Origin of the sequence: Streptomyces sp. TLI_185, from assembly GCF_003814765.1 — a bacterium.
Classification (GTDB): Bacteria; Actinomycetota; Actinomycetes; order Streptomycetales; family Streptomycetaceae; genus Streptomyces.
This window is the reverse complement of record NZ_RKRB01000001.1, coordinates 9,642,247-9,869,170: the sequence shown is the minus strand read 5'-3', so window position 1 is coordinate 9,869,170 and position 226,924 is coordinate 9,642,247. Positions and strand designations below refer to the sequence as shown.

209 protein-coding genes, 7 pseudogenes and 1 riboswitch (2 of these 217 running past the window's edge) are annotated in these 226,924 nt (G+C 71.1%); of the genes and pseudogenes, 110 read left to right on the top strand and 106 right to left on the bottom strand.

The annotated features are described in order from the left end of the window. On the top strand, nt 1-104 hold the end of the coding sequence (locus EDD92_RS45335; RefSeq protein WP_123969662.1) for a type III PLP-dependent enzyme. 1,144 nt of this gene lie to the left of the window's left edge; only the last 104 of its 1,248 coding nucleotides appear in the window; its start codon lies off the left edge, out of view; it ends in the stop codon at nt 102-104. 97 nt (nt 105-201) lie between these two features. Here EDD92_RS45335 and EDD92_RS45330 read toward each other — a convergent pair whose 3' ends face one another. Further along, nucleotides 202-495 (bottom strand): hypothetical protein, encoded by a 294-nt coding sequence (locus EDD92_RS45330; RefSeq protein WP_123969661.1) that lies wholly within the window; start codon nt 493-495, stop codon nt 202-204. 172 nt (nt 496-667) lie between these two features. Between EDD92_RS45330 and EDD92_RS45325 the strand changes: the two genes are divergently transcribed. Then, nucleotides 668-1,033, top strand: coding sequence for a nuclear transport factor 2 family protein (locus tag EDD92_RS45325; protein ID WP_123969660.1), 366 nt, complete (start codon nt 668-670; stop codon nt 1,031-1,033). 244 nt (nt 1,034-1,277) lie between these two features. Beyond that, a riboswitch (ZMP/ZTP riboswitch) is annotated at nt 1,278-1,361 on the top strand. Nucleotides 1,362-1,383: 22 nt separating this feature from the next. Next, a complete protein-coding gene (locus EDD92_RS45320) occupies nt 1,384-2,232 on the top strand; it encodes a bifunctional 5,10-methylenetetrahydrofolate dehydrogenase/5,10-methenyltetrahydrofolate cyclohydrolase (RefSeq protein ID WP_123969659.1) in 849 nt (282 codons plus the stop codon). Here EDD92_RS45320 and EDD92_RS45315 read toward each other — a convergent pair whose 3' ends face one another. Both EDD92_RS45315 and EDD92_RS45310 read right to left on the bottom strand, forming a co-directional pair. Next, on the bottom strand, nt 2,233-3,207 hold the full coding sequence (locus EDD92_RS45315; RefSeq protein ID WP_123969658.1) for a CU044_5270 family protein: 975 nt from the start codon (nt 3,205-3,207) through the stop codon (nt 2,233-2,235). After that, nucleotides 3,200-3,760, bottom strand: a complete 561-nt coding sequence (locus EDD92_RS45310) for an RNA polymerase sigma factor (protein WP_123969657.1) — start codon at nt 3,758-3,760, stop codon at nt 3,200-3,202. The genes EDD92_RS45315 and EDD92_RS45310 overlap by 8 nt, the downstream gene beginning before the upstream one ends. A 105-nt stretch (nt 3,761-3,865) precedes the next feature. Between EDD92_RS45310 and ctaD the strand changes: the two genes are divergently transcribed. Continuing rightward, entirely contained in the window at nt 3,866-5,473 is a 1,608-nt protein-coding gene (gene ctaD, locus EDD92_RS45305) for a cytochrome c oxidase subunit I (RefSeq protein WP_123969656.1), read from the top strand. Further along, the gene (locus EDD92_RS45300) at nt 5,470-5,805 is read left to right on the top strand and encodes a hypothetical protein (RefSeq protein WP_123969655.1); all 336 of its coding nucleotides are present in this window, start codon (nt 5,470-5,472) and stop codon (nt 5,803-5,805) included. The genes ctaD and EDD92_RS45300 overlap by 4 nt, the downstream gene beginning before the upstream one ends. Before the next feature lie 7 nt (nt 5,806-5,812). Here EDD92_RS45300 and EDD92_RS45295 read toward each other — a convergent pair whose 3' ends face one another. Then, complete coding sequence (locus EDD92_RS45295; RefSeq protein WP_123969654.1) at nt 5,813-7,780, bottom strand: RICIN domain-containing protein; 1,968 nt, start codon at nt 7,778-7,780, stop codon at nt 5,813-5,815. A 184-nt stretch (nt 7,781-7,964) separates the two neighbouring features. On the opposite strand from EDD92_RS45295, the gene EDD92_RS45290 reads away from it, so the two are divergent. From EDD92_RS45290 to hypE, 9 genes are all read left to right on the top strand, one after another. Beyond that, a complete protein-coding gene (locus tag EDD92_RS45290) occupies nt 7,965-9,194 on the top strand; it encodes a glycosyltransferase (protein WP_123970837.1) in 1,230 nt (409 codons plus the stop codon). Nucleotides 9,195-9,356: 162 nt separating this feature from the next. Continuing rightward, nucleotides 9,357-9,488, top strand: coding sequence for a hypothetical protein (locus tag EDD92_RS51755; RefSeq protein ID WP_260327196.1), 132 nt, complete (start codon nt 9,357-9,359; stop codon nt 9,486-9,488). A 65-nt stretch (nt 9,489-9,553) separates the two neighbouring features. Continuing rightward, entirely contained in the window at nt 9,554-11,272 is a 1,719-nt protein-coding gene (locus EDD92_RS45285; protein ID WP_123969653.1) for a hydrogenase maturation protein, read from the top strand. Then, complete coding sequence (locus EDD92_RS45280; protein WP_123969652.1) at nt 11,269-11,865, top strand: hydrogenase maturation protease; 597 nt, start codon at nt 11,269-11,271, stop codon at nt 11,863-11,865. Before EDD92_RS45285 ends, EDD92_RS45280 begins: the two co-directional genes overlap by 4 nt. 45 nt (nt 11,866-11,910) lie before the next feature. Next, entirely contained in the window at nt 11,911-12,666 is a 756-nt protein-coding gene (hypB, locus tag EDD92_RS45275) for a hydrogenase nickel incorporation protein HypB (protein ID WP_123969651.1), read from the top strand. Beyond that, a complete protein-coding gene (gene hypF / locus EDD92_RS45270; RefSeq protein WP_123969650.1) occupies nt 12,663-15,002 on the top strand; it encodes a carbamoyltransferase HypF in 2,340 nt (779 codons plus the stop codon). Before hypB ends, hypF begins: the two co-directional genes overlap by 4 nt. A gap of 3 nt (nt 15,003-15,005) precedes the next feature. Next, nucleotides 15,006-15,323 (top strand): HypC/HybG/HupF family hydrogenase formation chaperone, encoded by a 318-nt coding sequence (locus tag EDD92_RS45265; RefSeq protein WP_030937812.1) that lies wholly within the window; start codon nt 15,006-15,008, stop codon nt 15,321-15,323. Further along, complete coding sequence (hypD, locus tag EDD92_RS45260) at nt 15,320-16,462, top strand: hydrogenase formation protein HypD (protein ID WP_123969649.1); 1,143 nt, start codon at nt 15,320-15,322, stop codon at nt 16,460-16,462. Before EDD92_RS45265 ends, hypD begins: the two co-directional genes overlap by 4 nt. After that, nucleotides 16,455-17,522 carry a hydrogenase expression/formation protein HypE gene (hypE, locus tag EDD92_RS45255; RefSeq protein ID WP_123969648.1) on the top strand — a complete coding sequence of 356 codons (1,068 nt, stop codon included), beginning with the start codon at nt 16,455-16,457 and terminating at the stop codon, nt 17,520-17,522. Before hypD ends, hypE begins: the two co-directional genes overlap by 8 nt. Nucleotides 17,523-17,577: 55 nt before the next feature. Here the strand turns inward: hypE and hypA are convergent, their stop codons facing one another. The 9 genes from hypA to EDD92_RS45210 form a co-directional block, all read right to left on the bottom strand. Next, a complete protein-coding gene (hypA, locus tag EDD92_RS45250) occupies nt 17,578-17,916 on the bottom strand; it encodes a hydrogenase maturation nickel metallochaperone HypA (RefSeq protein ID WP_123969647.1) in 339 nt (112 codons plus the stop codon). Nucleotides 17,917-17,923: 7 nt separating this feature from the next. Then, nucleotides 17,924-18,109 carry a hypothetical protein gene (locus tag EDD92_RS45245; RefSeq protein ID WP_123969646.1) on the bottom strand — a complete coding sequence of 62 codons (186 nt, stop codon included), beginning with the start codon at nt 18,107-18,109 and terminating at the stop codon, nt 17,924-17,926. 19 nt (nt 18,110-18,128) lie between these two features. Next, a complete protein-coding gene (locus EDD92_RS45240) occupies nt 18,129-18,335 on the bottom strand; it encodes a hypothetical protein (RefSeq protein ID WP_123969645.1) in 207 nt (68 codons plus the stop codon). A gap of 41 nt (nt 18,336-18,376) precedes the next feature. Then, the gene (locus tag EDD92_RS45235; protein WP_123969644.1) at nt 18,377-18,973 is read right to left on the bottom strand and encodes a DUF5947 family protein; all 597 of its coding nucleotides are present in this window, start codon (nt 18,971-18,973) and stop codon (nt 18,377-18,379) included. Next, a complete protein-coding gene (locus EDD92_RS45230) occupies nt 18,970-19,512 on the bottom strand; it encodes a NifU family protein (protein ID WP_123969643.1) in 543 nt (180 codons plus the stop codon). Before EDD92_RS45230 ends, EDD92_RS45235 begins: the two co-directional genes overlap by 4 nt. Continuing rightward, a complete protein-coding gene (locus EDD92_RS45225) occupies nt 19,505-21,298 on the bottom strand; it encodes a nickel-dependent hydrogenase large subunit (protein ID WP_123969642.1) in 1,794 nt (597 codons plus the stop codon). The genes EDD92_RS45230 and EDD92_RS45225 overlap by 8 nt, the downstream gene beginning before the upstream one ends. A 66-nt stretch (nt 21,299-21,364) precedes the next feature. Continuing rightward, a complete protein-coding gene (locus tag EDD92_RS45220) occupies nt 21,365-22,453 on the bottom strand; it encodes a hydrogenase expression protein HypE (protein WP_030937797.1) in 1,089 nt (362 codons plus the stop codon). Between the two features lies 1 nt (nt 22,454). Further along, nucleotides 22,455-23,942: a hypothetical protein gene (locus EDD92_RS45215; protein ID WP_123969641.1), complete on the bottom strand. Its 1,488-nt coding sequence runs from the start codon at nt 23,940-23,942 to the stop codon at nt 22,455-22,457. A 207-nt stretch (nt 23,943-24,149) separates the two neighbouring features. Next, nucleotides 24,150-24,812 (bottom strand): TetR/AcrR family transcriptional regulator, encoded by a 663-nt coding sequence (locus EDD92_RS45210; RefSeq protein WP_123969640.1) that lies wholly within the window; start codon nt 24,810-24,812, stop codon nt 24,150-24,152. A gap of 213 nt (nt 24,813-25,025) precedes the next feature. Here EDD92_RS45210 and EDD92_RS45205 point away from each other — a divergent pair, with 213 nt between their 5' ends. Beyond that, the gene (locus EDD92_RS45205; protein ID WP_123969639.1) at nt 25,026-26,285 is read left to right on the top strand and encodes a YncE family protein; all 1,260 of its coding nucleotides are present in this window, start codon (nt 25,026-25,028) and stop codon (nt 26,283-26,285) included. Between the two features lie 223 nt (nt 26,286-26,508). Here EDD92_RS45205 and EDD92_RS45200 read toward each other — a convergent pair whose 3' ends face one another. Both EDD92_RS45200 and EDD92_RS45195 read right to left on the bottom strand, forming a co-directional pair. Next, complete coding sequence (locus EDD92_RS45200) at nt 26,509-28,365, bottom strand: cellulase family glycosylhydrolase (RefSeq protein ID WP_123969638.1); 1,857 nt, start codon at nt 28,363-28,365, stop codon at nt 26,509-26,511. A gap of 93 nt (nt 28,366-28,458) precedes the next feature. Next, a complete protein-coding gene (locus EDD92_RS45195; protein ID WP_123969637.1) occupies nt 28,459-30,624 on the bottom strand; it encodes a translation factor GTPase family protein in 2,166 nt (721 codons plus the stop codon). A 227-nt stretch (nt 30,625-30,851) separates the two neighbouring features. Between EDD92_RS45195 and EDD92_RS45190 the strand changes: the two genes are divergently transcribed. The 7 genes from EDD92_RS45190 to EDD92_RS45160 are packed head-to-tail and all read left to right on the top strand — an operon-like array spanning nt 30,852 to nt 38,373. After that, nucleotides 30,852-31,322 carry a (2Fe-2S)-binding protein gene (locus tag EDD92_RS45190; protein ID WP_123969636.1) on the top strand — a complete coding sequence of 157 codons (471 nt, stop codon included), beginning with the start codon at nt 30,852-30,854 and terminating at the stop codon, nt 31,320-31,322. Continuing rightward, nucleotides 31,319-33,691, top strand: coding sequence for a xanthine dehydrogenase family protein molybdopterin-binding subunit (locus tag EDD92_RS45185; protein WP_123969635.1), 2,373 nt, complete (start codon nt 31,319-31,321; stop codon nt 33,689-33,691). Before EDD92_RS45190 ends, EDD92_RS45185 begins: the two co-directional genes overlap by 4 nt. Continuing rightward, nucleotides 33,688-34,542: a xanthine dehydrogenase family protein subunit M gene (locus EDD92_RS45180; protein WP_123969634.1), complete on the top strand. Its 855-nt coding sequence runs from the start codon at nt 33,688-33,690 to the stop codon at nt 34,540-34,542. The genes EDD92_RS45185 and EDD92_RS45180 overlap by 4 nt, the downstream gene beginning before the upstream one ends. Before the next feature lie 6 nt (nt 34,543-34,548). Next, entirely contained in the window at nt 34,549-35,475 is a 927-nt protein-coding gene (locus tag EDD92_RS45175) for an AAA family ATPase (RefSeq protein ID WP_399185553.1), read from the top strand. Nucleotides 35,476-35,480: 5 nt separating this feature from the next. Then, nucleotides 35,481-36,656, top strand: coding sequence for a VWA domain-containing protein (locus tag EDD92_RS45170; protein WP_260327195.1), 1,176 nt, complete (start codon nt 35,481-35,483; stop codon nt 36,654-36,656). Then, nucleotides 36,649-37,749, top strand: a complete 1,101-nt coding sequence (locus tag EDD92_RS45165) for an XdhC/CoxI family protein (RefSeq protein WP_123969632.1) — start codon at nt 36,649-36,651, stop codon at nt 37,747-37,749. The genes EDD92_RS45170 and EDD92_RS45165 overlap by 8 nt, the downstream gene beginning before the upstream one ends. A gap of 18 nt (nt 37,750-37,767) precedes the next feature. After that, a complete protein-coding gene (locus EDD92_RS45160; RefSeq protein WP_123969631.1) occupies nt 37,768-38,373 on the top strand; it encodes an SRPBCC family protein in 606 nt (201 codons plus the stop codon). A gap of 6 nt (nt 38,374-38,379) precedes the next feature. Here EDD92_RS45160 and EDD92_RS45155 read toward each other — a convergent pair whose 3' ends face one another. From EDD92_RS45155 to EDD92_RS45140, 4 genes are all read right to left on the bottom strand, one after another. Further along, the gene (locus tag EDD92_RS45155) at nt 38,380-39,303 is read right to left on the bottom strand and encodes an aminoglycoside phosphotransferase family protein (RefSeq protein ID WP_185124333.1); all 924 of its coding nucleotides are present in this window, start codon (nt 39,301-39,303) and stop codon (nt 38,380-38,382) included. Between the two features lie 231 nt (nt 39,304-39,534). After that, complete coding sequence (locus tag EDD92_RS45150; protein ID WP_260327194.1) at nt 39,535-40,962, bottom strand: MFS transporter; 1,428 nt, start codon at nt 40,960-40,962, stop codon at nt 39,535-39,537. A 102-nt stretch (nt 40,963-41,064) separates the two neighbouring features. Next, a complete protein-coding gene (locus tag EDD92_RS45145) occupies nt 41,065-41,565 on the bottom strand; it encodes a metallophosphoesterase (protein WP_123969629.1) in 501 nt (166 codons plus the stop codon). Between the two features lie 55 nt (nt 41,566-41,620). After that, the gene (locus EDD92_RS45140; RefSeq protein WP_123969628.1) at nt 41,621-42,433 is read right to left on the bottom strand and encodes an SAM-dependent methyltransferase; all 813 of its coding nucleotides are present in this window, start codon (nt 42,431-42,433) and stop codon (nt 41,621-41,623) included. A 157-nt stretch (nt 42,434-42,590) separates the two neighbouring features. Here EDD92_RS45140 and EDD92_RS45135 point away from each other — a divergent pair, with 157 nt between their 5' ends. The 5 genes and pseudogenes from EDD92_RS45135 to EDD92_RS45115 all read left to right on the top strand — a co-directional run bounded on the left by EDD92_RS45135 (nt 42,591) and on the right by EDD92_RS45115 (nt 47,791). After that, nucleotides 42,591-43,052: a MarR family winged helix-turn-helix transcriptional regulator gene (locus EDD92_RS45135; RefSeq protein WP_123969627.1), complete on the top strand. Its 462-nt coding sequence runs from the start codon at nt 42,591-42,593 to the stop codon at nt 43,050-43,052. Beyond that, nucleotides 43,052-44,464 (top strand): MFS transporter, encoded by a 1,413-nt coding sequence (locus EDD92_RS45130; RefSeq protein WP_260327381.1) that lies wholly within the window; start codon nt 43,052-43,054, stop codon nt 44,462-44,464. The genes EDD92_RS45135 and EDD92_RS45130 overlap by 1 nt, the downstream gene beginning before the upstream one ends. After that, entirely contained in the window at nt 44,461-45,045 is a 585-nt protein-coding gene (locus tag EDD92_RS45125; RefSeq protein WP_123969625.1) for a hydrolase, read from the top strand. Before EDD92_RS45130 ends, EDD92_RS45125 begins: the two co-directional genes overlap by 4 nt. A 121-nt stretch (nt 45,046-45,166) precedes the next feature. Then, on the top strand, nt 45,167-47,125 hold the full coding sequence (locus EDD92_RS45120) for a glycosyltransferase family 2 protein (protein ID WP_123969624.1): 1,959 nt from the start codon (nt 45,167-45,169) through the stop codon (nt 47,123-47,125). A 19-nt stretch (nt 47,126-47,144) separates the two neighbouring features. Then, nucleotides 47,145-47,791: pseudogene (locus EDD92_RS45115) on the top strand (dTDP-4-dehydrorhamnose 3,5-epimerase family protein). Here the strand turns inward: EDD92_RS45115 and EDD92_RS45110 are convergent. The 6 genes and pseudogenes from EDD92_RS45110 to EDD92_RS45085 form a co-directional block, all read right to left on the bottom strand. Continuing rightward, nucleotides 47,727-48,530, bottom strand: a complete 804-nt coding sequence (locus EDD92_RS45110; RefSeq protein WP_123969623.1) for a class I SAM-dependent methyltransferase — start codon at nt 48,528-48,530, stop codon at nt 47,727-47,729. The pseudogene EDD92_RS45115 and the gene EDD92_RS45110 overlap by 65 nt on opposite strands. After that, a pseudogene (rfbD, locus tag EDD92_RS45105) lies at nt 48,527-49,327 on the bottom strand (dTDP-4-dehydrorhamnose reductase); the annotation flags it as partial. The pseudogene rfbD and the gene EDD92_RS45110, both read right to left, overlap by 4 nt. Before the next feature lie 68 nt (nt 49,328-49,395). Continuing rightward, nucleotides 49,396-50,272, bottom strand: a pseudogene (gene rfbB / locus EDD92_RS45100) (dTDP-glucose 4,6-dehydratase); the annotation flags it as partial. Nucleotides 50,273-50,280: 8 nt separating this feature from the next. Further along, nucleotides 50,281-51,348 carry a glucose-1-phosphate thymidylyltransferase gene (locus EDD92_RS45095; RefSeq protein ID WP_123969621.1) on the bottom strand — a complete coding sequence of 356 codons (1,068 nt, stop codon included), beginning with the start codon at nt 51,346-51,348 and terminating at the stop codon, nt 50,281-50,283. A 71-nt stretch (nt 51,349-51,419) separates the two neighbouring features. After that, nucleotides 51,420-51,599: a hypothetical protein gene (locus tag EDD92_RS45090; protein ID WP_123969620.1), complete on the bottom strand. Its 180-nt coding sequence runs from the start codon at nt 51,597-51,599 to the stop codon at nt 51,420-51,422. A gap of 121 nt (nt 51,600-51,720) precedes the next feature. After that, nucleotides 51,721-52,689 carry an alpha/beta hydrolase gene (locus EDD92_RS45085; RefSeq protein WP_123969619.1) on the bottom strand — a complete coding sequence of 323 codons (969 nt, stop codon included), beginning with the start codon at nt 52,687-52,689 and terminating at the stop codon, nt 51,721-51,723. Nucleotides 52,690-52,862: 173 nt separating this feature from the next. Between EDD92_RS45085 and EDD92_RS45080 the strand changes: the two genes are divergently transcribed. Further along, nucleotides 52,863-53,315: a MarR family winged helix-turn-helix transcriptional regulator gene (locus EDD92_RS45080; protein ID WP_260327193.1), complete on the top strand. Its 453-nt coding sequence runs from the start codon at nt 52,863-52,865 to the stop codon at nt 53,313-53,315. Here EDD92_RS45080 and EDD92_RS45075 read toward each other — a convergent pair. Further along, complete coding sequence (locus tag EDD92_RS45075) at nt 53,305-55,752, bottom strand: SpoIIE family protein phosphatase (protein ID WP_260327192.1); 2,448 nt, start codon at nt 55,750-55,752, stop codon at nt 53,305-53,307. The two genes, EDD92_RS45080 and EDD92_RS45075, sit on opposite strands and share 11 nt — an antisense overlap. A 196-nt stretch (nt 55,753-55,948) precedes the next feature. Here EDD92_RS45075 and lanKC point away from each other — a divergent pair, with 196 nt between their 5' ends. From lanKC to EDD92_RS50255, 4 genes are all read left to right on the top strand, one after another. Then, entirely contained in the window at nt 55,949-58,516 is a 2,568-nt protein-coding gene (gene lanKC / locus EDD92_RS45070; RefSeq protein ID WP_123969616.1) for a class III lanthionine synthetase LanKC, read from the top strand. Between the two features lie 73 nt (nt 58,517-58,589). Beyond that, nucleotides 58,590-58,706 carry a SapB/AmfS family lanthipeptide gene (locus tag EDD92_RS45065; protein ID WP_030937754.1) on the top strand — a complete coding sequence of 39 codons (117 nt, stop codon included), beginning with the start codon at nt 58,590-58,592 and terminating at the stop codon, nt 58,704-58,706. A gap of 99 nt (nt 58,707-58,805) precedes the next feature. Next, nucleotides 58,806-60,509, top strand: a complete 1,704-nt coding sequence (locus EDD92_RS45060; RefSeq protein ID WP_123969615.1) for an ABC transporter ATP-binding protein — start codon at nt 58,806-58,808, stop codon at nt 60,507-60,509. A 235-nt stretch (nt 60,510-60,744) separates the two neighbouring features. Then, a complete protein-coding gene (locus EDD92_RS50255; protein ID WP_311736805.1) occupies nt 60,745-62,922 on the top strand; it encodes an ATP-binding cassette domain-containing protein in 2,178 nt (725 codons plus the stop codon). On the opposite strand, the pseudogene EDD92_RS45045 reads toward EDD92_RS50255, so the two are convergent. Further along, nucleotides 62,845-63,423, bottom strand: a pseudogene (locus EDD92_RS45045) (LuxR C-terminal-related transcriptional regulator); the annotation flags it as partial. The gene EDD92_RS50255 and the pseudogene EDD92_RS45045 sit on opposite strands and share 78 nt — an antisense overlap. A 271-nt stretch (nt 63,424-63,694) precedes the next feature. Between EDD92_RS45045 and EDD92_RS45040 the strand changes: the two are divergent. Further along, the gene (locus EDD92_RS45040; protein WP_123969613.1) at nt 63,695-65,839 is read left to right on the top strand and encodes a PP2C family protein-serine/threonine phosphatase; all 2,145 of its coding nucleotides are present in this window, start codon (nt 63,695-63,697) and stop codon (nt 65,837-65,839) included. Nucleotides 65,840-65,996: 157 nt separating this feature from the next. On the opposite strand, the gene EDD92_RS45035 is transcribed toward EDD92_RS45040, so the two are convergent. Continuing rightward, nucleotides 65,997-67,385 carry a S1 family peptidase gene (locus EDD92_RS45035; protein ID WP_185124332.1) on the bottom strand — a complete coding sequence of 463 codons (1,389 nt, stop codon included), beginning with the start codon at nt 67,383-67,385 and terminating at the stop codon, nt 65,997-65,999. A 189-nt stretch (nt 67,386-67,574) separates the two neighbouring features. On the opposite strand from EDD92_RS45035, the gene EDD92_RS45030 reads away from it, so the two are divergent. From EDD92_RS45030 to EDD92_RS45010, 5 genes are all read left to right on the top strand, one after another. Continuing rightward, nucleotides 67,575-67,988 (top strand): PaaI family thioesterase, encoded by a 414-nt coding sequence (locus EDD92_RS45030; RefSeq protein WP_123969612.1) that lies wholly within the window; start codon nt 67,575-67,577, stop codon nt 67,986-67,988. Between the two features lie 485 nt (nt 67,989-68,473). Then, on the top strand, nt 68,474-68,689 hold the full coding sequence (locus EDD92_RS45025) for a type A2 lantipeptide (RefSeq protein ID WP_123969611.1): 216 nt from the start codon (nt 68,474-68,476) through the stop codon (nt 68,687-68,689). A gap of 142 nt (nt 68,690-68,831) precedes the next feature. Continuing rightward, nucleotides 68,832-69,638, top strand: a complete 807-nt coding sequence (locus EDD92_RS45020) for an HlyD family efflux transporter periplasmic adaptor subunit (RefSeq protein WP_123969610.1) — start codon at nt 68,832-68,834, stop codon at nt 69,636-69,638. Then, nucleotides 69,635-71,857: an NHLP family bacteriocin export ABC transporter peptidase/permease/ATPase subunit gene (locus tag EDD92_RS45015; RefSeq protein ID WP_123969609.1), complete on the top strand. Its 2,223-nt coding sequence runs from the start codon at nt 69,635-69,637 to the stop codon at nt 71,855-71,857. Before EDD92_RS45020 ends, EDD92_RS45015 begins: the two co-directional genes overlap by 4 nt. A 1-nt stretch (nt 71,858) precedes the next feature. Continuing rightward, complete coding sequence (locus tag EDD92_RS45010) at nt 71,859-74,678, top strand: NHLP bacteriocin export ABC transporter permease/ATPase subunit (protein ID WP_123969608.1); 2,820 nt, start codon at nt 71,859-71,861, stop codon at nt 74,676-74,678. 4 nt (nt 74,679-74,682) lie between these two features. Here the strand turns inward: EDD92_RS45010 and EDD92_RS45005 are convergent, their stop codons facing one another. Together EDD92_RS45005 and EDD92_RS45000 are read right to left on the bottom strand one after the other, a co-directional pair. Then, entirely contained in the window at nt 74,683-75,210 is a 528-nt protein-coding gene (locus tag EDD92_RS45005; protein ID WP_123969607.1) for an SRPBCC family protein, read from the bottom strand. A 6-nt stretch (nt 75,211-75,216) separates the two neighbouring features. Beyond that, nucleotides 75,217-75,561, bottom strand: coding sequence for a helix-turn-helix transcriptional regulator (locus tag EDD92_RS45000; RefSeq protein WP_123969606.1), 345 nt, complete (start codon nt 75,559-75,561; stop codon nt 75,217-75,219). A gap of 160 nt (nt 75,562-75,721) precedes the next feature. On the opposite strand from EDD92_RS45000, the gene EDD92_RS44995 reads away from it, so the two are divergent. The 4 genes from EDD92_RS44995 to EDD92_RS44980 all read left to right on the top strand — a co-directional run bounded on the left by EDD92_RS44995 (nt 75,722) and on the right by EDD92_RS44980 (nt 79,405). Continuing rightward, on the top strand, nt 75,722-77,224 hold the full coding sequence (locus EDD92_RS44995; protein ID WP_123969605.1) for an MFS transporter: 1,503 nt from the start codon (nt 75,722-75,724) through the stop codon (nt 77,222-77,224). A gap of 98 nt (nt 77,225-77,322) precedes the next feature. Then, nucleotides 77,323-77,817 carry an isoprenylcysteine carboxylmethyltransferase family protein gene (locus EDD92_RS44990; protein WP_123969604.1) on the top strand — a complete coding sequence of 165 codons (495 nt, stop codon included), beginning with the start codon at nt 77,323-77,325 and terminating at the stop codon, nt 77,815-77,817. Between the two features lie 39 nt (nt 77,818-77,856). Further along, nucleotides 77,857-78,864 (top strand): Ppx/GppA family phosphatase, encoded by a 1,008-nt coding sequence (locus EDD92_RS44985; RefSeq protein ID WP_123969603.1) that lies wholly within the window; start codon nt 77,857-77,859, stop codon nt 78,862-78,864. Nucleotides 78,865-79,027: 163 nt separating this feature from the next. Next, a complete protein-coding gene (locus EDD92_RS44980; protein ID WP_123969602.1) occupies nt 79,028-79,405 on the top strand; it encodes an STAS domain-containing protein in 378 nt (125 codons plus the stop codon). A 139-nt stretch (nt 79,406-79,544) separates the two neighbouring features. On the opposite strand, the gene EDD92_RS44975 is transcribed toward EDD92_RS44980, so the two are convergent. Further along, nucleotides 79,545-79,979, bottom strand: a complete 435-nt coding sequence (locus EDD92_RS44975; RefSeq protein WP_123969601.1) for a protease inhibitor — start codon at nt 79,977-79,979, stop codon at nt 79,545-79,547. Between the two features lie 324 nt (nt 79,980-80,303). Here EDD92_RS44975 and EDD92_RS44970 point away from each other — a divergent pair, with 324 nt between their 5' ends. The 4 genes from EDD92_RS44970 to EDD92_RS44955 all read left to right on the top strand — a co-directional run bounded on the left by EDD92_RS44970 (nt 80,304) and on the right by EDD92_RS44955 (nt 84,931). Further along, nucleotides 80,304-80,879 carry a hypothetical protein gene (locus tag EDD92_RS44970; RefSeq protein WP_123969600.1) on the top strand — a complete coding sequence of 192 codons (576 nt, stop codon included), beginning with the start codon at nt 80,304-80,306 and terminating at the stop codon, nt 80,877-80,879. Between the two features lie 194 nt (nt 80,880-81,073). Then, the gene (locus EDD92_RS44965) at nt 81,074-82,660 is read left to right on the top strand and encodes a cytosine permease (protein WP_123969599.1); all 1,587 of its coding nucleotides are present in this window, start codon (nt 81,074-81,076) and stop codon (nt 82,658-82,660) included. Between the two features lie 127 nt (nt 82,661-82,787). After that, a complete protein-coding gene (locus tag EDD92_RS44960; RefSeq protein WP_123970833.1) occupies nt 82,788-83,957 on the top strand; it encodes a lactate 2-monooxygenase in 1,170 nt (389 codons plus the stop codon). Continuing rightward, on the top strand, nt 83,954-84,931 hold the full coding sequence (locus EDD92_RS44955; RefSeq protein WP_123969598.1) for a 2-hydroxyacid dehydrogenase: 978 nt from the start codon (nt 83,954-83,956) through the stop codon (nt 84,929-84,931). Before EDD92_RS44960 ends, EDD92_RS44955 begins: the two co-directional genes overlap by 4 nt. Before the next feature lie 132 nt (nt 84,932-85,063). Here the strand turns inward: EDD92_RS44955 and EDD92_RS44950 are convergent, their stop codons facing one another. The 3 genes from EDD92_RS44950 to EDD92_RS44940 form a co-directional block, all read right to left on the bottom strand. Beyond that, on the bottom strand, nt 85,064-86,668 hold the full coding sequence (locus EDD92_RS44950) for an RICIN domain-containing protein (protein ID WP_123969597.1): 1,605 nt from the start codon (nt 86,666-86,668) through the stop codon (nt 85,064-85,066). 446 nt (nt 86,669-87,114) lie between these two features. Beyond that, nucleotides 87,115-87,492, bottom strand: coding sequence for a toxin Doc (locus EDD92_RS44945; RefSeq protein ID WP_123969596.1), 378 nt, complete (start codon nt 87,490-87,492; stop codon nt 87,115-87,117). Nucleotides 87,493-87,495: 3 nt separating this feature from the next. Next, complete coding sequence (locus tag EDD92_RS44940) at nt 87,496-87,741, bottom strand: hypothetical protein (protein WP_030937710.1); 246 nt, start codon at nt 87,739-87,741, stop codon at nt 87,496-87,498. Nucleotides 87,742-87,887: 146 nt separating this feature from the next. Here EDD92_RS44940 and EDD92_RS44935 point away from each other — a divergent pair, with 146 nt between their 5' ends. Together EDD92_RS44935 and EDD92_RS44930 are read left to right on the top strand one after the other, a co-directional pair. After that, nucleotides 87,888-88,379 (top strand): methylated-DNA--[protein]-cysteine S-methyltransferase, encoded by a 492-nt coding sequence (locus tag EDD92_RS44935; protein WP_123969595.1) that lies wholly within the window; start codon nt 87,888-87,890, stop codon nt 88,377-88,379. A 14-nt stretch (nt 88,380-88,393) separates the two neighbouring features. Further along, nucleotides 88,394-89,113: a 2OG-Fe(II) oxygenase gene (locus tag EDD92_RS44930; protein WP_123969594.1), complete on the top strand. Its 720-nt coding sequence runs from the start codon at nt 88,394-88,396 to the stop codon at nt 89,111-89,113. Nucleotides 89,114-89,242: 129 nt separating this feature from the next. Here EDD92_RS44930 and EDD92_RS44925 read toward each other — a convergent pair whose 3' ends face one another. Together EDD92_RS44925 and EDD92_RS44920 are read right to left on the bottom strand one after the other, a co-directional pair. Next, on the bottom strand, nt 89,243-89,854 hold the full coding sequence (locus EDD92_RS44925) for a hemerythrin domain-containing protein (protein ID WP_123969593.1): 612 nt from the start codon (nt 89,852-89,854) through the stop codon (nt 89,243-89,245). Next, nucleotides 89,851-91,464: a DHA2 family efflux MFS transporter permease subunit gene (locus tag EDD92_RS44920; RefSeq protein WP_123969592.1), complete on the bottom strand. Its 1,614-nt coding sequence runs from the start codon at nt 91,462-91,464 to the stop codon at nt 89,851-89,853. The genes EDD92_RS44925 and EDD92_RS44920 overlap by 4 nt, the downstream gene beginning before the upstream one ends. Before the next feature lie 179 nt (nt 91,465-91,643). Between EDD92_RS44920 and sigJ (EDD92_RS44915) the strand changes: the two genes are divergently transcribed. Continuing rightward, a complete protein-coding gene (gene sigJ / locus EDD92_RS44915; protein WP_123969591.1) occupies nt 91,644-92,567 on the top strand; it encodes an RNA polymerase sigma factor SigJ in 924 nt (307 codons plus the stop codon). After that, a complete protein-coding gene (locus EDD92_RS44910; protein WP_123969590.1) occupies nt 92,564-94,063 on the top strand; it encodes a cytochrome bc complex cytochrome b subunit in 1,500 nt (499 codons plus the stop codon). Before sigJ (EDD92_RS44915) ends, EDD92_RS44910 begins: the two co-directional genes overlap by 4 nt. Nucleotides 94,064-94,069: 6 nt before the next feature. Here the strand turns inward: EDD92_RS44910 and EDD92_RS44905 are convergent, their stop codons facing one another. Both EDD92_RS44905 and EDD92_RS44900 read right to left on the bottom strand, forming a co-directional pair. Continuing rightward, nucleotides 94,070-96,313, bottom strand: coding sequence for a glycoside hydrolase family 9 protein (locus EDD92_RS44905; RefSeq protein ID WP_123969589.1), 2,244 nt, complete (start codon nt 96,311-96,313; stop codon nt 94,070-94,072). Between the two features lie 156 nt (nt 96,314-96,469). Beyond that, entirely contained in the window at nt 96,470-99,565 is a 3,096-nt protein-coding gene (locus tag EDD92_RS44900; RefSeq protein ID WP_123969588.1) for a glycoside hydrolase family 2 TIM barrel-domain containing protein, read from the bottom strand. Between the two features lie 257 nt (nt 99,566-99,822). Here EDD92_RS44900 and EDD92_RS44895 point away from each other — a divergent pair, with 257 nt between their 5' ends. Beyond that, the gene (locus EDD92_RS44895) at nt 99,823-102,195 is read left to right on the top strand and encodes a SpoIIE family protein phosphatase (protein WP_123969587.1); all 2,373 of its coding nucleotides are present in this window, start codon (nt 99,823-99,825) and stop codon (nt 102,193-102,195) included. A 146-nt stretch (nt 102,196-102,341) separates the two neighbouring features. Here the strand turns inward: EDD92_RS44895 and EDD92_RS44890 are convergent, their stop codons facing one another. Further along, entirely contained in the window at nt 102,342-102,911 is a 570-nt protein-coding gene (locus EDD92_RS44890) for an RNA polymerase sigma factor (protein ID WP_123969586.1), read from the bottom strand. Nucleotides 102,912-102,930: 19 nt separating this feature from the next. Here EDD92_RS44890 and EDD92_RS44885 point away from each other — a divergent pair, with 19 nt between their 5' ends. From EDD92_RS44885 to EDD92_RS44875, 3 genes are all read left to right on the top strand, one after another. Further along, nucleotides 102,931-104,292 (top strand): serine/threonine-protein kinase, encoded by a 1,362-nt coding sequence (locus tag EDD92_RS44885; protein WP_123969585.1) that lies wholly within the window; start codon nt 102,931-102,933, stop codon nt 104,290-104,292. Nucleotides 104,293-104,513: 221 nt separating this feature from the next. Then, nucleotides 104,514-105,194, top strand: coding sequence for a DUF4232 domain-containing protein (locus EDD92_RS44880; protein ID WP_123969584.1), 681 nt, complete (start codon nt 104,514-104,516; stop codon nt 105,192-105,194). Nucleotides 105,195-105,277: 83 nt separating this feature from the next. Continuing rightward, entirely contained in the window at nt 105,278-106,531 is a 1,254-nt protein-coding gene (locus tag EDD92_RS44875; RefSeq protein WP_185124495.1) for an SLC13 family permease, read from the top strand. 10 nt (nt 106,532-106,541) lie between these two features. Here the strand turns inward: EDD92_RS44875 and EDD92_RS44870 are convergent, their stop codons facing one another. Together EDD92_RS44870 and EDD92_RS44865 are read right to left on the bottom strand one after the other, a co-directional pair. Beyond that, on the bottom strand, nt 106,542-108,398 hold the full coding sequence (locus tag EDD92_RS44870; RefSeq protein WP_260327191.1) for an RICIN domain-containing protein: 1,857 nt from the start codon (nt 108,396-108,398) through the stop codon (nt 106,542-106,544). A 372-nt stretch (nt 108,399-108,770) separates the two neighbouring features. After that, nucleotides 108,771-109,688 carry a helix-turn-helix domain-containing protein gene (locus EDD92_RS44865; RefSeq protein ID WP_123969581.1) on the bottom strand — a complete coding sequence of 306 codons (918 nt, stop codon included), beginning with the start codon at nt 109,686-109,688 and terminating at the stop codon, nt 108,771-108,773. A 64-nt stretch (nt 109,689-109,752) separates the two neighbouring features. Between EDD92_RS44865 and EDD92_RS44860 the strand changes: the two genes are divergently transcribed. Further along, nucleotides 109,753-110,571, top strand: coding sequence for a phytanoyl-CoA dioxygenase family protein (locus EDD92_RS44860; protein WP_123969580.1), 819 nt, complete (start codon nt 109,753-109,755; stop codon nt 110,569-110,571). A gap of 93 nt (nt 110,572-110,664) precedes the next feature. On the opposite strand, the gene EDD92_RS44855 is transcribed toward EDD92_RS44860, so the two are convergent. Next, nucleotides 110,665-111,636, bottom strand: coding sequence for an aldo/keto reductase (locus EDD92_RS44855; RefSeq protein WP_123969579.1), 972 nt, complete (start codon nt 111,634-111,636; stop codon nt 110,665-110,667). A gap of 211 nt (nt 111,637-111,847) precedes the next feature. On the opposite strand from EDD92_RS44855, the gene EDD92_RS44850 reads away from it, so the two are divergent. After that, nucleotides 111,848-112,711: a hypothetical protein gene (locus EDD92_RS44850; RefSeq protein ID WP_260327190.1), complete on the top strand. Its 864-nt coding sequence runs from the start codon at nt 111,848-111,850 to the stop codon at nt 112,709-112,711. A gap of 4 nt (nt 112,712-112,715) precedes the next feature. Here the strand turns inward: EDD92_RS44850 and EDD92_RS44845 are convergent, their stop codons facing one another. Beyond that, complete coding sequence (locus EDD92_RS44845) at nt 112,716-113,249, bottom strand: flavoprotein (protein ID WP_123969578.1); 534 nt, start codon at nt 113,247-113,249, stop codon at nt 112,716-112,718. Between the two features lie 26 nt (nt 113,250-113,275). Next, nucleotides 113,276-113,737, bottom strand: a complete 462-nt coding sequence (locus EDD92_RS44840; protein ID WP_123969577.1) for a nuclear transport factor 2 family protein — start codon at nt 113,735-113,737, stop codon at nt 113,276-113,278. A 128-nt stretch (nt 113,738-113,865) separates the two neighbouring features. Here EDD92_RS44840 and EDD92_RS44835 point away from each other — a divergent pair, with 128 nt between their 5' ends. Genes EDD92_RS44835 through EDD92_RS44830 form a run of 3 tightly spaced genes read left to right on the top strand, consistent with a single transcriptional unit; the run spans nt 113,866 to nt 114,728 of the window. Further along, nucleotides 113,866-114,414, top strand: coding sequence for a TetR/AcrR family transcriptional regulator (locus tag EDD92_RS44835; protein ID WP_123969576.1), 549 nt, complete (start codon nt 113,866-113,868; stop codon nt 114,412-114,414). A 13-nt stretch (nt 114,415-114,427) separates the two neighbouring features. Next, nucleotides 114,428-114,571 carry a hypothetical protein gene (locus EDD92_RS50250; RefSeq protein ID WP_185124331.1) on the top strand — a complete coding sequence of 48 codons (144 nt, stop codon included), beginning with the start codon at nt 114,428-114,430 and terminating at the stop codon, nt 114,569-114,571. Then, nucleotides 114,540-114,728: a hypothetical protein gene (locus EDD92_RS44830; protein WP_123969575.1), complete on the top strand. Its 189-nt coding sequence runs from the start codon at nt 114,540-114,542 to the stop codon at nt 114,726-114,728. The genes EDD92_RS50250 and EDD92_RS44830 overlap by 32 nt, the downstream gene beginning before the upstream one ends. A gap of 11 nt (nt 114,729-114,739) precedes the next feature. On the opposite strand, the gene EDD92_RS44825 is transcribed toward EDD92_RS44830, so the two are convergent. Then, nucleotides 114,740-114,946, bottom strand: coding sequence for a ferredoxin (locus tag EDD92_RS44825; protein ID WP_123969574.1), 207 nt, complete (start codon nt 114,944-114,946; stop codon nt 114,740-114,742). A gap of 13 nt (nt 114,947-114,959) precedes the next feature. Then, a complete protein-coding gene (locus EDD92_RS44820) occupies nt 114,960-116,159 on the bottom strand; it encodes a cytochrome P450 (RefSeq protein ID WP_123969573.1) in 1,200 nt (399 codons plus the stop codon). Here EDD92_RS44820 and EDD92_RS44815 point away from each other — a divergent pair. Then, nucleotides 116,158-116,364, top strand: a complete 207-nt coding sequence (locus EDD92_RS44815; RefSeq protein ID WP_123969572.1) for a hypothetical protein — start codon at nt 116,158-116,160, stop codon at nt 116,362-116,364. The two genes, EDD92_RS44820 and EDD92_RS44815, sit on opposite strands and share 2 nt — an antisense overlap. Nucleotides 116,365-116,489: 125 nt before the next feature. Further along, entirely contained in the window at nt 116,490-116,942 is a 453-nt protein-coding gene (locus EDD92_RS44810; RefSeq protein WP_123969571.1) for a nitroreductase family deazaflavin-dependent oxidoreductase, read from the top strand. A gap of 126 nt (nt 116,943-117,068) precedes the next feature. Here the strand turns inward: EDD92_RS44810 and EDD92_RS44805 are convergent, their stop codons facing one another. Then, nucleotides 117,069-118,049 carry a cation diffusion facilitator family transporter gene (locus tag EDD92_RS44805; protein ID WP_260327189.1) on the bottom strand — a complete coding sequence of 327 codons (981 nt, stop codon included), beginning with the start codon at nt 118,047-118,049 and terminating at the stop codon, nt 117,069-117,071. A gap of 112 nt (nt 118,050-118,161) precedes the next feature. On the opposite strand from EDD92_RS44805, the gene EDD92_RS44800 reads away from it, so the two are divergent. Together EDD92_RS44800 and EDD92_RS44795 are read left to right on the top strand one after the other, a co-directional pair. Next, complete coding sequence (locus tag EDD92_RS44800) at nt 118,162-119,175, top strand: glutathione S-transferase family protein (RefSeq protein WP_123969569.1); 1,014 nt, start codon at nt 118,162-118,164, stop codon at nt 119,173-119,175. Nucleotides 119,176-119,193: 18 nt separating this feature from the next. Continuing rightward, entirely contained in the window at nt 119,194-119,499 is a 306-nt protein-coding gene (locus EDD92_RS44795) for a DUF4235 domain-containing protein (RefSeq protein WP_123969568.1), read from the top strand. Nucleotides 119,500-119,645: 146 nt separating this feature from the next. Here EDD92_RS44795 and EDD92_RS44790 read toward each other — a convergent pair whose 3' ends face one another. Beyond that, entirely contained in the window at nt 119,646-120,038 is a 393-nt protein-coding gene (locus EDD92_RS44790; RefSeq protein ID WP_123969567.1) for a VOC family protein, read from the bottom strand. Between the two features lie 78 nt (nt 120,039-120,116). Next, nucleotides 120,117-120,860 (bottom strand): TetR/AcrR family transcriptional regulator, encoded by a 744-nt coding sequence (locus EDD92_RS44785; RefSeq protein WP_123969566.1) that lies wholly within the window; start codon nt 120,858-120,860, stop codon nt 120,117-120,119. A 125-nt stretch (nt 120,861-120,985) separates the two neighbouring features. Here EDD92_RS44785 and EDD92_RS44780 point away from each other — a divergent pair, with 125 nt between their 5' ends. The 3 genes from EDD92_RS44780 (at nt 120,986) to EDD92_RS44770 (ending at nt 126,550) form a co-directional block, all read left to right on the top strand. Next, nucleotides 120,986-122,488, top strand: coding sequence for an APC family permease (locus EDD92_RS44780; protein WP_123969565.1), 1,503 nt, complete (start codon nt 120,986-120,988; stop codon nt 122,486-122,488). A gap of 172 nt (nt 122,489-122,660) precedes the next feature. Next, on the top strand, nt 122,661-124,295 hold the full coding sequence (locus tag EDD92_RS44775) for an amidohydrolase (protein ID WP_123969564.1): 1,635 nt from the start codon (nt 122,661-122,663) through the stop codon (nt 124,293-124,295). Nucleotides 124,296-124,819: 524 nt separating this feature from the next. Next, the gene (locus tag EDD92_RS44770) at nt 124,820-126,550 is read left to right on the top strand and encodes a hypothetical protein (RefSeq protein WP_260327188.1); all 1,731 of its coding nucleotides are present in this window, start codon (nt 124,820-124,822) and stop codon (nt 126,548-126,550) included. A gap of 43 nt (nt 126,551-126,593) precedes the next feature. On the opposite strand, the gene EDD92_RS44765 is transcribed toward EDD92_RS44770, so the two are convergent. The 5 genes from EDD92_RS44765 to EDD92_RS44745 are packed head-to-tail and all read right to left on the bottom strand — an operon-like array spanning nt 126,594 to nt 130,938. After that, nucleotides 126,594-127,844, bottom strand: coding sequence for a cytochrome P450 (locus EDD92_RS44765; protein ID WP_123969563.1), 1,251 nt, complete (start codon nt 127,842-127,844; stop codon nt 126,594-126,596). Further along, a complete protein-coding gene (locus EDD92_RS44760; protein ID WP_123969562.1) occupies nt 127,841-128,446 on the bottom strand; it encodes an ATP/GTP-binding protein in 606 nt (201 codons plus the stop codon). The genes EDD92_RS44765 and EDD92_RS44760 overlap by 4 nt, the downstream gene beginning before the upstream one ends. Further along, nucleotides 128,427-128,798, bottom strand: coding sequence for a DUF742 domain-containing protein (locus EDD92_RS44755; protein ID WP_030937628.1), 372 nt, complete (start codon nt 128,796-128,798; stop codon nt 128,427-128,429). The genes EDD92_RS44760 and EDD92_RS44755 overlap by 20 nt, the downstream gene beginning before the upstream one ends. Beyond that, nucleotides 128,795-129,205 carry a roadblock/LC7 domain-containing protein gene (locus EDD92_RS44750; RefSeq protein ID WP_099933429.1) on the bottom strand — a complete coding sequence of 137 codons (411 nt, stop codon included), beginning with the start codon at nt 129,203-129,205 and terminating at the stop codon, nt 128,795-128,797. Before EDD92_RS44750 ends, EDD92_RS44755 begins: the two co-directional genes overlap by 4 nt. A 5-nt stretch (nt 129,206-129,210) precedes the next feature. Continuing rightward, nucleotides 129,211-130,938 (bottom strand): ATP-binding protein, encoded by a 1,728-nt coding sequence (locus tag EDD92_RS44745; RefSeq protein WP_123969561.1) that lies wholly within the window; start codon nt 130,936-130,938, stop codon nt 129,211-129,213. 317 nt (nt 130,939-131,255) lie between these two features. Here EDD92_RS44745 and EDD92_RS44740 point away from each other — a divergent pair, with 317 nt between their 5' ends. Further along, nucleotides 131,256-132,482, top strand: coding sequence for a CdaR family transcriptional regulator (locus EDD92_RS44740; protein ID WP_260327187.1), 1,227 nt, complete (start codon nt 131,256-131,258; stop codon nt 132,480-132,482). Here the strand turns inward: EDD92_RS44740 and EDD92_RS44735 are convergent. Next, entirely contained in the window at nt 132,460-132,936 is a 477-nt protein-coding gene (locus EDD92_RS44735) for a GNAT family N-acetyltransferase (protein WP_123969560.1), read from the bottom strand. The genes EDD92_RS44740 and EDD92_RS44735 overlap by 23 nt on opposite strands. Nucleotides 132,937-133,042: 106 nt before the next feature. Here EDD92_RS44735 and EDD92_RS44730 point away from each other — a divergent pair, with 106 nt between their 5' ends. Both EDD92_RS44730 and EDD92_RS44725 read left to right on the top strand, forming a co-directional pair. Continuing rightward, complete coding sequence (locus tag EDD92_RS44730; RefSeq protein WP_123969559.1) at nt 133,043-133,405, top strand: DUF1304 domain-containing protein; 363 nt, start codon at nt 133,043-133,045, stop codon at nt 133,403-133,405. Next, nucleotides 133,402-133,965, top strand: coding sequence for a TetR/AcrR family transcriptional regulator (locus EDD92_RS44725; protein ID WP_123969558.1), 564 nt, complete (start codon nt 133,402-133,404; stop codon nt 133,963-133,965). Before EDD92_RS44730 ends, EDD92_RS44725 begins: the two co-directional genes overlap by 4 nt. A gap of 7 nt (nt 133,966-133,972) precedes the next feature. Here the strand turns inward: EDD92_RS44725 and EDD92_RS44720 are convergent, their stop codons facing one another. Continuing rightward, nucleotides 133,973-134,827 carry a hypothetical protein gene (locus EDD92_RS44720; RefSeq protein WP_123969557.1) on the bottom strand — a complete coding sequence of 285 codons (855 nt, stop codon included), beginning with the start codon at nt 134,825-134,827 and terminating at the stop codon, nt 133,973-133,975. Nucleotides 134,828-135,146: 319 nt separating this feature from the next. After that, a complete protein-coding gene (locus EDD92_RS44715; protein ID WP_123969556.1) occupies nt 135,147-136,106 on the bottom strand; it encodes a GlxA family transcriptional regulator in 960 nt (319 codons plus the stop codon). Between the two features lie 71 nt (nt 136,107-136,177). Here EDD92_RS44715 and EDD92_RS44710 point away from each other — a divergent pair, with 71 nt between their 5' ends. Then, nucleotides 136,178-137,128 (top strand): NADP-dependent oxidoreductase, encoded by a 951-nt coding sequence (locus tag EDD92_RS44710; RefSeq protein ID WP_123969555.1) that lies wholly within the window; start codon nt 136,178-136,180, stop codon nt 137,126-137,128. Nucleotide 137,129: 1 nt separating this feature from the next. Here the strand turns inward: EDD92_RS44710 and EDD92_RS44705 are convergent, their stop codons facing one another. Both EDD92_RS44705 and EDD92_RS44700 read right to left on the bottom strand, forming a co-directional pair. Continuing rightward, nucleotides 137,130-138,236, bottom strand: coding sequence for an NAD(P)-dependent alcohol dehydrogenase (locus EDD92_RS44705; RefSeq protein WP_123969554.1), 1,107 nt, complete (start codon nt 138,234-138,236; stop codon nt 137,130-137,132). A 50-nt stretch (nt 138,237-138,286) separates the two neighbouring features. Next, nucleotides 138,287-139,741 (bottom strand): aldehyde dehydrogenase, encoded by a 1,455-nt coding sequence (locus EDD92_RS44700; protein WP_123969553.1) that lies wholly within the window; start codon nt 139,739-139,741, stop codon nt 138,287-138,289. A 103-nt stretch (nt 139,742-139,844) separates the two neighbouring features. Between EDD92_RS44700 and EDD92_RS44695 the strand changes: the two genes are divergently transcribed. Beyond that, nucleotides 139,845-140,282 (top strand): MarR family winged helix-turn-helix transcriptional regulator, encoded by a 438-nt coding sequence (locus tag EDD92_RS44695; RefSeq protein ID WP_123969552.1) that lies wholly within the window; start codon nt 139,845-139,847, stop codon nt 140,280-140,282. 229 nt (nt 140,283-140,511) lie between these two features. Further along, nucleotides 140,512-140,892, top strand: coding sequence for an anti-sigma factor antagonist (locus EDD92_RS44690; RefSeq protein ID WP_123969551.1), 381 nt, complete (start codon nt 140,512-140,514; stop codon nt 140,890-140,892). A 6-nt stretch (nt 140,893-140,898) separates the two neighbouring features. Here the strand turns inward: EDD92_RS44690 and tuf are convergent, their stop codons facing one another. Both tuf and EDD92_RS44680 read right to left on the bottom strand, forming a co-directional pair. Beyond that, nucleotides 140,899-142,092: an elongation factor Tu gene (tuf, locus tag EDD92_RS44685; protein ID WP_123969550.1), complete on the bottom strand. Its 1,194-nt coding sequence runs from the start codon at nt 142,090-142,092 to the stop codon at nt 140,899-140,901. A 54-nt stretch (nt 142,093-142,146) separates the two neighbouring features. Beyond that, nucleotides 142,147-143,100 (bottom strand): ribose-phosphate pyrophosphokinase, encoded by a 954-nt coding sequence (locus EDD92_RS44680; RefSeq protein ID WP_123969549.1) that lies wholly within the window; start codon nt 143,098-143,100, stop codon nt 142,147-142,149. 204 nt (nt 143,101-143,304) lie between these two features. Between EDD92_RS44680 and otr(A) the strand changes: the two genes are divergently transcribed. After that, on the top strand, nt 143,305-145,170 hold the full coding sequence (gene otr(A) / locus EDD92_RS44675) for a tetracycline resistance ribosomal protection protein Otr(A) (protein WP_123969548.1): 1,866 nt from the start codon (nt 143,305-143,307) through the stop codon (nt 145,168-145,170). A 151-nt stretch (nt 145,171-145,321) separates the two neighbouring features. Here the strand turns inward: otr(A) and EDD92_RS44670 are convergent, their stop codons facing one another. After that, nucleotides 145,322-146,512, bottom strand: a complete 1,191-nt coding sequence (locus EDD92_RS44670) for a cytochrome P450 (RefSeq protein WP_123969547.1) — start codon at nt 146,510-146,512, stop codon at nt 145,322-145,324. Nucleotides 146,513-146,655: 143 nt separating this feature from the next. Between EDD92_RS44670 and EDD92_RS44665 the strand changes: the two genes are divergently transcribed. Next, nucleotides 146,656-147,318: a DUF4230 domain-containing protein gene (locus EDD92_RS44665; RefSeq protein ID WP_123969546.1), complete on the top strand. Its 663-nt coding sequence runs from the start codon at nt 146,656-146,658 to the stop codon at nt 147,316-147,318. Here the strand turns inward: EDD92_RS44665 and EDD92_RS44660 are convergent, their stop codons facing one another. From EDD92_RS44660 to EDD92_RS44635, 6 genes are read right to left on the bottom strand one after another with little or no spacing between them, the layout of a single operon-like run. Further along, on the bottom strand, nt 147,319-149,085 hold the full coding sequence (locus EDD92_RS44660) for a complex I subunit 5 family protein (RefSeq protein ID WP_123969545.1): 1,767 nt from the start codon (nt 149,083-149,085) through the stop codon (nt 147,319-147,321). Next, nucleotides 149,085-149,432, bottom strand: a complete 348-nt coding sequence (locus EDD92_RS44655; protein WP_030937593.1) for a sodium:proton antiporter — start codon at nt 149,430-149,432, stop codon at nt 149,085-149,087. The genes EDD92_RS44660 and EDD92_RS44655 overlap by 1 nt, the downstream gene beginning before the upstream one ends. Before the next feature lie 8 nt (nt 149,433-149,440). Beyond that, nucleotides 149,441-150,181, bottom strand: a complete 741-nt coding sequence (locus EDD92_RS44650) for an MnhB domain-containing protein (protein WP_123969544.1) — start codon at nt 150,179-150,181, stop codon at nt 149,441-149,443. Next, nucleotides 150,178-150,438 carry a hydrogenase subunit MbhD domain-containing protein gene (locus EDD92_RS44645; protein WP_123969543.1) on the bottom strand — a complete coding sequence of 87 codons (261 nt, stop codon included), beginning with the start codon at nt 150,436-150,438 and terminating at the stop codon, nt 150,178-150,180. The genes EDD92_RS44650 and EDD92_RS44645 overlap by 4 nt, the downstream gene beginning before the upstream one ends. After that, entirely contained in the window at nt 150,431-150,883 is a 453-nt protein-coding gene (locus EDD92_RS44640) for a monovalent cation/H+ antiporter complex subunit F (RefSeq protein WP_123969542.1), read from the bottom strand. The genes EDD92_RS44645 and EDD92_RS44640 overlap by 8 nt, the downstream gene beginning before the upstream one ends. Next, the gene (locus tag EDD92_RS44635) at nt 150,880-151,062 is read right to left on the bottom strand and encodes a hypothetical protein (protein ID WP_123969541.1); all 183 of its coding nucleotides are present in this window, start codon (nt 151,060-151,062) and stop codon (nt 150,880-150,882) included. The genes EDD92_RS44640 and EDD92_RS44635 overlap by 4 nt, the downstream gene beginning before the upstream one ends. 258 nt (nt 151,063-151,320) lie before the next feature. Between EDD92_RS44635 and EDD92_RS44630 the strand changes: the two genes are divergently transcribed. Together EDD92_RS44630 and EDD92_RS44625 are read left to right on the top strand one after the other, a co-directional pair. Then, complete coding sequence (locus EDD92_RS44630) at nt 151,321-151,989, top strand: VanZ family protein (RefSeq protein ID WP_123969540.1); 669 nt, start codon at nt 151,321-151,323, stop codon at nt 151,987-151,989. Between the two features lie 138 nt (nt 151,990-152,127). Then, nucleotides 152,128-153,357 carry an RICIN domain-containing protein gene (locus EDD92_RS44625; protein WP_123969539.1) on the top strand — a complete coding sequence of 410 codons (1,230 nt, stop codon included), beginning with the start codon at nt 152,128-152,130 and terminating at the stop codon, nt 153,355-153,357. 9 nt (nt 153,358-153,366) lie between these two features. Here the strand turns inward: EDD92_RS44625 and EDD92_RS44620 are convergent, their stop codons facing one another. Then, nucleotides 153,367-153,603 (bottom strand): hypothetical protein, encoded by a 237-nt coding sequence (locus tag EDD92_RS44620; RefSeq protein WP_030937576.1) that lies wholly within the window; start codon nt 153,601-153,603, stop codon nt 153,367-153,369. A 235-nt stretch (nt 153,604-153,838) separates the two neighbouring features. Between EDD92_RS44620 and EDD92_RS52240 the strand changes: the two genes are divergently transcribed. Next, complete coding sequence (locus EDD92_RS52240; RefSeq protein ID WP_311736826.1) at nt 153,839-154,021, top strand: hypothetical protein; 183 nt, start codon at nt 153,839-153,841, stop codon at nt 154,019-154,021. 56 nt (nt 154,022-154,077) lie between these two features. Here the strand turns inward: EDD92_RS52240 and EDD92_RS52235 are convergent. Both EDD92_RS52235 and EDD92_RS44610 read right to left on the bottom strand, forming a co-directional pair. Further along, nucleotides 154,078-154,248 (bottom strand): annotated as a pseudogene (locus EDD92_RS52235) (DNA topoisomerase IB); the annotation flags it as partial. Nucleotides 154,249-154,437: 189 nt separating this feature from the next. Next, a complete protein-coding gene (locus EDD92_RS44610; RefSeq protein ID WP_123969538.1) occupies nt 154,438-155,241 on the bottom strand; it encodes an SDR family oxidoreductase in 804 nt (267 codons plus the stop codon). A 111-nt stretch (nt 155,242-155,352) separates the two neighbouring features. Between EDD92_RS44610 and EDD92_RS44605 the strand changes: the two genes are divergently transcribed. The 3 genes from EDD92_RS44605 (at nt 155,353) to EDD92_RS44595 (ending at nt 158,361) form a co-directional block, all read left to right on the top strand. Beyond that, complete coding sequence (locus tag EDD92_RS44605) at nt 155,353-156,393, top strand: PHP domain-containing protein (RefSeq protein WP_123969537.1); 1,041 nt, start codon at nt 155,353-155,355, stop codon at nt 156,391-156,393. Nucleotides 156,394-156,430: 37 nt separating this feature from the next. Next, a complete protein-coding gene (locus EDD92_RS44600) occupies nt 156,431-157,087 on the top strand; it encodes an HAD family hydrolase (RefSeq protein ID WP_123969536.1) in 657 nt (218 codons plus the stop codon). A gap of 311 nt (nt 157,088-157,398) precedes the next feature. Next, nucleotides 157,399-158,361, top strand: coding sequence for an SDR family NAD(P)-dependent oxidoreductase (locus EDD92_RS44595; protein WP_123969535.1), 963 nt, complete (start codon nt 157,399-157,401; stop codon nt 158,359-158,361). On the opposite strand, the gene EDD92_RS44590 is transcribed toward EDD92_RS44595, so the two are convergent. After that, nucleotides 158,358-159,014 carry a M15 family metallopeptidase gene (locus EDD92_RS44590; protein ID WP_123969534.1) on the bottom strand — a complete coding sequence of 219 codons (657 nt, stop codon included), beginning with the start codon at nt 159,012-159,014 and terminating at the stop codon, nt 158,358-158,360. The two genes, EDD92_RS44595 and EDD92_RS44590, sit on opposite strands and share 4 nt — an antisense overlap. Nucleotides 159,015-159,057: 43 nt before the next feature. Continuing rightward, nucleotides 159,058-159,894, bottom strand: coding sequence for an alpha/beta fold hydrolase (locus EDD92_RS44585; RefSeq protein WP_123969533.1), 837 nt, complete (start codon nt 159,892-159,894; stop codon nt 159,058-159,060). Nucleotides 159,895-160,059: 165 nt separating this feature from the next. On the opposite strand from EDD92_RS44585, the gene EDD92_RS44580 reads away from it, so the two are divergent. Next, nucleotides 160,060-161,088 (top strand): SDR family oxidoreductase, encoded by a 1,029-nt coding sequence (locus tag EDD92_RS44580; protein WP_123969532.1) that lies wholly within the window; start codon nt 160,060-160,062, stop codon nt 161,086-161,088. A gap of 27 nt (nt 161,089-161,115) precedes the next feature. Here EDD92_RS44580 and nrfD read toward each other — a convergent pair whose 3' ends face one another. The 8 genes and pseudogenes from nrfD to EDD92_RS44540 all read right to left on the bottom strand — a co-directional run bounded on the left by nrfD (nt 161,116) and on the right by EDD92_RS44540 (nt 170,923). Continuing rightward, nucleotides 161,116-162,066 carry an NrfD/PsrC family molybdoenzyme membrane anchor subunit gene (gene nrfD / locus EDD92_RS44575; protein ID WP_123969531.1) on the bottom strand — a complete coding sequence of 317 codons (951 nt, stop codon included), beginning with the start codon at nt 162,064-162,066 and terminating at the stop codon, nt 161,116-161,118. Beyond that, on the bottom strand, nt 162,063-162,905 hold the full coding sequence (locus EDD92_RS44570) for a 4Fe-4S dicluster domain-containing protein (protein ID WP_123969530.1): 843 nt from the start codon (nt 162,903-162,905) through the stop codon (nt 162,063-162,065). Before EDD92_RS44570 ends, nrfD begins: the two co-directional genes overlap by 4 nt. Next, entirely contained in the window at nt 162,902-166,147 is a 3,246-nt protein-coding gene (fdh, locus tag EDD92_RS44565) for a formate dehydrogenase (protein ID WP_123969529.1), read from the bottom strand. Before fdh ends, EDD92_RS44570 begins: the two co-directional genes overlap by 4 nt. 17 nt (nt 166,148-166,164) lie before the next feature. Continuing rightward, nucleotides 166,165-166,398 (bottom strand): hypothetical protein, encoded by a 234-nt coding sequence (locus tag EDD92_RS44560; RefSeq protein WP_123969528.1) that lies wholly within the window; start codon nt 166,396-166,398, stop codon nt 166,165-166,167. Between the two features lie 173 nt (nt 166,399-166,571). Next, on the bottom strand, nt 166,572-167,855 hold the full coding sequence (locus EDD92_RS44555) for an ROK family protein (RefSeq protein ID WP_123969527.1): 1,284 nt from the start codon (nt 167,853-167,855) through the stop codon (nt 166,572-166,574). Nucleotides 167,856-167,946: 91 nt separating this feature from the next. After that, complete coding sequence (locus tag EDD92_RS44550) at nt 167,947-168,912, bottom strand: phosphotransferase family protein (protein ID WP_123969526.1); 966 nt, start codon at nt 168,910-168,912, stop codon at nt 167,947-167,949. A 23-nt stretch (nt 168,913-168,935) separates the two neighbouring features. Next, nucleotides 168,936-169,703: pseudogene (locus tag EDD92_RS44545) on the bottom strand (reductase); the annotation flags it as partial. A 167-nt stretch (nt 169,704-169,870) separates the two neighbouring features. Next, a complete protein-coding gene (locus EDD92_RS44540) occupies nt 169,871-170,923 on the bottom strand; it encodes a LacI family DNA-binding transcriptional regulator (RefSeq protein WP_311736804.1) in 1,053 nt (350 codons plus the stop codon). A 210-nt stretch (nt 170,924-171,133) separates the two neighbouring features. Between EDD92_RS44540 and EDD92_RS44535 the strand changes: the two genes are divergently transcribed. The 5 genes from EDD92_RS44535 (at nt 171,134) to EDD92_RS44515 (ending at nt 176,656) form a co-directional block, all read left to right on the top strand. Further along, nucleotides 171,134-172,423, top strand: a complete 1,290-nt coding sequence (locus EDD92_RS44535; protein WP_260327186.1) for an ABC transporter substrate-binding protein — start codon at nt 171,134-171,136, stop codon at nt 172,421-172,423. Nucleotides 172,424-172,434: 11 nt separating this feature from the next. Next, nucleotides 172,435-173,433, top strand: coding sequence for a carbohydrate ABC transporter permease (locus tag EDD92_RS44530; RefSeq protein ID WP_123969524.1), 999 nt, complete (start codon nt 172,435-172,437; stop codon nt 173,431-173,433). Next, nucleotides 173,430-174,272, top strand: coding sequence for a carbohydrate ABC transporter permease (locus EDD92_RS44525; RefSeq protein WP_123969523.1), 843 nt, complete (start codon nt 173,430-173,432; stop codon nt 174,270-174,272). Before EDD92_RS44530 ends, EDD92_RS44525 begins: the two co-directional genes overlap by 4 nt. A 37-nt stretch (nt 174,273-174,309) precedes the next feature. Further along, nucleotides 174,310-175,953, top strand: coding sequence for a glycoside hydrolase family 13 protein (locus EDD92_RS44520; RefSeq protein WP_123969522.1), 1,644 nt, complete (start codon nt 174,310-174,312; stop codon nt 175,951-175,953). A 109-nt stretch (nt 175,954-176,062) separates the two neighbouring features. Continuing rightward, nucleotides 176,063-176,656 carry a PAS domain-containing protein gene (locus EDD92_RS44515; RefSeq protein WP_399185550.1) on the top strand — a complete coding sequence of 198 codons (594 nt, stop codon included), beginning with the start codon at nt 176,063-176,065 and terminating at the stop codon, nt 176,654-176,656. On the opposite strand, the gene EDD92_RS44510 is transcribed toward EDD92_RS44515, so the two are convergent. Together EDD92_RS44510 and EDD92_RS44505 are read right to left on the bottom strand one after the other, a co-directional pair. Next, nucleotides 176,608-177,510 (bottom strand): DUF3626 domain-containing protein, encoded by a 903-nt coding sequence (locus EDD92_RS44510; RefSeq protein WP_123969521.1) that lies wholly within the window; start codon nt 177,508-177,510, stop codon nt 176,608-176,610. The genes EDD92_RS44515 and EDD92_RS44510 overlap by 49 nt on opposite strands. Nucleotides 177,511-177,579: 69 nt before the next feature. Next, the gene (locus EDD92_RS44505; protein WP_123969520.1) at nt 177,580-178,578 is read right to left on the bottom strand and encodes a zinc-binding alcohol dehydrogenase family protein; all 999 of its coding nucleotides are present in this window, start codon (nt 178,576-178,578) and stop codon (nt 177,580-177,582) included. Between the two features lie 138 nt (nt 178,579-178,716). Between EDD92_RS44505 and EDD92_RS44500 the strand changes: the two genes are divergently transcribed. Together EDD92_RS44500 and EDD92_RS44495 are read left to right on the top strand one after the other, a co-directional pair. Continuing rightward, nucleotides 178,717-179,307, top strand: coding sequence for an ABATE domain-containing protein (locus tag EDD92_RS44500; protein WP_260327185.1), 591 nt, complete (start codon nt 178,717-178,719; stop codon nt 179,305-179,307). A 214-nt stretch (nt 179,308-179,521) separates the two neighbouring features. Further along, nucleotides 179,522-180,757, top strand: coding sequence for a hypothetical protein (locus EDD92_RS44495; protein WP_123969518.1), 1,236 nt, complete (start codon nt 179,522-179,524; stop codon nt 180,755-180,757). Here EDD92_RS44495 and EDD92_RS44490 read toward each other — a convergent pair. Continuing rightward, nucleotides 180,688-181,281 (bottom strand): TIGR03086 family metal-binding protein, encoded by a 594-nt coding sequence (locus EDD92_RS44490; RefSeq protein WP_123969517.1) that lies wholly within the window; start codon nt 181,279-181,281, stop codon nt 180,688-180,690. The two genes, EDD92_RS44495 and EDD92_RS44490, sit on opposite strands and share 70 nt — an antisense overlap. A 112-nt stretch (nt 181,282-181,393) precedes the next feature. Between EDD92_RS44490 and EDD92_RS44485 the strand changes: the two genes are divergently transcribed. From EDD92_RS44485 to EDD92_RS44475, 3 genes are all read left to right on the top strand, one after another. After that, nucleotides 181,394-182,665 (top strand): FUSC family protein, encoded by a 1,272-nt coding sequence (locus EDD92_RS44485; RefSeq protein WP_123969516.1) that lies wholly within the window; start codon nt 181,394-181,396, stop codon nt 182,663-182,665. Nucleotides 182,666-182,720: 55 nt separating this feature from the next. Further along, nucleotides 182,721-183,770: a hypothetical protein gene (locus tag EDD92_RS44480; RefSeq protein WP_123969515.1), complete on the top strand. Its 1,050-nt coding sequence runs from the start codon at nt 182,721-182,723 to the stop codon at nt 183,768-183,770. Between the two features lie 113 nt (nt 183,771-183,883). Continuing rightward, complete coding sequence (locus EDD92_RS44475) at nt 183,884-185,125, top strand: lactonase family protein (RefSeq protein ID WP_123969514.1); 1,242 nt, start codon at nt 183,884-183,886, stop codon at nt 185,123-185,125. On the opposite strand, the gene EDD92_RS44470 is transcribed toward EDD92_RS44475, so the two are convergent. Continuing rightward, on the bottom strand, nt 185,093-185,818 hold the full coding sequence (locus EDD92_RS44470) for a DUF2470 domain-containing protein (protein ID WP_123969513.1): 726 nt from the start codon (nt 185,816-185,818) through the stop codon (nt 185,093-185,095). The two genes, EDD92_RS44475 and EDD92_RS44470, sit on opposite strands and share 33 nt — an antisense overlap. A gap of 84 nt (nt 185,819-185,902) precedes the next feature. Then, complete coding sequence (locus EDD92_RS44465) at nt 185,903-186,511, bottom strand: TetR/AcrR family transcriptional regulator (RefSeq protein WP_123969512.1); 609 nt, start codon at nt 186,509-186,511, stop codon at nt 185,903-185,905. A 130-nt stretch (nt 186,512-186,641) separates the two neighbouring features. Between EDD92_RS44465 and EDD92_RS44460 the strand changes: the two genes are divergently transcribed. Beyond that, entirely contained in the window at nt 186,642-188,186 is a 1,545-nt protein-coding gene (locus EDD92_RS44460) for a cytochrome P450 (RefSeq protein ID WP_123969511.1), read from the top strand. Here the strand turns inward: EDD92_RS44460 and EDD92_RS44455 are convergent. After that, entirely contained in the window at nt 188,148-188,984 is an 837-nt protein-coding gene (locus EDD92_RS44455; RefSeq protein WP_123969510.1) for a pentapeptide repeat-containing protein, read from the bottom strand. The genes EDD92_RS44460 and EDD92_RS44455 overlap by 39 nt on opposite strands. A 60-nt stretch (nt 188,985-189,044) precedes the next feature. On the opposite strand from EDD92_RS44455, the gene EDD92_RS44450 reads away from it, so the two are divergent. Beyond that, entirely contained in the window at nt 189,045-189,473 is a 429-nt protein-coding gene (locus EDD92_RS44450) for a pyridoxamine 5'-phosphate oxidase family protein (RefSeq protein WP_099933376.1), read from the top strand. 38 nt (nt 189,474-189,511) lie between these two features. Here the strand turns inward: EDD92_RS44450 and EDD92_RS44445 are convergent, their stop codons facing one another. Continuing rightward, entirely contained in the window at nt 189,512-190,312 is an 801-nt protein-coding gene (locus EDD92_RS44445) for a phosphotransferase enzyme family protein (protein WP_123969509.1), read from the bottom strand. A gap of 49 nt (nt 190,313-190,361) precedes the next feature. Here EDD92_RS44445 and EDD92_RS44440 point away from each other — a divergent pair, with 49 nt between their 5' ends. After that, nucleotides 190,362-191,039, top strand: a complete 678-nt coding sequence (locus EDD92_RS44440; RefSeq protein WP_260327184.1) for a Clp protease N-terminal domain-containing protein — start codon at nt 190,362-190,364, stop codon at nt 191,037-191,039. Here EDD92_RS44440 and EDD92_RS44435 read toward each other — a convergent pair. Beyond that, complete coding sequence (locus EDD92_RS44435) at nt 191,034-191,606, bottom strand: GIY-YIG nuclease family protein (protein WP_260327183.1); 573 nt, start codon at nt 191,604-191,606, stop codon at nt 191,034-191,036. The genes EDD92_RS44440 and EDD92_RS44435 overlap by 6 nt on opposite strands. 231 nt (nt 191,607-191,837) lie before the next feature. Here EDD92_RS44435 and EDD92_RS44430 point away from each other — a divergent pair, with 231 nt between their 5' ends. Continuing rightward, nucleotides 191,838-192,038, top strand: a complete 201-nt coding sequence (locus EDD92_RS44430; protein ID WP_123969508.1) for a DUF5999 family protein — start codon at nt 191,838-191,840, stop codon at nt 192,036-192,038. A 3-nt stretch (nt 192,039-192,041) separates the two neighbouring features. Here the strand turns inward: EDD92_RS44430 and sigJ (EDD92_RS44425) are convergent, their stop codons facing one another. The 10 genes from sigJ (EDD92_RS44425) to EDD92_RS44380 form a co-directional block, all read right to left on the bottom strand. Further along, the gene (gene sigJ / locus EDD92_RS44425) at nt 192,042-192,932 is read right to left on the bottom strand and encodes an RNA polymerase sigma factor SigJ (RefSeq protein WP_123969507.1); all 891 of its coding nucleotides are present in this window, start codon (nt 192,930-192,932) and stop codon (nt 192,042-192,044) included. Between the two features lie 27 nt (nt 192,933-192,959). Next, on the bottom strand, nt 192,960-193,703 hold the full coding sequence (locus EDD92_RS44420; RefSeq protein WP_123969506.1) for a PIG-L deacetylase family protein: 744 nt from the start codon (nt 193,701-193,703) through the stop codon (nt 192,960-192,962). A 44-nt stretch (nt 193,704-193,747) separates the two neighbouring features. After that, a complete protein-coding gene (locus EDD92_RS44415) occupies nt 193,748-195,049 on the bottom strand; it encodes an alpha/beta fold hydrolase (protein ID WP_123969505.1) in 1,302 nt (433 codons plus the stop codon). A gap of 100 nt (nt 195,050-195,149) precedes the next feature. Further along, nucleotides 195,150-196,175, bottom strand: coding sequence for a LacI family DNA-binding transcriptional regulator (locus EDD92_RS44410; RefSeq protein ID WP_030937505.1), 1,026 nt, complete (start codon nt 196,173-196,175; stop codon nt 195,150-195,152). A gap of 79 nt (nt 196,176-196,254) precedes the next feature. After that, nucleotides 196,255-197,679: a BNR repeat-containing protein gene (locus EDD92_RS44405; RefSeq protein WP_123969504.1), complete on the bottom strand. Its 1,425-nt coding sequence runs from the start codon at nt 197,677-197,679 to the stop codon at nt 196,255-196,257. A 55-nt stretch (nt 197,680-197,734) separates the two neighbouring features. Continuing rightward, on the bottom strand, nt 197,735-198,055 hold the full coding sequence (locus tag EDD92_RS44400; protein ID WP_123969503.1) for an L-rhamnose mutarotase: 321 nt from the start codon (nt 198,053-198,055) through the stop codon (nt 197,735-197,737). A gap of 31 nt (nt 198,056-198,086) precedes the next feature. Further along, a complete protein-coding gene (gene rhaS / locus EDD92_RS44395; protein WP_123969502.1) occupies nt 198,087-199,166 on the bottom strand; it encodes a rhamnose ABC transporter substrate-binding protein in 1,080 nt (359 codons plus the stop codon). 123 nt (nt 199,167-199,289) lie between these two features. Continuing rightward, on the bottom strand, nt 199,290-200,264 hold the full coding sequence (locus tag EDD92_RS44390; protein ID WP_123969501.1) for an ABC transporter permease: 975 nt from the start codon (nt 200,262-200,264) through the stop codon (nt 199,290-199,292). Continuing rightward, nucleotides 200,257-201,297 (bottom strand): ABC transporter permease, encoded by a 1,041-nt coding sequence (locus EDD92_RS44385; RefSeq protein ID WP_123969500.1) that lies wholly within the window; start codon nt 201,295-201,297, stop codon nt 200,257-200,259. The genes EDD92_RS44390 and EDD92_RS44385 overlap by 8 nt, the downstream gene beginning before the upstream one ends. Beyond that, nucleotides 201,294-202,811: a sugar ABC transporter ATP-binding protein gene (locus tag EDD92_RS44380; RefSeq protein ID WP_123969499.1), complete on the bottom strand. Its 1,518-nt coding sequence runs from the start codon at nt 202,809-202,811 to the stop codon at nt 201,294-201,296. Before EDD92_RS44380 ends, EDD92_RS44385 begins: the two co-directional genes overlap by 4 nt. Before the next feature lie 271 nt (nt 202,812-203,082). On the opposite strand from EDD92_RS44380, the gene rhaI (EDD92_RS44375) reads away from it, so the two are divergent. Then, nucleotides 203,083-204,243, top strand: a complete 1,161-nt coding sequence (gene rhaI, locus EDD92_RS44375) for an L-rhamnose isomerase (RefSeq protein ID WP_123969498.1) — start codon at nt 203,083-203,085, stop codon at nt 204,241-204,243. Nucleotides 204,244-204,292: 49 nt separating this feature from the next. Here rhaI (EDD92_RS44375) and EDD92_RS44370 read toward each other — a convergent pair whose 3' ends face one another. Together EDD92_RS44370 and EDD92_RS44365 are read right to left on the bottom strand one after the other, a co-directional pair. Next, complete coding sequence (locus EDD92_RS44370; protein ID WP_123969497.1) at nt 204,293-204,583, bottom strand: hypothetical protein; 291 nt, start codon at nt 204,581-204,583, stop codon at nt 204,293-204,295. Then, nucleotides 204,580-205,443, bottom strand: a complete 864-nt coding sequence (locus tag EDD92_RS44365; protein ID WP_123969496.1) for a LysR family transcriptional regulator — start codon at nt 205,441-205,443, stop codon at nt 204,580-204,582. The genes EDD92_RS44370 and EDD92_RS44365 overlap by 4 nt, the downstream gene beginning before the upstream one ends. 180 nt (nt 205,444-205,623) lie before the next feature. On the opposite strand from EDD92_RS44365, the gene EDD92_RS44360 reads away from it, so the two are divergent. Then, nucleotides 205,624-206,499, top strand: coding sequence for an NAD(P)H-binding protein (locus EDD92_RS44360; RefSeq protein ID WP_123969495.1), 876 nt, complete (start codon nt 205,624-205,626; stop codon nt 206,497-206,499). 14 nt (nt 206,500-206,513) lie between these two features. Here the strand turns inward: EDD92_RS44360 and EDD92_RS44355 are convergent, their stop codons facing one another. Both EDD92_RS44355 and EDD92_RS44350 read right to left on the bottom strand, forming a co-directional pair. Continuing rightward, entirely contained in the window at nt 206,514-209,147 is a 2,634-nt protein-coding gene (locus tag EDD92_RS44355) for a glycoside hydrolase family 78 protein (protein WP_123969494.1), read from the bottom strand. Continuing rightward, nucleotides 209,147-210,445 carry an MFS transporter gene (locus tag EDD92_RS44350; protein WP_123969493.1) on the bottom strand — a complete coding sequence of 433 codons (1,299 nt, stop codon included), beginning with the start codon at nt 210,443-210,445 and terminating at the stop codon, nt 209,147-209,149. Before EDD92_RS44350 ends, EDD92_RS44355 begins: the two co-directional genes overlap by 1 nt. Nucleotides 210,446-210,706: 261 nt before the next feature. On the opposite strand from EDD92_RS44350, the gene rhaI (EDD92_RS44345) reads away from it, so the two are divergent. The 6 genes from rhaI (EDD92_RS44345) (at nt 210,707) to EDD92_RS44320 (ending at nt 218,564) form a co-directional block, all read left to right on the top strand. Then, the gene (gene rhaI / locus EDD92_RS44345; RefSeq protein ID WP_123969492.1) at nt 210,707-211,867 is read left to right on the top strand and encodes an L-rhamnose isomerase; all 1,161 of its coding nucleotides are present in this window, start codon (nt 210,707-210,709) and stop codon (nt 211,865-211,867) included. Between the two features lie 212 nt (nt 211,868-212,079). After that, nucleotides 212,080-214,119, top strand: a complete 2,040-nt coding sequence (locus tag EDD92_RS44340) for a bifunctional aldolase/short-chain dehydrogenase (protein WP_123969491.1) — start codon at nt 212,080-212,082, stop codon at nt 214,117-214,119. Further along, nucleotides 214,116-215,564 carry a rhamnulokinase family protein gene (locus EDD92_RS44335; RefSeq protein ID WP_123969490.1) on the top strand — a complete coding sequence of 483 codons (1,449 nt, stop codon included), beginning with the start codon at nt 214,116-214,118 and terminating at the stop codon, nt 215,562-215,564. Before EDD92_RS44340 ends, EDD92_RS44335 begins: the two co-directional genes overlap by 4 nt. Nucleotides 215,565-215,635: 71 nt before the next feature. Continuing rightward, a complete protein-coding gene (locus EDD92_RS44330) occupies nt 215,636-216,391 on the top strand; it encodes a (Fe-S)-binding protein (RefSeq protein ID WP_123969489.1) in 756 nt (251 codons plus the stop codon). Then, nucleotides 216,388-217,866: a LutB/LldF family L-lactate oxidation iron-sulfur protein gene (locus tag EDD92_RS44325; RefSeq protein WP_123969488.1), complete on the top strand. Its 1,479-nt coding sequence runs from the start codon at nt 216,388-216,390 to the stop codon at nt 217,864-217,866. Before EDD92_RS44330 ends, EDD92_RS44325 begins: the two co-directional genes overlap by 4 nt. Beyond that, on the top strand, nt 217,863-218,564 hold the full coding sequence (locus EDD92_RS44320) for a lactate utilization protein C (RefSeq protein ID WP_123969487.1): 702 nt from the start codon (nt 217,863-217,865) through the stop codon (nt 218,562-218,564). The genes EDD92_RS44325 and EDD92_RS44320 overlap by 4 nt, the downstream gene beginning before the upstream one ends. A gap of 344 nt (nt 218,565-218,908) precedes the next feature. Here the strand turns inward: EDD92_RS44320 and EDD92_RS44315 are convergent, their stop codons facing one another. Next, nucleotides 218,909-219,961: a sigma-70 family RNA polymerase sigma factor gene (locus EDD92_RS44315; RefSeq protein ID WP_221268208.1), complete on the bottom strand. Its 1,053-nt coding sequence runs from the start codon at nt 219,959-219,961 to the stop codon at nt 218,909-218,911. Between the two features lie 186 nt (nt 219,962-220,147). Between EDD92_RS44315 and EDD92_RS44310 the strand changes: the two genes are divergently transcribed. Together EDD92_RS44310 and EDD92_RS44305 are read left to right on the top strand one after the other, a co-directional pair. Beyond that, nucleotides 220,148-220,447, top strand: a complete 300-nt coding sequence (locus tag EDD92_RS44310; RefSeq protein ID WP_123969485.1) for a hypothetical protein — start codon at nt 220,148-220,150, stop codon at nt 220,445-220,447. Beyond that, a complete protein-coding gene (locus EDD92_RS44305; RefSeq protein ID WP_123969484.1) occupies nt 220,444-221,937 on the top strand; it encodes an MFS transporter in 1,494 nt (497 codons plus the stop codon). The genes EDD92_RS44310 and EDD92_RS44305 overlap by 4 nt, the downstream gene beginning before the upstream one ends. A 225-nt stretch (nt 221,938-222,162) precedes the next feature. On the opposite strand, the gene EDD92_RS44300 is transcribed toward EDD92_RS44305, so the two are convergent. Further along, entirely contained in the window at nt 222,163-222,759 is a 597-nt protein-coding gene (locus EDD92_RS44300; protein ID WP_123969483.1) for a hypothetical protein, read from the bottom strand. A gap of 172 nt (nt 222,760-222,931) precedes the next feature. Here EDD92_RS44300 and EDD92_RS44295 point away from each other — a divergent pair, with 172 nt between their 5' ends. After that, entirely contained in the window at nt 222,932-223,771 is an 840-nt protein-coding gene (locus EDD92_RS44295; protein ID WP_123969482.1) for an N-acetylmuramoyl-L-alanine amidase, read from the top strand. Between the two features lie 104 nt (nt 223,772-223,875). Next, nucleotides 223,876-224,541: a hypothetical protein gene (locus EDD92_RS44290; RefSeq protein ID WP_123969481.1), complete on the top strand. Its 666-nt coding sequence runs from the start codon at nt 223,876-223,878 to the stop codon at nt 224,539-224,541. A 64-nt stretch (nt 224,542-224,605) separates the two neighbouring features. Here the strand turns inward: EDD92_RS44290 and EDD92_RS44285 are convergent. Next, nucleotides 224,606-224,830 (bottom strand): annotated as a pseudogene (locus tag EDD92_RS44285) (ABC transporter substrate-binding protein); the annotation flags it as partial. 69 nt (nt 224,831-224,899) lie between these two features. Between EDD92_RS44285 and EDD92_RS44280 the strand changes: the two are divergent. The 3 genes from EDD92_RS44280 to EDD92_RS44270 all read left to right on the top strand — a co-directional run. After that, nucleotides 224,900-225,055, top strand: a complete 156-nt coding sequence (locus EDD92_RS44280) for a hypothetical protein (protein WP_399185148.1) — start codon at nt 224,900-224,902, stop codon at nt 225,053-225,055. A gap of 137 nt (nt 225,056-225,192) precedes the next feature. Further along, a complete protein-coding gene (locus EDD92_RS44275) occupies nt 225,193-226,050 on the top strand; it encodes a MoxR family ATPase (protein ID WP_123970826.1) in 858 nt (285 codons plus the stop codon). A gap of 59 nt (nt 226,051-226,109) precedes the next feature. Beyond that, on the top strand, nt 226,110-226,924 hold the 5' portion of the coding sequence (locus tag EDD92_RS44270) for a VWA domain-containing protein (RefSeq protein ID WP_260327380.1). 478 nt of this gene lie beyond the right edge of the window; the window shows 815 of its 1,293 coding nt (coding positions 1-815); its start codon is at nt 226,110-226,112; the stop codon falls past the right edge of the window.

The window sequence follows — 226,924 nt, the reverse complement described above, 5'->3', positions numbered from 1 at the left end:
TCTCGCTGGCGGGCGCCTATGCGTGGAACATCTCCCACCACGACTTCCTGATGCACCCCCGGCCGGGTTTCCACTTCCTCAACCCTTCAACCGCAGGGCTGTGATCAGGTCCCCGGCACAGTCACCGGCACAGCGAAAGGGCCGCCCCGAGAGGGGCGGCCCTTTCGCTGTGGGGGGAGGTTTCGATGCGGCGTCGGCGTGTTACAGGGCCCCAGGCAGCCCGCCGGCGGCTCCCATGCGGGCGACCCGGTCCAGCTGCTCGAGGTTGTTGAGGCGGTTCAGGTGCTGCAGCTGCTCGGAGGGGCGCGGCACCTGGGCCCTGCGCTCCGCGGGGATTCCGCTCTGGGCGAGCGAGTCGAGCGTGGAGATCGGGTTGAGCTCGCTCGCGTCCTTGTTCTGGATGGTCGCGTCGGACGCACAGGCAAGCGGCGCGGCAAGGGCGGTGATTCCTGCGGCGAGACCAACGGCAGCGACGATACGTCGTGTTGAGATCATGCTTCCCACAACGGCACCGGGCCTGCGGCGGTCACGGCCGCGCCACGCCACTCACCCATCAGGGGCAGTGCTCCGGCTGCGCTTGCCGAGCCTGCCGCGGCGGAGGAGTCTCGGAGGAGAGGTCCTTCGCGGCCCGCAGCTCCTCGGGTCGCGGCCCTCGAAGGAGGTCATCATGGGCACCACGGCAACTCCCGGCTTCAACGCCGACACCCTGCGCAAGGGGGTCGAAGGACACACTGCGGCGGATCTTCTGTCGCTCTATGCGGACGACGCGCAGATACGCATCGTGGACCGCAACACCCAGCCCAGCCAGCCCAAGGTTCTGCGCGGTCGCCAGGAGATCGGCGCAATGTTCGAGGACATCTACAGCCGTGACATGACGCACAAAATGGACCAGTGCATCGTTCAGGGCGACCATGCCGCCTACAGCCAGTCCTGCCAGTACTCGGACGGGACCCGGGTCCTGGCCGAGTCGATGATCACGCTGCGCGACGGAAAGATCACCGATGAGGTCCTGATCCAGGCATGGGACGAGTAGGAGGCAGAACCGCGAGGGTCCAGGTCACCACCCGGTTGACCTGGACCTTCTCGGCCCGTGCGGCACTGGGACGGGTGCGTCCGGCCCGGCCTCGGACGGGCACGGCACAACAGCTGGCGCTGGTGGCTCTGCTGCGGTCGGTGCTGAGATCGAGACGGTCACGCCCGCTTCGTACTGCGCGAAGACGGCGTGTCCTGCACCGGTGAGAGCGGCTCCTGACCGCCGTGGCGGCTCGGTTACTCTGAGGGCGGGCCGTGACTGGCGCTGAGGTGGAGCACCACCGGGGAGCGGCCACGCGGAGTCGATGCCGTGCGCCTGGGCGATCCGTCAAACCAGCCCAGGAGTGGATCATGTCGCAGGCCCGGCTCATGGATGGCACCTCTCTTGCCCGGCGCATCGTCGACGACACCGCCAAGCGGGCGGCCGACCTCACCCACCGGACCGGAACGGCGCCCTGTCTGGCCACGGTTCTGGTCGGCGAGGACCCCGCCTCCGTCACCTACGTCCGGATGAAGCGGAACCGCTGCCGCAAGGCCGGTATCGAGTCGCGCCAGGTGGAACTTCCCGCCGCCACGACCACCGAGGAACTCGTCGACACCCTGCGCTCGCTGTCGAGCGACCCGGGCGTGCACGGCATTCTGCTGCAGCACCCGATGGGCGAGCACATCGACGAGCGGGCCGCGTTCGAGGCGATCGCGCCCGAGAAGGACGTCGACGGCGTCACCTTCGCGTCCTTCGCGACGATGAGCTTCGGCCTGCCCGGCTTCGTGTCGTGCACGCCGGGCGGGATCATGCGGCTGCTCGACGAGTACGACGTCGAGCCGTCCGGGAAGCGGGCCGTGGTCGTGGGCCGCAGCGCCATCCTCGGCAAGCCGGCCGGCATGCTGCTGCTCGCCCGCGACGCGACGGTGACGTACTGCCACTCCCGTACCCGGGACCTGTCCTCGGTCGTACGGGAGGCGGACATCGTGGTCGCCGCCGTGGGGCGGCCGCGGTTGATCCGGGGCGAGGACCTCAAGCCCGGCGCGGTCGTGATCGACGCCGGCTACAACCCCGGCAACGTCGGTGACGTCGACTTCGACTCCGCCGTGGAGCGGGCCGGTCTGATCACTCCGGTGCCGGGCGGTGTCGGTCCCATGACGATCGCCACGCTGCTGGAGCAGACCGTCGAGGCCGCCGCCCGGCAGCTCGGGGTGTGATCAGCGCATCCAGGCGCTGTACGACTCGACGTCGCCGGCTTTGACGCCGTATTCGTGCTCGGGCTTGGTGAAGACGGTCTCCAGGCCGAGGACGGCACCGGTGGACGGCTGCATGATCAGCATTCGGCGGTAGCCGGCGCCCTCGTACTCGTACGCCTGGCCGCGCCGCCCGAGCCGGTCCGTGACCTGGCCGACCGGCCGCAGTCCCTCGGTGCCCGCGAGGAGCCCGGCCAGCGTCGCGGACTCGCGGGCGCCGAGGGTCCAGTGGTCGAGCAACACCGCGACTGCGTCGAGGAGTTCGGGGGTAGTCAGCCGGGTGTGGGTGTACGCGGCCTCCTGGAGGTAGGCCCGCAGCCGCGCCGGGTCGTTCGGCGGCGGCGACTCGGGCGGCGCGTCGCTCCAGCTGGGCGGATAGGTCTGCCTGCTGATGACGTGGCCGTCCTCGACCAGGTGCGGATCGCCGCCGTCGTCGCGGAGCACCGGCCGGCCGGGGTGTTGCGGGTCGGTCGCCACGACGAGCTCGGTATGACTGCCGTCGGCCTTCCAGCGCACGACGCGCTCCTCCGGGAGCGTCACGGGGGGCTTGGCGTCGCTCATGCCCATGCTCCAGGACTGCACATGCGTACCCTTGCGCAGCTGCGGCGCACTCTCCGCCGTGGCCTGGCGCTGCGCGCGGTCGGCCAGTTCCTGAAGAGGTACGGGGGTGGAGTCGGCCTGGACGACCAGCGGGCGGGGCGCCGCGACCGCGGGGGTGGTGCTCGGGCCGCCGAGCAGCAGCGTCAGCGCGGTCGCGGCGACGACGGCGGTGGCCGCGAGGCTCCAGACAACCCGGGTGCGGCGGCGGCCCTTGGGGCGTTCGTGCAGCAGCCGGTTGAGCCGGCGTTCGGCGTCGTGGTCGAGGGGGCCGTCGCCGTAGTGGGGGCCGTCGACGGGCACCGGGTTGGCGCGACGCAGGAGTTCGAGTTCGTCAGCCATGGCCGTGTTCCTTCGAGGGGGTCGCGTCGGCGGAGGTCGCGGTGGGGCGCGAAGGCCCCATGCGGTCTATCTCGGCTCTCAGCCGGCGCCGGGCGCGGTGCAGCCGCATCGATGCGGCCCTTGTGCCGCAGCCGAGGGCGACGGCGACCTCGTCCACGCCCAGTTCCTCCCATGCCGTCAGGCGCAGCACCTCCTGGTCGGCCTCGGACAGGCGGCCCAGGGCGTCGTGCACCCAGGCGCCCGGGGTGTCCGCGTCGGGGCTCGCCACGATCTGCCGGCCGTGCGCGGTCTCGTCGTTGCCCAGCCGGTCGACCAGCCGGCGGCGCCGCCCGTAGCCGCGTACCGCGTTCGCCAGGCAGTTGCGTGCCACGCCGTACAGCCAGGGCAGCGGGGACCCGGGCAGGTCGGCCCGGCGTCGCCAGGCGACCGTGAACACCTCCGCCACCACTTCCTCCACCTCGCTGGTCCGCCCGTCCAGTCGCCGCGCGACATAGCGGCTGACCGCCCAGTAGTGCTCGCGATAGGCAGCGGCGAAGATCTCGTCGTTGCTCATGTCCCGTTCGTGTCCGGCACCATCCGGATCGTCACACCCGTTTCCGTGATTCTCCTCGCGTCACTTGAGTGTGACCGGCGTGCCCGGACCGGACACAGGCGGGGCATGAGGCACCTCAAGTGGCTGACGACCACTGATCACAAGACGATCGGAACGCTGTATCTGGTCACGTCGTTCGCGTTCTTCCTGGTCGGCGGTGTGATGGCGCTGCTCATGCGCGCCGAGCTGGCCCGTCCGGGCCTGCAGATCATGTCGAACGAGCAGTTCAACCAGGCGTTCACGATGCACGGCACGATCATGCTGCTGATGTTCGCGACGCCGCTGTTCTCGGGCTTCGCCAACTGGATCATGCCGCTGCAGATCGGCGCCCCGGATGTGGCCTTCCCCCGGCTGAACATGCTGGCGTACTGGCTCTATCTCTTCGGCTCGACCATCGCCGTCGGCGGCTTCCTCACCCCGCAGGGCGCGGCCGACTTCGGCTGGTTCGCCTACTCCCCGCTGTCGGACGCCGTCCGCAGCCCGGGCATCGGCGCCGACCTGTGGATCATGGGTCTGGCCTTCTCCGGCTTCGGCACGATCCTCGGTGCGGTCAACTTCATCACCACCATCATCTGCATGCGCGCGCCCGGCATGACCATGTTCCGCATGCCGATCTTCACGTGGAACGTGCTGCTGACCGGTGTTCTCGTGCTCCTGGCCTTCCCGGTGTTGGCCGCGGCCCTGTTCGCCCTGGAGGCGGACCGCAAATTCGGTGCGCACGTCTTCGACGCGGCCAATGGCGGCGCCCTGCTGTGGCAACACCTCTTCTGGTTCTTCGGCCATCCGGAGGTGTACATCATCGCGCTGCCGTTCTTCGGCATCATCAGCGAAGTGATCCCGGTGTTCTCCCGCAAGCCGATGTTCGGCTACATGGGCCTGATCGGCGCGACCATCGCCATCGCGGGTCTGTCGGTGACCGTGTGGGCCCACCACATGTACGTCACCGGCGGTGTACTGCTCCCGTTCTTCTCCTTCATGACGTTCCTCATCGCCGTCCCGACCGGCGTGAAGTTCTTCAACTGGATCGGAACGATGTGGAAGGGGTCCCTGTCCTTCGAGACCCCGATGCTCTGGGCGACGGGCTTCCTGGTCACGTTCGTCTTCGGCGGCCTGACCGGCGTGATGCTCGCCTCGCCGCCGCTGGACTTCCCGACCTCCGACACCTACTTCGTCGTCGCCCATTTCCATTACGTCATCTTCGGCACCGTCGTGTTCGCGATGTTCTCCGGATTCCATTTCTGGTGGCCCAAGTTCACCGGCAAGATGCTCGACGAGCGCCTCGGGAAGATCACCTTCTGGACGCTGTTCATCGGCTTCCACGGCACCTTCCTGGTCCAGCACTGGCTGGGTGTGAACGGAATGCAGCGGCGGATTCCCGACTATCTGGCGGTGGAGGGCCTGACGACGCTCAACACGGTGTCGACGATCTTCTCTTTCCTCCTCGGAATGTCGTTCCTGCCGTTCTTCTACAACGTCTGGAAGACCGCGCAGTACGGCGAGAAGGTCGAGGTCGACGACCCGTGGGGCTACGGCCGCTCCCTGGAGTGGGCGACCTCCTGCCCGCCCCCGCGGCACAACTTCACCGCACTCCCCCGGATCCGCAGCGAATCTCCGGCATTCGACCTGCACCACCTTCAGGATGCGGCACCGCAGAGGGAGTTGACGGCGCCATGAGCAGTGAGGACGCGCAGGTGCTCCTCAACGAGATCGAGGGGCACCTGCTGATCGCCGCGGCCCGCGATGAGGGCCGTACGGCCGCCGCGCGTTTCAGTGCCCCCTTCGACTGGCTGACGCAGTCTCAGCGGGAGGAGGTGGAGCGCCGTTTCGAGGCGGAGTACCTCGCGGTCGCCCGCGCCTCGTGGCGGCGCACGGCGGAGCGCGCCCACGAGGTGCGGGAGGAATACGAGGACGCCTACCGCGACCTGCGGCGCCGCCTGCTGGCCGGCTGGCTGCTGGCGTGCGCCGCGGTCGTGGCAGTCGGCGTCCTGTTGCTGCCGCTCGCCTAGGCCGGGGTTACGACAGCGTCCATTTCTGGTTGTCGCCCGTTCCGCAGGACCACAGCACCATGGAAGTGCCGTTGGCCGTGCCGTTGTTGTAGGCGTCGAGGCAGAGGCCGGCGTTGACGTTGGTGATGGTGCCGTCGCTGTTGACGTTCCACTTCTGGTTGTTCTGGCCGTTGCAGTCCCAGATGACGACCTTGGTTCCGTTGGTCGTGCCCTGGTTGTAGGCGTCGAGGCACTTGTTGCCGTACACCACGAGTTCCTTGCGGGAGGTGTACGTCCAGGCCTGGTTCTGGCCGCCGTTGCAGTCCCACAGCTCGGCCTGGGTGCCGTTGGTGATCGTGTTGTTGTAGATGTCCAGGCAGCGTCCGGACTGCTTGCCGACGACCTGGGAGCCGCCTGCACCCGGCAGAGGTCTGACGGTGATCGAGTCGAGGGCCGGGGCGCCCGAGAAGGTGAGCGAATTGGCGGAGCCCTTGGACAGACCGACCTGGACCGAGATCGTGCCCGGGCTGGAGCCCGTCGGCGGGAAGGAGACCGTGGTGGCGCCCTGGCCGTTGACCTTGAGGGTGCCGGTGCGGGCGCTGGAGGTGTTGTTGGTGTACGAGACGTCGACGACCTTGATACCGGTGTTCCCGGCGACCACGCCCGAGAAGCCGGAGGTACCGGTGTACGTGCTGCCGGCCGCCTCCGTCCCGCCGGTGACCGACAGCATGACCGAGCCGCCCGCCGGAACACTGGTGGTGTAACTGGTGCCGTACGAACCGACATTGGCCCGCGCCCACAGGTCACGCACGGTCGCGGACGCGTTCGTCAGACCGAGGTCGGACCAGCGGACGGTGATGTTCTGGGCGGAGGAGGTGCGGTTGAGGAGGACGACGGCACGGTTGCCGGTGCCGGCGAGGACCTTGCCGTACACCTGCAGCCCGGTCGTGTCCTCGGCGACCTTCACGCCCTGGAGACCGCGCGAGTCCTGGTCGACGCCGATGACCTCGGGGTTCTTGAGGATGCCGGCGGTCTCCGACGTCATCGTGGCGAGGTTGTTGCCGGCCAGGAGCGGCGCGCCGGAGATGGCCCACAGGTTCATGTGGGTGCGGTTCTGGGCGGCGGTGAAGCCGTCCATGCCGACCATCAGCATGTCCGGGTCGTTGTAGTAGCCGGTGTGCTGGGCCGTCGGGTGCAGGGTCTGGTCGAAGTTGGACAGCAGGTTCGTCATCGACGGGGAGTTGCCGTAGTAGATGATGTCCGTGCTGGTGCGCCACATGGGGGCCTGGCCCGGCGCCCAGTTCCAGGGATTCTGCTTGCCCCAGTTGCAGATCGAGAGGGTGAGCGGGCGGCCGGTGGTGGCCGTCGCCTTCGCGACCGAGTCGCTGATGGACTGGTACGCCGTCGCGGCGTCGAGTCCCTCGACGTCTCCGCCGCACCAGTCGACCTTGACGAAGTCGAAGCCCCACTTGGAGAACTGGAGCATGTCCTGGTCGTAGTGGCCCTCGCTGCCGGTGTTCGGGGCGGCGGGGCGGCCGGTCGGGTAGTAGTAGCCGCAGCCGTTCTTGCCGGCGTCGGTGTAGATGCCGGCCTTGAGGCCCTTGCTGTGGATGTAGTCGGCGATGGCGCTCATCCCGCCGGGCCACTCACTGGTGTCGACGGTGATGTTGCCGTCGCTGTCGCGGCTGCCCTGCCACCAGCCCTCGTCGATGTTGATGTACTTGTAGCCGGCCGCCGGCAGCCCCGCCGCGACGAACGCGTCGACCTGCTGCTTGATGACGTTGTAGTCGATCTTGGCGGCGAAGCTGTTCCAGGAGGCCCAGCCCATGGGGGCGGTGGGCACGGCTATCTGACGGGTCGTCGCCGCCTGGGCGGGGCCGGGTGCCGCGAACAGGAGTGCGGCGGCCGCGGTGACGGCGAGGGCGAGGAGGCGTACGGCGGCGGCTCTGCAGCGGCCTGCGAGACCTCTGCGGGTCGAGCGCGGAGGGGGGTACATGCGGCTCCGTTCATTCGACATATCGAACGAGGATCGGTGATCCGAACGCGTTGCGCGCCGAAAGTAGAGCCCAGTGAGCGTCAAGTCAACGGAAGCGACAGTCGCGAAGTGGCCTTTCTCGACGGGGCGTTCTCGCTGAAATGCGTACGGCGGCGCCATACTGGCCGTCGTGCGCGTAGCGATCATGACAGCGGGATCCCGGGGCGACGTCGCCCCGTACACCGGACTCGGACACGGGCTCTCCCGTGCCGGGCACGAGGTCACTCTGGTGACACATGCCCGTTTCGAGCCGCTCGTGGCCGGGTCGAAGATCCGTTTCCATCCGCTGCCCGTGGACCCGCGGGCGGAACTGGAGTCCTCGCGGGGGCGGGGGCTGCATCGCAGCGCGACCGGTGTGGGCAAGCTGGTACGGGTGGTCGCGATGGCGCGGGCGCTGGTCGGGCGGATGACGGACGACCTGGTGGCAGCCGCCCGGTCGAGCGACATGCTGCTGCTGTCCGGTTCGGTGGGGCCGCTGGGGCACACCATCGCGGAGGGCCTGTCCCTGCCCTACCTGGACGTGCCCCTCCAACCCCTCGCTCCCACACGGGAGTTCGGGCCGCCGATGCTGGGTGTCCGCTCGCTGGGAGCAGTGGGCAACCGGATCGCCGGGCACGCGGTGAGCCTGGCCGTGGAGCAGGTCTTCGCCGGGGCGCTGCCTGCGGTACGGGAGCGACTGGGGCTGCCCCGTGTCAGTGCCGCCACGGCATGGCGGGCGCGGGAGCGGCAGGGGCGGCCGGTGCTGCACGGATTCAGCCCGCTGGTGGTGCCGCGCCCGGACGACTGGCGGCCGGGCCTGTCGGTGACCGGATACTGGTGGCCGTACGACGCAGAGCCCCAACTCCCTTCTCCTGTTCGGGACTTCCTCGACGCGGGGCCGGCACCCGTCTACGTGGGCCTGGGCAGCGCGACCGTGCCCGATCCCGAGCGGCTCAGCGCCTGCATCGTGCGCGCCCTGCGCCGGGCCGGCCTCCGCGGAGTGATCCAGCGCGGCTGGGCCGGCCTCGGGGCCTGCGGCGACGACATGCTGACCGTCGACGACATCCCGCACTCCGCGCTCTTCCCCCGCATGGCCGCCGTGGTCCACCACGCGGGCGCGGGCACCACGGCGGCGGGTCTGCGCGCAGGGGTACCGGCCGTACCGGTACCGATCCAGTTCGACGAGGGCTTCTGGTCCGCCCGCCTGGTCTCCCTGGGCGTCGCCCCACGCACCCTGCCGCTGCGTCACCTCACCCCCGACACGCTGGCCACGGCACTGATGCGTGCCACCAGAGACCCGGCGTTCGCGCGGCGCGCGGAGACGCTGGGGGCACGCATCCGCGGGGAGGACGGGGTGGCGCCGGTGCTGGCGGCGGTGGATCGGTGGGGTGGTTAGGACCGGTCTCGGCGGTCCGGGGCCGGCACGGGCCGAGAGGGTTGGCCCGGGGGTTGCACCACCCGAGTGCAACCCCGCCGTCGGGACGGCCACGAGCGCCGTCCGCGCGGGTGGCGGGGTGAGCCCCGTTCATGACTCCTTGCGCTGCTGAAGAACGCCGGGATGCGCGCCGAGCACGCGGTCCAGCGCAGGCTCGACGCGATCGCCGCTGCGCTGCTCGAAATGCACTGGGGCGACCGAAGCGAGGAGTTCGAGGACCTGAGGAATGCGATCCGGATGGAGCAAGAGACCTGACGCCGGACCACGAAACGCCGCCGTGGTCCTTCTCGCCCTCCCGCATACCGACGATCATCCGCGTCATGGACATCTTGCTCGTCGCCAGCGCGTTCAACAGCCTGTGCCAGCGTGTGTACGCGGAACTGTCCGACGAAGGGCACCAGGTGGACGTCGTGCTCGCCTCCCACGGCTCCGAAGCGATCCGGACCGCCGTTCACGAAGCCCGCCCTGAACTGATCATCGCCCCGATGCTGAAGACGGCGCTGCCGGAGGACATCTGGCAGGAGCACACCTGCCTCATCGTGCACCCGGGGCCGCCCGGCGACCGCGGCCCGTCCTCCCTGGACTGGGCGATCGCCGAGGGCGCCTCGCACTGGGGGGTGACGGTGCTGCAGGCCGAGTCGGCCATGGACGCGGGCGCCGTGTGGGCGGCCGAGCCCTTCCCGGTGCCGCCCGTCGGCAAGAGCGACCTGTACCGGGGCGAGGCCTCCGACGCCGCCTCGACCGCCGTCCGGCTGGCGGTACGGCGGTACGCCGACGGATCGTTCAAGCCGCAGCCGCAGAGCGATCCCGCGATCCGGGTGGTGTGGCGCGACTTCTTCCGCCGGGAGCAGCGAAGGATCGACTGGGAGAACGACACGACTCAGACGGTCCTGCGCAAGCTCCGCGGGGCCGATTCCCAGCCGGGAGTCCTGGACGAACTCTGCGGCCAGGAGGTGTTCCTGCACGGCGGGCATTTCGAGGACCGGCTGCACGGACACCCCGGGCAACTGCTCGCGACGCGTGCCGGGGCGGTCTGCCGGGCCACCCGGGACGGGTCGGTGTGGATTCCGGAGCTGCGACCCCGCAAGGCCTCCGGCGACCCCGCGCCGTTCCGCCGTCCGGCGGCCTCCGTGCTCGCCTCCCTCCCGGCCCCGTCGCTGCCGGAGACCGCGGCACCGCTCGAATTGGCCCCCGGCAGGACCACTTGGAGCGACATCCGCTACCGGCAGCACGGCGACATCGGATTCCTGAGCTTCTCCTTCCCCGGCGGGGCGATGAGCACCGGGCACTGCCGCCGGCTGCTGGCCGCCTACCGGTACGCGCTCACCCGCCCCACCTCGCTGCTGGTGCTCGGCGGAGCCCGCGACTTCTTCTCCAACGGCATCCATCTCAACGTCATCGAGGCGGCCGCCGACCCCGCGGGCGAGTCCTGGTCCAACCTCAACGCCATGGACGACCTGGTCGAGGCGGTGCTGCGCACCACGGACCGGATGGTGGTGGCGGCGCTCGGCGGCAACGCCGCGGCCGGCGGTGTCATGCTCGCCCTGGCCGCCGACGAGGTGTGGTGCCGCACCGGCGCCGTCCTCAACCCGCACTACCGGCGGATGGGCCTTTACGGGTCGGAGTTCTGGACGTACACGCTGCCGCGCCGTGTCGGAACCGACACGGCCCTGCAACTGACCACCGAGGCATTGCCGGTGAGCGCCGCGCGCGCCGCACGGATCGGGCTGGTGGACCGTCTGGTGGAGGCCCCGGCACAGGGGTTCACCGCCGAGACCGAACGGTTGGCGGCCGAACTCGCCAGCGACCCGGACCTCCCGCAGCGGATCGCCGCGAAGGCCGCGGCACGCCAGGCGGACGAGGCACGGCAGCCGCTCGCGGAGTACCGCCGGGACGAACTCGCCCGTATGCGTGCCATCTTCTTCGATCCGCAGGCCCCGTACCACGCCCTGCGTTCCGCCTTCGTCCGCAAGCTGCCGAACGGCGAGACACGGCCCCTGGCCCCGGCCGGCGACCAGGTCGCCGGGGGTGACCGGTGACGCGGTCCGGTACCCGCCTGCTGGTGGCGGGCGTCGGCAACATCTTCCTTGCGGACGACGCCTTCGGCCCCGAGGTGATCCGAGCCCTGGACCGGCGGCCGCTGCCTCCCGAGGCCCGGGTACGGGACTTCGGCATCCGCGGCATGGATCTCGCGTACGAACTGCTGGACGGCTACGACACGGCCGTCCTGGTCGACGCGGCCGCGCGGGGGCACCGGCCGGGCACCCTGTCGCTGATCGAGCCGGAACTGCCCGACGACACCGTGGATGCCGCTCCGCCCGAGGCCCATGGCATGGATCCGGCCAAGGTGCTGGCCCTGGCCGCCCACCTGGGCGACGAGCCGCTGCCGCGCGTCCTCGTTCTCGCCTGCGAGCCCGAGGTGCGGCCACGCGGCGACGAGGACATCGTCCCGGGCATCAGCGCACCGGTTCGCGAGGCGGTCGACAGGGCCGTCACAGCCCTGCACACGCTGGTCCCGGCACTGCTCGCCGACCCCGCGGCCACGCCTTCGTTGAGCCGCCCGGACGAATCCACGGACCCGTCCGCGGCCGAGGTCCCGCTCCCGGTGGCCGGCGGCGTCGAGGATCGGTGACGCACCGACACCCACTCCGTCGAACGACCGCGAGGAGCAGCGCCCATGTGCGAGTCCATGGACGACGTCACCCAGGCCGTCCTCGCGAAGAACGACGGCCTGGCCGCGAGCCTGCGCGAGGAACTGGGCCGGCGTGGGGTCGGCGTCGTCAACCTGCTGTCCAGCCCGGGCAGCGGCAAGACGGAACTGCTCGGGAAGGTGCTGGCCCTGGCGGTGGAGCGGCGCATCCCGGTGGCCGCGCTCACCGCCGACCTGGCGACCGAGAACGACGCCCACCGGCTCGCCCGCTCGGGGGCGCCGGTGAAACAGCTGCTGACGGACGGGCTGTGCCATCTGGAGGCCCGGCAGCTCCGCCGCCATGTGGAGAGCTGGCTGCCCGCGGACACCGCGGTGCTGTTCGTGGAGAACGTCGGCAACCTCGTCTGCCCGGCGGCCTACGACCTCGGCGAGAGCCTGCGGATCGTCCTGATGGCGGTCACGGAGGGCGAGGACAAGCCGCTGAAGTACCCGACGGCCTTCGGCTCCGCCCATCTGGTCGTGCTCACCAAGACCGATCTGGCCGAGCCCGCCGGTTTCGACGAGGCCGCCTTCGCCGCCCATGTGCAGCGGGTCAACCCCGGGGTGGAGGTCGTACGGTCCTGCGCCCGCAGTGGCGACGGCGTCGCCACCGTGCTGGAGCGGGTGCTCGCCGCGCGGGACGGGGCCCCTGTACACCGGCCCCCTCTCGCGCCGCACCCGCACGGCCACGAGCACGAGCACGCGCAGCAGACCACGGGCCCTGCTGCCAGCCGCGTCTCGTGACCGCTCCGGCAGCGCAGGCCGTGCGCCGCCGTGTCGTCGTGCGCGGCACCGTGCAGGGCGTGGGCTTCCGCCCCTTCGTGCACCGCCTGGCCACCGATCTCGCGCTGGCCGGGTTCGTGAGCAACACGGCCGGCGGCGTACTCATCGAGGTGGAGGGCCCGCCGGACGGTGTCGCCCGTTTCTGCGGCCTGCTGGCCACGGAGCCTCCACCCCTGGCCGCCGTCACCGCCGTCGGCGTCGAGGACCTGCCCGCCACGGGCGCGGACGACGCCTTCACCATCCGCGCCACCGAACGGTCCGCGGGCCGCACGCTGCTCCCGCCCGACACGGCGACCTGCCCCGACTGTCTGCGGGAACTCGCCGATCCGGCCGACCGCCGCCACCGGCACCCGTTCGTCACGTGCACCCACTGCGGCCCCCGCTTCACCATCGCCACGGGGATGCCCTACGACCGGGCGGTCACCACGATGACCGGCTTCCCGATGTGTCCCGCATGCGCCCGGGAGTACGGCGACCCCGCCGACCGCCGCTTTCACGCCCAGCCCGTCGCCTGCCCGGACTGCGGTCCCCGGCTGCGCCTGGTGCCTGCGGCCGACAGCGGGATCCGTCCTGCGCGGGACGGCGACGCCCTGGTGGAGGCCCGGGCCCTACTGGCGGCCGGACGCATCCTCGCCGTCAAGGGCCTCGGCGGCTATCACCTGGCGTGCGACGCCACCGACGCACGAGCCGTCGACACACTGCGCACCCGGAAGGAGCGCGGTGGCAAGCCGTTCGCGGTGATGTGCGCGGACCTCGACACCGTGGAGAAGATCGCCCTGCTCTCCGCGGCCGAGCGCACGGCACTCACCAGCGCCCGCCGCCCCATCGTCCTGCTGCGCCCGCGGACACCGGCCCAGCACCTGCGCCTCGCTCCCGGTGTGTGCCCGGGCAGCCCGCAGCTCGGCGTGATGCTGCCGTACACGCCCGTGCACGTCCTGCTGTTGGGGCTGCCCGGTGATCCGCCGGGCCCACGTGTACTGGTCATGACCAGCGGCAACCGGTCGGGGGAACCGATCGTCACGGACGACGAGGAGGCGCTGACCCGGCTGGACGGGCTGGCCGACGCCTGGCTTGCCCACGACCGGGCGATCGCCTCACCGTGCGACGACTCCCTGCTGCGGGTGCGCGGCGACGGCAGCGAGCAGGTGCTGCGGCGGTCCCGGGGGTATGTGCCCCGCCCACTGCGGCTGCCGGTCGCCGTGCGGCCCGCGCTCGCGGTGGGCGGCGACCTCAAGAACGCGCTGTGCGTCGGCGAGGGCGACCAGGCCTGGCTCGGCCCGCACATCGGCGACATGGGGGACCTGACCACGCTGGCGGCCGCCGAGCGCGCGGAGGGGCACATCCGGCGGCTGAGCGGCGTCAACCCCGAACTCGTCGCAGCGGACCGGCACCCCGGCTACCACTCGGCCCGCTGGGCCCGCCGACGCGCGGCCGAACTATCCCGGCGCACACCGGTGTTCGTCCAGCACCACCACGCGCACCTCGCCTCCGCGATGGCCGAGCACGGCCTCGACGGCACCACACCCGTGATCGGCGTCGCCTTCGACGGCACCGGCTACGGCGACGACGGCACCGTCTGGGGCGGCGAGATCCTCCTCGCCGACTACGCGCGTCACCGGCGCTTCGCCCACCTCTCCCCCGCCCCGCTGCCCGGCGGAGATGCCGGGGTCGCCAACCCGTGCCGTCTGGCCCTGGCCCGGCTGTGGGCCGCGGGTCTGCGGTGGGACGCGGATCTGCCCTGCGTCGCCGCCTGCTCGGCTACGGAACTGACCCTCCTGGAACAGCAGTTGGCGCGCGGGGTGGCCTGCGTGGCGACCTCCAGCATGGGCCGGCTCTTCGACGCGGTGTCCTCCCTGGTGGGTGTGTGCCACCGCGCGGGATACGAGGCCCAGGCGGCTCTGGAGCTGGAGGCAGCGGCTGCTTCGGCCCGGGACGCCGACACCTCGGCGTACGCCTTCGGTATCGGCTCCGGCATGTGCGACCCGGCACCGGTGCTCGGCGCACTGGTGGCCGACCTGCGGCGCGGCACCCCTGCCCCCGTGCTCGCCGCGCGCTTCCACCGCGGCGTCGCCAGGGCCGTCCTGGAGATCTGCCGGCTCGCGCGCCGGGACACCGGCCTGGCCACGGTCGCCCTCAGCGGCGGGGTCTTCGCCAACGCGCTGCTGGAGGAGGAGTGCACGCGGCTGCTGGCCGAGGACGGCTTCATGGTGCTGCGGCACGGTGAAGTCCCCCCGAACGACGGCGGACTGGCCCTTGGACAACTCGTGGTCGCGGCGCACGAACGACAAAAGGAGTGACCCATGTGTTTGGCAGTGCCCGGCAAGGTCGTGGCCATCGACGACAGTGCCGACCCGCTCACCGGGCTGATCGACTTCGGCGGTGTGCAGAAACAGGCGTGTCTGGAGTACGTGTCGGACGTGCGGGTGGGTGAGTACGTCATCGTCCACGTCGGGTTCGCGCTCCAGCGCCTGGACGAGGAATCGGCTCTGGCCTCCCTGCAGCTCTTCGAGGAACTGGGGCTGCTGGAGGAGGAGTTCGGCGACGCCTGGGAGCAGGCGTCGCGGGATGCGGGAGTCGCCGCCGTGACCGAGGAACCCCGAGAGAGCGAGGCCCGGTGAAGTACATCGACGAGTTCAACGATCCCGATCTGGCCCGGCGGCTGCTGGACGAGATCCGCGCCACCGCCACCCGGCCGTGGGCCCTGATGGAGGTGTGCGGGGGGCAGACCCACTCCATCATCCGGCACGGCATCGACCAACTGCTGCCGGAGCAGGTGGAGTTGATCCACGGGCCAGGCTGCCCCGTGTGCGTGACCCCGCTGGAGGTCATCGACAAGGCGCTGGAGATCGCCGCGCGTCCCGGGGTGATCTTCTGCTCCTTCGGCGACATGCTCCGGGTTCCGGGCACGGACCGGGACCTGTTCCGGGTCAAGGGCGAGGGCGGCGACGTACGCGTGGTGTACTCACCGCTGGACGCCCTGGAGCTGGCCCGCCGCAACCCGGACCGCGAGGTGGTCTTCTTCGCCATCGGCTTCGAGACCACGGCCCCCGCCAACGCGATGGCGGTGCACCAGGCGCGCCGCCTGGGGCTGGCCAACTTCAGCCTCCTGGTGTCGCATGTGCGGGTTCCCCCGGCGATCGAGGCCATCATGACGGCCCCCGCATGCCGGGTGCAGGGCTTCCTGGCCGCCGGGCATGTGTGCAGCGTGATGGGCACCGCCGAGTATCCCGAACTGGCCGAGCGGTTCCGGGTGCCGCTCGTGGTGACCGGTTTCGAGCCGCTGGACATCCTCGAGGGCATCCGCCGGGCGGTGCGCCAACTGGAGCGCGGTGAGCACCGGGTGGAGAACGCGTACGCGCGTGCCGTACGCGAGGACGGCAACCCGGCCGCCGTACGCATGATCGAGGAGGTCTTCGAGGTCACCGACCGGAACTGGCGCGGCATCGGGCCCATCCCCCGCAGCGGCTGGCGGCTGACCGAGGCGTTTCGCGCGTACGACGCCGAGCACCGCTTCGACGTCACCGGGATCCGCACCGAGGAGCCCGCCGAGTGCCGTGCCGGCGAGGTGCTCCAGGGACTGATCAAGCCGACCGAGTGCGCTGCGTTCGGCACCACCTGCACCCCGCGCACCCCGCTCGGCGCCACCATGGTCTCCAGCGAGGGCGCCTGCGCGGCCTACTACCTCTACCGCCGGATGAACGCCGCGACGCCGCAGGCCGACCGTGCCGCGCGCGAGGAGATGAACCCCGTTGCCTGAGCTCTCCGAAACCGTCGACCCCGCGGGCTGGACCTGTCCCGCGCCTCTTCGCGACCAGCCGGTGGTGGTGATGGGGCACGGAGGGGGCGGCGCCCTGTCCGCGGAGTTGATGGAGCAGGTCTTCGTCCCCGCCTACGGCAATGCCACCCTCGCCGGGCTCGCCGACTCCGCCGTCCTCGAACTGGGCGGCGCGCGGCTGGCGTTCTCCACCGACTCCTATGTGGTCAGGCCGCTGTTCTTTCCCGGCGGCTGCCTGGGGGACCTCGCGGTCAACGGCACCGTCAACGACCTCGCGATGAGCGGCGCCAGGCCCGCCTACCTGTCCGCCGCCTTCGTACTGGAAGAGGGCGTGGAACTGACCGTGGTGGAACGGATCGCGCGCGCCATGGGCGCGGCGGCCGAGACGGCGGGGGTCGTCGTCGCCACGGGTGACACCAAGGTGGTGGAGTCCGGGCACGGCGACGGTGTGTACGTCACCACCGCCGGTGTGGGGCTCGTTCCCGACGGGGTGGACATCCGTCCCCAGCGTGCGCGGCCCGGTGACGCCGTCATCGTCAGCGGTCCGATCGGTCTCCACGGAGTGGCGATCATGAGCGTCCGGGAGGGCCTGGAGTTCGGCGTCGAGCTCGCCAGCGACACAGCGCCGCTCGCGGACCTGGTGGAGGCCATGCTGGCGGTCACGCCCGACATCCATGTCCTGCGCGACCCCACCCGCGGCGGCCTGGCCGCGTCCCTCAACGAGATCGCCCGCGCCTCCGGAACCGGTGTCCGCCTCCAGGAGCGGGCCATCCCGGTGCCGGACGCCGTCGCCAACGCCTGCGGCTTCCTGGGCCTCGACCCGCTCTACGTCGCCAACGAGGGCCGGCTCGTCGCCTTCGTGCCGCCGGCGGCGGCAGACGAGGTCCTCGCGGCGATGCGCACCCACCCGCAGGGCGCCGGGGCCACGCTGATCGGTGAGTGTGTGGCCGAGCACCCCGGCATGGTCGTGGTCTCCACCGGCCTCGGCGGCACCCGGGTGGTGGACCTGCCGCTCGGCGAGCAGCTGCCGCGGATCTGCTGACCCGGACGTACGAGGCCCCGCCGGACCATCGAGCTCCGGCGGGGCCTCGTGCATGTCACTCGATCCCGGTGATCTCCAGTTCCCGGCCGCTGCGCAGATCGGTGGAGGGCCGGTCGCAGTGCGGGCACCAGAAGAACGGGGGCATGCCCACCGGGAACTCCTCGGCGCACGCGCCGCAGTAGGCCTGCGCGGGGACCGGCTCCACCACGAGCCGGGCCGCGGCGAGGGCGGTGCCGTCGCGGGCCACCTCGAACGCGAAACTCAGTGCGTCGGGTACGACCCCGGCCAGCTCGCCGACCCGGACGGTCACCGCCGAGACGGCGTCCGTGCCGTCCGCCCGGGCGAGCTCGTCGGCCCGCTCGATGATCGCGGTCGCGATCGACAACTCGTGCACGGTCGGCTCACGGGTAGCGGCGGCCTGCGCGCCAGCCGCCGACCAACCGGTAGATCCGAAATTCGCGCCTCAGGCTGGGCCACTCCCGGACGAGGAGCGCCAGGGCGACGGCACCGGCCAGAGCGGCCTCCGCCATCAGCAGCTGCCGTCCCGTGGTCGCGCCCTGCGCGCCGTCTGCTCTTTGGACCTTCATTCCGGCTCCCTGTCGTTCCTCATCCCGGCGGGATGTTCGGCATGACGTCGAGGAGGGCGTCGTGCCGCTTCCAATGGATCCCGGTGGAGCGGCGCGCGTCGGCGGTGCCGTCCTCGTGGTGTCCGGTCTGGTGGCCGTAGGGTCCTGTGTTGCCCTGATGCATGCCGCGCACGTGCCCGGTGGAGTCGGGCTTGGCCTGGCGTCGGCCGACTCTGATGCTGCCCATGGGGTGTTCTCCTTCCTCGTCTCCGCGCCGCGGAGTCGTGGTCATGGCCGCTCGGTGAGGTCGTCGAAGAACCGCTCGACGGCGGGCCAGACCCGGCCGCCGCCGGACAGGCCGCGCCATTCCCGGCGTACGAGGGCGATCATGCGGTAGCAGTCGTCGACCGGCACGATCCAGTGGTGGTCGAGGCCGTGGACGGTGTTCACGAGCAGTGCCTCCACGTCGGGTTCCACGGACGCGAGCTGCGGACAGGCCTCGGTCAGCCGCTGCCAGGCCGTCGCGTCGATCTCCCACCGCATGGCCCCGGCCGGGCTCGGGCCCTCTGCGGTGACCGTGCCGTCGGCCCGGGGCACGAAGAAGACCAGACCGACGGGCACTCCCAGAACCTCAGTGTCCACCCGGGAAAGACGGATCCGCCTGCGGGGAACGAGCCGGTAGTGCCCGTCGCCCGCGCCGCCGTCGGCGAACAGCACCGAGCAGGGGCCGCAGGCGCAGCGCACCTCCTCGGCCGCGGTGTCGTACAGGTGGCGGTGGTCGTCGGGCACCGGCGCTGCGCACAGGTCGCACCGCTCCGTCTCGGTCGGTGGCGTGGGTTCGGCGGAGGAGCGGATGAGGCGGGCGAGCGCTCCGTCCGTGGTCACGGTGTGCCTCGGTGGGTGAGGGTGGTCAGCGGTACGAAGGCCGGAGCCGTGGTCTGTACCGGCTCCACCTCCGTCAGCTCCGGGGCCACGGCGAGCACCGCCTCCCGGACCGCGGCGGTGACGTCGTCCGTGGCCCCGCCGCATCCGGAGCCGCAACCGCCGCCCGCCGTCAGCCGCACGCGTCCCACCTCGCCGTCCGCGCCGGCCCACTCCACGTCGCGGCCGCGCTCCTGTACGGCGGGCCGCAGCCGCTCGACGGCGCGGGCCGCCCGGCGCTCGACGGGTTCCGGGTGGATCTCGTGCAGCACCAGGAGGTGCCCCAACAGCTCGTCGTCGGCGAGGCGTTCGGCCAGCCGCGCGTCCGCGTGGTCCATGACCCGGGCCAGCGCCTCGCCGTAGACCTCGGTCAGCAGCCGTACCGTCTCGACCACGGAGCGGGTGGCGGGTCCGGGTGCGGACTCGAGCTCTTCCAGCAGCTGGTCGAGGCGGGCCAGCCGGGCCTCGACGGCCGGGTCCGCGAGCCGCTCGGCCTCAGCCATGGTTCGCGCCGTACGTCGGCGAGTGCAGGGTGGTCAGCGTCTTGCCCTTGCCGACGTACATGTGCACACCGCACGGCAGACAGGGGTCGAAGCTGCGGACCGTGCGCATGATGTCGACGCCCTTGAAGTCGTCCGGACCGTTCTCCTCGAAGATCGGCTGCCCCTGGACCGCGTCCTCGTAGGGGCCGGGGGTGCCGAACTTGTCGCGGGGGCTGGCGTTCCACGGAGTGGGCGGATACGGGTGGTAGTTGGCGATCTTCCTGTCCTTGATCACCAGGTGGTGGGAGAGGACCCCGCGCACCGCCTCGTGGAAGCCGCAGCCGATGGCCTCGTCGGGCACCTCGAAGTTCTCGAACACCTTGGTGTCGCCGTCGCGGACCAGTCCCATCGCCTCTTCCAGGAACTGCAGGGCCATGGCGGCCGCGTAGGCGACGAAGTAGGGCCGGGCGCGGTCCCGTTCGATGGTGTTGCTCCACTTCGGGATGCGCCACTCCAGGGTCGTCTCCGGCAGCGACTCGCCCTTGGGCAGCGAGATGCGCACGCTGTGGCCGGTGGACTTGATGTACGGGGTGTCGACCAGTCCGCTCAGCGCGGTCGACCAGAGGCGGGCGAGCGGGCCGCCGCCGGTGTCCAGGGCGAGGTGGTCGCCGCTGCGCGCGTCGTACCAGCGCGGGCTCATCACCCAGCTGTACTTGGCGTCGAAGTCGCGCTTCTGCGGCACCGGCACGGTGGTCTGGTTCCACGGGTGGCGCATGTCGACCGGGTTGCCGAGCGGGTCGTGGGTGACGAAGGGCTGCTCGCCCACCCAGTCCTCGTAGTAGGAGCTGCCGAGCATGATCCGCAGGCCGAGGTTGATGTCGACGAGGTTGTTGGTGACCAGTTCGCCGTCGACGACGATGCCCGGGGTGACGTACATCGCCCTGCCCCAGGTGTTCATGTTCTCGTAGCGGTAGTCGACGACGTCGGGGTCCTGGAAGGCGCCCCAGCAGCCCAGCAGGATGCGGCGCCGGCCGACCTCCTCGTAGCCGGGCAGCGCCTCGTAGAAGAAGTCGAAGACGTCGTCGTTCATGGCGACGGCCTTCTTGACGAAGTCGATGACCCGCATGAGCCGGCTGAGGTAGTCGGTGAAGACCGTCGGCTGCGGCAGCGTGCCCACGCCGCCGGGGTACAGCGTGGACGGGTGGACGTGCCGTCCCTCCATCAGGCAGAACATCTCGCGGGTGACCCGGCTGACCTTCAGGGCCTCCTTGTAGACCTCGCCCTCGAAGGGGTTGAAGGCCTTCATGATGTCGGCGATCGTCCGGTAGCCGTGGATGTCCCCGCGGGGGGCGTCGGTGCGCTCGGCGCGGGCCAGCACACCGGGGTTGGTGGCCTTGACCATGGCTTCGCAGAAGTCCACGAACACCAGGTTGTCCTGGAAGATCGTGTGGTCGAACATGTACTCGGCCGCTTCGCCGAGGTTGACGATGTGCTCGGCGAGCCGCGGCGGCTTGACCCCGTAGGCCATCTGCTGGGCGTAGTCGGAGCAGGTGGTGTGGTTGTCGCCGCAGATGCCGCAGATGCGGGAGGTGATGAAGCCCGCGTCGCGCGGGTCCTTGCCCTTCATGAAGACCGAGTAGCCACGGAACAGCGACGACGTGCTGTGGCACTCCACGACCTCCCGGTTGGCGAAGTCGATCTTCGTGTAGATCCCCAGGTTTCCGATGATCCGGGTGATCGGGTCCCAGGACATGTCCACGAGCTGCGGCGGCTTGCGTCCCGTGGGCCGGGCCTCGGTTGTGGTCATTGCTGTTACTGCCCCTTGCTGTCGCTGTTCCGTAGGTCGGTCCGTGGTGGGGTGTGTCAGGCGGGGTCAGGGACGCCAGTGCGGGTCGTAACCGCTGGTCAGCTTCCGTTTGTTGTGGCGCCATCTGGGTTCGTGGTTGACCAGCTCGTTCGTGAAGCCGCGCAGACGGCGGATGACGGCCCCGTACGGCTTGACGATCATCGAGGACAGCGTTCCGCCGGGCGGCTCGTCCATGAACGGCATGAACGCGTCGGGGAAGCCGGGCATCGTGCAGCCGATGCAGATGCCGCCGACGTTCGGGCAGCCGCCGATGCCCGCCATCCAGCCGCGCTTGGGCACGTTGCAGTTGACGACCGGGCCCCAACAGCCCGTCTTCACCAGGCACTTGGGCGAGTTGTAGTCCTTGCCGAAGTTGCCCTGCTCGTAGTACGAGCCGCGGTCGCAGCCCTCGTGGACCGTCTTGCCGAACAGCCACTGCGGACGCAGCATGTGGTCCAGTGGGGGCGGCGGAGCGGATCCGGCCGCGTGGTAGAGGACCCAGATCAGGGTCTCCATGAAGTTCTCGGGCTGGATCGGGCAGCCGGGGACGTTCACCACGGGCAGGCCGCCCTGGGTCCTGAAGTCCCAGCCCAGGTAGTCCGCGAGGCCCATGCAGCCGGTCGGGTTGCCGGCCATGGCGTGAATGCCGCCGAAGGTGGCGCAGGTGCCCGCGGCCACCACCGCCCAGGCTTTGGGGGCCAGTTGGTCGATCCACCAGTTGAGGGTCTGAGGTTCGCCGGTCTCCGGGTCGTTGCCGAAGGACGTCCAGTAGCCCTCGCCCTCGATGATGTTCTGGTTGGGGATCGAGCCCTCGATGACGAGGATGAACGGGGCCAGCTCGCCACGTACGGCCGCCCGGTAGGGAGCGAGGAAGTCCTCGCCGCCCAGGCTCGGGGAGAGCACCTTGTTGACCAGGTTCACCTTCGGCAGGCCCGGGATCAGGCCGAGGACCAGGTCCTCGATGGAGGGCTGGTCGGCGGCCGTCAGGGAGACGGTGTCGCCGTCGCAGCTCATGCCCTCGGAGATCCAGAGGATGTGGATCTCGTCGAAGCCCTGCCGTTCCTCGCCGCGGCCGGGTTCGGCGCTGACCTCGGTGGTGCTGCTGTGCGTTGTCATGTCAACGGCCTCCGCTGGCGGGGGTGTCGGAGTCGGTGGGCTGGAGTGGTTCGAGTTCGTCGGGCCGGAAGTAGTGGAAACGGCCGTACCAGCTGTGCAGTTCGGCCGCGGGATCGTCGTCGAGCGTGACGGCGAGGTGCACGCTGCCGTCCACGTCGTGGAAGACGGCGGCCACCTCTGCGGTCCGTCCGGCCAGGAACATGTCCTGGGCGTCGGCACCCCGGCCCCGTGGCCGAAGCCGTACCCGGCTGCCGCCGCCGACGGGCACGCCGTCGACGAGCACCGTGTCGGTGGAGGGGGCGAGTCCGTCGTCGGCGCCCTCCTGCCACCAGGCGGGGCGTTCGGTGAACGGGGGCGACGGGTTTGCCGGGGCAAGGGAGCGGACTGCGCCGTGCAGCCGTGCGAAGACCTCCGGTGGCATGGTGTCGACCCGGTCGAGGATCGCGGCGGCCCGTGGGTCGGTGGCGCGCGCCTCGCGCTTCTCCTCGTCCGTCAGCAGCATCGTGCGCAGCGTGAGGATCTCGTCGATCTCCGCGGCGTCGTGGAGATCCCCCGGGCTCTCCGGGGCCACCTGTGGATGGTCGGGAAGGATGATCGGCGAGGAGAGGAGGACGTGTCCCGTGGCGTCGGCGCGGGAAGTGGAGGGTTCGCCACCGAGGACGGGGAAGGTGAATTCGTTCCGGCACGTACCTGCATGCGCACGCAGGTCCTCGGGCGGATCGATCAGCGAGACGAACTCGACGCCGTCACCGCCGATGAGGGTGTGGGCGGCGATGAGCGCGCCACCCAGCGCTTTTTCGCGCGTGGCCCGCGGATCCTGCACAGGTCCCGTGTGGGTGGTGCGTACCCGTAGACGGAAGAGGTTCTGCCCCAACCGCTCGGCGCCGACGGTGAGGTCGGCCCGCACCTCCTCGCGGCGTCGCACCACCCGCCCGGCGCCCGAGGGCAGTGCTTCGATGCCCGTCCCGGCCGCCGCCCCCGCCGCAACAGAGCGTTCCCCTTGGAGGAGGTCGTCCAGCGGGACCGCAATGTCCACTTCGCACGGCACGGCCTCGTCGAAGGTCAGATGCACCGTGCCGTCGTCGGTGCGCAGCGACTCGACCTCTCGGAGGCGGCCATGGCCGGTCTCCTCCACCTGCTTGCGCTGCAGCTGGAGGTATCGAAGCCTCACCCGCAAGGTCGCGCCGGGCTGTCGGATCAGCAGGCACTCGGTCTGCTGGTACCAGGAGTCGGCGGAACCGGACACACCGGGGACGACCGGGCCGTCCCGCTCCACCCAGGCCCGTGGGAAGAGCACTCCGAACTGCCAGCGGACGCGGTTCTTGGCGGACGAGCGGCGGTAGGGATACAGGAGGTAGCCCTCGTACAGGACGGCGTCGGCGACGGCGCTCAACTGCTCGAAGCCGTTCCGGGCCCGTTCGGGGGGCAGGTCCGGGGCGTCTCTCGTGGCGGCGGGCGCCATGCCGCCCTCGACCGAACCCTCCGACATCGCGCCTCCTCGTCACCGTGTGCACGCCCATGCCTTCCACCACGGTCACATCGCCCACGCACCCTCGCCTCCTCCGGCGCAGCATCACTGAGCCGTTCGAGGGGTCACTCGGAGTGGTCAGGCAATCCGCGGGGCAGGACATGGGAGTGTCGCCAACCGATCAGCGGCAGAGGTCGTCAGAGGCCCGGCCCGGCCCGGGGGCGTCCCTCAATCGGTCGGTGCCGTCCAGCCCGGCGGACGCAGAATCGCCAGCAGCTGCTGGACCAGTTCGTCGACCACTTCGTCGAGCGTCGCGTTCACCCAGCCGGCGCTCCAGTCGTGCAGCAGCCCGTTGACGCTGCCGATGAAGGCCGTCGCGGCGATGCGGTAGTCGCGGGGCGCGGCCTCTCCTTGGGCGGCGGCCGTGTCCGCCTCGGCGCAGATGAGGTCCACCCAGCGGGAGCGGCGGGCCAGGCGCTGTTCCTCCAGGCGTGCGCTGACGCCGATGATCTCGACGAAGGTGATCCTGATCCGGCGTGGATCGCCGGTGACGTTCCCGGCGTAGGCCCGGAAGATCGCGGTGACGCGCTCGGCGAGCGGGAGACCCCGGGCCTCGGCGAACGCAGTCAGGACGGCCTCCTCGGCCCAGTCGTTGACCTGGAGGTGCAGCGCGGCCAGCACGTCCTCGAGGGTGCGGAACTCCTCGTAGAACTGGCGGGTGGACAGGCCCGCGGCCTCGCTGAGGGCCGCGACCGTGGTGGCGCGGTAGCCGGGGTCGCCGCCGAAGAGTTCGAGCGCGGCGTCGAGGAATCTCCTGCGCCGCTCGGCCTGCCGTTCCGCGGCGGTCTTGCCGCCGTACCGTCCGGTCGGCGCCTTGAGCCTTCCCGCCACTGAACCTCCCTGGTCGCCCGCTCCGCCAATTTTGTCGTGTACGCAGTCTTGTGGAGAAGGGCACCTCTTCCTTACTTTCCAGTAAGTAGGAATCTGAACGAGCTTGTTTTCAGATTCGACCGAGGCATTCCGCTTGGCATGCCCCCGTCACCCCCGCCCTGCACGCGCCAGCTTCCGGCACCCGATGCCCCGCACCCAGAGGAGAGAGCACTCATGCCTGCCTTCAGAACCAGGCACCTTTGCTCCGTAGCCGCCGCCCTCGCCCTGACCGTCAGCGTTCCCGCGACCGCCGTCTCCGCCGCCACCGACTCCTCCACCGCAGCCGCCCTGCGCGAGGTGATGTTCGTCGGCAACAACTGGGACGGCACGGCCGACGTCATCAAGTCCACGGGCGACTTCGCGAAGGTCGGCCGTATCAATGTCATCCCGGACAAGGACCAGCGGATGGCGGAGATCAACGCCAACCCGATCAAGTGGGCCTACTTCATGGCGATCCGCAACAGCGTCGGCGAGGGCCACGACCAGTTCGCCGACGACATGTACTCCACACCGGACGGCAGGTCGGTGGTGGTCTCCCGCCCGAGCTTCGCCGACGTGGTCTCCATCGACCTGGCCACCGGAGCCGTCAACTGGCGATTCCCCGTGGCGGGTTACCGCGCCGACCACATGGCCGTCTCCCCCGACGGCACCCGGGTGGCCGTCTCCGCCTCCACCGCGAACACGGTGCACGTGCTCGACATCAACACGGGCAAACAGCTCGGCTCGTTCGCCACGGGCGACAAGCCGCACGAGAACATCTTCACCAAGGACGGCAGGTACATCTGGAACATGGCCATCGGGGACGTCAACACCTCCCTGGACGACCCGGCCTGGGACTGGACGAAGGGCGACCGGCACATCACGGTCGTGGACGCGACGACGTACAAGCAGGTCAAGACCATCGACATGCGGGACCGGCTGAACGCCATCGGGCTGAAGGACTTCTCGGACGCGGTGCGCCCGGCCGTCTTCTCGCCCGACGAGTCCAAGCTCTACTTCCAGGTGTCCTTCTTCAACGGCTTCCTCGAGTACGACGTCGCCGCCGACAAGATCACCCGGGTGAAGACGCTCCCGAAGAACCCGGCGACCAGCGAGGACCGCACGACCTGGGTCAACGACTCGCGCCACCACGGCATTTCGATGAACCCGGACGGCACCAAGCTCTGCGTCGCGGGCACGATGGACGACTACGCGACGGTCGTCGACCGCGCCACCCTCCAGGAGGGTCCGCTGGTCACCGCGTCCAAGCCCTACTGGGCCACGGTCAGCGGCGACGGCAAGGACTGCATCATCTCCGAGAGCGGCGCCGACCAGGTCACTGCGATCGACTTCGCGACCGGCCAGAAGGTCACGTCCGTGCCGGTCGGGGACCACCCGCAGCGGGTGCGGCTCGGCCATGTGCAGGCCGGCTGGACGGGTCCGTCCACCGGCTGAGCCCTTCGTCGACGGCGCCGGACGACAAGGTCCGGCGCCGTTGACGTGTGGTCCTGTGCCGGTGGCGGCCCGAGATGCGGACGCATCTGCGGCGAACGGTCATGCCGTCGGCCGGTTGCGTGTACGCGTACGGCCGAATGCGGGAGGCGGGCGCAGGACCGTCGCCGAGCCTCGGGCGGGCGCGGCGGAGAAGATCCCCGCCGGGCCCGCCCGGGCCCCCCGCTCAGAAGTGCGCCGCCGCCCAGGCCGCCAGCTCGGCCCTCGCCGCGCTGAGCAGGCTCACCGACGGTGACGTCGCCCCGTTGGTCACCAGCGCGTAGTGCAGGACGCCGGAGTCCGAGTCGGTGAGCAGGAGGCGGCGGCTGCCCGTTCCGCCAGGTTCGGGAGCGGCCGCGACCGGTGTCGAGGTCGCGTACGCAGGCGGGCCGTAGACCGTGCCGAGGTCGGAGACGACCGTGGTCGTCGCGGTCGGGAACGAGGCAGGCAGGTGCAGTTCGGTGGGTGCCGTGCCGCTGCCCGACTTCCACACGAGCAGCCCGTACTGGCCGGAACCGACCAGCTGGGACAGGTTCGGCAGTGAACTCGGCACCGGGTTCCAGGTCAGGGTCGTGGAACCGTCGCGTGAGCGGTCCTCGTAGGTGAAGGCGACCGCCGTTCCGGCCGTCGCACTGGGGTAGACACGGTCGAGGAGACGGGCGTCCTGACGGAGTGTCACCGCACCTGATTCGTCGAGCTTTGCGGAGGAGAGGTCCTCGTCGTTCCAGGCGTCACCCGACGTCCGGACCTTGGCGGGGTTGTCGTTCATCAGCTCGTGGTGGCGGCCGTTGTAGATGTCCCACTGCCACTGGTTGCCGGAGAGGACCGGGCCGGAGGAGGCCGGGTTGGACCACCAGCTGGAGCCCGGCAGGCGGGAGTCGAGGGCCTGGTACATCGCCTTGTCGACGGTGGGAGCCTTGCCCGACACCGATCCGGACAGCGGATGGCCGAACTCGCTGACCACGGCGGCCGTCCCGGCGGCGGACGCCCGGTCGCGGATGGTCCCGAAGTCCGTCGCGTACTGCCCGTCGGACGCGTTGCCCCACATCAGGATCCCGGAGATGGCCTTCTGGTCGTAGAAGTGGGTGTTGAAGACGTAGCGGGGGCCGAGCGTGCCTGCGTCGAGCAGCCCGCCCTCCTGCTTCTGGGAGTCGATGTTGGCGTTCCAGAAGAGGTTCGGTTCGACCAGGGCCGGCTTGGCCTGCCAGCCGGCCGCGTCCATCCGGGCCCGGAACTTCTGATAGAAGGGCCACAGCAGGCTCTGCTCCCAGCTGCGGCTGGTCTGGCCCGAGTCGTAGCCGCCCGCGTAGGGCTCGTTGTAGGGGTCGAAGCCGACGACGCTCGCGAACTCGGCGTCGCTCAGGTGCTGTTCGACGTAGGCCATGGTCTTCTGTGCGGTGTCCAGGAAGGAGTCCTGGAGGCCGTGATTGTTGTGCCAGAAGTCGTACTGCGCCTTCGTCACGGCCTGGTTCTGGGTGATGTTCTGGCCCCAGAAGAGGCAGATCCCGCACGACTCCTGAGGGTAACCGCCCAGCGCCACGGCCCACTTGGGTGCGCCGTCGCCCGTGTACCAGCTGCCCGAGTTGAAGAGGTAGCGGGAGTAGAGGTCCTGGTGGAAGTCCGGGTAGACGCGGATGCCGGCGTCGAGGAAGGCCTCCATCTGCGCGGTGGCGGCGGCCAGGTAGGCGGTGTCGACCGTGCCGCGGGTGGGTTCGGCGTGCGCCCAGGACAGCAGGAAGCGGACCGAGTTGCCGCCGCCGAGGGCGCGCAACGCGGTCGCCGATTTCCTGGCGTCGGCGACCGAGGCGAAGGGCAGGCCGCTGTTCTCCTCCAGCTTGGTCTCGCCGGAGACGTTGTAGCCGCGCAGCACGACCTCGCGGCCATTGCCGTCGACGAATCTGCCGTTCTGCACGGTCAGGGGCGATGCGTCGAACCAGAGGGAGTCGGGAGGGGTCGCGGCGGTGGCGGACGGCGTGCCCGCCACCGTCAGAGATCCGAAGAGGACAACCAGCACAAGGAGCAGACGTGTCCGGATATTCGGCATGTCCACTACAGTCCGGTGATTTCCGGACACCGTCAATACTTCTGACTCTTGAGTAAGTTTCAGGATTTTGAGGAGCGTTCCTTCTCAGCCACCTCAACTCCCCACTCGACGCGTCACGTTCAACAGGTACTCCTTGCGGTTGAGGGGGTTGTGGTCAGTGCGCGGACGTTCGGGAACCGTTCCGTAAGTGATCGGTGCGTAGTGGTCGAAGGCGCTCTCCCACTCGCCCTCGCCCCGCGTGAGTCCGGGCAGCCGCTGTTCGAGTTCGTGCACCCGGCCGGCCGGGACCGCCCCCTCCAGGACGCAGGCGGCGCCGCGCGTCTCGGTCGTCTGCGGCACGGCACGCAGGGCGGCCAGCACCGGCAGCAGGGCGCCGAGGGTGTCGGCCGGAGCTTCGAGGCGGAAGCGGTGCATCGGCTCGTGCACCCGGGTGCCCGCCCTGCGCAGCGCCTCGACCAGGACCAGCGGGGTCAGGCCGCGGAAGTCGTAGCCGGTGCTGGACATGCTCTTGTCGAAGCCCTGGTGGGCGTGGCTCTGCCGGGGCGAGTAGCCGGAGTGGGTCATGGTGACCGTGCAGTCGGTGACCTGCCAGCCGTGCAGGCCCTGCCCGAGGGTTTCGCGGACGGTGTCCTCGACGGCCTTGAAGAAGGCGTACGGCATGGCGCCGAGCTCCACCTCCAGCCGGAACTGCACGCCCGAGCCGGGCGGCGCGGGGTCGACGCGCAGACCGACGGTGGCCAGGAACGGGTTCTGGTCCTTCTTGTTGAACTCGACTGCCGCTCCCGGGCCGGACGGCCGCTCGATGCAGATGACCGTGGTCTCCCGGAAGGTGACGTCGAGCCCGAACTCCTCGGCGAGCGTGGCCTGAACGACCTCCTTCTGCACCTCGCCGTAGAGGGACACGGAGGTCTCCTGGCGCACCTCGTCGTGGCGCAGGTCGATCAGCGGGTCCTGTTCGGCGAGCTGGGTGAGCGCGAGATGGAGCTTCCGGGTGTCCACGCCCGAGCCCGGGACGACCACCGCCTCCAGCGTGGGCGGGGCGAAGAAGTGCTCGTAGGCCGTGCGCGGCTCACCGAGGGCGTCACCGATCCTGATGTCGGTCAGACCCCACAGCCTGGCGATCCGTCCGGCGGGGACGGCGTCCGCCCGGACGTCGGTGCCGTGGTCGAAGACGCTGATCGCGGTGATCCTTCCCTCCGTGCGGGTCTCACCGAAGGGAATCCGGTCGCGGGTACGCAGGGTGCCGGAGAACATGCGCGCGTACGCCACCTTCTCCCCCGCCGGGCCGCGCTCGACCTTGAAGACGGTGCCGGAGACCGGTCCCTCGGGGTCGCCGTCGGCCGGAGGCAGCAGCTCTTTGATGCCGGTGATCAGGGCGTTCACGCCTGCGCCGGTGATGGCTGAGCCGAAGTGGACGGGGTGGACGAGGGCCTGGCGGGTTTGGGTGGTGAGGGCCGCGTGGAGGGCGGCATGTGACATACCACTGTCAGTGGCATATGACATGGCACCGTGAGTGGCATGTGACATTTCACCGTAAGTGCTATGTGACATTCCACCGTGAGTGCTGTGTGACATTCCACCGCGAACCGTCTGTGCCGTAGCACCGCGAGCCGTCTGTGCCGTAGCACCGTTGGTCGCATGTGACATAGCACTGCTGCCGCCAAGCGACGCGTCCCTGCCCTCCACATAGGCGGCGAGCAGCTCGTCGTCATGGTCCGCGAGAACGTCGAGCGCCGTCGCAGCGAGCCCCGGCACGAAGTGGGCATCGGGCGTGCCGAGCCCGCCGACCGTCCCCATCGGCACGATCGCCGGCGTGAGCCGCTCGGAGATCTCCCGCAGTACGCCGTCGTATCGGGCCCCGCGCCGGTCGATCTTGTTGACGAACAGGAGGGTCGGGATGCGCAGCCGCTGCAGCGTCCGCATCAGGACGCGGGTCTGCGCCTGGACGCCCTCGACGGCCGAGACGACGAGGACGGCGCCGTCGAGCACTCCGAGCACCCGCTCCACCTCGGCGATGAAGTCCGGGTGGCCGGGGGTGTCGATGAGGTTGACCGTCACGTCGTCGATCGCGAACGAGACGACGGCGGACTTGATGGTGATGCCGCGCTGCCGCTCCAGCGCGAGGGTGTCGGTGCGGGTGTTCCCGTCGTCGACACGGCCGGGCTCGTCGATCACGCCGACCGAGTGCAGCAGCCGCTCGGTCAGGCTGGTCTTACCTGCGTCGACGTGCGCGAGGATGCCAAGGTTGAGCAAGTGCACGAAGCGTCATGTCCTTCGAAGAGGGGGTCATTCCTTCCTGGGCGGACATGAACGGTGCGCGCATTGCTTCTCCTGGGCGGTGCGATGACAAGACACGTGAAGTGCAGCAGCACCGGCGCCACGACGGCAACGGATTAACGCTCAACCAATGGCGCCTCTGCCCTCGCCCCCTCCCGCAACCGGTCATAGAGTGACGTACATCACGTCCCATGATCCTGGGAGGGCACATGACCCACGTCTCGGTGAAGGTGGACGGCACGACGTACGAGGACGACGTGGAACCCCGTCTCCTCCTGGTCCACTACCTGCGCGACCGCCTCGGTCTGACCGGCACCCCCATCGGCTGCGACACCTCGAACTGCGGGGCCTGCACGGTCGAGCTGGACGGCGTCAGCGTCAAGAGCTGCTCCGTGCTCGCCGTCCAGGCGGACGGAGGTGAGGTGGCGACGGTCGAGGGGCTGGCCCAGGACGGGGAGCTTTCCGCCCTCCAGCGCGCCTTCCACGAGAAGCACGCCCTGCAGTGCGGCTACTGCACCCCGGGGATGCTGATGGCCGCCCGCGATCTGCTGCGCGAGCACCCGCACCCCACCTCGGACGAGATCCGGCACGCCCTCGAAGGCAACCTGTGCCGCTGCACCGGCTACCAGAACATCGTGCGGGCCGTCCAGGCCGCCTCCGAACAGGAGGTCCCGGCATGACCGACCAGGCCGTTCAAGGCGAGGTCGGGCGCGCCCGGCCCCGCAAGGAGGACGCCCGCCTGATCACCGGGCAGACCAACTGGACCGACAACATCAGCGTCAACGGACTGCTCCATATGGCGATCCTGCGCAGCCCGATGGCGCACGCCCGCATCGAGCGCATCGACGTCTCACCGGCTCTGGAACGCCCCGGTGTCATCGCCGCGTTCAGCGGCAGCGACCTCGCGGACGGACTGGGCTCCCTCCCCTGCGCCTGGCCGGTGACCGAGGACATCGTGCTGCCCGACCACCCGCCGATCGCCGTCGACGAGGTGCGGTACGCGGGCGACCCGGTGGCGGTGGTGGTGGCCCGCGACCGCTACGCGGCCGCCGACGCCCTGGAGGCCGTCGAGGTCGACTACGAGCCGCTGCCCCCCGTGCTGGACCTGGAGGCCGCGCTCGCCGACGACTCCCCGCTGGTCCACTCTGACAAGGGCACCAACCGCTGCTACGTCTGGCCAATGAAGACCGGCGAGGACTTCGACTCCGTACGGCAGCGCGCCGACGTGACGGTCAAGCGCCGGTACCACCAGCAGCGGCTGATCCCGAACGCGATGGAACCGCGCGCGGTCGTGGTCACCCCACTGGCTGCGTCCGGCGAGTACACGCTGTACTCGGCCACGCAGATCCCGCACATCCTGCGGGTCATGATGGCGGTGGTCACCGGCATCCCCGAGCACAAGATCCGGGTGGTCGCCCCCGACGTGGGCGGCGGCTTCGGCTCCAAGCTCCAGGTGTACGGCGAGGAGGCCCTCGCACTCGCGGTCGCCCGGCGGATCGGCCGGCCGGTGAAGTGGACCGAGTCCCGCTCCGAGGGCTATCTGGCCACCCACCACGGCCGTGGCATGATCCAGGACGTCGAGATCGCCGCGAACCGGGACGGCAAGCTGCTCGGCCTCAAGGTCGACCTGCTGACCGACATGGGCGCGTACCTGATGCTCGTCACGCCGGGCATCCCGATTCTGGGTGCCTTCATGTACCCGGCGATCTACAAGATGGACTCCTACGACTTCACCTGCACCGGCGTCTTCACCACCCGGACGCCCACCGACGCCTACCGCGGCGCCGGACGTCCGGAGGCGACGTTCGCCATCGAGCGGATCATGGACGAGCTGGCGGCCGAACTCGGCCTGGATCCGGTGGAGTTGCGGCGCCGCAACTGGATCGGACACGAGGAGTTCCCGTACACGTCGATCGCGGGTCTGACCTACGACAGCGGCAACTACGAGGCCGCGACGGCGAAGGCGCTCGAGCTGTTCGACTATGACAAGCTCCGCGCCGAGCAGGCGGACCGCATCGAGCACGGGGACACCGTAAGGCTCGGCATCGGCGTGTCGACGTACACCGAGATGTGCGGGCTGGCGCCCAGCCGGGTGCTGCGGGATCTGCGGTATGCGGCCGGCGGCTGGGAGGCGGCGACGATCAGGATGCTGCCGACCGGCAAGGTCGAGGTGGTCACCGGCACCAGTCCGCACGGACAGGGCCATGTGACCTGCTGGAGCCAGATCGCCGCGGATGTGCTGGGCGTGCCGTTCGAGGACGTCGAAGTGGTGCACGGCGACACCAAGGCCGCCCCGCAGGGCATGGACACCTACGGGTCGCGGTCGCTCGTCGTGGGCGGGACAGCCGTCCACCACGCCGCGCAGAAGGTGGTCGACAAGGCCCGGAAAGTGGCTGCCCACCTGCTCGAAGCCAGCGAGAACGACCTGGAGTTCACGGGCGGCGTGTTCTCCGTGAAGGGCTCCCCGGACGCCCGCAAGACGATCCAGGAGGTCGCCTTCGAGACGTTCTCCTCGCACGACCTGCCCGACGGCATGGAGCCCACCATCAACGCCGAGCATCTGATCGACCCGGACAACTTCTCCTACCCGCACGGCACCCACCTGTGCGCGGTCGAGGTCGACACCGAGACGGGGCAGACGCGCATCCGCTCCTACGTCTCGGTCGACGACGTCGGCAAGGTCGTCAACCCGATGATCGTCGAGGGGCAGGTGCACGGCGGTATCGCGCAGGGCATCGCGCAGGCGCTGTACGAGGAGGCCGTGTACGACGACGAGGGCAACCTGGTCTCCGGCACCATGGCCGACTACCTCGTGCCGTCCGCGCCGGACCTGCCCGACTTCGTGACCGAGCGGACGGAGACGCCGGCCACCTCGAACCCCTTGGGTGTCAAGGGTGTCGGCGAGGCGGGCACGATCGCGTCCACGCCCGCCGTCGTCAACGCGATCGTGGACGCGCTGCGGCCCCTGGGGGTCCAGGACGTCCGCATGCCCTGTACACCCGAGCGGGTCTGGCGTGCAGTTCAGTCCGGGAAGGAGGCCTCGGCATGATTCCTCCGGCATTCGACTACACCCGGCCGGCAAGCGTCGAGGAGGCGGTACGCGCGCTCGCCGACGCCGGGGAGGAGGCGAAGGTGCTGGCCGGCGGGCAGAGCCTGCTGCCGCTGCTGAGGCTGCGGCTGGCCTTCCCGGAGCTGGTCGTGGACGTCGGCCGCATCCCCGAGCTGCGCGGGGTGCGCGAGGACGGCGACACACTCGTCATCGGCGCCATGACCACGCACCACGACGTCATCCACGATCCGCTGGTCCGCCGGCACGCGGGCCTGCTGGCCTCCGCCACGGCGACCGTCGCGGATCCCGCCGTACGCCATCGAGGCACCCTGGGCGGTTCCCTCGCGCACGCCGACCCGGCCGGCGATCTGCCCGCGGTGGTCCTGGCCCTGAACGGCGAACTCGTGGCGCAGGGGCCGCGAGGGCGGCGCACACTGCCCGCGAGTGACTTCTTCGTCGACTATCTGCAGTCGGCGCTCGAACCCGACGAGCTCCTGGTGGAGGTGCGGGTGCCGAAGGCGGACGGCTGGGGCTTCCACTACGAGAAGTTCCACCAGGTGGCGCAGTCCTGGGCGACGGTCGGCGTGGCCGCACTGGTGCGGCGCGACGACGGGCACATCGCCGAGGCGCGGATCGGCCTGACCAACATGGGCTCGACGCCGCTGCGCGCCTCGGCGACCGAGGACGCCCTGTCCGGTGCCGGTGACGCGGAGGCCGTGGCGCAGGCCGCCGGGTCCGCAGCCGAGGGGACCCGGCCCTCGCAGGACATCGCGGCCTCGCCCGAGTACCGCGAGCACCTGGCGCGGGTGCTCACCAGGCGTGCGGTGCTGGCCGCCGCCGGAATGGGGTGAGGACCGATCACGCACCAGCAGGACCCGATCGCGGACAGGCTCGACCCGGCCGGGGACATCGACGGCCCGGAGCAGGTGCGGGCCCGCCTGGAGGAGACGGGGTACCTCGTCGACGACGGGCTGGCGACCGCCTGCTTCCTGGCCCTGCGGCTGCACCGGCCGATCTTCTGCGAGGGCGACGCGGGCGTCGGCAAGACGGCGCTCGCGTCCGCGCTGGCCGAGGCGCTGGACGCACCGCTGATCCGGTTGCAGTGCCACGAGGGGATCGATGCCTCGCAGGCGCTGTACGACTGGGACTTCCCGCGTCAGCTGCTGCACCTGCGAGCCGCGGAGGCGGCCGGCGTCAGGGACGCCGACCGCCTCGAGGGCGAGCTGTACGACCGTCGCTTCCTGGTCGCCCGGCCGCTGCTCAAGGCGCTGGAGACGCAGCCGTCGGTGCTGCTGGTGGACGAGATCGACCGTGCCGACGACGAGTTCGAGGCGTTCCTGCTGGAGCTGCTGTCGGAGTTCTCGGTCACGATCCCGGAGCTGGGGACGCTACGGGCCGAGGTGCCGCCCGTGGTGGTGCTGACCTCGAACCGCACTCGCGAGGTGCACGACGCGCTGAAGCGGCGGTGCCTGTACCACTGGTTCGACCACCCGGGCTTCGCCCGCGAACTGGCCATCGTACGGCGGCGGTTGCCGGCCGTCTCCGCTCGGCTGGCGGAGCAGGTGACCGCGCTGGTGCAGGCGCTGCGGTCGCAGGACCTGCTGAAACCGCCGGGTGTCGCAGAGACGATCGACTGGGCCCAGGCACTGGACGCCCTGGGCGCAAACGAGGTGGACGCGGAGCTGGCCGTGGCGACTTTGGGCTCCGTACTCAAGTACCGGGAGGACACGGATCGAGCCCGCGGGCTCGATCTGGCGGCGGTCCTCGCGGCCCGGGGGGTGTGAGCAGCGTGGACGTTGCTGTGTCCCAGAACGGTGCTCCGCCCGGACCGCCCGGTGCCGATGCCGCCCTCCTCGGCTTCGCCCGTGCCCTGCGCGCGGCCGGGGTCGATGCGAGTGCCGAGCGGGTGCACGCCTTTCTGCGGGCGGTGGACGAGCTGCGGCCCGGGATGCGGGCGGACGTGTACTGGGCGGGACGGCTGACGCTGTGCGGCGGGCGGGACGACCTGGAGCGCTACGAGCGCGTGTTCGCCGCCTACTTCGGCAGTGCTGTGCCCGCCGGGCGGACGGTGACCGTGCCGCCCCCTCCCCGGCTGCGGCTGGTCTCACGGGAGGGGGCGGCGCCCCGTACGGCCGCTCGCAACGAGGAGCAGCCGGCGCCGCCCGCAGCGGCGCTCGCCAGTTCCTCGGAGGTCCTGCGCCACCGCGACGTCGCCGGGCTGGACTCCGCCGAGCGTGAGCAACTGCGCCGGTTGCTGGCCGCGTTCGCGCTGCGCGGCGAGGTGCGGCGCACGGCGCGGCGGCGGTCGGCGCGGCGCGGGGCGGTCGATCCGCACCGGACGGTGCGGGAGCTGCTGCGGCGCGGCGGGGAACCGGCCCGGCTGCGGCGGCACACCCGGGCGGACCGGCCGCGGCGGGTGGTCCTGCTCGTGGACGTCAGCGGTTCGATGACTCCGTACGCGGATGCGCTGCTGCGGTTCGCACATGCGGCCGCCCGTGGGAGCCGTACGGAGGTGTTCACCATCGGCACCCGGCTGACCCGGGTCACCCGCGAACTGTCGCACCGCGACCCGGACCTGGCGATGGCCGCGCTCGCGTCCGCCGTACCCGACTGGCGCGGCGGCACCCGGCTCGGGGAGCTGCTGCGCGAGTTCCTGGACCGCTGGGGCCAGCGGGGCATGGCGCGCGGGGCGGTCGTGGTGGTGCTGTCCGACGGATGGGAGCGCGGCGACCCGGAGCTGCTCGGCGCCCAGATGCGCCGTCTGCACCGGCTGGCGCACCGGGTGATCTGGGCCAATCCGCGCAAGGCGCGGCCCGGTTACGCACCTCTGGCCGCCGGGATGGCGGCGGCGCTGCCGAGCGTGGACGCTTTCGTCGAGGGGCACAGCCTGGCCGCCCTTGAGCGCCTGGCGGCGGTGGTGCGCGGGGCCGGCCCGGCGCCCGTGGAAGGAGCGGACCGTGCGTGAGATTCTCCCGACGCTGAGCGAGTGGTACGCGGCCCGGGCCCCGTTCGGACTTGCGACCGTCGTCGCCGTGAGCCGCAGCGCACCGCGCGATCCCGGTGCGGCCATGGCTGTGGGGCCGGGTGACGAGGTCGTGGGGAGCGTGTCCGGTGGCTGCGTGGAGGGCGCGGTCTTCGAGCTGGCGCAGGAGGTCGTGGAGAGCGGCGAGGCGCGCCTGGAGACCTTCGGCTACAGCGACGAGGACGCGTTCGCGGTCGGGCTCACCTGCGGCGGTGAGATCACCCTGCTGGTCCGGCCCGTCACGCAGGAGACCGACCCCGGGTTCGCTGCGGTCGCGCAGTCCGTGGCCGAGGGCCGAGCGGTGACCGTGGCGACGGTGACGGACGGGCCGGCGACGATCGGGGCCACCCTCGCCGTCTGGCCGGACGAGGTGTCCGGCACACTGGGCTCGACCGGCCTGGACGTCGCCGTCACCGCCGACGCGCGCGGCGAACTCGCCCTGGGTGCCACCGGGTTGCGACACTACGGCCCGCACGGCGAGCGCCGCGAGGACACGGTCACCGTCTTCCTGCACTCCTTCGCCCCGCCGCCGCGCATGCTGGTCTTCGGCGCCATCGACTACGCGGCCGCCGTCGCCCGCATCGGCAGCTTCCTCGGCTACCGGGTCACCGTGTGCGACGCCCGCCCGGTGTTCGCCACACCCAAACGCTTTCCGGACGCCGTCGAGGTGATCGTCGACTGGCCTCACCGCTATCTCCGGGGCACGGACACCGACGAGCGCACGGTGATCTGCGTCCTCACCCACGACCCCAAGTTCGACGTGCCGCTGCTGGAGGAGGCGCTGCGCCGGCCGGCCGCCTACATCGGAGCGATGGGCAGCCGCCGCACCCACGACGACCGCATGAAACGCCTGCTCGATGCCGGGCTCAGCGAGAGCGAACTGTCCCGGCTGCGCTCACCGGTCGGCCTCGACCTCGGAGCCCGTACGCCCGAGGAGGTCGCCGTGTCCGTCGCCGCCGAGATCGTCGCGCAGCGCTGGGGCGGCAGCGGCGCCCCGCTGACGGCCACCGCAGGGGCCATCCATCCGTCGACGTAACGCCCGTTGGAGGAAGTCATGGAGCTGCACCACGAGTTCACCGTGCCGGTCCCGGTCGACGACGCCTGGCAGACGCTCCTCGACATCGAGCGGGTCGCCCCGTGCATGCCCGGTGCGACGGTCGAGGAGTACGACGGGAAGACCGTCACCGGCTCGGTGAAGGTCAAGGTGGGTCCGATCACCGTGACGTACAAGGGAACGGCCGTCTTCGAGGAGCAGGACGAGACGGCGCACCGCATGGTGCTGAGCGCCAGCGGCCGGGAGACCCGCGGCCAGGGCACCGCACGCGCCACGGTGACCGGCACTCTGACCGAGCGCGACGGCGGTACGGCGGTGTCGGTGCGCACCGATCTGACGGTGACGGGGCGACCGGCGCAGTTCGGGCGCGGTGTGATGGCGGAGGTGGGTGACCGGCTCGTCGGCCAGTTCGCCCAGTGCCTGTCGGAGCGGATCGTGGAGCCCGAGCCTGCCGCGGCGGTGGCGGAGCCGCCGGAGGGGATCGAACCCCTGGACCTGTTGCGTGCGGCCGGGGTGCCGGTGGCCAAACGGGCGGCGGTGGCGGTCGCGGCGGCCGTCGTGGTGGCGGCCGTGTTCACGCGGGTACGGAGGTTGCGGCGGGGGTGATCTCCCTCAGCCTGCGGTGCTGCGGTAGTCCGCGAGGATCGCCTCCAGATGCTTCAGGGCTGCGGTGATCCGGGCCGGGTGGTCCCGGAAGAAGGGGTCGTCGGGTACCGGGAGCGATCCCGCGAGGGCCCAGCCGCGGCCCCGCGACCAGGTCGCGTCGTCGGCGCCGACCGCCTCGCGGAAGACGTCCCGTGCCCGCGCGGGCAGGAACTTCCAGGCGGGCACCAGGTCCACGGCGGGGTCGGCCACGGCCAGCGTGCCGAAGTCGATGACGGCGCTCAGCCGGCCGTTCTGTGTCAGGAGGTTGCCCGCGTCGAGGTCGCCGTGGATCCACACCGGCGGCTTCTCCCAGGCGGGCGCGGCGAGGGCCGCCTCCCACACCTCCGTCACCGCGTCGGCATCGATGAGCTCCGCCTTCTTCAGCGCCTCGAGTTTGGGCCGCACACGGGCCTCTGCGGCCACGGAGTCACGCGCGTCGCCCAGCGGCACACCGCGGAAGGCGTTGCTCTGCTCGGGGCCGGGGCCGCCTGTGGGGTCGACGGCCTGCAGGGCGGTGATGAATTCGGCGAGGTCGAGGGCGGTGCCGACCGGGTCGGCCAGGGCCTCGGTGGCCGCCGTCTCGCCCTCCAGCCACCGGTACACGGACCACGGGTGGGGGTAGCCCTCGCCGGGTTCTCCCATCGCGAGGGGCTCGGAGACGTCCAGCGGGAGGTACGGGGCCAGGCGGGGCAGCCAGCGGTGCTCGCGCTCCACCTGGCCGACCCAGTGCGCGTAGCGCGGCAGACGTACCGACAGCTCGCCGCCGAGCCGGAAGGTGGCGTTGTCCATGCCGGACTGCGGCACCGGCACGACCGGCAGGTCGGCCCATTGCGGGAACTGGGCAACGAGCAGACGGCGTACGAGAGTTGCGTCGATCAGCACGCCGCCCATCTCAGCGGAGCGACGGCCGGACGTCCATCGAATTTCGGGGTGTGGGGCGCCGGGCGAGGGGTAGGCGGCGCCCTATGGGGCATGCACGCCCCCGCGATACAGCACCTCTGCGGGAAGGAGGTCCGTGACAGCGCACACTCGCAGCGCCCGGGCCGCTCACAGCTGCATGGAGCGGCCCGGATCTTGTGAAGTCACTGCGGTCCCGGCTCTCTTCCACGAACGCCGTTCACGTCACCTCTCGCCGTCCGGAAGCAGGGCACCCGGCAGCACGAGCAGGGCGAGCACCGCGGCGGCCGCGTAGAGGCCCGCGGCTCCGAGGGCGACGGCGTGGAAGCCCCGTACGAAACGTGTCTCGTCACCGGGCTGTCCGGCGACCGCGCCCGCCACCGCGATGCCTATCGCACCGCCGGTCTGACGTGCGGTGTTGTTCATCGCGGAGGCCAGCCCCGAACGGTCGGCCGGGACGGCTGCGATGGCCGCGGCGACGACCGCCGGGGTCAAAAAGCCCATGCCGATGCCCCACAGCAGGAACGCGGGCAGCAGGACGAGATACGTGGAGTGCGGCCCCGCCAGGGCGAGGAGGGCGAGCCCGGCCGTGGCGAGGAGCAGACCCGCGGCGGCCGGAAGCCGCGACCCGAGCCGGCTGGTGATGCGCCCGCCGACGGGCGCGATGACGGCGAGCGGGGCGAACAGCGGTATCACCGCCGCGCCCGCGAGCAGCGCGGAGCGGTCCTGGACCGACTGCAGGAACAGCATCAGCACGAACAGCGTGCCGAGGGTGCCCATGTTCATGATCCCGGCCACCACGTTCGCCGCGTCGAAGGCGGGTCGCCGCAGCAGCGCAACGGGCAGCATCGCCTCCTCCCCGCGGCGCAGTTCGACCACGGCCAGCGTCGGCACGATGAGGACGGCGAGCGCTGCGGCCACCAGCACCTGCGGGGCACCCGCGCCGGTGCGTCCGCCCTCGATGAAGGCGTACGTCGTCGCCAGCAGCAGCAGGCTGCCGAGCAGCAGCCCTGGCACGTCCAGGCGCCGGGCCTGCTCCTCTCTGCTCTCCCGCACGATCGCGGCGGACCACACCAGGGCGACCAGCACGATCGGCACGTTCAGCAGGAAGATCGCCCGCCAGCCGAGAGTTTCGGTGAGGGCGCCGCCGAGCAGCGGTCCCGCGGGCAGCGCCAGGCTGCCCGTACCGGCCCAGACGCCGATCGCCCGGGCGCGTGCCGCGTCGCCGGGGAAGGCGCGGCTGATGATGGCCAGCGTGCCCGGCAGCAGCAGCGCCGCGCCCACGCCCTGGATCACCCGGGCGGCGACCAGGACGGGGACACCGGGGGCGAGTCCGCAGGCGAGGGAGCCGGCGCCGAAGACGACGAGTCCGGCGAGCACCACCCGCCGGTGCCCGTACAGGTCCCCGGCCGTCCCGCTGGTCAGCATGAGGGCGGCGAGCGCCAGCGCGTATCCGTCCACGACCCACTGAAGGCCGCCGATGTCGGTGCCGAGCCCCGAACCGATGGGGGGCAGCGCGACGTTGACGATGGTGACGTCGAGCAGCACCAGGAAGTACCCGGTGCACATGACGAACAGGACGGTGCGCGGCGAGCCCTCGTGCCGTGCGGGGCTCACCGCGCGCCGCAGAAGCGTTGCCGGTGATCCAGTCATGGTTCCTTGGTAACAGGAGGGTCTGACAACGCCGCCGGATGCGGATGCGAAGGTACGCCCGCCGTTGCCGGGTGCCCCGCCCCGCTGTCCCGAAACCGGTGGCTACCTCGGGGGCAGGCGGTGCAGTTGTACGTCCGTGAGGAGGCCGTCGGCCACGGTGGCGGTCATGTAGGTGCAGTGGGGCTGGCGGCGCCGGTCGGTCGGGGAGCCGGGGTTGAGCAGACGCAGGCCGCCGGGGGCGGTCGTGTCCCAGGGGATGTGGCTGTGCCCGAAGACCAGCACGTCGAGGTCGGGGAACCGGGCGGCACAGCGGGCTTCCCGGCCCTGTGCCGGGCCCGTCTCGTGCACGACTGCGAAGCGCACTCCGTCGAGTTCGGTGTACGCCACTTCGGGCAGCCGGGCACGCAGCACCGGTCCGTCGTTGTTGCCGTACACGCCGACGACTCTGCGGCAGCGGGCCTCCAGCAGGTCGAGGGTGGCCGTGTCGACCCAGTCCCCGGCGTGGAACACGACGTCGGCGCGCGGGAGTTCGGCCAGGAGCGGCTCGGGCAGCTGCTTGGCGCGTTTGGGGAGGTGGGTGTCGGTCGTCAGCAGAAGGCGCACGCAGTCAGCCTAGAGAGGGCGCCCGCGCCGCAGGGTGAGCCGCCCGGTGCGTCGCTCAGGGTTTGCGGCCGACGCCGCACCACATGGGCAGGCCGGGTGCCGGGCCGTCCCCGGGGCCGGGGCGCCAGTCGGGGAGTTCGACGACGCCGGGGGCGAGCAGGTCCGTTCCGGCGAAGAAGCGGGTGACCTCGGCATGGGTGCGAGGTGTCGCACCGGCGTGGTCGGCGGCCCGTTCGTTGTACACGCGCATCGACGCGGCGACCGCCTCGGCGCCGATGTCCGCGGCGGGGTGGGAGACGACGAGGTGGCTGCCGGGGGCGAGAGCGTCGAGGAGGCGCCGGGTGAGGGCGTAGGGGTCGTCCGCGTCGGGGACGTACTGCAGGATCGCGACCAGCATGAGCGCCACGGGCTGCGACAGGTCCAGCGTCTCCTGTGCCGCCGCGAGAATGCGGTCGACGTGGCGCAGGTCGGCCTCCAGGTAGTCCGTCGCTCCTTCCGGGGTGCCGACGAGCAGCGCCCTGGCGTGGGCCAGGACGACCGGGTCGTTGTCGACGTAGACCACCCGGGCTCGGGGGTCGAGGCGCTGGGCCACCTCGTGGGTGTTGTCCGCCGTGGGGATGCCCGTGCCGATGTCGAGGAACTGGCGGATTCCGGCCTGCGCGGTCAGCTCGCGCACGGCACGTCCGAGGAAGGCCCTGTTGGCCCGGACGGCCGGGACGATCTGCGGATTGGCGGCGGCGGCCAGCTCGGCCGCCTCCTGGTCGGCGAGGTAGTTGTCCCGGCCGCCCAGCCAGGCGTTGTAGACGCGCGCGGGGTGCGCCACGGAGGAGTCGACCGGCGCGATTCCGCCTGTCGGATGCTCGTGCATACGGATCCGCTCCCCTCGCCGCCGTTCCTCTGTCGACGCACACGGTAGTCCAACGGGCTTGGAAACAAGCCGAGTTGACAGGCTCAACATGAGGTCTACAGGAAACACTGTTCAGTCTGAACTGGACAGTTTCACCTTACGGTTTTATGGTCAACGCATGGATGCACAGGCCATCGACCCTCCCGAGGGCATCGGCGACTCCGCCGCCCGTGCGGCGCGCGATCTGCGGGTCGTGTTCAGTCGACTGCGGCGCCGCATCAGGGAGGTCGCGGAGGACGACGAGCTCACGCCGCCCCAGGTCTCCGCGCTCACCCTGGTGGCCAAGCACGGGGCCGCCACGGCCAGCGCGCTGGCCGTGGCGGAGGGTGTGCGGCCGCAGTCGATGGCGACCACGCTCGCCGCGCTGGACCGGCAGGGGCTGATCCGGCGCAGCCCCGACCCCGACGACGGCCGCCGGCAGCTCGTCACCCTGACCGACGCGGGCCGTCTGCGGGTCGAGGGCGACCGGCAGGCGCGTGAGGAATGGCTGGCCCGGGCGCTGCAGGACCGCTACACCGAGGACGAACGACGGACGGTCCTCGAGGGACTGGCGCTGCTGGAACGGCTCACGCAGCCGTGATACCCCGGCTACCCGGCATCGGGGGCGGCGCGCGGACCGCCCGCCCCTCCCCCACCGAGTTCGACCGGCGACTGATCGCGCCGATGCTGCTCGGTTCGGTACTCAACCCGGTCAACTCCTCGATGATCGCGGTGGCGTTGGTGCCGATCGGCGTCGCCTTCGGTGCGCCGCCGGCCGAGACGGTGTGGCTGGTCTCGGCCCTGTACCTGGCCACCGCGGTGGGCCAGCCGGTCGTCGGGCGGCTCGTGGACATGTACGGGCCGCGCCGCCTGTATCTGATCGGTACGGGTCTGGTGGGGATCGCCGGGCTCCTCGGCGCGCTCGCTCCCTCGCTGGGTGCACTGATCGGCGCGCGCGTGCTGCTCGGTTTCGGGACGTCGGCGGCCTATCCGGCGGCCATGCAGCTGACGCGGAGCGAGGCCGAGCGCACAGGCCGGGACAGCCCGGCGGGGGTACTGACCGCGCTCGCCATGGCCAACCAGGTCGTGGCCGTGATCGGTCCCGCCCTCGGCGGTCTGCTGATCGGCCTCGGTGGCTGGCGGGTCGTCTTCACCGTCAACGTGCCGCTGTCCCTGGTCTGTCTGGTCCTCGGAACGCGCCGTCTGCCGAGGACGCCCGTGCGGCCGCCGGGCCGGGGAGGCGGTGTCGACCTGCCCGGCATGGCGTTGTTCGCGGTCATGCTGGTCTCCCTGATGGTGTTCCTGACGGGCCCGCGGCTCGATCGGTGGTGTCTGCCGGTCCTGTCCGCCGTGGCCATGGCGGGTTTCGCGGTGCGGGAGCTGCGGGTGCCCGACCCGTTCGTCGACCTGCGCGTCCTCGGCGGCAACATCCCGCTGATCGTCACGTATGTGCGCCAGTTGCTCGCCTACACGACCGCGTACGCCTTCATGTATGGCTTCACCCAGTGGCTGGAGGAGGGACGCTCCCTGCACGCCGCGACCGCGGGACTGGTGCTGCTGTCGCTGTCGGCCACCGGGCTCGCGGTCTCCGCCGTCACCGGTCGCCGGGAGGCCGTACGGACCAAGCTCGTCGTCGGCAGCCTCGTGCAGATGGCCGGCTGCACCACGCTGCTGCTGGTCGGCTCCGGAACCCCGATATGGGCGCTGCTTCTCGTCGGAGCAGTGATGGGCGTGCCGCAGGGCCTCCTCGGACTCGCCATCCAGACGGCCCTGTACCGCCAGGCCGAGCCGGCCCGCACCGCCTCGGCCGCCGGGCTGCTGCGCACCTTCGGCTACCTCGGCGCGCTGGCCGCGTCCGCCGCGAACGCGACCTTCTTCCCCCACCGCGCCGACACCTCCGGGATGCACGACCTGGCCGTGTTCATGCTCGCCGGATCGGCGCTGCTCCTCGCGTCCACTCTTCCCGACCGTTCACTCGACACCCTCGTCCGCAGCGAAAGGCCTGATCCGTGACCGTCACCGCCCTCGACCCGCGCACCGCCCTCGTGGTGATCGACCTCCAGGCCGGCATAGTCGCCGCGCCCGTCCAGCCGCACACCGGCGCCGACGTCGTCACCCGTACGGTCGAACTCGCCGACGCCTTCCGTGCCCGCGGTCTGCCCGTGGTGCTGGTCCGGGTCTCCTTCGCCGCCGACGGAGCGGACACGGTCCCCGGCCGCACCGAGGCCTCCCGTCCGGCCGGCGCCTTCCCCGAGGGCTGGGACGTCGTGGTCGCCGAACTGGCCGGTCATCCCGGCGACATCACCGTCACCAAGCGAAACTGGGGTGCCTTCCACGGCACCGGTCTCGATGTCCAGTTGCGCCGCCGCGGCGTCACGCAGATGGTGCTGACGGGCATCGCCACCAGCATCGGCGTGGAGTCCACCGCCCGCGCGGCGCACGAGCACGGCTACCACGTCACACTCGCCACCGACGCCATGAGCGACATGGACCCCGAGGCCCACCGGGGCAGCGTCGAGCGGATCTTCCCGCGGCTGGGCGAGACGGGCACCACGGCCGAGATCCTGGAGCTGCTGGCCAAGACGCACGACTGATCCGGCTCGTAGAAACGATCTCCAGGCAGGCCCAGAGTGGGACGAACCCCCCGGCGGAGATAGCATCTGGCCACCCGTACCCACACTTTCGGCGAGCGACCCGAGGGGGCTCGGAAGCCCGATGCCGGTCAAGGTCAGCGTCATCGTCCCCGTCTACAACCCGGGGCCCTATATCGAGGACTGCATCACCTCGTTGCTGAAGCAGTCACTGCCACCCGACGAGTACGAAGTGATCTTCGTCGACGACGGCTCCACCGACCAGACCCCGGCCCGGCTCGATGCGCTTGCCGCACAGGAGCCCCGGGTCCGGGTGATCCATCAGGAGAACTCCGGCTGGTCGGGCAAGCCCCGCAACGTCGGCATCGACGCCTCCCAGGGCGAGTACGTCATGTTCGTCGACAACGACGACCGCCTCGGCGACGAGGCCCTGGAGCGGATGTACGGCTACGGCGTGGCCAACGGCGCCGATGTCGTCGTCGGCAAGATGGCCGGCCAGGGCCGCGGGGTGCCGGTGGAGCTGTTCCGCCGCAACCGGCCGCGGGCCAGCGTGCGGAACGCCCCGCTCATCGACAGCCTCACCCCGCACAAGATGTTCCGCCGGGCCTTCCTGGACGAGATCGGCCTGCGCTTCCCCGAGGGCAGACGGCGCCTGGAGGACCACGTCTTCGTGACGGAGGCGTATCTGCGCGCGGCCAACGTGTCCGTCATCGGCGACTACGTCTGCTACTACCACCTCCGGCGCGACGACTCCTCCAACGCGGGCTTCCAACAGTTCGACCCGGTCGGGTACTTCAAGAACCTGCGGGAGGCGCTGGACGTCGTCGAGCAGTACACCGAGCCGGGCGACGTGCGCGACAGTCTGCACCGCCGCTGGCTGCGCGTGGAGATGGTGGAGCGGCTGCGCGGCAACCGTCTCCTCGCCAAGCCGGACGACTACCGGCGCAAGCTGTTCGAGGAGATCCGCCAGGTCGTCGTCGAGCGCTTCGGCCCCGGTGTCGCCGCCGGACTGCAGCCGACGCAGCAGGTCGTGGCCGCGCTCGTCGCCGCCGACCGGTACGACGACGTGGTGGCCTTCGCCGAGTGGGAGACCGGGCTCGGCCTCTCCGCCTCGCCCGGGACCGTCGAGTGGCAGGACGGCAGGCTGCGCTTCGACCTCGTCGCAGAGCTCACGGCGGGCGGTGCGCCGCTGACGTTCCCCGGCGGTGGGGTCCGCACCCCGCTGGACGGCCCGCCCGCGGATCTCGAGGAGGCGGTCGCCTGGGTGGGAGCCGACACCGTCGCCCGGTTCGGACAGGCCACCGTGGACCTGCTGGTGCGCGAGCGCTCGAGCGCCGCCCAGTACTTCCAGCTGGTCGAGGTCACCCGGGAGATCGTGCCGGTCGAGGACAGCGGGCAGGTGCGGCTGGTGCTGCGTGCGACGGCCACCGTCGACCCGGCCGGCGCGGTGGACGGCTCGCCGCTGCGCGCCGGGCTGTGGGACACGTACGCCCGCGTCAGGCTGGGCGGCTGGAGCAAGACGTCGCGCGTGGGCCCGGGCCCTCGCAAAGCCCGTGCCGCCACGTCCGCGGCGGTCGTGGGCGGGCGGGTGGTCCTGCCGTACTGGACCGACCAGCACGGCAATTTCTCCCTGGACGTCGACCGGGCGAACCAGCGCCTCGGCCTCGGCCGGCTCGACCCCGAAGCCGTGAGCGTCTCCGGGGGCCGGCTGCGCGCGCCCCTGCCGCTGCACGTCCCGGCCGAGACGGCCGTACTGCTGCGGCTGACCTCACCCGACAGGTCGGTGGACGTGCCCGGCACGCTGTCCCCGGCCGGGGACGGGGCCCTGCTGGAGGCCGCCCCGACCGTCGCCGACCTCAGCGGGGCGACCTGGCGGACCGCCCTGTGCGCGGCCCCGGACGCCGCCGAGCCGCGCTTCCTCCCGCTGCCGCTCGCCCTGCGCGCGGACCCGGACTCGATCAAGGTGGTACGGACTCCCAGGCCCTCGGCGGTACGGCGGCTGGCCCGCAGGGCGCGGCGTGCGCTCGCCGCGGTCCTCAGACGGCGCGCGGCATCCCGCGCAGCCAAGGCAGGAAAGGCGTGAAAGCGGGCGCTCACGGGGCATAGCGGGCGCGTGGGCGCTGGAGCCGAAGTTCTTCCCCGACGAGCGGGCAGCTTTCACGAGTGGTATCGCGGCGAAGGGTTCCGCGAGGCCACCGGCTACGACCTCTCGCTCGCACAGGCCAACGGCTCGGTCTCCCGCTGAGGCGTGCTGCGCGGGGTGCACTTCGCGGACGTGCCGCCCGGGCGGGCCAAGTACATCACCTGCGTGCCCGGCGCGATCCTCGACGTGGTGGTCGACCTGCGCGTGGGCTCGCCCGCCTTCGCCGAGTGGGAGACGGTGCGCCTCGACGAGGACACCCGGCACGCCGTGTTCCTCGCGGAGGGCCTCGGGCATGCCTTCATGGCACTGACGGACGACGCCACCGTGGTCTACCTGTGCCCGACGGGGTACACGCCGGGGCGTGAGCACGGCGTGCACCCCCTGGACCCGGATCTGGGCATCGCCTGGCCCGAGGGCATCCCTCCGGTGCTGCCGCCGAAGGACGCTCAGGCGCCGTCGCCGGCAGAGGCCCGGCGGACCGGGCTCCTGCCGTCGTACGACGCCTGCACCTCCCGTTACGAGGAGTTGCGCGGCCGGCCGTTCAGCGACCGGCCGACAGGCCCTCCAGGGCCGAGCGCAGCGGTTCCCAGCCGCGGGAGCGGCTGAGGCCGCGGTTGCGTGCGCGGACCAGGGGGCGCCAGAAGTCCGCCCCCAGCAGGGTCTCGGGCGTGACCGCCTTCACCCGCTCCAGGACCGCCTCGGGCACCTTCTGCGGGTCGGGCACATCGAACTCGGCCATGATCTCGTCGTACTTGTCCTTCAGCACGGTGCTCTCATGGTCGGCGCCGAAGATGATCAGCTGGCCGGTCGGCTGGGTGTCGACGAGGACGGTCACGAGATCGGGCCGGTAGCGGTTCAGGATCTCGATGATCTTGTAGACGTCGCCGGTCCAGGCGTCGGTGTGCCGGTCACGGGCGGCCTCGTCGATGCTGCGCGGCAGCATGTCGTCGAAGACGATCACGCTGGACCAGTCCGAGTGCTTCTCGATGTTGATGAAGTCCCGCAGCGCGTACTCGAACAGGTGCATGCCGTCGATGAACGCGAGGTCGAGCGTGGTGCGCCGCCAGTAGCCGAGCGGGCTGCGGCCCCGGCGGAGGTTGCGCACGGGGTGGCGGCCGCCCTTGAGGTGGCCGAGGGGGTTGTCGCGGGCGAAGAAGTCGTCGCTGGTGGCCTTCACCAGGTGGACGTCGCACCGGATCTCCGTGACCACCTTGAACGCGGGGTCGACCGCGATGCTGGGGACGCGGGACAGCGTGAGACTGCGGCCGTCGTTGACTCCGATCTCCAGGTAGTTGCGGTTCGCGGTGGCCTTGTGCAGACCCCGCAGGAATTCATGGCGTTTCACGAAGAAGACTCCTTGCGGATAAGGGGAAGTGCCTCGTGCAGGGCGGATCGCCAGTCGCGCAGCGGCGGCAGACCCAGCTCCTGCCAACGACCGTGGGCGAGGGCACCGTACGCGGGGCGGGGCGCGGGCTGCGGGAAGGCCCCGCTGCCCACGGGCCGCACCCGGTCGGGGTCCGCGCCGAGGCCGGCGAAGACCTCTCGGGCCAGCTCGTACCAGGAGGCCTCGCCGCAGCTGGTGGCATGGAAGACACCGCTCGCACCCCGGCCCAGGTGTGGGCCGAGGTCGACAAGGCGTGCGGCGACGTCCGCGCTCCACGTGGGCTGCCCGCGCTGGTCGTCGACGACGTCGAGGGTGTCATGGCGGGACTCCAGGTCGATCATCGTGCGGACGAAACTACGCCCGTGGACGCCGTAGAGCCAAGCCGTTCGCACGATTGCGCTCGATGTGTAAGGCTCCGCGGCCACGGCACGCTCGCCGGCGAGTCTGGTGCGGCCGTAAGCGGTGCGCGGGTCGGTGGCATGATCCTCGGGATACGGGGTACGAGCATCGCCCGCGAACACGTAGTCGGTGGACACGTGGATCAGGCGGGCGCCGTGGACCGCGCAGGCACGGGCGAGATTGCGGGGCCCGTCGCCGTTGATCCGCAGGGGCCGTTCCTCGTCGGTCTCGGCGTCGTCGACGGCCGTGTACGCGGCGCAGTCGACGACCAGGTCGGGGCGGTGGCCGGCCAACAACCCCTCGACGGCGTCCTGTTGGGTGACGTCGAGGCCCGTGTGGTCCAGCCCCACAACGTCGGCGCTGCGCCGGAGCAGTTCGTCGACCGTGTCGCGGCCGAGCATGCCCCCGGCCCCCGTGACCGGCCATCTCATGCGGACCGCCGCTTCAGGGGCTCCCACCAGGCGCGGTTGTCCCGGTACCAGGCGACGGTGTCGGCGAGGCCGGTGGCGAAGTCGCGGCGCGGGCGGTAACCGAGCTCCTCGCGGGCCTTGCTCCGGTCGACCGAGTAGCGCAGATCGTGGCCCTTGCGGTCCTCGACGTACTCGACCCGGTCCCGGTCGGCCCCGCAGGCCTCCAGCAGCAGGCCGGTGAGTGCCTTGTTGCTCAGTTCGGTGCCGCCGCCGATGTTGTACACCTCCCCCGGGCGGCCCTTGGTGCGTACGAGGTCGACGCCCTGGCAGTGGTCCTCCGTGCAGCCAGTCGCGGACGTTGAGGCCCTCGCCGTAGAGCGGGACCTTCACGCCGTCCAGGAGGTTGGTGACGAACAGCGGGATGACCTTCTCGGGGTACTGGTGCGGGCCGTAGTTGTTGGAGCAGCGGGTGACGCGGACGTCCAGGCCGTGGGTGCGGTGGTAGGCGAGGGCGAGCAGGTCGGAGGAGGCCTTGGAGGCGGAGTACGGCGAGGTGGGCTGCAGCGGGTGGCCCTCGGGCCAGGAGCCGGAGTCGATGGAGCCGTAGACCTCTTCGGTGGAGATGTGCACGAAGGGTTCCACCCGGTGGCGCAGGGCGGCGTCGAGGAGGGCCTGGGTGCCCGCCACGTTGGTCAGGACGAAGTCCCCCGCCCCCGTGATCGAACGGTCCACATGGGACTCGGCGGCGAAATGCATCACCTGGTCCGCGTCGGTCATGCGCTTGTCGACGAGTTCGGCGTCACGGATGTCGCCCTGGACGAACTCCAGCCGGGGATGGTCGAGATCGAGGTTGTCGAGGTTGCCGGCGTAGGTGAGTCTGTCGGCGCCGGTGACGAGAAGGTTCATGCCCGGATCTGCACCTTGCTGTGGTCTCCGAGGACCAGGCGGTGGGCGCGGGGGACACTCGGGGCGGGTGTCACCTCCACATGCCGGCCGATCAGGGAGCTCTCGATCCGGCCCACCCCGAGAATCGAGGAGTCGCGCAGCACGATGGAGAACTCCAGTTCGCTGTCGGTGATCCGGCAGTTCTCCGCGACGGAGGTGAAGGGACCCACGTAGGAGTCCTCGACGACGGTGCCGGCGCCGATCACGACGGGGCCGACGATGCGCGAGTTCACGACGCGTGCACCCTCCTCCACGATCACGCGCCCGATCGTCTCGGAGCTCTCGTCCACCTCGCCGTCGATCCGGCGGTCGAGGGCCTCCAGGACCGTCCGGTTGACCTCCAGCATGTCGACGACGTTCCCGGTGTCCTTCCAGTAGCCCTTGATGACGGTGCAGCGCACGTCGGCGCGGCTGTCGATCAGGTGCTGGATGGCGTGGGTGATCTCCAGTTCGCCGCGCCAGGACGGCCGGATGGCGCGCACCGCCTCGTGGATCAGGGGCGTGAACAGGTAGACGCCCACCAGGGCGAGGTCGCTCTTGGGGTTCTCCGGCTTCTCCTCCAGGCCCACCACCTGGCCGGAGGAGTCGAGTTCGGCGACGCCGAAGGCGCGCGGGTCGGCCACTTGGGTGAGCAGGATCTGGGCGTCGGGGCGGTGGGTGCGGAACTCGTCGACGAGGGCGCTGATGCCCCCGACGATGAAGTTGTCGCCCAGGTACATCACGAAGTCGTCGTCGCCGAGCCAGTCCCGCGCGATCAGTACCGCATGGGCCAGCCCGAGGGGCCGCTCCTGGGGGATGTAGGTGATCTCCAGACCGAACTTGGATCCGTCGCCGACCGCTTCCTGGATTTCTTCGGCGGTGTCTCCCACGATGACGCCGACCTCGGTGATGCCGGCCGCGGCAATGGATTCCAACCCGTAGAAGAGAACAGCCTTGTTGGCCACGGGGACGAGCTGCTTGGCCGATGTGTGCGTGATCGGCCTCAGTCGGGTACCGGCGCCGCCGGACAGCACGAGAGCCTTCATCTGCTTCACCTTAGTCGCGATCCCTTTGGAAGGGATCGCGACCAATCACCCGGTTCGGGTCGACGGCCCGGTCAGTCCTCGCCCCGCACGATGTTGCCCTCCGGGCCGGGCTGGTCCGTTCGGGTGGTGCCCTGTTCGAGAACCGCCGGAATGCAGGTGCGTACGACACCCTTGCCCCGCAGCCGCCGGGCCCGCGCCCAACCGGTCTCCGGTCGACGGATCACAAGCTTGTCAGTGGTGTGCGGCGTCACGGCAGTTCATCTTCCTTCTGCTTCAGTGCCCGCTGACCGGGTCCCCTTCGGCGCCCCGGTCAAACGCCTCATCCGGCCTGCGAGCACGGGAACCTGCCGCGCACAGCCCCCAGTTCGACGCTCAGGCAGTGCCCAGCGCCCCGCGAAGGGTGCTGATCGCCTGGCTGATCGCAGCCTCCGCGGCGTGGGTCTCGCGCAGGGCGTTGAGCATCACGAAGTCGTGGATGATGCCCTGGTATCGGACCGCGGTGACCGGGACGCCCGCCTCGCGCAGCTTGTTCGCGTAGGCCTCGCCCTCGTCGCGCAGGACGTCGGCCTCACCCGTGATGACGAGGGCGGGCGGCAGACCCGTGAGCTGTTCGGTGGAGGCCCGCAGCGGGGACGCGGTGATCTGGGCGCGCTCCGCCTCGTCCGTCGTGTACTGGTCCCAGAACCACTGCATGGCGTCCCGGCGCAGGAAGTAGCCCTCGGCGAACTGGTGGTAGGACGGCGTGTCGAAGCTCGCGTCGGTGACCGGGTAGAACAGCACCTGCGCGGCCAGCGGGACGTCGCCGCGCTGCTTGGCCATCAGGGTCAGGGCGGCGGTCATGTTGCCGCCGACGGAGTCGCCGGCCACCGCGACGCGGGCGCCGTCCAGGCCCTTGGTCGCTCCCTGCTCGACGACCCACTTCGCCACCGCGTAGTTCTGCTCGATGGCAACCGGATAGCGGGCTTCGGGCGAGAGGTCGTACTCGGGGAAGACGACCGCGGCGCCGGTGCCGACGGCGAGTTCGCGCACCAGCCGGTCGTGGGTGTGGGCGTTGCCGAACACCCAGCCCGCCCCGTGGATGTAGACGATCACCGGCAGGGCGCCGGTGGCCCCGGCGGGGCGGACGATGCGGGCGCGGACCTGGCCGGTGGGGCCACCGGGGACAGTGACCCACTCCTCGTCGACCGCGGGCTTCTCGATCTCGCCGGACTGCACCTCGTCGACGGTCTTGCGGCCTTCGGCCGGGCCGAGGTCGAACAGGTAGGGCGGGTTGGCGGTGGCCTCGGCGAAGGCCCGGGCGGCGGGTTCGAGGACGGGGCGGGGTGCGGTGGTGCCGGTCATGACGACCTCCTCGGTTCGGGTGCCGCGCCCTGCGGCACACCATGGAGAGTAGCGCGCTATTAAGTCGTGCACAACTAATATGTTCAACATCTATTGGTGCCCGATACAATCGGACGGACCCGAACGACAGGCTGGTGATCGCCGTGCACAGGACAGCAACCGGGAGCCACACCGTGGGACCGGCCGCAGCCGAACCGGGCGAGGGCTCGCTCCTCCTCGACGACCAGCTCTGCTTCGCCCTGTACGCCGCCTCCCGCGCCGTCACCGCGCGCTACCGCCCGCTGCTGGACGAACTCGGCCTGACCTACCCGCAGTACCTGGTCATGCTCGTGCTCTGGGAACAGGACTCGATCTCCGTACGTGACCTGGGGGCCGCGCTCCAGCTGGAATCGAGCACCCTGTCCCCGCTGCTGAAGCGGTTGGAGGCGAACGGGCTGCTGCGCCGCGAACGCCGCGTCGAGGACGAGCGGTCGGTCGCCCTCCGCCTCACCGAGGCCGGCACTCGGCTGCGGGAAAGGGCGGGCCAGGTACCCCTCGCCATCGGCGACGCCATGGGCCTGACCCCCGAGCAGGACGCCCTGGCCAAACAGCTCCTCCGCCTGATCACCGCCAACGTCACGAACTGAGCCCGAGCTCCGCCCACACCTGCTTGCCGCCGCTGGCCGGCACGGTCCCCCACGCCTCCGACATGGCCTCCACGAGGAGGATGCCGCGGCCGCCGGTGGCCTCCCAGCCGATGCTGGTCGGCTTCACGGGGGTGCGGGGCGAGGCGTCGGCGACCGAGACACGCAGCCGGTTGTCGAGCAGGGTGAGGTCGAGGCGGACCTGGCCGTCGGTGTGCACCAGGGCGTTGGTGACGAGTTCGGAGACGACCAGGAGTACGGCATCCATGTCGTCGCGGGTCACGCCCCAGGTCCGGAGGGTGCGGCGGGTGAAGCGACGGGTGTGACCGACGGCCTCGGGCACCCGCCAGACCGTCCAGCTGTCGCGCAGCGGACGCAGCGCCATGCCGTCGTAGCGCAGCAGGAGCAGGGCGACGTCGTCGCTGCGCCGGGCGTTGCCGAGGAGGGCGTCGGCGACCAGGCCGAGGTGGTCGGGGTCGGAGACGGACAGTTGCTGGGCCAGCCGCTCCATGCCGTCGTCGATGTCGGCCTCGGCGGACTCGACGAGGCCGTCCGTGGTGAGCGCGACGACCGTGCCGGGCTGCAGCCGCAGCACGCTCATCGGGAAGTCGGCCTGGGCGACGACGCCGAGCGGCGGCCCGCCGTCCGACTCGGGCACCTCGGTGCTGCCGTCCGGGTGGCGCAGCACCGGCGGCAGATGGCCTGCGCGGACGTACCAGGCGGAGCCCTCCTCCATGTCGACGTCGACGTAGCAGCAGGTGGCGAAGAGGTCGGTCTCCATGTCCGTCAGGAGCCGGTTTGCGTGGGAGACGACCACGTCCGGCGGGTGGCCCTCGACGGCGTAGGCGCGCAGCGCGGTGCGCATCTGGCCCATGAGGGTGGCGGCGCTCGCGTTGTGGCCCTGGACGTCGCCGATGACGAGGGCGACGTGGTTGTCGGGCAGCGGGATCACGTCGTACCAGTCGCCGCCGACCTCGAGGCCCGCCGTGGTGGGCAGGTAGCGGGCGACGGCGACCGCACCGGGCAGCTTGGGCAGGCGGCGCGGCAGCAGCTGGCGCTGGAGCATGCCGACGAGTTCGTGTTCGGCGTCGAAGGCGTGGGCGCGCATCAGGGCCTGGCCCGCGAGGCCCGCGGACGCGGTGAGCAGGGCGCGCTCGTCGGGGCCGAAGTCGTGCGGGGCGTCCCAGCCGATCAGACAGGCGCCGGCCATGCGGTTGCCGGCGGGCAGCGGCAGCACGGCGAGTCCGCCGGGACCGACCTCGGCCAGGGCGGGTTCCAGAGGGGTGCCGGCGGGCCAGATGCGGGCCCGGCCCTCGCGCAGGGCGGCGGCCAGGGTGGGCATGGCGCGCACGGGCGCGTCGGGCCACTCGGTGCGCCACTCCAGGCGCCACAGCTCGGGCCAGGATTCCGGATCGGCCGGTTCGAGGACCGTGACGACGAGCCGGTCGCCCTCCAGCTCGGCGAGCGCGATCCGGTCGGCCTGAAGCGGCTTGCGCAGGGCGGAGACGACGGCCTGACTGACGTCGCGGACGGTGCCGGCGGTCGCGAGCATGGCGGCGAGGCGCTGGACGCGGGCCACGTCGGTGACCTCGGAGCGCAGTTTGGAGGCGTCGGCGACCGTGCCGACGAGCGTGGCGGGCCGGCCCTCGCCGCCGGGCAGCAGACGCCCGCGCAGCCGCAGCCACTTGGGCGGGCCGGAGGGCTGCAGGACCCGGAACTCCAGCTCGCGGTCGCCGAGGGACATGTGGTCGGCCTCGACCACGGACATCAGCGAGGGCAGGTCCTCCGGGACCGTCAGGCCCAGCAGGGTCTCGACCCTGCCGTCGAACTCGGCGCGGGTGACGGCGAACAGCCCCAGGATGTCGTCGCCGACCTCCACCCGGCCGCTGTCCATGGCGAGGCTGAACGCGTTGGCCGGCAGCTCGCCGCCCTCGGCGGAGGGGGCGGGGGCGGGACAGCCGACGGCGTCGGCGATCAGCTCCAGGCACTTGCGGTCCTCGGTGTCGAAGCCGTCCGGCCGCTCGCCGACGGCCAGCAGACAGCCGCCGTTTCCGTCCCCGCGCGCGGGCAGCACCGCCAGGTGGAAGTCCCGCGGCGGCGTCCGCCGCGCCTCGGCGTCCTCCGCGAGTTCCTCGGGCCCGAGCCACACCGGGCTCCCCAAGCGGTGGCTGTCGGCCACCGGGGAGCTGCCGGAGCGAGGGTAGCTGTCGCGCAGCCCGAACAGCGTCCTCGGAACGCCCACCGACTCGACCAGGCACAGCAGGTCACCGTCCTCCTCCGGCGTGTACACGCCGGCGAACGCCGCCCCGGCGAAGACGAGCGCCTGCTCCAGGACCCGGCGCACCCGCTCGGGTGAGGCCGGACCGGAGGTGAGCGCTTTCAGGGCACCTTCGGCGCGCAGAGTTCTCGTTCTGCGTGTCTCGGCGCCCTCACTGACCACGTCCGCAATTACAGCGCGTATGGGACGCCTGCGCAGCCCCTGTGAGCATTCCGTGGAGGTCATCGGGCGTGCCCACTCGAAACGCGCCGAACATGTCTTAACGCATGCGTATCGCACGGTGATCTCGTGACAGGCGTGACTGTCCCGGGCCCTCGGACGGCTGGAAGTGTCGGTGCCGGGCCACGGAGGGGGATCCATGGACAAGCGGTACGAGGTGTACGCACTCGCGGACAGACACTTCTACGAGACGCCGGACCGGCTTGCCGGTGCCGGACAGCAGACGGCACCGCTCTTCGAGACCGCGCGTCGTGAGGTGCCGGCGGGCTGGGATGCGGCGCGGATCGGTGACTGGCTGACGCTGACGCCGCTCGGCGCGGACGGCAGCGCACTGCCGGGCCCGGCGCAGGGCTGGAAGATCCACGCCTCGGCCACCCGGGCGAACGCGGAGCGGATCGCGGCGATCGTGTGGGACTACTGCGTGCCGCGCCGGATCCCGTTCAAGTTCGTGCCGGGACCGCACCTGCTGCACTTACGCAACACCAAGTACGCGGCCCGCGACACCAGCGGCAAGTTCGTCACCGTCTACCCGGCCGACGAGGAGCAGCTCCACCAGGTGCTGCGCGAACTGGGCCGGTTGCTGGACGGTTTCGAGGGGCCGTACATCCTCACCGATCTGCGCTGGCACGACGGCCCGCTCTACGTCCGCTACGGCGCGTTCGCACGCACCTTCGTCGTCGACGAGCGGGGCTCGCTCGTGCCGGCGGTGCGGGACGGCGCGGGCACGCTGGTGCCGGACCGGCGGGCGCCGTCCTTCCAGGTGCCTGAGTGGGTGACGCTGCCGGCATTCCTGGAGCCGCATCTGGCGGCCCGCAACACCACGACGGTGGGCGAGTTGCCGTACCGCATCGAGAAGGCGCTGCACTTCTCCAACGGCGGCGGGGTGTACGCCGGCACCGACACCCGGGACGGGCGCAAGGTGGTCCTCAAGGAGGGCCGGCCGCACGCGGGGCTGGCCTCCGACGGTGCGGACGCCATCGCCCGGCTGGAGCGCGAGAAGCAGGCGCTGGAGCAGGTGGCGGGGACCGGTGTGGTGCCCGAGGTGCGGGACTGGTTCACGCTGGGCGAGCACCGGTTCCTGGTCATGGACTTCCTGGAGGGGCGCACGCTCAACTCCTTCTTCGCCGAACGGCATCCGCTGCTCACCCCGGATCCGGACCCGGAGGCCGTCGCGCGCTACACGGCGTGGGCGGTGCGCATCCACGGGGCGGTGCAGCGTGCGGTGGAGGCGGTGCACGCACGCGGGATCGTCTTCAACGATCTGCATGTCTTCAACATCATGGTCGCGCCGGACGAGGAGTCGGTGTTCCTGCTCGACTTCGAAGCGGCGGCGCCGGTGGCGGAGAACGGCCGTCAGGTCGTCGCACACCCCGGCTTCTTCGCCCCGCCCGACCGGACGGGCACCGACGTCGACCGCTATGCGCTGGCCTGCTTACGGCTCGCGCTGTTCCTGCCCGTGACCACCCTGTTCGTGGTCGACCGGGGCAAGGCGGCGCACTTGGCCGAGGTGATCGCGGAGCAATTCCCGGACGTGCCGCGGGAGTTCCTGGACGAGGCGGTCGCGGAGATCACGCGAGGCACCGGCGTGGGCGCCCCGGCGCTGGTGCGGCCCGGCGACTGGCCGCACAGCCGGGACTCGATGGTCAAGGCGATCCTCGCCTCGGCCACCCCGGAACGCGACGACCGGCTCTTCCCTGGCGACATCGCCCAGTTCTCCGACGGCGGCGGGCTCGGGCTCGCCCACGGCGCGGCCGGAGTGCTGTACGCGCTGGCCGAGACCGGCGCCGAGCGGTACGAGGAGGGCGAACGCTGGCTCCTCGACCGTACGGCCCCGCCACCGCCCGGCACACCGCTCGGCCTGTACGACGGACTCGCCGGCGTCGCGCACGTCCTGGACCGGCTCGGCCACCGGCAGCGGTCCCTCGACCTGGTCGAGGGCATCCTCGCCGAGAAGTGGCAGAACCTCTCCTCCACCCTGCACGGCGGCCTGGCCGGCCTCGGCCTGGTCCTCGGCCACCTGGCAGGCACCACGGGCGAGTCGGAGCTGCACGAGCGGGCCGCCGAGGCCGCGGAGATCGTCGTACGACGCCTTGCCGAGCCGCGCCCCGACGCGCCCCGGCAGCGGGCCGGGCTGTTGCGGGGTGCGAGCGGACCGGCGCTGTTCCTGCTGCGGCAGTACGAGCGGACCGGCGACGCGGGGCTGCTGGAAGCGGCCCAAGTGGCGCTGCGCCGGGACCTGGACTGCTGTGTCGTCCAGAAGAGCGGCGGCGGCCTGGAGGTCGACGAGGGCTGGCGGACCCTGCCCTACCTCGGTGACGGCAGCGCGGGACTCGGCATGGTCCTGGACGACTATCTCGCGCACGCCGCCGACGCGGAGTTCGACAAGGCACGCTCCGGCATCCTCACCGCCGCCACCTCACGCTTCTACGCACAGCCCGGCCTCTTCCAGGGCCGCGCCGGAATGATCCTGCACCTCGGCCGCACCACGGAACCGAGCGCCACGGACCGTCACCTGGCCGAGCAGATCGCCGCGCTCGGCTGGTACGCGATGGCGTACGAGGGCCAACTGGCCTTCCCCGGGCACCAGATGATGCGGCTGTCCATGGACCTCGCCACCGGAACGGCAGGGTGCCTGCTCGCGCTCGCGGCGGCCACCGGTGACAGCGCCCACCTGCCCTTCCTCCCGCCGCTGCGGCGGCCCCAATGACGCGGCTCCGCGACCTGACGGAGTCGTGACGCAACCCCGTCCCCACGGGTGGACATCGATGAAAGGACACGAAATGGCACTGCTCGACCTGCAGACGATGGAATCCGATGAGCACACCGGCGGTGGCGGCGCCAGCACCGCGAGCCTGCTCTCCTGCATCAGCGCGGCGAGCGTTCTGCTCTGTCTCTGACGGCACCGTGCACCCACGGCTCCGGGCGGTCCGCTCCCGCGAGGGAGGGGCCGCCCGGGGTCCTGCGCTCCCCCGACCCGGATGCGAGGCCGCAGCCGTATGACGACTCGTGCCGACGCCGCACCCCCCGCCGCGTTGCTCAGCTCCGCCACCCGGCACAGCGGCGCGCGCTGCATCGCCCTCTGCCTGATGAGCACGGCGTCCACCGGTGCCGGGCTGCTCCTGCCGGCCGCGCTCGGCCGCACCCTCGACCTCCTTCTGGCCCACTCCCCGGCGACCCGCTGGGTGCTGTACTGCGCGGGGATCGTGCTGCTGCTCGCCCTGCTCGACGCCGGCGAGACCGTGCTGAGCGGCACCGTCGACGCCCGGACGACGGCGTGGCTGCGGCGACGGCTGACGGGGCATGTGCTGGCCGTCGGCCCGCGTGCCGCCGCCCGCTTCGGGCCCGGCGACCTGGTCGCCCGCCTCGTCGGCAACGCGGCCCAGGCGGGGACCGCTCCGGCCGCCCGCGCCGCACTGCTCGCCGCACTCGCAGGTCCCCTCGGGGGCGTGGTGGCGCTCGGCCTGATCGACCCGTGGCTGGCGGCCGTGTTCCTGGCCGGAGGCCCACTCCTGACGCTCCTGCTGCGCGCCTTCGCCCGTGACACGACACGCTGTGTGGCGGACTACCAGCAGGTACAGGGGCGTATCGCGGGCGCCCTGGCGGAGGCGGTGGCCGGCCACCGCACCATCGAAGCGGCGGGCACGGCGGACAAGGAGGCGGCGCGGATCCTGCGGCCCCTGCCCGAACTGTCCCGCGCGGGCCACCGCATGTGGCGGGTGCAGGGGCGGGCAGCGGCCCAGGCGAGTGCCGTGGCGCCACTGCTGCAGCTGGGCGTCGTCGCCGTGGCCGGGCTCCTCCTGATCCGGCACCGGCTGTCGGTCGGCGAGGTGCTCGCGGCCTCCCGGTACGCGGTCCTCGCGGCCGGGGTCGGCGTGCTGGTCGGCCAGTTCGCGAGTCTGGCCCGGGCCAGGGCGGCCGCCGGGCGCCTCGACGAGGTACTGGCGGAGCCGACCGTGACCTACGGCGAACGCCGACTGCCGCCCGGTCCCGGCCACTTGGAACTGCGCGGCGTGACGGCGCGGCACGGCGAACGCACCGTCCTCGACGGCGTGGACCTCGTCGTCCCCGGCGGCACGACACTCGCCCTGGTCGGACGTTCCGGCACGGGCAAGTCGCTGCTCGCCGCACTCGCCGGCCGCCTGGCCGAGCCGGACGCGGGAGAGATCCTGCTCGACGGCGTCGCCCTGCGCGACCTGACCCACAAAGACCTTCGCGGATCGGTCGGTTACGCCTTCGAACGCCCCGCGCTCCTGGGCACAACCATCGAGGACGCGCTGACGCTCGGCCTGCGACCCCCCTCCCCCGCACGCATCCGCGAGGCGACCCGCCTGGCACGTGCCGACGACTTCGTACGCCGCCTGCCGAAGGGCTACGCCACCGCGTGCGCCGACGCACCCCGTTCCGGCGGGGAGTCCCAACGCCTGGGCCTGGCCCGGGCCTTCGCCCACGACGGCCGCCTGCTCATCCTCGACGACGCCCTCTCCAGCCTCGACACGGTGACGGAGGCACAGATCGCCGAGTCCCTCACCCAGGGCCCCGCCGGCACCCGAATCCTCATCGCCCATCGGGCGTCCACGGCGGCGCGGGCGGATGCGGTGGCGTGGCTGGACGGGGGGCGGGTGCGGGCGGTGGGCACGCATGCGGAGTTGTGGCGGACGGCCGGGTATCGGGCGGTGTTCGGGGACGGGGGGCGGGCGTGAACGGCAGGGGCTACCAGGGTGGTTGCGGGCGTCGGCGGGGCGGAGTGGGGGCGGTGGGGGTGGGCCTTGGTGCCGACCACCGGAGGATGCCCCGGAGCCGGGTGCGGACCTGGCGCGACAGCATCCAGCTGCACGGTTCTCACGTGCTGCGGGGCCAAGGGCGTGCGGTGAGGGCGGACGTGAGGAGTTGGGCAGGCGTCGGCTTCCTGGTCGCGGCCGGAGACGGGGCGCCAGTATGAACAACCGGGTCGTTGCGCGGCGAGGCGCGGTCCCGGTCGGGGGGATCGGTGCGCGTGGCCTGCGCTTTCTGCGGGACCGTCGGCGGGTCGTGGTGCGGCTCGGCGGGTGGTCCGTGCTGGAGACGGGGCAGACCTTCGTCACCGGGTACGCCCCGGCCCGGGCACTCGACGCGGGGTTCCTGGCCGGGCGGGCCGGGGTCGGGCTGGCCTGGCTCGGGGTGGCCGGGCTCGGTGTCGTCGTGGGGGCGTACGGGACCGGACGGGTCTACGCGGCCGTCGCCGCGCTGGTCGAACCCCTGCGGGACCGGCTGGTCGAGGGGGTGGTCGGGCGCGGGGTGCGGGAGGCCGACGGCGGGGCGCTGTCGGGGCTCACCCAGCAGGTGGAGATCGCGCGGGACACCTTCGCCGGGCTCGTGATGGTGTCGCGCTCGTTCGTGTTCACCGCGGTGGGGGCGTTCGTCGGGCTTGTGTCGCTCGCCCCGCTGCTCCTGCTGGTCGTGGGCCCGCCGCTGGTGGCCGGGGTGGCCCTGTTCGCGATGTCGCTGCGGCCGTTGGCCCGCCGGCAGGAGGCGTTCCTCGTCGCCGACGAGGCCCTGGCCGACCGGCTGGGTGCCGTCTGCCCGGGGTTGCGGGACATCACGGCCACCGGCGCCGAGGAGCGGATCGCCGCCGACACGGGGGAACTGGTCGACGCCGAACTGCGGGCCGCCCGCTCGCTGGCCCGCTGGGGCGTCCTGCGCATCGCGTCGCTCGCCGTCGGCGGCCAGCTCCCGCTCGTGCTGCTGCTCGCCGCCGGCCCCTGGCTGCTGTCCCGGGGCGTCACCACGGGCGCCCTGGTCGGCGCCCTCGCCTACATCACCCAGTCCCTCCTCCCGGCCCTCCGCAACCTGGTCCACGGCCTGGGCACGAGCGGCTCCCGCCTGACGGTGGTCCTGCGCCGCCTGTCGACCCCGCCCCACAGGCCCAGCACCGACCGACCGCACCCGGAACGAACCGCCACAGACAGCCACAACGACCGCCCCGCGTCGCCCCTGTCCCGGCCGGCACCCACCGACCAGCCCCGCCCGTCGGCTCCTGCCGACGACCGGCCCCGCAAGCCCCTGCCCGCGTTCGACTGGCACGGCGAACCGCCGACCCCTGCCCCACCTCATTCGCCGCCCGACGACGACACGGCCGCCGCCCCAGCAACCCCCGACGACCACCCCCGCGACAGGCTGGCCCCACCCGACAGGCAAGAAGGCGGACATCCGACCACCGCCTCACACCAATCAACTCCCACCCGCACGCCCACCACCCAAGCCACCCCCGCCCTCTCCCTCACCTCCGTCACCTTCGCCTACGGCCCCACCGCCACCCCCGTCATCGAGAACCTCGATCTCGTCCTCCCTCCCGGCTCCCACCTGGCCGTCGTCGGCCCCAGCGGGATCGGGAAGTCCACGCTCACCGCTCTGGTCGCGGGGTTGTTGGAGCCGCGTCGCGGGACGATCCGGGTGGGTGGGGAGCCGGTGCCCTCGGCTGCGGCCGCTCGGCGGCGGGTGCTCATTCCTCAGGAGGCGTACGTCTTCACCGGGACCGTCGCCGAGAACCTCGCCCACTTCCGGCAGGACCCCGTGCCCGAGGCGGAACTGCTTGCGGCGGCCGACGTCCTCGGGCTCGGTCCGCTGGTCGACGCGCTCGGCGGGCCCGGCGCCCAAGTCGACCCCGCGGCGCTCTCCGCGGGCGAACGGCAGCTGATCGCGCTGGCCCGGGCCTACCTCTCGCACGCCCCGCTCGCCCTGCTCGACGAGGCGACCTGTCATCTGGATCCGCAGGCCGAGGAGCGCGCCGAGCGCGCCTTCGCACAGCGTCCGGGCGGCACCCTCGTCGTGGTCGCCCACCGCATCAGCTCGGCGCGGCGGGCGGATCGTGTGCTGGTCATGGACGGGCGGGGCACGGCGTGCGGAACCCACCACGAGCTGCTGGAGACCTCGCCGCTGTACCGGGAGCTCGTCGGCAGCTGGACGCCCGTGCCGTCACAGCCAGCCCTCCCCCTGCGAGATGCGGATCGCGTCGATGCGGTTGCGGGCCCCGGTCTTGCGGGTGATGGCCGCCATGTAGTTGCGCACGGTCCCGTGGGACAGGTGGAGGCTCCCGGCGATCTCCGCCACGGAGGCACCCTCGGCGGCCAGGGATAACACGCTCAGCTCCCGCCGGGTCAGCGGCATCTCGGCGGCCTTGAGGAACCCGAAGCCCAGAGAGTCGTTGATGAAACGTTCCCCCTGGGCGACCCGACGGATCCCGTGCACGAGGTGCTCCGGTGAGGCCTCCTTGTCGACGTAGCCGAGCGCCCCCGCCTCGATCGCCCGTTTCAGCAGGCCGGGCCTGTTCGCACTGGCAAGCACGAGAAGTCTCGGTGGTGCCCCGTCCGAGCCGCGGGAGCGCAGCTCGCCGAGCGGCGGGATGCCGTACGCCTCCGCGCACTCCAGGTCCGCCGCGCAGACATCGGGCCGCAGTGATCTCACCCGGCCGGGTGCGCTGCGCCAGGCCGTGTCCTCCACTCCGAGGTCGGGTTCCCGGCGCAGCCAGTCCGCCAGCACCGATCGCACCAGACACTCGTCATGTACCAGCAGTACCTGGATCACTGCCCGCCCCTCAGCCGTCCGTCTGCGGTCGCATTGTGTTGAACGCGTGCCCATTGTTGGCGCCCGGGACCGTTCATGGGCGCGAAGAACCGGCCAAGAGGGGGCGCGGGGGCGCACACACGGCGCCCGCACGCCATCCCGCGCATCAACTGAGGGGGCATGCTCCGTGGGCACGGGGGTACGCGGGGTCTCTTCACCGTGCCGGGGGCCCTCGTGTGCCCGTACGCGGGGTCGGCGGCGGTGTCCCGGCCGGCGCTCGCCGTGCGCGAGCGGCCGTCAGGGGGCAGATTGATCCCTGGGACCCGACGCCCGGCCGTGCGAGGAGGTGGTCGGCGTGTCCGACGGGCAGACGTCCGCACAGGCGCCGGCGGCCACGAGGACGCGGGTGGGCCGACCGCTGCTGTCCCTGGCGCTGGCGTCGATGATGGACGACGTCCATGCGCACTCCGGCGCGGTGTATCTGCTGTCGCCCGCCGAACCCGTACTGGAGATGGCCGTGATGGCGGGCCTGCCCCGGGCTTTCGCCGCGCCCTGGGAGCGGGTGGGGCTGAGCGCGCCGATCCCGGTCTCGGAGGCGGTGCGGGAGCGGCGCCTGGTGTGGGTGGGCGGCGAGGAGGAGATGGCGGCCCGCTATCCGCGCATCGCCGTGGTGCTGCCGTATCCCTTCGCCCTGGCCGCGGTGCCGGTGGCCACGGGCTCGACGGCGTACGGCGCGGTCTTCGTGACCTGGCCCGGCACTCATCCGCCCGAGCTGTCCGACCGCGAGCGGGAGCATCTGACGGCGGCCTGCGACCGGCTGGCGAAGCGGCTGGAGCGGGCCCTCGAGGAGAGCCGCACGCTGCTGCCGGAGCCCGATCTGCTCGGCGTACCGCCGATGGGCGGCGCGGCCGGCACGCTCGGCACGGTGGAGGCGGCACGGATGGTGGCGCGGCTGCCGTACGGGCTGTGCTCGCTGGATCTGCACGGCCGGGTCGCCTTCGCCAACGCGGCGGCGGCCGAGCTGATCGGGCTCCCGGTCAGCAGGCTGCTGGGCACGCAGCTGTGGGCGTCGGTGCCCTGGCTCAACGACCCGGTGTACGAGGACCGTTACCGGGCCGCGCTGATGAGCCAGCAGACCACCTCGTTCGTGGCGCTGCGCCCGCCCGGGGACTGGCTGTCCTTCCGGATGTATCCCAGTACGACCGGGCTCAGTGTCCGCGTCACCCGGGCCCGCGCGGTGGCGGAGATGAACCGGGCGGGCCCCCAGCCCGGTGACACCCCCTCCCGGCTGGTCACCATCTCCCAGGTACTGACGCTGGCCGGTGCGCTGACCGAGGCGGTGGGGGTGCAGGACGTGGTGCAGCTGGTCGCGGACGAGATCGCGCCGGCCGTGGGCAGTCAGGCGCTGGTGGTCCTCGGTTCCCGGGCGGGGCGGCTGCATGTGCTGGGGCACCGCGGGTATCCGGACGCGCACGTGGTGGAGCGGTTCGACGGGCTGCCGCTGGCCGAGCCCACGCCTGGCACACACGCCCTGAACACCGGGGTGCCGGCGTTCTTCGACTCCCGGGAGGAGCTGGAGCGCCTGTATCCGTCGCGGCACGCCACCCCGGACGGCTTCGCGGCCTGGGCCTATCTGCCGTTGATCGCCTCGGGACGCCCGGTGGGCACCTGTGTGCTCGCCTACGCCGAACCCCATCCGTTCCCCGCGGACGAGCGGGCGGTGCTGACGAGCCTGGGCGGCCTGATCGCGCAGGCCCTGGAGCGGGCCCTGCTCTACGACGCCAAGCACCAACTGGCGCACGGCCTGCAGGCGGCCCTGCTGCCGCACTCCCTGCCGCCGCTGGCCGGGATCGACTCGGCCTCCCGCTATCTGCCCGCCACGCACGGCATGGAGATCGGCGGCGACTTCTACGACCTGATGCCGACCCGGGGCGGGGCGGCGGCGGTGATCGGGGACGTACAGGGCCACAACGTGACCGCGGCCGGGCTGATGGGGCAGATCCGCACCGCCGTCCGCGCCTACACGACCGTAGGGCAGGCCCCCGAGGAAGTCATGGGCAGCACCAACCGGCTGCTGATCGATCTGGGCGCCGATCTGTTCGCCAGCTGTCTGTATCTACGGCTCGATCCCGCGCGCGGACGGGCCGTGATGGCCCGCGCGGGTCATCCGCCGCCACTGCTGCGCCGCCCCGACGGGCGGGTGCGGGTGCTCGACCTCGCCGGCGGGCCGCTGCTCGGCATCGACGGCTCCGCCGTCTACCCGACGACGGAGGTCGACCTCGCTCCCGGCTCCGTACTCGCCCTCTACACGGACGGGTTGATCGAATCTCCCGGCGTCGACATCGAGGACGCGCTCGCCGGCCTCGGTGAGCGCCTCACCGAGGCGGGAGAGCTGCCCCTGAACGAACTCGCCGACCATCTCGTCCGACACAGCACGGCCGCACGCGAACGGCTCGACGACGTGGCGCTGTTGCTGCTCCGGGCCCGGTGAAGACGTCGGAACGGGCGCTGACACGAAGCGGTCCGGCCCTCCCGCCGGAGGGCCGGACCGTCCACCTTCGGCCGGAACCGCACTGGAGGCCGATCAGTGGGTCTCCATCAGTGGGTCCGCGCTCGATGAGTGCGCTCGATCGCTGAGCGGAACTCGATCACTGGGACCCGGTGAGGGACGACGAACCGTCGCCCGCACCGGTGCCACTCTGGTCGCCGACGCCGGCACCGGACTGGTCGCCGGCCCCGTCACTGGCCGTCGCGGACGGGTCGGCGGTGCCCGCCTGGTCGCCGCCGCCTACCGCGTCGCCGCCGCCCGCCTGGTCGCCGGCCGAGGCTGAGGGGTCGGCGGTGCCGGCCTGGTCACCCGCGCCCGCGCCGGCACCCACACCTGCGCCGCCGTCGCCCAGCGTCGCGCCCGTGGCCTGCAGGGCCGCGGTCACCGGCTGGAAGAAGGTCTCGCCGCCGGCGGTGCAGTCGCCGCTGCCGCCGGAGGTCATGCCGACCGCGCTGCCGTCCTGTGTGAACAGCGAGCCGCCGCTGTCTCCGGCCTCGGCGCAGACGTTGGTCTGGATGAGGCCGGTGACGGTGTCTACGCCGCCCGGGTCGGTCTCGCTCTGGAAGTTGACCGTGGCGTCGAGGCCCGTGACCTGGCCGTCGTGCAGGCCGGTGGTGCTGCCCATCCGGAAGACCGTCTCGCCGACGGTGGCATCCGCAGCCTGGGTGATCTGGACGGTCTTACCGTCGCCGGTGTTGACCTCGCTCGCCGCCTGGGTGTTCGGGTCGTCGTACTTGACCAGGGAGAAGTCGCCGTTGCCGGGGAAGGTGGCCTGGTCGACGGTGGCGATGGGCTGCCCGGTCTCGGAGTCGGACCACTGCTTGGCGGCCACACCGCAGTGGCCGGCGGTGAGGAAGGCCGGACTGCCGTCACTGGCCTTGACGTTGAAGCCGAGGGAGCAGCGCACGGTGCCGCCCTGCGCCTGGGCGAAGATGGCGTCACCGCCCGACACCTTCGTCTTGAAGGTGCCGGAGGACTTCTTCACGGTGGCCATGTCGGCGCCGAGGCTCTTGACCGTCGACGTCAGTCTGTCCCACTTGGCGCCGGTGACCGTGGAGTCGGCGGTGACGGCCAGCTTGTTGGTCTTCGGGTCGATCGCCCAGGCGGTGCCCGGAATGGTGGCATCGGCCTTCAGGGTCTGTGCGCCCGCCTTCAGTGCGGCAAGGCTGTTCTTGACCTCGCGGACCTTCGCGCCCGCCTTCTCCGCCTGGACGACCACGTTGTTCTTCTCGCCCGATATGACGTTGACGACGAGCTGCTGTGTGCCGGAGTCGTAGTACGAACCGGCGAAGGCGTCACCGAGCAGGTTCTGGAGTTGCGAGGCGAGATTCGAGGCGTCGGTCGCCTTCAGGGTCTTGGGGGCGGCAGTCGTCGACGAGCCGTCCTGCGACGCGTTGGCGTTCGGCAGCAGGATGGCGGCTGCGCCGAGCGCCGCGACGCTGCCTGCCGCGATCGCGGCCTTGCGCTTCGGAATTCGCTTGTGACTCAAACTTCTCGACCTCCTGGGGGACCGGAGTCTGTGCCGCCGTGCGGCAGCTGTTCTGTTCGGGCGCCTGGATGGCTGTTGGTACGCACGGGTCGCACGGTGCGTTCAATTCCGTTTGCCAACTCGCTTTGCACAATGCCGAATCGGCCATGACCCGCGTCCGACGAACCTGCGCGGGGAACAATCGCCCATATGACGATGACCAGCGCCGAAGCCGACAAGATCCTCTCCGCCAACTTCGCCCCTTGGGTCCTCGAGCTGGGCCTGACGGTCGAGGCCCTCGCCGACGACCGGGCGACGCTACGACTTCCCTGGTCGGACCGGCTGGCCCGGGAGGGCGGCGGGCTGTCGGGGCAGGCGTTGATGGCCGCCGCCGACACGGCCACCGTGATCGCCGTGTCGGCCGCCCGCGGGGCCTTCGGACCGATGACGACGGTCCAGCAGTCGACGTCGTTCCAGCGCGCGGTGACGGGTTCGGATGTCCTGATCGAAGCGGTGCTCACCAAACTGGGCCGCCGCATGGCATTCGCGGACATCACGATGACCGCCGAGGCCTCGGGTGAACTCGCGGCACGAGCGAGCACGGTCTACGCACTTCTCGGCTGAGCGTTTTCCCCGCTGAACAGTTCCGGGCTGGCACGGTCCGCAGTCAATCGACGACGGTCCGTTCAGAACACTGACCGGAATCCTGCTTTCAGGGAATCTGCACATCCAATACGCAACCAAGTCACCGTGCGCGAAGGTTCTGCACATGCCGAGCGCCTCCGCCACGCCATTGGGACGGGAGTGTCGGATTCGTCGTGCAGGCGGCAAGGCCGTGGCCGAACCGATGTCGTGACGCATGTGAAGAACTCGCTGCCGACCCGTGCGCAAGCCTGCACGGATGGGTGCCTCTGGGGCTCAAGTTGCCTGGTGAGGCCGTTGGTTGATTGGAAGCACGTGCCCGCAGCGTGCTTTGATCCATCGCACCGCAGGGGCCACGAAGGGTCACCGGAAACGGGAGCCCGGCGCCTGCGGTCGCGGCCGTCGCTCTGTCCCAGAGGGGGGCCGCTCCCCCCTTGTGAAATATCCATACGAAGGGAAGTTCCATCATGAACTCCACCCCCCGTGTTGAGACCGTTGAGATCTCGGACGCCGAGCTCGACGCCGTTTCCGGCGGCCTGTCGATCAACGCTGTCAACTCCGTCACCGGTGCGCTGGACGGCATTGCTCCCGTTTCCGGCACGGTCGACACGGTCGTCGGCACCGTCGAGGGTGTGACCGGCCTGAACACCGCTCCGGTCACCAACCTGGTCGCCGGTCTCTGATCGCGCCTTTTGTGATCGTCGAGTCCCGGAGTCGTATCGCGACTCCGGGGCCTTCGGTTGCCATAAGAGCCTCACACAGGCTCTCGAACCAGCCGGCTCGTGCGAGCCGGTCCTCTCTCGTTTTCAGGTGAGGGAAAGTTCCGTGCAGTTCCGCCAGCAGGCCCTCGCCAAGCTCCAGTCGCCGGAGGAGCTCGATCTTCCGGTGCGTTTCGCCCGCCCTCAGGGCTGGCTCGTCCTGTCGGTGACGGTGGTCGCGATGGCGGCCGCCTCCGTGTGGGCGGTCACCGGCTCGGTGACCTCCACGGTGGGCGCGCCCGCCATCCTCACGCACGGTGAGGGCAGCTACATCCTGCAGAGCCCGGTCGCGGGCCAGGTCACGGCGGTGCTCGCCAAGCAGGGCGAGCGGCTGCCGGCCGGCTCCCCGGTCCTGAAGGTGCGTACGGCCCAGGGCGACAGCGTCGTCCGTACCGTCGCCGCGGGCCGGATCACCGGGCTCGCCGCGACCATCGGCCAGATCATCCAGACCGGCGCGAACGTCGCCGCCGTGGAGAAGGTCGCGCACGCCGGGGACCCCCTGTACGCCACGGTGTACGTGCCTGCCGAGAATGCGGCCTCCATCCCCGCGAACGCCGCCGTGGACCTGACTGTCTCGTCGGTGCCGACCCAGACGTACGGCGTGCTGCGCGGTCATGTGAAGTCGGTGGACCGCTCGGCGCAGTCGGCCCAGCAGATCGCCGCGTTCCTCGGGGACAGCCAGCTGGGCGAGCAGTTCACCAAGAAGGGCCGCCCGGTGGCCGTACTGGTCAAGCTGGACAAATCGTCGGGCACGAAGAGCGGCTACAAATGGTCGTCCGCGGACGGGCCGCCCTTCAGCCTCACCTCCATGACCCTGGCCTCGGGTTCGATCCGGCTGGCCGATCAGCGTCCCGTCGATTGGCTGCTGCCGTGAGCACCGCACAGGAGACGCGGAGCAGGCGCCGTGCCGCTCCGCCCAAGCGCCCCGTCCCCAAGGGCAAGGCGAAGACCGTCCGTACTCCGACGGTCCTGCAGATGGAGGCCGTGGAGTGCGGCGCCGCCTCCCTCGCGATGGTCCTCGGCCACTACGGCAAGCACGTCCCGCTGGAGGAGCTGCGCATCGCCTGCGGTGTCTCCCGCGACGGCTCACGCGCCAGCAACCTGCTGAAGGCGGCCCGCAGTTACGGTCTGACGGCCAAGGGCATGCAGATGGACACGGCCGCCCTCGCCGAGGTGAAGACGCCGGCCGTCCTGTTCTGGGAGTTCAACCACTACGTCGTCTACGACGGCATGGGGCGCCGTTTCGGCCGCCGGGGCGTGTACATCAACGACCCCGGCAAGGGCCGCCGTTTCGTGCCGATGGAGGACTTCGACGGCAGCTTCACCGGCGTCGTGCTGGTGATGGAGCCCGGCGAGGGCTTCAGCAAGGGCGGTCGCAAGCCCGGGATCCTGGGCGCGATGCCGGCCCGGCTGCGCGGCACCGCGGGCACCATGCCCGCCGCGGTGCTGGCGAGCCTGCTGCTGGTCGCGGTCGGTGCGGCGGTGCCGGCCCTCAGCCGGACGTACATCGACGAGTTCCTGATCGGCGGGAAGACCTCGCTGCTGGGCGTGCTGTTCGCGTCGATGGGCGCGTCCGTGCTGCTCACAGTTGTGCTGACGTGGCTGCAGCAGGCGAATCTGCTGCGCGGCCGCATCATCTCCTCCACCCTCTCCAGCGCCCGCTTCCTGCGGCATCTGCTGCGGCTGCCGGTGACGTTCTTCGCCCAGCGCAGCCCCGCCGACCTGGTGCAGCGCCTGCAGTCCAACGACCAGGTGGCCGAGACCCTGGCGCGCGACCTGGCGGCGGCGGGCGTGGACGCCGTGGTCGTGGTGCTCTACGCGGTGCTGCTGTACACGTACGACCCGCAGCTGACGTTCCTCGGCATCGGCGTGGCCCTGCTGAACATCGTCGCCATGCGGGTCGTGATCCGGCTGCGCGCCACCCGGACGGCGAAGCTGCGGGCCGACAGCGCCCGGCTCACCAACACCGCCTACACCGGCCTGCAGCTGATCGAGACGATGAAGGCGACCGGCGGCGAGGACGGCTACTTCCGCAAGTGGGCCGGGCAGCACGCCACCACCCTGGAGGAGCAGCAGCGGCTGGGTGTGCCGAGCGCCTGGCTGGGCGTGGTCGCGCCGACGCTGGCTTCGCTGAACAGCGCGCTGATCCTGTGGATCGGCGGCATGCGCGCGGTCGAGGGCGGTATCTCGGTCGGTCTGCTGGTCGCCTTCCAGGCCCTGGTCACCCGCTTCACCGCGCCGATCACCCGCCTGAACGGCGTCGCGGGCCGCATCCAGGACTTCGCCGCCGACGTGGCCCGGCTGAAGGACGTCGAGAACTTCCAGGCCGACCCGCTCTACGGCCGCCCCGGCGCCGGCGACTCCACGCGCCGTCTGCACGGCCATGTCGAGCTGCAGAACATCACCTTCGGCTACAACCCGCTCGACAAGCCGCTGCTCACCGGCTTCGACCTGACGGTCGGCCCCGGCCAGCAGGTCGCTCTGGTCGGCGGCTCGGGAAGCGGCAAGTCCACGGTCTCCCGCCTGATCTCGGGCCTGTACACCCCCTGGGAGGGCGTGATCCGCATCGACGGACAGCGACTGGACGACATCCCGCGCGGCGCGCTCGCCGCCTCGGTCTCCTTCGTCGACCAGGAGGTCTTCCTCTTCGAGGGCTCGGTCCGCGACAACGTGGCCCTGTGGGACCCGTCGATCCCGGACGACGCGGTCGTCGACGCGCTGCGGGACGCCGCGCTCTACGACGTCGTGACGCGCAGGCCGGGTGGCATCCACAGCAAGGTCGAGCAGGACGGCCGCAACTTCTCCGGCGGGCAGCGTCAGCGCCTGGAGATCGCCCGGGCGCTGGTGCGCCGGCCCAGCATCCTGGTCCTCGACGAGGTGACCAGCGCGCTGGACGCGGAGACCGAGCAGGTCGTGATGGACAACCTGCGCAAGCGCGGCTGTGCCTGCGTGGTGATCGCCCACCGGCTCAGCACGGTGCGCGACAGCGACGAGATCGTCGTACTCCAGCACGGCACGATCGTGGAACGCGGGCGGCACGAGGACCTGGTGACACGCGGCGGCGCGTACGCGGCGCTGGTCAGGGAGCGATGAGATGACGACCGCACACGAAGGCGACCTGGTTCTCGGCGCCCTCGGCTCCATGGGCACCTACGTCGACTGCTCGGGCCTGACCCGGCTCGACCTGGAGGGCCCGCAGGTGCTGTGGCTGGTCGCGGCCGGCAGCCTCGACCTGTTCGCGGTGGACGCCGTGCTGCAGGGCCACTGGCACCACCTGGGCCGCCTGGAGGCGGGCTCGCTGATCCTGGGCCCGGTCCCGGGCCCCCAACACACCCTTGTCGCACGCCCGTTGAGGGACTGCGTCGTCCACCGCATCGGCCTGCGCGAGCTGTACCAGACGGCCGACACCCAGAGCTGGTCCTACGACGAGTACGGCAACGCCCAGTACGTCCCGCCGACGACCAGCCCCCTCGAATACGCCCTCGCCCTCGGCGTCGGCCGCAGCCTGTCCGTCCTCTTCCAGGCGCCGATGGCGACCGAGGGGTCGGCCGCCGAGGTGACCGACGACGACGTGTTCTGGATGCAGGTCCCGCCGGGCAGCGTGCAGTACGGCTCGCTGTACGGCGCCGAGGCGGCCGCCGACCTGCTGATGGACCCTGCGGTCTGGCAGAGCATGGTCGATCAGCAGTACCGGCTGCTGACCACGCTGGACCGCTGGATCGAGCAGCTGGAGCGCACGCATGAGACGCGGACGGCCGCCGGTATCAAGGCCGGTGAGGCGGTCCGTGCCCAGGCCGACCGCACGCTGCTGGCCTCCATCGGCAAGTCGTCCGGCAAGCGCACCACGGCCGCCGACGCGGACGCCTCGTACGCGGCGTGCAAGCTGGTCGCCGAGGCGGCCGGGATCCAGCTTGCCGAACCCGCGCAGAGCGGCACCGAGAGCGATCGCCTGGATCCGGTGGAACTCGTGGCGATCGCCTCCCGCGTCCGCACCCGGGCCGTGCGCCTGGACGGCCGCTGGTGGCGGGACAACGTCGGCCCGCTGGTGGGCCACCGTGCCCTGTCGGGTGCGCCGGTCGCGCTGCTGTGGCGGCGCGGCGGTTACGTCGCCGTACATCCGGCGACCGGACGTGAGACGCCGATCGAGAAGGACAACGCGGAGGAGTTCGAGCCGCGCGCGGTGATGTTCTACCGCCCGCTGCCCGAACGGACGCTGAGCCCCTTGCGGCTACTGCGGTTCAGCATGCGCGGTACCGGCAGCGACCTGACCAATCTGCTGCTGAGCGGTCTGGTGACGGTGGCGATCGGCGCGCTGGTGCCGATCGCGACCGGCAAGGTGCTGGGCGAGTTCGTCCCGAAGGCGCAGACTGGCCTGATCGCGCAGGTCTGTCTGGCCGTGATGCTCACCAGCGTCGTGGCGGCGGCCTTCATGCTGCTGGAGAACCTCACCATGCTCCGTCTGGAGGGCCGGATCGAGGCCACGCTCCAGCCGGCGGTCTGGGACCGGCTGCTCAGGCTCCCCACCAAGTTCTTCACCGAACGCTCGACCGGCGAGTTGGCCAGCGCGGCCATGGGCATCAGCTCGATTCGCCGCATGATGGCCGGGCTCGGGCCCGTCATCGCCCAGTCGGTGACGGTCGGCGCGATGAACCTGGGGCTGCTGTTCTGGTACAGCCCGTCGATGGCGCTGGCGGCGATCGCCATGCTCGTCGTCATCGCCGGTGTCTTCCTCGGGCTCGGCCTGTGGCAGGTGCGCTGGCAGCGCAAGCTGGTCGTGCTCAGCAACAAGCTGAACAACCAGGCCTTCCAGACCCTGCGCGGTCTGCCGAAGCTCAGGGTCGCGGCGGCCGAGAACTACGCCTACGCGGCCTGGGCCTCGGAGTTCGCGCACAGCCGTGAACTGCAGCAGAAGGTCGGCCGGATCAAGAACCTCACCACGGTGATGGGCGCGGTCTATCTGCCGCTGTGCACCCTGCTGATGTTCATGCTGCTGGCGGGCCCGGCGCGCGGGGTGATGTCGGCGGCCGCATTCCTGACCTTCAACACCTCGGTGACGATGGTGCTGACCTCCGTCACCCAGCTGACCAGCGCATTCGTCTCCACGGTGGCCGCGCTGCCGCTGTTCGAGGAGATCAAGCCGGTGCTGGAGGCGACGCCGGAGGTGCGCACCGCGAGCACCCGGCCGGGCCCGCTGTCCGGCGCGATCGAGGCCCGGCGGCTGTCCTTCCGCTACACGGACGACGGTCCGCTGGTTCTGGACGACGTGTCGTTCGAGATACGCCCGGGTGAGTTCGTGGCGATCGTCGGCCCCAGCGGCTGCGGCAAGTCGACGCTGCTCAGGCTGCTGATCGGCTTCGACAAGCCGGTCTCGGGCAGTGTCCTGTACGACGGCCAGGACCTCGGCGCGCTCGACCAGTCGGCGGTGCGCCGGCAGTGCGGTGTCGTGCTGCAGCACGCGCAGCCGTTCACCGGTTCCATCCTGGACGTCATCTGCGGCACCGAGCCGTACACGCCGGAGGAGGCGATGGCGGCGGCCGAGATGGCGGGGCTCGCCGAGGACATCAAACGGATGCCGATGGGACTGCACACGATCGTCCAGGGCAGCGGCGCCGTCTCCGGCGGCCAGCGTCAACGCCTCATGATCGCGCAGGCGTTGATCCGCCGGCCGCGCATCCTCTTCTTCGACGAGGCGACCAGCGCCCTCGACAACGAGACGCAGCGCACGGTGATCGAGTCGACCAAGGCCCTCAACGCCACCCGCGTCGTCATCGCGCACCGCCTCTCCACGGTCCTGGACGCGGACCGCGTGATCGTGATGGAGGACGGCAAGGTCGCCCAGCAGGGCCCGCCCGCGCAGCTGCTCGCGGACACGAACGGGCGGCTGCACGAGCTGGTGCGGCGGCAGATGGCGTGAGGGGTCAGTCGAGGCCGGGCACCGGTGCCCCGGAGGGCACACCGGCCTCGACGTACCCCTCGTAGAACTCCTTCCAGGGAGCGCTCGCCCCGGCGTGCGGCCCCTCGGACCGCTCTCCCTGCGCCTTCGCGTCGAGGGCGGCCAGGCACACCTCCCAGCCGGCGCCGTTGCGGGCGGCAGTGTCGGCTGCCTGCAGGACGTTGGTGAGGGTGAAGCGGGTGCGCTTGGCGTCCAGTGCCTCCAGGTCGAAGTGCAGCTCGTCGCCGCCCCATTCGAAGGACAGGTGACGCGGCTCGTCGAGAGCCAGCACCCGGCCCGTGGACTCGGGCATGTTCGGGTCGCCGCTGAAGTTGATCGTGCCGCCGGGGCGCGGGTCGATCTCGGCGCGCGAGGGGAACCAGTGGGCGAGTTCCTCGGCGTCGGTGACGAACTGCCAGACGCGCTCGATGGGATGGTCGTAGGTACGGCTGAAGCGGACGGCCGGGCGGCCGTCGTCCAGGGTCAGATAGGTGCCGGTGAGATCAGCGGCCATGGTGGTTCAGTCCTTCGGGACGGGTTCCTCGGGATCGTCCGACGCCGTCTCGTCGAGGCGGCGGCCCAGGGCGTCCAGGCTGCGGTTCCACAGCCTGCGGTACGGGGCGAGCCATGCGTCGAGCTCGGCGATGGGTGCCGGGTCGAGCGCGTAGACGCGGCGCTGCGCCTCCTGCCGCACCCGCACCAGGCCCGCCTCGCGCAGCACCTTCAGATGCTTGGACGTGCCCGGCTGGCTCAGACCGCATGCCTCCACGATCTCCCCGACGGGCCGCGGCCGCTCCAGGAGCAGGGCGACGATGGCCCGCCGGTGCGGATCGGCGAGGGCGGTCCAGAGGGCGGCATCGGACATGGAGTCAATATGCCTCTGCAGTTATATGCCTGTCAAGGAATATGCGAGGAAGGCCACACCCAGCGAAACGTTGCCGTTTCGCTCGCGAGGGGTCTAGTCTGCTGGTGTACGAAACAGTTTCGTTCAAAGCCCCGAACGACTTCCCTGGAGTGGTTCTCCCATGTCTCAGAAGACCCTGACCGACAGCGCCCCCGGACGGGCGGTCGAGGACGCGCCCGCCGCCTCGTCGAAGCGATGGTGGATCCTCGCGGTCGTCGCCGTTGCACAGCTGATGGTGGTGCTGGACGCCACCATCGTGAACATCGCCCTGCCCTCGGCCCAGGCCGACCTCGGCTTCTCCGACGGCAACCGGCAGTGGATCGTCACCGCGTACGCGCTGTCGTTCGCCTCCCTGCTGCTGCTCGGCGGACGTATCGCCGACCTCTTCGGCCGCAAGACGGCCTTCCTCATAGGTGTGGTCGGCTTCGCCGCCGTCTCCGCGCTCGGCGGTGCCGCGAACGGCTTCGGCATGCTGGTCACCGCGCGTGCCCTGCAGGGTGCCTTCGGCGCACTGCTCGCGCCGGCCGCGCTCTCCCTGCTCAACACGACCTTCACCGACGCCCGGGAGCGCGCAAGGGCCTTCAGCGTCTACGGCGCCATCGCCGGGGCCGGCGGTGCCGTGGGCCTGCTGCTCGGCGGCGTCCTGACCGACGCGTTCGACTGGCGCTGGACGCTGTACGTGAACGTCGCAATCGCCGTCCTCGCCTTCGTGGGCGGCTGGCTGCTGCTGACCAACCACCGCGACGCCGGGAACTCCAAGCTGGACGTGCCGGGCACCGTGCTGGTCGCCGCCGGTCTGTTCTCGCTGGTCTACGGCTTCTCCAACGCCGAGACGCACGACTGGGGTTCGGGCCTGACCTGGGGCTTCCTGATCGCGGGCGGTGTGCTGCTCGCGGCCTTCGCCTGGTGGCAGACCAAGGCCGCACACCCGCTGCTGCCCCTGCGCATCCTGCTGGACCGCAACCGGGCGGCCTCGTTCCTCGCGGTGCTGATCTCCGGCGGCGGCATGTTCGGTGTGTTCCTCTTCCTCACCTACTACCTGCAGCTGAACCTGGGCTTCAGCCCGACCAAGACCGGTGTGGCGTTCCTGCCGATGGTCGGTGCGCTGATGGTGGCGGCACAGCTCGGCACCACCGCCCTTGTGCCGCGGATCGGGCCCAAGGTCGTCGTCCCGCTGGGCTTCGCGATCGCCGCGGTCGGCATGGCCTGGCTGACCGGGATCGGCGTCGGTTCGAGCTACGTCAGCGCGGTGCTGCCCCAGCTCATCGTGATCGGTGTCGGCCTCGGCCTCGTGATGCCGGCGTCCATGCAACTGGCCACCGGCGGGGTGGCCGCCGAGGACGCGGGCGTCGCCTCCGCCACGGTCAACGCCATGCAGCAGGTGGGCGGTTCGATCGGTACGGCGCTGCTGAGCACCCTGGCCGCGAGCGCGGCGACCGACTACCTGGCCGGCAAGGACGCGACCAGCAAGCTGGTGCAGGCCCAGGCGACGATCGAGAGCTACACCACCGCCTTCTGGTGGTCGGCGGGCCTGTTCGCCGTCGGCGCGGTGATCGCCTTCATGCTCTTCCGCAGTGGGGTGCCGGAGCAGGACGCGGACGCCGCACCGGTCGTCCACATGTGATCGATCCGCTCCGAGCCGCACCGGCTCGAGCCGCACGGGTCCGAGGGGCCGCCGTCCGCAGGGAGACGGCGGCCCCTCCTCGCTGCCATGGTGGCCGTATGCGCAAAACGGCGGCGGCACTCGGGGCCACGGTCTTCCTGTTCCTCGCGCCCGGCACCGTGGTCGTCCTGCTGCCGTGGTGGCTGACCGGCTGGCGGGCGGGCGACTGGTGGCCGCCCGTGCGCGTGCTCGGCCTGCTCCCGCTCGCCGGGGCGGCAGTTGTCTTGCTGTCGGCCTACGTCCGCTTCGTGGTCGAGGGCGTGGGTACGCCGGCGCCGGTCGCGCCGCCCGAGCACCTGGTGGTGGGCGGGCTGTACCGGTACGTCCGCAATCCGATGTACGTCGCGGTGATTGCGGCGATCGGCGGTCAGGGCCTGCTGCTCGCCCGGCCGCTGCTGTTCGGGTACGGCGCCTGCGCGGGAGGGGCGATGTGGGCGTTCGCGACGTGGTACGAGCAGCCCGCGCTGACCCGCCGGTTCGGCGCCGACTACACCCGCTACCGGCGCGCGGTGCCGGGCTGGTGGCCGCGACTGACACCCTGGCGCGGGGACTGACGGGCGTTGGCCTGCCCGGAATTGGGTACCCCCTGGCCCATGCGAATCAGCGTGGTGGATGTGGGGTCGAACACGGTCCGGCTGGTTGTGGCGGATGCGGAGGGCGGGGTGCCGCTGCCGGTCCACACCGCCAAGTGGCGCCTGAGGCTGTCCGAACACGTGAGGCCGGGGAGCAGCATTCCCGAGGAGGACATCGACCGCATCGCCGGGGCGGTCGCCGACGCGAGCCGCACCGCGGCCCGCTGGGGTGCGACCCCACCGCTGGCCTTTGCGACCGCGGTGGTGCGTGCGGCTCCGAACCGCCGGGAAGTACTGCGCACCGTCCGGACCCGGACCGGGGTCGAGTTGTGCACGCTGCCCGGCGAGGTCGAGGCCGAGCTGACTTTTCTCGGGGCGCGGCGCTGGATGGGCTGGCGGTCGGGGCCCCTCGCGCTGCTGGACATCGGCGGCGGTTCGCTCGAAGTGGCCTTCGGGCGCGGCCGGTTGCCCGACTTCGTGGCCTCGCTGCCGCTGGGGGCGGGACGGCTGACCCATGAGTTCTTCCACGAGCTGGATCCGCCGCCGCAGGAGCAGCTGAGGGCGCTGCGCCGGAAGGTCCGGCACCAGCTGCGGGACGTTGCCGCGCGGATCCGCTGGGAAGGTCCGCGCACGGCGGTGGCCACCTCGCGCACCTTCCAGCAGCTGGGACGGCTGTGCGGAGCGCCGCCCGGGCGCCACGGCCCGTTCGTGGAACGGCAGTTGGAGCGCTCGGACCTACGGGTCGCCATCGGCCGCCTGGCCGCACTGCCGGCCGCCGAACGCGCCGGGCTCCCCGGCATCTCCGCGCCGCGCGCCGCGCAGAGCCTGGCCGGCGCGGTGGTCGCCCACACCTCGATGAAGCTGACCGGCCTCAGAGTGGTCACGATCTGCCCCTGGGCGATCCGCGAAGGCGTCCTGCTGCGACAGATCGAGGACGGTACATCCTGGTGGGCGAAGATCAACAGTCTCGACGAGGCGCCCGCTTCCCCGGATCCGCTGCCTCTGCGCATCGCGACCCCGACACGCTGAAGCAGGACTCTTCAGCCGTTGCGACCGCAAAATGTCAAGCACCTCCACCACAATTCAGTAGGTCGAGTGAACCAGATCTTGCGCTCGGCGTGTCGGGGATGTTCCCCCACCCGCCGGGGTAGCTACCGAGATCAAATGCGCCCTTTGCCTAGGTGGAGCGGACATGACGCCGCATACGCACGACCGCGCTTCCGAACCGCCCGCGGCGAACCCTCATGCCCGCACTCGGGCCGGCAGCCCGTTCACCGTGGTCCTGGCCGCGGGTGAGATCGATCTGGCGACAGCGGAGTTCCTCCAGGAACACCTGGACGCGGCGACCGCGGTGCCGGTCCCGGATGTGCTGGTCGACCTGCGTCAGGTCGAGTTCTTCGACTGTTCGGGCCTGCGAGTGCTGTGCCGGGCCGAGTCGCGGGCCCGGGAGCGCGGCGGCCGGCTCCGCATCGTCTCCGACGCACCCGCCATCCGGCGGCTGCTGAGCGGTGCGGGACTGCTGGGACGCTTTCCGCCCCTCCCCGCGATCCCCGGGGAGGGGCGGAACTGATGCCAGGAGTCGGCGGGCGGCCCCACTCCGCCCGGCCGACCCCTGGTGCGAGATCGACGGGTACCCCGCGACAAGGGACTCGCACTCCCCAACTGCGTGCCTCTTCAGGTGTGCACGAGGGCTCCGCGATCCCGGTCTCTCAGAACGCGAAGACGCTGTTCCCGTAGGAGCTCTTCACGCACTCGTTGCCGAAGGTCCGTTCGTAGGAGACGCGCTTGCCCTGCCAGACGCCGTCGACCGTGACGACGACCGGGTTGTACTCCTTGGTACACAGCGCGTCGTCTCTCGCCGCCAGGGCGTCGAAGTCACCGGCGGCCCCGCGCAGTTCGGCGCAGGCGAGGGCCGGGGCCGGGTGAGTGCCGGAGGCCGTCGGGGCACAGGTCAGGGTGACGGCCCGCAGCGGGGTCGCGGCGGCCGCGCTCTCGCCGTGACCGATGGTGAGCACCAGGGCCGAGGGGGCGTAGAGCGAGGCAGGGGCGGCGGCCGGGGCGGCGAGCGCGGCCCCGGTCAGGGGTCCGCAGACGGCGGTGGCCGTGAGGGCGAGGGTGGCTGCCCAGCGCGCGGTGTTCCGCATTGTGTGCATCCTTCCGCAGGATTCGAGGGTGTGCCGGCCCGTTCTGGGTTGGTGCCGGACCGGCGAGCGCGAGTCTGCCGAGTCCGCCGCGGAAACACACCTCGACCCCATGCGTTTCAGTAACCTTGCGTGTTGAAACAGTGGCGCGAAGTCACGGAATTTGACCGGCTGAACCCCGGAACTGAGCGGTTCTTGATCGCCCGAAGCAGCCAAGTGGCTGATTTCCTGCGCTTCGTTAATAGGCCTGAAACATTCCGGTTGAGCTGTCGGCGGACTCCTCCACACCCCCTTGCGTTCATCCCAGCGGCGAGTAATCGTCATTACATGATTACGACAGAGCAACGAGAGAAGCTGCGCGGCTGGTTCGCCGGCCGTCTGCCCGAGGACCTCTTCGAGGAGTTGGCCGAGCTCACGGTCGACCGCGAGGAGATCACCGTGATCGGCCGCATCCCCGCGCCCCGGCTCACCGAGGGCGCGTCGGACGCCGAGCGGGAGGCCGCCGTCCAGGGCAGGATCCAGGAGTTCCGGGAGCGCACTCGGGAGGCGCGCATCGAGGTCGCCCGCGAGGCCGAGCACCGCTTCCGCCGGAAGGTCTCCTGGGGCGTGGAGTGCGGCGGGGAGCGCGCCCTGTTCACCCATGTGGCCGCGCCCGTGATGACCCGGCTGCGCCAGCCGGAGCGCCAGGTCCTCGACACCCTGATCGCCGGCGGGGTGGCCCGCAGCCGCAGCGACGCCCTCGCCTGGTGTGTGCGCCTGGTCCAGCGGCACACCGACGACTGGCTCGCCGAGCTGCGTGAATCCCTCGAACACGTCCAGCGGGTGCGGGCACAGGGCCCGGACACGGAACCGCAGGACGCCGCCACGGACCGTTCGACGGACACACCGACCGACGACGACTGATGGAGGATTCGTACACTCTCCACGCGAAAGATGGATGAACCGTCCTCTGGTGCGGGGCTTGCACGCCGCCCTACGGTCGGCAGACCGCCGAGAGGACGGCCGCCCTGCCCGCCGCACACCCTCGCGGCGGCGACCGGCCGTCCACCCCGCCGCGCCACAACGCGCTCCACCGCCCCGTCCCCGCTGGAGCCACCTTGTCCTCGCAGTCGTCCGACTCCCCCGCGCCGCCGTCCCTCACCGAGGTCGAGGCCCACGGCGTCGAGCGCATCCCCGACGCGGACCGCACCGCGACCCCGCTCGACCTGTTCCGGCTCGCCTTCGGCGGCGCCAACACCTTCTCCACCTGTGTCCTGGGCGCCTTCCCGATCCTTTTCGGCCTCTCCTTCCGGCAGGGCCTCGCGGCCACCCTCCTCGGCGTCCTCGCGGGCGCGCTGATCCTGTGCCCGATGGCGGTGTTCGGCCCGGTCAACGGCACGAACAACGCCGTCTCGTCCTCCGCACACCTGGGCGTGCACGGCCGCGTGGTCGGCTCGTTCCTGTCGCTGCTGACCGCGATCGCGTTCTTCTCGATCTCGGTGTGGAGCTCCGGGGACGCCCTGGTCGGCGGTGCGCACCGGCTCTTCGGCCTGCAGCGCAGCAACCTCTCGTACGTCGTCGCGTACGCGCTGTTCGCCGGCCTGGTCCTCGCGGTGTGCGTGTACGGCTTCCGGTTCATGCTGTTCGTCAACAAGGTCGCGGTGGCCTCGGCGACCGTGCTGTTCCTGCTCGGCGCGATCGCCTTCGCCGGCGACTTCGACCCGTCGTACGCCGGTGTCTTCACGGATTCGGCGGACGCGGCGACCAGGTCCCTGTTCTGGCCGTCGTTCATCGGCGCGGCGCTGATCGTGCTGTCCAACCCGGTGTCGTTCGGGGCGTTCCTCGGCGACTGGTCGCGCTACATCCCGGCGAGCACCCCGCGCCGCCGGGTGATCGGTGCCGCGTTCCTGTCGCAGCTCGCGACTCTGCTGCCGTTCGTCTTCGGTCTGGCGACCGCGAGCATCATCGCCGCGAAGGCCCCCAAGTACGTCGATCCGGCGGCCCCCGACTTCGTGGGCGGACTGCTCGCCATCTCGCCGACCTGGTACTTCCTGCCGGTGTGTCTGCTCGCCCTGATCGGCGGCATGTCGACGGGGACGACCTCGCTCTACGGCACCGGGCTCGACTTCTCCTCGGTGTTCCCACGGCTGTCGCGGGTGCAGGCGACGGTGCTGGTCGGCGTCCTGTCGATCGCGTTCATCTTCATCGGCCGGTTCGGGCTCGATCTCGTCCAGTCCATCTCCACCTTCGCCACGATGATCATCACGTGCACCACGCCGTGGATGGTCGTCATGATGCTGGGCTTCTTCACCCGGCGCGGCTGGTACGACCCCGAGGCCCTCCAGGTCTTCAACCGCCGTCAGCGCGGCGGCCGTTACTGGTTCGCGCACGGCTGGAACTGGCGGGGCATGACCGCGTGGTGGGTGTCCGCACTCATCGGCGTGCTCTTCACCGACATACCGGGCCAGTTCGTCGGCCCGCTGGGCGACCTCGCGAACGGCATCGACATCAGCCTGCCGCTGTCGCTGGTGGTGGCCGCGGTGCTGTATCTGGCGCTGCTGCAGATCTTCCCCGAGCCGCGCGCCGTGTACGGGCCCGAGGGAGCGCGGCTGGCCCGCACCGTCGAGGTCGCCGTGCCGCCGATCACGGGGCCGGGAGCAGGTGTTGAGGAGAGAGCATCGCTCGGCCGCGCGATCCGGCCTTGATTCTGCAGGAGTCCGGTTTCGGCCCCGGCCCTGATCGGCCGGTCCGCCCCGGTGGACGGACCTGCACTTACTCGCCAGTATCGTCGGGGTGCAACGCGTTCTCAGCGACGAGGGGCGGGACGTACCCATGGCCAAGCACTGGGCGGACTTCCAGTACGAGATCTATCTGGGCGGAATTTCGGGCGCCGTACCGAGACTGCCCACCGATCTGACCCGGCTGGAGGAGCTGACCGAGCAGCGGCTCGGCCCCGGGCCCGTCGGCTATGTCGCGGGCAGTGCGGGCGACGGCAGCACGGCGCGTGCCAACCGGGCGGCGCTCCAGCGGCGCCGGATCGTGCCGCGGATGCTGCGGGACGTGCACGAGCGGGATCTGTCCGTCGAGGTGCTGGGCCGCGGGCTGCCCGCCCCGCTGGCCCTGGCGCCTGTCGGCGTGCTGTCGATCATGCACCCGGACGCGGAGTGCGCGGCCGCCCGGGCCGCCGCCGCGCAGGGCGTGCCGTACATCCTGTCCTCGGCGTCCAGCACGCCGATGGAGCAGGTCGCGGAGGCGATGGGCGACGCGGAACGCTGGTTCCAGCTGTACTGGGCCAAGGACCGTGAGGTGACGCGGAGTTTCCTGAACCGGGCGAAGACGGCCGGGTTCACCGCGCTGGTCGTCACCCTCGACACACCGCTGCTGGCCTGGCGGCCCCGCGACCTCGACCAGGCCTATCTGCCCTTCCTGCACGGCGTCGGCACCGCCAACTACTTCTCCGACCCGGCCTTCCAGGCGGGTCTCGCCAAACCGGTGCGCGAGAACCCGAACGCGGCCGTGCTGCACTTCGTCGGCATGTTCGCGGACCCCGGCAAGACCTGGCCGGACCTGGCGTTCCTGCGGGAGAACTGGGACGGCCCGATCGTCCTCAAGGGCATCCTGCACCCGGACGACGCCCGGCTGGCCGCCGACGCCGGGATGGACGGCGTGGTCGTCTCCAACCACGGCGGCCGCCAGGTGGCCGGTTCCGTCGCGGCCGCCGATGCGCTGCCCCGGGTGGCCGAGGCGGTCGGCGACCGGCTGACGGTCCTGTTCGACAGCGGCGTGCGCACCGGCGACGACGTCTTCAAGGCACTCGCGCTCGGCGCGCGGGCGGTGCTCCTGGGGCGGCCGTACGTGTACGGGCTCGGTCTCGACGGGCAGTCGGGCGTCGAGCATGTGATCCGCTGTCTGCTCGCCGAGTTCGACCTCACGCTCGCCCTGTCCGGACACGCCACGCCCGCCACGATCGGCTCCGCCGACCTCATCGAGGAGTCCGTATGACAGCCCCGAAGAACATTCTCGCCGTCATCGCACCGCATGTCGGCGGCCGCGCCGCCGGCGCCGGACTCGCCACGCTCTTTCCCGGTGAGGCGAACGTCACCGTCGTCGAGGCGACCGACGAGGACCCGGCCGCCCTCCACGCCGCACATGTGATCATCACGGCACTCTCCCCCGTGACCGCCCAACACCTCGCCGCGGCACCGGACCTGGAGCTGGTGCAGTGCGCGAGCCACGGCTTCGAGTACGTCGACGTCGACGCGGCGCGCACCCGGGACGTACTCGTGTGCAACATCGGCTCCAGCGGCGCCGAGTCGCAGAACGTGGCCGAGCAGACCTTCGCCCTCATGCTGGCGCTGGCCAAGCAGCTGATCCCCGCGCACACGGCGCTCGTCGAGGCGGACTGGGCACTGCCCCGTCTGCAGCGCTCCCTCACCGAACTGTGCGGCAAGACGCTCGGCATCGTCGGACTCGGCGGCATCGGGCAGGAAGTCGCCCGCCGTGCGGTCGCGTTCGACATGAACATCGTCTACGCCGGTCGCCGCAGGCTGTCCGAGGAGACGGAGGCCCGGCTCGGCGGGGCCCGCCATGTCCCGCTCGACGAGCTGCTGCGCACGGCCGACTACGTCTCCCTGCACGCGCCGCTGACCGACGAGACCCGGCATCTGCTCGACGCCGAGCGGCTCGCCCTCCTCAAGCCGACGGCATTCGTGATCAACACGGCACGGGGCGCCCTCATCGACCAGGACGCCCTCGCGGACGCGCTGGAGAAGGGCGCCCTGGCCGGGGCGGGCATCGATGTCTTCGACCCCGAACCGCCCACCCCGGCCCTGCGTCTGCTCAAGTCGCCGAATGTGGTGCTCTCGCCGCACGTCGGCGGGGTGACCCGCGAAACGCTGATCCGCATCGCACTGGCCGCCGTGCAGAACGTCGCCGGCTTCCTGGCGGGAGGGCAGCCGCGGGACGTCGTTGGCTAGGAGTCACCCTTGGGAGGCGCCCGCTGGGCGCCTCCCAAGGGGCGCGGGGCGGTGTCGATATGCGGCTCCGCCGCGGGGGCGCGACAGGCCATGGCGCACCCGTAGCCGCCACATTCCCGCGCCCCCGAGCTGTCAGGCGCTCTCCGACAGCTCCGCAGGGCGAGCCGCAGGCGTCTCCGTCCCCGTGATCGACAGCGAGCCCGGGGTCGCCATCGCCGTCGGATCGGCCAGCCAGCGTTGCGCCGGGGAGCCGTCGCGGACCTTGACGACGATGTCCGCGCCCGGCTTCCCGGCCGTGGCGGCGAGGGCGAGGTGCTCGTCCCAGCGGGGCAGTAACTCGCCCTGCGCGGTGAGGTCGTAGCGGACGTCATCGCCTCGCTTGTCCTTCCCGGCGGCGCACTTGCCGAGGACGGCCACGCCTGCGTCCACGTGCGAGTCCAGACACAGGCCGGGGTCGGCCCCACTGCGCAGCAGACCGTCCTTCTCGAACGACCACTGCTGGGTGCCGGCGTCCGAGCACGCCGCCAGTTCGGTCCCGGCGCCGGCCTTCACCTTGCCCGTGATGTCGAGGCAGAGGTCGGCGCCGACGCTGTGCAGCCTCGACCGGCCCGGGACCATGGGGAGTTGGGCGGTTCCGGGCGACGACTGGGAGCCGACGCCCGGCGCCGTGCCGCCGCCGGCACTGGTGGAGGCGGCCGGGTCGACGCCGTCGTCGTGCGACCACAGGCCGGCCGCGAACAGCGTGGCGAGCAGCCCGGCGGAGGCGACGCCCACGCCGGTCAGCAGCGCCCGCGAGTTCCGCAGCGCCCCCGGCGGCCGGCGTCCGGGCAGCGGGATACGGGGCAGGATGCGCGGGCGTCCGCCGCCGTGCCGCGCGGAGCCGCTCGTGTGCGTTGGCTGCCGCGCACGGGCGGGACGGGAGTCGAGGTAGCGGCGGGCGCCCCAGCCGAGCACGGCCTCGGCGAGGAGCGCCCCCAAACCGCCCTCGAAATGGCTCAGTTGTTCGGCAGCGGAACGGCAGTAAGGGCACTCCGCCAGATGCTGCTGGACATCCGGCAGCAGGGCCCCGCCCCGGCGAATCGGAACATCGAGGAGACGGTTGTAGAAACGGCAATCCTTGCTCGGCGCGAGTTCCCGATGGGCATGTACACAACCTTCGCGGAATTTTTCACGCGCCTGTTCGAGTTCCACCGACGCCGTGTCGGTATCCATGCCGAGCAGAGCGGCGGGAACGGTTATGGACTCCGCTTCGACCTCGGTGTGCCAGAGCAAGCACCGGGAGAGTCCGGGAAGGGCCTGGAATGACCGCTCGGCGAGTCTGCGGTTTTCGGGCGTCATGGACTTCGTCGTACGTATACCGCGGCCGCCGGAGGGTTTCTGCAGCTCCGGCAGAACACTGGATATCCGGTCCTCGGCGGACCACACGCGGACCGTCTCGCGTACGGCCACCAGCATCCGGGGGCGCAGGGCGAGCGCGGGCTCACCCAGCGCCAGCCGGTCGAGGACCTGGTGGAAGGCGGCCGCCGTCACCATGGAGGCGAGGTCGGCCGGGGAGGCGAGGCAGATGGCCGCGTAGTCGCGGGCAGGCTGCCAGTGCCGCGCCATCAGCAGCGCGACGGATTGGGCGACCTCGCCGTCGGAACGGCCCCTGAGCCGGGTGGCGAGGTTCTCGTCGGATTCTCCGGGAACGCCGCCGGGCGGCGGGTAAGGGGGACGAGGTGGGTGGGGGGTGGGCACTGAGCGGATTCCTTCCCACGCGCATGGGACACACAGGAGGGCGTGAATTCAGGTATGTCCGTCCGGCCCGTTTTTCCGATTGACCGATCGACACCCGGCCATTACACCCCCCGCACGGATAGTTCACCCTTGCACAACACACTCATGGCCAACAAGGCACTTGGGCAACATCCGCCTCTTTGAAGGTCCGTCAGAAACGGCGACAACTCACCTCCCCCGCGTGAGCTTTCGTCATTCCATGCGCCCCGTGTGAAACTGGCGCACGCGCCGGAGCACCGCGCACGCTCCCGGCGTGCACCACTCCGTAGTGCACTGGGTAGCGGCCCTTCTCGGAGGCCCTGCGCAGGACGGCGGCTCTCCTGCGCCGCACGGGCCGCCGGCCTTGTTCCTCCCGCCCTCGGTCGGCGGCCCCGGGGGCGGGTCGTCTCGGCTGCGGTCGGCGGCCCTCAGATCTGCCAGGAGCGCAGCCGGTCGGCTGCGCCGTAGACGTCGGCCTTGCCGGAGATCAGATCGCGGGCGAGGTCGACGAGGGCGCCGTAGGGCGGGTCGATGCCGACGCCGCTGACGAACATGTACGACACGGCTGTCGCACAGGCGAAACGGGCGTTGGCCGACGGCAGGGGCTTGAGCAGGGCGAGGGTGTGCAGCAGGGCGGCGGCCCGCCAGGCCGGGTCGGAGTCCACGCCGAGGCGGGGCGGGTCCACGCGGTGGCGGGCCACGGCGGCGACCAGGGCGGAGAAGTCGTTGACGGTGGGCTGGTCCGGAAGGACCTCTTCGTGGCGCTGGAGCAGCCAGGGCACATCGATATGGATGACGGGTGCCATCGGTCAGGCGACCCGCCCCTCACCGGCGTGGGCGGGTTCGTCGTCGGGGAAGGCGGCGGCGAACTCGTCGGCATGGGAGGCGAAGAAGCGGCGGAACGCCTCCGCGCCCTCCTGCAGCGCGCGGTGCCGGGCTATGTCCGCCGCGGCCGCCTCACGCACGAGGGCCTTCATCGACGTACCGCGCTCCTTGGCGATCTGCCGCAGGTCCTCTAGTTCACGGTCGCTGAACTCGACATTCAGGGCTGGCATGTCTTCACGGTACCGCCGGGGTACTTACACGTAAATAGTCGCTGGTCACAGCACCTTTCCGACGGTACCTCCAGGGTCCGGACCCGGCTGAGGACCATGTCCGTTTCCCGCCGGTTCCGGGCGGCCCTGCGCAGCAGACTGGGGCCATGAAGACGTACACGAAGACCGACAGTCCGCTGGGTGAGCTGCTGCTGGTGGGCGAGGGCACGGCCCTCACCTCGCTGTCCCTGCCGGGGCAGCGCAGCACGCCCGTCGTCCGTGACGGCTGGCGGCGCGACGACGAGGCGTTCGAGGAGGCCACCCGGCAGCTCTCCGCCTACTTCGCGGGCCGGCTCCCCCGCTTCGAGCTGAGCCTCGCCCCCGAGGGGACCGACTTCCAGCACCGCGTGTGGCGAGCGCTCGACGAGATCCCGTACGGCACCACGACGACGTACGGGGAGCTCGCCGCCCGGCTCGACGTGCCGCGGGCCGAGATCCGCGCCGTGGGTGCCGCGATCGGCGCCAACCCGCTGCTGGTCGTCCGCCCCTGCCACCGCGTGATCGGTGCCGACGGTTCGATGCGCGGGTACGCCGGCGGCGTCGAGCGCAAGGTGCGGCTGCTCACCCACGAGGGTGCGCTGCAGCCGATGCTGGGGTGACGGGAGGAGACGGCATGACTCTCACCGAGGCTCAGGCCCGCAGGCGGGTCGCCGGCACCGGATGGGCCGCCCTCGCCGCCGAGTTGGACGTGTACGGCAGCGCGCCGACGGGGCCGCTGCTGACGACCGCCGAGTGCCGTGACCTGGCCGCGCTGTACGAGAAACCGGAACTGTTCCGGACCACCGTCGACATGGCACGGCACCGCTTCGGTTCCGGCGAGTACCGGTACTTCACCCACGACCTGCCGGCACCGGTGGCCGCCCTGCGTGCCGCCCTCTACCCGCGGCTGCTGCCGATAGCGCGGGACTGGGCGGCGCGGCTGGGCCGTCCGGCGCCCTGGCCGGACTCCCTCGAGGAGTGGCTGGCGGCGTGTCATGCGGCCGGGCAGGACCGGTCGGCACAGATCCTGCTGCGCTACACCGAGGGCGACTGGAACGCCCTGCACCGTGACGTGTTCGGCGACATGCTCTTCCCGCTCCAGGTGGTCGTCGGCCTCGACGAGTACGGCAGCGGCTACACCGGCGGCGAGTTCCTGATGGTCGAGCAGCGGCCGCGGGCCCAGTCCCGGGGCACCGCGACCCCGCTCCGGCAGGGCCACGGGCTGGTCTTCACCACCCGGGACCGGCCGGTGCGCACCACGCGCGGCTGGTCGGCCGGAGCGATGCGGCACGGTGTGAGCACCGTCCGCTCCGGCCGCCGGCACGCGCTGGGCATCGTCTTCCACGATGCCTGAGCCATCCGTCGGCGGTGCCGATGTGCGGCTCCGCCGCGGGGCAGTCTGTCGGCTGCGAGCCCATCGTGGCTGGTCGCGCCCGCGTTGCGGAGCCGCACATCGATACAGCCCCGCGCCCCTACGGGGCGCTCACGCTCCGGCCCACAGTCCCCTGCGGCGGTAACTCCCCTGCCAGAACAGGCGGTTGAGGACTCGTACCGGTGGCGGCAGGGCGCCGAGGAAGCGGTCACGGTCCGCGGGCGGGGTGCCGTCGACGATCCACGGTACGAACACCGAGGCACCGCGCAGGCCCTGCGTCTCGCGGATGCGGCCGGTGAAGGCGGCCCAGTCCGCGGCCGTCAGGACGTCCTGCATCAGCGGCAGGGCGCTGTCCTCCTCGTGCTTGAGGTGGTCGTCGAGGGTGGCAGTCAACGCCCGTACAAGATCGGGCAGTTCGGGCGCCTGGTCGTCCAGAGCGGTGTCGACGGCATCCAGCAGCGGGTCGATGCGGGAGTGTTCCGCCTCCATGTCGTCCAGCAGGGCGAGTTCCCGCGGGCGCCCCGCGACGCGCTCCCGCACGCGCGGCCACAGGTCGCTGTCCTCCGCGGTGTGGTGGATGTGCAGCTGGTGCGTGAAGTTCTCCCATCCGGCACGCACGCCGGGGGTGTGCGCACGGCCCTGGGCGACAGCCTGCGCAAGGCGTTCCAGGTCGCGTCGGAAGGCGTCGTGGGAGGCGTACATGGCGGTGAAGTCGATACTCATCGGGCGGCTTCCTCCAGTTCGGTCTCGTTGATCGGCAGGGCATGGGGGTTGGCGGACGGGCCGCGGTGGCGTCGTACGGCGAGACAGGCGAGCACTCCGGCCAGCAGTACGGCGGCGGACACGTACACGGCGGGACCCATCGCGTCGACGAAGCCGTGGCCGAAGACCTGTCCGCCGAGGGCGCGCATGCGCTCGGCGACGTCCTGCGGCACCCCGTGCGGTGTGCCGCCCTGCTGCTGCGCACCGACGTCGGACTCGGCCTTGGAGAAGGCGGCGGTGAAGGAGTCCCGGTATGCGGCGGGCAGCCGTCCGGCGCTCTCGCGGGCCCGGTCCGTGAGCGCGGAGGCGAGCTGGTTCTGCAGCACGGCGCCGACGACGGCGCCCGCGAGCACCGAGCCGACCTGCCTGAGCGCATTGGTGACGCCGGAGGCTGCGCCGGCCAGCCGCGCAGGGACGCCCCGCATGACCTCGGTGGCGAAGGGCGCGAAGGTGCAGCCGACGCCGAGGCCGGTGAGGAGGAGCGGCAGTGCGATGGCAAGCCATCCGGAGCCGACGTCGGCGATGGTCACGACCCACATCAGCCCACCCGCCCAGGCGAGCAGCCCGCTCATCAGGATGTACTTGCCGCCGACCTTGTCGGACAGTGCTCCGGCGGGCCCCGCCGTCACGAACGAGCCGAGGGCCACGGGCAGCAGCACCAGACCGGATTTGAGGGCGCTGAAGCCGAGGACGGACTGCAGGTAGATCGTCAGCGGCAGGAACATGCCGACGATACCGAAGGCCACCGTGACGCCTACGAGGTTGACCAGGGTGAAGTTGCGGTCCCGGAAGAGCGCGAACGGGACGAGGGGTTCGTTCGCCTGCTGGCCGCGCTCGTGCAGCAGGAAGGCGGCGAACAGGACGGCGGCCAGCGTGAACAGGCTCCAGATCCAGCGGTTCCAGTCGTAGCGCTGGCCCTCGGTGAGCCCGAAGGCCAGGCAGAACAGTGCAGTCGAGGCGAGCAGGACGCCGAGGGTGTCGAAACGGTGCCGTACGGTGCGCTTCGCGCCGGGGATGATCGCGAAGGTCATCAGCAGCACGACCGCCCCGATCGGCAGGTTCACGTAGAAGATCCACCGCCAGCTGAGGTGGGTGATCAGTGCCCCGCCGAGAATCGGGCCGAGCGCGCCGGAGGCACCCGCGACGGTCCCCCAGATGCCCATCGCCACTCCGCGCCGGTCGGCCGGGAACACCTCGGCGATGATCGACAGGGTCTGCGGCATCAGCAGCGCCGCCCCCAGCCCCTGCACCGCCCGGAACGCGATGAGCTGGGCCGGGTCCCGGGCGAGGCCGCAGGCGAGGCTCGCCAGGGTGAACAGGGCGACCCCGGCGGCGAACAGGTTGCGTTTGCCGCGCAGGTCGCCGAGGCGCCCGCCGGTGATCAGCAGGACGGCCAGCGCCAGCGTGTAGGCGTTGACGACCCACAGGATCTCGTCGAGGGACGCGTTCAGGTCCTCGCCCAGATGCGGGATCGCGATGTTCACGATCGTCAGGTCGAGCAGCGTCATGAAGAACCCGAGGGAGAGGGTGATGAGGATCGCCCACGGGTTGCCGTGCCATTTCTTGAACACGATGTCGGTCTCCTTGCGGTCGGACTCGTGTCGGACTCGCGTTCAAGAGGGCGGGGCGGCGGGCGGGTGTGACACGGCGGGGAATCGCTGAGATCTAGGTCACATTCGGCCAGTGCCATGTCACATTCGGCCCCCTCCCGGCCCTCGAAGTAGTGAGCGCGGCACCGGGGAGGCCACACATGACGCACAGCACGGGAAGTCCGGTCACCGACGAGGCGACCGATGTCTTCATGACCCATCGCGAGCTGTTGTTCGGCCTCGTCTACAACATGCTGGGCAGCGTCGCCGACACCGAGGACGTGCTGCAGGAGACCTGGCTGGCGTGGTCGGGCCGGGGCGCCGACGGGATCACCAACCCGCGCGCCTACCTGGTCCGCATCGCCGTCAACCAGGCGTTGCAGCGGCAGGCCGTGATCACCCGCCGCCGCGAGACGTACGTCGGCCCGTGGCTGCCCGAGCCGCTGGTCGCCGACGACGCGAGCGCCGACGACCCGGTCCTGCGGGGCGAGTCCGTGTCCCTGGCGATGCTGGTGGTCCTGGAGGCGCTGACCCCGCTGGAACGCGCGGTGTTCGTCCTCAACGAGGTGTTCGGCTACGCCCACACCGAGATCGCGGACATCATCGACCGCACCCCGGCGGCCGTACGGCAGCTGGCCCATCGCGCGCGGGACCATGTGCTCGCCCGTCGCCCCCGCTACCGGGCGCACCCGCGCGTCCGGCAGGAGGCGACCGAGCGGTTCGTGCGGGCCGCGCTCGGCGGGGACCTCGCCGAGCTGATGGAGATCCTGGCGCCGGACGTCACGGTGTGGACGGACGGTGGCGGCAACCGCAAGCCGGCGGGGCTGCGCCCGGTGCACGGCCGGGACAAGGCGGTCCGCCTCATCACCTCGTACGCGGCGCGGCGCGGTCCCCAGCAGCTCGACCTGCGCTACCGCCGGGTCAACGGCGACGACGCCGCGGTGCTGTTCCAGGGCGACTCGCCGTACGCCGTGATGGTCATGGACCTCACGCCCGAGGGCGACCGGGTGAACGGCGTCTACATCGTCACCAACCCCGACAAGCTCACGCACGTGCACAAGGACGACGACGAGGAGGACGAGTGACCGCCACGGAGACATCGGGCCGGGGCGAGCGCGTTGCCGACTGGCTCGACGGACGTCTCGGCATCCATTCGCTGGGCAGGAAGTACCTGCGCAAGGTGTTCCCGGACCACTGGTCGTTCCTGCTCGGCGAGATCTGTCTGTACAGCTTCGTCGTGCTGGTCCTGACCGGCGTGTACCTCACCCTTTTCTTCCATCCGTCGATGAACGAGGTGACGTACCACGGCAGTTACGTCCCGCTCAACGGCGTGCGGATGTCCGAGGCGTACGCCTCCACGCTGCACATCAGCTTCGACGTGCGCGGCGGACTGCTGATCCGGCAGCTGCACCACTGGGCGGCGCTGGTCTTCGTCGCCGGGATGCTGACGCACATGATGCGGCACTTCTTCACGGGTTCGTTCCGCAAGCCCCGTGAGATCAACTGGCTGTTCGGCTGGCTGCTGCTGTTCCTCGGCCTGTTCGAGGGTCTGTTCGGCTACTCGCTGCCGGACGACCTGCTGTCGGGCACGGGCCTGCGCTTCGTCAACGGCGCTCTGCTGTCGGTTCCGGTCGTCGGAACGTATCTGTCGATGTTCCTGTTCGGCGGCGAGTTCCCCGGCCACGACATCGTGGCCCGTTTCTACTCGCTGCACGTCCTGCTGATCCCCGGCATCATGGCGGCGCTCGTCCTGGCGCACCTCATCCTGGTCGTCCACCACAAGCACACGCAGTTCGCGGGCCCGGGGCGGACCGAACGCAATGTCGTCGGCTCGCCGTTCATGCCGGTGTATCTGGCGAAGGCGGGCGGGTTCTTCTTCCTGGTCTTCGGGGCGCTGAGCCTGATCGCGGCGGTGGCGACGATCAACCCGGTCTGGGTGTACGGCCCCTTCCGCCCCGACCAGGTCTCCACCGGCGCGCAGCCCGACTGGTACCTGGGCTTCGCGGAGGGCCTGGTGCGGGTGATGCCGGGCTGGGAGATCACCCTGTGGGGCCACACGCTCGTCCTCGGCGTGCTGATCCCGATCGTGGTCTTCCCGCTGCTCCTCGTCTTCATCGGGATCTACCCGTTCCTGGAGGCGCGGGTGACCGGCGACAAACGCGAGCACCACCTTCTGGACCGCCCGCGCAACCGTCCCGTCCGCACGGCGATCGGGGCGGCCTGGATCAGCCTCTATCTGATCCTGCTGGCGGGCGGCGGCAACGACATCGTGGCCACCCGTCTGCATCTGTCGATCAACACGGTCACCTGGTCGGTCCGCGTCGCGGTGTTCGTCCTGCCTGCGGCCGTCTTCGTCGTCACCCGCCGCATCTGCCTCGGCCTCCAGCTCCGCGACGCGGAGCTGGTGTTGCACGGCCGGGAGACCGGCCTGATCAAGCGGCTGCCGCACGGCGAGTACGTCGAGGTGCACCAGCCGCTCGATCAGGCCGAGCTGCACACCCTCACCGCCCACCGGCGGCCGGGGGAACTCGTGGAACACAAGCCGCAACCCGAACTTGTGGACCACGAGTCGCAGCCCTGAACAGCCTCAGCCCTGGTCCGCCACGAACGACGCCATCCGGGCCAGGGCCGCGTTCCAGTTGATGGCCGTCTCATTGGTCGACCAGGACTGGATGTCGTCGATGTAGCAGAACTGACCGACACAGCCCTGGAGTTTGCTCTGTGCGTAGGGATCCTGGATGGACGAGTTCGGCCCGCCCGCCAGGGTTCCGTGCGGCGGGTTCGGCAGCTTCGGGTCGAGCTCGTGGGCGTACCAACGGCTGTGCTGGTTGTGGGAGTTGACCTCGCCGTAGCCGGTGACGTACGAGATGTTCAGCGCGTTGCGGCCGAGGATGTAGTCCATGCTCTGGACCGAGCCGTCCCGGTACTTGGCGGCACCCGAGATGTCGTACGCCGTCGCCAGGACGACGGCGTTGTTGAGGATCTGGTGGCTGGAGCCCCAGTCGTAGACGTTGTTGTCGGGCGCGTACGGCATCCCGTACGGCTGTGACTTCAGGGTGGCCAGGTAGCGCTCTGCCCCCTTGACGACGGACTGGCGGATCTTGTCCCGGCCGGGCAGTTTGCTGGGCACGGTCGCGAGGTCGAGGCGGCCCGCCGCCGCCGTCCTTCCCCAGTCGAAGCCGAGCGGGCCGAAGATGTCGGCCGTGTTCACCGGGGAGTTGCGCACGTAGTCCGCGAACCCCTTCTCGCCCGTGGTCAGATACAGCTCCGCCGCCGCCCAGTAGAACTCGTCCGTCGCGTTGGTGTCGTCGTAGGCGCCGCCTCCGGTGCCGTCACTGGCGGAGGCGTACATGGCGGGGTGGGCGAGCGCCGCCGTCCAGGCCTTGCGCGCGGCCGTGAGGGCCTTCGCCGCGAAGGCGCGGTCGTAGGGGAGGTAGAGGCGGGCCGCCTGGGCGGCCGTGGCCGCCAGGTTGAGGGTCGCCTGGGTGGACGGCGGGTGCAGTTCACGCTTCTGCGGGTCGTCACCGGGCAGCAGGGGCAGGCCGGTCCACTGTTCGTCGTGGATCTTGTGATGGGCCATGCCGGCCAGTGGCTGCCCGTCGGGCACCTGCATCTTCAGCAGGAACTCCAGCTCCCAGCGAGCCTCGTCGAGGATGTCGGGCACCTTGTTCGCGCTCTCCGGGATGGCGAGGGTGCCGTCGCGCAGCTTCCCGGACTCCCCGGTGCGGGCGAGCAGTTCGCGTTCGTACGTGCTCAGCAATTCCCAGGTGGCGATGCCGCCGTTGACGACGTACTTGCCGTGGTCGCCGGCGTCGTACCAGCCGCCGGTGACGTCGAGCGTGTAGTCGCACACGCCCGGCTGGCAGGGAACGTGGTCATCGCCTTGGTTCGGCGCCACATTGAGGTGCCCGGCGGCTCGGCCGTACCCGGGCCGCAGGTCGTCGCGGATCGCGATGCCGCTGCGCTGCGTGTAGTAGTACTTCGCCGAGTCGAGGCGCAGTTGCTCGTAGGCGCCGGTGCCGATGTCGAACGGGCGGCTGGTCTCCCCGTCGGCGACCAGCGTGAAGCCCTTGCCCTGTCTGCGGTAGTCACCGAAGTCGATCGAGTGGACGTTCTGCCCGGAGGAGACGTCGACCCCACGCGGTACGGTCCAGCCGTGGTCGACCGTCGCACCGTCGGCGTTCTTGAGCTGCCAGGGCAGTTTCGAGGTGGCGTCGGTGACGAGGGTGGCGTTCTTGGGCCCGGAGGGCAGATAGGCGACCTGGTTGACGCGCACCCGCGGTCCGGTGTCCGGCTGGTACACCTCGGGCGGGACACCGCCCAGCAGCGATATGTCGTCCATGCAGAATCGCCAGGCGTCCGCGCTGCCACCGGCCTGGAAGGCGACCTGGCCCTGGGTGGTGTCGACGGGTGAGGTGAAGGTGTACGAGTAGGTGTTGCCGGAGACGCTCAGCTGCGGGCTCACCTCGAAGTAGGTGTCGTACGGCGCCACTTGGAGCCCCACGACCGCTCGCACCACATGTCCCGCGGGCGAACCGGTCGCTTTGAAGCTGAACTTGTACGACTCTCCCTTCTTCAAGGTGACGTCGTTCTGGCCGACGGCGGCGTCCCAGCGGTTGGCGGTGCCGCCCGGCACATCCGAGCAGAGTTGTCCGCCGGACAGGCCCGCGGTGACGTTGGTGGTCGTCCACCAGGGCGCGGTGGTGGTGTCGAAGGTGCCGTTCTTCAGCTGCTCGACCTCGTCGGCGGCGGCCGGATGGGCCGGCATCCCGGTCAGCGCCGTCCCCAACAGGGCCGTCAGGGTCAGCAGAATGGTTCTGCGTCGTTTCACGTCTGGGCTCCTCGGGCTGAGGTACGGGTGACGCTCGCCGGACCCAACGGGGTGGGAGCGCTCCCAGATGCGGACGCAGCTCATGTTTGTTCGTGCCATGACACTCCGTCAACGGTCCGGACGGGACTGGTTTCCCGCCCGGACCGCTACGGCTGCTCAGCCGCCCGGCGCCGCCAACTTGCTGATCCGCACGGCCCCGAGGACTTCGCCCGGGTGAGCGCTGGTCAGCGTGAGCCGCAGGCGGGAGCCGCGCGCCGCGTCGAAGGTGAGGACCGTCGGCGCGTCCGAGGCGGTGGCCCAGTCGACCGCCGCTCCGGTGACGGGCACGTACCGGTGGCCGTCCCACACCGACGCCTCGATCGACGCGGGCAGGCTGTGCGACGCGTCAACGGTGAAGGACACCTCCACCCGGTCGAAGGTCCGGGCCCGCCCGTAGTCCACCGAGACCCAGTCCTTTTCCCGCGCTCCGTTGAAGGCGGGCAGCAAGGCCGTGGCCGACTTGGCGAAGGCGTTGGACCAGCCGGTGGCCGTGTCGCCGTCCAGCATCGCGGCGGGGAGGGTGTCCGGTCGGCCGGAGTAACTGGCGTCCGCATACGGGTAGTTCGGGGGCGCCGGGTGCTCTGGTCCGAAGGCGGCCGCCGGGGTCGTCGCGGCCGACCGGGCGGGCGTGGTGCGCGCGGTGGCCGTTCCTGCCCGCAGTCCCTCCGCGCGTGCGGTCACCTTCAGGGTGCCGGCCTTGCTGCCGGCGCGCACGATGGCAAGGGCCTTGCCGTGGAAGGCGGTGCGGGTGGTGGCGTGGTAGCGCTCGGCGCTCTCCTCCCGGCCGTTGTCGAGCCCGGCGAGGGATCCGCCCGTCACACCGAAGGTGATCAGGTGCTCGGCGTCGGGCACCACCACCCCGCGGGCGTCTACGACGTCCGCGGTGACGAAGGCCAGCGAACGCCCGTCCGCAGCAAGGGACTTGCGGTCCAGAGTGAGCCGCACGGCATGCGGTTCGCCCGCCGTGCGCAGCACGTCGGTGGCGACCACTTTGCCGTCACTGCGGGCCACCGCCTTCAACTCGCCCGGCTGGAAGGGCACTTTCCAGGTCAGGTGCAGCTTGCCGGCGCTGCCGTTCGGGCTGGTGTAACTGCCGGGGAAGGGGCCGGTGGTGAAGGTCTTGTCGTCGCCGGTGGCCTCCGTGGTCTCCAGATAGATACGGCCGTCCGTGGTCCTCTTCGTGTCGAAGGTGCGCGTGCCGAGGGACGTGCCGTTGAGGTACAGCTCGACGGTGTCGACGTTGGAGTACGCCCACACCTCCACCGTGTCGCCCTCCTCGTGGTTCCAGCTCATGGGCAGCAGATGGACCATGGGCTCGCTGATCCACTGGCTCTGGAAGAGGTAGTACATGTCCTTGGGGAAGCCGGCCGTGTCGACCGCGCCGAAGAAGGACGCCTTGACCGGGAAGACGTCGTACGGCGTCGGCTCGCCGATGTAGTCGATGCCGGACCACAGGAACTGCCCGGCGAACCACTTGCGGTCCCGGTCCTTCTTGTGGCCGTACTCGCCGCTCATGGTCCAGGAGGCGAGGTTGTTGTCGTAGGAGGAGACCTCGCGTCTGCCGGGCGTGTGGTTCTCGCCGGTGTTGAGGTGCTCGGGCTCCTGGTACGAACCGCGGGTCGAGGTCTCCGACGAGGACTCCGACTCGAAGAGGAACAGCTTGGGGAACTTGGCGTGCAGGGCGTCCACCGACTTGGCGGTGTTGTAGTTGAGGCCGAGGCCGTCCAGCTTGGCGAGCATGAGGTCGGCCGCGGAGCCGGTGGCGGGCACACCGTGGTACTTGTTCGAACCGATGACAACCGGCCGGGTGTCGTCCGCCGCCTTGATGGCACCGATGATCCGGTCCGCCATGGCCAGTCCGGCGGTGGAGGTCGAGTCGGGTATCTCGTTGCCGATGGACCACAGCACCACGGCGGGCGAGTTGCGGGCCGCGAGGACCATCTCGGTGGCGTCCTTCTCGCACCACTCGTCGAAGAACCGGCCGTAGTCGTACTTCGTCTTGCCGGTTCGCCAGCAGTCGAAGGCCTCCACCATCATCACGATGCCCAGCTCCTCGCAGACCTGGATGATCTGCGGCGAGGGCGGGTTGTGTGAGGTGCGGAAGGCGTTGACGCCCATCGACTTCATGATGGTCAGCTGCCGGCGCACGGCGTCGATGCTGATGGCGGCGCCGAGGGCACCCTGGTCGTGGTGCAGGTCGACACCCTTGATCTTGCTGTGAGTGCCGTTGAGGAAGAATCCCTCATCGGGGTCGAAGCGGTAGGTGCGGATGCCGAAGGCGGTGCGGTAGGTGTCGATGGTCCTGCCGCCGACGCGCAGTTCGGTCTCCAGGGTGTAGCGGTGCGGCGCCGCGAAGTCCCACAGCTTGGGCTTGGGGACGGTGAGTTCGTGGGTTTCAGCCGTCTTGTCGGTGACCGCGACCGTGGTGGCGGCGCGGGCCGCCGTACGGCCGTCGGGATCCTTGACCGTCGAACGGATCTCGACCTGGCTCGCGGCACCCGACTCGTTCACCACCGAGGTCCGTACGCGTACGACGGCCCGCTCCGCGGTGATGTCCGGCGTGGTGACGTACGTGCCCCAGCGCTCCACGTGCACCGGCTCGGTGACGACCAGACGGGCGTCGCGGTAGATGCCGCTGCCCGAGTACCAGCGGCTGCTGGGAAGCTTGTTCTGCACCTTGACGGCGATCACGTTCTCGGTGGTGCCGTCGGTGTGCAGCAGGTCGGTCAGGTCGAAGGCGAAGCCGGTGTAGCCGTAGGGGTGCCGGCCGGCCTGGGTGCCGTTGCAGTAGACGTAGGAGTCCATGTAGACGCCGTCGAACTCCACCGAGATCCGCTTGCCGGCGAAGGCGGGCGGCAGGGTGAAGGCGAGGCGGTACCAGCCGAGGCCGCCCGGGAAGAAGCCGGTGCCGCTGGTGGTGCCGTGCTCGGTGGTCGGGGTCTGCTCGATGCTCCAGTCATGGGGCACCGCCACCTCGCGCCAGCCCGAGTCGTCGTAGCCGGGGTCGGCGGCCTGCGCGTAGGCGCCGGTCGGATCGGTGATCCCGTCCGGGTTGACCAGCGCGAAACGCCAGCCGTCGCGCAGGGCGACGGTACGGCGGCCGGATCCGCCCGCGGTGGCCCCGGCGGCCCGGGCCACCGGGGTGGCGACAAGCGCTCCGGCCGCCGGCGCGGCGGCGGAAGCGATCAGAACCGATCTTCGAGTCACTGTCACGGCGGCTCCCCCTCGTCAGGGCCCAGAAGTACTCACAACTGATCGTGAACAAACAGATTCTGACGCAACGCCACACACGGCCGTCAAGGGTGCGGGGGTCTCCTTCTGTCCCACGGGTCACAACGGCCGGAATTGCCCCTTGACCGGCCCGCCGCGCGCCCATGGGGGTTCCCGTCCGAGCGGCTCGCCGACGGACTAGGCTGGAAACTCAAGTGACCCGGCGGTTCACTGTGAGTGTTCGCGATGGAGTGGCGACGATGAGCCCGGAGTATCCGTTCGACGATGCCGCGACGGCGCGGGCTGTCATCGATGAATCCGGCACGCTTCTCGAGTGGAACGCGGGCGCGGAGCGGCTGCTGGGCTGGCCGGTCGCCGAGGTGGTGGGGCGTCCCGGCCGAAACCTGCTGGTCGACAAGGATGTCCTGGCGCCCGCCGGGTCCCGCTGGGACGGCACCGTCGCCCTGCGCCACCGCGACGGCCACGAGGTCTCCGTCTGGCTGCTCGCCCACCATCGTCCGTCGCGGAACGAGACTCCCGGCCGGTGGCTGCTGTTCACCCCGCTGGACCGAGGCACCCCGCGCTCGCCCGACGACCCGCTGACCAGCGCGGCGCTCACCCAGTCGCCCTGCGCGGTCGCCGTGTACGACGAACGGCTGCGGCTGAGAAGGGTCAACGACGCCATGGCCGATGTGATCGGCCTGCCCGAGGAGCGCATGCGGGGGCTTCGCCTGGCCGAGATCGGCGGCAAGCCGCAGAGCGAGGAGCTCGAGGCACACATGGTGCAGGTGCTCACCACCGGGCGCCCGCTGGACGTCCAGACGTACATGCGCACCGGCGGCGAGGACAGCGCGCACGCCTGGCTGGCCCGGTTGGCGCCGCTGACGGACGCCGAGGGGCGGGTGCGGGGCGTGTGCCTGGCGGCGCACGACTTCACCGACAACTACCTCGCCCGGGAGCGGCTGCAGTTGGTCAACGAGGCGAGTGTGCGCATCGGGTCCACGCTCGACGTCACCCGTACGACGCAGGAGCTCGCGGACGTTCTCGTGCCCGCCCTGGCCGACCTGGTCAGCGTCGACCTGCTGGACCTCCAGGAGCACGGCGGCGAGCCCCCGCTCAGGCTGACCGCCCCCACCGGGCTGCGCCGCGCCGCCCACCTCTCGGTCAATCCGGGCACGCCCGAGGCGGTCCTCCAGCCCGGGCAGCTGGAGCAGTACCCCGCCGGCTCTCCCCAGGCCGACTCGCTGGTCGCGGGCCGCACGATCGTCGCGTCCGTCTCCTCGGGCGCACTCGACCAGTGGCTCAGCTGGCACAAGACACGAGCCGACCGGGTCAAGGAGTACGGCATCCACTCCACGATGTCCGTGCCGATCCGGGCCCGCGGCCAGACCCTCGGCGTCGCGGTCCTCACCCGGTTCCGGCGGCCGGACCCCTTCTCCGCGGACGACGTGCTGCTGGCCGAGGAGATCACCACACGGGCCGCCGTCTGCATCGACAACGCCCGCCGCTTCTCCCGCGAACGGGAGACCGCCCTCGCCCTGCAGCGCAGCCTGCTGCCCCGCTCACTGCCACGCACGGCCGCGGTGGATGCGGCCTCGCGCTATCTGCCCGCGGCCCGGGCGGGTGTGGGGGGTGACTGGTTCGACGTGATCCCGCTGTCGGGGATGCGGGTCGCCATGGTCGTCGGGGACGTCGTCGGGCACGGCATCCAGGCCTCGGCCACCATGGGCCGGCTGCGCACCGCCGTGCGCACCCTCGCCGACATAGACCTCGCCCCAGACGAGCTGCTGACCCACCTGGACGACCTGGTCGTCCGGCTGTCCGCGGAGGCCGGCAACGACGGCAGCCCGGGCGAGGTCGGCGCCACCTGCCTGTACGCGGTCTACGACCCGGTGTCGCGGCGCTGCACGCTGGCCCGGGCCGGGCATCCGCCGCCGGTCGTGGTCCCGCCGGGCGGCGTTCCGCAGCAGGTCGACCTGCCGGCCGGGCCGCCGCTGGGCCTGGGCGGGCTGCCGTTCGAGTCGGCCGAGCTGGACCTGCGTGAGGGCAGCGTGCTGTCGTTCTACACGGACGGGCTGATCGAGACCCGCGATCGGGACGTCGACGCCAGCCACCAGATGCTGTGCGACGCACTGGAGACGTACTCCGACTCACTGGACGAGACCTGCGACCGGGTGCTGCACGCCCTGCTGCCCTCGGGCGGTGCCCTGGACGACGTGGCCCTGCTGCTGGCCCGTACCCGTGGGCTGCCGGCCTCGCAGGTGGCGACCTGGCACATCCCCGCCGACCCGGCACTGGTCGCGCCGATCCGCAAGCAGGTCGTCGAGCAGCTGGACACCTGGGGGCTGCAGGACGCGGCGTTCACCGCCGAGCTGGTGGTGAGCGAGCTCGTCACGAACGCGATCCGGTACGGCGCGCACCCCATCCGCCTGCGGCTGATCCACGACGAGGCCACGCTGATCTGCGAGGTGTCGGACACCAGCCACACGGCTCCGCATCTGCGCCGGGCGAAGACCTGGGACGAGGGCGGGCGCGGACTGCTGCTGGTTGCTCAGCTCACGCAGCGGTGGGGGAGCCGGCACACGGCCGACGGGAAGACGATCTGGGCGGAGATCGGGCTGCTCGACGAGTAGCGCTCCGCAGGGCTGCGGTGATGGGTTGTCTTGCGTCTGCGGCATCCGTCGTGGCTGGTCGCGCCCACGCGGCGGAGCCGCATATCGACACGGCCCCGCGCCCCTTTGGGGCGCTGCCGAAACCCCGCGGACTTCGGCCGCCCTGCTCAGGGGGCCTCCGCCAGCCACGGTCTGATGTGTTTGCGGGCCTCGTGCAGGCGGGACTTGAAGGTGCCCAGGGGGATGCCTGCGCGGTCTGCCGCCTCGGCGTAGTCGAGCTGGCAGATGTCGCGGTAGACCAGGGGCTCGACGAGTTGGGGGTGCTCGCGCTCCAGGCGGTCCAGTGCCTCCAGCAGGTCGAGGCGGGAGCCGGCGATGACGCTGGTCGTGCGGGGGTCGGCGAGCTCGCCCGCGTCGATCGGGGCCGGCTGTTCGGCAGAGCGCCGCTTGAGTTCGCGGTACTTCTGGCGGCAGCAGTTGGCGACGACCGTGTAGAGCCAGGTGCTGAAGCGGCTGCGGCCCTGGAAGGTGGAGATCTTCCGGGCGACCTGGAGCAGGACGTCCTGGGCGGCCTCCTCCGCGTCCTCGCGGCAGGGCAGGAACCGGCCGCAGCGGCGGACGACCTCGGGCCTGATCGCGTGGAGAAGCTCCTCCAGCGCCGCCGGGTCGCCCGCCGCGGCGCTGCGGGCCAGGTCCTCGGTGGACGCGACCTGGGGCTCTCCTCGGGAACGATCCACGTCCAGGCATGATAGTCGTATGCATTCCGTCGAGCGGATCGGGCGCTACCGCCTCGAACGGCGCCTGGGCACGGGCGCGTTCGGCACGGTCTGGCTGGCCCATGACGACGAGCTCGACGCGCCGGTGGCGGTCAAGGTCCTCGCCGACAACTGGTCCCACCGGCTCGATGTGCGCGAGCGGTTCCTGGCCGAGGCGCGGATGCTGCGCAGGGCGGGTTCGGACCGGGTGGTGCAGGTCTACGACATCGGTGAACTCCCCGACGGCAGGCCGTACTTCGTGATGGAGTACGCCGACGGCGGCACCCTCGCCGAGCTGCCGGCCGGCGGTGCGCTGCCGGTGCCGCAGGCGCTGCGGCTGACGGCGCTGGCCGCCCGTGGCGCGGCAGCGCTGCATGCGGCGGGGATCGTGCACCGGGACATCAAGCCGAGCAACGTGCTGCTGTGCTCCTCCCCCGACGGCGGGTCGCGGGTGCTGCTCGCCGACCTCGGTCTTGCCAAGAGCCTCGCGCAGGCGTCCGGGCTCACGCAGGCCGCCGGTTCGGCGGGGTACCGGCCGCCCGAGCAGGCCGAACCCGGCGTGGGCATCGACGCCCGGGCCGATGTGTACAGCCTGGGCGCGGTCGCCTACCACCTGGTCACCGGCGCGGTTCCGGGTGAGCCGGGCAGGGTGGTACGGCCCGACCGGCTGCGAGCGGATCTGGCTCCTGCCGTCCGGCGGGCCCTGATGCGGGCGCTGGCGCCGGACCGCAGACGCCGCTGGCCCGATGCCGAGGCCTTCGCTCAGGAGCTGGAACGGCTCGCCGCCTCCGGTCACCGGCCCCGAAGACACCGGAGGGCCCTCACCCTGACGGGCGCCGTGGCCGTGGTCGCGGCCGTCGGAGTGGCGCTGGCGCTGGTCAACCGACAGTCACCCGCCACGGATGTGCGTGTCTCGGACACGACCGGCAGGGTCGTCGCCGAGGTTCCCCGCGACTGGGACCGGCAGGTGCGTGACTCGGGGTGGGATCCGCGGGCGCTCGGCCTGCCCTCCGGCCACGAGCCCGGGTTCGCCGTCGCGGACCGCCTGACCGCGTGGCAGGACCTGACGGCCGAGGTGAACGGCGTGCTGGTGGGCCTGAGCGAGCACGGCGACCTCACGGGCGCGGTGAACGCCGTCACCCACCCCGGCTGCCACTACGACGGTGCCCGCGCCTACACCGGCACCGTCTGGCACGGCAGGGTCCGCACCTGGAACGGCTGCCCGGGCGGCGGGTCGGTCACGGAGGCCGCACTCGCCCCGGCGGACGGCAGCGCGCAGACTCGGGTGTACGTGCAGATCCGGCAAAGTGGCCGAGGGCCGGCGACCGACCGCGTCCTGGCCTCCGTGCGCATCGGAAGCTGACGCGGATCACTCAGGTCAGCGTCGCGATGTCCGCGTCGGCCGCCTCTGCTGACCTGCTTTTCTGCCGGGGGTCCGGGGGTTTGTCCCCCGGAAGAATGCAGTACTCGGGCCGCGGGCGAACTTTTTCGTCCCCGCGCGCATCGGACCTGCATGACGGGGCACAGAGCGCCGTACGTACACGCCACGACGTGTGCGAGGAATCTCCGGGAGTGTTGAGGCACATGGCGAAGAAGTCCCCCTCCGTCCACCGGGCGGCCCTGCTCGCGAGTGCGGTCGCGGTGCTCGGTCTGCTGACGGCCTGCGGCAGCGGCGACGGCGGCACGGCGAGCGCTCCGACGACGCTGCCCGGTACGGCCGCGCCCGCCACCGGCAGCCACCACAGCACCGGCTCGGCGAGTGCGTCCGCCTCCGCGTCGAACACCGCTCCCGGTGAGGCCACCCTGACCGCGTCGGCGGCGCAGTCCACACAGGCCGGCACCACGGGAGGCCGCTGTCACACCTCGGAACTGCGGGCGACCGTCGGGCGGAACGACCCCGGTGCCGGGCAGGAGAACTTCCCGGTCGTCCTGACCAACGCCTCTTCCCGCACCTGCACGGTGCGCGGCTATCCGGGTGCCGCGTTCGTGGACGCGTCGGGCCGGCAGCTGGGCCCGGACCCGAAGCGCTCCTCGGGCAGCCCTACGACGGTGACGCTGGCGCCGGGCAAGAGCGCCTGGGCGGGGCTGACGTTCTCCAACCCGGAGGTCAGCGGAGCCCACCCGGCCACCCCCGCCTCGCTGCTGGTGACGCCGCCCGACGAGCGGGACCATCTCACGGTGACGTGGAAGGGCGGTCAGGTCCCCGTGTCCGGCAACGCGTCCTCGGTGTTCCTGACGGTGTTCAGCCCGGGCACCGGCCCCTGAGCGGTCAGGGCCCCCGGCGGATCTCTTACCGCGACCTGTTTTCATTGAGGCTCCCGCGTTGATCCGCCCTGAAGGACCCTGCTCTGAACACCGCGCTCGCCGAAATACTCTCCGCCGCCCTGCTCGTCGCGGTCCTCGCCTGGGCGGTAGTGCGCCCGAAGGGCCTGCCGGAGGCCGTGCTGGCGGTCCCGGCCGCGGGGATCGTGATCGCCACCGGCGCGATCTCCCTGGACCATGCCCGGGAGGAGGCCGCCCGCCTCGGCCCCGTCATCGGCTTCCTCGCCGCCGTGCTGGTGCTGGCGCACTTCTGTGATGTGGAGGGGCTGTTCCAGGCGTGCGGGGCATGGATGGCCCGGCGGGCGGCGGGCTCTCCCGGGCGGCTTCTGGCGGCGGTCTTCGTCCTGGCTTCGGCGATCACGGCCGTGCTCAGCCTGGACGCCACCGTGGTGCTGCTGACGCCGGTGGTACTCGCCACCGCCGCCCGGGCCGGCGTGCGGGCCAGGCCGCATCTCTACGCGTGCGCCCACCTGTCGAACACGGCCTCGCTGCTGCTGCCCGTCTCCAATCTCACCAACCTGCTGGCGTTCGAGGCGAGCGGGCTGAGCTTCACCCGGTTCGCGGCGCTGATGGCTCTGCCGTGGCTGGTCGCGATCGGTGCCGAGTATCTGGTCTTCCGGCGGTTCTTCGACGACGACCTGGCCGCGTCCGTCCACTCCCCCGAACCCGGTGAGACGCCCGCGCTGCCGCTGTTCGCGCTGGTCACCGTCGGGTGCACGCTGGGCGGATTCGTGGTGGCCTCAGCGGTCGGCATCGACCCGGCATGGGTGGCCGCGGCGGGCGCGCTGGTGCTGGCCGGCCGCGCGCTCGTACGGCGCAGGGCGACACCGCTGGCGGTGGTGCGGGCCTCGTCGCCGGCATTCCTGGCGTTCGTCCTGGCGCTCGGCATCGTGGTGCGGGCGGTGGTCGACAACGGGCTCGCCGACGCGCTGGGCCATGAGCTGCCCGGGGGCTCGGGTTTGCTCGCGCTGCTGGGCATCGCCGCGCTGGCCGCCGTACTGGCGAACCTGATCAACAATCTGCCCGCGGTGCTGGTCCTGCTGCCGCTCACCGCTGCTGCCGGGCCCGGTGCGGTGCTGGCTGTGCTGCTCGGGGTGAACATCGGCCCGAACCTGACGTACGCGGGATCGCTGGCGACGCTGCTGTGGCGGCGCATCGTGCAGCGGCACGGTCAGGACGTGCAGCTCGGGGAGTTCACCAGGCTCGGCCTGCTCGCCACCCCGGCCGCGCTCGTCGCGGCCGTGGCAGCGCTGTGGCTGTCGCTCCAGGTGGCCGGCTGAGCCTGTCGGGTCAGTGGTGGCCGCCACCGCCGTAACCGTAACCGTTGCCATATCCATAACCCGAGCCGTAGCCGCCCCATCCGCAGAAGGACGGGTTGGAGGAGCAGTAGGGGTTCGTGGGGTAGGGGCTGGTCGGCGTCGGCCGCGCGGTCGAGGGAGCAGCGGACGGGGTGGGTGTGGGGCTCGGTGTCTTCGCCGCCTTGGGCGTGGCCTTCGGCGAGGGCGAGGGGCTGTTGTCGGCGTCCCAGTTGACCACCTGCATCTGCAGGTCGGCCTTGGACGTGTCGAAGGCCCAGTGCTGGGCGGTGCCGTCGTCGCGGGTCTTGACGACCAGCGCGCCCGAGCCGTCGGTGGCCGCGGGGGTCAGGGCCAGGTCCTGGTCCCAGCGCGGCACCAGGGTGCCCTGCAGGGTGAAGTCGTAGCGGATGTTCTTGGCACCCGGCTCGGAGTCGCCCGTGCACGGGGCGAGCTGCACCGAATAGCCGAGGTGGGAGTCCAGGCACAGGTCGGGGTCCGCGGCACTGCGCAGGCGGCCGTCGGTCTCGTACGTCCACTGCTGGACGGATGCCGAGGAGCAGTCGGCGAGTTCGGTCTCGGCTCCCTTGACGGCCTTCTTGCCGACGACGGCGATGCACAGCCCGGAGTCGGCGTTGTGCAGTTTGCCGCGCATGGTGCCCTGGGAGCTCGTGCCGGTGCCGACCCAGGAGGGGCCCGCGGACGGTGTGCCCGTGCCGCTGCCGGGAGTCTCGGAGGGGTGGTCGCCGTCGGCCGTGGTGGTGCCGTCGCCGGAGCCGAGGACGGACCACAGGACCAGCGGAAGGACGACCAGACCGCTCACCGTCAGAACGGCCGCGGCGAGATTGCGGCGGCGGGCTGCGGCGTGCCGGGCGGCCTTGTGGGCGGCGCGGCGGGCGGCGGAGCGGCCGCCGGGCCGGGGGCCGGTGCCAGGGGCGTGGGTGGGGGCGTAAGTGGGGGCGAAGGGCTCGCCGGGGAACGGCGGGACCGGGACCTCCGGGGGGAGGGCGCCGGACTCCTCGGTCAACGAGGCCAACCGGGACTCCACGTAGGCCCGCGCGCCCCAGCCGAGCACCGCCTCGGCCAGCGCGAGGCCGAGTCCCTGGTTGAACTGCGCCAGCTGGTCGGCGGTCTGGCTGCAGTGCCTGCACCCGCCGAGGTGGGCGTTGAGGTCGGGGTCGATGTCGACTCCGCCACGCCGGAAGGTCACGTCGAGCATCCGCAGATAGCGCCGGCACTCCTGCTCGGGGGCGAGTTCGCGGTGGACCTGGAGGCACTCCTCACGCAGCCGTTCGCGGGCCCGCTCCAGTTCGACGCGCGCGTCCTCCTGCTCGATGCCGAGCAGGCCGGCGGGTATCTCCAGCGGTTCGGCCTCGACCTCGACATGCCACAGCAGGCAGCGGGCCGACTGGGGCAGCCGCTGGAAGGCCCCGGACAGCAGGCGGCGGTCGGACGGCGGGAGCAGACGGGCCGCGACGCGGTCCCCGCCCTCGGTGCACAGCTCGGGGTGGAGGTGTTCCCGTCGGTGGTCGTTGTCCCACTCCGCGGCGATCCGGCGGACGGTGACGAGGAGTTGGGGCCGCCACGCGGAGGTGGGCCCGTTCTGCCGCAGGGTTTCGCCGAAGAGCCTCGTGAATGCGGCGGTCGTGAGCATTCCGGCCGAAGCGGCGCCGTCGGTGCACAGCCGGGCATAGGCGAACGCAGCTTCCCAGTGCCGGTCGAGGAGTTCACCGACGGGCTGCAGCGCGGGAGTCGTCCCCGTCCACTTCTTCAGTTCTGCGCTCAGCTGTTCGTCCGTCACGAAGAACCGGCGGTCGGGCGTGGGGGAATTCGACAGGCCCGCGTCTTTCACGGCTGCATTCCTCTCGGGGGCATGCGTCATAAAGTCCATACCAATTGGTATGGGTACAGGATTCGGCAGCTCCAACGCCCACCTGGGGAAGCTCTTTTGGAGCGTAGGTCGAACGGGAGCGGCCTCGTACACACAGCAGAAAATGTATTGTCCGTGCGCCGTCAGGCACACCTTTGCACAGGTCAGGGAGGCCTAACAAGAGATCCAGCCGTTTTGAGGTTTGCGGGCCCGACGACCAGATTTGACGAACGGTCAAGGCTGTCGGCGCGGCAATGGGAAACGGGATTCAGTTGGTCGGCGCACCGGCTCACTCCACAACCATTGAGCAGGCGTTCCACCGCACATGCGACGGGCCGGACGGAGTGCTGCGGCTCACGTCTCAACCATTGAGGCGCCTCGCCGGTAGGCGCCGGGCGGAACTCCGTAGCGGGCGCGGAAGACCCGGTTGAAGTGGAACGGGCTGGCGAATCCCGAGGCCGCGGCCACCCGGTCCACGGACAGGTCGGTGCTCTCCAGCAGCCGGGCGGCGTGCCGGAGCCGGGCCTCGCGCAGGGCCCGCATCGGGGACTGGCCGAGTTGCCGGGTGAACAGGTGGGCGAACCGGGAGGGCGAGAGGGAAACGCCCTCGGCGAGCGAGCGCACGGTGTGCGGGGCGCCCGGGTCGGCGGCGATCAGCGCCTCGGCGCGGCGCACCCGGCCGTCGACCCCGGGCGGCGGCGCCGGGGTGCGCGCCGTGGCGGCGGTGAGCAGGACGATCTCCTCCAGGGAGGACAGGGCGAGCTCCCGCGCCGCGGTGCCGTGCGCCACGGCCACCCGGTCGTCCGGCGCGGCGGCGGGCGGTGACTCGGTGCCGGTCCAGCGGGCGTCGGCGAGCATCCGGCGGAAGGCCGCGTCGACCCGGTCGTGCAGGGCCGCCGGGGTCGGGGTGACGACGAGCAGTCCGTCGCCGGTGTCGTACGGCCGCAGCCACGGCGCCCAGGACGGCCGCGCCTGGCAGTGCACCCACCAGAACTGCCAGCTGCGGGCGGCCGGTTCGACCGCGTACTCGTGCCGGACACCCGGGGCCAGCACCACCAGGTCCCCCGCACCGGCCCGCGTCTCGGCTCCGCCCTGGCGCAGCCGGCCGTGGCCGCCCGTGGTCCAGGTGAACAGCCAGCTGTCCGCGCCGCGCGGTCGGTTGACGCCGTAGCCCTCCAGCTGGTCGTAGCGGCCGACCACGACGAGGCCCGGTGGCGGGGCGGGATCGCCGGGTGCAGCAGTCTCGGGCAATCCGTCAGCGTTCACGGGCATCCTCCTGACGCGCGCGGCGACCTAGCGTGATGAGCCGAGGGCACCCGACCGAAGGAGCGGACGTATGACAGCCATGGATATGGGCGCCGCCGGCGCTTCCATCCTGACCCAGGACGGGCTGAGGCAGTTCCAGGAGGACGGGTTCACCGTCGTACGGGGACTCTTCGGACACGACGAGATCGACCGGCTCTGTGCGGAGTTCGCGGCGCTGCACGCGGCCGGGCCGGTACCCGGGCACTTCGAGCCGCGCTCGTCCGGGGATCCGCTGGCGGCGTACCCGAGGGTGATGCACCCGCACGAGATCAGCGGGACGGCGCTGCGCGTGCTGCTCGACGCCCGGTTGCGCAGGGCGCTGGAGGCGCTGCTCGGCGAGGAGGTCCTGGCCGCCCAGAGCATGTTCTACTTCAAGCCGCCGGGCGCGCGGGGGCAGGCGCTGCACCAGGACAACTTCTATCTGCGGGTGGAGCCGGGCACGTGTGTGGCGGCGTGGGTGGCCTGCGACGTGATCGGCCGGGACAACGGCGGTCTGGAGGTCGTCCCCGGTACGCACCGCATGGACCTGTTCTGCCCGGAGGAGGCGGACGCCGAGGTGTCGTTCGCGCGGGAGTACGTTCCCCCGCCGCCGGGCCTTGCGGCCGTCCCGGTCGACATGGCGCCGGGGGACGTCCTGTTCTTCAACGGCAGCCTGGTGCACGGCTCGCAGCCCAACGGGACCACCGACCGGTTCCGCCGGTCGTTCATCGGCCACTACGTGGGGCGGTCGGCGGAACGCATCGGGCATTACTACCGCACGCTGTCTATGGACGGCGAGCGGGTGGTCCTCGCGGAGAGCGAGGGGGCGGGCCCGTGCGGCACGGAGTTCGCACCGCACGGACCCCACTGAGCGCTCTGCGGGACGTGCCGCGATGGGCCGTCGATCGCCTGCGGGCTCGTCGTGGCCGGCCGCGGGGCAGCGGCCTTCGCCCGGCCGGCTTGGTCAGCTGTGACCGACGATGGGGTGCGGGGAGTAAGGGGCTTCCAGCTCCTCGACCTCCTTGTCGCTGAGCTCGAGTTCGACGGCGGCCACGGCGTCCTCGATGTGGTGCGGCTTGGCGGCGCCGACGATCGGGGCCGCCACCGTGTCCTGGTGCAGCAGCCAGGCGAGGGCGACCTGGGCGCGCGGGACGGCACGGTCGTTCGCGAGGCGGGTCACGGCCTCGACGATGGTGCGGTCGCCCTCCGGGTAGAGACGGCTGCCGAAGTTGTCGCCCGCGCTGCGCTCCGTCACGGTGCCCCAGTCCCGGGTGAGCCGGCCGCGGGCGAGCGGGCTCCAGGGCAGGACGCCGACGCCCTGGTCGGCGCAGAGCGGCAGCATCTCGCGCTCCTCCTCGCGGTAGAGGAGGTTGTAGTGGTTCTGCATGGACACGAACTTGGTCCAGCCGTGCCGCTCGGCGGTGTACTGCATCTTGGAGAACTGCCAGGCGAACATCGAACTCGCCCCGATGTAGCGCACCTTGCCCGCCTTCACGAGGTCGTGCAGGGCTTCCATCGTCTCCTCGACCGGGGTGTGCGGGTCGAAGCGGTGGATCTGGTACAGGTCGACGTAGTCGGTGCCGAGCCGGCTCAGGCTGTGGTCGATCTCCGTCATGATCGCCTTGCGGGACAGCCCACTGCCGTTGGGCCCGGGCCGCGTCCGGCCGTGCACCTTCGTGGCCAGCACGATCTCGTCGCGGTTCGCGAAGTCGCGCAGCGCCTTGCCGACGATCTCCTCACTGGTGCCGTCGGAGTAGACGTTCGCCGTGTCGAAGAAGTTGATCCCGGCCTCCAGCGCCTGCCGGATCAGCGGACGCGAGGCCTCCTCGTCGAGGGTCCACTCGTGCACGCCGCGGTCGGGCAGGCCGTAGGTCATACAGCCGAGACAGACCCGCGACACGTCCAGGCCCGTCGAACCGAGCTTCACGTACTGCATCGTTGCTGCTCCTGCCTTCGGGATGGGTACGAAGGGGAGCGTACGGCTTCGCCCGCGCTCCAAGTAGCTCGCCTCCGGACGGCCGGTGCACGGCCGTTGCTGCCCGCAGGTGACCGCCCGGCGTGGGAGCCGCCGGGAGGTCGGGGCGCACGCGCATCCTCGGCGCAGGTGACCGGCGCCCGGCCGGTCGTGGCCCTGCGGGAGGAACCCGGTGCCGACACGTGCGACGAAGACGAAGCTGAAGCTCCTGATCGGAGCGGCAGTACTGCCCCTCACCCTGCCCCTCATGCCGGTCTCGCCCGCGTGGAGCAGTCCGAGTCCGCCGCCGGAACCGGCGACGCTGTGCGCACCCGCGGGGATCCTGCGGGGCGCAAACGGGCAGCGTGCCGTGGTCAGCCTGTGCGCGGGCAGCGGCACCCCGACGATGGGGGTGTCGGCCCCGGCGACCTGCAGCGGTCCGGGAGAGGACGACGACGATCGCGCCTGTCTGACCTCGGGCACCTGGACCGCACGGAAGGGCGGCGTGACGGCCGTCTCAGGGAAGCTTCCCGGTTCCGGCGAGTATCCCGGCCCGGGGACGTACGACGTGACGGCCGATGTCCGCGTGAAGTCGTCGCCCGCGGGACTGGACCTGCACGGCACCGTCCATGCCACGCTGACCCTGACCGCGCCCAAGCCGCCGGCCACGCACCGCATCGAGGTCGACCGGGCCACGCTGCAGCGCGGTGCGGCGACCACACTGACGTACCGGATCTTCCGCGACAGCGAGCAGGGGGACGGCAGCGCGCGGTTCGGGCTGATCGGGGAGGAGAGTTCGGGGGTGCGGCTGTCCACGTCGGACGCCCGCTGCGTCAATCCGCTGACCGGCCGCTATCCCGCGACGACCAGGAACGCGTACGCCCTCGACTGCGCCCTCACCGACCTGCAGCCGGGTCACCCGGCCACGGTCGTGGTCCGCGCATCGGTCGGGGCCGCCTGCTCGACGGTCGTCTCCAAGCTGGGCTACTGGATGCCGCAGGGGCAGGCGCTGTACACCGGGGGCATGCTGGCGGGTCCGACGGTCCGCTGCGGCTGACCCGTCATCGCCGTTCGAGCAGGTCCAGCGCCCGCTCCCAGCCGAATTCCGGTCGCCGGCCGTCCTCTTCCGGCTCGCCGGAGTAGGGCTCGCCGAACCGGACGCCCATCCCGCGCAGCCGTACGAGACTGTCCCGGTAAGCGGGGTGGGCGGCCAACGCGTCGGCCACGCAAGGAAGCGCGGCGACCGGGACGCCCAGACCGTACGTCTCGCACAGGGTGGCCACCGCGAGGGTGTCGGCGAGCCCGGCCGCCCACTTGTTGACGGTGTTGAAGGTGGCGGGCGCGACCACGACGGCGTCCGGCGGCGGGAAGGGGCGCGGGTCGCCGGGGGTGCGCCAGGCGGAGCGTATGGGACGGCCGGTCTGCGCCTGGACGGCGGCGGTGTCGAAGAAGCCGTTCATGGCGACCGGTGTGGCGATGACACCGACCTCCCAGTCCCGTTCCTGCGCGGCGGTGATCAGCTTGCTGACGTCCGCGGCGATCCCGGCGGCGCACACGACGACGTAGAGGAAGGGCTTCTCGGCCTGTTCGGTCATCCGCGAAACCCTACTCACCGGGATCGCTATGCGAGCGGGAAGGACTGTCCCCGTTCCGCCTCGGGCCGCGGGCCGTGGATGCGGCGCTCCTTCTCCTCGATCGGCACGTCGTTGATGCTGGCCTCGCGCCGGGTCATCAGGCCGTGCTCGTCGAACTCCCACAGTTCGTTGCCGTAGGAGCGCCACCACTGGCCGTCGGCGTCGTGGGACTCGTACTGGAAGCGGACCGCGATGCGGTTGCCGCCGAAGGCCCACAGGTCCTTGCGCAGCGCGTAGTCCAGCTCGCGCTCCCACTTGGCGGTCAGGAGCTCGACGATCTCGGCACGGCCGGTGACGAAGGTGTCGCGGTTGCGCCACACCGAGTCCTCCGAGTAGGCGAGCGCCACCTTGTGCGGGTCGCGGGTGTTCCATGCGTCCTCGGCGGCCTGGACCTTCTGTGCGGCGGTTTCGCGGGTGAAGGGGGGCAGGGGCGGGCGGGCGGCGGCCATGAATTTCTCCTCGACGGGCGGACAGTGACGGAGAACGAGCGTTCTCCGCGGGGCTGCTACCGTAGGAGAACGCTCGTTCTCGCGTCAAGAGAGCACGTCAAGGGGAGGTCGTACGCCGCGTGGCCGTCATGGACAGTGCAGTCGCCCGGGAGCAGGCGCTGGACGCCGCGGAGGAGCTGTTCTACGCACGGGGCATCCAGACCGTCGGCATGGACGACATTCGCGGCGCCTCGGGCGTCTCCCTCAAGCGGCTCTACCAGTTGTTCCCGGCGAAGGAGCAGCTGGTGGAGGCATATCTGGAGCGGCGCGACGTGCGCTGGCGCGGCCGGCTCGCCGAGTTCGTGGCGCGGCGGGAGGGGGCCGAGGAGCGGCTCCTGGCGGTCTTCGACTGGCTGGAGCTGTGGTTCGGCGAGGACGGCTTCCGCGGGTGTGCGTGGATAAATTCCTACGGTGAGCTGGGCGCCTCGTCGGCCCGGGTGGCAGCCCAGGTGCGGGCGCACAAACGGGCGTTCCGGGAGTATCTCGCCGGGCTGGTGGCAGATGCGGGGCTGCCCGGCGCCCTGACCGGGCAGCTGTTCCTGCTGGCCGAGGGCGCCATGGCCACCGCCGGGATCACCCAGAACACCGAGCCCGCCCGGGAAGCGCGTGCGGCGGCACGGCTACTGCTGGCGCGCTGAGCCCGCCGGGCTCATGGCGGACGCAGGACTGACCGGCACCCCGGCCTGGCAGCTGCTCCTGCCGGCCGAGGGCACCATGGCCACCGCCGGGATCACCCAGAACACCGAGCCCGCCCGGGAAGCGCGTGCGGCGGCACGGCTACTGCTGGCGCGCTGAGCCCGCCCAGCTCGTAGCGGACGCAGGACTGCCCGGCGCCCCGGCCGGGCAGCTGCTCCTGCCGGCCGAGGGCACCATGGCCACCGCCGGGATCACCCAGAACACCGAGCCCGCCCGGGAAGCACGTGCGGCAGCACAGCTGCGCCTGGCGCGCTGAGCCGCAGGCTCTCAGCCCTCGGACACGGTGATCGCGCCGACCGGGCAGGCCCGGGCCGCTTCCCGCACCATCGGGTCGCCGCCCCCGTCCTCCCGGCCCGGCAGCAGCGTGCTGAATCCGTCGTCGTCCTGGGTGAAGACGCCCGGGGCGGCCAGGGCGCACTGGCCCGCGCCGATACAGACGTCCTTGTCGATCTCGATGTGCGTGTCGGTGTGCATGGCCTTGAGCCTCTTACCAGGTCACGGGGAGTTCCAGCATCCCCTGGATCGTGTCGCCGGGTTTGAAGGGGATCTCCTCGGCAGGGGCGGCGAGACGGAGCGTCGGCAGCCGGTCGAAGAGGGTGTGCAGGGCGATCTCCAGCTCGGCGCGGGCCAGGTTCTGGCCGAGGCACTGGTGGATACCGAAGCCGAACGCGACGTGGTGGCGGGCGGAGCGGTGCCAGTCGAGGGTGTCGGGGGCAGGGTAGACGTCCTCGTCGCGGTTGATGACCGAGGTCGCGAAGACCACGCCGTCGCCCGCCCGGATCGTCGTGCCGCCGGCCTCGATGTCCTCGGTGGCCCTGCGCAGCAGGCCGTCCGCGATCGACAGCATGCGCATCAGCTCCTCGACGGCGCCGGGCACGAGTTCCGCGTTGTGGCGCAACTCAGCCAGGTGCTCCGGGTGCTGGAGGAGGGTGAAGGTGCCCAAGGAGATCATGTTGGCCGTCGTCTCGTGGCCGGCCACCAGCAGGATGGTCGCGAACGAGATGACCTCCTGACGGTCGAGCACCCCCTCACGCAGCTGCTGGTGGACGAGTTCGTCCAGCACGCCGTCGCCGGGCTCCGGCCGTTTCAGCTTGGTGTCGATCAACTCCTCGAAGTAGGCATCCAGTTGGTTGCGTGCGTCCTGCACGTCGTCGACCGTGGGGCCGCGCAGCAGCCGGCGTGACTGTCCCTCGAAGAACTCGTGGTCGGCGTACGGGACGCCGAGCAGCGCGCAGATCACCATCGACGGCACGGGCAGCGCGAAGGCGCTCACCAGCTCGGCGGGCGGCCCCTGCGCGATCATCGCGTCGAGCCGCTCGTCCACGATCCGCTGGATCTGCGGCCGCAGCTCGACGGCGCGCCGGAGGGTGAAGCTGGGCACCATCATCCGCCGCTGCGTGCGGTGTTTCGGGTCGTCGACGCCGAGCAGCGCGACCCTCCGGTTCTTCACCGCGGCGAACCGCTCGGTCGGCGCCGGGAAGTCGGGATGGGCGCGGTCGGTCGACAGGCGCTGGTCGGAGAGCAACTCGCGGGCGAGGGCGTGCCCGGTGACGAGCCAGGCCGGACGGCCGTCGTAGAGCGTGATCCGGCTCAGCGGGCGGGTGGCGCGCAGGGGGTCGTAGGCGGTGGGCGGGTGGTAGGGGCAGGTCCGGTCCTGGGGGAACGCGACGGGTTCCGTTTCCGTCATGGAAGACCTCGCAGACGAAGAGTGCGTCGTGCAGATCTTCATTAGATGCCCGGGGCATCTATGGGACGACGTGAAGTTCGGCCAGATCGGTGGCGCGGGCATTCTGGCCGGGGATGCTCGCTCGTGCATCTGGATCCGGCCGGAGCGGGCAGTGGCCGCCGCGAATTCCGGCCATGCCTGCGGCCGAGGCTGGGGCGGCCTGTGACTCCAGTGGCGTCGAATGGCGTGATCACGACGCCGACGGGCACTGCGGTATGGATGAATCTTGCGTGCACTGGTGTTGAAGCACGGTGCCAGTCAGCCGCAGAACTCGACGATGGGACGGATGACATGCCTCTTGAGGGCGAGTACGAACCCAGCCCGACGCAGTGGGTACGCGATCAGGTGGAGCTGTACGAGAGCTCCGGCGGCACGAAGGGGACGACACTGCTGGACACCGGCCTGCCCGTCGTCCTGGTCACGACCCGGGGTGTGAAGAGCGGCAAGATCCGCAAGACGCCTCTGATGCGCGTGGAGCACGAGGGTCGGTACGCCCTGGTCGCCTCGCAGGGCGGCGCGCCCAAGCACCCGGTCTGGTACCACAACGTCAAGGGAGACCCCCGTGTGGAGCTCCAGGACGGGCCGACCAAGCAGGACATGACGGCCCGTGAGGTCACCGGCGCGGAGAAGGCCGAGTGGTGGGAGCGTGCCGTGGCGGCGTATCCCCCGTATGCCGACTACCAGAAGAAGACGGACCGGCAGATCCCGGTGTTCGTGCTCGAACCGGCCGACGGGGAGCAGTGATCCGGGCCGGGTTCGGATATCCCGGAACCGGGCCCTCCGCGAGCCGACCGACCGGCCGCTGAACCGGGCCGGAAAAAAATCTTCGTTCGAGGACGCATGAACCGGGTGCCGCCGGGCACGCGTGCGTCAGGCCCCGCCGCGTTCCCCCGTCGCGGCGGGGCTTTCTCGTGCCTCATGGGCCGGCCGGTCTGTGATGTCGAGGAAGATCTCGTCGGCCTCGGGCACGGCGTGCGCGAGGGACCGCTTGATCCGGTCGGCGACCTCCTCGACCTGCTCGCTGTCCAGGCCGGGCATCAGGTCGACGCGGGCGGCCACGAGGGCCGTGTCCAGGCCCGTCTTCATCGTGAACAGCGCCTCCACGCTGTCAATCTCCGACTCGGCCTCCAGCAGGTCCTGGATGCGGGCTGCCGTCTCCGGGTCGGCCGCCTCCCCGATCAGCTGGTCGCGGGCCTCGCGGCCCAGGTGGTACGCGACGAAGACGAGCAGCGCGCCGATCCCGAGCGAGGCGGATGCCTCCCACACCACCTGACCGGTGACCATGTGCAGGGCCATGCCCGCGGCGGCCAGTGTCACGCCGAGCACCGCCGTGCCGTCCTCGGCGACCACCGTGCGCAGCGCCGGGTCGCGCATGCCGTCCGTGCCGCCGCCCTGGCGGCGCACCTGGTGCACGGCCCGCAGCAGGGAAACACCCTCGGCAACGAAGGCGACGCCCAGCACGATCAGGCCCGCGACATAGCCGCTGAGTTTTTCCTCGGCACCGTTCTTCAGGGCTTCGGCGCCCTGGAAGAAGGAGAAACAGCCGCCCATGACGAAGATCCCGACGGCTGCCAGGAGCGACCAGAAGAACCGTTCCTTGCCGTAGCCGAAGGGATGCCGCTTGTCGGCCGGGCGGCGGCTGCGGCGCAGCGCGGCCAGCAGGAAGACCTCGTTGAAACTGTCGGCCACCGAGTGCGCCGCCTCCGACAGCAGCGCCGGCGAGCCGGCCAACAGGCCGCCGACGGCCTTGGCCACCGCGATCAGCAGATTGGCGGCCAGCGCCACCAGCACGGTGACGCGTGTCCTGCGGTCCGCCTTGTCGTCCGAGGATGTCGAGGATGTCCCGCTCACCTTCGCCGACTGCCCCTCTCGTGGCGGCTCACACCGCACAGGCGGAATTCGGGGGAATCGAGGGAATGGGGGGAACCCGGTCATCAGGGAACACGCAACGCAGGGAGGAATCATGGGCGGCGGGGGCAACAGCACCTACGGGCAGACGACGTTCATGCGGTCCAAGAGCCACTTCACGGACCGGATCACGGCCGACGGCCGGGAGGGGTGGCCGGTGGCGGCGGGCCGTTACCGGCTGGTGGCCAGCCGTGCCTGTCCGTGGGCGAGCCGGGCGCTGGTCTCGCGCCGCCTGCTGGGGCTCGAGGAGGCCCTCTCGCTGGGCATCGCCGACCCGATCCAGGACGACCGCAGCTGGCGCTTCACGCTGGACCCGGACGGCCGCGACCCGGTCCTCGGCATCCGCTTCCTCAGCGAGGCCTACGACCGGCGGGAGACGGACTACCCGGGCGGCGTGAGCGTGCCCGCGATCGTCGACGTACCCAGCGGGAAGCTGGTCACCAACGACTACCAGCAGCTCACCCTGGACCTGGCCACCGAGTGGCGGGCACTGCACCGCGCCGGGGCGCCCGATCTGTACCCGTACGCCCTGCGCGACGAGATCGACTCGGTGATGGCGGACGTCTACCAGGACGTCAACAACGGCGTGTACCGGGCGGGTTTCGCCACGGACCAGGAGGAGTACGAGGCCGCCTGCGCCGGTGTCTTCCGCCGCCTGGAGCTGCTGACGCCGCGGCTCGCGCGGCAGCGTTATCTCGTCGGCGACACGATCACCGAGGCGGACATCCGGCTGTTCACCACCCTGGTCCGTTTCGACGCCGTCTACCACGGCCACTTCAAGTGCAACCGCTTCAAGCTCGCGGAGAACCCGGTCCTGTGGGCGTACGCTCGCGACCTCTACCAGACGCCCGGCTTCGGTGACACCGTCGACTTCGACCACATCAAACGGCACTACTACCAGGTGCACACGGGCATCAACCCGACCCGGATCGTGCCTCTCGGGCCGGACCTGTCCGGCTGGCTGACGCCTCATCACCGCGAGGAGCTGGGCGGCCGGCCGTTCGGCGACGGGACGCCGCCGGGGCCCGTGCCGGCGGACGAGGAGGTTGCCGCGCCGGGGCGGCCCTGACCGACGAAGGAGACAGACGTGGCCAAGACGAAGAAGAAGCTGAAGCTGCCCCTCGCCTACAAGCCCCTCGGGTTCGCCATGGGCTGGGCCAGTGGGGCGATCGCCGGGCTCGCCTTCCGCAAGACGTGGATGGCGCTGCGGCACGAGGAGGACGCGCCCGACGCCCTGGACCGCGACCGCGGCTGGGGAGAGATCCTGCTCGCCGCGGCGGTACAGGGCGCCCTGTTCGCCGTGGTGCGCAGTGCGGTGGACCGCACGGGAGCGAAGGCCATCGAGCGCTCGACCGGCGTCTGGCCGGCAGGCGACCAGGGCGGCCGGGACTAGGCGCTCCGCGGGATGTGCGGCGATGTGGCGTCGATCGTCTGCGGCGTCATCGCGGCTGGTCGCGCCCCTGCGGCGGAGCCGCAAATCGACACCGCCCCGCGCCCCTTCAGGGCGCGGGGCGGTCCGCCGGACAGACCCTGAAGGTCTCAGCCCTGCTTGGGCGCCGTCGGTGTGACGCGGCGCAGGGTGAAGGAGTGGCCCGCGGGGTCGGCGTAACCGCGTTCCTCGAAGGGACCGGATGCGTCCTTCGTGTCCAGGGGGCGGCCGCCGAGTTCGACCACCTTGCGCTCCACCGCGTCCAGGTCCTCCACCATGAAGTCCAGATGGACCTGCAGGGAGTTCTCGGGGCGCGGCCAGCTCGGCGGCGTCGCGTTCACATCGCGGCGGAAGGCCAGCCGGGTGCCGTCGGCGCCCCTGATCTCCACGCGGTTGGCGGTCGCGTCCGTCTCCTCGGCCGCCAGCAGCTCCTTGTAGAACACGGCGAGCTTCTCCGGCTCGAGGCAGTCGAGCACCAGATAGCCCGCTTCCACCAGTGGCATGTCTCCTCCGAACGGTCCGGGGCGCGGGACTTCGTGCCCCGCGGCCCTGTACCTCACGGATATCCCGGTCCGGCGGATTCAGTCGGCCGCCGGCCGCTCCCCCGCCTCGTGTGGGCGTGGCCGGATCTCCGCCAGCCGGGCAGCCACCGCGCTCAACAGCAGGTCCAGGGCGGCCGGATAGGAGCTGCGGGGCATGTCGGCCACGAGGTGGCGGGCCGCCGCGGCGATGTGCGGGTGCGTGTCGGCGGGCAGCCGTGCGTAGGTGGCCCGCCACACGGCCGCCTCCGCCTCCTGGGCGGCCTTCGGCAGCGCCATGGTCGCCGAGTCGAGGGCGCCGAAGGCAAGGGACTGGTCGACGAAGGCGTGGTAGATCCTCACCGCATCGGCGTCGGGGAAGCCTGCGTCGCGCAGCACGCCGAGGATGGTCTCGACGGCCTGGATCTCGTACGCCCGCCCGGTCACCCGGTACGAGCTCAGGACGGCCGCCCGTGGGTGGGCGAGGGCGCCCGCGTGCATGCGCAGGCCGAGGTCGCGCAGGTCGGCGCGCCAGTCGCCGGTGGGCCGCCAGCTGCGCAGGGTGCGGCCGATGAGTTCGTCGGCGATCGCGAGCATCAGGTCGTCGGTGTGCCGGAAGTAGCGGTACAGCGAGCTCGGGTCGGCGCCCAGGGCGCGGCCGAGGCGGCGGACGGACAGGGCCTCCGCGCCGTGTTCCTCGATCAGCCTGAGGGCCGTGGCGACGATCAGTTCCTCGGAGAGGACGACCCCCTGCTTGGTGGGGCGTCTGCGCTGCCGGGCGGTGGGCGGGACGACGCGCTCGCTCATGGACTGCCTCCCTGGGTCCGGTGCCCGCACCTTATGACAACACCGTTGACCTGTTAAGTCACCGGGCAGTTTCATGTGCGTTCACCGGGGCCGACCGGGCCCCCAGGTGCGAGCGGAGACCGGCCATGTCCGACCAGCCCTTCGGTGCAGCCCCACCAGCGCGGCCCGCGCTGCGCAAGTCCCTCGGTGTCCTCGACGGCATCGCCGTCGCCGCCTCCAGCACGGCCGCCACCACCAGCATCGGCATCGGGCTCGGCGTCACGGCCGGCGTGGTGGGTCTGCATCTCCCGGCGATCATGCTGCTGGCGTTCCTGCCGGTCCTCGGCATCGCGGGTGCCTTCTCGCGGCTGAACCGGGTGGAGCCGAACGCGGGCAACGGCTATGTCTGGGTGGGCCGTTCGCTCAGTCCGTGGCTGGGCTTCATGGTCGGCTGGGTGAACATCGTGGCGACGCTGGCGTTCCTCGCGTACACCACCGCGGTGACCGGGTCGGCGCTGATCCAGCTCGCCGGTCAGGCCGGGCTGCACCGGGTGGCCGGGCTCGCCCTGGACCCGGGCTCGACGGTGCAGACGACGGCGGTCGGCATCGTGGTCCTGGTCGCGGTCACCCTCACCGCGGTCACCGGCATCCGGACCGCGGCGCGGCTGCAGACCGGGCTGCTGGTCTTCGAGTACGTCGTCCTGCTCGGGTTCTGCGGATACGGCATCGTGCACGGGCCGCACGCCTTCAGCCTGAGCTGGTTCGACCCGTTCGCGATCCCGTCGACCTCGGCGCTCGCCCAGGGAATGCTGCTGTCGGTGTTCTGCTACTGGGGCTTCGAGGCCGCGTTCAGCGTCAACGAGGAAGTACGCGATCCTCGCGACGCCTCCCGCGCCGGGATCATCACGCTGGTCACCATGCTGGCTCTCTTCCTGATCGGCTCGGTTGCCTTCCAACGGGTCCTGTCCGAGCCGGAGTTGGCCGGGCACGGCGCCCAGGGGCTGGCGTTCTTCGGGGACCGGCTGGCCTCCCAGCCGCTGGCCGCCCTCCCCCTGGTGGCGCTGATGTTCTCGGCGGTCGCCTCACTGCAGGCAGGTGTGATTCCGACGGCCCGGGCGATGTTCGCAATGAGCCGGGACCGCACCCTCGGGCCGGTGTGGTCCAAGGTCAGCTCCCGGTACGGGACTCCGGCCGCAGGGACGCTGCTGATCGGCGCGCTCGCGACGGTGATCGCGGCCCTCGCCCTGGTCATTCCGCGGCTCGCGGACATGATCATAGCGACGGTGAGCGCCGTGGGCATCGTGGTCGCCCTGTCGTACGCGCTCACGGCCCTCGCGGCGGCCGTGCGCTTCCGCTCGCTGCTGCGCGAGGACTGGCGCCAGGGCGTACGGGCGGTCGTGCTGCCCGCATTGAGTGCCGTGGCCCTGCTCGGACTCGGCGGCTATCTCGGCTGGTCCTTCTACACCTCCACCGACCATCTCGAACTCCGCGCGGACAACGGCTGGTTCCTGCTCCTGACTCCCCTGGTGATGATCACGTCGGGCTTCGTGGCCGCCGCGTGGGCCAAGTGGGTGCGCAGGTCGCCGTACTTCCGCACGGGCGACGGCACGGACGCGGATGCGCCGCAGCTGCTGCCTACGGCGCCGTAGGCGCCCTACGGAAAGTGCCGCGGTATGCCGTCGATTGGCTGCGGCGCCGTCGTGGCCAGTCGCGCCCCGCGGCGGAGCCGCATGTCGACACAGCCCCGCGCCCCTTCGGGGGCGCTGCCCAACCGCAGCGGATTTCGCCCGAGCTGCTCCGATACCTACCAGGAAAAGGATCATGAACGCAGATCTCCTCTTCACCGGCGGCCCCGTCCTCACCCCCGACGGCCGCACCGCCACCGCCGTGGCCGTCACCGGCGACCGGATCACCGCCGTCGGGCACGACGAGGTCCGCGAACTCGCCGGGCCGCGGACCGAGGTGGTCGACCTGGCCGGGCGGTTGTTGCTGCCGGGCTTCCAGGACGCGCACGTGCATCCGATCCCGGCGGGGCTGGAACTGAGCCAGTGCGATCTGACCGGAGCGCGGACGGCACACGAGACGCTGGCCGTGGTCCGCGCGTACGCCGACGCACACCCCGAACGGGAATGGATCCTGGGCGGCGGCTGGTCCATGGAGGCCTTCGAGGGCGGTACGCCGACGAAGGAACTCCTGGACGCCGTCGTCCCCGACCGGCCGGTCTACCTGCCCAACCGTGACCATCACGGCGCCTGGGTCAACAGCCGCGCCCTGGAACTGGCGGGCATCGGCCGCGACACTCCGGACCCGGCCGACGGACGCATCGAGCGGGACGCGGCGGGCGAGCCGAGCGGCACCCTGCAGGAGGGGGCGATGCAGCTCGTCGGGCGGCTCACTCCCCCGGCCACCGCGGCCGACCGGCTGGCGGCGCTGCTGCATGCGCAGCGCCATCTGCATGCGCTCGGCATCACGGCCTGGCAGGACGCGCTGGTCGGGGACTTCCTCGGCATGGACGACCCCTCGGGGGCGTATCTGGCGGCCGCGCGGGACGGTTCGCTGACCGCTCGTGTGGTGGGTGCGCTGTGGTGGGACCGTGAGCGCGGGGCCGAGCAGATTCCCGAACTGGTCGAGAAGCGGGTCGAGTTGAGCCGCGGCCGGTTCCGGGCCGGCACCGTGAAGCTGATGCTGGACGGGGTCGCCGAGAACGGCACGGCCGCCCTGCTCGATCCCTATCTGGACAAGTGCGGCTGCGCCACCGTCAATCACGGCAAGAGTTTCATCGACCGCGGTCAACTCCCCAAGTACGTGACCGAGTTGGATGCGCTCGGCTTCCAGTGCCACTTCCATGCGCTGGGCGACCGGGCCGTGCGCGACGCCCTGGACGCCGTCGAGGCGGCGCGCGCCGCGAACGGGCCCAGCGACACCCGGCCGCATCTGGCGCACCTTCAGGTCGTGCACCCCGACGACGTGGCGCGCTTCGCCCGTCTCGACGCGACGGCGAACATCCAGCCGTTGTGGGCCGCGCACGAACCGCAGATGGACGAGCTGACCATTCCCTTCCTGGGGGCCGAACGGGCCGCGTGGCAGTACCCGTTCGGTGCGCTGCTGCGCTCCGGGGCCCGGCTCGCGGCGGGCAGCGACTGGCCGGTCAGCAGCCCCGACCCGCTGCAGGGGATCCATGTCGCGGTCAACCGTGTGACACCCGACGGCGACGACGCCCCCGTGTTCCTGCCGGGCGAACGCATCGGCCTCGCCGAGGCGTTGGCCGCGTACACGGCCGGGTCGGCGTACGTGAACCATCTCGACGACACCGGCCGGATCCAGGTCGGCGCGCTGGCCGATCTGGTGGTCCTGGACCGCGACCCGTTCGACGGGCCGACCGAGGCGATCGCACAGACGGGTGTGGCGCTGACCTATGTGGGAGGGGAGGCAGTGTACGCAGCTCATGAGGCATAAGCAGTAACGCACATCACGGCGAGGTCACGCGTAGATCATTTACGCTCTGGGCAGCCTCGTATCGCTTCTCGGTTCAACTTTCGGCCATAGAAGCTGAGTTCGAGGACACGGGTGGCCATTTCGGCCACCCGTTCGCAGGGCCGGGGGGACTCTGCATCGCCGTCTCCCGGAAGGAACCGCATGCCTCAGGACGTCTCGTTCGACCTCCCCTTCGACACTCCCGTCAGCAGACATCTGGAGTACACCCAGGAGCGCCCTCTGCCGGATCCGGGACATGATCCTGTCCGGTGGTCGCACTTGGCCTGACCGCCCGCGACAGTAGGCGATCCACTCCCCTTCCTCGGCCATCGATGCAGCAGCGCCGCCTCTCGCGGTCGTTCGCAGCAGAAGCCCGAGCCGGTCGCATGAGTCCGGCTGTCCGGCGAAGCCGTCGCGGAAGGCACAGACAACCCCTCGGACACGACCGGCCGACCACCACGGTCGATCGATTCCTTTGTCATGTCCACAGCTGATGGGAGACCGTTGTGAAATCTCGAGTCGTAGGTACTGTTCCGCAGGCGTCCGCCGACAGCCTGCTCCCGGCGCAGCCAAGCGCCCAGCTCCAGCCCACGGAGGCGGCCAACGCCCTGGCCCGCCTCTTGGGAAAACGCATCAACGGGAGCACGGAGCAGTACCGAAAGAGCCAGAACGCCGCTCAACAGCGGCTCAACGCCCTCGGATCCCCCCACTCCAGTACCACGCTGCCCTTGCAGGGAGCTCTTCATCTGGCGCGGCCCGCGTTCCTCCCGCCCGACGCGGAGGGCTACGCCAGGCTGAGGCACCTCGACACCAGCTTGCGCGTGATCGAAGCAGCCTTCCCCCAAGTCGGCACCGATATCGAGATATGCAGACTGACCTGCACGATGCTGGAAGGGGCCTGGAGGAGCCGGGCACTCACCCCGCCACGCGAGGAGGAGCAGACCACCGTCTGCTCCTGCCCACTGTGCCGCCGGCTGCCCACACCCCCCGCACGCACCCTTGACGACTACCGTTGGCGGCAGAGCGCGGGACGTCCCCTCACCTCCAAGACCTGGCCCTACCGCCGGGAACTCGACAGCGTCCTGACCGGTGGATGGTCCTGGACCCGGCAGATGAACGACCTCGAACGAGACCTCGGCCACCGCCACCGCTTCGAAGACGACATCCTCGTCTTCCACGAATACAAGCGCGTGATCGACACCATCGACACAACGCGCCTCACCCAACACGTCGAAGAGCGCTTGGCCGAGAACTTCAGCACCAACAGCGCACGGGCCTTGGTCTCCGGACTCTTCGCAGCCCACAAACGGTCCGTCGACGAGTACTGGCTCCAACAGCACCACGCGGGCAGCGTCGTGCTCCCCCAGACCAACCCACTCAGCCAGAGCACCTACTCAGCCCTGCAGATGCTGGACTGCCTGTTCTGGCACGTCGCACCCGACACCGAACTCTGGCAGGAGGAAAACCTCGCCTCCCTGCTGCTGTGCCGCGTCATCGACGACATGGCCGACGTACGAGCCGATGCCCTGACCGGCGAGATCAGCAACTTCTGGCTCGCCGACATGCCCACCCACACCAAGGCCCTCTACGCCGCCTGCGCGATAGCCCTCGTCAAGTACGGCTGCACGCCCGAGGCGCACGACCCGATGTGGAACACCTGGCTGATGACCACCACCATCGTCTGGATGGGGCTCACGGGCCGCCACGCCCTGTGGTTCGACGGCATCACCCAGGGCCTCCCCCCGGCCGAGGACTGCCCGCTGTGCGACCTGCAGCCCAACCCGTGCACCGGCATCCTCACCGACGGCACCACCCTCACCATCGCCCCGCGGCCCACCGCGCCGGCACTGAGCCCCCGGACCGCCGAGCTGTCGGCACGCTGCCGGGCCCAACATCCCCGGACCTGGGCCCTCTTCGACGCCGAGCTCCATGCCTTCGAAGCACTCCACGGCCCCTGGTACGGCAACATCGACACCACGTGGGAGATCTTGCGCCGCACCTACATCGCCGCCGTGGAGGCATCCAGCGCCGCACCGTCCCCGGACCGCGCCCGACAGGTCCAACAGGACTCCGGCGTGGTCGGATCCGAACAGTTCCACACCCTGCACGACCCCCAGACCGGTAGGGAGGACACCACCCTGCTCGCCTACATGTTCGGCTGCGCCCACCCGCATTTCCTCTGGAACGCCACGGGTTACCGTCCCACGAGCGTCGAAGGCGACTGGCTCGACGGCTGACACGGCGCTGCCCGGCCGGGGGTCCGGCCGGGCAGCGGTGGTGTCAGACGGAGAACTCGACCGGCAGGCTGTCGAGCCGGGACTCCCAGGTGGAGGCGGTCGAGGAGAGTTCCTCCGACGGTACGGCCAGGCGCAGGCCCGGCAGCCGGTGCAGCAGGACGTCCACGCCGATCTCGATGATGGACTGGCCGATGTTCTGCCCCGGGCACTCGTGCGGTCCGGAGCTGAACGCCAGGTGCGACTGGTTGCCCTGCACGGCGACGGCCGAGTCGGGCCGTACCTCCGGGTCGAGGTTGCCCGCGGCCAGACCCAGGACGAGCAGTTCTCCCTCCTGGATGTGATGGCCTCCCAGCTCCAGGTCGGCGGCCGCGAACCGGCCCGGCAGCACGGCCAGCGGCGGGGTGTCCCACATGACCTCCTCCACCACGGAGGAGATGTTCAGCTGCCCGCTGACCAGACCGGACAGCCGGGCAGCGTCGGTGAGGACCAGCTGCAGGACCCGGGCCAGCAGGTTGCTTGTGGTGGTGTGTGCGGCGATCAGCACCAGGCGCAGATGGCTGACGACCTCGTCGTGGTCGAGGCCGGCCGGGTGCTCCAGCAGGGCCGTGGCGAAGTCGGAGCCCGGCTCGGCCCGCTTGCGCTCGGCGAGCTCCGAGAGGATCTGCATGATCCGCTCGTTGTGCTCGAGGGCGCCCTCGCCGCCCTTGAAGACCTGGGCACACGACTCGACCAGGCGTAGGCCGTCCGCCGTGGGAAGGCCCAGGATCCGGGTGAGCACGAGCATCGGCAGGTGCTCGGCGTAGTCGGCCACCAGGTCGGCGCGCCCTGCGTCGGCGAACGCGTCGATCTGCTTGTTGGCGAAGTACGTGGCGTGCCGCCGGATGCCGCGGCTGGACGCGGCGAGCAGCCCGTCGGTCACCGCGCCGCGCAGTCGGCGGTGCGGTTCTCCGTCCTGGGAGACGCAGTCGGGCCGCCAGCCGACCATCGGGATCAGCGGGTGCGTCTCCGGGATGCGCCCCTCCCGCCAGTCCCGCCAGATCCGCGCGTCCCGGCTGAACTGGCGGGGGTTGTCCAGCACTCGCCGGTTGTCGCGGTAGCCCAGGACCAGCCAGGCGGGGACGTCACCCTCGAGCAGCACCGGCGCCACCGACCCGTGTTCCTTGCGCAGCCGCTCGTAGATGCCGTACGGGTCGGTCGACGCCTCCGGCCCGAACAGCCGGGTGAGGTCGGCCCCGTGGGCGACGGGGCACCCGCCGCTCGGGGTGTCGGGATCGTTTAAGGGCTGGGCGTTCATCGGGACTCCATTGCGACGGCGGAGCGGTCCTTCAGGTGCTGGATCAGCGCGACGAGCACGTCACGGCTTGAGGCACGGTCGCGGGCGTCGCAGGCCACGACCGGGATGTGTTCGGAGATGTCCAGGGCGTCGCGGATCTCCTCGACCGGGTAGTCCTTGGAGTCGGGGAAGACGTTCAGGGCGACGACGAACGGGACGTCCTGCCGCTCCATCTCCTCTATGGCCCGGAAGCTGGACGCCAGGCGCCGCGTGTCGACCAGGACCACCGCGCCGAGCGCGCCCTTGAACAGGCCGTTCCACAGGAACCAGAAGCGCTCCTGGCCAGGGGTGCCGAACAGGTACAGCATCAGGCTGTCGTTGAGGCTGATCTTGCCGAAGTCCAGGCTGACGGTGGTCTCCGTCTTGTCGGCGACGCCGATGAGGTGGTCGACGTCGGCGCTTGCCTGGGTGAGCGTCTCCTCGGTGGTCAGCGGCTTGATGTCGCTGACGGAGCGGACCATGGTGGTCTTCCCGGTGCCGAAGCCGCCGGCGATCATCACCTTCACCGAGCGGGTACCGCCCCCGCCGGGTGAGCCGGGATGGTCAAAGCCTTTCAAGTCCACTGAGTACCTCCTCAAGGAGCGCGAGGTCGGGCCCGCGGCCGGCGTCGTGTGCCGGGATGGGGTCACGGGCTTCGACGCGGCCTGCCTCGAGCAGATCCGCCAACAGCACCGCAAGAATGTTGAAGGGCAGTCCCAGGTGGGCGCCGAGTTCGGCCACCGACAACGGATCGCGGCAGCGCCGGAGGATGTCCTCGTGCTCGTGCTGCATACCCGGTGCGGGGGCGGCCAGGGAGACGATGAGGGTCGCCACGTCGAGACTCGACGCCGAACCGCCCGGTCCGCTGCGCCCCCCGGTGAGGACGTAGTAGCGCTCGAGACCGGACGGGTCCGTGGGCCTGCGGGGAGCACTCATCCAGAGTGCTCCTCCAGGCGCGGAGTGGTGCCGAGGAGCTCGCCCATCCTCCGGGCCAGGTCCCTCATCTGGTGTCCCAGCAGCCCCTGGTCGAGGCCCTCGCGGGCCAGGACCCCGAGATACGTCTCCACACCGGCCCGTACGACGAAGAGATGCCCGCCGTCGACCTCGATCATCGCCAGCCGCAGCTGCCCCGCGTACCTGGGGAACTGCTCGGCGACGGGCTGGGCCAGCGCCTGCAGGCCTGCCACCACGGCCGCGAACCGGTCCACGTCGTCGGGGTCTTCGGCGCCAAAGGAGGTGATGGCCTTGCCGTCGCTGGAGGCCACAAGGGCGAAGCGGATCTCCGGGATGGACTCCACCAGATCGCGGAGCGCCCAGCTCACGTCGGTTCCCTGTTGCGTCATGTGGACTAGTCGCTCTCTTCAGTGCGGTGCTCGGTGGACCGGCGGCCGAGGGCCACCGTGTCCTCCGTGGTGGACTCCTCGTCTGCCTCGCGGCCGGCGGTGGCAAATGCAGCCAGGCCGGTGAACGAGGCGTCCGGCGGGACGGCGGAGACCGAGGTCTCGGTGCGCTCGGCCGGCTGGTGCCGCGCCGTGCCCTCCTGCTCGTGCCGTTTGCTGCGGCGCCGGGGCAGTCCGCCGGGAGTGGTTTCCACCGCTTCGGAAGGTTCGGCCGTCGACTGGGCGGACGCCGGCACCGGCGCAGCCGCCGCGGGCTGGGCCGCCGGGGTCGACGCAGTGGTCGTGGCAGTCGTCGCAGCAGCCGCGGGGAGCGGGCTGAAGTACTTGTGCGGGACCACTACCACCACCGAGGTACCGAGCCAGGGCGAGTCCGCGAAGGTGACGCGGATGCCGTAGCGGCGAGCGAGGGCGCCCACGACGCGCAGACCGATGTTGGCGTCCTCGGAGATGCCACCGATGCCGGGTCCGGCCGCGGTGCCGGTGAGAGCCTCCTCGGCCTCGCGCTTCTTCTCCTCGTTCAGGCCCTTGCCGGAGTCCTGGATCTCGATGCCGACGCCGTTGGGCACCTCCTTGCCGGAGACGAGCACGGGCTCGCTCGGCGGCGAGTAGCGGGCCGCGTTGTCCAGCAGCTGGGCGAAGATCAGCGTGAGGTGGTCCACCAGGCCGCCGTCGACGCCGAGTTCGGGCAGATGACGGACCTCGACGCGGTGGAAGTCCTTGATCCGGCCGATGCCGCCGCGCACCACGCTGAGCAGGCGCTGCGGCTCCTGCCACTGCCGGCCCGGCCGGTCCGAGCCGCCGAGCACACCGATGCTCGCGGCGAGCGAGTCGGCGGGGCCGAGTTCCTGGTCCAGCTCCATCAGACCGCGGGCGACGGCCGGCAGGCGGCCGTGCTCACCCTGCATCTCGTGCAGCCGGCCGCGGAGCTTGCTGGTCAGCACATGAATGCGGTTGCCGATGCTGATCACGGCCTGCTCGGCGGTGGTGGAGCGGTTGAACTCCTCCTCGACACCGATCAGGGCGGTGCGCAGCACCTTGCGCAGTTCGGCCTGGAGATCGGCGCTGACCTTGGCGCACTGGCCCGCCTCGGGCAGCAGGTCGTCGATGGCGTCACCGGCACGCAACTGCTTCAGCGCCTCGGGCAGTTGCTCGTTCGCGAGCCGGGCCACCGCGTCGTGCTGGTGGGCGAGCTGCTCCTGCCAGACCTCGGCCTGGTCGGCGAGCTGGGCCTCGTACGACTTAGCCTGGTCGGCGAGCCGTCCCTCGAAGGCCCGTGCCTGTTCGGCGAGTTGGGCCTCGTACGTCGAGATCTGCTCCGCCAGCTGCGCTTCGTAGGCGACGGACTGGTCGCCCAGCTGGGCCTCCAGGGAGCCGCGCTCGGCGGCGTACTTCCGCTCCAGGCCCGCGACATGCTGCTGCCACTGCTGCGAGTGCTCGGCCTGCGTGGTGCGGAAGGAGCCCTCGGTGCGGCTCAACTGCGTGCGGGTGCGGATCAGCAGCCGGACGCACACGGCGCTTGCGGCGGTGGCCGCGACGCCCGCGACACCGGCGGCGATTCGCTCGGAGCTCATGAACGTGGCGGCAACTGTCCCGCCTCCTAAGGCCAGCGGCATCAACCACCAGCTGTACCAGGCGACAGGGGCCCGCGCCGCCGGCGGCGGAGTGGCGAGTTCCATCTGCATCCTTAACAAGCAACACGAACGAACAGGGGGGTGTGCAAGGGGGGAGCGCACTGATGCATACGCACCACGGGACGACCGATCGCGATCGAGTCAACTCGCAGCGCCGCACAGGAGCTTATCGGGTTTGAACCCGAAAGGATCAACCTCGAACAGCCGGCGGAAGTGAGGGCTCCGTCACTCTCAGCCAGCGGCCCACACATCGACAAATCCCTTTGCGGACCTGCGAACTTGTCATGTGGTGACAATTCGCATGCCCATACCTGTCCGCCGCTGATAAGCCCTGACGGATTACTGACGGGTATCGTCGCGCCGTGCCGAAGAGAGCCGCTGTGCCGGCGGAGGAGCCGCGCGGTCCGTTCAATGCGTTGCCGGCGGGCCTGCACCACCACCTCAGACCGTTCTTCGCCGACATCACCGAGGAGGTCGTACGGGCGATCAGAACCGAGATCCCCGAGTACGCGCGCCCCGCCGACGACACGTACATGCAGGGTGTGCACCGCGGCGTGGACCATGCGCTGCAGGGCTTCCTGGAGCGGATGGCGAAGCCGGACACGGACTGGGAGCCGGTGAAGGCGACGTATCAGCGCATCGGCCGCGGAGAGGCCGAGGAGGGGCGCAGCCTCGACTCGTTCCAGTCGGCGCTGCGGCTGGGTGCGCGGGTGACCTGGCGGCGGGTGAACGCGCTGGTCGACGCGGATCTGCTGCCGCGCAATGTGCTGGCGGCCTTCGGCGAGGCGCTGTTCCTGCACCTGGACGAGATGGCGGCCGCGACGACCGCCGGCTACACGGAAGCGCGGCTGCACGCGGCCGGTGAGCTGCAGCAGCGGCGCACGCGGCTGCTCGACCTGCTCACCGCGGATCCGCCCGCCTCCGCGGAGGCCATCGCGGAGCTCGCCCACAGCGCACGCTGGCCGGTGCCGCGCGCGCTCGCGGTGGTCGCGGTCGACCACCGCCCGCAGGCGGGGGCGCAGCCGATCGTGGCGCCGGAGTTCCTCGCCCGATTCGACGTCCAGCCGGCCGTGCTGGTCGTGCCGGATCCGGAGGGTCCCGGCCGGGCGCGGGCGGTGGCCGGGGCGCTGCACGGACGACGGGCGGCGATGGGGCCGACGGTGGCCCTGCAGGAGGGGGCCCGTTCGCTGCGCTGGGCGTCCGAGGCGCTGGACCTGGTGCGGCGGGGCGTGCTCGCGGACACCGAAATGGTGCGCTGCCAGGACCACTTGGCCACGCTGCTGCTCCTGCGCGACGACGCCCTGATCGACGCCATGACCGAGCACCGGCTGCGCCCGCTGGAGCAGGTGCGGCCACCGCAGCGCGAACGCCTGGCGGAGACCCTGCTCAGCTGGCTGCAGTGCGGCCACAACGCCAGCGAGGTCGCCGTCCGACTGGCCGTGCACCCCCAGACGGTGCGCTACCGCCTGCGCCAGCTGGACGAGCTGTTCGGCTCCCAACTGCACGACCCCGCGGCCCAGTTCGAAATGCAGCTGGCCCTGCGCGCCCTGGAGCTGCGCCGCGGCGCTACAGGGGCTGGCGGAGGGTGACCGTCATGGCGGCGAAGCCGCCCCGCTCGTAGAAGCGGATGGCGTCCGTGTTCGCCGCGTAGGCGGTCACCTCGGCGTACTCGGCTCCCTGCCGCCTGGCCCAGTCCAGGAACTCCTCCACCAGCCGGTCTCCGGCTCGCGCGCGCCGGTGCTCGGGGCGGACGTAGATGCTGACCAGGGTCGCGGAGGTGACGGTCCGCTTCTCGGTGGGCCCGGTGACGGATCCCATCAGGTGTCCGACGACCTGCCCGTCGTACTCCACCGCGAGGACGAGGCACGCCGGGTCCTCCAGGGCCGCGGCGAACGACCGCGCGCCGTACTCGCGCGGCCAGTCGACGTTCATGCTCCTGTCCCGGGTGCCGCCGTCCTCGGCGAACAACCCGGCGCTGGAGGCGACGAGGCCCGGTATGTCCTCGGCGCGAGCGCGCCGCACGATCACCTGTCGGTCAGTCATGCGCGCAGGCTATCGGCGGGCACTGACAGTGACACTTCCTGGACACCTGTCCCGCTATAGTAGGCACCTGTCCAGGAAGTCGAAACAAGAATGGCGGAGCCCTGCAATGGAAACGGTCGCGAACATACTGGTCGGTCTGGTGGCCGCCCTGCACGCCTACATCCTGGTGATGGAGATGTTCCTGTGGCAGAAGAAGCCCGGGCGGGCGCTGCACGGCTTCGACCGGGAGATGGCGCAGGCCACCGCGCCGATGGCCGCCAACCAGGGGCTCTACAACGGCTTTCTCGCGGCCGGTCTGGTCTGGGGCCTGATCGCGGCGGACCCGACCGGCTTCCGCGCCCAGGTGTTCTTCCTGTGCTGCGTCGTCATCGCGGGGGTCTACGGCGCCGTCACGGCCAACCGTCGCATCCTGTTCGCGCAGGCACTGCCCGGCGCGCTCGCCCTGGCCGCCGTACTGATCGCGCAGTGACCCGCCGCGCGCCCCATGACCCGCGGGCCGCGCGCACCCGGGCGCGGCTGCGGGAGGCGCTGCTCGCGGAGTGCGCCGAGCGGCCCCTCGCGGAGGTGGGAGTGGCGGCGCTGGTGCGGCGGGCCGGGGTCGGCCGGGCCACCTTCTACGTCCACTACGACGGTTTGGAGGCGCTGGCGGTCGACGCCTGTGCGGACGTCGTCCGCGAGGCTGTGGAGGCGCTGCACTCCTGGCAGGGCCGCCCGGACCCGGTGCACGCGCCGCCCGCGCTGGCCGAGTTCTTCGCCTCGCTCGCCCCGCACGCCGGGCTGTACCGCGAGCTGCTGACGCCGGGCGGCGGCGGCCCCCTCGGCCGGGTCCTGCACCGGGACCTGCGCGCCTACAGCCTGCGCGAGCGCGAACGGGCGGGCGCGGCGGACGCGCCGCTGGTCGCGTCGGCCGTGGCCGCCACCTTCGCGGGCGTGCTGGCCGACTGGCTGCACGGCCTGTTGGAGGGTGACGCGGCTCAAATCGCCGACGAGGTCTGGCAGTTGCTGGTCGCCCTGCACGCGAGCCGGTGACGGCTGCTCACGCGCAGCCCATGCCCGCCTTCACCAGCGGCCAGGCCTCCACGCCGTCGGGCGTGCGCACGTAGGCCCTGCCTGGATCGCCGGTCAGCCACAACTGCCGGTCGTGGAAGCGGTATCCGGTGTCGTGGGCGTCGGCGGGCATGCGGACGTCCGAGTCGTACCGGGAGGTGAGCATGGAGTCGGGGAGCACTCCGTCGGGATCGCGGGCGTACAGCCTGCCCTTCTTCCCCTCCCCCAGCGACAGGAAGTGTGCCTTCTGCCAGTCGCAGTGGGCCGGGCCGACGCTGCTGTTCACCTCGGTGATCGGCACCCGTCTGCCGTGCCGGTCGGTCCAGATCTCGTACCACTGCCGGTCGGTGAAGCTCGCCGGGAGTTCGGACGGGTCGCAGGAGGCACTGGTCTCCGGTCCCCAGCCGGGCCGGTTCTTCTGGTCCTTGGCGACGACGACGGCGACCTTGGTCCTGCCGGCCACGTCGAAGGAGTACAGGACGCGGTCCTCCTCCTTGCGCTCCACCCGGTAGCCGTAGCGGGGGACGTCGGGTTGCTCGATCTCGAAGTACGCCTTGAGCCCCTCCTCCGGTGTCCTGCCGCCGTCGCCCGTGCTCCACGGGTCGCTGCCGCCGCCGGAGTAGATCTGCCCGTCGCACTCCAGGGCCCGGCCCGCGGCGCCCGACGCGCTCCGCACAGCACGAACGCCGTCCTCGTCGACATGCTTCACGGGCACGTGCAGCGGCCCGCTGTAGGGTGCCTCGGGAACCGTGCCGTCGACCACGAGATCGTGCGCCTTCTCACCGCCGCACGCCACCGCCGCCGACGCGACCAGCGCCGTCGTTGCCACCACTCTTGCGCGCATCCCCCACCCCTTGCTCCGCTCGCGGGCCTACGGTCCTGCGACGCGGCGGGGGTGCGGAACGTTCGCGTCCAGGACCTGTCGTTTGGATCAGGTCGGCTGTAGGGAACGGTGCCTTGAAGCCGCCCCGAGCGGGGTCATGGGGTTCCCCCCGCTCGAGCGAAGCCGAGAGTGGGGGGAGCGTGCAGCTGCAAGGCGGAGGAGGGCGTCGACGCGGAGCGTCGGCAACCGACGACAACGCCGCTGGGGCCCCCACGCCCTTGAGGCAGTGGGGGAGCGCGTGCCAGACCCCGCGACGCCGAGCTGATCCAAACGAGAGGCCCTAGCGGGCGGCCGTCTGGAACGTGCGCCGGTAGGCCTGCGGAGAGACGCCGATCGCGGCGTGCAGGTGCTGGCGCAGGGACGCGCCCGTCGCGAAGCCGACGCGGCCGGCGATCTGGTCGACGGACAGGTCGCTGGACTCCAGCAGGTGCCGGGCGCGGATCACACGCTGCTGGACGATCCAGCGGCCGGGGCTGAGGCCGACCTCCTCGTTGAAACGGCGGGCGAAGGTGCGCAGGCTCATCCGGGCGTGGGCGGCGAGGTCGGACAGGGTGAGCGGTTCGTCGAGGCGTCCGAGGGCCCAGGCGCGGGTGGCGGCGGTGCTCGCGGCCCCGCTCTCCGGGACGGGCTGCTCGATGTACTGGGCCTGACCGCCGTCCCTGAACGGCGGTACGACGCAGCGGCGGGCGACGGAGTTGGCCAGCTCGCTGCCGTGGTCGGTGCGGACGATGTGCAGGCAGACGTCGACGCCGGAGGCGGCACCCGCCGAGGTGAGGATGCGACCGTCGGCGACGAAGAGGACGTCGGGGTCGAGGTCCACCTGCGGGTACCGCTGCCGGAAGGCGTCGGTCACCTGCCAGTGCGTCGTGGCCCTGCGCCCGTCGAGCAGGCCCGCCGCCGCGAGGACGAAGGCGGCCGTGCAGATGGAGACGATCCGCGCCTTCGGGCGGATGCGGGCGAGGGCGGCGGCGACCTCCGCAGGCAGTTCGGTGGGGATGCGCGAGGGGGTCATGGAGGCGACCACCACCGTGTCGGCCGTGGCCAGGATCTCGGGGCCGTGCTCCACACCGATGGTGAAGTCGGCGCAGGAGCGCACCGGTTGGCCGTCGACGCTGCAGGTGAGCACCTCGTAGCGGCCGTCGGCGGCGCCGAAGATCCGGCTGGGGATGCCCAGCTCGAAGGGGTAGACGCCGTCCAGGGCCAGCACCACGACCCGTTCCACCTGCCGTTCACCAGTCATGGCACGATCTTATCGAAGGTTGGCAATCGTGCCATTTTCTTTCCGGGCGGACCCCGGCAGGCTGGGTGACCATGAGCGATGTGAACACGATGCGAGCCATCAGCCAGGACGTCCTCGGCGGTCCCGAGGTGCTGAAGGAAGTGCAGTTGCCGCGGCCCGAGCCGCGCACCAACGAGGTGCTGGTCCGCGTGCGCGCCGCCGGCGTCAACCCGACCGACTGGAAGCACCGCGCGAGTGGCGGTTTCCTGGGCGAGCCGCCGTTCGTGCTGGGCTGGGACGTCTCCGGGGTCGTCGAGGCGGTCGGGATCGGCGTGGCCCGGTTCAAGCCCGGCGACGAGGTCTTCGGCATGCTGTCGTACCCGTTCGGCCACGGCTCGCACGCCGAGTACGTCACCGGCCCGGCGCGCTGGTTCGCGCACAAGCCGGCCTCGATCGACCACGTCCAGGCGGGCGTGCTGCCGCTGGTCTCCCTGACCGCCTGGCAGGCCCTGGTGGAGTACGCCGACGTCCAGCCCGGACAGCGGGTGCTGATCCATGCGGCGGCTGGCGGGGTCGGGCACGTGGCCGTGCAGATCGCCAAGGCGCGCGGCGCCCATGTGATCGGCACGGCGAGCGCGGGCAAGCACGACTTCCTGCGCGAGATCGGCGTGGACGAGGCGATCGACTACCGGGAGACGGAGTTCACCGAGGCGGTCAAGGACGTGGACGTCGTCCTGGACACGATCGGCGGGGACACCTCGACGGGCTCGCTGCGCGTGCTGCGCCCGGGTGGGATCGTCGTCTCGATCCTGCCCGTCGGTCCGAAGGACTTCGACGAGGAGGCGGAGCGGCTCGGCGTGCGGGCGCTGCGCATGCTGGTGGACGCCTCGCACAGCGGTCTGAAGGCGATCGCGGAGCTGGTGGAGGCGGGGAAGCTGCGCCCCGCGATCGCCGGCACCTTCCCGCTGGCCGATGCCGCCGAGGCACACAGGCTCGGCGACACCGGCCGCACCACGGGAAAGCTGGTCCTGACGGTCGACTGAGTCAGAACGTCAGCACGGGCTTGATCGCCTTGCCCGCCCCCATGTCCCGCACCGCCTGGTCGATGTCCGCGAACGGATAGGTGCTGATCAGGCGGTGCAGCGGGAGCCGTCCCTCCTTCACCAGCTGCACCAGGGACGGGATGAAGGTCTGCGTCTCGGCGTCGCCCAGGGTGAGCCCGACGACCTGCTTGCCGCCCAGCAACCCGTTGACGTCCAGGGCGACTTCACTGCCGAAGGGCGGGGCGCCCACGACGACCAGCGTGCCGCGCGCGGCGAGCGCATCGACGCCCTGGCGCAGTACGGTCACGCTGCCGGTGGTCTCGACGACCCCGTCGGCACCCTGGCCGCCGGTGATCTCCGCGAGCGCCTCGCCGAGGTCGGCCTCGCCGACGTTGACGGTGTGGGTGGCGCCCAACTCCTTGGCCAGGGACAGGCGTTCACCGACCTTGTCGACGGCCACGATCCGGGTGGCGGGGGTGAGGGCGGCGGCCATCACGGCGGACAGGCCGACCGCGCCGGCGCCGAGGACGACGATCGTGCTGCCCGTCACGGGCTTCAGGACGTTCCAGACGGCGCCCACTCCGGTCTGCACACCGCAGCCCAGCGGTGCGATCGACTCCAGCGGTACGTCCGCGTCGACCTTGACGAGGCTGCGCTCGTCCACCAGCGCCCGCTCGGCGAAGGAGGACTGGCCGAAGAAGTGGCCGCCGAGCGGGGTGCCGTCCCGGCTGATGGTGCTGGTGCCGTCGGCGCGGCGGCCGCCGATCAGGTTGAGCGGCAGCCAGGTCGCGCAGTACGCGGGGTGGCCGCCGTGACAGTTGCGGCACTCCCCGCAGGAGGTGAAGGACAGCACGACGTGGTCGCCGGGCGCGATGCCGTTGACGGCCGGGCCGACGGCCTCGACGACACCGGCGCCTTCATGGCCGAGCACGCCCGGCAGCGGAAAGGGCAGGCCGCCGCTCGCGACGCCGAGGTCGGTGTGGCACAGGCCGGTGGCCACCATGCGGACGATCGCCTCGTGGGGCCCGGGCTCGTCGAGCTCGACATCGGCGAGCGTGAAGGGCGCACCGCCGGACTCGACGACAGCGGCGCGGGTGATGATGGACATCGTACGAACTCCCTTGATGTTCAGGCGTGTTCGGGCGCGTTCGGCCGAGCTCAGTCGAGCGAGACGACGACGGACTTGACCTTGGTGTAGGCGGCGAGGGCCTCGGGCCCGTACTCGCGGCCGAAGCCGGAGTCCTTGACGCCGCCGAAGGGCACCGCGGGGTCGAGCATGGCCCAGTCGTTGATCCAGACGATGCCCGCCTGGAGGCGGTCGGCGATGCGGTGGGCGCGGGCGAGGTTGCTGGTCTGGATGCCCGAAGCCAAGCCGTACGGCGTGGAGTTGGCGAGCTCGACGGCCTCGTCCTCGGTGTCGAAGGGCTGCACGGTGAGGACCGGGCCGAAGATCTCCTCCTGGACGACGCGGGAGTCGTTGGACAGGTCGGCGATGACCGTGGGCCGGTAGTAGTAGCCGCCGTCGAGGTCGAGACGTTCGCCGCCGCAGACGATGCGTCCGCCCTCCTTGCGGGCGATGTCGACGTATTCCTCGACCTTCTTCAGGTGCTTCTCCCCCGCCATCGGTCCGACGACGGTCTCGGGGTTGCGCGGGTCGCCGACCGGGACGCCGGGCACGGCGTCGGTGAGGATGCCGAGCACGGTGGCGTACACCGGGCGGGCCACCAGCAGGCGCGGGCCGCCCATGCAGAACTGGCCGGTGTTGAAGACGAAGGCCTTGATGATCGCGCCGACGGCCTTCTCCAGGTCGGCGTCCTCGAAGACGATGTGGGCGGCGTTGCCGCCGAGCTCCATGGTGACCGGCTTGAGGGCCTCGCCGGCGGTGGACGCCACGTGGCGGCCGATCGCGGTGGAGCCGGTGAAGGCGACCTTGTCGACACCGCGGTGGCGCAGCAGCGCCTCGCCGGCGACCGGGCCCGCGCCGGTGACCACGTTGACCACGCCGTCGGGTACGCCCGCCTGCTGGAACAGCCGGGCCATGTAGAGGGCGCTCAGCGGGGTCTCGTCGGCCGGCTTGTGCACCACGGTGTTGCCGGCCGCGAGCGCGGGGCCGATCTTCGAACCGGCCAGGATCAGCGGGAAGTTGAAGGGTGTGATCGCGGCGACCACGCCGATCGGCTCGCGCTTGGTGTACGCGAGGGCGTTCATGGGGGTGTCGCGGACGGCGCCGTCCAGGGAGTGAGCGAGGGCGGCGAAGTGCTCGTAGTCGTTCGCCGCGTTGGTGATGTCGACGGCGTGGCACAGAGAGATGGGCTTGCCGACGTCCAGACTCTCCAGGCGGGCCAGTTCATCGGCGTTCTCGCGGATCAGCTCGGCGACGCGGTGCAGGATCCGGCCGCGCTCGCGTCCGCTCAGCCCGGACCAGGCGCCGCCGTCGAAGGCCTCCCGGGCGGCACGCACGGCCGCGTCCACGTCGGCGGCGCCCGCCTCCGCGACGGTGGTGACGACCGCGCCCCGGGACGGGTCGACCACCTCGGTGCGCGCTCCGTCGGCAGCTTCGCGCCACTGTCCCCCGACAAACAGCCGTCCGGGTTCGATCTCGAAGGCGGTCATCACCACTCCTCAGCCTCATTGCCAAGATTTCAACCAACAGGATTCCTGTTGGTTCGCAGTCTCATTACAGACAGGTTTCCTGTCAATGCTCTAGGCTGAACTCATGCTCGACGCCCAGGCGACCAAGACGTCCCCGTCACTGCTCTACATGGTGAAGCAGGTGGAGCTGGTGGTGCGCTCACACCTGGACGAGCTGGTCAAGCCGTCCGGGATCACCGCCCTGCAGTACACCGCCCTCACCGTCCTGGAGCGCCACGACGGGCTGTCGGCCGCACAGCTCGCCCGCGACTCGTTCGTCACCGCCCAGTCCATCGCCGATCTCGTACGGTCCCTGGAGGGCCGCGGGCTGGTGCGCCGGGAGCGCAATCCGCGCAATCGGCGCGAGCTGCTGATCCTGTTGACGGACGCCGGCCGGGAGCTGCTGGAGCAGGTCGCGGCACCCGTGCGGGAGCTGGAGGAGCGGATGGTCCGGGACCTCACGGCGCACCAGACCGAGCAGCTGCGCCAGGCGCTCTCGAAGGCCTGGCACGCGCTGTCGTAGGGCGGTCACGCCCACCACGGGAGTGCTTCATCGCAATTCGAAGACATATGTCAATCGAACATGCTCAAATTCACTCCATCGAGGGTAACTTGCAGGGCGGAGAACGGATTTGCGCTCACCAGGGACCCGGGGGACCGTCTGCACTCGTACGCTCGCTGCACGATGTCACCCCGGCCCCCGGTGACCTGCAACCCCGCAGCGGACGGAGCAGGTTGGAGGCGATGTCGTCGTGCACCAGGAGCCCGCCCCGCTGACCCGGCATCTGCGTGTCCACCACGACCGGGGCCATACGGTGCTGGAGTTCCGCGGCGAGATCGACATCGCCGCGGCCGTGGAGATCGCCCCCTTTCTGGACCGGGTGACGGCACACCCCGACGTCCGCCTGGTGATCGACCTGCGGCGGGTCGACTTCTTCGACTGCTCCGGGCTGCGCCTTCTCTACCGGGCCCGGGCCCGGGTCCTCGACCAGGACGGCGAGCTGCGGCTCGTCTGCACGCACCCGCTCACCCTGCGCATAATGCGGGTCACCGGACTGACCCGGCTGCTGCCCGCACACCCGACCCTGGACGCGGCCCTGGGACAGCCCGAGGCCACGTCCGGGACGTTATGAGGCTCCCTACTTGAGGATCTTGGTGACCTGACCCGCGCCCACCGTCCGGCCGCCCTCGCGGATGGCGAACTTCAGGCCCTCCTCCATGGCGATGGGCTGGATCAGCACGACATGGATGGCGGTGTTGTCGCCCGGCATGACCATCTCGGTGCCCTTGGGCAGCGTCACCACACCGGTGACGTCCGTGGTGCGGAAGTAGAACTGCGGGCGGTAGTTCTCGAAGAACGGCGTGTGCCGGCCGCCCTCGTCCTTCGACAGGATGTACGCCTGCCCCTCGAACTCCGTGTGCGGGGTGACCGTGCCGGGCTTGATGACGACCTGCCCGCGCTCCACGTCCTCCCGCTTCACGCCGCGCAGCAGCAGTCCGACGTTCTCGCCGGCCCGGCCCTCGTCGAGCAGCTTGCGGAACATCTCGATGCCGGTGACGGTCGTCTTCGTCTTCTGCTCGTGGATGCCGATGATCTCCACCTCGTGGTTGACGTGCAGCACCCCGCGCTCGATCCGGCCGGTGACGACGGTGCCGCGGCCGGTGATGGTGAAGACGTCCTCGATCGGCATGAGGAACGGCTTGTCCACGTCGCGCTGCGGCTCGGGGACCGCCGTGTCGACGGCGTCCAGCAGGTCCAGCACCGACTGGGTCCACTGCTCGTCGCCCTCGAGGGCCTTGAGGGCGGAGACCTTGACGACCGGGACGTCGTCGCCGGGGAACTCGTACTCGCTGAGCAGCTCACGCACTTCCAGCTCGACGAGTTCCAGGATCTCCTCGTCGTCCACCATGTCGGTCTTGTTGAGGGCGACGACGATGTACGGAACGCCCACCTGCCGGGCGAGCAGCACATGCTCCTTGGTCTGCGGCATGGGCCCGTCCGTGGCCGCCACGACCAGGATCGCGCCGTCCATCTGGGCGGCGCCCGTGATCATGTTCTTGATGTAGTCCGCGTGGCCGGGGCAGTCGACGTGCGCGTAGTGCCGGCGCTCGGTCTGGTACTCGACGTGGGCGATGGAGATCGTGATGCCGCGCTGCCGCTCCTCGGGCGCCTTGTCGATCTGGTCGAACGGCGTGAACGGGTTCAGGTCGGGAAACCTGTCGTGCAACACCTTCGTGATGGCCGCCGTGAGCGTGGTCTTGCCGTGGTCGATGTGACCGATCGTGCCGATGTTCACGTGCGGCTTGGTCCGCTCGAACTTCGCCTTCGCCACTGCAACCCCTCCTGAGCATCCCTTTGATGCCGAGCGTTGCTCGCTACCTCATGTCTATTCGCTTCGCGGCGCGTCGAACAGGGCGCTGACGGACTCCCCGTTGTGAATGCGGCGCACGGCCTCGGCGAGGGCGGGGGCGATGGACAGGATCCGCAGCTTCTCGGTGCGCTCCTCCTCCGGGACCGGCACGGTGTTGGTGCACACGATCTCCAGTACGTCGGGCTGCTCGCCGATCCGCTTGAGCGCCCCGGCCGCGAACAGGCCGTGCGTACAGGCGACACGGATCGACCGCGGCCCCAACTCCCGCAGCCGGTCGAGGAGTTCGAGGACCGTGCTGCCCTTGGCGATCTCGTCGTCCAGCACGATGACGTCCCGGTCCGCGACCTCGCCGATCACGGTGCTGATGCTGACCTGGTCGTCGGCGAACCGCTGTTTGGCGCCGGCGGCGACCTGGGCCCCGATCATCCTGGCGAACGCGGCCGCCTCCTTGGCGTTGCCGAGGTCCGGCGAGACGACGGTCGTCCGGGACAGGTCGTACTGCCGGAAGTACGCAGCCAGTTCGCGCCGGGCGTGCAGATGGTCGACCGGTACCGAGAAGAAGCCGTGCACCTGCGGCGAGTGCAGCGTCATGGCGAGGACACGGCTCGCGCCCGCCGCGACCATCAGGTCCGCGACGAGCCGGCCGCCCAGGGAGATCCGGGGCGCGTCCTTCTTGTCGGAGCGGGCGTAGGAATAGTGCGGCATGACGACGGAGATCCGTGCCGCCGACGCGCCGCGGGCCGCGTCGCACATCAGCAGCAGTTCCACGAGGTGCTCCTGGACCGGCCGGACCAGCGGCTGGATCAGGAAGACGTCCCGCTCGCGGCAGTTGGCCTGGAGCTGCACCTCCAGACAGTCGTTGGCGAAGCGGCTGACCCGCGTGGGGCTGAGGGGCACACCGAGATGCGCACAGACCTCCGTGGCCAGGTCGGGGTGGGCGCTGCCGCTGAACACGGAGATGTCTCGCACGATCCGCTCCTCGCGTGATCATTCCGGGGGACGTGTTCATGCTACTGACCGCCGTTGAGCGCGGAAATTCGGTTGCGGCACGCCACCCGCCGCGCGCCATGATGTCCGCGTCCGAGTCCCTCACCTCAGGAGATCCCATGCGCCGACTCCTCGGAATCAACCAGCGCCCCCATCGGCCCACGGTTTTCGAGGACTCGACCCCGCATGCACACCCTGAACATCGGAATTCTCGCCCACGTCGACGCCGGTAAGACCAGCCTCACCGAGCGGCTGCTGTTCGACCACGGAGCGATCGACCGGCTCGGCAGCGTCGACGGCGGTGACACCCGTACGGACGACGGGGAGATCGAGCGGCAGCGCGGCATCACCATCCGCTCCGCGGTCGCCGCGTTCACCGTCGGCGACACCCAGATCAACCTCATCGACACCCCCGGGCACTCCGACTTCATCGCCGAGGTCGAGCGCGCCCTGGAAGTCCTGGACGGGGCGGTTCTCCTGCTGTCCGCCGTGGAGGGCGTCCAGGCACAGACGCGGGTGCTGATGCGGACGCTGCGGCGGCTGCGGCTGCCCACGCTCGTCTTCGTCAACAAGATCGACCGCGCGGGCGCCCGGTCCGCGGGCCTGCTGGCCGACATCCGGCGCAGGCTGACGCCGTACGTCGCGCCACTCACGGACGTGACGGGCATCGGCACCGCCGACGCCTGCGTCACGGCACGCCCGCCCGGAGACCCGCAGCTGGCCGAGGCACTGGCCGAGGTCGACCCGGAGGTTCTCGCGGCGGTCGTGGACGGCCCCGCGCCCACTCCGGACGACCTCCGCAAGGCGCTCGCCGCGCGGACCGCCGACGGCTCGTTCCACCCCGTCTTCTTCGGCTCGGCCCTCGGCGGACAGGGCGTGGCCGAGCTGGTCGAAGGCGTGGTCGGGCTGATCCCGCCGGCACCCACGGCCGAGGGCGCCGACCCGCGCGGGACGGTGTTCGCGGTACGCCCCGGGCCGGGTGGCGAACGGACGGCGTATCTGCGGCTCCACGACGGTGAGGTGACGCCGCGGCAGCGCCTCACCCTCCTGCGGCGCGAGGTCGACGGCCGCACCACGGAGGTCTCCGGACGAGTGCACCACCTCGACGTGATCGGCGGGGCCGGACCGTCGCTCACCGCCGGGAACATCGCGGCGCTCACCGGTCTGGCAGGCGTACGGGTGGGCGACCGCCTCGGAGAACTCTCCGACCGTGCCCCGCAGTTCGCTCCGCCCACGCTGGAGACGCTGGTGCGGGCCCGGCGCCCCGAGCAGGCGGCCCAGCTGCGCACCGCCCTGCTCGCCCTCGCCGACCAGGACCCGCTGATCCACGCCCGACCCGGGGCCGCCGGCACCACCGCTCTCCTCCTGTACGGCGAGGTCCAGATGGAGGTCCTGGCAGCCACGCTCGCCCAGGACCACGGCATCGAGGCCGACTTCGAGCCGGGCCGGGTGCGGTTCCTGGAGCGCCCGCGGGGCGTCGGCGAGGCCTCGGAGGAGATGCCGTGGCACCTCGGTACGCGCTACTGGGCGACGATCGGGCTGCGGGTCGAGCCGGGGCTGCGGGGCTCGGGCGGGGTGTTCACCTACGAGACGGAACTCGGCGCACTCCCCCGCGCCTTCCACCAGGCCATCGAGGACACGGTGCACGCCACGATGGAGACCGGCCTGCACGGTGCCTCCGTGACGGACTACCGGGTGACCCTGATCCGCTCCGGCTACTGCGCGCCGATCAGCACAGCCGCAGATTTCCGGGGCCTCACCCCGGTCGTGCTGCGCCGCGCGCTGCAGCGGGCGGGGAGCCGGTTGTACGAGCCGTACCACGCGTTCGAGACGGAGGTCCCGCTCGATGCACTCGCTCCGGTGACGGCCCAACTCGCCTCATTCGGAGCGGAGTTCACGGGCACCTCGGGCGGCTCGACGGCGTGGCTGATCACGGGCGAGCTGCCGGCCCGGCGGGTACGGGAGGCCGAGCTGCGGCTACCGGGGCTCACGCGTGGCGAGGGGGTGTGGTGGTCGCGTCGGTCGGGCGACCGGGAGCTACGGTCGCACTGAGTGCTCCGTGGGATGTGCCGCGATTGATCGTCGTTCGCCTGCGGGCCCGTCGTGGCTGGTCGCGCAGTTCCCCGCGCCCCTTCAGGGCGCGGCCGAACCGCAGCGGACATCGCCCCGTTGGTTGGGCTGGACAGGAATCCCATACCCATGCTCACCACGACACCGGCAGCCGCCCCGGGCTCCGTGTCATCTGGCCCTCCCGCCACTCGATCGTCCCGGACGTGAACTCGGCGCGCAGGTCGGGGAAGCGGGCCGCCAGGCGGTGCAGGGCGAGGCCGAGTTCCAGGCGGGCTAGCCAGGCGCCGAGGCAGTGGTGAGGGCCGGCGCCGAAGATGACGCTGGGGGCGGTCAGCGGGGTGAACAGGTCGGGCGGGCCGGGCGGGAACACGTCGGGGTCGCGGCTGGCGGCGTTGGTCTGGACGGCGACCACACTGCCCGCCGGGATCGTCACGCCGCCGACCTCGGTGTCCTCGACGGCGCGGCGGATCAGGCCGGGCAGCACGCGCCCCTCGCTGAGCGGGACGGCGCGCAGCAGCTGCTCGGCAGCGACGGCCGCTGTCTCCTCGTCCTCGGCGAGGCCGGGCCAGGCCTCCTGCCGGTCGGTGAGGAGGTAGACCACGATGTTGCCGAGCGCCGTCATGGTGGTCTCGTGACCGGCGACCACCAGTCCGCACACCAGGGTCACCAGCTGCCGTTCGTCGATGTCCAGGCTGTCGCCCGCCGCCACCAGGCCGCTCACCAGGTCGTCGCCGGGGGTCTTGCGCCGCTGGGCGACCAGGTCGGCGGCGAAGGCCCCGAACTCGTGCATGGCCGCGACGACCTGCTCGCGGGTGTGCGCACCGCCGGAGAGCGCGTGGTCGGCCCAGTGGCGGATGCGCTCGCGATCCACGTGGTCGAGCCCCATGAGCCGGGAGATGACGGAGACGGGCAGCGGGCGGGTGAAACCCTCGATGATGTCCGCGGGAGGGTCCTGCGCGGCGAAGTCGTCGAGGAGCGCCTCGACCACCGAGGCCACCCAGGGACGCCAGCGGGCGATCGCACGGGGCGTGAACGCCCGCTGGACGGTGCCGCGCAGCCGTTGGTGTGCCTCGCCGTCCTGGTTGAGGAGCCCGTTCGGGTCGTCCAGCAGGTTCGGGACGACGAGCAGCGGCGGGGCGTCCTCGGCGTGCAGGGAACTCCTGTTGAACCGGGGGTCCATGAGCACCTGGCGCACGTCGGCGTAACGGGTCACCAGCCACACCGGGGTACCGGTGGCGAGGGTTGCGGGGCGGGGCGGTCCGGGTTCGGGGAGGTCGATGCGGTGCATGGGGCAGAGGGGCCGGGACGTGCTGTGTGTACTCATCCGGGACTCCAGGCGCGCCGGTACGGAGAGTTCTCCACGCTAGTGCGCCCTGCACGCCTCCGTCAGCGGTGTCATTCGGCCAACGGCCCGGTCTGACAAGGCTTTTGGCGGGCATGCGGACAGTAGGAAGGAGGGCCGTCGCCATGACGACTCCCATCAGGCGCGTGTCCAGGCGCATGCCCGGCTGGGCGAAGGCGGTGAGTGCCGTCGTGCTGGTGCTCGTGGTGTTCTTCGCCGGGATCCGGCTGAGTGTGCTCCCTGGTCTCAAGGACCTGTTCGGCACCGAAACGCACGACCGCTCGGGACCTGCACTGCTCCAGTCCATCCAGGACATGAGCCGTTACGACGCCGCCTCCGGCAACTTCCAGGTCGTCGTCGACCTGGAAAAGGACACCAAGTACCTGCCCGACGCGATCCGCGGCTCCCGCACGCTGTACATCGGTGCGGGCACCGTCGACGCGTACGTCGACCTCGGCAAGGTCGGCAAGGACGACGTGACGGTCAACGGCGACCGTACGTCCGCCACGCTCCGGCTGCCGCACGCGGCGCTCGGCAAGCCGGCCCTCGACCCGGACCGCTCCTACGCCGTCTCCAAGCAGCGCGGTCTCCTCGACCGGCTCGGCGACCTCTTCTCTGACAACCCCAACAGTGAGCAGGCCGTGCAGAAGCTCGCGATCAAGCACATCGGTGACGCGGCCAAGGACAGCGGCCTGACCCGGCGCGCCGAGACCAACACCACCGACATGCTCGACGGCCTGCTGCGTTCCCTCGGTTTCAAGGAGGTGCATGTCAGCTACGGCAGCTGATCAGCCACCCCCTGACATCCCTGGCAGGGCCAGCGCGCCGAGCAGCGCGGCCCCGACCAGCACCCAGGCCACGTAGTCCCCGACGTGTCCGGACTGCAGGCGCCGCAACGGCAGCGCCCACTCGGGGGCGGCGAGCAGCTTCGGGCGGGTGACGGCCACGGCGGCAAGGACCAGAGCGAGCAAAGTCGAGGCCAGGCCCAGAAGCACACCGGGCAGGGTCCACTGCGGGGTGGAGACCACCACCCCGCCGGACCCCGCCTCGCTCATGCCGTGTGCCACGGCCCCGGCGAAGCCCGGGGCCACCCCCACGGCCAGAGCGGCGGCGAGCAGCACGGTCGGGACGACCGTCATCGGGCCGGGAACCCGGCTGATGCGGTGGCCGGTCTCGGGCTGCTCGCCGGAGCCGGTCGTCTCGTACTCGCCGTGATCGGGCGGCTTGGGGCCGAGGCCGAGGAAGACGCGGGCGGCGACCCGCAGCACCGCGCCGGCGGTCACCGCGCTCGCGGCGACATACACGAGGGTGAGAGGGCCGCCGACGGCCTCCTCGGTGACGGACTTGCCGAGTGCGGTGCCGAACGGGGGCAGCCCGGCGAGACCGAGGGCCCCGGCGGCGTACAGGACGGCGAGTCCGCGCAGGCGTCGGGCGCGGCCGTGCAGGGCGTGCTCGTCGACGCTGCCGTACCGGTCGAGGAGGATGCCGGTGCAGGCGAACAGGGCGGCCTTCACACCGGCGTGGCCGAGGACGTACAACGCGACCCCGTCGTCCGCCTCGGGCCTCAGGACGCCGATCCCGATGAGGAACAGGCCGGTGTGGGCCACCGTCGAATACGCGAGCAGCCGTTTGAGGTGCCGCTGGTACCAGCACATGACGGCGCCGATCACGGCCGTCAGTACGCCGAGCACGACGAGCACCCGCGTCAGGGCCCCGGCCGGCACCCCGCCGGGCCCGGAGAACACGGTCCCGTACAGCCGCCAGACGCCGTACGTGCCGAGTTCGACCATCACGCCCGACAGCAGTATGCACACGGGCGTCGGCGCGACGGCGTGGGCGTCGGGGAGCCAGAAGTGGAAGGGTACGGCGGCGGCCTTGGCCAGCAGTCCGGTGAGGACCAGGACGAACCCGGCGAGGACGAGCGCGTCGGGCCCGCCGTGCCGGTCGAGACCGCGCCCGATCTGGGTCATCGCCAGTTCCCCGGTACGGGCGTACAGCAGTCCGATGCCCATCAGCATGGCGTACGCGCCGAGCGAGGTGACGACCGCGAAGGTCAGCGCGCCCTGGACGGCCTTGGCCTCCTCGACGCGGGTGCCGGTCAGGGCATAGGCGACGACGCTCATCAGCTCGAACCAGACGAACATGTTGAACAGGTCGCCGGCGATCGCGAAGCCGCACATGCCGCCCTGGAAGAGCAGCATCAGCGCGGGGAAGGAGCCCGCGTGGCGGCGGGGCGGTTCGTCGAAGTAGTGCCAGGAGTACGCCAGTGCGGCCAGGGTCAGCAGTGAGGCGAGCGAGGCCATGCCGAGGCCCGGTCCGTCGCCGGTCAGGACGATGCCGACGCTCTCGCCGTTCACGGGCTGCCAGCCGCCGACCCACTCGGTCATGGGCGGCGAGGAGTTCAGCAGCAGCGTGATCGCGAGCCCGGCCGTGCCGGCGGAGACGGCGCAAGCGGTGGACTCGGCGATCACCCGGGGCAGCCGGCGGCCCGCGGCGACCAGCAGGGCCGCCCCCAGCAGGGGCACGGCGACGACGAGGGGCAGCAGGTCGTTCATCAGCCGCGCAGCTCGGAGAGTTCGTCGGGGTCGACGGTGCCGTGCCGCTTGGCGATCTGCATGACGAGCGCGAGCAACAGCGCGGTGACGGTGGCGCCGACGACGACGTCGGTGAGGGTGAGCGCCTGCACGACCGGGTCGACGACCGGCCGTGAACCGGGTTTGACGTCGGAGAACACGGGCGCGGTGGCGCCGTCGCGGTAGCCCACGGACAACAGCAGGACATAGGTGCCGGCCTGGCACACGGACAGGCAGCCGACGGCGTGGATCAGGTTGCGGCTGGTGGCCAGGCCGTAGCAGCCGGCCAGGAAGACCCAGGCGGCGACCAGGTAGGGCAGGACGTCCATCACGGCTCTCACGTACCGCTCTCCTCCTCGATCTCGACGGCCTGGTCCAGGAAGCGGGCGAGCAGCACCACGACCGCGCCGGCGACCTCCATGCCGATGGCCGCGTTCAGCAGCGGGACGGTGCCGCCGGAGGACAACGTGTTGAAGGTGCCGTACGGCAGCAGGGTGTTGGCGAGGAAGGCGGTGCCCCCGATCAGTCCCGCGATGCCGGTGACCAGGTAGGCGGAGGCGGCGAGGGCGTCGGCGACCTCGTATGCGCCGACCGGTCTGATGCGTTCCAGGGCCGCGTAGTCGGCGCCCAGGTAGAGCAGGTGCAGGGCGGTCGCGGCGACCACTCCGCCCTGGAAGCCGCCGCCGGGGCTGAGCTGGCCGTGGGCGATGACGTACAGGCCGCTGAGCAGGGCGACGGGCAGGACGACGAGGGCGTAGCGGCGCACCGGCAGGGCGACCTCGGCGGGCTCGGGGCGGGCGCGGTGTTCGTCGCGGGTCTGGCGCAGCAGTATCACGCAGCCGAGGACGGCGGAGAACAGGATGGTCATCTCGCCGAGGGTGTCGAAGGCGCGCTGGTCGAAGTTGACGGACGAAACGGTGTTGGCGGTCCGCCGGGCCAGGGAAGCGTGGACGGCCCGGTCGCCGTAGGGGTGGCGGTCGCCGCCGAAGTGCGGCAGGCGGAGGCAGGCGGCGACGAGCAGGGCGGCCAGGCCCGCACCGCCCGCGAGCAGCACCCACAGCCGGGCGCGGCGGGTCACCGCTCACGCTCCTTGCCCTGCCCGCGGCGCCTGACCTTGCGGACGGTGAGCATCAGCAGCAGCGGTGTCAGCGCGGAGCCGACGGCCAGCTGGGAGAGCCCGACGTCGGGCGCCTGGAGCACGGTGAACAGGACGGCGAGGACAATGCCCAGCAGGGACAGGACGAGTGCCTGGCGCATGGGGTCGCGGGTTGCCACGGCCGCGGTCGCGGAGCCCGCGACCAGCAGCAGTGCCACGACGATCACCGCGTCAGCCACCGCTGACCCCCCGGAATCCGCCGGACAGGGCCCGCGAGGCGATGATGTTGCCGCTGATCAGCAATGCGCCGATGACCAGCAGTTTCACCATGGCGCGGCTGGGCCCGGTGGCGACGCACAGGGCGATCACGGCGGCCGCGCCGAGCCCGGCGACCGTCAGGGTCGGTCCCCAGGCGCGCGGCGGGTCCTCGGCGAGGTCCTCGGCGAGCAGCCGGGCGAAGACGAGGGTGCCGACCGGTCCGAGCAGGGCCAGGACGAGACCGAGGTCGACGTAGGAGGGGCGGTGGTAGGCCTGGGAGAGGAGCAGCAGGCTCGGGCAGGCGAGTGCGGTGGACAGGTTCTGGGCCACGACCCGGCGGCGCAGCGGACCGGTGGCCACGCCCCACAGCGCGGTGCCCAGTCCGCCGGCGAGGCCCACGGTGGCGGCGAGCGTCCAGCCGTTCACGTCCCGCTCACCGCCCGTCGTGCGCCCCGGGCCGCAAAGGCGCCCACGAAGGCGGAGCCCGCGCCGACGACGAGTTCCAGCGTGTCGACGGTGCTGATGAGGACCAGCCACAGCAGGCCGAGCGTGAGCCACCAGCCCAGCAGCTCGACCACGGTGAACAGGGCCGATCGCGGGGTCATGCGCCACCTCCTCGGGCTCCGTTCGCGCACCGCCACGGGCGGGAGGTCCGGTACATCCGGTACGTCCGCCCCGCGGCATCCAAACATCGCGGTGGGCGCCTCGGGTGGCGGCGCGCTGGCTTCCACCGCCGGAGTGCCCCTACGACAGGAAGGGAAACCGCGGGGACATCCGGGCGGGACCGGCCGGGCGGCGGCATTCTCGGCTGCCGAGCGGGTAACCGCCATACAACGCAGGGAAGTTGAAGACTGGAGGACCTGATGGCCCGTGCAGCCTTACGACCACGTTCAGCGTTGCGCCTGCGTACCACCAAGACCGACACGTCCGAGAAGCCGAAGAAGTCCGCGAAGGGGAAGAGGCCGGAGAAGGCGAAGAAGTCGGAGAAGGCGAAGAATTCCACGAAACCCGTTAGCAAGTCGCGGCCGGCTCCTCGTGAGCGGCATGTTCTGGCTCTGCCGATCCGTCTGCTGGCGATGCTGTGCGCCTTCGGGTTCATGGTCGCGTTCGCCGTGGTGCTGGCCCGGCTGACCCTGGAGCCCTCCCCCGCCTCGGTGTCGATGGCCCACACGAACTTGCATCCGGGAAGCACCCTCAGGGCCTATCTGGACCAGCCGGCCCTGCGGGACGCGGTGAAACAGATCGGCGGCAATGTGCTGCTGGGGGTTCCGTTCGGCATCCTGGTGCCGGTCGTCGCGCCGCGGGCGCGCGGGCTGCTGCGGGTGCTGCTGCTGACCGCGGCGGTGATGCTGTTGGTGGAGTTCGCGCAGGGGGCGCTGGTCGAGGGGCGGGCCTTCGACATCGACGACGTCATCCTCAACACCACCGGCGCGCTGGTGGGTTACGTCCTGCTGGGGCGGCGGCTGAGCCGGGCGGTGCACGCGCGGGTGCGGCTGCCGCGACGGGGGGCGAAGCAGGCAAAGGACGCATAGCACCACCGCTCAACCACTGGTCCGTACCAAGGTATTGACGCTCCCTTATCTCAATCCTTAAATCAAGAGGCGATGCCTTCACCCCCCACCTCGGCCGGGCGCCTTCGTGCGCCCGGCTGCCGTACGGAAGGAAGTGCCGTGGCCTCCCCACGCCTGCTGCGCAGATGTCTGTTCGCCGCCCTGTCCGCCGTGCTGGTCGCGTCCGCCGCGACCGGTGCGGCGCAGGCGGATACCCCCCGGGCGGCCGCCGCCGCGGTGGCGTTCTCCGACAATTTCGACGGGCCGGCCGGGGCCGCGGTCGACTCCTCGAAGTGGCAGACCGAGACCGGAGACAACGTCAACAACCACGAGCGGCAGTACTACACCTCGGGCAACAAGAACGCGGCCCTGGACGGCCAGGGCCGTCTGGTGATCACGGCCCGGCGCGAGAACCCGGCCAACTACCAGTGCTGGTACGGAACGTGCCAGTACACCTCGGCGCGTCTGAACACCTCGGGAAAGTTCAACGCCCAGTACGGGCACGTCGAGGCGCGGATGAAGATCCCGCGGGGGCAGGGCATGTGGCCCGCGTTCTGGATGCTCGGCACACCGGTGAACTGGCCGGACTCGGGCGAGATCGACGTCATGGAGAACGTCGGCTACGAGCCGTCCACCGTGCACGGCACCATCCACGGGCCCGGCTACTCCGGCTCGGGCGGCATCGGCGCCGCCTACTCCCTCCCGAACGGGCAGGCCTTCGCGGACGCCTTCCACACCTTCGCCGTCGACTGGGCGCCCGACTCGATCACCTGGTCCGTGGACGGCAACGTCTACCAGCGGCGCACACCCGCCGACCTGGGCGGCAGGACGTGGGTGTTCAACAAGCCGTTCTTCCTGGTCCTGAACCTGGCGGTGGGCGGCTACTGGCCCGGCGACCCGGACGGCTCCACGTCGTTCCCGCAGCAGCTGGTGGTGGACTCGGTGTCCGTCACGACCAGTGAGTCGGCCGGCGGGGCGGCGATCAGGGGGCTGGCCGGCAAGTGCGTGGACGTCGAGGGGGCGAACTCCGCCAACGGCACCCCCGTCCAGCTCTACGACTGCAACTCCACCGCCGCCCAGCAGTGGACCGTCGGCTCCGACGGCACCCTGCGCGCGCTCGGCAAGTGCCTGGACGTCACCGGGAACGGCACTGCGGACGGCTCGACCGTCCAGCTGTGGGACTGCACCGGCGGCCCCAACCAGAAGTGGACGGTCAGCGGGGCGAACGACATCGTCAATCCGCAGGCGAACAAATGCCTCGACGTGACCGGGAACAACTCGGCCAATGGCACCCGGCTGCAGATCTGGACCTGCTCGGGCGGCGCCAACCAGAAGTGGACGGTCGGCTGAGCCGAGCCGTCAGTGCAACCTCCAGGTGAACTTGTCGCCGCCGACCCAGCGGACCACGTCCGGGTCGTCCATGTCGTGCACCGTGATACCGAAGGCGGCGGCCGCCTCCAGGACGTCGGTGACGGACTTGGCCTCACCGATCACTTCGCCGTCGATCTCCACGATCCGGAAAGGCGGGGTGCCCGGCTGCACGCCGAGGACCATGATCCGTGGATGGGAGATGTAGGGAGCTGCTTGTTCGGTCATGCAATAGAGCGTAGGACGCATCAGGCCCCTGCTGCTCGGGGGTGTCAGCGCTGGAGCAGAGCGGGCACCGCGGCCTCGACGGCGCCCTGCGTCGCGGGAAGGGCGAAGTCCCCGTGTTCACCCAGCCGGGTGAGCACGGGGCGGTGGTCGCACGGCCGGTCTGCCGGCGCGCGGTCGGTGTGGCGTAGGCCTCCTCGGCGACGACGGCGGGGGCGACGGCGGCCAGGACCGTGGCGTGCCAGGTGCGGAAGTCCATGGCGGTGATCTCGGTGCCGGGCAGCCGGCGCAGCGCCTCGTTGAGGTCGTCGCCGTGCAGGTCGTGCCAGGCGTGCCGGTTCCAGTACACCAGCAGCTGTTCCCCGCCGCTGCGGCGGCGCAGCAGGGCGCGTACGACCGCGGTGCCTCCTCGGCCGGGTAGCTGAACGCGATCTCCGCACGGCCGCGGGTGACGTGCTCGCGCAGCATCGTCTTCGGGCCGTAGGTCTCGCTCCGGCGGGTGTACCGGTCGCTGCCGATGCGGAAGAAGCCGAGGTCGAGCAGGCGCACGGCGCAGGCAACGACCCAGGACCGGGACAGGCCGCGGCCGGCGAGGTCCAGGGCGACCTTGGCGCGCAGTTCGGGCAGGGCACGGGCGACCTCCCGCACATGTTCGTGCTTGGCCTGCTCCTGCTGGGCGCGGATCTGTTGGACGACCAGGGCCCGGATGCGGGCGAGGTGCTCGGGGTCGTTGAGCCTCGCGCCCGTCCGGTCCCGGTGGCGGAAGCCGCGGCCGCAGCGGACCCGGGTGGACCGGGACGGTCGCTGGAGCTGGTGCGCAGGCGCACGCCGGTCGGCTCAGGGACGCCGCCAGTCGTCGCTCTTGAGGTGGGAGCCGGCCTGCGGGCCCATGCGCAGCATGCCGCCGTCCACGCTCCAGGAGGCGCCGGTGACGTAGGAGGCGTCGGGGCTCGCGAGGAAGGCGATGACGGCGGCGACCTCGCGGGCGTCACCGGGCCGTCCGGCGGGGATGCCGGGGCGGGGCTCGGTGTGCACGTCGGTGTCCTCCTGGCCGGTCATCGGGGTGGCGATCTCGCCGGGCGCGACCGCGTTGACGGTGATGCCGTACTCGGCGAGCTCCAGGGCCATGACCTGGGTGAGCAGTCCGAGGCCGCCCTTGGCCGCGCAGTACGGTGCGGCGCCGACCCGCGGCTGGTGCTCGTGGACGGAGGTCACGTTCACGATCCGGCCGCCGTCGCCCTGCTGGATCATGTGCCGCGCCGCCCGCTGCCCGCACAGGAAGGGGCCGATCAGGTCGACCTCGACGACCTCGCGGACCGTGTCGAGCTCCAGGTCGAGGAAGGGCGTCATGGTGCCCGTCCCGGCATTGTTGACCAGCACGTCGAGACGGCCGAGCCGGTGGCAGAGCTCGTCGACGGTGCCCGCGGCGGTGGGCAGCCGGGTGAGGTCCATCTGGGCCACGACGGCCCGCTGCCCGTGGGCGCGGACCTCCTCTGCGGTCTCCTCGGCACCCTTGAGATCGCTGTTCCAGGTGATGCCGACGTCCATGCCCGCCCGGGCCAGCCGGACGGCGGTGGCGCGGCCGATACCGGAGTCGGAGCCGGTGACCACGGCGACCTTGGCGGGAGCTGATGTGGGCATCGCCTGCCTCCTCCTGGGCATTGCGCGGGTGCGCATCGCAGTACCCGGGTGCGCGCGGGACAAACCGTGCGGGGTGCCCGGCGCTGGGGAACCCTGGAGGAGGAGGTCACCATGGATCCCGTCGAGGCACTGGAGCGGATCGCCTTCCTGCTGGAGCGGTCCCTGGCACCGACGTACCGCGTCCGCGCGTTCCGTACGGCGGCCCGCGTGCTGACGTCCCTGCCCGCGGAGGAGGTGCGCGAGCGGGCGGCCGCCGGGTCGCTGGAGTCGCTCAAGGGCGTCGGCCCGAAGACCGCACAGGTCGTCCGGGAGGCGCTTGCCGGGCAAGTGCCCGGCTATCTGCACAAGCTGGAGGGCGAGGCGGAGGCGCCGGGCGAGGACCGGGCCGGTGCGGGCCTGCGGGCCAGGCTGCGCGGGGACTGCCATCTGCACTCGGACTGGTCGGACGGCGGCAGCCCGATCGAGGAGATGGGCCGGGCCGCGAAGTCCCTCGGGCACGAGTGGGCCGTGCTGACGGACCACTCCCCCCGGCTGACCGTGGCGCGCGGCCTGTCTCCCGAACGGCTGCGGGAACAGCTGGACGTGGTGGCGGAGCTGAACACCACCTGGGCGCCGTTCCGGCTGCTCACCGGCATCGAGTGCGACATCCTCGACGACGGCTCGCTGGACCAGGAGCCGGAGCTGCTTCAGCGGCTCGACGTGGTCGTGGTGTCGGTGCACTCCAAGCTGCGCATGGAGGCCCGCGCGATGACCCGCCGCATGGTGGCCGCCGTACGCAGTCCGCACTCCGATGTGCTGGGGCACTGCACGGGGCGGCTGGTGACCGGGCGGGGGCGGCCCGAGTCGGAGTTCGACGCCGACGAGGTGTTCGCCGCGCTGGCCGAGACGGGCACCGCCCTGGAGATCAACAGCAGGCCCGAGCGGCTCGATCCGCCGCGGCGGCTGCTGCGCAGGGCGCTGGAGGCGGGAGTGCTGTTCTCGGTCGACACCGACGCGCACGCGCCCGGCCAGCTGGACTGGCAGATCCTCGGCTGTGCCCGGGCCGAGGAATGCGGCGTACCGGCCGGGCGCGTGGTGAACACCTGGAGCCTGGACGAGCTGCTGGCCTGGACCCGCTCACGGCGCACGCCCGCAGGAGTGGCAGGTCCCTGACGTGGTACTCGGGCAGCGAAAGAGCAAGGGAGCACGCATGGAACGGGCGGCCGTGTTCGACGTCGACGGAACCCTCGTCGACACCAATCACCTGCACGTGGCGACCTGGTGGGAGGCCTTCCGTCAGGCCGGCCACAAGGTGCCCATGCACGCCATCCACCGCTCCGTCGGCCTGAGCTCCGAGGACCTCATCGCCCGGCTGCTGGGCGACCGGCGGGACACGGACCGGGACGCCGAACTCAGCTCCGCGCACAAGGCGTTGTACGGCCAGTACTTCGACCGGCTGCCCGCGTTCGAGGACGCCGGCCGACTCCTGCGGCGCCTCGACCACGACGGCTGGACAGTGGTGCTGGCCACCTCCGCGAGCGGCCCGGAACTTTCCGCGCTGCGCCGCGCGATCTGCGCCGACGACGCCATCACCGCCACCGCGAGCGCGGACGACGTCGAGGAGGGAAAGCCCGCCCCCGAGCCCGTCGAACACGCCCTGGAACTGGCCGGGGTGCCCGCGGAACGGGCGGTCTTCGTCGGCGACACCGTGTGGGACATGCGCGCGGGCGGCCACGCCGGCGTGCGCTGCCTGGGCGTCCTGTGCGGCGGCATCCCGCGCGCCGACCTGGAGGAGGCGGGAGCCGAGGCCGTGTACGACGACCCCGCGCACCTGCTGTCCGCCTTGGAGAACAGCCCGCTGGCCTGAAGGGCATATACGGGTGACGCAGATCACCACACAAGGCGCCGAACACCGGAACACCAAGCGGTAGTTCGCCGTTGAACCAACCGTGGGTGCGGATGGGACAGTGTCCCCGGGCCTCACCATTCGCCCACAGGGACGATCGTTCGGCTGAAGCCCTGTGGAGCCTTTCGCCGAGAGGCGACCGCCATCCGTGCCCACCACTTGGCGAGCCCCGACCGGCCTCCCCCGTCCGGTCGGGGCTCTTTCACACCCACGCCCGCCCACGCGGGTCCGCGCTTGACTTCGAGAGCACTCCAATCCGTAGCGTTCTCGGCATGAGCACTGGCACTGCACAGCACAAGATCGGATCCGGTTTCGGCGCCACGAGCACGGCCGACGACGTCCTGCAGGGCGTCGACCTGACCGGCAGGCTCGCCGTCGTCACCGGCGGCTACTCGGGCCTCGGCCTGGAGACCACCCGCGCCCTGACCAAGGCGGGCGCCCGGGTCGTCGTCCCGGCCCGCCGCCGGGCCACCGCCGAGGAGGCGCTGGCCGGGGTCGACGGCGTCGAGGTGGACGAGCTGGACCTCGGCGACCTGGAGAGCGTGCGCGCCTTCGCCGAACGGTTCCTCGCCTCCGGGCGGACCATCGACATCATGATCGACAACGCCGGGATCATGGCGTGCCCGGAGACCCGGGTGGGGCCCGGTTGGGAGGCCCAGTTCGCCACCAACCACCTGGGGCACTTCGCCCTGGTCAACCGGCTGTGGCCGGCGATCGCGCCCGGCGGCGCCCGCGTCGTCTCCGTCTCCTCCCGCGCCCACCACTTCTCGGGCATGCGCTGGGACGACGTCCACTGGACGCAGGGCTATGACAAGTGGCAGGCCTACGGGCAGGCCAAGACCGCGAACGTCCTGTTCGCCGTCCACCTCGACAAGCTCGGCCGCGACGCCGGCGTGCGGGCCTTCTCCCTGCACCCCGGCGGCATCCTCACCCCGCTCCAGCGACACATCCCCAAGGCGGAGATGATCGAGCGCGGCTGGATCGACGAGGACGGCAACATCCTCAACCCCGAGGGCTTCAAGACCCCGCCGCAGGGCGCGGCCACCCAGACGTGGGCGGCGACCTCGGCCCAGCTGGACGGCCTCGGCGGCGTCTACCTCGAGGACTGTGACATCGCCGAACTCGCGGTCGACGGCGGGACCAGCGGCGTCAGGGACTGGGCGATCGACCCCGAACAGGCAGCCCGGCTCTGGGAGTTGTCCGCGGAGCTGACGGGCGTGAACGCCTTCGCCTAGGAGCCACCCGGTTCCCTGGGCTCGTAGAGGGCGGCGAGTGCGCCGGTCGCCAGGGCCCAGTAGCGGTCGCCGTAGGACCAGTGCCACCACTCGGTGGGGTAGTTGACGAGCCCGGATGCCGTCAGCGCCCCGCCGAGGACGGTGCGGTTGGCGCGGGCCTCGTCGGTGATGTTCAGGGCGTCCGTGTAGCAGGCGCCGTCGCTCTCCTCGGGACTGGCGTTCATCGCCGTGCCGAGGTCGAGTTCGCGGCCGTCCGCGTCGGCCAGGGTCAGGTCGACGGCCGCGCCTGCACTGTGCGGGGCGATCTCGGGCGGGGAGACATAGCGGCTGGCGGCGGTGCGGATGCGGTCGGCGGACCAGTCGGGGTGTGCGGCGCGCAGTTCGTCGGCGTAGCACTCGAAGTAGCGGCGCTGGAGAGCCGGCGGCCGGTATCCCTCCACGAACAGCAGGCGCAGGTCCTCGGGAAGCAGGGCCTGGGCGGCGAGGAGGCGGTCGAGGACGCCCCGGCGCAGATGGACCTCGGCGCCGTGGGAGTCCTTGTGCTTGCGGTCGTCGACCAGGAGCCTGTCTCGTACGCCGACGAGGGGTTCGCCGTTCTCCGCGAGGGCGACGGCGGCGACCCGGGCGTCGGACATCAGGATGAGCTCGCTCATGCCTTGATCATCTCCCGGACGCCCGGACCGCAGCCGTCGGGGCTCATCCGGTCATGAACTCCCGCAGGTCTGCCGTGAGTTGCTCGGCGTGGGTGACGAACAGGCCGTGGCCTCCGTTCTCGTAGACCTTGAGCGTGGCGTCGGTGGCGAGTGCGGCGGCTCGGCGGCCGGTCGTCTCCAGGGGTGCCGAGACGTCGTGGGTGCCGTGCAGGACGAGCAACGGCAGTTCGAGCTTGGCCAGTTCGGGGGCGACGTCGAGGGTGACGATGGTCTCCTGGACGGCACTGGAGGCCCGCGCGGTGGCCACCAGGCAGCGGTCGCTGAGGTAGCGGACGTATGCGGGCGAGACGTCGTTGCCCGGCCGGTGCAGGGCGAAGAAGTCGCGCAGTGCGTCGGGGTCGTTGAAGAACGCAGCCCGGTCGCGCAGGAAGGCCGCGTTGCCGGCCCGCATGACCGCGGGGTCCCAGCCGTCCGGGTTGTCGGCCGTGCGGGCCACGCCCGGGGTGATGCCGGCCACGAGCGCCACGCGGGCCGCGCGGCCGCTGCCGTGCCGGGTGAGGCAGCGCACGATCTCCGCACTGCCCAGGGAGTGGCCGATCAAGGTCACCGCGCTCAGGTCCAGGTGGTCCAGCAGGCCGTACAGGTCGTCGGCGAGGGTGTCGAGGTCGTAGCCGTTCCACACGTCGTCGGAGCGTCCGTGCCCGCGCCGGTCCAGGCCCACGCAGCGGTACCCCTCGGCCGCCGGCGGCAGCATCTGGAACTCCCACATCTCGGTGCCCAGGTAGGCGCTGTTGACGAAGACGGCCACGGGGCCGTCGGCCGGTCCGTAGTCGACGTAGTGCAGCTGCGCGCCGTCGGCGGGGCTGGCGAAGTACGGCATGGGACGTCCTCCTGCGATCCGGTGGGGTGGATACGTCCTCCATGGTTCCGGGGGCCGGTACGGGCGTCGATTACCTGCGAGGTCATGGGGCGGAGTCCGCGTGCCCACGCCCCGGCCGGGTACTCGGTCACCCCGTTTCGGACGTCTGGCCGGAAGGAGCCGAAGGTGAGCAGCGCAGTGGGCAGCAGGATCGTGGTCACCGGTGCCACCGGCAACGTCGGCACCAGTGTGGTGCGCCTCCTCTCGGAGGATGCACAGGTGGGGTCCGTGCTGGGTCTGGCCCGGCGGATTCCCGAGTGGTCGCCGGCGCGGACGGAGTGGTCCGCGGTCGACCTGGCGTCCCAACAGGCGGATCTGGTCCAGGAGTTCGCGGACGCCGACGCGGTCGTCCATCTGGCGTGGGCCTTCCAGCCCACGCATGATCCGGCGACGACCTGGCGCACGAACGTGCTCGGCAGCATCCGGGTGTTCGAGGCGGTGGCGGCGGCCCGGGTGCCGACGCTCGTGCACGCGTCGTCGGTGGGCGCCTACTCTCCGGGACCGAAGGATCACGCGGTGGACGAGTCGTGGCCGACGCACGGCTGGCCGGATGCCGCGTACTGCCGGGAGAAGGCCTATCTGGAGCGCGCCCTGGACACCGTCGAGCGCGATCATCCGGAGGTGCGGGTGGTCCGGATGCGGCCCGCCTTCCTCTTCAAGCGCGAGTCGGCGAGCGAGCAGCGCCGGATCTTCGGCGGCCGTCTCCTGCCGGGCCCGCTGGCGCGTCCGGAGATGCTGCCCTTCCTCCCCGACATCCCCGGTCTGCGGGTGCAGGCGTTGCACACCGACGACGCGGCCAGGGCGTACGTCCTCGCGGTCGGCTCCGAGGTCCGGGGCGCGTTCAACCTGGCGGCCGAGCCGTGGGTCGACGCCGAAATGCTCGGCGAGATGCTGGGCACCCGTCCGGTCCGGCTCCCCCGCGTCGCGGCCCGCTCGGCGATCGCCGCCGCCTGGGGACTGCATCTGCTGCCCGCGTCGCCACATCTGTTCGACGCGGTGCTGCGGCTGCCGTTGATGGACTGCACGCGCGCGCGTGCCGAGCTGGGCTGGCATCCGGAGCATGAGGCGACCGAAGTCCTGGAGGAGTTCCTGCAGGGCCTGCAGCACGGCGAGGGGGCGCGGACCGGGCCGCTGCGGGGGCGCAAGGTGGGCTGACCGCCGCGGTACCCGCTCGGCACAGGCCTACGCAGGCTCGACGTCGAGCCGTTCGCGCTGCGGCACCACCGTGTACTTGGGGTCCTCCGCCGAGGCGATGCCCGCCGCGAACACGCCGAAGCGGGTGCACGCCGATCCCGTGAGCAGGGCGAGCCCGGAGGCGACCGCGGCGCCGCGCCGTCCGCCGAAGAGGGCGCCGGTGACCGCACCGCCCGCTGTGAGCACCTGCGCCGCCCGCAGCAGCGCGCCCGCCCGGCCCTCCTGCCAGGTCTCGGCGACCATGCCCAGGCGCTTCTCCGCCGCTTTGGTGACCGCTGCCTCGGCGAGCGCCGCCAGCCCGGCGGCGCACCGGGCCGGTGCGTTCTCGCTCGTGGGACCGGCGACAAGGGCCATCCCGGCCGCCGCCGCGGTCGCGGACGCCGCGAAGAGGTACGGCAGCTCCCGGTGGGCGCCGTGCCAGGCCGGCACGGCGGTGTCGGCGGCCAGCACCCCGGTGTATGTGGCGACCACCGGGCCCAGGAGGGCGGCGGCGCCGGTCGCCGCGCCCCCGAGACGCGGCGACCGTCCGGTCACGGCGCTCGCCGCGGCCACACCCGCCGCGGGTCCGTAGGCGCCGAGCAGCCAGGACCCCATGCTCATGGGCGAGGTCGGTTTGAACACCCGCAGCATGTTCGCGAACCGGCTCGGTCTGCCGAGGTCGTGGATCAGGGCGGCGGCCGACAGGGAGACGGCGGCCAGCGAGGACACCTTCAGCGCCGTCGCGGTCGTCGTACGTCCTGTGAGGTGAGCGCCCGCCGCGAGCACCGATCCGGCTCCGGCCAGCCCGCCGAGGAAGAAGTATCCGGCGATGTCGGGGGCGGCCCAGGAGGGTGCCTTGATGACCGGGCGGCCGTAGTAGGACTCGAACTCGGCCCGGGGAACGACGGGTTGCTCCCCGCGGCGGCGTCGCCTGCGTCCCGCGTCCTCGGTCGTGCTCATCGCCGGCCCCTTCCCGTGAGCGCGAAGCAGGCCGCGAGTCCGCCCAGCAGGGACAGGGCCGCCGCACCGGCGTGCTTCCACATCCCGGGCAGGTCCCGGGTGGTGACGACGGGGTCCGGGGGCAGCCCGTACACCTCGGGCTCGTCCAGCAGCAGGAAGAAGGCGCCGTCGCCGCCCACTCCGTCGTCGGGGTCGTGGCCGTAGAGCCGCGCGTCGGTGACTCCCGCCTCGTGCAGCTGGTCGACCCGCAGCGCGGCCCGCTCGCGCAGTTCGTCGAGCGGGCCGAACTGGATGGACTCGGTGGGGCAGGCCTTGGCGCAGGCCGGTTCCTGTCCCGCGCCGAGGCGGTCGTAGCACATCGTGCACTTGAACGCGCGTCCGTCGTGTGGCCGTTGCTCGATGACGCCGTACGGGCAGGCGGGTACGCAGTAGCCGCAGCCGTTGCAGATGTCCTCCTGGACGACGACCGTGCCGAACTCGGTGCGGAAGAGCGAGCCGGTGGGGCAGACGTCGAGGCAGGCGGCGTGGGTGCAGTGCTTGCACACGTCGGAGGACATCAGCCAGCGCAGTTCGCCGTCGCCGCCGACCGGCGTCTCCTGCGCGGTCGACTCGCCCTCGATCAGCGGGAGTTGGGTACGGCCGTCCGGGCGCGGCTGCTCGATGAAGGCCACGTGCCGCCAGGTCGAGGCGCCGAGCGCCTGCGTGTTGTCGTACGACATGCCCGTCAGCGACAACCCGTCCTCCGGGATGGCGTTCCACTCCTTGCAGGCGACCTCGCAGGCCTTGCAGCCGATGCAGACGGAGGTGTCGGTGAAGAAGCCGACGCGTTCCTCGCTCACTTGCGCACCTCCGTTCCGGTGTCCGGGGTGATGCCGGCCCGGCTGCGGTACTCGGCGACCAGCCTCGGCAGGGCCGGGCCGCGCGGGCGGCGCCCGGCGCGGATGTCGGCGGTCAGCGCCTTGTCCTCCTGGATGTGGGCGTTGGGGTCGAGGGCGATGGCCACCAGTTCGTTGGCGGCATCGCCCTTCGCGACGCCGTTCGGGCCCCAGTGGAAGGGCAGGCCGATCTGGTGGACGGTGTGGCCCTGTACCCGCAGGGGCCGGATCCGGTCGGTCACCAGCACGCGTGCCTCGACGGCGTTCCGGGCGGTGATGATGGTGGCCCAGCCGCCGTTCTCCAGTCCGCGTTCGCGGGCCAGCGCGGGCGAGACCTCGCAGAAGAACTCCGGTTGCAGCTCGGAGAGATACTCCGACCAGCGGCTCATCCCGCCAGCCGTGAAGTGCTCGGTCAGGCGGTGCGTGGTGACGACGTACGGGAAGACGTCGGCGCCCTTCTCGTCGCCGCTGGGGTGATAGCGGTTGCCCTCGCGAGGCATCAGCTCGCGCACCGGGTTGCGCGGGGTCGCGGGGTGCAGGGCGTTGGGGAACGGCGAGTCCTGGGGCTCGTAGTGGGTGGGCAGCGGGCCGTCCTCCAGGCCTGCGGGGGTGAACAGCCAGCCCTTGCCGTCGGCCTGCATGATGAACGGGTCGTCGCCGCGCAGCGCGTCGGGGCCGACTGCGTCCTCGTCGGGGACGAAGTCCGGTGCGCGGTCGGGGACGAAGTCGGGGACGTCGCGCCCGGTCCACTTCCCCTCCTCCGGGTCCCACCAGACGTACTTCTTGCGCTCGCTCCAGGGCGTGCCGTCGGGGGCGGCGGAGGCTCGGTTGTAGAGGATGCGGCGGTTGGCGGGCCAGGCCCAGGCCCATTCGGCGGCCACCCAGTCCTGCTCCCACTCGGGCTTCTTGCGGGCCGCCTGGTTGACGCCGTCGGCGTAGACACCGCAGTAGATCCAGCAGCCGCAGCGGGTGGAGCCGTCGTCCTTCAGCTCGGTGTACGCGCTCAGCGGGGTGCCGTCGGGACCGTGCCCGCTGATCTCGGCGAGCACGGCGTCGGCCACGGGTTCCTCGAGGTCCCCGCTGACCGGGTAGTCCCACACGAGGTCGAGGACGGGCCGGTCCATGGGGTCGGTCGAGCCGGCCAGTTTCTCCTTGATGCGGCGGCCCAGGTGGTACATGAACCACAGGTCGCTGCGGGCGTCGCCCTCGGGTTCCACGGCCTGGTAGTGCCACTGCACCCAGCGGTTGGTGTTGGTGAAGGAGCCGGACTTCTCGGTGTGGGAGGCGGCCGGGAAGAAGAACACCTCGGTGGCGATGTCCTCGGTGCGCAGCTCACCGGTCTCGATCTCGGGGCCGTCCTTCCACCAGGTCGCCGACTCGATGAGGGAGAAGTCGCGGACGACCAGCCAGTCCAGGTTGGCCATCCCGAGCCGCTGCAGACGGGTGTTGGCGGAGCCGACGGCCGGGTTCTCGCCGAGCAGGAAGTAGCCCTTGCAGGCGCCGTCGAGCTGGGCCATGACCGTGTCGTAGGTGGAGTGGGATCCGGTCAGGCGCGGCAGGTGGTCGAAGCAGAAGTCGTTGTCGGGTGTGGCGGCGTCGCCGTAATAGGCCTTCAGCAGACTGACGATGTACGCCCGCATGTCGTACCAGAAGCCCTTCACCGTGCGGGTCGTCTCGACGAAGTTGTCGAGGTTCATGTCCTCGTGGGCGTGCGGCATCGGGATGTAGCCCGGCAGCAGGTTGAACAGGGTGGGGATGTCGCTGGAGCCCTGGATGGAGGCGTGGCCGCGCAGGGCCTGGATGCCGCCGCCGGTGCGGCCGATGTTGCCGAGCAGCAGCTGCAGGATGCAGGCGGCGCGGATGAACTGGGCACCGGTGGTGTGCTGGGTCCAGCCGACGGCGTAGCAGAAGGCGCTGGTGCGCTCGGGGCCGGAATTGGCCGTCAGTGCGTCGCAGACCTGCCGGAAGGTCTCGCGGGGGATGCCGCAGACCTCCTCGACCATCTCGGGCGTGTAGCGGGCGTAGTGCCGTTTGAGGATCTGGTAGACGCATCGCGGATGCTGGAGGGTCTCGTCGGTAGGGGCGCGGTGCCCCGTACGCGCTCCGCCGGAACCGTGGGCCTCGGAGCCGGCGGACTTGCGGGTGCGCTCCTCGTACAGCTCGTCGGCCTCACCGGCCGGCTGCTGTATCTCGACGCCCTCGTACTGCCAGGTGGTGGGGTCGTAGTGCTTCATCTCCTCGTCCAGGCCCGAAAAGACGCCGTCGAGGTCCTCGGTGTCGCGGAAGTCCTCGCCGACCAGGGTGGAGGCGTTGGTGTAGGCGAGGACGTACTCGCGGAAGTCCTTCTCCTCGATCAGGACGTGGTTGATGATCCCGCCGAGGAAGGCGATGTCGGTGCCCGCGCGGATCGGCACGTACAGGTCGGCGAGCGCGCTGGTGCGGTTGTAGCGCGGGTCGACGTCGATGATGCGGGCGCCGCGCTTCTTGGCCTCCATCACCCACTGGAAGCCGACCGGGTGGCACTCGGCGAAGTTGGAGCCCTCGATGACGATGCAGTCGGAGTACTGCAGGTCCTGCATGAAGGTGGTGGCGCCGCCGCGGCCGAAGGAGGTGCCGAGCCCGGCGACCGTGGACGAGTGACAGACCCGGGCCTGGTTCTCCACCTGCACCACGCCGAGGCCGGTCAGCAGCTTCTTGATGAGGTAGTTCTCCTCGTTGTCGAGGGTGGCGCCGCCGAGGCTGGCGATGCCCAGGGTGCGGGCGGTGCGCATCCCGTCGCGCTCCCACTCCCAGGTCTCGCGCCGGGTGTGCAGGACCCGCTCGGCGACCATGTCCATGGCCGTGTCCAGGTCCAGGCTCTCCCAGTCGGTGCCGTGCGGGCGGCGGTAGAGCACCTGGTGCTCACGGGCCGGCCCGGTGGTCAGCTGCAGGGTCGCCGAGCCCTTGGGACACAGCCGCCCGCGGCTGACCGGCGAGGCGGGATCGCCCTCGATCTGGACGACCTTCTCGTCCCGCACATAGACCTGCTGGCCGCAGCCGACCGCGCAGTAGGGGCAGACGGACTGCACCACACGATCCGCACTGTCCGTGCGGGGACGCAGGCCTTCGGTGTACGAGGATTTCGCGGCGCTCCCCCGGCCCGTGCGGTCGGTGCCGGTGAGCTGCCGGTAGACGGGCCACGTCCGGACCCGGTCGCCGATACCCATGGTGGTTCTTGTCGCGGTCAGGCGGAGGACTCGTCCGGAGCGGGGTGCTCGGGGTGGACGGTGGCCGAACGGGGGCCGTCCCGGCGCCCGGTACCGGCCTCGTCGGTGTCGGGCACCTCGTCGTCCGCCTCGTCGGGGTCCACCTCCGGAACAGGGATGTCCAGCGGGTCCTCGCCCTCGCCGACCTGCTGGTCGGGCAGATCCCGCGGCACGGGCTCGCCGCCCTGGCCTGCGTCATGCCGATCGGCCACGGCGCACTCCCTTCACGTCGTTCGAGCGACTCGCGAGTACCTCCGCCGGTGACCGACGAAACCTGGGGGTGCGCCCCAAAGGGGCGCGGGGCTGTGCCGATATGCGGCTCCGCCGCGTGGGCGCGACAAGCCACGACGACGCAGCAGACGACACACAGCCCTCCGCGGCACTCTCAGAGTCGCTCCTCCAACGCCGTCTGCCACGCAGGCACCGGCCCCTCGGGCACCGGCTCCAGCCGCCGCCCGCCCCGGGCGAAGAAATCCGCCAGAGGCAAAATCGCCGCACCGACGGTCACCGCGTCGGGCCCGAGCCGCCCCAGCTCGATGGTGACCTTCTCGGCCGGATGCCGCAGCGCATACGAGGCCGCATGTCGCCGCACCGCAGGCAGGAACCGCGCACCGAGCTGAAGCCCCGCCCATCCCCCGATGAGAATCCGTTCGGGCTGGAACAGGTTGATCAGGTCGGACAACCCGGCACCCAGATACTCGGCGGTCTCCTCCAGCACGGCCAGGGCAACCGGATCAGCCGCCCCACCTCCGGAGGGATACGCCGCGGCGAGCATCGCCGTCAGCGCCGTCTCCTCGTCCGCACCCTCCGGGGGCCGTCCCCCATCCTCCCGCCACCGCTCCAGCAGGGACTCCGCACCCGCATACGCCTCCAGGCAGCCGAGCGCACCGCAACGGCAGCGGCGCCCCCTGACCCGTACGGTCAGATGGCCCCACTCCACCGCCCGCCCGTGCTCGACCTCGGGCGTGACCAGACAGGCGCCGACACCGGAGCCGAACAGCACGACGATCGCGTTGCGCGCACCGCGCCCCGCACCGAACCACATCTCGGCCTGGCCGAGGGTCTTGGCGCCGTTGTCGATGAAGTACCGGACGCCGTCCGGGAGTTGCGAGGTCGAGCGGAGCAGCGCCTCCAGTGGGACGGCGTCCCAGCCGATCGTCTGCCCGTGCACGACGGCGCCGCTCTCGGGGGTGCGCTCCACGATGCCGGGGACACCGATGCCGACGCCGAGGAGCTGTTCGGGGTCGATGCCGGCGCCGGCGAGCACCTCGGCGATCCCGTCCCGGATGTGGCCGACGATGACCTCGACGTCGTAGCGCTGCTGTTCCAGGGGCCGCTCGGCGCGGGCGAGTTCGGTGAGGGTGAGGTCGAACAGCTCGACGCGCACCCGGGTCTCGCCGACGTCGACACCGATCATGTGGCCGGCGCCGGGTGCCACGCGCAGCAGGGTGCGGGGGCGGCCGCCGTCGGAGTCGACGCTGCCGGCCTCCTCGACCAGGCCGTCGGCGACCAGGTCCGCGACGACGTTGCTGACCGAGCCGGAGCTCAGCCCGGTCACCGGGCCGAGCTCGAAGCGGCTGAGGGGTCCGTCGAAGTAGAGCCGCTGCAGCACGACCGCGCGGTTGGCCCGCCTGAGGTCGCGCACCGTGCGCCCGTTCCGCCCCGCCATGTGGTTCCTTTCGCGCCCTGTCCGACCTGCAACATACCTCTGCGGACAGACTTGGCGCGACATTCCTCCAACCCTTAGTTCACGATGTGAGCTAAGAGGTGGCCTCCTCGATCTCGTCGAGGGCGGCCACGAGGTCCGGTGCGACGGCCTCCTCGCGCCACCGGATGTCCCCTTCGCCCATCGCCCGCGGCACGGTCTCCACCAGCATGATCAGGTAGAGGTAGGCGCGGTACAAGGCGAGCCGGAGGAGGGCCGGGCAGTCGAACTCGGCGCGCCCGCCGCCCTCCCGGTAACCCGAGAGGAAGGCCTCGTCCTTCCTTATGTCCCCCAGCAGCGCCAGGGAGACGAACTCCGCGAGCGGGTCGCCCCAGAACATGCGCTCCCCGTCGATGAGCCCGCCGATGCGGACGGAGTCCGCCGAGCGTTCCACGAGGATGTTGCCGTCCCACAGGTCGAAGTGGACGAGTGCGGGGACGGTGACCTCGTCGAGGGCGTCGTACGCGGCGCGGAGCGTGACCGCGATCTCGTCGACCGGCCTGGGCAGCCGGGCCGCGAAGCGGCGGGCATCGCCGAGGATCGCGTCGAGCATCCCGGTGAAGGCGGTCCGCCAGTCGGCGGCGAGGGGGCCGAGTGCGCCGGACGGATAGCCGAAGGCGGTTCCGGTGACGCGGTGAAGGGCGGCCACCTGGCGGCCCAACTCCGTGCGCAGATACGTCCGTTCGGCCTCGGTGAAGGATCCGTCCCACGGATCGCCGGGACATGCGGTCATCAGGAGTACGGCGCTGTCGTCGTCGAGGGTGACGAGCCGCGGCGTCGGCACCCCGGCCGTTTCGGCGCCGCGGTAGAACTCCGCCTCGGCGACGAGAAGCCGGCTTTCGTAGCGCAGTCCCGGGATGTCCGGCGCGACCTTCAGTACGTAGCGGCTGCCGTCGGTGAGCCGGAGTTCCTCGACGGTGTTGTAGGTGCCACCGGCGAGGGGACGCAGGTGGGCCAGCCGGCCGGGAGGGATCCGTGCGCCCTCCAGGATGCGCCGGGCCCGTTCCCAGGAGTCCACCACCGTGCGCCCACCTCTCCCCTCGGTCAGCCGGCCGCGTACACGTCCTCGACGTAATGGCCGTCCGCGATCAGTGCGTCGAGCCACTCCTCGGCCGCCGCATGATCGGCGCCGGGCATGCGGTTCCGGTACAGGGTACGGAACGCTTCCCGCACACCCGGTGCCATTTTCGAACCGTCGCCGCAGACGTACACCCGGGCCCCGGCGCCGAGCAGTTGCCAGACCTCGTCGGCCTCGGCGGCGATGCGGTGCTGCACGAAGGTCCCCGCGGTGCTGAAGGCGGGGCGGACCGATACCGCCCCGGCGGCCTCGGCAGCGCGCAGTTCCTCTGCGTGCAGGAAGTCCGCGTCGGGCGCGTCGCAGCCGAAGTAGCAGAGGGCGGGGGCGAGTTCGGCGCCTGCGGCCAGCGCGGCCGTGCGGTCGGCGACGGCTCCGCGGAAGGGGGCCAGGCCGGTGCCCGCGGCGACCATGATCACCGGCGCGGAGTGGTCCATCCGAAAGGCCTCCCGGCAGGGCTGGATCCGGGCGAGGATCGTCTCGCCGGGTTCGATGCCGGCGAGATGCCCGGACCCGGTCCCCCGGTAGACACCCTTGCCGGAGCGTGCGGGGGCTTCGAGCAGGGAGATCATGAGGTCCGCGTGGCCGGGGTCCACGGCGGGCGAGGAGGAGACGGAGTAGTGGCGTGGCCGCAGCGGGGTCAGGATCTCCAGCAGCTGCGGCCAGTCGAGGGCGCCGCGCAGGGCGGGGTGGTCCTCGATCAGCTCGACGAGGGTGCGCGGGTCGTCGCCGGGGAGGGTGTCCGCGGTGTGGGGGTGCAGGGCGGTGGGGGGCATGGCCCGACAACTGCCTTTCGCGGTACGGAAGTACTGCGTTCGAGATTGGTCGAGCGGACCCGGCCGTCCGCGCCACGGGACTACATGATCGTGTAGTCGAGAACGCGCCCGGGGGCTTGCGGAAGCCCTCAGGAGGGGTTCTCGTCCTGCGCCGGGGGCCCGGAAGGCGGGGCGGTGGTGCCCCGCGGGATCAGGCGGGTCGGCAGGACGATGTGCCGCTCGTGGTCCGCCTCGGGGTCGTTGATCAACCGCAGGACCAGGTCGCCGGCGACCCGGCCCATCTCGGAGGGCGACTGAGCCACCGTGGTCAGGTCGAACCACTCGGCCAGCGGCTGGTCGTCGAAGCCGAGGACGGACATCGCCTCCGGCACCTCGATCCTGGCCTTGCGCAGGGTCCAGATGAGGGTGGCGGCGAGTTCGTCCTGTTCGGCGAAGACCGCGGTGGGCGGCTCGCGCAGGCCGAGCAGCTGCCCCAGGGCTTCGGCGACGGCGCGCTTGTCCTCGGCGGGAGCGGCCACCACGAGGGAGTCGTCCACGGGAATGCCCGCCTCGGCGAGCGCCTGCCGGTAGCCGTGCAACCTCGCGTGGGAGCTGAAGGAGAAGCCGGTGGCGCCCGGGCTCTGCATGAAGGCGATACGGCGGTGCCCCAGGTTCAGCAGGTGCCGGGTGCCGCTCAGGGCACCGGCCGCGTCGTCGACGTACACGCTCGGGCGTCCCTCGGCGTGCTGGCTGACGTAGATGACCGGCATCCCGAGGTCGTCGAGCCGTGCGCTCTCCTCCTCGGTGAGGTCGAAGCAGTGGACCAGGAGGGCGTCGGCGTTGCGCCGGGCCGGCAGCTGTTCGAAGAACGAGGCGCGTTCTGTCAGGTCGGGTATCACGTAGAGGGCCAGCTCCATGTCCGCGGCGCGCAGCAGGGGGCCCAGGCTGGACAGGGCCGAGCCCATGAACCACGACTTGAGGGTGGGCACGAGCACCGCCACCACGCCGGTCCTGCCGGTCACCAGGCTGGAGGCCTGCCGGGAGACCGCGAAGTTCAGCTCGCGGGCGGCCTGTTCGACGCGGGCGCGGACGTCCGGCGAGACGCTCGACAGTCCGCGCAGGGTGCGGGAGACGGTGGATGTGGAGACCCCGGCCCGTTCCGCGACATCGGACATCGTGGGGTGCCGTTGAGCTGCTGGCATGGGCGGACGTTAGCACAAGCGTGCACCGGGCCGCCCTCCTTCGTGACAGCGCTGTCACGGCATTACTTGTGCGTAACGCATTGACGTTCCGCCCGGCTTGCTCCTAGCTTGCAAGCGTTGTCTCAGCGGGAACCAATTACTTGATCAGATCTCACATCAATGCGGTCTGACCTGCATATTTATCTCAGCAATCGCTGCCCGGGAGTGACCTTGAAGAACAGGAAGACCAGAGCGCTGCGGCGCTCCGGTGCACTGTGCGCGGGGCTGGCCGCCGTTGCCGCGTGCGGCACCGGCGGCGGCTCCGTGTCGAGTACGGGCCGCGGCCCCATCACCTACGTCGCCGGTGCCGACAACACCGGGACCGTGCGGGCGGTCCTCGACCGCTGGAACAAGCTGCACCCGGGTGAGAAGGTCACCTTCGTCCAGCTGCCCACCGATCCCGACGCCCAGCGGCAGCAGATGATCCAGAACGCGGCAACGAGGTCGGACGCGTTCACCGTGCTGTCCCTGGACGTCGTGTGGACCTCGGAGTTCGCGGCGCACCGGTGGGTGGACCGGCTGCCCGAGGACCGCTTCCCGCTGGGGAAGATGCTGAAGCCGATCGTCGCGACCGGCATGTACCGCGGCGGCCTCTACTCCGTCCCGGCAAGCTCCGACGGCGGCATGCTGTACTACCGCACCGATCTGCTCCGGCAGGCCGGCATCACCCAACCGCCGGTCACCTGGGCGGAGTTGAAGGCGGACTGCGCCAGGGTGCGCACACTGCCCGCGGCCAAGGGAGTGTCCTGTTATACGGGGCAGTTCCAGAAGTACGAGGGCCTGACGGTGAACTTCGCCGAGGCGGTGAACTCCGCGGGCGGGGTCGTCACCGACGCCCAGGGACGCCCGCACCTCGACACCCCGCAGGCCAGAAAGGGCCTGGACTTCCTGGTCCGCTCCTTCCGCGACGGCACCATCCCCAAGGAGGCCGCCACCTACCAGGAGGAGGATGCCCGCCGCGCCTTCCAGTCCGGCCGGCTCGTCTTCGAGCGGCAGTGGCCGTACATGTATCCGCTGGCGAACAAGAAGGACGGCTCCAGCAAGGTCGCCGGGAGGTTCGCCGTCGCACCACTGCCCGGTCTGAACGGGCCCGGCGCCTCCAGCCTGGGCGGCCACAACCTGGCGCTGTCCGCCTCGGCCCGGAACAAGGCCACCGCCCTGGACTTCATCCGGTTCTTCACCAGCCAGGCAACCCAGCGGTTCACGCTGGCCTACGCCCCGGCCGCGCCCACCTACCAGGCCCTGTACCAGGACCCGCACCTGGTGAAGAAGTATCCGTACCTGCCCGTCCTGAAGCAGTCGATCCTTCACGCGGTGCCGCGGCCTCGGGTCTTCGGCTACGGAGACGTCACGGCGGCCGTGCAGCGGGAGGCTTTCGCAGCGCTGACCGGAGCCAAGAGCAGCGCCGGCGCGCTCGATGACCTGCAGAAGGACCTGCAGCAACAGGCGGCGGGGAAGTGAGGAAACGCAACATGGTGACCACCCACAATCCGCCCGAGAGCGTCGACCGGCCCGCAGCGCAGCCGCGCAGGAGGAACGCCGGCCGAGCCCTCCTGGGCCGCCGCCGCACGGCCACCTCCGGCGAGGGCAGGATCGCGGCCCTCCTCGTCTCGCCGACGCTGCTGGTCCTGGCGGTCGTCGTGCTGTATCCGACGATCGTGGCGCTGAAGGACTCGTTCTACGGCACCCCGGGGCTCGACCCCAGGACGGGTTTCGTGCGTGACCACGACCCGTTCGTCGGCGCCGACAACTACACGGCTATCTTCGGGGCGGCGGGCGACCGCTTCTGGAACGCCTTCTGGAACACGACCTTCCTGACCGTCACCACGGTCGCCCTGGAGACGGTGCTCGGCATCGCGATGGCGCTGATCATGCACCGGGCGCTGCGCGGCCGGGCGGTCGTCCGCGCATCCATCCTCGTGCCCTGGGCGATCCCCACCGCCGTCACGGGTCTGCTGTGGCGCTGGATCTTCAACAGCGACGGTGTGGCCAACGCCCTGATCGGCCGTCAGATCCTGTGGACCACCGAGGGGTTCCACGCCAAGGTCGCGGTCATCGTGGCCGATGTGTGGAAAACGGCTCCGTTCATCGGGCTGCTGGTGCTGGCCGGACTGCAGGTGATCTCGAAGGAGGTGTACGAGGCGGCGCGGATGGACGGGGCAGGCGTGGCCCGGCAGTTCTGGAGCATCACGCTGCCGCTGGTCAAGCCTGCGCTGCTGGTGGCGGTGCTGTTCCGCACGCTCGACGCGCTGCGCATGTTCGACCTCCCGTACATCCTGATCGGCGCGCAGAAGACTTCAGTGGAGACGCTGTCCATGCTCGCCCAGGACCAGGCCGCGAACGTGCGCTTCGGGCCGGCCGCCGCGTATGCGGTGATCCTCTTCGTCTATGTCTTCCTCATCGCGCTGGCGTTCGTGCGGCTGCTGGGCGCCGACGTGGTGCCGCGCCGCCCCAAGGAGGTGGCCGCATGAACCCCACCACCCTGCACCCGGTCCTGCGCAGAGCACTGCTCTGGCTCGGGGTGGCCGCGGTCGTCGCCTACTGCCTGGCACCCTTCTACTGGATGCTGGTCTCCAGCCTGCGCCGCACCTCGGACATCTTCGACAACTCCCCGTTCCCGGCCCGGATCTCGTTCCAGAACTACCGTGCCGTGCTCGACCCGTCCGAGAACTTCACCCGGGCTCTGTTCAACAGTCTTGTCGTGGCGGGCATCACGACCGTGTGTGCACTACTGCTGGCCACGTTCACGGCGTATGCGATGGCGCGGCTGGAGTTCCGCTTCAAACGGTTCGTGCTGACGCTGATCATCGCCACGTCGATGTTCCCGGTGGTGTCGATCGTGGTGCCGCTGCTGAAGATGTTCGTCGGCTTCGGCTGGATCAACACCTACCAGGCGATGATCGTGCCCAGTCTGTCCTTCACACTGCCGCTCGCGGTGTGGAATCTGACGGCGTTCTTCCGGCAGATGCCCGACGAGCTGGAGCACGCGGCCATGATCGACGGCTGCACCCGTGCTCAGGCCTTCCGCCGCGTCATCATTCCGCTCGCCGCGCCCGGCATCTTCACCACGGCGATCATCACGTTCATCGCGGCCTGGAACGAGTTCCTCATCGCGCTGTCGATGACGAACAAGCCGGACATCCAGACCGCGCCCGTGGCGATCTCCAAGTTCGCCGGGGCGACCCAGTTCGAGACACCGTTCGGCAGTCAGATGGCCGCCGGCGTCCTGGTCACCGTTCCGCTCGTGGTCGTGGTGCTGCTGTTCCAGCGCCGGATCGTCGCCGGCCTCACGGCGGGCGCGGCCAAGTAGCCCTATTTCTACTGATGTACGAGGAGTACGCACCCATATGTCCACCAGCACCGCACCTTGGTGGCGCGACGCCGTCATCTACCAGGTCTATATCCGCAGTTTCGCCGACGGCAACGGCGACGGCGTCGGCGACATCGCAGGGATCCGCTCGCGGCTGCCGTATCTGAAGTCGCTCGGCGTGGACGCGATCTGGATCAACCCCTGGTACAAGTCGCCGATGGCCGACCACGGTTACGACGTCGCCGACTTCCGTCGGATCGATCCGCTGTTCGGCACGGTCGCCGAGGCGGAACTGCTCATCGACGAGGCACACCGGCACGGGATCCGCGTGATCCCGGACATCGTGCCCAACCACACCTCCGACCAGCACGCCTGGTTCCAGGCGGCGTTGGCGGCGGGACCGGGCAGCCCGGAGCGGGAGCGCTACGTCTTCCGGGCCGGCCGCGGGGCGGACGGCGCCGAGCCGCCCAACGACTGGGTGTCCTGCTTCGGCGGCCCGGCCTGGACCCGGCTGCCCGACGGGGAGTGGTACCTGCACCTGTTCGCCCCCGAGCAACCGGACCTCAACTGGCAACACCCCGAAGTGCGGGCAGAGTTCGAGTCGATCCTGCGGTTCTGGTTCAGCCGGGGTGTCGACGGCTTCCGTATCGACGTCGCACACGGGCTGATCAAGCATCCCGAGCTGCCCGACCTGCCGGCCCGCCCGGAAGCGGCGCCCGACGGACCGCGGCGGCATCTGGACCATCCGCACTGGGACCGGGACGAGGTGCACGACATCTACCGCGCCTGGCGCCGGGTGGCCGACGAGTTCCCCGGTGACCGCTCGTTCGTCGCCGAGGCCTGGGCGGACACCCCGGAGCGGCTCGCCGCCTACGTCCGCCGGGACGGTCTGCACACGGCGTTCAACTTCGACTTCCTGATGTCGAGTTGGGACGCGAAGGACTTGCGGGCCGTCATCGACGACTCCCTCGCCATGCTCGGCGCGGTGGGCGCCCCGGCCACCTGGGTGCTGTCCAACCATGACGTCATGCGCCACCCCAGCCGCTACGGCCGCAGGGTCGTCCGGCGATGGGTGGCCAACGAGCCCTACCGGCCCGAGGGCCCCGTGGATCTGGCCCTGGGCACCCGGCGGGCGCGCGCCGCCGCCCTGCTGATGCTCGCGCTGCCCGGCGGCGCCTACATCTACCAGGGCGAGGAGCTCGGACTGCCGGAGGTCGAGGACCTGCCCGAGTCCGTCCTCCAGGACCCGGTGTGGGAGCGGTCGGGGCACACCGACCGCGGGCGCGACGGCTGCCGGGTGCCGATCCCTTGGTCCGGGCGGCGTCCACCGTACGGCTTCAGCCCGGAGGGCACGACGGCCGGGCCCTGGCTGCCGCAGCCGGACGGCTGGGCGGATCACAGCGTGGCCGCGCAGGACGGTGTCGACGGCTCGATGCTGGAGCTGTACCGCGCCGCCCTGCGCCTGCGCCGCGACCACCCGGCCCTCGGCGACGGCGGCCTGACCTGGCTCGACGCTCCAGCCGGCGTGCTGGCCATCCGCCGCGAGCCCGGCTTCGTGTCCGTGGTGAACCTCTCGGCCGAGCCGTACCGGCTGCCCGAGCACACCTCGGTCCTGCTGGCGAGCGGCCAACTGGACGATGGTCTGCTGGGACCGGATCAGGCGGCCTGGCTCGCCACATGATTGTGTAGTGCATGTAGTGCGCGTCGCCGTCGTGTGGGTGGCCGTCTGCGGGTCGCTGTCGCACGGGTGGCAGGAGGTCTTGGTGGAAGAGGGCCGTCGGGAGGCCGTGATGTGGCGCAATCGCGCCCTGACGCTCTTCGACCGGGTCTCCGTGCCCGTCGCCGTCTGCGACGCGTACGGCGCCGTCCTGCTGGCCAACCCGGCGATGGCGGCCGAGTGCGGTACGACCCCGGGGCGGCTGCGCGGCCGTGACGTGCTGGAGCTGTTCCGGCCACAGGAGGCCACGCAGGTGGAGCGGATCGCGCCGGCGCTGCGGCTGCGGCACCGGTCGCGGTATCAGGTGTCGGTGTGCTGGGAGGGGCCGGGCGGCGAGCGGTTCGGGGAACTGACCGCCGACCCGGTCAGCGACACCGTCGAGGAGACGCCCGCCCTGCTGGTGATGCTTCGGGTGCGGGGCGAACGCGAGCCGCTCACCCACGAGCCTGTGCGGGTCGCGCCGGTGCAGGCCCGCATCCTGGCGCTGCTCGCCGGGGGCGCCACCACTGCCAGGGCCGCGAAGGAGACCGGCCTCAGCGCGGACGGCGTCACCTATCACCTGCGGCGGCTGTCGGCGCGCTGGAGCGCGTCGAACCGTACCGAACTGGTGGCGCGCGCCTATGCGCTCGGCGTCCTCACCCCCGGGGTGTGGCCGCCGGGCGCGTAGGCGGTGCCCGCTCCCTCGGGTGCGCCGAAGCGGGCGAGGGTGTGCCAGACCATCTTCAGGTCCTGCAGTTCGTGGCGGCCGGTGCGGGCGGCGTCGCCGATGAGCCGCGGGTCGACGTGGCCGTCCTCGGCGATCCGGGCGCCCAGCTCCGCGTACTCCGCCCCGCGGTAGTCGGCGTGTTCCTGCAGTTGCGCCACGCTCAGCCGGTAGCCGGGGTGCCACTCGACGGGGCAGGGCAGCAACCGGGCGGCGGCCTCGACGGACGTGCCGCGGTAGCTCTCGTCCAGGACGAGCGCCTCCATGTGCACGGCGAGCAGCACGCCGCCGTGGACCTGCGCCTCGATGTAGTCGTTGAGGGCGTCCTGCTCGTCGGCCTCGGCGAGCGCGATCAGCGACATGCCGGCGGCCACCCCGAAGTCGGTCGGCTCGGCCGCGCTGTCGGGATAGCAGAAGGTCGCGCGGGCAAGCGCGTCGGCGGTGAGCCGGAAGTGCGAGGAGCCGAACCGCGGGGCGGCGCCGACCACTTGGCGCCGGAAGTTCAGCGCGCCGTACACGGGCCGCTCGTGCGGGTCGGCGTCGTCGTAGGCGCCGCCGAAGATCCGGCTCTCCCAGCGCCAGCGGTCACCGCCGGGGTGTGCGGTGAGCCCGCCGTTGCTGGTGCCGGTGACGAACTGTGAGTGGTAGGCGCCGTCCTGGGCCAGCGCCTGGAGGATGGGCAGCCCGCCGACGAGCCGGTCGGGGTGGAAGTTCAGCGTGATCCGCAGGTCGGCGCCGAGGGCCGGACCCGTCGAGCGGCCGGCGACATGGCGCAGCGCCTGCCGCGCCCGCGGTGAGCCGATACTCCCGAAATCCACTCGTTTCCCCTTCTCGGGCCGATCCCCCGGCGCCCCGAGGAGCCCGGGAGGCCTCCCTCATGAGATCACTCAGAGGTCGGCCACCGCCAGGACGATTTTGCCGCGGTTGCTGCGCCGCTCCAGCAACTCGTGGGCGGCACGGGCCTGTTCGAGCGGTACTACGGTTTCGACGGGTACCCGGTACGCCCCGGAGGCGACCCGCTCGGCGAGCTCACGCAGATCGTTGCGGGGGTCGTAGCCGTGGATCTGGAGGTTGGTGAGCTGGAAGCCGAGGATGGCGGCGTTCTTCGGGTAGAAGTCGCGGGTGTCGACGGTGCTCGGCTCCAGGGCGACGTTGGCGAGGGCGACGACCCGGCCGCCGTGGCCCACTTGGCGCAGACTGCGGGCGAACGCCCGGCCGCCGACGGTGTCGAGGACGAGGTCGGCGCCGCGGCCGTCCGTCAGCCGCAGCACCTCTTCGACCTCCGCGTCGTCGGGATGGGCGGAGGTGTCGACGGTGACCTGGGCGCCGAACTCCCCTGCCCAGGCAGCCTTTTCGGCCGAGCCGGCGAGCGCGATGACCCGCGCGCCCGCCTCCGCGGCGATCTGCACGGCCGCGCTGCCCACCCCGCTCGCGGCCGCCTTCACCACCACTGTGTCCTCCTTGGTGACCCGGGCGAGGTGGCGCAGGCAGTACCAGGCGGAGAGCCAGGCGACGGGCAGTGTGGCCGCCTCGGTCAGGCCCACGCCGTCCGACAGGACGGTGACCCGGGTGGCGGGCACGGCCGCCAACTCGGCGTAGAACCCGGGGGCGTTCACTCCGTCCAGAGCCATGACCCGCTGCCCGACCTCCAGGCCGGTCACCCCCTCCCCCACTGCCGCGACGACGCCCGCCGCCTCGACGCCGGGAATCAGCGGCGGCCGCCCGGCCCGGTGGTAGACGCCCTTCCTGATCAGGGCGTCGGCGCGGTTCACGCCCGCCGCCGCGACCCGCACCAGCACCTCGCCGGGCCCCGCCACGGGGTCGGGCACCTCGACCGGCACCAGCACCTCGGGCCCACCGAACTCGTCGATCCGTACCGCACGCATACCGCACCCGCTTCCTGCCACAGCCGCCGCCGCGACTGACACCGGTTGAAGTGGTGTCACGATCCAACACCACTTCAACCGGTGTCAAGGGGGGTCAGCCACGGACGACACCTCATGAACCGGTGTACGCTCTTCCGTATGACCGGCACCTCCGCCCCCGCCGACCCGGCACTCGCGTTCCCGTTCATCGGCGGCCGCCCCTGCTTGAACTTCGTGGCGACGCTCGGCCGGCGGCACTCGTCCGCTGCACTCGAGCGGCTCCCGGACCCGGCCGCACTGGCTCGTTGGTTCACGGAGGCGGAGCTGGCCGCGGACGGCGCGCCGGTGCGGGTCACCGCCCGGGATCTGGCGGGCGCCCGCCTCCTGCGCGAGGCCCTCTACCGCCTGGTGCGCACCTCGATGGCCGGGCAGGAACCGGAACCGGCCGACGTGGAGCTGATCAACGAGGCGGCGGCCCGCCCGGACCTGGCCCCTCAGCTGGGCGCCGTCCGCTGGACGGCGCGGCAGCCGGCCCGCGCGGCTCTGGCGACGGTGGCCCGCGATGCCGTCCTCCTGGCGCGCAGCCCCTTGCTGGAGCGGGTCAAGGAGTGCGAGAACCCGGGCTGTTCGCTGCTGTTCCTGGACGACTCCCAGGCCCGGCGCCGCCGTTGGTGCTCCATGGACCGCTGCGGCAATCTCGCAAAGGTCGCCGGCTACCGGTCCCGCAGCCGGGCCGCCGTCACCCGGTGAAGGTGGATCAGGACGTCATGCGCTGCCGGCTACGGGGCGCCCCACTGACGCCGACGCCGGGGGCGCCGATCGTCCAGTCGTGATCCAAGGCCTGCCTGGCGGGCAGCTGGTGGACCATCCGGCGGCCTTCCGTCCCTGGGTGCGGACAACCACGGGGTGAGGACGGGGGTTTCCCTCATGGATCGCGGGAGGACCCGGCAGCGACCATGCCGTTATGACGACTCGGAGGCACGGCAGGCCCTTTCGTACGGCGACGGCCGGCGTCGACCTGAGACTGTTCCTGCTGACGGGCGTCGCCACCGTGCTGCTGACCAGGTGGTTGCTGGCCCGCACCGGCTATCCGAAACTCGGCGGCCACGGCACCGGTCTGCACATCGCACACATGCTGTGGGGCGGGCTGCTGATGGCCGCCGGGCTCGTCGTGCTGCTGGTGTTCCTGGGCCGCCGGGTCCGGCTGTGGGGCTCGGTGACGGGCGGGGTGGGGTTCGGGCTGTTCATCGACGAGATCGGCAAGGTGGTCAGCGACGGCGGCGGCTATCTGTACCGGCCGGCTGCCGGGCTGATCTATCTGGCCTTCGCCGGGCTGGTGGTGCTCAGCCGGTGGCTGGTGCCGCGCGGCGGCCCGCCGGGGGCGCGGGCGCAGACGGCGCGCGCCGCCGACGTCGCCCTCTGCGGTGTCGTATCGGGGCTGACCGAGGGGCAACGCCGGTCTGCGCTGCGGGCGTTGGAGGGCTCGACGCGGCCCGTTGACCTGGCGCTGGTGCGGTTGCTGGAGTGCGTGGAGACGGCGCCGGAGCAGTCTGGGGTGCGCGTGCCGGATGCGGTGCGGGACGCCGCCGCCCGGGGCCGTCGGGCCGTCTCCACGCTGTTCGCGCACCGCGCGACGCAGTGGGTGACGCTCGGATGGACCGTGCTGCAGGGCGCCGTGCTGTTGGTCGGCGTCGGCTGGGACCTGGCGGCAGGGCGGCTGCGGCACGAGCCGGAGTGGGGTGCGGTGACGGGGCTCGTCGTCTGCTCGGCGGTGATGCTGGGACTGGCCGTGGCCGGGGTGGTGCGGCTGCGCCGCGACCGGGTGCAAGGCCTCGCCCTGCTGCGGGCCTCGCTCCTGGTGGATCTGCTGGCCGGACAGGTCTTCGACTTCGTCGTCAACCAGTTCTCGGCGGTGACGAACTGGCTGATCGGGCTGGGTCTGCTGACCGTCGTCTCAGGTGCGCTGCGCCGTGAACGCCGCAGCCCGTGTCCCGTCGCCGGCCGGATCCGCGCGCCGCGCCCTGGGAGCGACCGCTCGAACAGAGCGGAGAGCTGGGGGAACGTGTGCTCGCAAGGTGCGAGCGTGCGTGCCGGGCGTCGCGCGCCCGGCACGGGATGTGACGCGGGCGCTCAGTGCGCCGCAGGCGACCAGTGCGGGTCGCGGCCCAGGAAGGCGAGCAGCGCCTCGGCACTGTCGTAGTCCGGCGCGAGCTCCCGCGCGGGCGCGAACACCTGATACGCGTCCCGGAGACGATCGACGAGCCGGTCTGCCGCCGGCCGGATTCCCTCGGCGAGTTCGCCGGTCAGCGGCCGGTCCTGGCCCGTGGCGACCGCGATGTCCCAGGCGTGCACGGCCGCGTCCATGGCCGCTGCCGCCGCGGCGAGCGGCACGGGCATGGGGCCCAGCGGAGTCGGCGCCTGTTCGGCGTCGGCAGGCAAGCCCGCGTACGCGTCCGCCACCGCGCGCAGCACCTTGTCGAGTTCCGCCGCCGGATCTCCGTCGAGGGCGTCGGCCGGCTGGAACGGGTCCGAGTCCGGGCGGCCGCCGGTGATCGCGAGCCCGTAGGCCTGCTGGTCGATCCGCGCGTGGTTGAGGACCTGCCGTACCGTCCACTCGGTGCACGGCGTCGGTGCTCCCCACGTCGACTCCGGCACTCCGGCGACCACCTCGGCGAGATAAGCGTGCGCCCGCGTGAGAACCTCGAGGCCCTGGGTGTGCTCCATGATTGTTCCCCTCCTGTCACCCTTCGACCGACATGAACAATCTAGGCTGCCTTGCGGACAGTTACGGTCCTAATGACACGGTCCTCAAGGACAGGAAGGGCACGGCCCGAGGATGCGAGATGTACGTGAGTGGACGGCGTCTCTCGTGCGCTTTGTGAAACGCCGCCGGGACCCGATGGTCGTGCAGACCCTGCGGGCGGCTGCCGCGGCGACGATCGCGTACGTCGTCGCACTGCGCCTCAGCCCCGAGCCGGCACCGCTCACCGCTCCGCTGACCGCGCTGCTGGTCGTCCAGGTCACCCTGTACGCCACCCTCACCAACGGCATCCGCCGGGTGAACTCGGTCGTGGCCGGCGTCCTCGTCGCCATCGCCTTCAGTCTTCTGGTGGGCCTGACCTGGTGGAGTCTGGCCCTGCTGATCATTGCCTCGCTGGCGGTGGGACGGCTGGTGCGGGTCGAGGAGTACGTGCCCGAGGTGGCGATCAGCGCGATGCTGGTGCTCGGGGTGACGACCCATGGGGACACGGCCTGGGCCCGGGTGGTGGAGACGCTGATCGGCGCGGTCGTCGGGTTCGGCTGCAATCTGCTGCTGGCGCCACCCGTGTGGGTGGACGAGGCCGGCGAGTCGATCGAGGGGCTGGCCCGCCGGGTGCGGCAGCTGATGCTGCGCATGGGCGAGGAGGCCGCCGGCCGCACGCCCGTCGAGCGGGCCACGGAGCGGCTGCACGAGGCACGCCGGCTCGATCACGACATCGTCGAGGTCGACGCGGCCCTCAGGCAGGCCGAGGACAGTCTGCGGCTCAATCCCCGCGTGCGGGAGGGCCTGCTGCACCGGGTGGTGCTGCGCACGGGGCTGGACACGCTGGAGATCTGCACGGTGGTGCTGCGGGTGCTGGCCCGCACCTTCACCGACCTCGCCAAGGAACGCGATCCCGAGCCGCTGTTCGCGCCCGAGACGGGGGCCGCCGTGGAGCGGCTGCTGTCGGAGATCGCCGACGCCGTGGTCAGCTTCGCGGTGCTGGTCACCAGCCACGTCAGTGAGAGCGCCGAGTCGGCGGAATCCCGGCTGGCCGCGGAGCTGCGGCAGGCCGCAGCCACCCGCGACAAGCTCGCCCAGCTGCTGCTGGAGGAGGTCCAGCGCGACGCCCGCAGCTGGCAGCTGTACGGCGCCGTGCTGACCGAGGTCAACCGCATCCTCGACGAGATGGACACCGAGCACCGCTCCCGGCGCCTCTTCGAGGAGCTGGACCGCACGTCCCGCGAACAGGGCGAGCGCATGCCGCGGCTGACCAGGCTGCGGGAGAGCCTGCGCGATTCCGAGCGGCTGCGGGTTCCGGAGGTGCTGCGCAGGAACCAGGACGGCGCCGGGCGTCGTTCTAGGTGACGCAGTCACCGGAGCGGGGTGCGCGTCCGGGGCCGGAAAGCAAGGGGGCGGGCGGATGACGGACACGAGCGTGCGGATCGATGGGAACACGCTGCGGTTGCCGGGCGGTGTGGCGGTGCGGTTCGTGCGCACCCTGCGGCTGCCGGAGACGGGCACTCATCCGCTGCCGCCGGGGCTGGGCGAGTTCCCGGTGCGGCAGGTCGCGGACTTCCCCGACACGGTGCCCGAGCAGTGGCGCGCCCGGGGCGGTGTGATGCTGCCGGTGTATCTGCGCGAGGCGATGTGGCTGAGCTTCGGGGGGACCACGGAGCCCGCCGCCCTGCAGGTCGGAGTCGGCAAGGTGTGCGCGGTCTCGGGCAAGCCGTGGAGCGACCGGCTGTCCCGGAAACCGCAGAACTATCTCGTGCTGCCCCGCCAGCCCTGGCTGGACGGCATCAACTCAGGGAAGGGCACGGTCCGCCAGTTCGTGGCAGTTCCGCTGGGCCTGGGTGCGACCGTGGAGGGCCAGGTCACGGGCGAGGAGACCTGGGGCGGCGTACAGCTGCAGTCCTTCCCGCTCACCGAGCGGAAGCTGGCCGAGTGGCGCGAGGAGGAGCGGCGCCGCTCCGACCTGCGGCGGACAAGCATGGCGGCCGGGGGCTACGGTGCGGCGCTGCCCATGGCGGCTGCCGCGCCGGGCGGCCCGGTGCCGGTGGCGGCTCCGGCGGGCCGTGCGCGTCCCGCCGCGGCCATGGGGCTCGGCGTCGGCGGTTCGATGCGGCAGGAGGTCTACCGGGACGACCGGCCGCTCGAGGACTGGGCGGAGCAGCCCGCCGGGCGGGTGTTCGTGCACCTGGTGACGCCTCCGGAGTGGCGCCGCATCACCGGCGAGGCTCCCCCGCCGTCGCCCGTGAACCGTGCGGAGTACACCAAGGCCGGACTGCCCTGGTACGAGTACTACGACCAGGATGCGGGGGATCTCACACCCACGGACACGCTGGAGGGCGTGAAACCGGTCGGCGACTGGCTCGGCGACGACCACGAGCCCTGGCAGGATCCGGCGCCGCAGCAGGTCAATCCGCTGAAGGACGCGCCGGGCAAGCCGGTCGAGGACGGCGACTGGTAAGCCCGCGGATATTGCACCCTGCGCAACGGCTGTTGCCGTTCTTGCGCGCACCCGCAAGAGCGGGTCATGGTGGCTTGTCACGATCGAGGCGAGCGACCACCTGAGGTGTGGACATGGGCAGTGGGACAGGAGCGGCGGGCGGCGGCTGGAGCAGGCGCCGTCTCGTCGGCGCGCTCGCGGGAGCGGCCGCGGTGACGGCACTGCCGGCACCCGCGCCACCCAAGAACGCGGCCGCCCACACCACCGCGACGCCCGACAGTGCGGCGCCCGCCGCCGAGCAGCCTTCCGCCGAGCCCTCCGTCCCGCACCCGGCCAGGAAGCCCGCCGGCCCCCAGCCGCTCTACCTCGGCACCTACACCACCGTCGAGGGCGGCGGCACGGGCGTCGGCCTCGCCACGTACGACCCCACGTCCGGCCGTATCAGTGGAACCGGAACCCTGACGGGCATCGTCAACCCGTCGTATCTCGCGCTCCACCCGGACCGCCGCACGCTGTACACGGTGAACGAGCACGACGACGGCGCCGTGACCGCCGTACGCCTCGCCGACCGCAAGATCCTGGGTGCCCGTAGCACCGGCGGGGCGGGACCCTGCCACCTCTCCGTGCATCCGAGCGGCCGTTGGCTGCTGAGCGCCAACTACACGTCGGGCAGTGTGGCCGTGCACCCGATCGACAAGTCGGGAGCGCTGGGCGAGCGCACGGAGGTGGTCACGCACTCGGACCCGGCCCCCGGACCGGGCCAACAGGGCCCGCACGCCCACCAGTTCATCACCAGCCCCGACGGCGGCCATGTGCTCGCCGTCGACCTGGGCACGGACACCGTCTACACCTACCGCCTGGACGAGCCCCGGGGCACCCTCACCGAGGTCGGGCAGGCGCACACCCGGCCCGGTGCAGGTCCGCGCCATCTCACCTTCCACCCCGGCGGACGGCACGCCTATCTGGCCAACGAGGTCGACAACACGGTCGCGGTCTGCACGTACGAGGGCGCCACGGGACGTCTGACGGTCGGCGAGCCGCAGTCCACGGGCTCGGGCCCGGGAACCAACTACCCGGCGCAGATCCTGGTGACCGCGAACGGCTCCTACGCCTATCTCGCCAACCGCGGCGACAACAGCCTCGCGCGCTACGCCGTCGAGGCGGACGGCGCCCGGCTGCGGCTGCTCGGCACGGTGCCGGTGTCCGGTGACTTCCCGCGCCAGATCGCCTTCTCGCCGGACGGGACACTGTTGTTCGCGGCGAACCAGAAGTCCGGCACGGTCAGTGTCTTCCACGTGGACGGCAAGAGCGGTGACCTGCGGCTCGCGGGCGAGCCGTTCGCCTCACCCGTCGCCGTCTGTGCGCTGCCGCTGTAGGGCGCGCGGGCAGGAGGCGGTGCCGGCCTGCGTGAGCAGGGCGTGCATGCGTTCGGTGAGCTGTCCGACGTCGTCGGCGGGTGCATGGAAGGGCAGTCGTACGTCGCCGTGGGCTCGGCTGCGTTCGATGCGCAGCGTCAGTCCGTGCCGGTCGACGGCGACGGGCTGGACGCGGACCGCGCCGTGGAGACTGGCGTGGTCGACGAGCCGGGTGAGCCGCTCGACGGCGTCGGGGTGGCAGTCGGCGAGATGGGTGAGCAGGTGTGCCTCGGCGAGGGCGAGCGGGTCGGGTTCGGCGGCGGCGAATTCGTCGAGGTCGACGACCACCGCGCCGGACGACTGCCGCAGCACGATCCGGGTGGCCCGGAAGGCCAGGTGGCCGTCCTCGGGGAGGAAGTACCCGGCGAGCCAGAGCCGGGCGCGGATCCGGTGGCGTACCGGGACGGGCGCGACGTCGGCGAACTCCAGCACCGCATGGGGTTCTCCGCGGGGTGCGCAGATCGCGGCCGCGAGCAGGGCGCTGTCCTCGCGCACGTGCAGCAGCACCCGGCCGTTCTCGTCCACGCTGTGCGCGCCGACGAACTCCTCGCGCCCGCCGTCCGCGGTCACCGCGCAGGACCAGGCGGCCGCGAGTACCGACCGGGCCCGTTCGGCCGCGGCAGGCGCGGCCGTCCAGTTGGGGCTGTCACCCATCCCAAACCTCCTTAGGTAAGCCTTGCCTAACCTATCGAAGATCGGGGTGTACGCCAACCACGGGGTGGCCGAAGCGTGTGCGTCTCAGGGTGCGATGACGCCCAGCAGCGCCCGGGCGCACAGGTCGCGCACCTGTTCCCGGGTCAGATCCGAACCCCGCAGCCACTCCAGGCAGACGGCCGTGGTGAAGGCCAGCCAGCCGCGGACGGCCAGCTTGAGGTCGGGGCGCTGCTGTGCGACCGGGCCGAGTTCGGGGTCGGCGGCGAGCGTGGCCAGGATCTGCCGCTCCTGGGCGGCCAGTGCTCGCTGGTAGACCCGGCGGATGGCCTGGTCCCCCGCCGCGTCCGCACGGTGGAAGGCGCGGAAGCCGTGCGCGTGGGTGTGCACGTACTCCAGGAAGATGTCGAGTCCGGCGGCGAGCTGTTCGCGGGCCGGGACACCGGGCACGGCCGCCGTCATCTGCAGCATCCGCTCGCTCTGCCGCTCGACGACCGCGGCAAAGAAGTCCCGCTTGGTCGGGAAGTAGTGGTACAGCAGCCCGCGCGAGACACCGGCGATCTCGGCGACCTGCTCGATCCACACCTCGTCGTACGGGCTCTCCGAGAACAGCCGCGCCCCCACCGCCAGCAGCTGCTCCCTGCGCTCCTCGGTGCTGAGCCGGCGGCGCGTGCGCTCGCCCTGGTTTGCGGCCATGCCCGCACTTTACTTGACGTCGGTTCAACAGCGGGATCAGACTGGACCCACTATTGAACCCACGTACAACAGATGCTCCGAGCAGCTGTACGACAGCTCGACCTGCCGCTGATTCAAGGGAGAACGCGTCATGGCGGAGACGACGTCAGGGGCCGGACCGGCGACACAGGCCGCGCTTCCCAAGGGTTTCCGGGGCGCCGAACAGGGCTGGCCCGAGCTGCACCGCATTCCGCATCCCCCGCACCGGCTCCCCCTGCTCGGCGATGTGCTCGGCGCCGACCGGCGCGCGCCCGTCCAGGACTCCATGCGCTACGCACGGCAGCTCGGGCCGATCTTCCGGCGCAAGGCGTTCGGCAAGGAGTTCGTGTTCGTGTGGGGCGCCGAGCCGGCCGCCGACATGGCGGACGAGTCGCGCTTCGCCAAGCACGTCGGTCTCGGGGTCGCCAATCTGCGGCCGGTCGTCGGGGACGCGCTGTTCACGGCGTACAACCACGAGCCGAACTGGCAGCTGGCACACGACGTCCTGGCCCCGGGCTTCAGCCGGGAGGCCATGGAGGGCTACCACCCGATGATGCTGGCGGTGGCCGAGCGACTGACCGACCACTGGGACCGCGAGCTGGCGGCGGGCCGGGCGGTGGACGTGCCCGGTGACATGACCAAGCTGACGCTGGAGACGATCGCACGCACCGGGTTCGGGCACGACTTCGGTTCCTTCGAGCGGCCCCGGCTGCATCCGTTCGTGACCGCGATGGTGGGCACCCTGACATACGCCCAGCGTCTGAACACGGTGCCGTCGCCGCTGGCGCCGTTCCTGCTGCGCAGTGCCTCGCGCCGCAACGAGGCCGACATCGCGTATCTCAACCGCACCGTCGACGACCTGGTCCGGGCCCGTCGCGCGTCCGGCGAGGGCGGGGACGGGGATCTGCTGGACCGCATGCTGCAGACGGCCCACCCCGACACCGGGGAGCGGCTGTCCGCCGAGAACGTGCGCCGCCAGGTCATCACCTTCCTGGTGGCCGGCCACGAGACGACCTCGGGCGCGCTCTCCTTCGCCCTCCACTACCTCTCCCGGCACCCCGAGATCGCGGCCCGCGCCAGGGCCGAGGTGGACGCCGTCTGGGGCGATGCGGCCATGCCCGGCTACGACCAGGTGGCCAAGCTGCGGTATGTGAGGCGGGTGCTGGACGAGGCGCTGCGGCTGTGGCCGACCGCTCCGGCATTCGCCCGGGAGGCCCGCGAGGACACCGTGCTGGCCGGGGACCATCCGATGCGGCGGGGCGCCTGGGCGCTGGTCCTCACCGCGATGCTGCACCGCGACCCGGACGTGTGGGGCAGCGACGCGGAGCGGTTCGACCCGGACCGCTTCGACCCGAAGGCCGTACGGTCCCGGGCCCCGCACACCTTCAAGCCGTTCGGAACGGGAGCGCGGGCGTGCATCGGGCGGCAGTTCGCGCTGCACGAGGCCACGCTGGTGCTCGGCCTGCTGCTGCGCCGCTACGACCTGCGGCCCGACCCCGGCTACCGGCTGAAGGTGACCGAGCGGCTCACGCTGATGCCGGAGGGGCTGCGGCTGCACCTGGAGCGGCGCAGCGTCACCGCCGGGGTCTCTTCCGCGGAGGCCCTGGACGAGGATCCGTCAGGGCTGCGCTGTCCAGTGCACGGGGCGCGTGACTGAGTCCGGCAGCCGGGTGCCGGCGCTGCCGCGGGCGGCGTTGAGCTGGGGCTGGGTGAGGAAGAAGGCGCCGGTCAGGTCGGCGTCGGTGAGATCGGCGTCGCGCAGGTCGGCGCCGATCATGTCCGCGCTGCGCAGGTCGGCTCCGGTCAGGTCGGCGGCTATGAGGTAGGCCCCGCGAAGGTTCACACCGCGCAGGTCGGCGCCCTTGAGGCGGGCGCCCATCAGGTCGGCGCCGCGGCGGTCCTTCTTGCGGCCGCGGGCTCCGGTACCGGCGCGTACCAGCTCGCTGGTCTTCAGCAGGAGCACGTTCACGTCCTGCCGGTGCGCGCCCACATCCAACGCGGCCAGCTGCTCGGGGGTTTGGCGGGTGAGCTCCTCGGTTTTCTCCAGGGCGCGGCGCAGATCGGCGTGGACGGGGCGGGCCGGGGGCAGGGCAAGGGCCTCGGTGAGGTACCAGAGCAGTTCGTGCAGCTGCCGTACGACCGGGAACACGTCGAACATGCGCCGGGCGTCCGCCCGCGAGCCCGTGCGCCAGTCCTGTCCGCCGAAGGTGACCTGCGAGACCTTCTGGCCCGCGCCGAAGCAGTCGTAGACCGTGCAGCCGCTGAAGCCCTGCTGCCGCAGCCGGGCGTGGATGCCGCAGCGGTGATCCTCCCGCAGGTTCGGGCAGGGCGTGCCGGCTTGTTTGTCGATCGCGAAGTCGGTGGAGGCGGCGAACGGCAGGGCGACACAGCAGAGACCGAAGCAACGCTCGCAGTCGCCGCGCAGCTCGGCCCGGTCGGCTGTCTGATCTGGCATGACGCCAAGCCTAACCGGGCGCGCCGGACCACTGTCGGTGGCCGTACGTACAGTCGTCGTATGGCGCTTTCACGCGAAGAACGGGAAGGTTTCCTTGCTGAGCCGCACGTGGCCGCGCTGGGTGTCGCCGCCGGTGACGACCGCGGGCCGCTGGTGGTGCCGATCTGGTACGCCTACGAGCGCGGCGGACTGCCGTGGATCCTCACCGGAGCGGACTCCCGGAAGATGACCCTGATCAGGGCGGCGGGCCGCTTCAGTCTGATGGTCCAGCGCACGGAGCCGACGACCAGGTACGTCTCGGTCGAAGGACCGGTCGCCGAGGTGGCCGAGGGAAGCGGCGCGCTCCACCGTGAGATGGCCGGGCGCTATCTGTCGGGGGCGGCACTCGACGAGTTCGTGGCCTTTGCCGAGGACGAACTCGCCGATCACGTCGTGGTGCGTATGCGGCCGGAGCACTGGTTCGCCGCGGATCTGGGCACGGTCGGATGACGATCCGCGGCTGCCCCTGGTAGCCCGCAGAGCGACGGTCAGCCGGACAGCAGCGCTCGCTCCCATTGCTCCTCGCGCTCTTCGATGTATTCCGCATCCCCACGCCACGCGTCCCCGTGTCCCTCCGCCCAGAGTCTCGCCCACGGTTGATGTCCCCGGTCCGACTGGTCTCGCAGGAAGTCGTGCATGGCTCGGGTGCGGCGTCCCAGCATCGGTACGAGGGTGCGCCGTTCGGTCTCGTCGAGTCCGTAGGCGTGGGCGAAGAGGCGCAGGCGGGCGGCGGCGTCGGGGGTTCGCCAGTCGGGATGAGCGGACAGCGGCACGAAGCCGCGGATGGCGTAGGCGACGTCCCAGAGGCGAGAGCCGGGGGCGGCCGTGTCCCAGTCGATGAAGGACCACTCCTCCTCACCGCCGACCACGAGGTTCCACGGCGCCAGGTCCTGGTGAGCGATGATGTCGGCGCCCTCCGCGGGAACCAGCACCTGCCAGCGGGCGTCGGGCGGCGGCGTGAACCCCTTTACGGCGTCGTGGAAGTCCCGGACCAGCCGGGCCACGCGGACCAGCCCCGCTGTCGGCTCCACCAGGGCGAACCGGTCGGGCCAGATCACGCGGCCCGGCACGAAGGTCAGCACCTCGCGCCCCTGGTCGTCGATCCCAAGGGGGCGCGGGGCCGCATGGAAGCCGGCCTCGTGCAGGTGCGTGAGCAGAGCATGCACCGCGGGTGTCCAGGGACCTGCTGGCCGGCGCACGGTGTCGCCGATGCGGACGACGCCGTCGCTGACGTTTCCGCCCGACAGCGGCTGTTCGTCCCCGTGCGCTGATCTCTCCTCAACTCCCATGAGGCAAGTGCGCCTTGACAAATCGGTTTTGTCAAGGCGCACTTGCCTCATGACTCTTCCCGATCTGGACGGCCTCATCGCCGAAGTGGACCGCACATGCGCCAACGCCCACCGCCCCGGTGACCAGGAGCAGCCCGACTGGCTGGCCCTGCTGACCGCCGCCGCCACCATATCCGGCCAACTCCAGGCGCTGGCGGACGATTTGGTCGAGGACTACGTGGAGCACTGCCGGATGCACGGCGTGTCGTGGACGGACATCGGGTCGGCCTTGGGCGTGACCCGGCAGGCCGTGCAGCAACGTTTCCAGGCCCCGCACAAGCGCTACAGTCCCGAGACGATGACCGAGGACCTCCGGCGGGCGATGAGCCACGTCAAGGCGGCGGCTGTGCAGCACCGCAACAACTACATCGGGACCGAGCACCTGTTGTGGGGGCTGACCGCGGAGGACAACAGCGCCACCCGGCTACTGCAGGAGTCCGGCGTGTCGGCGGAGGTCGTCCACCGCTCGGTCGGCGGCCGGCTGAGCATGGGGGCCTCGCAGGCGGCCGAGCGGATCGCCTGGACGCCGTACTCGCGCAAGGCGATCGCGCTGGCCGAGGCACGCGTCGAGCAGACCGGATCGCAACTGATCGACTGCGCCGACCTGCTGGTGGGGCTGGCGCAGGTCGGGCGTGGAGTCGCCTCCCTGGTCCTCGCGGAAAACGGCTTCGGTGAGCGGCGGTCATGACCCCACCCGCCTGCTCCGTTTCGGGGCGTGGTGACGTGCGGCTTCGGTGTTCTCGATCTTCTCGGCCTTCTCGGCCTTCTCGGCCTTCTCGGCCTTCTCGATGTTCTCGATGTTCTCGACCAGCTTCGCGATCTTCGCCTGCTTCGCCTTGATTCCGCGGGCTATGAGCCTCAGGTGAGCCGACGACTCGGGCACGGTCGACTCGAACTCCGCCAACCGGCGTCGTTCGAGGGCGAGTTCGGTCCGGAGGCGCGCAGCCCGGTCCGGCGGGGCGGGCGGGATCTGGCCGTTGAAGATCACGTTGTACTTGGGGCGCTCTGTCCAGACGGCCTCGCGTTCGGCTGCCTCCGCGTCGGCCGGGTACGCGATCCGTATCCCGACGACCTGCGACGCCCACGGCTGCTCCCGCAGGTGCGTGCGCACGCGGGTGAGCGGGGCGATCGAGATGCCGACGTACAGCAGGCCTTCCAGGCCGTACAGCCGGTACAGCGCCGTGCGGCCCGCGGTGTGCAGACTGCCCTCCTCGTCGAACAGGCCACGCAGGAACTGCGAATCGACGTCGGCCATGACCCGGCCCCCTTCGGCTCGACGCGCACCGCTTGTCCATGTCCCACGCTCCCACGCGGGTGTGACAGAGACTCCGCTGCGGATCCCGCCGAAAACGACCTGTGGGAAACCGAACCTCACCGATGAGTTTCCGGCGCTGTGGGGGTCTCCTCATTCAACGGAAAACAAGCTCGGCTATCACAGATACGAGCCCACTTCAGGCGGGAGCCAGACGGATCGAGGAGAGAGATCATGTGCAGTCACCGGCCGACGTGCCCCACCTCAGACAGCCCGGACCACCACAGCGCCGTGATCGTGTCGGCCCATCCCGAACAGGGCTGGAGCCTGCTGTGCAACGGGACGATCGTGTTCGACGACACCGGTGAACTGCTGCCGGACGGGCGGGTCGTGGACCCGCACCGCACCCTCCGTCCGCTGGCCGTGGCCGCCTGACCCTCAGTCGAACGCGCCGAGGTGCAGGCGGGCGAGCCGCTGCGGGTCGGCCAGGATGTGCAGGGCCACGATCCGGCCGTCGGCGACGGTGACACCCATGACCGACAGCGGCCGGCCCTCGGGCGCGTTGACGACGCCGATCTCCCCGTTGACCAGCACCACCCGCGCGAACTGCGCGAACTGCCGGAACAGCAGTGCCTGTTCGGCCACCGGCTTCGCCCCGCGCACCAGCTTGGACGCGGCTGCGCCCCCGACCAGCGCACCGGAGTCGGCCCGCAGCACCACGTCGGGATGCAGGACCGCGACCAACGCCTCGAAGTCACCGGCGCGGGCGGCCGCCATGAAGGCGTCGACGACCTGCCGCTGTCTGCCGAGGTCGGGTTCCGAGGACGGGGTGGCGCCCTGCACGCGGCGCCGGGCCCGGCTGGCCAGCTGTCTGGTCGCCGCCGAACTGCGCTCCACGATCGGCGCGATGTCGTCGAACGGCACGGCGAACATGTCGTGCAGCACGAACGCCAGCCGCTCGGCGGGCTCCAGGGTCTCCAGGACCACCAGCAGCGCGAGCCCCACCGAGTCGGCCTGCAGCACCTCCTGCTCGGGGTCGATCTGCGACAGGGGCCTGATCACGGGATCGGGCACGAACGTCTCGTCGATGGGATCCTCGCGACGCGAGGCCCGGGAGCGCAGCATGTCGAGACAGACCCGTCCGACCACGGTGGTCAGCCAGCCGCCCAGGTTGTGAATGCCGTCCGCATCACTGCGGCTCAGCTTCAACCAGCTCTCCTGGACGGCGTCCTCCGCCTCGGCAACCGAACCGAGCATGCGATAGGCGACCGCTTTCAGGTGGCCCCGGTGCTCCTCGAACCGGTCGGCCAGTGCTTCCGTGCCGTTCATGTGCTCCCCCATATTCGTCGGCTGTGCCTATCGGCTGAAGACCTCGAACGCGACCGCCGGCCGGCCCCCGAACCGCTCCCCCGTCGCCGTGGCGTTCGCCGTCAGGAATCCGCGGACGTATGTCTCGGGGTCCTCATCGGTCAGCGCCTCGATGTAGCTGCGGTGTTCGAGCAGCGAGTGCACCGCGCGCTCCAGTCCGGCCGTGGCGTCCGCCGCGTGTGTGGGCGAGGCGGAGCCTGCGACGGCGACCCAGCGGACGCCGTTCCAGGGCTCCAGGCCCTGTTCGACGAGTTCGGGGAAGATCCACCGGTTGCCGGCGTCGCCCGCCGCATCGAGCACGGCGCGGCCGACGGCCACGTGGTCCGGGGTGTTCCACGCGATGCCGCCCCAGGTGTCCCGGTGGTTGAGGGTGATCACCAACTCGGGTCGGTGCCGGCGGATCGCGGCGGCGATGTCGCGGCGCAGGGCGGTGCCGTACTCGATCACGCCGTCCTTGTGGTCGAGGAACTCCACCTGCGTCACCCCCACCACGGCCGCGCTCGCCCGCTGCTCCCGCTCACGCAGCGGACCGCATTTCGCGGGCTCCAGTGTGTCGATGCCCGCCTCGCCGCGACTGGCCAGTACGTAGACGACCTCGCGGCCCTCGTCGGTCCAGGCGGCGACGGCCGCCGAGCACCCGTACTCGAGGTCGTCCGGGTGCGCGACGACGGCGAGGGCTCGCTGCCAGTCGGCAGGCATGGGCTGCAACTCGGTGATCTTCGGCTCGGTCATGGTCGAAGACTAGTGCGTGACGCCGACATCACTCCCGGTGATTCTCATGCCTCGTCACGCGTCAGCGCCAGCAGCCGGTCCAGCACCCGCGGCCCGCCCGCACGCACGCCGTCGTGCTCGAACTCGTCGGTCACCCAGGTCCGCAATCCGCGGATGGTGCGCGCCGTCTCGAGAGCATGGGCCGTGTCGACGTACATGTCGTCGTGGTAGACCGCCGCCGCCACCGGGACCTCGTTGGCGGCGAGGCGCACGGGGTCGTAGAGGGACGGCCAGTCGGTGCGGGCGGCCAAGAGGTCGGCGGTCTCGCGCAGGGGGCGCAGCGCCGGGTCGCAGTCGAACATCCAGGGGTGGATGGACTCGCCGGTGAACAGGAGCGGGCCATCGCCCGCGAGCGTCTTCGCGGCGTCGAACTGCGGGAACTCGGCGCGGACGCGTTCGGCGGACCAGGCGGTGGGGCGCTCGCCCTGGCCGTAGATCGCCTCGTGGACGAGGGCGTAGAGGGGGTGGCTCGCATACGACAGGAGGCCCTGGACCTCCTCCTGGAACGCGTCGGAGAGGGCCGGGCCCTGCGGGGTGCGGACGAAGGCGTGTTCCAGGAGGTAGTGCAGGCGGTGGCTGCCCTCGCTGCCGCCGAGGACGATGCCGAGGGACTGGAAGGCCTCGGCGGTGAGGCGGTAGCCGCCGGGGAGGGTGACCTCGTGGGTGAGGAGGTGGTCGGCGATGCGGCGGGCGCGCTCGACGTCCTGCGGGTAGCGGGCGTAGTGGGCGGTGACCTTGCGTTCGATGCGGGGGTAGGCGGCGCGGTAGACGTCGTCGGCGTGCGCGTCGAGGGAGGGCAGGCCGCCGGTGATCACGGCGGCGGTCAGGCCTTCGGGGGCGGTGGAGAGGTAGTTCACCGTGCAGAAGCCGCCGAAGCTCTGGCCGAGGACCGTCCAGCGGGCGCCGCCGGTGACCTGGGCGCGGATCGCCTCGCAGTCGCGGACGATCGCGTCGGCGCGAAAGTGCGCCAGGTAGTCGGCCTGTTGGGCGGGTCCGCCGCGCAGCGGGAGGGTCTGGCGGTTGGCGGGGGTGGAGTGGCCGGTGCCGCGCTGGTCGAGGAGGAGGACGCGGTACTCCTTGAGGGCGCGGCCCAGCCAGGACTGCCTGCCCACGAAGCGGTTGGCGCCGAAGCCGGGGCCGCCCTGGAGGTAGACCAGCCAGGGCAGGTTCTGCTGGGCCTTGTCGCTCGCGACGACCTCACGGGCGTAGAGCTCGATCGTCTCCCCTGCCGGGTCGTCGTGGTCGAGGGGCACGGTGAAGTGGCGGTCGGTGAGGACGACGCCGGGCTGGCGGTAGGTGGCGGTCAACGGGTCTCCAGGGACGGACGGGTTTCGGGCCGCGTCCCACTTCACCACATGTTCGTCCGGCGGCGGACCCCTGGGATCATGAAACTTACTGACCGGGCGATCAGCGGGCGGACAGGCTGGAGCGTCGTACGACGAGCTCCGGCTGGAGTACGACACGCCGGTGCTCGTGCCGCTTCGTCCCGGTCTCCGCCTCCGTCTCCTCCAACAGCAGCTCGGCGGCCAGGGCGCCCATGGTGACGGCGGGCTGGCGTACCGAGGTGAGCGGGACGGCCGCGGCGGCGGCGAACTCGATGTCGTCGTAGCCGACGATGGCGAGGTCGTCGGGGACCGTTATGCCGGCCGCGTACATGGCCTGCAGGACGCCGAGGGCGAGGAGGTCGTTGGCGCAGAAGACGGCGGTGGGGCGGTCGGCGAGGCCGAGGAGACGGGCGCCGGCGTCCCGGCCGGCCGCCACGTCGAGCCGCTCGGTGGGCAGTTCGCGCAGGCAGTCCGGTCCGAGGCCGGCCTCGGCGAGGGCGTTCAGGGCACCGGTGCGGCGGTCGCGGACCTGGTTGAGGCCGGGCGGGCCGCTGACGTAGGCGATGGTGCGGTGACCGGCGTCGACGAGGTGGCGCACGGCCAGGGCGCCGCCCGCCACGTCGTCGACGGAGACGGAGCACTCGGTGGTGCCCTCGGCGACCCGGTCGACGAGGACGAAGGGGATGTTGTGCCGGCGGAACGTCTCGATGTTCCGGCCGGTCGCGTCGGCGGGGGTGAGCAGCACGCCGCGCACCCGCTGCTCGGCGAAGAGCGAGAGGTACTCGGCCTCCTCGCCCGCGCTCTGGGCGCTGTTGCAGACCATGACACCGAGGCCGGCATCGCGCGCGGCACGCTCGGCGCCGCGCGCGACGTCCACGAAGAACGGGTTGCCCATGTCCAGGACGAGCAGCCCCATGATCCGGCTGCGGCCCGCGCGCAGCTGGCGCGCGGACTCGCTGCGGACGTAGCCGAGCCGGTCGATCGCGGACAGCACCCGGGCCCGGGTCTCCGTGGCGACCGTGTCCGGACGGTTGATCACGTTCGACACCGTGCCGACGGAGACTCCGGCGGCGCGGGCGACGTCCTTGATACCCACCGACTGGCTCATCGGGCAGGGACCTCCAGGGGGACGTTGTTCGGCCGGAAGGCCTTCACATTACCGTCATCATCCGACGCATCAGGCCCGGTCACGCGGGCAGAGCGAAGTCGACGACGTGGAGGGCCGAGGGGGTCGTACCGCTCGACTTCTCCTGGTACATGAACGACAGGACGTTGTCCGCCTTGACGCGCAGCTCGTCGATCACGACCTCGCCGAAGGCGTTCAGTTCGCTGCCGTCGTACAGCAGCGTCCAGTCCGTGTATCCGGAGGCCTTCGAGGCGCCGGCGATACGGCCGAAGGGGAAGATCGCGTAGGCGTTGTCGTACTTGTCCATGATCAGCTTGGTGCGCTGGCTGGAGTTGAGTGCGACGGGGATCTCGGTCTTCTGCCAGGTGCCGGAGGAGTTCTTGCGGACGTGGAAGGCGCGGCCGTTGGCGGTGCGGTCGGCGACGTAGTTGGCGGTGCACTGGCCGAAGCGGCCGGGAACATAGCTGATGATCGCGTGCGGGAGGCCGGAGGAGTCGGTGAACTGGCTCTCCTGGTTCATCAGCGAGTGGTCGGGGTTGAGCGAGTCGACGACCAGTCCGCCGTCGGTGACGGCCACCGTGTCGGAGCTGCCGGTCGTGCCGACGACGGTGCCCGCGTCATTGCGCCAGGTACGGCCGCGGTCGGTCGAGTAGACGTAGCCGGTGTCGTGGTTGGTGATGCCGCCGCTGTTGCACATCACGGCGGCGTTCTGCTCGCGCCAGGTGAAGAAGGAGTGCAGCCGGCCGTTGACGTCGTAGTCGATGCCGTGCAGGTACATGTTGCGGGCGGTCGACGAGCCGTGCGAGCTGGTGTAGGTGCCCGTGGAGCTGGACCACTCCCCCAGTGCCGTCCACGTCGAACCGTCGTACTCGGCAAGGGCGTTGCGGCCGTTGCCGGAGATCCCGACCCGGTAGCTGAGCTGCAGCCTGCCCTCGGGGGTCGAGACGAACTGGGGGTAGGTGAACTGGGAGGTGAGCGCGAGGCCGTCGAGCGAGGTCTGCACTGCGCCGAAGACGGACGACGTCCAGGACGTGGTCGCCGGGTTGTCGAGGAGGCCGGCGATCGACTTCACGTAGAAGTAGCCGTCGCTGTGGGAGTCCATGTTGAGGTGCAGACGGCCGTCGACCTTGGAGACGCCCATGGAGATGACGTTGTGGGAGTCGCTGGTCTTGAGGACATGGGGCAACGTGACGGTCGACCAGCTGCTCCCGCCGAGCACGCGACGGCCGACCACGGCGTTACCCGTCGAGGTGTACCAGGCGGCGTACTGGTAGCCCTTGTACGTGAACAGGCCGTTCTTCTGGAACGAGTTGTTGTTGACCAGGCCGTCGTAGGAGACGAAGAAGACGGCCGTCGCGTCGAGTCGGGTGGTGCCCTTCTTGGTGACGGAGGGGCCCGGGTCGGCGGCCCGTGCGGTTCCGGCACCGAGGACGGGGGCCGCCGCCGCGCTGAGCATGGCGCCGGCCAGCAAGGTGCGTCGTCTCATCTCAGGGGACTCCATTGTCGTACGAGAGCGGGAGGGGAGGTGTGCCGGGGAGATGTCAGGCGAGGTGGAAGACCTCGGTGAGCGGTTTCATGGCCTCGTCGGGCCGGGCGCCGTCCAGCGACTCGAAGAAGGGCGCCATCTCGGCCTGCCAGCGGGCGTTGACCTCGGTGGCCTCCATGCCGGCGATCGCGGCGTCGAAGTCCTCGGTCTCCAGGTAGCCGACGAGCAGGCCGTCGTCGCGCAGGAAGAGGGAGTAGTTGTGCCAGCCGGTGGCGGAGAGTGCCTCGATCATCTCCGGCCACACGGTGGCATGGCGTTCGCGGTACTCGGCGAGCCGGTCCTCGCGGACCTTGAGGAGGAAACAGACGCGCTGCATGAAGTACCAGCTCCCGCAGGGGTGGAAGGGCTCAGAAGTTGAACTGGTCGATGTTCTTGGCGTTGAACACGGTCGGCTTGCCGAGGGTGATCACGCCGTCCTTGCCGATGGTGTACTCGGTGGAGCCGGCCTTGAAGGTCTCGCCCTCCTTGCCTGTGATCTGACCGGAGGCCAGCGCAACGGCGGTACGGGCGGCGAGGTCGCCCAGCTTGGACGGGTCCCACAGCTCGAAGCCCTCGACGGTGCCGTTCTTGACGTACTTGCGCATGTCGTTCGGGGTGCCGAGACCGGTCAGCTTGACCTTGCCCTTGTACTTGGAGCCGGACAGGTACTGGGCGGCCGCCTTGATACCGACGGTGGTCGGGGAGATGATCCCCTTCAGGTTCGGGTACTGCTGGAGCAGGCCCTGGGTCTGCTGGAAGGACTGCTGGGCGTCGTCGTTGCCGTAGGCGACCTTGACCAGCTTGATGTTCTTGTACTTCGGGTCCGCCAGCTCCTTCTTCATGAAGTCGATCCACACGTTCTGGTTCGTCGCGGTCTGCGCGGCGGACAGGATCGCGATCTCACCCTTGTAGCCGATCTGCTGGGCCAGCAGCTGGACTTCGGTACGGCCCAGGTCCTCGGCGGAGGCCTGCGAGACGAACGCGTTGCGGCAGTCGGGCTTGGTGTCGGAGTCGTAGGTGACGACCTTGATGTTGTTCTTCATGGCCTGCTTGAGCGCGGTGCACAGGGCGCCCGGGTCCTGCGCGGACACGGCCATCGCGTTGACCTGCTGCTGGGTGAGCGTGTTGACGTAGGAGACCTGGCCGGCGGTGTCGGTGGCGCTGGAGGGGCCGACCTCCTTGTACTTGCCGCCCAGCTCGGCGAGGGCCTTCTCGCCGCCCTTGTCGGCGGAGGTGAAGTACGGGTTGTTGACCTGCTTGGGCAGGAACCCGACGGTCAGGCCCTTCTTGAGGGCGGCGTTGGGGTCGGCCTTGGCGGTGGAAGTGGCACCCGCGTCGTCGCTCTTGGAGTTGTTCTTGGTGGTGCCGCCACAGGCGGTCAGCGCCAGGGCGAGGGAGGTTCCGGCGGCGAGCGCCGCACAGGCACGGCGGAGGGATGACTTGCGCATGACGGTTTCCTTTTGACGAAGGTGAGTACGACGCGCCCTTCAGGGGCGCGGCGCTGTGTTGGACATGCGGCTACCGCCGCGTGGGCGCGACCAGCCACACACGGCCCGCAGCCTGCGAACGACCTATCCGGCTGAGCGTGCCGCCCTCGCCAGTCCGATCTGCCTCGCCACCCTGGGACCGAGAACGGAGATCACGAGCAACACGCCGGTGACGACGATCTGCGACTGCGCCGAGACATTGAGCAGGCTCATCACGTTCTGCAGCGCGCCGAGGAGGAAGACTCCCGCGATCGCGCCGCCGAGCGTGCCCTTGCCGCCGTCGAAGTCGATGCCGCCGAGCAACACCGCGGCGACGACGGAGAGTTCGAGACCGGTGGCGTTGTCGTAGCGGGCGCTGGCGTAGTGCAGCGCCCAGAAGATCCCGGTGAGCGAGGCCATCAACCCCGTCACCGTGAACAGGATCAGCTTGTGCCGCCTGACGCGGATGCCGGCGAACCGCGCGGCCTCCTCGTTCGCGCCGATCGCGAACAGGGAGCGTCCGAACGGGGTGGCGTGCAGGACGACCACCGCGAGGGCAAGCAGGGCCAGGAAGGGCAGGAAGGCCTGCGGGATGAAGGTGTTCCCGATGCGTCCGGACGCGAAGTCCAGGTACTGGGTGGGGAAGTCGGTCACCGCGTCGGAGCCGAGCACGATCTGTGCGATGCCCCGGTAGGCGGCGAGGGTGCCGATGGTGACGGCGAGGGAGGGCAGCCCGAGCCGGGTGACGAGGAGCCCGTTGACGAGCCCGCACACCACACCGAGCAGCAGGCACAGCGGGATGATCGTCTCGATGGCCATGCCGTCGTTCCACAGTTTGCCCATCACGGCGCCCGAGAGGCCGGCCGTCGAGGCGACGGACAGGTCGATCTCACCGGAGACGACGAGGAGCGTCATGGGCAGGGCGATCAGGGCGATCGGCAGGGTGTTGCCGATCAGGAACGACAGGTTCAGGGCGTTGCCGAACCCGTCGACCGTACTGAACGACAACAGCAACAGGACGACCAGGAGCGCGCCGACGACCGTGTCCCAGCGGACCGCGCGCGTCAGTGACTCAGGCATGGCGGGCGTTCCTCTTCTTCAGGGCGGAGGCCACGCGCAGCGCGACGACCCGGTCGACCGCGATGGCGAGGATGAGCAGGATGCCGTTGATGGCGAGCACCCACACGGAGCTGACGCCGAGGGCGGGCAGCACGCTGTTGATGGAGGTCAGCAGCAGGGCACCGAGCGCGGCTCCGTACACGCTCCCGGAGCCGCCGGTGAAGACGACGCCGCCGACCACGACCGCGCTGACGACGGTGAGTTCGTAGCCGTTGCCGGTCCCGGAGTCGACGTTGCCGAACCGGGCCAGATACATCGCGCCCGCGAGGCCGGCAAGGCCACCGCAGAAGGTGTACGCGGCCAGGATCCGCTTGCGGACTGGGATGCCGGCGAGCCGCGCCGCCTCCGGGTTGGAGCCGAGCGCGTACAGCTCGCGTCCGCTGCCGAAGTGCTTGAGGTAGTGGGCCGTCGCCACCAGCACCGCCAGCGCGATCAGCGCCAGCCACGGCACCGCGGAGATACCGCCGGAGCCGAAGTCCACGAAGCCGCCGGGGAGGTCGGCCGCCGTGATCTGGCGGGAGCCGACCCAGATGGAGTCGACGCCGCGGATGATGTAGAGCGTGCCGAGGGTGACGACGAGGGCGGGCACCTGGCCGAGGCTGACGAGCAGGCCGTTGAGCAGGCCGAAGCCCACGCCCAGCAGCACCGCCAGCAGGATGGCGATCAGTGGGTTGCCACCGCCGTGCAGATGGTCACCGGCGGCGAAGGCGCTGATGCCGAGGGTCGAGCCGACCGACAGGTCGACGTTCCTAGTGATCACCACCAGCGACTGGCCGGTGGCGACCAGCACCAGGATGGTCGCGTTCAGCAGCAGGTCCTTGATGCCCTGCTCGGACAGGAACTCGCTGTTGCCCGCCTGGGTGATGGCGATCATCACCAGGAAGACGAGCAGGATGGCGAGTTCGCGCATCTTGAAGACGCGGTCGACGAGCCGGGTGCCGCTGGACTTGGGCACCTCGGCGACGGGGGTTTCGTCGGTAGTGGTCACCGTCATGCGGCGGCCCTCCCGGTGGCTGCGGCCATCACGGTTTCCTCGGTGGCTTCGGCGCGTGGGATCTCGGCGGTGAGGCGGCCCTCGTGCATGACGAGCACGCGGTCGGCCATGCCGAGGATCTCGGGCAGGTCGGAGGAGATCATCAGGACGGCCACGCCGTCGGCGGCCAGCTCACCGAGCAGCCGGTGCACCTCGGCCTTGGTGCCGACGTCGATGCCGCGGGTGGGCTCGTCGACGATCAGCACCCTCGGGCCGGTGGCGAGCCACTTGGCGAGGACCACCTTCTGCTGATTGCCACCGGACAGGGTGTTGACCGTGTCGGCGATCCTGGCGTACTTGACCTGGAGCTTGACGGCCCAGTCGAGGGACCGGCTGCGCTCGGCGCCGCGGTCGACGAGGCCCGCCTTCACGGTCGTACGCAGTCCGGTGAGGCCGATGTTGCGCTCGATGGACATGTCCATCACCAGGCCCTGGGCGCGCCGGTCCTCGGGAACGAGGGCCAGCCCGGCGGCCATGGCGGTGGAGGGCGCGCCGTTGGTGAGCTTGCGTCCCTGGACCTCGACCTCGCCGGCGTCCCACCGGTCGATGCCGAAGACCGCTCGGGCGACCTCCGTACGGCCGGCGCCGACGAGGCCGGCGAGGCCGACGATCTCGCCGTGCCGCACATCGAAGGAGACGTCGGTGAAGACGCCTTCCCGGGTCAACCGTCGTACGCTCAGGGCGACTTCGCCCGGCTCGACGTCCTGCTTGGGGTACAGCTCGTCGAGGTCGCGGCCGACCATGCGCCGTACGAGGTCGTCCTCGGTCATGCCCTCGATCGGCTCACTGGAGATCCAGGCCCCGTCGCGCAGGGTGGTGACCCGCCGGCAGATCTCGAAGATCTCCTCCAGCCGGTGCGAGATGAACAGGACCGCGGCGCCCTGTTCGCGCAGGGTGCGCACGACGCCGAAGAGGCGGGCCACCTCGCTGCCGGTGAGGGCGGCGGTCGGCTCGTCCATGATCAGGACGCGGGCCTCGAAGGAAAGGGCCTTGGCGATCTCGACGATCTGCTGGTCGGCAATGGACAGGCCGCGGGCCGGGCGGTCGGGGTCGAGTTCGACGCCGAGTCGCTGCATCAGGGCCAGGGTCGCCGCGTGGGTGGCCTTGTGGTCGATACGGCCGAGGGCGCGCCGGGGCTGGCGGCCCATGAAGATGTTCTCGGCGATCGAAAGGTCGGGAAAAAGCGTGGGCTCCTGGTAGATGACAGCGATGCCGGCGTCGCGGGCGTCGCCGGGCCCGTGGAAGACGACGGGCTCACCGTCGAGCAGCACCCGGCCGGCATCGGGCCGGTGCACACCGGCAAGGGTCTTGATCAGGGTCGACTTGCCCGCGCCGTTCTCTCCGGCGAGTGCGTGCACCTCACCGGGGAACAACTCCAGGGAAACGTCCCGCAGGGCGCGCACCGCGCCGAAGGACTTCGAGATGTCCTCGAGCGCCAGCACCGGGGCCGGACCCGTGTCGGACGGGTGGGTCATTAGGGGCTCCTCGACGACGCCGACAAGGGGCTCACGACGTCGTGAAAGGTTTCAACTTGGTTGCCGGGACGTTAGGCGCGTCGGCCATGTCACGTCAATGGGTGGGCCTCGAAAAAATTTCGAGAGCCCTTCGAGAGTCAGAGGTCACGGTCAGGCCACGGGCAACAGCCTCTGCCGGAATGCTTGACACCCCTGCGGGGAGCTTTAAGCTTCCCGTCCTGAATCGATTCATCCATCTGCCGTTCCGGCCAGACGTCACAGGAGCCCTCAAGTGACCGAGCTCGCCGCGGTGAAGGCCGCGCTGAAGACCCAGGCAGTCGAGACGCCGTCGTGGGCGTACGGGAACTCGGGGACCCGTTTCAAGGTGTTCGCACAGCAAGGCGTCCCCCGCACGCCACAGGAGAAGCTGGCCGACGCGGCCCAGGTGCACGCGGTCACCGGCGTGGCGCCGACCGTGGCGCTGCACATTCCGTGGGACAAGGTGGACGACTACGGTGCCCTGGCGAAGTACGCCGAGGACCACGGCGTGAAGCTGGGGGCGATCAACTCCAACACGTTCCAGGACGACGACTACAAGCTGGGCAGCATCTGCCATCCGGATGCGGCGGTGCGGCGCAAGGCGGTCGATCACCTGCTGGGATGCGTCGACATCATGGACGCCACCGGGTCCAGCGACCTGAAGCTGTGGTTCGCCGACGGCACGAACTATCCCGGGCAGGACGACCTCCGCGCCCGGCAGGACCGGCTCGCCGAAGGACTGGCCGAGGTGTACGCCCGGCTCGGGGACGGGCAGCGGATGCTGCTGGAGTACAAGTTCTTCGAACCTGCGTTTTATGCGACCGACGTGCCGGACTGGGGCACCGCGTACACACACTGCCTCAAGCTCGGCGAGAAGGCACAGGTCGTCGTCGACACCGGGCATCACGCGCCCGGCACCAACATCGAATTCATCGTCGCCACCCTGCTACGCGAGAACAAGCTCGGCGGGTTCGACTTCAACTCACGCTTCTACGCCGACGACGACCTCATGGTAGGAGCGGCCGACCCCTTCCAGCTCTTCCGGATCATGTACGAAGTCGTGCGCGGCGGCGGATACACCGACAAAGTCGCGTTCATGCTGGACCAGTGCCACAACATCGAGGCCAAGATCCCCGCCATCATCCGCTCCGTGATGAACGTCCAGGAAGCCACCGCCAAGGCACTGCTGGTCGACCGGGACGCGCTGGGGGCAGCCCAGCGGACGGGCGACGTGCTCGAAGCCAATGCCGTGCTGATGGACGCGTACAACACGGATGTACGCCCGCTGCTGGCCGAGGTCCGCGAGGAGATGGGGCTCGACCCCAATCCCATCGCCGCCTACCGCCGCTCCGGATGGGCCGAAAAGATCGTCGAGGAACGGGTCGGCGGGCAGCAAGCCGGATGGGGAGCGTGACAGCCAGCTGCTACTCGACTGCCAGATCCGGTTGTTCGCAGGCTACTGGTCAGTCGTGGCTGGTCGCGCAGTTCCCCGCGCCCCTTACGGGGCTCGTCGCGCCCGGCGCGGCAGAGCCGCACATCAATACAGCCCCGCGCCCCTCGCGGGGCTGGGCTGGTCTCGCCCGCGCGGCGAAGCCGCACATCAATACAGCCCCGCACCCCTGCCTGGGCATCTCGCCGGTGCCTTCCAGGTCCTGGTGGAGCGCTTCGTGTCTGTGGAAGACCTCCGCGCGTTCGGCGGCGGTCATCGCTTCGGTCGCCGCGGGGTCGGCGTACATCAGGATCAGGTACTTCACGCGGCCGCCTCGACAGTGGGGACCACGGACGTCGCCGCCCGGACCAGTGCGGCGGTGGCCGTCGAGCAGGACTGCTGGGGCCAGGCGATCGACAGGGTGGCCGGTGGGGCGTCCGGGACCTCGCGGTAGGCGAGGCCCTGGCGCGGGTACCGGGTGGTGACGGATTCGGGCAGCAGGGTCACGATCTCGCCCAGTTCGACGAGGGTGAGCAGCTGGGGCAGGTCGGCGATGCCGTGGCGCTCGACGATCATGTCGAGGTAGCCGGCCAGACCGTCGAGGCGGCCGGACTCGACTCCGGGGATGGCCAGGTCGGCGAGGGCGAGATGGTCGCGGGCGGCCAGAGGGTGGGTGGCCGGGAGGGCGGCCAGGCGGCGTTCGACGGTGACCGTTTCGGTGTCCAGGCCCGTGTGGTCGAAGGGTTCGTGGATCAGGGCGGCGTCCGCGTCTCCCTGGCGCAGCAGGCGGGCCTGGTCGCCCCAGCCGGACAGGCGGATCGTGACGGGGAGGGCGGCGGGCTCGGTCGCGTACCGGGCGAGGATGGGTTCCAGCAGGCCCCCGTCGCCGTCGGCCTTGAGGGCAAGGACCAGCTTGGGTTCATGGGCGGCCGCGCGCTGCGCCCGTCGGCCGGCCGCCTGCAGGGCGTCGAGCGCGATCCGGGCCTCCCCGAGCAGGACCGTGCCGGCGGGGGTCAGCTCGACTCTGTGGGTCGTGCGCTCGAAGAGGGTGACGCCCAGGTCGGCCTCTAGTTTGCGGATGGCTCGGGAGAGGGGCGGGGCGGAGATGCCCAGCCGTTCGGCGGCGCGGGCGAAGTTGAGTTCTTCGGCCACGGCGACGAAGTAGCGCAGTGATCGGGACTCCACGATCCGGCACCTCCGTTCGGTATTACCCAGAGGGTAACAAGCAGGATCCCTTCCGTCCTTCCGTCTCGCAGGGGGGCATCGCAGGATCGAAGCACGCGGTTCCCCGGTCCGTCCGGCTGGTCCATCCAGCGGCCGAAGGGTGTCAACTGCCTTTCCAGCGAGCCCTCTTGGAGCTTTTCCATGCTTGTCATCACCACTCCCACCGGTCAGATCGGCCGACAGGTCGTCGACGGTCTCCTCGACGGCGAGGAGCCGGTCCGTGTGATCGTCCGGGATCCCTCCCGGCTGCATGCTCACGTGCGCGAGCGCGTCGAGGTCGTCCAGGGGTCGCACCGTGACCTCGATGTCGTCATGGAGGCCTTCGCGGGCGCGGACGCCGTGTTCTGGGTGGTGCCGCCGGACCCGCGCGCGGAGAACGTCGAAAGCCACTACGTCGACTACACGCGAGCGGCCTGCCAGGCGATCGGCGCTCTGGGCGTCGAACGAGTCGTCGCCGTCTCGACCATGGGCCGCGGAGTCGAGAAGAACGCCGGGCAGCTGTCGGCGTCGCTGGCCAAGGACCGGATGATCATGGAGACCGGTGTGCACTTCCGGGCGCTGCAGCCGCCGGCCTTCATGGAGAACCTGCTGTGGCAGGTGGCCGCGATCAGGGACCAGGGCGCGTTCTACTGGCCGCAGCCCGGCGACCGCGTCGTCGCGTCCGTGGCTACCCGGGACATCGCGGCAAAGGCCGCCGAGCTCCTGCTCGACCGGTCGTGGAGTGGCCAGGCCGGTGTACCCGTGGTCAGCCCCGACGCCCTCTCCTTCGACGGCATGGCACAGGTCCTGTCCGAGGTGCTGGGGCGGCCCGTCCGGTATCAGCAGGTGCCCCTCGACACCTACCGGGCGACGATGCTGGAGCACGGCGCGAGCGGGGCATGGGCGCAGGGCCTGGTCGACATGGCCGTGGCGCAGATCAAGGACGCCTACGACGAGGACCACCGCGTCGCATCGCCCAGCCCGACCACGTTCCGCCAGTGGTGCGAGGAGGTGCTCAGGCCGGCCGTTCTGGCCTGAGCACCTCTCCCGTCCTACTCCTCCGGCCCGGAGAACGGATTTCGGATCGGGGCCGGCGGCCAGGCGGGCGCGGTGTACGGCCGCCGGAAGGTATGGCGGCCCGAGTCGACCTCGAATGGGTCGTCACCGGGGAGTTGGACCTCGGCCCGGGTGTTCGGCGGGACGAGCACCTCCACCACGAGCGTGTCGTCCTCGATCCGCCAGCCCGCCTCGGCGCGACCGTACGGCGTGGCGTGCGCGGCCTTCGCATACGTCAGGTCGCCGCCGGGGACGGGCGCGATGCGCAGCAGGCGCCAGCCCGGTTCGGCGGCTTCGAGGCCCGCGACCGTGCGGTGCAGCCAATCGGCCACGGCGCCCAGGGCGTAGTGGTTGAAGGAGGTCATCTCGCCGGGGTTGATGCTCCCGTCAGGCAGCATCGAGTCCCACCGCTCCCAAACGGTCGTCGCCCCCATGCTCACGGGGTACAGCCAGGACGGGCAGCCCTCCTCCAGCAGCATCCGGTATGCCAGCTGCGCTTCCCCGCCCGCGCACAGGGCGTCGCAGATCAGCGGCGTACCTGCGAATCCGGTGGCGATGCGGAAGCCCGCCTTGCGCACGATGTGGGCCAACCGCTCGGCGGCACCCCGCCGTTGACGTTCCGTCGGCAGCAGCGCGAAGCACAGGGCGAGCGCGTACGCGGTCTGCGCGTCGCTCGACATGCGGCCGCCCGGGGTGACGAACTCGTCGGCGAACGCCGCCCGCACCGACCGAGCGAGCTCCTCGTACCGGACGACGTCGTCCTTCTCTCCCAGCAGCCGCGCCGTCTCGGCGAGCACCTCGGCCGAGCGGGCGACGTACGCGTTGGCGACGAGATCGCCGTCCGTACGGGCGTCTCCCGGAGCGTCCGGCGGGGCGGCGGGGTCGAGCCAGTCGCCGAGCTGGAAGTCCTGCCGCCACAGTCCGCCGCCCTCCTCGGTGAGGCGGGCGGCGGTCTCCCCCCACGCGCGCATGCTCGGGTACTGGGTGCGCAGCACCGCCAGGTCGCCGAAGCGCCGGTACAGCGTCCACGGCAGCAGCACGGCGACGTCCGCCCACACCGCGTGCGGGGTGCCGCCGAAGCCGAACGGCAGGACGTCGGGCACGACCAGCGGTGGCGCGCCGTCGGCCCGGGCGAGCTGTTCGGCGGCGAGGTCGCGCAGCCAGCCGCCGAGCATGCCCGAGCAGTCGTAGAGGAAGGAGGCGGTGGGGGCGAAGACCTGGATGTCGCCTGTCCAGCCGAGGCGTTCGTCGCGCTGGGGGCAGTCGGTGGGGATGTCGAGGAAGTTGCCGCGCATGCCCCACACGATGTTCTCGTGCAGGCGGTTCACGAGCTCGTGCGAGGACTCGAACCATCCCGTGCGGGCCATGTCGGTGTGCAGCACGACGGCTTCGACCGCGGCCGGGTCCAACTCGCCGGGCCAGTCGTCGATTTCGGCGTAACGGAATCCGTGGAAGGTGAAGCGCGGTTCGTACGTCTCCTCGCCCGCACCGGCGAGGGTGTACGTGTCGGTGGCGGCGGCGAGACGCAGGGGCCGTACGCCGAGTTCGCCGTGTTCCAGTACTTCCGCGTGCCGCAGGGTGATGGTGTGGCCGGCCGGGCCCGAGACGCGGATGCGCAGGCGTCCGACCAGGTTCTGCCCGAAGTCGAGGACGGCCTTCCCGGACGGTGTGGTGAGGACGCCGGCGGGGGCCAGGGTCTGGGTACGGCGCACGGGCGGTCCCGTCGGGGCCACCAACTCCGCCTCGGGGAGAGGGAGTTCGGTCACGGGTGACCAGTCGGAGGTGTCGTGGCCCGGTTCGGACCAGCCGGGGCGTGCCGACCGGGCGTCATAGACCTCGCCGTCGTAGAGTTCGGAGCGCAGGATCGGCCCGGTCGTGGTGCGCCAGGCCTCGTCGGTGCCGATGGTGGTGACGGTGCCGTCGGGGTGGGTGACCTCCAACTGGGCCAGCAGGGCGCGGTGTTCGCCGTAGAGGTTGCGGCGGCCGCCGTGGAAGCCGAGCCGGCCCGCGTACCAGCCCTCGCCGAGGAGCGCGCCGATCGCGTTGGCGCCGTCGTGGAGCAGTCCCGTCACGTCGAAGGTCTGGTAGCGCAGGCGGTGGTGGTAGGAAGTCCAGCCTGGGGCGAGGACGTGGTCGCCCACTCGCGTGCCGTTGATCTCCGCCTCGTACACGCCGTACGCGGTGATGTACAGGCGGGCCGACGCGACCGCCTTGGCGAGGGTGAAAGTGCGGTGCAGCAGCGCCACCGGGAGCGGGGCGTCGGCGGGTTCGCGGTCGGGGGTGACGGGGCGGGCGGTCCAGTCGGTACGGGCGAGCAGTCCCGTCTCCGCCCAGGTGGGCGGCGACCAGGCGGAGGTCTCGCCGTCCTCGCCCCACACCTGGACGCGCACCCCGACGCGGCTGCGGGAGGCGAGCGTCTCACCCGGCCACTCCACCAGCACCGAGTCGGCGCCCTCGACGCGCCCGGTGTCGGTCAGGACGGTGCCGTCGGTGCCGGTGATCTCGAGCCGGTACGCCTGCTGCGTCCAGCCGGGTGTGTCGGTCTCGGTGCGCCAGCTCAGGCGGGGGCGGGACTCGCCGATACCGAGCGGCACTCGGTGGTGTTCCAGGACAGGTGCGGTGACTCGCATCAGATCGCTTCCTTCGCACGGACGGCGGATGTGGCCCCTGCCGTTGCACCGTTCCCCTGCGGAGCAATGGTGCGGACGACCCACACACCGATCAGACCGGACACGGCCACACACGCCGTGGTGATCCACAGGACGGCCGAACCGCTGGCCGCCATCAGGGTCGGCGTGGCCAGGCCGGCGAGTCCGCACAGGGCGCGGCTGAGACCGTAGGTCAGGCCCTGGGTGGTCGCGCGCAGTTCCTCGGGGAACGCCTCCTGCGACCAGATCTTGTAATTGGCCTCACCGGCGAACTGGTTGACGACGTTGTAGAGGAGCAGGAAGAACACCATCGCCGCGATCACGGCACCGCCGGTCGCTGCGGCCACGGCGAAGGCAAGGACCTGGAGCACCGCGCAGACGTAGAACAGCCGGTCGCGCCAGGGGGTGTCGGCCAGCCGTACAAAAGCGAGCGAGCAGACCAGGCCGATCGGGAGTCCGGCCAGGCTCATCCCCGTGGCGAGGGTCTGGGAGGCACCGCTGACGGTGGTCAGGAAGTACGTGCCGTACTGGCCCATGGTGTTGGCCGCGAGGTTCCAGGCGAGGTAGAAGCCGCCCGTCGCGAGAAGCGGGACGAGGACCGGCCTGGCAACGAGGCGGCGCAGCGCCCGGGCGTCGATGCCCTCGCCACCGCCGCCGCGCTCGGCCTCCTCCAGCACGGGAGAGAGCCGCATGCGGTTGCGCAGCACCCAGCTGACCAGGGCCACGACGGCGAGGTGGGCGAAGAGGAGCTGAGCGGAGAGGTAGCCGAGCGTGGAGGTGCCGAAGCCGATCACGATCGCGGCCGTGATGCCGACGACCCACATGGTCTGTGTCGCGCCGATCAGCCGGCCGCGGACCGAGCGCGGGGAGTGCTCGGAGACCATGGCGAGCGAGGTCGGCAGATCGGCGCCGGCTGCCAGCCCGCCGATGATCATGCCGGCGAAGAGGAAGGCGCTGTTGGGGGCGAAGACCAGCAGGGCGGCGCCGACGGCGTAGACGAGGATGTCGATCCCGTACACGCGCTTACGGCCGAAGCGGTCGGCGAGGCGGCCGCCGACCAGCGAGCCCACGGCGATGGAGAAGGTCAGCGCCGCGCTGAGCGCGCCCAGCCCCCAGGACGACAGGTGGAAGCGGCTCTGCCACAGGCCCAGTGACAGGCCGGAGGAAACGATGATGCCCGAGTCCAGATAGGAGGCCATGCCGGAGAGGACGGCCAGGCGCCACTGGGAGCGGGTCACCCGGGGTTCGGCGGGCCTGCGTGAGATGGCGTCGTTGCTCATCAAGGCGGCCTTTCTGATGGGGAGTTCGGGGACGGAGGGCGGTGTGCGCCATGGAGTGGTGACACGTGTAACCCACCCTGAAAGGATCCGTGAAACGTTTCACGGCATCGTGGGCCTACGACGGCGGCCCGTCAAGGGTTCCGGCAACGAAATCTCCGCACCCTCACGAACACCTCAGGGTGAGCGCGCTGACGTCTTGACGGCATCCCATCAGTGGGACTACGTTCTCTGAAACGATTCAAACAGTGTTCAGAGGTGGTCATGCCAGACCAGTCCGCCGTGAAGGCAGCACTCGCGGCGCAGAAGATCGAGACGCCGTCGTGGGCGTACGGCAACTCCGGTACGCGCTTCAAGGTTTTCGCCCAGCAGGGCGTGCCGCGCGACCCGTGGGAGAAGCTGGCCGACGCGGCCCAGGTGCACGCGGTCACCGGCGTGGCGCCGACCGTGGCCCTGCACATCCCGTGGGACAAGGTCGAGGACTACGGCAAGCTCGCGGCGTTCGCCCGGGAGCAGGGCGTTGCGCTCGGCGCGATCAACTCCAACACGTTCCAGGACGACGACTACAAGCTGGGCAGCATCTGCCACCCCGACGCGGCGGTGCGGCGCAAGGCGGTCGATCACCTGCTGGAATGCGTCGACATCATGGACGCCACCGGGTCCAGCGACCTGAAGCTGTGGTTCGCCGACGGCACGAACTATCCCGGGCAGGACGACCTCCGCGCCCGGCAGGACCGGCTCGCCGAAGGCCTGGCCGAGGTGTACGCCCGGCTCGGGGACGGGCAGCGGATGCTGCTGGAGTACAAGTTCTTCGAACCTGCGTTTTATGCGACCGACGTGCCGGACTGGGGCACCGCGTACACGCACTGCCTCAGGCTCGGCGAGAAGGCACAGGTCGTCGTCGACACCGGGCATCACGCGCCCGGCACCAACATCGAGTTCATCGTCGCCACCCTGCTACGCGAGAACAAGCTCGGCGGGTTCGACTTCAACTCACGCTTCTACGCCGACGACGACCTCATGGTCGGGGCCGCCGACCCCTTCCAGCTCTTCCGGATCATGTACGAAGTCGTGCGCGGCGGCGGATACACCGACAAGGTCGCGTTCATGCTGGACCAGTGCCACAACATCGAGGCCAAGATCCCCGCCATCATCCGCTCCGTGATGAACGTCCAGGAAGCCACCGCCAAGGCGCTGCTGGTCGACCGGGACGCGCTGGGGGCAGCCCAGCGGACGGGCGACGTGCTCGAAGCCAATGCCGTGCTGATGGACGCGTACAACACGGATGTACGCCCGCTGCTGGCCGAGGTCCGCGAGGAGATGGGGCTCGACCCCAATCCCATCGCCGCCTACCGCCGCTCCGGATGGGCCGAAAAGATCGTCGAGGAGCGGGTCGGCGGGCAGCAAGCCGGATGGGGAGCCTGAACGCTGCTACTCGACTGCCAGATCCGGTTGTTCGCAGGCCACCGGCCGGTTGGGGCTGGTAGGCGCCCGCGCGGCAGAGCCGCAAATTTATACAGCCCCGCACCCCTCGCAGGACTGGTCGCGCCCGGCGCGGCAGAGCCGCACATCAATACAGCCCCGCGCCCCTGAAAGGGGCGCTGATCCGCCCGTATCTCCAGAAGGACTGAATGGACATGGCATCCCATCCCGAAGCTGCTGCTCTGCTGGCTCGCTCTCATCGGCTCGGTGCTGATCCCCGTAATACCAACTACGCCGGGGGCAACACCTCCGCGAAGGGCACCGACACCGACCCCGTGACCGGCGGTGACGTCGAGTTGATGTGGGTGAAGGGATCCGGTGGTGACCTCGGCACGCTCACCGAGGCCGGGCTGGCCGCATTGCGGCTGGATCGGTTGCGGGCCCTGCAGGGGGTCTATCCCGGTGTGGAGCGCGAGGACGAGATGGTCGCCGCGTTCGACTACTGCCTGCACGGGAAGGGGGGTGCCGCTCCCTCCATCGACACCGCGATGCACGGTCTGGTCGACGCCGCGCATGTCGATCATCTGCACCCCGACTCCGGGATCGCGCTCGCCTGTGCCGCCGACGGGGAGAAGCTGACCGCCGAGTGTTTCGGCGACACGGTGGTGTGGGTGCCGTGGCGGCGGCCCGGGTTCCAGCTGGGGCTGGACATCGCGGCGGCCAAGGAGGCCAATCCGCAGGCCATCGGGTGTGTTCTGGGCGGGCACGGGATCACCGCCTGGGGTGACACCTCCGAGGAGTGCGAGCGGAACTCGCTGCACATCATCCGCACCGCCGAGGCGTTCCTCGCCGAGCGGGGGAAGGACGAGCCGTTCGGGCCGGTGCTCGAGGGCTACGAGGCGCTGCCCGAGGCCGAGCGGCGGGAGCGGGCGGCGGCGCTGGCACCGTATGTGCGGGCCGTCGCCTCTCAGGACAAGCCGCAGGTCGGGCACTTCAACGACTCCGATGTCGTCCTGGAGTTCCTGGCGCGTGCCGAGCATCCGCGGCTCGCCGCGCTCGGGACCTCCTGCCCCGACCACTTCCTGCGTACGAAGGTACGGCCGCTCGTGCTCGACCTGCCGCCGGCCGCTCCTGTGGAGGAGGCGATCGCGCGGCTCAAGGAGCTGCATGCCGAGTACCGCGAGGAGTACGCCGCCTACTACCAGCGGCATGCACTGCCCGACTCCCCCGCGATGCGCGGCGCCGACCCGGCGATCGTGCTGGTTCCGGGTGTGGGCATGTTCAGCTTCGGCAAGGACAAGCAGACCGCGCGGGTGGCCGGCGAGTTCTACGTCAACGCCATCAACGTGATGCGCGGGGCCGAGGCCGTGTCGACATATGCGCCGATCGAAGAGTCGGAGAAGTTCCGCATCGAGTACTGGTCGCTGGAGGAGGCCAAGCTCCAGCGGATGCCGAAGCCCAAGCCGCTCGCCACGCGGGTCGCGCTCGTTACCGGCGCGGGCAGCGGCATCGGGAAGGCCATCGCGGAGCGGCTGGTCGGTGAGGGCGCGTGTGTCGTCGTCGCCGATCTCAATGCGGAGAACGCGGCCGCCGTGGCAGAGGACTTGGGCGGCCCGGACAAGGCCGTCGCCGTCGCCGTGGATGTGACGGACGAGGAGCAGATCGCCGCGGCCTTCAAGGCGGCCGTGCTCGCCTTCGGCGGGGTCGATCTGGTGGTCAACAACGCCGGAATCTCCATCTCCAAGCCGTTGTTGGAGACTTCGGCCAGGGACTGGGACCTGCAGCACGACATCATGGCCCGTGGGTCCTTCCTCGTGTCGCGGGAGGCGGCTCGGGTGATGATCGCGCAGGAGCTCGGCGGCGACATCGTCTACATCGCCTCCAAGAACGCCGTTTTCGCCGGGCCCAACAACATCGCCTACTCGGCCACCAAGGCCGACCAGGCTCATCAAGTACGGCTGCTCGCCGCCGAGTTGGGCGAGCACGGCATCCGAGTCAACGGGGTCAACCCGGACGGTGTCGTGCGCGGTTCCGGGATCTTCGCGGGCGGCTGGGGTGCGCAGCGGGCGGCCGTGTACGGGGTGCCGGAGGAGAAGCTGGGTGAGTTCTACGCCCAGCGGACGATCCTCAAGCGTGAGGTGCTGCCGGAGCATGTCGCGAACGCGGTGTTCGCGCTGACCGGCGGGGAGTTGACCCACACCACCGGGCTGCACGTCCCGGTCGACGCCGGCGTCGCGGCCGCCTTCCTGCGGTGAGCGCGCTCGTGAAGTCGTACGCCGCGGTCGACCTCGGCGCGTCCAGCGGGCGTGTCATGGTCGGCCGCGTCGGCCCTGACAGCCTGGAGCTGACCGAGGCGCACCGCTTCTCCAACCGGCCGGTCCGGGTGCCCGAGGGGCTGCGGTGGGACATCCTCTCCCTGTACGGGGGTGTCCTGGACGGGCTGCGGGCGGCCGGGCAGGTGGATTCCGTCGGCATCGACAGCTGGGCCGTGGACTACGGGCTGCTGGACGCGGACGGGGCGCTGCTCGGCAATCCCGTGCACTACCGGGACTCCCGTACCGAGGGCGTCGCGGAGAAGGTGTGGGCGAGCGTGCCCGCCGAGCAGCTGTATGCGGCGACCGGCTTGCAGTACGCGCCGTTCAACACCCTGTACCAGCTGATCTCGGCGCGGGAGACGGCCCAACTGGCCCATGCCGAACGGTTGTTGCTCATCCCGGATCTGATGTCCTACTGGCTAACGGGCGAGCAGGGCACCGAGCTCACCAATGCCTCGACTACCCAGCTGATCGATCCCCGGACGCGGGGATGGTCGCACGAGGTCGCCTCGCGGCTGGGCGTCGACCTGGGTCTGTTCGCGCCGCTGCGGCAGCCCGGGGATCCGGCCGGGGTGCTGCGGCCCGAGGTGCTGGAGGAGACCGGGCTGCGGGGCCCGGTGCCGGTGACGACGGTCGGTTCGCACGACACGGCGTCCGCGGTGGCCGCCGTACCGGCTGACGGCGAGCGGTTCGCGTACATCTGCACCGGGACCTGGTCGCTGGCCGGTCTCGAGCTGGACGCGCCCGTGCTGAGCGAGGAGAGCCGGGCCGCCAACTTCACGAACGAGCTGGGGCTGGACGGCACGGTCCGCTATCTGCGCAACATCATGGGGTTGTGGCTGCTCCAGGAGTGCGTACGGGCCTGGGGGGAGCCGGAGTTGGGCGAGCTGCTGCGGGACGCGGCCAAGGTGCCGGCGCTGCGGTCGGTGGTGGATGCGGGGGATGCGGCGTTCCTGGCGCCGGGGCGGATGCCGGAGCGGATCGCTCAGGCGTGCCGTGTCTCGGGGCAGCCGGTGCCCGAATCGCCTGCGGAGATCACGCGCTGCATTCTCGACTCGCTCGCCCTGGCCCACCGCCGGGCGGTCGAGGACGCCCAGCGGCTGGCCGGGCACCCCGTCGACGTCGTCCATGTCGTCGGCGGTGGTACCCGCAACGCGCTGCTGTGCCAACTGACCGCCGACGCGTGCGGGCTGCCCGTGGTGGCAGGTCCGACGGAGGCGGCAGCACTGGGGAACGTGCTGGTCCAGGCCAGGGCGCACGGGCTGGTCGGCGACCTCGCGGGGGGACGGCGCCTGCTCACGCGCACCCAGCCGCTGACCCGCTACGAGCCGCGGGGCGACACCGCCCGGTGGCGGGAGGCACAGGCTCGGCTCGCCGCAGGTTGAGCAGGGTCTCCCCCTGGCCTCCTCCCCCGACTACGCTTCACTCATCCGATGATCGATCACAAGGAGCCGCGATGCGTGTCGCCCTGTTCCTGACCTGTGTCAACGACACGCTCTATCCGGACACCGGGCGCGCCGTGGTGAAACTGCTGACCAGGCTGGGCGTCGAGGTCGACTTCCCGATGGCCCAGACCTGCTGCGGGCAGGCGCACTACAACACCGGGTACCGGCATGAGGCGGAGCCGCTGGCGCGGCATTTCTCCGATGTCTTCGGGGAGTACGAGGCGATCGTGACTCCGTCCGGGTCGTGCGGGGCGATGGTGCGGGAGCTGTATCCGCGGATGGGTGAGCGGGCGCGGGCCGAGGGGCGTGGCGACACTCTCGCGGCGACGCTGGCTCCGGTCGTCCCGAAGACGTACGAGCTCACCGAGTTCCTGGTGGACGTGCTCGGTGTGACGGACGTCGGCGCGTACTACCCGCACCATGTGACATACCACCCGACCTGCCACGGGCTGCGGGGTCTGGGGCTCGGTGACCGTCCGCGTCGGCTGCTCCAGGCCGTGAAGGGCCTGGAGCTGGTCGAGCTGCCGGGTGCCGAGGAGTGCTGCGGGTTCGGCGGCACCTTCGCCCTGAAGAACTCCGACGTCTCGGCGGCGATGGGCACGGACAAGGTGCGCAACGCCGAGTCGACCGGCGCGGAGGTGCTGTGCGCGGCCGACAACTCCTGTCTGATGCACCTCGGCGGGACGATGACACGGCTCAGCAGCGGTATGCGGCCGGTGCACATCGCGGAGATCCTGGCGAGCACGGAGGAGGAGGCGGCCGTATGAGCGGAACGTTCGTGGGGATGCCGGCCTTTCCGAAGGCCGCGCACGAGGCGGTGAACAATCCGACGCTGCGCGGCAATCTGCGGCACGCCACGCACACCATCCGCGCCAAGCGGGCGAAGGCCGTGGCGGAGGTGTCCGACTGGGCGGCGCTGCGAGAGGCGGGCAAGCGGATCAAGGACCATACGCTGCGTCATCTCGACCGGTATCTGGAGCAGCTGGAGGAGGCGGTCACCGCCGCGGGCGGCATCGTGCACTGGGCCGCCGACGCCGACGAGGCCAACCGGATCGTGGCCGACCTGGTGAAGGCGACCGGCGAGTCGGAGGTCGTCAAGGTCAAGTCGATGGCCACCCAAGAGATCGGCCTCAACGAAGCCCTCGAGGCCGAGGGCATCCGCGCCTACGAGACCGATCTCGCCGAACTGATCGTGCAGTTGGGCAAGGACCGGCCCTCACACATCCTGGTCCCCGCGATCCACCGCAACCGCGGCGAGATCCGGGACATCTTCGCGCGCGAGATGAGCGAGTGGGGCCGCCCCGCCCCCGAGGGCCTCACCGACACGCCCGCCGAACTCGCCGAGGCCGCCCGTCTGCACCTGCGGGAGAAGTTCCTGCGCGCCAAGGTCGGCATCTCCGGCGCCAACTTCATGGTCGCCGAGACCGGCACGCTGGTGGTCGTCGAGTCCGAGGGCAACGGGCGGATGTGTCTGACCCTGCCCGAGACGCTGATCTCGGTCGTCGGCATCGAGAAGATCGTGCCGACCTGGCGGGACCTGGAGGTGTTCCTGCAGACCCTGCCCCGCTCCTCCACCGCCGAGCGCATGAACCCGTACACCTCGATGTGGACCGGTACCACGGACGGTGACGGCCCGCGCACCTTTCATCTGGTGCTGCTCGACAACGGCCGCACCGACACCCTCGCCGACGAGGTCGGCCGCCAGGCCCTGCGCTGCATCCGCTGCTCGGCATGTCTGAATGTCTGCCCGGTGTACGAGCGGGCGGGCGGCCACGCCTACGGCTCGGTCTACCCGGGTCCGATCGGCGCGATCCTCAGTCCCCAACTCCGGGGCACCGCAAGCGAGATCGACGCCTCCCTGCCGTATGCGTCGACATTGTGCGGTGCCTGCTACGAGGTGTGCCCGGTCGCCATCGACATCCCGGAGGTCCTGGTCCATCTGCGGGAGCGGGTCGTGGAGGGCGGGCAGGTGACCCGCGAGGGCAACAAGGTGGTGCTGCAGCCCGCGAAGGGGCATGCGGCCGAGCGGGCGGCCATGCGCGCGGCACGCTGGGCGTTCACACACCCAGGCGCCCTGCGTACGGGCCAGCGGCTGGCCTCTCGCACGCGTCGCCTGCATCCGCGGACGCTGCCCGGCCCGGGCAAGGCGTGGAGCGGCAGCCGGGATCTGCCGGCGGTTCCGGCGGAACCGTTCCGGGACTGGTGGCAGCGCACGCAGGGTGGCAAGGGAGGCGCGAAGTGAGCAGCAGGGAACGGATCCTGGGCCGGGTGCGACGCGCGCTCGCGGACGTGGAGCGGGACGACACTCCCCCAGTGCCTGAAGGGCCTGGGAGGGACCCCCAGTACGAGCAGGCTGTTTCGCGCGACTATCTGCGGGAGCACGGGGCGCGGAGCGTCGAACAGACGGTGGATCTACTGGCCGAGAACCTGGCGGACTACCGGGCGATTGTGCACCGTACGGACCCGGAGGAGTTGCCGTACCTCATCATGCGGCTGCTCGCCGAGCGCGGACCCCAGTATGTGCTCGTGCCCCCGGGACTCCCGCCGGAGTGGATGTCGGCCGCCGATCCCACCCGCGTTCACGACCGCGCCAAGAGCACCCCGCACGAGCTGGACAAGGTCGAGAGCGTGGTCACGGGTTGCGCGGTCGCCATCGCCGAAACCGGCACCATCGTCCTGGACGGCAGCCCGGACCAGGGCCGCCGCCGCATCACCCTCGTCCCCGACCACCACATCTGTGTCGTACGGGTTCCGGAGCAGGTCGTCTCGTCCGTCCCCCAGGCCCTCGAACGCCTCGACCCGGCCCGCCCGTTGACGTGGATCTCCGGTCCGTCGGCGACCAGCGACATCGAGCTGGACCGGGTCGAGGGGGTGCACGGTCCGCGCACTCTGGAGGTGGTGCTGGTCAGCGGTCGGGCGAGCACCGACGTCAACCCGTAGCCTCGCAATGCCATGCTGCGTCGGTCGGTGGAAAAAACGGACGCTTTCGGCATGTCCCGGGGTGAGGTGACGTTCGACTCGCCGCCTCCACACCGACCGACGGCAGCCTGCGCCGGGCGGCGGCTGGGGAACCGGTGGTGCTCGGGCGCAACGAAAGGTCAGGGCAGGCCCGGCGGGTCGAGTACGGCGAGAGGGCTGAACGCCTGGCGCTGACCATGTTCGTGGCGCGCCGGTGGGACAACGACGCCACGGCGTCCCGCGCCGGAACTTCGCTGAAGCAGCAGGCGGCAGGCATCCGGGCTCCGCCTTCAGGCGCGGGACAACAGGGCGGCGCGTGAAGTCTGTCAATCCGTTTCGGGGAGGCTTCGAGGCAGTCCGAAGCGCGTCATGACGTCGGTGCTGAAGCTGGTAATGGCTGTGATGTGGTCGACGGCGGTGGTGATGACCAGGAGGCAGTAGGCGCGGTAGACGCCGGCGTGGGGATCTGCCAGGTACAAGCCGAAGGCCGGCTGGCCGTTGGCGCGGGTGGGTACCGCGCGGTAGGCGCGGCCGGGGCGGAAGGTGACGGCGGCCAGGACACGCTGCGCGGTTTCGATGCCGCGGTATTCCAGCATGGCCGGAGGCATGGAGAGCCTCACGTCGGTGACAAGCAGTTCGATCAGGGCGTCCAGGTCGGCGCGTTCCAGGGCGTCCGTGAACCGGGCGACGAGCCGCTGTTCGGCGGCGGTGTCGGGTTGGGGTGCGGGCCTGCGGCTGGCGATGCCGCCGTTGCCACTGCCGCTGGGGTCGGCGAGGTGGTTGTCGACAGTGGCGCGGGCGCGTTTCAGGGCGCTGCTTACGGCTTCCTGGGTGGTGCCGAGCATCTGGGCGACTTCGGCGGCGTGGTAGCCCAGGACGTCGCGGAGGACGAGGGCGGCGCGTTGGCGTGGTGGCAGCAGTTGCAGGGCGGTGATGAAGGCCAGGGAGATGGCCTCGGTGGTCTCGTAGCGGGCCTCCGGTCCGGGGCGCCGGTCGACGAGGTGGTCGAGCAGGACGTCGGGGTAGGGCTCCAGCCAGGCCGGGGCGTCGCCGGCGCCGGTGGGTTCGGGCAGGTCGGTCTCGGGCAGCGGGGCGGCGCTGCGGGGGCGTCGGCTGTCGGCGCGCAACATGCTCAGGCACCGATTGGTCGCGATCTTGTACAGCCAGGTCCGGAGCGAAGACCGCTGGCCGAACTCGCCGAGGTTACGCCAGGCGGACACGAGGGTCTCCTGGAGCGCGTCCTCGGCGTCCTGCAGGGATCCCAGGATGCGGTAGCAGTGCACCTGCAACTCGTGGGAGTGGCCCTGTACCAGGTCGCGGAACGCCTGGTGGTCGCCGGCCCGGGCCCGAGCGATCAGGTCCGTCGTGTCCATCTCCATCGGCATGCATCCTCGCTCTTCTTCTTTCCGTCGGGTGCGTTCGGCTCGCTCAGAGATGAAGACGCCGTCGGTCCGGCGAATTGGGCGGCGCTGCGCCGACCAATTTCCGGCGGGCGGTGGCGTCTGCCCGGTTGGAGGCGGTCCCGGTCCGGGGCGCGCCCCGGACACAGAACAGGACCACAGATCATGGCCAAGTACGTTTTCTCCTTCCGTGTGCCCTCCGACTACAAGCCCCACGCCGGGACGACGGCCGAGTGGCAGGCCTGGTTCGGCGGGCTGGGCTCGGCCCTGGTGGACGTGGGCAACGCGGTGACCGGTTACGCCTCGCTCGGCGAGGTCGGCGGCAGCGGTTCCCGGATGGTCGCCTACTCGGTGGTGTCCGCCGAGGACCTGGACTGCGCGCTGGCGCTGGCCAAGGACTGCCCGGTGCTGCGGGTCGGCGGCGGGGTCGAGATCGGCCCCGTGATGGAAGTCGCCGGGTCGTGAGCGACGCCATGACCGCATCGACGGCACCGCGGCGGGGGTCGTTCCTGGCGACCGGGCGCGGCAAGGTCACGCTGGCGCTGCTGTGCGCGGTGACGTTCCTGGACGTCATGGACGGCGCGATCGTGAACGTCGCGCTGCCGACCATCCGTACGCAGCTGGGCTTCTCGGTGCAGAACCTGCAGTGGGTGGTCAGCGGCTATCTGATCACTTATGGCGGGTTCCTGCTGCTGGGCGGTCGGGCCGGGGACCTGCTGGGGCGGCGGCGGCTGCTGATCGCCGGGACCGCGCTGTTCGCGGCCTCCTCGCTGGCCTGCGGGTTGGCCGAGAACCAGGGGTTGCTGGTCGGCGCCCGGCTCGCCCAGGGCTTCGGGGCCGCGATGATGTCCCCGGCGGCGCTGTCCATCCTGACCACCACCTTCCGGGATTCGGACCGGCACAAGGCGCTGGGCGTGTGGGCCGGGATCAGCGGGATGGCCTCGGCGGTCGGCCTGCTCTTCGGCGGGCTGCTCACCCAGGACTTCGGCTGGCGGTGGGTGTTCTTCGTGAACCTCCCGCTCTGCGCGCTGGTGCTGTTCGGGACGTTCAGGATCCTGAAGGCCGACCACGGCCGGTCCGTGCCGGGCGGTTTCGACGTGATCGGCGCGGTGCTGGTCACCGCCGGCATGCTGCTGCTGATCTTCACGTTGGTGAAGGCGCCGGACGAGGGCTGGGGCGCGGGCCGCACCCTCGGCGGGCTGGCCGCCTCGGCGGTGCTGATGGCCGCGTTCGTGGTCAATGAGCAGCGACGCGCCCATCCGCTGGTCCCGCTGTCGATCTTCCGGATCAAGGGCCTGGCTGCGGCCGATGCCACCCAGGTGATCGCCTGGGCCGGGTTCTACTCGATGTTCTTCTTCGTCACTCTGTACATGCAGAACGTCCTGGGCTACTCCCAGCTGCAGTCCGGGCTCTCATATGTGCCGGTGAGCGTCGGCATCGGGTTCGGGTCGACGGTGGCGACGAAGATGTTCGTCCGGACCGGTACCCGTCCCATCATCGTCTCCGGTGCGCTGCTCGCCGCCGGTGGCATCCTGTGGCTGTCCCGCATCCCGGTGGATGGCACCTATCTCGGCAACCTGCTCGTCCCGCTGGTGCTCATGGGAGCCGGGCTCGGACTGCTGTACGCCGGTGTGCAGACGGCCGCGAACGCGGGCGTGCCGGAGGATCAGGCCGGATTGGCCGCGGCCCTGATCACCACCTCCTTCCAGCTCGGGTCGGCGCTCGGCCTGGCGGTGTTCAGCGGGATCGCGACCAGCCGCACCAGCCACCTGCTGGCCGCCCACGCCCCGCCCCCGGAGGCACTCACCGCCGGATTCCAGCGGGCCCTGCTCGTCAGCGCCCTCTGCCTCGTGGCAGCAGGAGTCATCGCGCTGCGTGCCTCCAACACCCGCGGCGAACCCGCCGCCACACCAGAAAGCCCACAAGACCTGGAACCCTCCTACGACCCCGTATGACCCGACACGACGAAATCCCGGGACGGCGTTCAACGCTTTCCCGGGATTCTCTTCACCGTCGGGTGCGCTCCGGCTCCACCACCGGTGGAGTCCCCGTTGTTGTTCCCGTGTGCCAGGTGTACCGATATGTGCCCGCCCCGGGGCCCCTCCCCACCGCACCGGTACGGTCACTGACGTCACGGACCGTGGCGTCCCGTCAGGACGGACCTGTCAGGGACATACCTGTCAGCAGTACGCGATCGGGCAGCCGCGGCGCAGCGAGTGCTGGGCGGCCCGCAGATACACCGCCACATAGAACGCGGCGTCCAGGTCCTCGCTCCACGGTCCGGGCCGGGCGGCGGCCAGGTCCTTCGCCGGTCCGTCCAGGAACCACATGGTCAGGTCCAGGTTGTCGCTGGTCGCCGGTATCTCGTCGACCGGCAGTTCGACGGCCTTCGCCAGTCGCTCGGCGAGGCGGAGCACCTGGGGAGCGCCGGCGACCATCGTCTCGTCCGTGTAGGCGGAGTTGACGGGCAGCCAGATCTCCTCGTCGAGGGAGAGCGGCACCAGCAGTGTCCAGCCGCAGAGCACCTCCTCTTCCGCCCGTGACAGATGCGAGCGGCACAGCGCGCTGAAGCCGTCCATGGGAGGCACCAGCTTCTCCTCGAACGACATCCCCGAGCCGCGCACGAACTCCGCCTCCTCGGGCACCGAGGTGTACGGCGGCAGGCCGCGGCGTCTCAACTCCGCGTCGAGCGCGGAGGCGACGGCTCCTCGGCCGCCCTCCTCGTCGTCGGCGTCGAACCACTCCTGCGCATCGACACTGACCAGATAGATCCCCATGCCCGAAACGTACAAGGCGCCACTGACAACGGAGTTGCTCCTCGCTGAGCTGCGCTTTTCAAGCTGGTTCGAAGGCGGTTGAGTCCCGTCCGGGTGGCCCGGCACGCTGAGGCGTGTCCGCTCGCCGGCTTACGGCGGGCTACGAACGGGAAACGACGAACGGGGGATTCACATGGCGTATCTGACATGGCTGGCGGACGTCCTGCGGAAGGAGGGGCTGCAGGTCCAGGAGGAGGGCGGCTGGCAACAGCGCGGCCACGGCGACATGGCGGACATCCGCGGTGTGCTGCTGCACCACACCGCCGGGGCGCCCGAGGGCAACTACCCGAGCCTGGCCATCGTGCGGGACGGGGACGCATCGCTCCCGGGGCCCCGGGCGAACCTCGGTCTGGCGCGCGACGGCGGCTGGATCGTCATCGCGGCCGGGCAGGCATGGCACGCCGGAAAGGGCGGGCCCTGGCAGAACGTGCCGAAGGACGACGCCAACCAGTACATGATCGGTGTCGAGGCCGAGTCGGTCGGGACCCGTTTCGACTGGACGCCCGCGCAGATCGACTCCTACCCGCGCGGGGTGGCGGCCCTGCTGCGCCATGTCGGTCTGGGGGCCGACCGGGCGCTGGCCCACAAGGAGTGGGCTCCGGAGCGCAAGACGGATCCCGCCTTCTGGCCGGGTGACATGGCGGGCTTCCGGGCCCGTGTCGCCGAGGTCCTGGGCGGCGCACCCGCGCCCGGTCCGACGCCGCCTCCGCCGGGCGGCGGGCAGGCCCCCAACTTCCGCACCTGGGGCACCCAGGTACGGGTCCGCAAGGACGTGAAGCTCGACGCACCCGTCGTCACCACGCTCGCCGGGCCGACGCCTGTCTTCATCGAGTTCCAGCGCCGCGGCGAGACAGTCAACGCCGAAGGGTTCAGCAACCCCTTCTGGTCCTTCGTGCCTGCCCTCGGCGGCTTCATCTCCAACATCTTCGTCGACAACCCCGACTCCTTCCTCCCGGGCGTGCCGGAGCGGTGATGGGTGTCCCTCTCCTCGACCGAATCATCGGGTGGGGCAGAAGGCAGCTCACCACCCGCACCGATCAAGCAGCGCAGAAAGAACCGGACACCCGGAGGAATGCCATGGCCTACGACATGGAAGTCGCCAAAACCGTCTACCGGGTCGGCCGGGAACTGAACGTCAACGACAAGGTGATGCTGGCCGCCTTCGAGACCGGCATCGTCGAGTCGGGCATGCGCAACCTCAACTACGGCGACCGTGACTCGCTGGGCGTGTTCCAGCAGCGGCCTTCCCAGGGGTGGGGCACGCCGGAGGAGTGCATGAACCCCGAGCACGCGGCGCGGAAGTTCTTCGAGCAGGCAGTGCCGAACGACCGCAACAACCCGAGCCAGTCGGCGGGTCAGCTCGCCCAGAGCGTGCAGCGCTCGGCGTACCCGGCGCGGTACGACGAGCAGGAGGGCGCGGCGAAGCAATTGCTCGCGGACACCGCTGCGGCCGTCGGCGGTGCCCCGGCGCCGCCCCCGCCGGGCGGCGGGCAGGCCCCCAACTTCCGCACCTGGGGCACCCAGGTACGCGTCCGCAAGGACGTGAAGCTCGACGCAACCGTCGTCACCACCCTCGCCGGCCCCACACCGGTGTTCGTGGAGTTCCAGCGCCGCGGCGACACGGTGAACGCCGAGGGCTTCAGCAACCCGTTCTGGGCGTTCATCCCGGCCCTGGGCGGCTTCGTCTCCAACATCTTCATCGACGTCCCGGACTCGTTCCTCCCGGGCGTACCGGAGCGGTGAACGCCTGACCTGCGCGGCACGCTCCCGTCCACCGCCTCTGACCGGTTCCGCCGGTCGGGGGCGGTTTTCTGTTGGCGACGGTGAGCAGGGACGTCTCGTACCCGGCCTGGTTCAGGAGCAGGGCGCACATCTGGGCGAGCAGGTCGCTCTCGGTGAATCCGGCCGAGCCGACGGTGAGGCGGTGGCTGTCGCCGGGTGGTGCGGTGACCTCGCCCTGGGTCTCCAGGGACGGGCCGGTGGAGCAGCCCGTGAGCAGCACGACCACGGCCGGGACGAGCCGCCGTCTCATCGCGCTCCCCTGGCCCGTCGGGGTGCCGGCCGTTCGGCCGTCTCGAAGAGGCCCTCCGCCATCAGCGCCGTGGTCCGCTCGGACTCTGTGCTGCCGCATCAGGGCATCGGCATCCACGTGGCGATTGTCGCCGTCTCCGTGGCGGTGACGTTGAGGACGAGCCTGATCACGGCCCGGCGGGTGCTGCGCGCTCCGGCGGTCGTGGCGGTGGCTCTGGCCGCATGAGAACGATCTGCTCACCAGGGGGCGGCTGCTTCGGCGGCCGCCTGCGGAGGCGTGACAGAGTGGGTGAACAAGCGCTTAGATAGTAGCTGCGATCCGTGTCGAGCTGTCCGATCCCTGCCGAGCTGGAGGCCCCGTTGCTGTTCTCATCCGTCGACGACGTCTCCGCGCGTCTCGCCGCCACCGGCTATCTCGCCTCGCCCGCGGTCGCCACGACCGTCTTCCTCGCCGACCGCCTGGGCAAGCCGCTGCTGGTGGAGGGCCCCGCCGGGGTAGGCAAGACGGAGCTCGCCAAGGCCGTGGCCGAGGTGGCGGGCGCGCGGCTGGTCCGGCTGCAGTGCTACGAGGGCGTCGACGAGTCCCGGGCGCTGTACGAGTGGAACCACGCCAAGCAGCTGCTGCGCATCAGCGCGGGCCGCGACGAGACCTGGGACGAGACCCGCACGGACATCTTCAGCGAGGAGTACCTGCTCACCCGTCCCCTGCTCACGGCCATCCGCGGCGATGATCCGAAGGTGCTGCTGATCGACGAGACCGACAAGGCGGACGTCGAGGTGGAGGGCCTGCTCCTGGAGGTGCTGAGCGACTTCCAGGTCACGGTCCCCGAGCTGGGCACGATCACCGCGACCCGCCGCCCCTTCGTCGTGCTGACCTCGAACGCGAGCCGCGAGCTGTCCGAGGCGCTGCGCCGTCGCTGCCTGTTCCTCCACATCGGCTTCCCCGAGGAGGAGCTGGAGCGTCGGATCGTACGGCTCAAGGTGCCCGGTCTGGACGAGGCGCTGGCCGGCTCGGTGGTGCGGGTGGTCGGCGCGCTGCGCGCCATGGACCTGCGCAAGGTGCCCTCGGTCGCCGAGACGATCGACTGGGCACGCACCCTGCTCGCGCTCGGCGCCGACACCCTCGACGAGACCGTCGTACGCGACAGCCTGGGCGTCCTGCTCAAGCACCAGGACGACGTCCTCAAGGCGGCCGCGAAGCTCGACCTGGACGCCGTGTGACCGCCCCCGGAGTGGCGGAGCGCCTCACCTCTCTGGTCGGGGCGCTGCGCGCGCACGGCATGCGGATCGGCACCGGCGAGACTGTGGACGCGGCGCAGGCGGTGGCGGCGCTGGGCCTGGCTGACCGTGAGCTGCTGCGGGAGGGGCTGGCCGCGACGTTGCTGCACGGCACGGTGCAGCGGCAGGTGTTCGACCCGGTCTTCGACCTGTACTTCCCGCGGGGCGTCGGCGCGCCGGAGACGGAGCCCGCGGACCGGGAGGGCCTGCGGGAACGGCTCGCTGCCGCCCTCGCCGCGGGCGACGTCGTCCTGATGGGGCAGTTGGCGGCGGAGGCGGTCGACGGCTTCGGCGGATACGGTGCATCCCCGGGATCGCAAGGCTGGTCGTCGTACCAGACGCTCGACCGGCTTCGCCCGCAGACCCTGCTCGCCCGCGTCCGTGAGAACGTCCAGGCGCGGAACGGCAGTTCCGGGTTCGCCGACCGGCTGCTCGACGACGAGATCCGGCGGCGCATCGAGACGTTCCGCAGGCAGGTGGCGGTGGAGGCGCGGCGCCGGATCGCCGAGCAGCGCGACCGGGACGAGCTCGCCCGGCGTGCCGTGGCCACGACGCCCGACCGGGTCGACTTCCTGTACGCCGGGAAGCTCCAGCTCGCCGAGCTGCGCAGGACGGTTCAGCCGCTGGCCCGCAAGCTCGCCACCCGGCTCGCGGCCCGCCGGCGCCGCGCCGCCCGCGGCAGCATCGATCTGCGGCGCACCCTGCGGGGTTCCCTGTCCACGGGCGGGGTGCCGATGAAGCCGGTGCTGCGCAGGCGCCGTCCCGTTCGACCCGAACTGGTGCTGCTGTGCGATGTGTCGGGGTCGGTGTCCGGGTT

Coding starts and splice junctions, on each gene's coding strand:
- EDD92_RS44820 (WP_123969573.1), bottom strand. CDS start 116,159: ATGACGGAAACGGAACCCGTCGCGTTCCCCCAGGACCGGACCTGCCCC.
- EDD92_RS44955 (WP_123969598.1), top strand. CDS start 83,954: ATGACAGCCCCGAAGAACATTCTCGCCGTCATCGCACCGCATGTCGGC.
- lanKC (WP_123969616.1), top strand. CDS start 55,949: ATGGACAAGCGGTACGAGGTGTACGCACTCGCGGACAGACACTTCTAC.
- EDD92_RS44975 (WP_123969601.1), bottom strand. CDS start 79,979: ATGCGGAACACCGCGCGCTGGGCAGCCACCCTCGCCCTCACGGCCACC.
- EDD92_RS50250 (WP_185124331.1), top strand. CDS start 114,428: ATGGCGGACGCAGGACTGACCGGCACCCCGGCCTGGCAGCTGCTCCTG.
- EDD92_RS44700 (WP_123969553.1), bottom strand. CDS start 139,741: ATGACCGCCTTCGAGATCGAACCCGGACGGCTGTTTGTCGGGGGACAG.
- EDD92_RS45290 (WP_123970837.1), top strand. CDS start 7,965: ATGACAGCGGGATCCCGGGGCGACGTCGCCCCGTACACCGGACTCGGA.
- EDD92_RS44465 (WP_123969512.1), bottom strand. CDS start 186,511: ATGGCCGCAAACCAGGGCGAGCGCACGCGCCGCCGGCTCAGCACCGAG.
- EDD92_RS51755 (WP_260327196.1), top strand. CDS start 9,357: ATGCGCGCCGAGCACGCGGTCCAGCGCAGGCTCGACGCGATCGCCGCT.
- EDD92_RS44390 (WP_123969501.1), bottom strand. CDS start 200,264: ATGCCTGAGTCACTGACGCGCGCGGTCCGCTGGGACACGGTCGTCGGC.
- EDD92_RS45005 (WP_123969607.1), bottom strand. CDS start 75,210: ATGGCCGCTGATCTCACCGGCACCTATCTGACCCTGGACGACGGCCGC.
- EDD92_RS44990 (WP_123969604.1), top strand. CDS start 77,323: ATGCGCAAAACGGCGGCGGCACTCGGGGCCACGGTCTTCCTGTTCCTC.
- EDD92_RS45085 (WP_123969619.1), bottom strand. CDS start 52,689: ATGACCGGCACCACCGCACCCCGCCCCGTCCTCGAACCCGCCGCCCGG.
- EDD92_RS44475 (WP_123969514.1), top strand. CDS start 183,884: ATGGGCAGTGGGACAGGAGCGGCGGGCGGCGGCTGGAGCAGGCGCCGT.
- EDD92_RS44340 (WP_123969491.1), top strand. CDS start 212,080: ATGGCATCCCATCCCGAAGCTGCTGCTCTGCTGGCTCGCTCTCATCGG.
- EDD92_RS45185 (WP_123969635.1), top strand. CDS start 31,319: ATGACCGACCAGGCCGTTCAAGGCGAGGTCGGGCGCGCCCGGCCCCGC.
- sigJ (WP_123969591.1), top strand. CDS start 91,644: ATGACGCACAGCACGGGAAGTCCGGTCACCGACGAGGCGACCGATGTC.
- EDD92_RS45240 (WP_123969645.1), bottom strand. CDS start 18,335: ATGGGCAGCATCAGAGTCGGCCGACGCCAGGCCAAGCCCGACTCCACC.
- EDD92_RS44885 (WP_123969585.1), top strand. CDS start 102,931: ATGCATTCCGTCGAGCGGATCGGGCGCTACCGCCTCGAACGGCGCCTG.
- EDD92_RS44410 (WP_030937505.1), bottom strand. CDS start 196,175: ATGAGCCAGTCGGTGGGTATCAAGGACGTCGCCCGCGCCGCCGGAGTC.
- EDD92_RS44380 (WP_123969499.1), bottom strand. CDS start 202,811: ATGACCCACCCGTCCGACACGGGTCCGGCCCCGGTGCTGGCGCTCGAG.
- EDD92_RS44715 (WP_123969556.1), bottom strand. CDS start 136,106: ATGACTGGTGAACGGCAGGTGGAACGGGTCGTGGTGCTGGCCCTGGAC.
- EDD92_RS45320 (WP_123969659.1), top strand. CDS start 1,384: ATGTCGCAGGCCCGGCTCATGGATGGCACCTCTCTTGCCCGGCGCATC.
- EDD92_RS44515 (WP_399185550.1), top strand. CDS start 176,063: ATGTGGCGCAATCGCGCCCTGACGCTCTTCGACCGGGTCTCCGTGCCC.
- EDD92_RS50255 (WP_311736805.1), top strand. CDS start 60,745: ATGAACAACCGGGTCGTTGCGCGGCGAGGCGCGGTCCCGGTCGGGGGG.
- EDD92_RS44450 (WP_099933376.1), top strand. CDS start 189,045: ATGGCGCTTTCACGCGAAGAACGGGAAGGTTTCCTTGCTGAGCCGCAC.
- EDD92_RS45215 (WP_123969641.1), bottom strand. CDS start 23,942: ATGTCGGAGGGTTCGGTCGAGGGCGGCATGGCGCCCGCCGCCACGAGA.
- EDD92_RS45310 (WP_123969657.1), bottom strand. CDS start 3,760: ATGAGCAACGACGAGATCTTCGCCGCTGCCTATCGCGAGCACTACTGG.
- EDD92_RS45295 (WP_123969654.1), bottom strand. CDS start 7,780: ATGTACCCCCCTCCGCGCTCGACCCGCAGAGGTCTCGCAGGCCGCTGC.
- EDD92_RS44530 (WP_123969524.1), top strand. CDS start 172,435: ATGGTGACCACCCACAATCCGCCCGAGAGCGTCGACCGGCCCGCAGCG.
- EDD92_RS45300 (WP_123969655.1), top strand. CDS start 5,470: ATGAGCAGTGAGGACGCGCAGGTGCTCCTCAACGAGATCGAGGGGCAC.
- EDD92_RS44775 (WP_123969564.1), top strand. CDS start 122,661: ATGAACGCAGATCTCCTCTTCACCGGCGGCCCCGTCCTCACCCCCGAC.
- EDD92_RS44500 (WP_260327185.1), top strand. CDS start 178,717: ATGACCGGCACCTCCGCCCCCGCCGACCCGGCACTCGCGTTCCCGTTC.
- EDD92_RS44445 (WP_123969509.1), bottom strand. CDS start 190,312: ATGGGAGTTGAGGAGAGATCAGCGCACGGGGACGAACAGCCGCTGTCG.
- EDD92_RS44880 (WP_123969584.1), top strand. CDS start 104,514: ATGGCGAAGAAGTCCCCCTCCGTCCACCGGGCGGCCCTGCTCGCGAGT.
- EDD92_RS44485 (WP_123969516.1), top strand. CDS start 181,394: ATGCGAGATGTACGTGAGTGGACGGCGTCTCTCGTGCGCTTTGTGAAA.
- EDD92_RS44940 (WP_030937710.1), bottom strand. CDS start 87,741: ATGCCAGCCCTGAATGTCGAGTTCAGCGACCGTGAACTAGAGGACCTG.
- EDD92_RS44705 (WP_123969554.1), bottom strand. CDS start 138,236: ATGTCCATCATCACCCGCGCCGCTGTCGTCGAGTCCGGCGGTGCGCCC.
- EDD92_RS45095 (WP_123969621.1), bottom strand. CDS start 51,348: ATGAAGGCTCTCGTGCTGTCCGGCGGCGCCGGTACCCGACTGAGGCCG.
- EDD92_RS44325 (WP_123969488.1), top strand. CDS start 216,388: ATGAGCGGAACGTTCGTGGGGATGCCGGCCTTTCCGAAGGCCGCGCAC.
- EDD92_RS45315 (WP_123969658.1), bottom strand. CDS start 3,207: ATGGCTGACGAACTCGAACTCCTGCGTCGCGCCAACCCGGTGCCCGTC.
- EDD92_RS44585 (WP_123969533.1), bottom strand. CDS start 159,894: ATGCCGTACTTCGCCAGCCCCGCCGACGGCGCGCAGCTGCACTACGTC.
- EDD92_RS44355 (WP_123969494.1), bottom strand. CDS start 209,147: ATGCGAGTCACCGCACCTGTCCTGGAACACCACCGAGTGCCGCTCGGT.
- EDD92_RS45265 (WP_030937812.1), top strand. CDS start 15,006: ATGTGTTTGGCAGTGCCCGGCAAGGTCGTGGCCATCGACGACAGTGCC.
- EDD92_RS44470 (WP_123969513.1), bottom strand. CDS start 185,818: ATGGGTGACAGCCCCAACTGGACGGCCGCGCCTGCCGCGGCCGAACGG.
- EDD92_RS44925 (WP_123969593.1), bottom strand. CDS start 89,854: ATGAGTATCGACTTCACCGCCATGTACGCCTCCCACGACGCCTTCCGA.
- EDD92_RS44620 (WP_030937576.1), bottom strand. CDS start 153,603: ATGACCGAACAAGCAGCTCCCTACATCTCCCATCCACGGATCATGGTC.
- EDD92_RS44600 (WP_123969536.1), top strand. CDS start 156,431: ATGGAACGGGCGGCCGTGTTCGACGTCGACGGAACCCTCGTCGACACC.
- EDD92_RS45010 (WP_123969608.1), top strand. CDS start 71,859: ATGACGACCGCACACGAAGGCGACCTGGTTCTCGGCGCCCTCGGCTCC.
- EDD92_RS44480 (WP_123969515.1), top strand. CDS start 182,721: ATGACGGACACGAGCGTGCGGATCGATGGGAACACGCTGCGGTTGCCG.
- EDD92_RS44505 (WP_123969520.1), bottom strand. CDS start 178,578: ATGCGTGCGGTACGGATCGACGAGTTCGGTGGGCCCGAGGTGCTGGTG.
- EDD92_RS44945 (WP_123969596.1), bottom strand. CDS start 87,492: ATGGCACCCGTCATCCATATCGATGTGCCCTGGCTGCTCCAGCGCCAC.
- EDD92_RS44815 (WP_123969572.1), top strand. CDS start 116,158: ATGGAAGACCTCGCAGACGAAGAGTGCGTCGTGCAGATCTTCATTAGA.
- EDD92_RS44730 (WP_123969559.1), top strand. CDS start 133,043: ATGGAAACGGTCGCGAACATACTGGTCGGTCTGGTGGCCGCCCTGCAC.
- EDD92_RS45220 (WP_030937797.1), bottom strand. CDS start 22,453: ATGACAACGCACAGCAGCACCACCGAGGTCAGCGCCGAACCCGGCCGC.
- EDD92_RS44735 (WP_123969560.1), bottom strand. CDS start 132,936: ATGACTGACCGACAGGTGATCGTGCGGCGCGCTCGCGCCGAGGACATA.
- EDD92_RS44860 (WP_123969580.1), top strand. CDS start 109,753: ATGACAGCCATGGATATGGGCGCCGCCGGCGCTTCCATCCTGACCCAG.
- sigJ (WP_123969507.1), bottom strand. CDS start 192,932: ATGAACGGCACGGAAGCACTGGCCGACCGGTTCGAGGAGCACCGGGGC.
- EDD92_RS45065 (WP_030937754.1), top strand. CDS start 58,590: ATGGCACTGCTCGACCTGCAGACGATGGAATCCGATGAGCACACCGGC.
- EDD92_RS44540 (WP_311736804.1), bottom strand. CDS start 170,923: ATGCCAGCAGCTCAACGGCACCCCACGATGTCCGATGTCGCGGAACGG.
- EDD92_RS44430 (WP_123969508.1), top strand. CDS start 191,838: ATGTGCAGTCACCGGCCGACGTGCCCCACCTCAGACAGCCCGGACCAC.
- EDD92_RS44960 (WP_123970833.1), top strand. CDS start 82,788: ATGGCCAAGCACTGGGCGGACTTCCAGTACGAGATCTATCTGGGCGGA.
- EDD92_RS45135 (WP_123969627.1), top strand. CDS start 42,591: ATGGATGCACAGGCCATCGACCCTCCCGAGGGCATCGGCGACTCCGCC.
- EDD92_RS44310 (WP_123969485.1), top strand. CDS start 220,148: ATGGCCAAGTACGTTTTCTCCTTCCGTGTGCCCTCCGACTACAAGCCC.
- EDD92_RS44420 (WP_123969506.1), bottom strand. CDS start 193,703: ATGACCGAGCCGAAGATCACCGAGTTGCAGCCCATGCCTGCCGACTGG.
- EDD92_RS44555 (WP_123969527.1), bottom strand. CDS start 167,855: ATGGCGGGGCGGAACGGGCGCACGGTGCGCGACCTCAGGCGGGCCAAC.
- EDD92_RS44595 (WP_123969535.1), top strand. CDS start 157,399: ATGAGCACTGGCACTGCACAGCACAAGATCGGATCCGGTTTCGGCGCC.
- EDD92_RS45325 (WP_123969660.1), top strand. CDS start 668: ATGGGCACCACGGCAACTCCCGGCTTCAACGCCGACACCCTGCGCAAG.
- EDD92_RS44840 (WP_123969577.1), bottom strand. CDS start 113,737: ATGGCCGCCGCCCGCCCGCCCCTGCCCCCCTTCACCCGCGAAACCGCC.
- EDD92_RS44835 (WP_123969576.1), top strand. CDS start 113,866: ATGGACAGTGCAGTCGCCCGGGAGCAGGCGCTGGACGCCGCGGAGGAG.
- EDD92_RS44665 (WP_123969546.1), top strand. CDS start 146,656: ATGACGACTCCCATCAGGCGCGTGTCCAGGCGCATGCCCGGCTGGGCG.
- EDD92_RS44930 (WP_123969594.1), top strand. CDS start 88,394: ATGACTCTCACCGAGGCTCAGGCCCGCAGGCGGGTCGCCGGCACCGGA.
- EDD92_RS44765 (WP_123969563.1), bottom strand. CDS start 127,844: ATGAACGCCCAGCCCTTAAACGATCCCGACACCCCGAGCGGCGGGTGC.
- EDD92_RS44400 (WP_123969503.1), bottom strand. CDS start 198,055: ATGCAGCGCGTCTGTTTCCTCCTCAAGGTCCGCGAGGACCGGCTCGCC.
- hypB (WP_123969651.1), top strand. CDS start 11,911: ATGTGCGAGTCCATGGACGACGTCACCCAGGCCGTCCTCGCGAAGAAC.
- EDD92_RS44360 (WP_123969495.1), top strand. CDS start 205,624: ATGCTTGTCATCACCACTCCCACCGGTCAGATCGGCCGACAGGTCGTC.
- EDD92_RS45230 (WP_123969643.1), bottom strand. CDS start 19,512: ATGGCTGAGGCCGAGCGGCTCGCGGACCCGGCCGTCGAGGCCCGGCTG.
- EDD92_RS44660 (WP_123969545.1), bottom strand. CDS start 149,085: ATGAACGACCTGCTGCCCCTCGTCGTCGCCGTGCCCCTGCTGGGGGCG.
- EDD92_RS44750 (WP_099933429.1), bottom strand. CDS start 129,205: ATGACGCAACAGGGAACCGACGTGAGCTGGGCGCTCCGCGATCTGGTG.
- EDD92_RS44350 (WP_123969493.1), bottom strand. CDS start 210,445: ATGAGCAACGACGCCATCTCACGCAGGCCCGCCGAACCCCGGGTGACC.
- EDD92_RS45190 (WP_123969636.1), top strand. CDS start 30,852: ATGACCCACGTCTCGGTGAAGGTGGACGGCACGACGTACGAGGACGAC.
- EDD92_RS45180 (WP_123969634.1), top strand. CDS start 33,688: ATGATTCCTCCGGCATTCGACTACACCCGGCCGGCAAGCGTCGAGGAG.
- EDD92_RS45160 (WP_123969631.1), top strand. CDS start 37,768: ATGGAGCTGCACCACGAGTTCACCGTGCCGGTCCCGGTCGACGACGCC.
- EDD92_RS45060 (WP_123969615.1), top strand. CDS start 58,806: ATGACGACTCGTGCCGACGCCGCACCCCCCGCCGCGTTGCTCAGCTCC.
- EDD92_RS44655 (WP_030937593.1), bottom strand. CDS start 149,432: ATGGACGTCCTGCCCTACCTGGTCGCCGCCTGGGTCTTCCTGGCCGGC.
- EDD92_RS44460 (WP_123969511.1), top strand. CDS start 186,642: ATGGCGGAGACGACGTCAGGGGCCGGACCGGCGACACAGGCCGCGCTT.
- EDD92_RS44720 (WP_123969557.1), bottom strand. CDS start 134,827: ATGCGCGCAAGAGTGGTGGCAACGACGGCGCTGGTCGCGTCGGCGGCG.
- EDD92_RS44520 (WP_123969522.1), top strand. CDS start 174,310: ATGTCCACCAGCACCGCACCTTGGTGGCGCGACGCCGTCATCTACCAG.
- fdh (WP_123969529.1), bottom strand. CDS start 166,147: ATGGGTATCGGCGACCGGGTCCGGACGTGGCCCGTCTACCGGCAGCTC.
- EDD92_RS45025 (WP_123969611.1), top strand. CDS start 68,474: ATGAACTCCACCCCCCGTGTTGAGACCGTTGAGATCTCGGACGCCGAG.
- rhaI (WP_123969492.1), top strand. CDS start 210,707: ATGCCAGACCAGTCCGCCGTGAAGGCAGCACTCGCGGCGCAGAAGATC.
- EDD92_RS44810 (WP_123969571.1), top strand. CDS start 116,490: ATGCCTCTTGAGGGCGAGTACGAACCCAGCCCGACGCAGTGGGTACGC.
- EDD92_RS44525 (WP_123969523.1), top strand. CDS start 173,430: ATGAACCCCACCACCCTGCACCCGGTCCTGCGCAGAGCACTGCTCTGG.
- EDD92_RS44440 (WP_260327184.1), top strand. CDS start 190,362: ATGACTCTTCCCGATCTGGACGGCCTCATCGCCGAAGTGGACCGCACA.
- EDD92_RS44610 (WP_123969538.1), bottom strand. CDS start 155,241: ATGCCCACATCAGCTCCCGCCAAGGTCGCCGTGGTCACCGGCTCCGAC.
- EDD92_RS44300 (WP_123969483.1), bottom strand. CDS start 222,759: ATGGGGATCTATCTGGTCAGTGTCGATGCGCAGGAGTGGTTCGACGCC.
- EDD92_RS44630 (WP_123969540.1), top strand. CDS start 151,321: ATGGCCCGTGCAGCCTTACGACCACGTTCAGCGTTGCGCCTGCGTACC.
- EDD92_RS44635 (WP_123969541.1), bottom strand. CDS start 151,062: ATGACCCCGCGATCGGCCCTGTTCACCGTGGTCGAGCTGCTGGGCTGG.
- EDD92_RS44330 (WP_123969489.1), top strand. CDS start 215,636: ATGCGTGTCGCCCTGTTCCTGACCTGTGTCAACGACACGCTCTATCCG.
- EDD92_RS44435 (WP_260327183.1), bottom strand. CDS start 191,606: ATGGCCGACGTCGATTCGCAGTTCCTGCGTGGCCTGTTCGACGAGGAG.
- EDD92_RS44825 (WP_123969574.1), bottom strand. CDS start 114,946: ATGCACACCGACACGCACATCGAGATCGACAAGGACGTCTGTATCGGC.
- EDD92_RS44315 (WP_221268208.1), bottom strand. CDS start 219,961: ATGGAGATGGACACGACGGACCTGATCGCTCGGGCCCGGGCCGGCGAC.
- EDD92_RS44895 (WP_123969587.1), top strand. CDS start 99,823: ATGAGCCCGGAGTATCCGTTCGACGATGCCGCGACGGCGCGGGCTGTC.
- nrfD (WP_123969531.1), bottom strand. CDS start 162,066: ATGAGCACGACCGAGGACGCGGGACGCAGGCGACGCCGCCGCGGGGAG.
- EDD92_RS45245 (WP_123969646.1), bottom strand. CDS start 18,109: ATGAAGGTCCAAAGAGCAGACGGCGCGCAGGGCGCGACCACGGGACGG.
- EDD92_RS44785 (WP_123969566.1), bottom strand. CDS start 120,860: ATGAGCGAGCGCGTCGTCCCGCCCACCGCCCGGCAGCGCAGACGCCCC.
- EDD92_RS44290 (WP_123969481.1), top strand. CDS start 223,876: ATGGCCTACGACATGGAAGTCGCCAAAACCGTCTACCGGGTCGGCCGG.
- EDD92_RS44790 (WP_123969567.1), bottom strand. CDS start 120,038: ATGCCACTGGTGGAAGCGGGCTATCTGGTGCTCGACTGCCTCGAGCCG.
- EDD92_RS44865 (WP_123969581.1), bottom strand. CDS start 109,688: ATGCCCGTGAACGCTGACGGATTGCCCGAGACTGCTGCACCCGGCGAT.
- EDD92_RS45205 (WP_123969639.1), top strand. CDS start 25,026: ATGCCTGCCTTCAGAACCAGGCACCTTTGCTCCGTAGCCGCCGCCCTC.
- EDD92_RS45285 (WP_123969653.1), top strand. CDS start 9,554: ATGGACATCTTGCTCGTCGCCAGCGCGTTCAACAGCCTGTGCCAGCGT.
- EDD92_RS44670 (WP_123969547.1), bottom strand. CDS start 146,512: ATGAGTACACACAGCACGTCCCGGCCCCTCTGCCCCATGCACCGCATC.
- EDD92_RS44980 (WP_123969602.1), top strand. CDS start 79,028: ATGACGCCGCATACGCACGACCGCGCTTCCGAACCGCCCGCGGCGAAC.
- EDD92_RS45120 (WP_123969624.1), top strand. CDS start 45,167: ATGCCGGTCAAGGTCAGCGTCATCGTCCCCGTCTACAACCCGGGGCCC.
- EDD92_RS45140 (WP_123969628.1), bottom strand. CDS start 42,433: ATGCACGAGCATCCGACAGGCGGAATCGCGCCGGTCGACTCCTCCGTG.
- EDD92_RS44970 (WP_123969600.1), top strand. CDS start 80,304: ATGATTACGACAGAGCAACGAGAGAAGCTGCGCGGCTGGTTCGCCGGC.
- EDD92_RS45155 (WP_185124333.1), bottom strand. CDS start 39,303: ATGGGCGGCGTGCTGATCGACGCAACTCTCGTACGCCGTCTGCTCGTT.
- EDD92_RS44845 (WP_123969578.1), bottom strand. CDS start 113,249: ATGACCGAACAGGCCGAGAAGCCCTTCCTCTACGTCGTCGTGTGCGCC.
- EDD92_RS45000 (WP_123969606.1), bottom strand. CDS start 75,561: ATGTCCGATGCCGCCCTCTGGACCGCCCTCGCCGATCCGCACCGGCGG.
- EDD92_RS45330 (WP_123969661.1), bottom strand. CDS start 495: ATGATCTCAACACGACGTATCGTCGCTGCCGTTGGTCTCGCCGCAGGA.
- EDD92_RS44590 (WP_123969534.1), bottom strand. CDS start 159,014: ATGAGCGAGCTCATCCTGATGTCCGACGCCCGGGTCGCCGCCGTCGCC.
- EDD92_RS45030 (WP_123969612.1), top strand. CDS start 67,575: ATGACGATGACCAGCGCCGAAGCCGACAAGATCCTCTCCGCCAACTTC.
- EDD92_RS44855 (WP_123969579.1), bottom strand. CDS start 111,636: ATGCAGTACGTGAAGCTCGGTTCGACGGGCCTGGACGTGTCGCGGGTC.
- EDD92_RS44385 (WP_123969500.1), bottom strand. CDS start 201,297: ATGACGGTGACCACTACCGACGAAACCCCCGTCGCCGAGGTGCCCAAG.
- EDD92_RS44405 (WP_123969504.1), bottom strand. CDS start 197,679: ATGAGACGACGCACCTTGCTGGCCGGCGCCATGCTCAGCGCGGCGGCG.
- rhaS (WP_123969502.1), bottom strand. CDS start 199,166: ATGCGCAAGTCATCCCTCCGCCGTGCCTGTGCGGCGCTCGCCGCCGGA.
- EDD92_RS45200 (WP_123969638.1), bottom strand. CDS start 28,365: ATGCCGAATATCCGGACACGTCTGCTCCTTGTGCTGGTTGTCCTCTTC.
- EDD92_RS44755 (WP_030937628.1), bottom strand. CDS start 128,798: ATGAGTGCTCCCCGCAGGCCCACGGACCCGTCCGGTCTCGAGCGCTAC.
- EDD92_RS44710 (WP_123969555.1), top strand. CDS start 136,178: ATGAGCGATGTGAACACGATGCGAGCCATCAGCCAGGACGTCCTCGGC.
- EDD92_RS44935 (WP_123969595.1), top strand. CDS start 87,888: ATGAAGACGTACACGAAGACCGACAGTCCGCTGGGTGAGCTGCTGCTG.
- EDD92_RS44695 (WP_123969552.1), top strand. CDS start 139,845: ATGCTCGACGCCCAGGCGACCAAGACGTCCCCGTCACTGCTCTACATG.
- EDD92_RS45150 (WP_260327194.1), bottom strand. CDS start 40,962: ATGACTGGATCACCGGCAACGCTTCTGCGGCGCGCGGTGAGCCCCGCA.
- EDD92_RS44495 (WP_123969518.1), top strand. CDS start 179,522: ATGACGACTCGGAGGCACGGCAGGCCCTTTCGTACGGCGACGGCCGGC.
- EDD92_RS45225 (WP_123969642.1), bottom strand. CDS start 21,298: ATGACCACAACCGAGGCCCGGCCCACGGGACGCAAGCCGCCGCAGCTC.
- EDD92_RS44295 (WP_123969482.1), top strand. CDS start 222,932: ATGGCGTATCTGACATGGCTGGCGGACGTCCTGCGGAAGGAGGGGCTG.
- EDD92_RS44780 (WP_123969565.1), top strand. CDS start 120,986: ATGTCCGACCAGCCCTTCGGTGCAGCCCCACCAGCGCGGCCCGCGCTG.
- EDD92_RS44455 (WP_123969510.1), bottom strand. CDS start 188,984: ATGCCAGATCAGACAGCCGACCGGGCCGAGCTGCGCGGCGACTGCGAG.
- ctaD (WP_123969656.1), top strand. CDS start 3,866: ATGAGGCACCTCAAGTGGCTGACGACCACTGATCACAAGACGATCGGA.
- EDD92_RS44995 (WP_123969605.1), top strand. CDS start 75,722: ATGTCTCAGAAGACCCTGACCGACAGCGCCCCCGGACGGGCGGTCGAG.
- EDD92_RS44490 (WP_123969517.1), bottom strand. CDS start 181,281: ATGGAGCACACCCAGGGCCTCGAGGTTCTCACGCGGGCGCACGCTTAT.
- EDD92_RS44800 (WP_123969569.1), top strand. CDS start 118,162: ATGGGCGGCGGGGGCAACAGCACCTACGGGCAGACGACGTTCATGCGG.
- EDD92_RS44745 (WP_123969561.1), bottom strand. CDS start 130,938: ATGGAACTCGCCACTCCGCCGCCGGCGGCGCGGGCCCCTGTCGCCTGG.
- EDD92_RS44605 (WP_123969537.1), top strand. CDS start 155,353: ATGGATCCCGTCGAGGCACTGGAGCGGATCGCCTTCCTGCTGGAGCGG.
- EDD92_RS44985 (WP_123969603.1), top strand. CDS start 77,857: ATGCGAATCAGCGTGGTGGATGTGGGGTCGAACACGGTCCGGCTGGTT.